Genomic DNA, 222,461 nt, shown 5'->3' on the forward strand with positions numbered 1-222,461 from the left:
ACCTGCTGCAGCGCATGTGCGTGCAGCTGGCGGGCATCTACCACTTCGACTATCGCCTGGCCTATGCGGTGCCGCCGGCGCTGATGCTGGCGATCTCCTGGGGCCTGTTCCGCCGCCGCTCCGGGTAGCCGGCGCGCTCAGCGCGGCAGGCGCAGGACCCGGGTGCGGCCGGCGCGGTCGTGCCAGGTTCGGCGCTCGCGGTCGATCCATGCCCACCAGAAGCCCAGCCCGGCGGCCAGCAGCGACAGCGTGGCCACCGCGTAGCGCGCCCATGCGCGGCCCCAGCCGGGCGCGGCGCCGTCGCGCCCGCGCAGCGCGAGCCGCCACGCGCGCATGCCGATGGTCTGGCCGCCGCGCCGCCAGCTCAGGGTGGCGTAGGCGCCGGTGACCAGCCACAGCGCCACCAGTTCCAGCAGGCCCAGCCAGCCGCCGCGGACCGCATCGCCATGCGCGAGGGTGAAGCCGGCGGCGACCACAAACCACAGCCCGAGCGCGATCAGCGCGTCGTAGGCCAGCGCCAGCAGGCGCCAGCCGAGCAGCGGCGGGGGCGGGACCGTGGCCGGAGCCGGGGTGGGGGAGATCATCGCGACAGGATAGCGGCGCTACCCTTGCCGGCATGGCCACCCCCGCCGACCGCCGCCGCGCCGCCCGCCAGCTGCCCCCGCTCGCGGAGGCGGATGCCGCCGCGATCGAGGCCTTCCTGGACGCGGTCTGGGCCGAGCATGGCCTGGCCGCGGCCTCGCTCGCCGCCTACCGCCGCGACCTCGCCGGGCTGGCGCGCTTCCGCCCGGGCCTGCGTGGGCTGCAGCGCGAGGACCTGTACGCCTTCCTGGCCCAGCGTACGCGCGCCGGCTACGCCGCGCGCAGCAACGCGCGCCTGCTCTCCAGCCTGCGCGCGTTCTACGCCGACCTGCGCCGGCGCGGGCTGCGCGCGGACGACCCGACCGCGCTGCTGCAGCCGCCGCGCCTGCCGCGCAGCCTGCCGCGCGCGCTGACCGAGGCGCAGGTCGAGGCCCTGCTGCAGGCGGCCGACGCGGGCAGCATCGACGGCCTGCGCACGCGCGCCATGCTCGAGCTGATGTACGCCTGCGGGCTGCGGGTGAGCGAGCTGGTCGGGCTGCCGGCGACCGCGCTCAACCTGCGCCAGGGCGTGCTGCGGGTGCAGGGCAAGGGCGGGCGCGAGCGGCTGGTGCCGCTCGGCGAGGAGGCGCGCCACTGGCTGGAGCGCTACCTGGCGCATGCGCGCCCGGCGCTGCTGGCTGGCCTGCGCGATCCGGCGCGGGCGCAGGCGCTGTTCGTGGATGCGCGCGGGCAGCCGCTCACCCGCCAGGCGTTGTGGGCGCTCATCAAGCGCCAGGCCGCCGCGGCCGGGATCGACCCGGCCCGGATCAGCCCGCACGGGTTGCGCCACAGCTTCGCCACCCACCTGCTCAACCGCGGCGCCGACCTGCGCGCGCTGCAGCTGCTGCTCGGGCACAGCTCGCTGTCCACCACCCAGATCTACACCCTGATCGCGCGCGAGCAGCTCAAGGCGCTGCACGCCCGCCACCACCCGCGCGGCTGACCGCCGCCGGCGGGCATGCCACAATGCCGCTTCCGCACACGCCGGGCCGCCCCCGGCCCGCCCCCTTGGAGCCTGCATGCGCCGTCTCGCGTTCGTCCTCCTGTCCAGCCTCAGCCTGGCCGCCTGTGCGCAGCCGGCCGCCCCGCAGGCCCAAGGCGGCGCCAAGATCGCGGTCAGCGCCCCGGCCGCGGCGCCCGCCCCGGCCGGCGAGGGCGAGGTGGAGGCGCGCGTGCGTGCCGTGCTGCGCCAGCTCAGTGACCGCATCCAGGTGGACAGCGTGCGGCCGGCGCCGTTCCCCGGCTTCCGCGAGGTGATCGCCGGCGGCCAGGTCGTGTACGTCAGCGACGACGGCAAGTACCTGATCCAGGGCAACGTGCTCGACATCCCGCGCCGGCGCGACCTCACCGAGGACGCCATGGGCAGCGTGCGCGCCAAGGTGCTGGCCGGCATCCCGATGGCCGACCGCATCGTGTTCTCCCCGGCCGGCACCCCGAAGCACCGGGTGGTGGTGCTGACCGACATCGAGTGCGGCTATTGCCGCAAGTTCCACAGCGAGATCGCGCAGCACCTGGCCAACGGCATCCAGGTTGAGTACCTGGCGTTCCCGCGCGCCGGCCTCGGCAGCGAGGACTACCGCAAGATGGTCGCGGTCTGGTGCGCCGACGACCGCCGCAAGGCCCTGACCGACGCCAAGAACGACCGCCCGGTGCCGATGCGCACCTGCAAGACCCCGGTGGACATGGAGTACCGCGCCGGGCTGCAGATGGGCCTGACCGGCACCCCGATGGTGCTGACCGAGGACGGCCAGCTGCTCGGCGGCTACATGCCGCCGGCGGTGCTGCTGCAGCGCCTGCAGCAGCTCAAGCAGGGCGCCGGCCGCGGCTGAGCCTGCGTCGGCGCGGCCGGGCTGGCCGCGGCGGGCACGGGGCTGCCGCCGCTCTCGGCTACACTAGCGGGCCCGCCTCCTTGCGTCCGCGGACATGATCGTCCTCGAGGGCGAAGCCGCCCTGTCGCCGTTCCGGCGCGACCGCCTGCAGCAGCAGCTGGCCGCCATCACCCCCGCGGTCGCGCTGCGCGCCGCCCGCCACGTCTACTGGGTCCTGCCCGAGCCGGGCGCCACGCCCGACCGCGCGACCCTCGCGCGCCTGCTGGAGGCGGACGCCGAGCCCGGCCCGCCCGCGCCGGGCGAGGTCGTGCGCTTCGTCGCCCCGCGCCTTGGCACCCGCTCGCCGTGGGGCAGCAAGGCCGGCGAGCTGCTGCGTGGGGCCGGCCTGCCGGTGGCGCGGGTGGAGCGCGGCCTGCGCCTGGACCTGGCCGGCTGGCCCGCGGATCCGGCGCTGCAGGCGGCGCTGCTGCGCGCGCTGCACGATCCGATGACGCAGTCGGTGTTGATGCAGGCGGCCGACGGCGCCGCGCTGTTCGCCGCGCCGTCCGCGGGTGCGCTGGAGGTGGTGCCGCTGGCGGGGCTGGAGGAGGCCAATGCGCGCCTGGGCCTGGCCCTGGCCGAGGACGAGATCGCCTACCTGCGCGCGCGCTACGCCGCGCTCGGGCGCGATCCGCACGATGTCGAGCTGATGATGTTCGCGCAGGCCAATTCCGAGCACTGCCGGCACAAGATCTTCAATGCCCGCTGGACCCTCGACGGGCGCGCGCAGCCGGCCAGCCTGTTCGCGATGATCCGCAACACCCACGCGCGCACCCCGGCCCACGTGCTGTCGGCCTACAGCGACAACGCCGCGGTGGTGGAGGGCTATCCCGCCGCGCGCTTCCGCCCCGACCCGGCGAGCGGCCGCTACCGCCGCGAGCCGGTGGCCGACTCGGCGTTCTGCATCAAGGTCGAGACCCACAACCACCCGACCGCGATCGCGCCGTTCCCCGGCGCCTCCACCGGCGCCGGCGGCGAGATCCGCGACGAGGGCGCGACCGGCCGCGGCGGCCGCCCGAAGGCGGGCCTGTGCGGCTTCTCGGTCTCGCACCTGCGCATCCCCGGCCTGCCGCAGCCGTGGGAAACCGCGCGCCCGCTGAATCCGCGCATGGCCTCGGCGTTCGAGATCATGCGCGACGGCCCGCTGGGCGCGGCGGCGTTCAACAACGAATTCGGGCGGCCCAACCTGGCCGGCTATTTCCGCAGCTTCGAGCTGCACGAGGCCGCGGGCCTCACCCGCGGCTACGACAAGCCGATCATGCTCGCCGGCGGCCTCGGCGCGATCGACCGCGGCCAGGTGCAGAAGCGGCGGCTCGCGCCGGGCGATGCGGTGGTGGTGCTGGGCGGGCCGGCGATGCTGATCGGCCTCGGCGGCGGCGCCGCCAGCTCGGTTGCCTCCGGGCAGTCCAGCGAAGACCTCGACTTCGCCTCGGTCCAGCGCGACAACCCGGAGATGCAGCGGCGCGCGCAGGAGGTGATCGACCGCTGCGTGGCGCTGGGCGAGGACAACCCGATCCTGGCGATCCACGACGTCGGCGCCGGCGGGCTGTCCAACGCCATCCCCGAACTGCTGCACGATGCCGGGCTTGGCGGGCAGATCGACCTCGGCGCGATCCCGAGCGACGACCCCGCGCTGTCGCCGCTGCAGCTGTGGTGCAACGAGGCGCAGGAGCGCTACGTGCTGGGCCTGCCGCAGGCGCGGGTCGCGGAGTTCGCCGCGCTGTGCGCGCGCGAGCGCTGCCCGTTCGCGGTGGTGGGCACCGCCACCGCCGAGCCGCAGCTGCGGGTGGGCCATGCCGGCCAGCCGCCGGCGATCGACCTGCCGATGGACCTGCTGTTCGGCAAGCCGCCGCAGCTGCAGCGCGACGCCCTGCACCCGCCGCCGCCGCGCTGGCCGGCGGTGGAGACCGCCGGCCTCGACCTGCGCGAGGCCGGCCTGCGCGTGCTGGCGCATCCGAGCGTGGCGGCCAAGGCCTTCCTGGTCACGATCGGCGACCGCAGCGTCGGCGGCCTGACCGCGCGCGACCAGATGGTCGGCCCGTGGCAGCTGCCGGTGGCCGACTGCGCGATCACCCTGGCCGGCTTCGACGGCCATGCCGGCGAGGCGATGGCGATCGGCGAACGCGCCCCGCTGGCGCTGCTGGACGCCGCCGCGGCGGCGCGGATGGCGGTCGGCGAGGCGCTCACCAACCTGATGGCGGCGCCGGTGGAGGCGCTCGACCGGATCAAGCTGTCCGCCAACTGGATGGCGGCCGCCGGCCATCCCGGCGAGGACGCGCGCCTGTACGACGCGGTGCGCGCGGTCGGGATGGCGCTGTGCCCGGCGCTGGAGCTGGCGATCCCGGTCGGCAAGGACTCGCTGTCGATGCAGGCGCAGTGGACCCAGGCCGACGCCACCCACAAGACGGTGGCGCCGGTGTCGCTGGTGGTGTCGGCGTTCGCGCCGGTCGCGGACGTGCGCGGCCAGCTCACCCCGCTGCTGCGGCGCGAGGGCGAGTCCGACCTGTGGCTGATCGGCCTCGGCGCCGGCCGCCAGCGGCTGGGCGGCTCGATCCTGGCGCAGTGCCACCCCGGCGCCGGCGCGCTGCCGGCGTTCGCCGGGGAGGTGCCCGACCTCGACGACCCGCAGCGGCTGCGCGCATTGTTCGAGCTGGTGCGCGCGGCGCGCGCCGAGGGCCTGCTGCTGGCCTACCACGACCGTTCCGACGGCGGCGCGTTCGCGGCCCTGTGCGAGATGGCGTTCGCCTCCCGGGTCGGGCTCGACATCCAGCTCGACGGCTGGGGCGACGGCCGCCACGAGGACGTGCTGCGCACCCTGTTCAGCGAGGAACTGGGCGTGATCGTGCAGGTCGCCGCGGAGGAGCGCGCGACCTTCGCCGACCTCATCGCGCGCCACGGCCTGGTCGAATGCGCGCAGCGGATCGCGACCCCGACCACTGCGCCCTTGGTGCGGGTGCTGGACGGCGACGTGGAGCTGGCGCAGTGGCGCTGGGAGGAGCTGTTCGACGCCTGGTGGTCGGTGACCCACGCCATGCAGCGCCTGCGCGACAACCCCGCCTGCGCCGATGCCGAGCGCGAAGCCGCACGCCGGTTCGACGCCCCGGGCCTGCAGCCGCGGCTGACCTTCGACCCGGCCGAGGACGTCGCCGCGCCGTACATCGCCACCGGCGCGCGGCCGAAGGTGGCGATCCTGCGCGAGCAGGGCGTCAACAGCCAGGTCGAGATGGCCTGGGCGTTCGACCGCGCCGGGTTCGACGCCCACGACGTGCACATGAGCGACCTGATCGCCGGCCGCCGCGACCTCGCCGAGTTCCACGGCCTCGCCGCCTGCGGCGGCTTCAGCTACGGCGACGTGCTCGGCGCCGGGCGCGGCTGGGCGACCTCGATCCTGGAGCGGCCGGCGCTGCGCGCGATGTTCGCCGCGTTCTTCGCGCGCGAGGACCGCTTCGCGCTCGGCATCTGCAACGGCTGCCAGATGCTGGCGCAGCTGCGCGGGCTGATCCCCGGCGCCGAGCACTGGCCCACCTTCCGGCGCAACCTGAGCGAGCAGTACGAAGCGCGCCTGGCGCTGCTGGAGGTGGCGTCCTCGCCCTCGGTGCTGCTGCGCGGGATGCAGGGCGCGCGGATCCCGGTCGCGGTCGCGCACGGCGAGGGCCGCGCGGTGTTCGCGGACGCGATCGACCAGGCCGCGGTCGACGTGGCCGCGCGCTACGTGGAGGGCGGCCGGGTCGCGGAGGCCTATCCGGCCAATCCGAACGGCTCGCCCGACGGCATCGCCGGGGTCACCAGCCGCGACGGCCGCGTGACCCTGCTGATGCCGCACCCGGAGCGCACCCTGCGCCGGGTCAATTTCAGTTGGGCCCCGCCCGACTGGCCGGAGGACTCGCCCTGGCTGCGCCTGTTCCGCAATGCGCGGGCATGGGTGGGGTGAGTCGCCTGGAATCGTCCGGGTAGAACCAGGATGCCCCGTGCGCGGGTCTGTGCGCGCGCGCCCGATGCGTCCACAATAGGGCTTCCGCAGGCACCGGAAGACCCGCATGGCCGAGTTGATCGAAGCACGCGTCCCCGACATCGGCGGCCACCACGACGTGCCGGTGATCGAACTGCTGGTGCAGCCCGGCGCGCGCGTGGCGCGCGATGCCGGCCTGGTCACGCTGGAATCGGACAAGGCCACCATGGAGGTGCCGGCCCCGGTGGCCGGGGTGGTGCGCGAGCTGAAGGTGCAACTGGGCGACACCGTCAGCGCTGGCAGCCTGGTCGCGCTGATCGAGGCCGAGGCGGCCGCGCCGGCCGCGGCCCCGACGCCCGCACCGGCGCCCGCACCGACGCCGGCGCCCCCGCCCGCCGCCGCTCCCGCCCCTGCGCCTGCCCCTGCCGCGCCGGCGGTATCGGCCCCGATGGGCGCCGGCCTGCCGCCGGTGCGGTTCGAGGCCGAGGCGGTGCTGCCCGAGAAAGTGCCCTACGCCAGCCCGGCGGTGCGCCTGTTCGCGCGCGAGCTGGGGGTGGATCTGGCCCGGGTGCGCGGCAGCGGCCCGCGCGGGCGCATCCTGCGCGAGGACGTGCAGGCCTTCGTGAAGGCGGCGCTGGCCGGCGGCGGTGCGCCCGCGGCCGAGGCGGCAGGCGGCGGACTCAACCTGCTCCCGTGGCCGAAGGTGGATTTCGCCAAGTTCGGCCCGATCCAGACCCGGCCGCTGTCGCGCATCCAGAAGATTTCCGGCGCCAACCTCGCGCGCAACTGGGCGATGATCCCGCACGTCACCCAGCACGACGCCGCCGACATCACCGAGCTGGAGGCGCTGCGGGTCGCGCTCAACGAGGAGAACGCCAAGGCCATCGCGGCGGGCAAGGCCGGCAAGCTCACCCTGCTGGCCTTCCTGATCAAGGCCTGCGTCGCGGCGCTGAAGAAGTTCCCGACCTTCAACGCCTCGCTGGAGGGCGACACCCTCGTCCTCAAGCAGTACTTCCATATCGGCTTCGCCGCCGACACCCCGAACGGGCTGGTGGTCCCGGTGCTGCGCGATGCCGACCAGAAGGGCGTGCTGCAGATCGCGCAGGAAATGGGAGAACTGGCCGCGTTGGCGCGCGAGGGCAAACTCAAGCCCGAGCAGATGCAGGGCGGCTGCTTCACCATCAGTTCGCTGGGCGGGATCGGCGGCACCGCGTTCACCCCGATCATCAACGCGCCGGAGGTGGCCATCCTCGGGGTCTCCAAGTCGGAGATCCGCCCAGTGTGGGACGGCCAGCAGTTCCAGCCGCGGCTGATGCTGCCGCTGTCGCTGAGCTACGACCACCGCGTGATCGACGGCGCCGCCGCGGCGCGCTTCACCAGCTACCTGGCACACCTGCTGGCCGACCTGCGTCGGGCCATGCTCTGACCGACGGAGAAGGCGCATGGCGCAGATCGAAAGCAAGGTGCCCGACATCGGCGGCCACCGCGACGTGCCGGTGATCGAGCTGCTGGTGGCGGTGGGCGACAGCGTGAAGAAGGACCAGGGCCTGGTCACGCTGGAATCCGACAAGGCGACCATGGAAGTGCCGGCGGCCGCCGACGGCGTCATCAAGGCGCTGAAGGTGAAGCTGGGCGATACCGTGTCGGAAGGCAGCGTGATCGCGATCATCGAGGCTGCGGCAGGTGGCGGTGACGTGCAGGCGGCAACCCCCGCCGCGGCGAAGACCGAGGCGCCGGCGGCCGCCGCATCGGCGGCGAAGGCGGAGCCGATGGCGTCCGCCCCGCAGGCCGCCCCGGCCTCGGGCCGCCAGGCCGATATCGCGTGCGCGCTGGTGGTGATCGGCGCCGGCCCCGGTGGCTATACTGCGGCCTTCCGCGCCGCCGATCTCGGGCTCGACACCGTACTGGTCGAGCGCCACGCCACCCTCGGCGGCGTCTGCCTCAACGTCGGCTGCATTCCCTCCAAGGCGCTGCTGCATGCCGCCGACGTGATCGCGCAGGCCGCGCATGCCGGCGACTACGGCGTGGAGTTCGGCAAGCCGAGGATCCACCTCGACAAGCTGCGTGCCTACAAGGACAAGGTGGTCGGCCAGCTCACCCGCGGCCTGGCCGGCATGGCCAAGCAGCGCAAGGTGCGGGTGGTGCAGGGCGTGGCGACGTTCGTCTCCGCGAACGAGCTGGAGATCGCCGCGGCGGACGGCAGCGTCCAGCTGCTGCGCTTCGGCCAGTGCATCATCGCCGCCGGCAGCCAGCCGGTGAAGCTGCCGGGGTTCCCGTGGGGCGATCCGCGCATCATGGATTCCACCGATGCGCTGCAGCTGGCCGAGGTGCCGAAGCGGCTGCTGGTGGTCGGCGGCGGCATCATCGGGCTGGAGATGGCCACCGTCTATCGCGCGCTGGGCGCCGAGGTGACCGTGGTCGAGTTCATGCCGCAGCTGATCCCCGGCGCGGACGCCGATCTGGTCAAGCCGCTGGCCGACCGCCTGAAGCAGCAGGGCGTGGCGATCCACCTCAAGACCCGGGTGGTCGAGGCGAAGGCGCAGAAGAACGGGATCGCCTGCACGTTCGAGGGCGAATCCATCCCGGAGGCTAAGCTGTTCGATCGCGTGCTGGTGGCGGTGGGGCGCAGTGCCAACGGTGGCAAGCTCGGGGCCGAGAAGGCCGGCGTGCGCGTCGGCGAGCGCGGGCTGATCCCGGTGGATGCGCAGATGCGCACGAACGTGCCGCACATCTTCGCCATCGGCGACCTGGTCGGGCAGCCGATGCTGGCGCACAAGGCCACCCACGAGGGCAAGCTGGCAGCCGAAGTCGCCGCCGGCGAAAAGAAGGAGTGGGTGGCGCGGGTGATCCCGAGCGTGGCCTATACCGATCCGGAGATCGCTTGGGTCGGTGTCACCGAGACCGAAGCCAGGGCCAAGGGGCTGAAGGTCGGCGTGGGCAAGTTCCCGTGGGCGGCCTCGGGCCGCGCGATCGGACTGGGGCGCACCGAAGGCTTCACCAAGCTGGTGTTCGACGAAGCCACCCATCGCGTGATCGGCGGCGGGATCGTGGGCGTGCACGCGGGCGAGCTGATCGCCGAGATCGCGCTGGCGATCGAGATGGGCTGCGAGGTCGCGGACATCGGCCACACCATCCATCCGCACCCGACCCTCAGCGAGTCGGTGGGGATGGCGGCGGAAGTGTTCGACGGCACCATCACCGACCTGTACCTGCCGAAGAAGAAGGCGTGAGCCGCCGGCGCGCTCAGGTCGCCAGCAGGCCGCGGCGCTGACGGCGCGCCTCGATCCGCTTCCACACCTTCTCGTGGAAGTGGAACACCACGGTATTGCAAGCGGGTTCGACCAGCGCGATCACGCCGCCGACCAGCCAGTTGCCGGTCAGCAGCCAGCCGACCGTGAAGGCCACGCTGAAATGCAGGACGGCGAAACTCAGGGTCTTGCTCATGGCGGCAGGCTCCCCTGCGGCAGGCAATGCGAGTCGTTTGCATCCTGCGCGGACAGGGATCGACATGTCCAATCCAATCTCGGGATTCGATCGATAGATGGTTTCTATTGATAGCGTCGCGCCCGGCGGCCGGGCGTGCGGCGCAGCGTGCCTGGGCAGCGCGCCGGACCGCGCGGCGGAAGGCCGTCGACGCACCGACGGCAGCCCATTGGCGGATGGCCGCGCCGGCGGCGGGCCCGCCAAGTGGATGCCGCCGGCGGTTGTCGCTCGGAATTCACGGCTGCTATACTTCCCCGGCTGGGCGGTTCACCGCCCAGCGCCGTCATTGCCGATGACATCGGGGTTTCCCACGTGTTGAACACCGCTGCAGCGGGCCGGCGGCAGGCGCTGCGGGTGATGGCCGTGCAGGCCGTCGCCGTGCTGGCGACCGCGGCCGGGTGTCTCCTGCTGGGGGTGCGCGACGCGCTCGCGGTGCTCGCCGGCGGTGGAGCGATGCTCGCCGGCGGCCTGCTGGCGGCGGGGGTCGCCTTCGGGGGCGGCGTGCAGGGCGCCGGTGCGGCGCTGCTGCGGCTGCTGGCGAGCGTGGCGCTCAAGTGGGCGGTGGTCGCTATCGGGCTGTGGCTGGCGATGGCGGTGTGGCGGTTGCCGGCGGTGCCGGCGCTGGCCGGGGCGGCGGTGGCCGCGGCGGCCATGCTCGGTTCCATGAAGTTCGTGATGCAAGGCAGCAGGACGAGGACGATCGCGTGATCCTGGAAGCAATGGGGCGGGCGCCCGAAGGTGGCGAAGGCGGCGGTGGCCTGACCGGCTATATCGTCCACCACCTGACCCACCACACCTGGCAACTGCCGTTCGGCGGCACCCTGCACCTGGACTCGTGGCTGATCGCGCTGGTCCTGGGCCTGCTGGCCTGCTTCCTGTTGTGGACGCAGGCGCGCAAGGCCACCTCCGGCGTGCCGGGCAAGGCCCAGGCCTTCGTCGAACTGGTGGTCGAGTTCGTCGACGCCCAGGTCAAGGACACCTTCCACGGCGACCGCCGCTTCATCGCCCCGCTGGCGCTGACGATCTTCGTCTGGGTCGCCTTCATGAACGCGATGGACCTGCTCCCGCTCGACCTGCCGAGCGCGGTCATCACCGCGGTCGCCGGGCCCGAGGCGGCGCACCACACCTACCTGCGCGTGGTGCCGACCGCCGACGTCAACACCACCTTCGCGCTGTCGGTGACCGTGTTCCTGCTGGTCATCTTCTACTCGATCAAGGCCAAGGGCGGCTGGGGCTTCACCAAGGAGCTGTTCACCGCGCCGTTCCACGCCGAGGGCGCGTTCGGCAAGGTCGTGCTGGCGATCCCGAACCTGTTCCTCAACCTGGTCGAGTACCTGTCCAAGCCGGTCAGCCTCGGCATGCGGTTGTTCGGCAACATGTACGCCGGCGAGCTGGTGTTCATGCTGATCGCCGGGCTGTTCATGTCGTGGGCGACGTTCGTGCCGGGCGTGCTGTTCCAGTCGGCGTGGGCGATCTTCCACATCCTGATCATCCTGCTGCAGGCCTTCATCTTCATGGTGCTCACCATCGTCTACCTGGCGATGGCGCACGAGCACCACTGAGCCTGCGCGACCCGTTCCCCCGTTCCATCCTTCACCACCGTTTCGTACCAACACCGGAGATCCACCATGGAATTCATCGCCAACGTCCAGGCTTTCACCGCCGTCGCCATCGGCATCATCGTCGGCCTGGGTGCGCTGGGCGCCGCCCTCGGCATCGGCGTGATGGGCAGCAAGTTCCTCGAGGCCGCCGCGCGCCAGCCGGAGCTGGTGCCGATGCTGCAGGGCCGCATGTTCCTGCTCGCCGGCCTGATCGACGCGGCGTTCCTGATCGGCGTCGGCGTGGCGATGATGTTCGCGTTCGCCAACCCGCTGCTGGCCGCGGTGCAGGCCGCCACCGGCGCCTGAGCGCGCCGTCCGGCGCGCGCGGCGGGTCCGCGCGCGCCCTGCCCGCCGCGCGGGCGCACCGGCACGTCCGACATGCCAGACGCAGGTAAGACATGAACCCGTCACTGATGACATTCCTCGGCCAGATGATCTCGTTCGCGATCCTCATCTGGTTCACCGTCAAGTTCATCTGGCCGCCGCTGATGCAGGCGATCGAGGAGCGCCAGCGCAAGATCGCCGAGGGCCTGGCCGCGGCCGACCACGCGCAGCGGGACCTGGCGCAGGCGCAGGACAAGGCCGCCGAGGAGCTGAAGGCCGCGCGCGCGCGCGCCAACGAGATCATCGAGCAGGCCCACCAGCGCGCCAACCAGCTGATCGATGCCGCCAAGGGCGAGGCGCTGGCCGAGGCCGCGCGCCTGAAGGCGCAGGCGCAGGCCGAGATCGAAGCCGCCGCCAACCGCGCCAAGGAGGAACTGCGCCAGCAGGTCGCCGCGCTGGCGGTCACCGGCGCGGAACGGGTGATCAAGCGCGAGATCAACGCCGCCGACCAGAAGGCGCTGATCGACGAGCTGGCGGCCCAGCTCTGAGGGCCGCCGCATGAGCCAGGCCGCGACCCTCGCCCGCCCCTACGCCCGCGCCGCGTTCGCGATCGCGCGCGACGCCAGCGCGCTGCCCGCGTGGTCGCAGGCGCTCGCCTTCGCCGCGCGCGTCGCCGCCGACCCGCAGGTCGCCGGGCTGCTCGGGCATCCCCGGTTGACCGCCGACGCGGCGGTGGCGCTGCTGGCCCCGGACGATGCCGCGCCGGCGTTCCGCGATTTCCTCGCCCTGCTGTTCGACAACCGCCGGCTGGCGCTGCTGCCGGAGATCGCCGGCATGTACGACGCCCTGCGCCACGAGTCCGAGCGCACCGTGGTGGCCAAGGTCACCTCCGCCGTCGCCCTGCCGGCGGCCGAGCTGGAGACCCTGCGCGCCGCGCTGCGGCGCCGCCTCGGCCGCGAGGTCGAGATCGAGGCCGCGGTCGATCCGGAGCTGATCGGCGGCGCGCTGATCGACGCCGGCGACGTGGTGATCGACGGCACGGTCAAGGGCAAGCTGGCGCGGCTGCAGGCGGCGCTGACCCACTGATCCTCTCGCACGCATCCAGAACTCGCGCCGGCCCGCGGCCGGCACCAAGGAACCCAAGATGGCCACTTCCACGCTCAACCCGTCCGAAATCAGCGAACTGATCAAGGCCCGCATCGAGAAGGTCAAGCTCGGCGCCGAGGCGCGCAACGAAGGCACCGTGACCTCGGTCTCGGACGGCATCGTGCGCATCCACGGGCTGGCCGAGGTGATGCAGGGCGAGATGGTCGAGCTGCCGGGCAACACCTACGCCCTGGCGCTCAACCTGGAGCGCGATTCGGTCGGCGCGGTGGTGCTGGGCGACTACGAGCACCTGCGCGAGGGCGACATCGCCAAGACCACCGGCCAGATCCTGTCGGTGCCGACCGGCCCCGAGCTGCTCGGCCGGGTGGTGAACGCCCTCGGCGAGCCGATCGACGGCAAGGGCCCGATCGACGCCAAGACCCGCTCCCCGGTGGAGACCATCGCCCCCGGCGTGATCTGGCGCAAGTCGGTCAGCCAGCCGGTGCAGACCGGCTACAAGGCGGTCGACAGCATGATCCCGATCGGCCGCGGCCAGCGCGAGCTGATCATCGGCGACCGCCAGACCGGCAAGACCGCGCTCGCGGTGGACACCATCATCAACCAGAAGCACTCCGGCATTAAGTGCATCTACGTGGCGATCGGGCAGAAGAACTCGACCATCGCCAACATCGTGCGCAAGCTGGAGCAGTACGGCGCGATGGAGTACACCACCGTGGTCGCCGCCTCCGCCTCGGAGTCGGCCGCGATGCAGTACATCAGCGCCTACGCCGGCTGTGCCATGGGCGAGTACTTCCGCGACCGCGGCGAGGACGCGCTGATCATCTACGACGACCTGTCCAAGCAGGCCGTGGCCTACCGCCAGATCTCGCTGCTGCTGCGCCGCCCGCCGGGCCGCGAGGCCTACCCGGGCGACGTGTTCTACCTGCACAGCCGCCTGCTGGAGCGCGCCGCGCGGGTGTCCGAGGACTACGTCGAGAAGTTCACGAATGGCGCGGTGAAGGGCAAGACCGGCTCGCTGACCGCGCTGCCGATCATCGAGACCCAGGCCGGCGACGTGTCCGCGTTCGTGCCGACCAACGTGATCTCGATCACCGACGGCCAGATCTTCCTGGAGACCGACCTGTTCAACGCCGGCATCCGCCCGGCGGTGAACGCCGGCATCTCGGTGTCGCGCGTGGGCGGCGCGGCGCAGACCAAGATCATGAAGAAGCTGTCCGGCGGCATCCGCATCGCGCTGGCGCAGTACCGCGAGCTGGCGGCGTTCGCGCAGTTCGCCTCCGACCTCGACGACGCCACCCGCAAGCAGCTCGAGCGCGGCCAGCGCGTGACCGAGCTGATGAAGCAGAAGCAGTACGCGCCGATGTCGGTGGCGCAGCAGGCGCTGTCGATCTACGCGGTGGACAAGGGCTACCTGGACGACGTGCCGGTAGGCAAGGTGCTGGCGTTCGAGGCCGGGCTGCAGGCGCACTTCGCCAATACCGCCGCCGAGCTGATGCAGAAGATCGACGCCAGCGGCGACTGGAACGACGAGATCGAGGCCGCGTTCAAGCGCGGGATCGAGGACTTCAAGGCCACCGGCAGCTGGTAAGCGCAGCCGCGGCGCGGGGCCCCCGCGCCGCCGGACCACCACGACGAGACGAGCATGGCAGGCGGACGCGAAATCAAGACGAAGATCAAGAGCGTGCAGAACACCCGCAAGGTGACCCGCGCGCTGGAGATGGTCTCGGCCTCCAAGATCCGCAAGGCGCAGGACCGGATGAAGGCCTCGCGTCCGTACGCGCGGGCGATGAAGCAGCTGATCGGGCACCTGGCGCAGGCGCACTCGGAGTACCGCCATCCGTTCCTGGTCGAGCGCGCGCAGGTGCGCCGGGTCGGCTACGTGATCGTGTCCTCCGACCGCGGCCTCGCCGGCGGCCTCAACAACAACATGTTCCGCAAGCTGCTGGCCGAGTTCCGCGCCCTGCAGCAGCAGGGCATCGAGGTGGACGTGGTCACCATCGGCCAGAAGGCCTCGGTGTTCTTCCGCCGGATCAAGGTCGGGATGCTGGCCTCGGTCACCCATCTCGGCGACGCCCCGCGGCTGGAGCAGCTGGTCGGCGTGATCAAGACGATGGTGGACGCCTACACCACCGGCGCGGTCGACAAGGTGTTCCTCGCCTACAACGACTTCGTCAACACCATGACCCAGCGCGCCACCTTCGAGCAGCTGCTGCCGCTGCCGGCGGCGGACAGCCCGCTGGCGCGCCACGACTGGGACTACATCTACGAGCCGGACGCCGAGACCGTGCTCGACCACGTGCTCAACCGCTACGTGGAGTCGCTGGTCTACCAGGCGGTGCTGGAGAACGTCGCCTCCGAGCACGCCGCGCGCATGGTCGCGATGAAGGCCGCCAGCGACAACGCCACCAAGCTGATCGGCACCCTCAACCTCGTCTACAACAAGGCGCGGCAGGCGGCGATCACCCAGGAAATCTCCGAAATCGTGGGCGGCGCGGCCGCGGTCTGACCCGCACGCGACGCTCGATCATAGACACAGCGTTACCAAGAGGCTAGGGCAATGAACCAGGGCAAGGTCGTTCAGATCATCGGCGCGGTCGTCGACGTCGAATTCCCGCGCGAGAACGTGCCGAAGGTGTACGACGCGCTGAAGGTGCACGGCACCGACATCACGCTGGAGGTGCAGCAGCAGCTGGGCGACGGCGTGGTGCGCACGATCGCGCTGGGCTCCACCGACGGCCTCAAGCGCGGCCTGGTGGCCGAGAACACCGGCCGCGCGATCGCGGTGCCGGTGGGCAAGGGCACCCTCGGCCGGATCATGGACGTGCTCGGCAACCCGATCGACGAGGCTGGCCCGGTCAAGGCCGACACCACCTGGGAGATCCACCGCCCGGCCCCGAGCTACGAGGACCAGGCCGCGACCACCGAACTGCTGGAGACCGGCATCAAGGTGATCGACCTGATGTGCCCGTTCGCCAAGGGCGGCAAGGTCGGCCTGTTCGGCGGCGCCGGCGTCGGCAAGACCGTCAACATGATGGAGCTGATCAACAACATCGCCACCGAGCACAGCGGCCTGTCGGTGTTCGCCGGCGTCGGCGAGCGCACCCGCGAGGGCAACGACTTCTACCACGAGATGCAGGAGTCGGGCGTGGTCAACGTGCAGGAGCACGAGAAGTCGAAGGTGGCGATGGTGTACGGCCAGATGAACGAGCCGCCGGGCAACCGCCTGCGCGTCGCCCTGACCGGCCTGACCATGGCCGAGTACTTCCGCGACGAAGGCCGCGACGTGCTGCTGTTCATCGACAACATCTACCGCTACACCCTGGCCGGCACCGAGGTGTCCGCGCTGCTGGGGCGCATGCCGTCGGCGGTGGGCTACCAGCCGACCCTGGCCGAGGAGATGGGCGTGCTGCAGGAGCGCATCACCTCGACCAAGACCGGTTCGATCACCTCGATCCAGGCGGTGTACGTGCCGGCGGACGACCTCACCGACCCGTCGCCGGCGACCACCTTCGCCCACCTCGACGCGACCGTGGTGCTCTCGCGCCAGATCGCCTCGCTCGGCATCTACCCGGCGGTGGATCCGCTGGACTCCACCAGCCGCCAGCTCGACCCGAACGTGATCGGCAACGAGCACTACGAGACCGCGCGCCGGGTCCAGGCCACCCTGCAGAAGTACAAGGACCTCAAGGACATCATCGCCATCCTCGGCATGGACGAGCTGTCCGAGGAGGACAAGCTGGTGGTGGCGCGCGCGCGCAAGATCGAGCGCTTCTTCAGCCAGCCGTTCCACGTGGCCGAGGTGTTCACCGGCAGCCCGGGCAAGTACGTGCCGCTGAAGGAGACCATCCGCGGCTTCAAGGGCATCGTCGACGGCGACTACGACCACCTGCCGGAGCAGGCCTTCTACATGGTCGGCACCATCGACGAGGCGGTCGAGAAGGGCAACAAGCTGCTGGCGGCGGCCTAACCTGCGCCGCGCGCCGGCAGGCGCGCGGACACGAGGAACAGCGACATGAGCAGCACCATCCGTTGCGACATCGTCAGCGCCGAGGCCGAGATCTTCCACGGCGAGGCTGAGCTGGTGGTCGCCACCGGCGAGCTCGGCGAGCTCGGCATCGCCCCGCGCCACGCGCCGCTGATCACCCGGCTCAAGCCGGGCAAGGTCGTGGTCACCCTTCCCGGCGGCGACAAGCTCGACTTCGCCATCTCCGGCGGCATCCTCGAGGTGCAGCCCTCGGTGGTGACCGTGCTGGCCGACACCGCCGTGCGCGCCGACGAGATCGACGAGGCGGCGGTGCGCGCGGCCAAGGAGGAAGCCGAGCGCATCCTCGCCCGCCGCGGCGAGGCCATGGAGATCGCCGAGGCGCAGAAGCGCCTGGCCGAGGTCACCGCGCAGCTGCAGGCGCTCGAGCGCCTGCGCAAGAACCTCAAGCACTGACCGCGCCGGCGCCGCCCGCGCGTTCCCGCAACGCCGGCCCCGGGCCGGCGTTTGCATGTGCGCCCGCGACGCCCGCGGGGCTGGCTCAGTGCCGGTGGTAGACCCAGTGGCGCGAGACCAGGAACCCCATGCCGCCGGTCAACGCGTCCGCGCCGGGCTTGAACAGCTGCGCCGCGCGCAGGCCGAGGTGGGTGTCGATCAGGCCCACGATCAGGGTGTTGAGCGCGGTCAGTGCGATCCACATGGTGATGAAGCGCAGCAGCTGGCGGCGCCCGACCGTGGTGTGCTCGGCGGCGAAGGTCCAGGTGCCATTGAGCCAGAACCCGATCAGGGCGGCCACCAGGCGGCCGATCACGTTCGCCGGCTCCACCGGCATGACCCATTCGCTGAGCACCAGCATCAGGCCGTATTCGATCAGCCACTGCAGCACGCCGATCGCGGCGTAGCCGCCGAGCTGTCGTTTCAGGCTCATGGGTGCGCATTCTCGGGCATCCGCGCCGGCGCGGCTAGAATGCCGCAAGCTCCCGAGGGAACCGCCGATGAGCGCGCCGCTGCACGTGATCGTCCTCGCCGCCGGCGAGGGCAAGCGCATGAAATCCGACCTGCCCAAGGTGCTGCACCGTATCGGCGGGCAGCCGATGCTGGCGCACGTGCTGGCCACCGCGCGCGCGCTGGCACCGGCCGGCGTGCACGTGGTGTACGGGCATGGCGGCGCGCAGGTGCGCGCGGCGTTCGCCGGCCAGCCAGACCTGCACTGGGCCGAGCAGGCGTGCCAGCTCGGCACCGGGCATGCGGTGCAGCAGGCGCTGCCGGCCATCCCCGCCGGGGCGCGGGTGCTGGTGCTGTACGGCGACGTGCCGCTGATCACGCCCGAGACCCTGCACCGGCTGCTGGCCAGCGCGCGGCCGCTGGCGGTGCTCGCCGCCGAGCTGTACGATCCCAGCGGCTATGGCCGGATCGTGCGCGATGCCGAGGGCCATGTCGCCGCGATCGTGGAGCACAAGGACGCCGATCCCGAGCAGCGCCGCATCCGCCTGGTGAACACCGGGGTGATCGCCGCCGACGGCGACGCCCTGCGCCGCTGGCTGCAGGGGCTGCGCAACGACAACGCGCAGGGCGAGTACTACCTGACCGACGTGTTCGCCGCGGCCGCGCGCGAGTTCGCCGCGGCCGAGGTGGTGGTGGTCGAGGACCCGCTGGAGACCGAAGGGGCGAACGATCCCTGGCAGCTGGCGCAGCTGGAGCGCGCCTACCAGCGCCGGCAGGTGCGCGCGCTGTGCGCGCAGGGCGCGCGCGTGGCCGATCCGGCGCGGATCGACATCCGCGGCGCGGTGCGCGTCGGGCGCGACGTCGAGCTCGACGTGGACGTGGTCCTGGAGGGCGAGGTCGAACTCGGCGACGGCGTGCGCATCGGACCGTTCTGCCGTCTGCGCGACGTGCGCATCGGCGCCGGCAGCGAGGTCCGCGCGCATTGCGACCTCGACGGCGCGCGCCTCGGCGCCGACGCGGTGGTCGGCCCGTTCGCGCGCCTGCGCCCCGGCAGCGTGCTGGCCGACGGCGCCCACGTCGGCAATTTCGTGGAGACCAAGAACGCGCGCATCGGCGCGGGCAGCAAGGCCAACCACCTGACCTACCTCGGCGATGCCGAGATCGGTGCGGGCGCCAACATCGGCGCCGGCACCATCACCTGCAACTACGACGGCGCCAACAAATGGACCACCGTGATCGGCGACGGCGCCTTCATCGGCTCCAACAGCGCGCTGGTGGCGCCGGTCACGATCGGTGCCGGGGCCACCATCGGCGCCGGCTCGGTGATCGGCAAGGACGCGCCGGCCGGCAAGCTCACGGTGGCGCGCGCGCGGCAGGTGACGGTCGAGGGCTGGCAGCGGCCGGTGAAGCGCGACGCCAAGGCATAGTCCGGCGGCGGATGGGGTGGCTGGGTAAAATCGCGGCAACGCAAGGAGCCAGCAAGCATGTGTGGAATCGTCGGTGCGGCCGCGAGCCGCGACGTGGTGCCGTTCCTGGTCGATGGCCTCAAGCGCCTGGAGTACCGCGGCTATGACTCCGCCGGGATCGCGGTGGTGGCCGGCGAAGATGTGCGCCGCGTGCGCCGCACCGGGCGCGTGTCCGAGCTGGAGGCGGCGGCCGCGGCGGAGGGCCTGCACGCCCCGCTCGGCATCGGCCACACCCGCTGGGCGACCCACGGCGGCGTCACCGAATCCAACGCGCATCCGCACATCAGCGTCGGCGAGCTGGCGTTGGTCCACAACGGCATCATCGAGAACCACGAGCAGCAGCGGCAGCGCCTGCAGGCGCTCGGCTATGCCTTCGAGTCGCAGACCGATACCGAGGTGGTGGCGCACCTGATCCACCACTACCGCGCGCAGGGCGCCAGCCTGCTCGGCGCGCTGCAGCGCGCGGTCAAGGAGCTGCACGGCGCCTATGCGCTGGCGGTGATCGACCGCCGTGACCCCGGCGTGCTGGTGGCCGCGCGCATGGGCTGTCCGCTGCTGGTGGGGCTGGGCGAGGGCGAGAACTTCGTCGCCTCGGACGTGTCCGCGATCGTGTCCGCGACGCGCCGGGTGATCTACCTGGAGGAGGGCGACACCGCGCAGGTCACCCGCGACGCGGTGCAGGTGTACGACGCCGGCGACGCGCCGGTGGTGCGCGAGGTACATGTCTCCGACGTGTCGCTGGCCTCACTCGAACTGGGCCCGTACCGGCACTTCATGCAGAAGGAGATCCACGAGCAGCCGCGCGCGCTCGGCGACACCCTGGAGGGCATCGTGGACGCCGGTGGGTTCGACCCCGCGCTGTTCGGCAAGGACGCGGCCGAGGTGCTGGCCGACGTGGAGTCGGTGCAGATCCTCGCCTGCGGCACCAGCTACTACGCCGGGCTGGTCGCGCGCTACTGGATCGAGGCGATCGCCGGGCTGCCGTGCGCGGTGGACATCGCCAGCGAGTACCGCTACCGCCCGGTCGCAGCGACGGCGCGCCAGCTGGTGGTCACCATCTCGCAGTCGGGGGAGACGCTGGACACCCTGGAGGCGCTCAAGTACGCCGGCAGCCTGGGCCTCGTGCGCACGCTGGCGATCTGCAACGTGCCCGAGAGCGCGATCCCGCGCGCCAGCCGGCTGGTGTTCTACACCCGTGCCGGGGCCGAGATCGGGGTGGCCAGCACCAAGGCGTTCACCACCCAGCTGGTCGCGCTGTTCGCGCTGACCTGCGTGCTGGCGCGCCTGCGCGGGCGGATCGACGCGGCGCAGGAGGCGGCCTACCTCGACGAACTGCGCCACCTGCCGGGCAGCGTGCAGCACGCGCTCAACCTGGAGCCGCAGATCGCGCTGTGGGCGGAACAGTTCGCGCCGCGCCAGCACGCGCTGTTCCTCGGCCGCGGCATGCACTACCCGATCGCGCTGGAGGGGGCGCTCAAGCTCAAGGAGATCTCCTACATCCACGCCGAGGGCTACCCGGCCGGGGAGCTCAAGCACGGCCCGCTGGCGCTGGTGGACGAGCAGATGCCGGTGGTGGTGATCGCGCCCAACGACGCCTTGCTGGAGAAGGTCAAGTCCAACATCCAGGAAGTGCGCGCGCGCGGCGGCCAGATGTATGTGTTCGCCGACGCCGACAGCCACTTCGGCCCGTCCGAGCAGGTGCAGGTGATCCGCACCCCGCGCCACGTCGGCACCCTGTCGCCGATCGTGCACGCGATCCCGGTGCAACTGCTTGCCTACCACGTGGCGCTGGCGCGCGGCACCGACGTGGACAAGCCGCGCAACCTCGCCAAGTCCGTCACCGTGGAGTGAGCATGACCCTCGACTGGCTCGGGCCGCTGGCGATCGTCCCGACCGCGTTCGCCGCACTGATGCCGGTGGTCAACCCGTTTGGCACCGCCCTGATCATCCTCGGCATGGTCGGCAGCCAGCCGGAGGCGGTCTACCGGCAGCTCGCGGCCAAGGTCACCGTGCTGATGCTGGTGTACGTGGCGGTGGTGATCCTGATCGGGCAGTGGCTGCTGCACTTCTTCGGCATCTCGCTGCCGGTGATGCAGGTCGGCGGCGGCCTGACCCTGGCGGCGATGGGCTGGCGCACGCTCGCCGGCGGGCAGTCGGCGGCCGGCGGCAACGGCAATGGCGCCGCCGCGGACGCGCGCAGCATCCTCGACAATGCCTTCTACCCCTACACGTTCCCGCTCACCGTCGGCCCCGGGACGATGGTGGTGCTACTGACCCTGTCGGCGCACGCGACCCGCGGGCACGCGCTGACCACCCTGCTCTCGCACGCGGGCATCTTCGTCGGGGCGATGCTGCAGGCGGGCCTGGTGTACGTCTGCTACCGCTATGCGCCGAAGCTGGCGCAGCGCCTGTCGCCCAGCGCGGTCAATGCGATCCAGCAGCTGATGGCCTTCATCCTGCTGTGCATCGGCGGCCAGATCGCCTGGGGCGGGGTGGCCGGCCTGGCACACGAACTGCAGGGCGCGCCGGCGGCCACGGCCGCGGTGCTCTGGGAGGACCTGCCCGCGGCGGTGCGGCACGGCTGAGGGCGCTTCCGCGGGCGCGCGTCAGCTGCGCTTCGCGTTGCGCCGGGCCGGGGTCAGTGCGGCAGCTTCTTCTGCAGCAGGCCGTAGGCGAGCGTGCCCGCGAGCGCGGACAGCAACGTGACGGCCACGATCCCGTAGCCGGCGCCGATCTGCGCGTACAGCGGGCCCGGGCAGGCGCCGGTGGCGCCCCAGCCGAGGCCGAACAGCAGCCCGCCGTAGATTTGGCCGCGGTTGAACTGCTTCTCGCCGATCCGGATCGGGCTGCCGTCGCTGCAGCAGGCGCGGCAGCGGCGCAGCGCCCAGATGCCCGCCATCGCCACCAGGATCGCGCTGCCGATGATCCCGTACAGGTGGAAGGACTGCAGCCGGAACATCTCCTGGATGCGGTACCAGTCGGCGACCTGGCCCTTGAGCAGCAGGATCCCGAACACGGTGCCGAGGCCGAGGTAGGCCAGGCTGCGCAGCAGGTTGCCGGCGGCGGTGGGGGTGGGCGTCGCGTTCATGCCAGTCGCATCACCAGCGGCAGGATCAGCCAGGTCATCAGGAAGCCGCCCGCCAGGAACATCAGGGTGGCGATCAGCGAGGCGCGCTGCAGGCTGGCGATGCCCATGATCGCGTGGCCGCCGGTGCAGCCGCCGGCCCAGCGCGCGCCGAAGCCGAGCAGGAAGCCGCCGACCACGGTCACCAGCAGGGTGGGCAGGGTCAGCAGGCGGTGCCAGTCGAACAGGTCCGGCGGCAACAGGCGGCCGGGATCGACCGCGATCCCGAGGCGGCCGAGGTCGGCCACCAGCGCCGGTGCCAGCGCATGCCCGTTGGTGGGGTCGAGCCAGCGCATCGCGAGGTAGCCGCCGAGCGCGATCCCGGCCACGAACAGCAGGTTCCAGCGCTCGGCCTTCCAGTCGTAGTGGAAGTAGGCGGGTCCGTTCGGCAGCGCCGCTGCGCACAGGTGCCGGAACGAGGAGGAGATGCCGAAGGCACGGTTGCCGACCAGCAGCAGGGCCGGGACCATCAGGCCGATCAGCGGCCCGGTGACGTACCAGGGCCAGGGCTGGCGCAGGAATTCGAGCAGGGTCATCGCCGCGGGGATCGAACGGGGGCGGTGGACGCGGGCCCGCGCATGGCGGGCCCGCGGGTGCCAGGCATCACTTCCAGGCGTACTGGATGCCGATAGCGTTCTGGTACATCGAGATCTCCTCCTGCCCGGCGGGCATGCCGCCCATGAACACCGGCAGGATCGAGGCCCCCTTCACCGACTGCTTGAAGGCGTGCATGTATGCGACCGTGACCTCGCCGCCGCCGTCGGTGACGTAGGTCATGCCCAGGGTGGCATGGTCGGTGATCACGCCCGGGGCGAGGATGTTGAAGGTGACGTTGGCCGGGGTGATCGGGTTCTTGCTGTGGTTGTAGCCGCCGCGCACGGTCAGGCGGTCGTTGACCGCGTAGTCCACGCCGAGCTTGACCACGTCCACGTCGCGCCAGCCGAAGCCCGGGCCGGACGGGTTGCCGAGCGGGAACGGCACCAGGCTCGGGTTGCCGATCGAGCGCACCTTGCCGTAGTTGATCCGGTTGTAGTCGAGTGAGACGGTGGTCGCCGGCATCGGCTTGAACGCCACGCCGACCCCGTAGTTCTCCGGGATGTCGAAATCGCCGCTGCCGGCGAACAGGCCCTGGTACTTCTTGAAGCGGCTCATCTTGACCTTCGACGAGTAGGTCACGCCGAGCGAGAAGCCGTCGCCGAAGCGGCCGAGGTAGCCGACCCGCACGCCGACGCCGGAGCTGGTGTCGTAGCCGCGGTTGGTCAGGTTGCCGGGCGACTGCGAGATCATCGAGAACGCCTGCAGGCCCTCGGCCTTGAAGCGCTGCCACACGATCTGCGGGGCGATGCCGAGCGAATGCTCCGGGGTGAGCGCGTAGGACAGGGTCGGGGCGATCACCAGCTGCGACAGGTCCACGCCGAGGGTGCCCATGCCGCAGAGCATGTTGGCCGCGCCCATGCCGCAGTTGAAGCCGCCGCTGCTGTAGGTGGTGTTCATGCCGCCGTTGCCGTATACGGTCACGCCGAGCGCGAGGTCGTCGGAGGCCATGTGGTTGTAGCCGAACTCCGGCACCGGGAACAGCGTCTTGCTGCTCTTGCTGCTGCCGTCGAGGCCGGGGCCAAGCCCGCTGCGGCTGGCCTTGCGCTCGGGCATGAACAGGTCGACACCGGCCTCGATGCGGTTGCCGGCGCGCACCATCGAGGCGGGGTTGTTGGCGCCGCCGAAGGCGTCGTCGGCCAGCGCCAGCGAGGCGCCGCCGCGGCCCTTGGCCTTCATGCCGTAGCCGTGCGAGAAGTAGCCGTCGGTGGCGGCGGCGGGCAGGGCGATGCAGGCGAGCGCGGCACCGGCCAAGGCCAGGGCGAGGCGGTGGCGGCGCGGTTGCATGGCACGTTGCGATTGCTGCGGTTGATGCATGGACCCCTCCGGAAAGCTGCGTTGCGTGATGTGTGGTGTGTGCGTGCGCCCCTCTGGCCGTGGCCGCGCCGGTGGCCGGTTTGCAGTCCGGACGGTCCGCGGCGACACTTCCACGCGGCGACACGATCACATACCCTCAGGGGTGTCCACAACTACTTCCGTGCGTGCGGCGCAACATAAGGACTACCTAATGAACGAAGAACAGGAGCGCCGCCGGCGCCTGCTGGTCCGGCTGGCCCGCATCGAAGGACAGGTGCGCGGCATCCGCACGATGATCGAATCCGACGCCGGCTGCGAGGAGGTCGCGGTGCAGTTGACCGCCGCGCGGCGCGCGCTCGACCGCGCGTTCTACGACATGCTCGCCTGCACCCTGATCAACCATGTCGAGGCCTCGCACGACATGGACGAGGTGCGCGCCTCCACCAACGAACTGGCGCGGCTGCTGGCGAAGTTCGGTTGAGCGCGGGCGCCCGCGTGCGGTGCGGCCGTCACTTGCCGAGCAGCTCCTGCTCCATCTGCAGGTAGACGTTGTAGGCGTTGTTGCGGTTGGCCACGTCGAACGTCGGCTCGGCCGCGAACTTGCTCCAGTCGACCTTGGCGTAGGCCTCGTCGAACGGCACGAAGTCGCGCGCGGCCTGTCCCATCTGCGTGCGCAGGAAGGTGATGTAGTCGCGGGTGAGGGTGGCGTCGCGCACCGGGTCGCGCGACACCGGGCCGTGCCCCGGCACCATCACCTTCGGTTGCAGCGCCAGCACCTTGTCGATCGCCTTGAGCCAGGAGCGGGTATCGGCATCGCCGATGAACGGCACCCGCCCGGCGTAGACCACGTCGCCGGAGTAGAGCACGCCGTCCTCCACCACCAGCAGCGCGGTGTCTTCCGGGGTGTGCGCCGGGCCGACGTGGCGCAGGCGGAAGTGCAGCTGCCCCATCTGGAAGTCGACGTCGCTGTCCAGCCATACGTCGACCGTGGGCAGGGTGAAGGCTTTGCCCAGCCACGGCCCGATCAGCGCTTTGCGCTCGGCCAGGCGCTCGCGCGCGGCGTCCGAGTGCAGGTACTCGCGGATGCCGCTGTTGGCCCAGACCTGGGCCCCGACTGCCTTGAACGCGGGGATGCCGTAGAAGTGGTCGGCGTGGAAGTGGCTGAGGATGACCAGCTTGATCGGCTCGCGGGTGCGCTTGCGGATCTGTGCGATCAGCTGCTCGCCGAGCGCCGGCGAGCCCAGGGTGTCGAACACCACCACGCCATCGCCGGTGACGACGAACCCGGCGTTGGCGATGAAGCCTTGGTTCTGGCGGGTCGCCTCGTCCAGTACGCCCTGCACGTAGTAGGTGTGCGGGCCGACCTGCTGCACCTGCATCGGCACGCTGCTACGCGCCCAGTCGCCCGCATAGGCGGTGTAGACGGCGACCCAGAACAGCAGCCCGGCCAGCAGCAGCAACGCCAGCAGTTTGAGGTGCTTGCGCAGATGCTCCATGCGGCGGTCGGCTCAGGCCCCGATGCCGGGGTTGCCCTGCATCCCGACCAGGGTCGGGATGCTCGGGGTGATCGGCTTGACCGCACCGTGCCCGCGCAGGTGGCGCGCGACCACGTCCCAGATCGCTTCGCCCTCGATGCCGTCGCCCACCGGCGCCCAGCCGGCGACCTTGTAGGTCTTGTTGGGGTCGATCGGCTTGCCGCCCAGGCGCATGTCGCTGATGCGCTGGCCGGACTCGGCGTTCGGGCTGCAGGTGTAGGTCATGCCGCCGACGCGCACCATGTCCCCGCCCTGCTGGTAGTAGGGGTCGGGGTTGAAGATGTTGTCGCACACGTCCTCCAGGATCGCCTTGATCTGGGTCCCGGTGAACTGGTTGACGGTGACCTGTGGGTAGGTGATCGCGGTCTGGTCGAGCACGCGTTCCATCGTGATCGGATCGCCCGGCAGCAGGGTGGTGCCCCAGCGGAAGCCCGGCGAGAACGCGATCTGCGCGTCCTTCTCCTTCAGCAGCGCCTGCAGGATCAGCTGGTCGAAGCTGCCGTTGAAGTTGCCGCGCCGGAACAGCAGGCCGTCGGTAGTGGCCAGCACTTCGTCCAGTTTGTCCGCATGCGGCTTGCGGTGGCGCTCGATCAGCGCGGCCATCGCCGGGTCCGGCGCCAGCAGGTTGGAGAACACCGGCAAGAGCTTGTAGCGCCAGTCGCGCACCTTGCCGTCCTTGACCTCGAAGTCGAGCACGCCGAGGTACTTGCCATTGCTGCCGGCGTTGGTCACCAGGGTCTGGCCGCCGCTGTTCTTCACGATCACCGGCTGCGGCACGCCGTCGTGGGTATGGCCGCCGAGGATGGCGTCCAGCCCGTGCACGCGCGAGGCCAGCTTGAGGTCCACGTCCATGCCGTTGTGCGAGATCAGCACCACGACCTGGGCGCCCTTCTTGCGCACCTCGTCGATGACCTGCTGCAGGTGGTCGTCCTGGATGCCGAAGCTCCAGTCGGCCACGAACCGGCGCGGATGCGCGATCGGGGTGTAGGGGAAGGCCTGGCCGATCACCGCCACCGGCACGCCGTTGACCTCGCGCAGGCTGTAGTTGGGGAACACCTGGTCGCCGAAGTCGGTGGTCACCACGTTCTGGGCGACGAAGTCGACCTTGCCCTGCTTGAGCGGGCCGTCCACCAGTTCCTTCACCCGCTCCATGCCGTAGGTGAACTCCCAGTGGCCGGTCATCACGTCCACCCCGAGCGCGACCTGGGCGTCGACCATGTCCTGCCCGCGCGTCCACAGCGACAGGCCCGAGCCCTGCCAGGTGTCGCCGCCGTCCAGGAGCAGCGCGCCCGGCCGCTCCGCGCGCAGCTGCTTGACCAGGGTGGCCAGGTGCGCGTAGCCGCCGACCTTGCCGTAGCGGCGCGCGGCCTCGGTGAAGTCCAGGTAGGTGAAGGCGTGCGCGTCGCGGGTGTTCGGCGCCATCCGGTAGTACTTCAGGAACGCCTCGCCGACCAGGTGCGGCGGCTGCCCGGCCATGCTTGCGACGCCGATGTTGTACTGCGGCTCGCGGTAGTAGATCGGGGTCAGCTGCGCATGGCTGTCGGTCATGTGCAGCAGGCTGACGTTGCCGAACCGCGGCAGGTGGTAGAACTCGCTGCCATCGCCGTGCGCGAACGCGCGGCGCGATGCCAGCGGCAGCCCGGCGGCGGCCGCGATGGCCAGCATCTGCAGGAATTCTCGGCGGTTGACGCTCATGCGGCGGCCTCGGTGCGGTTGCGCGGCGGGATCACTGGTTGACGGGCGAGTCGGGGTCGAACAGCAGGGCCATCACGTCGCGGATCTGCTGCTCGGTGAGGATGCCCATGTGCCCGAAGCGCGGCATGTTGGAGCAGACCATCATGCCCTTGGTGTCGTAGATCTTGCCCCAGGTGTACTTGAGGATGGCTTCGGACTGGCCGCGCAGCTTGCCGTAGTTGTACAGCGACGGGCCGAGGGTGCCGTAGGCGACCTCGTCCTTGGCCAGCTGGTGGCAGGCGTAGCAGTTGCCGCCGGAGGGCACGTTGGGATCGTCGGAGTACTGCTTGCCGAAGCCGTCCTGCGCGATCTTCTCGCCCTGCTTCCAGTCGCCCAGGTACTTGCCGTCGGCCGGGTACCGGATCGCGGCCTGGTTGCGCTCCATCAGCTTGCGCACGATCGCCGGCGGCGGGTCGTCGGGGGCGTACAGCGAGCACTCGGCCTGGGTGTAGTCCTGCTTGAGCCGGTCCATCCCGGCCTGGCCGTGCGGCTTGAACGAGCGCAGCATGGCCTGGTAGGCCAGCGCGTTGCGGTCGGGCTTGCCCGCCTTGGCCGGCGCGGCGGGCTTGGCGGCCGGCTTGGCGGCGGCGGTGTCCTTGCCGGCGGCCAGCAGCATCGGAGTGGCAGCGGCGAGCAGCAGCGGAACGACGGCGATCATCAGGCGCTTCATGGCGGCGGCTCCTCAACGCTTCAGGCCGGGGGCGGCCATCACGCCGCCTTCGGCGTTCTTGGCCAGGAACAGGGTGAGGGCGATCGGCACCTCGGAGGCGTAGATCATTTCCGGCAGGCGCTGCTGGCGGAAGCAGTCGCCGAGGCGCCATTCGAGGGTGCGCACCTCGCCCTGCGAGACGCGATAGGCCGGCCAAGTGGTCATCGCCTCCTTGGCGCCGTCGGCGGCGGCCAGGTCCGGCAGCTGCTGCAGGCGGATGCGCTTGCCCTCCTGGCTGTGGCAGGTGCTGCAGCCGAAGTCGTGGGTGCCGGCGCGGTAGTAGAACAGCGCCTTGCCCAGCGCGTAGGCCTGCTTCTCCTTGGGATGGGTGAGCGCGACCTTGATCGGCATCCCGCGCGACTGGTCGGCGATGTAGGCCGCCAGCGCCTCGATGTCGGACTTGTTGTCGCCGTCGCCGAAGCGGTGCGCGAGCAGGGTGTCGCGGTCCAGGCCCTGGTCGCGCACCATGCAGGTCAGCAGGCGCGAGTCCAAGTCCTCGACCTTGTCGCTGTCCTTGAAGTAGCGCGGCAGCTGCGCGTAGGCGCCCTTGACCACGCCCTTGCCGAGGCCGAGGTCGCAGACCGCGGCCAGCGCCACGTTCTTCGGCCCGCGCGGCTGCTCCCACAGGTCCTTGCCGCGGCTCTGCCACAGTTCGGCGGGGTTGTCGTCGCCGAACATGGCGCGGTATTCGGCCACCGGGTCGTCCTTGGCCGACTGCGCGTAGGCCAGGGTGGCGGCGGCGCCCAGCCCGAGGGCCAGCCCGACGGCGGTGCGGATCGCGGTCTTGGTCAGTTTCATGCGTGCGTCCTCTTGCGGGTGGCCGGCGCGGCGGCCCGGGGCGGCCCTGCGCCGGGGCGGGTCAGGGCTTGATGTAAGCGTACCCTTCGCGGAACTGTAGGCGGGCGATCTCGGCCACGCCGGACGGCACCACCTGCAGCCCGTCGATCAGCTGCTTCGGCTCGAGCGCCAGGGCCTTGAGGGTGTTGGCACAGACCTCGAAGCGCACCCCGCGCCCCTGCAGGTCTTCGACCATCAGCTCGAGCGGATAGCCGCCGGGGGTCTGGGTGCCCTGTTTGAACGCGGTCACCGCCTTGCCATTGGCCACCACCACGATCTGCGCCTGCGGATCGGCGTCGAGGTGGTTGCGGATGTTGTTGATCCCGTGCACGACCTGGTCGAGGTCGCGGTCGAAGTGGTAGACCACCCGCACCGGGGCGGGTGTCGGCGCGGCAGCGGCGGCCGGCTCGGCGGCCTGCGCGGGCAGGGTGGGCAGCATCGCGAGCAGGCTGGCGGCGAGCAGGAAGGCGGGCGTGCGCATGCGGGTCGGGATCAGGGGACGTGCCGGCCCGCACGGCGCGGGCCGGCAGGGCCGGGTCAGCTGATGGTCGCCTCGTCGGTGCGGGTGTCGCCCGCGGTGTCGGTCCAGGTCACGCTGATCTTGTCGCCCGCCTTCGGGCCCTTGAAGCGGAACGCCAGGAACGGGTTCTTCGATACCGCCGGGCCCCAGTCCGCGCTCAGCACGGTCTTGCCGTTCCAGGTCGCGGTCACCTTCTCGATGAACATCGCCGGCACCAGCTTGCCGCTGGCGTCCTTGCGCTGGCCGGTCTCCATCGGGTGCGACATCAGGATCTTCACTTCGGCCACGTCACCGTTCATGGTGGCGCGGATTCGCATCGGGTCTGCCATGGTCTCTCTCCGGGAAGTCGTAAGTCGCAATCAGCCGCCGCAGCCGCCGAGGGTCACCTTCACCACCTGGTCGGTGTAGAAGTAGCCCTGGTCGGTCTGCACCAGCGCGTACAGCTTGGAGGTCTCGGCGACCTTGACGCGGGTGGAGATGTACGGTTCGGTCCCGTCCGGGATCTGGAACTCGGCCGACAGCGCGTGCGGGTTCTTCTCCGAGAGGATCGCGATCATCTTGGTGCCCGGCAGCTTGCTGGTGATCTCCACCGGCACGGTGGCGCCGTTCTCGGCGATCTCCGGGGCCTTGAGCACGATTTGGTCGGACTTCTGCGCGGCGTTGCCGCCCAGGGCCTTGACCACCTCGTCGAGGGTCTTGCCCTTGAACGCGGCGCGGTTCTCGACGAACTCGGCCGCCAGCGCGGAGACCGGCACCAGGCCGGCCGCGGCCATGGCCAGCAGGGCGGCGCCACCGGCGCTGGTCTTGAGGAAATGTCTGCGGGTGTACTGCATGGAACGCTCCTGGGCGATGGGTGCTGGGGTCGGAGGGGAAGGGGCTTACTTGTCCGGGGCGCCGGCCAGCAGCCACTTGACGATGGTGTCGAGATCGCCGGCGGACAGGTTGGGCTGCGGTGGCATCGGCACCTGGCCCCAGACGCCGCTGCCGCCCTCGTGGATCTTCTGGTGCAGGTGCTTGCTCGCGGCCTCGGGGTCGGCCTTGTACTTCTCGTAGACCATGCGGAAGCCGGGGCCGACCACGGCCTCCTTCAGGCCGTGGCAGGCGGTGCAGCCGTTGTCCTGCACCAGCTGCCAGCCCTTGGCATCCCCGCCGCCCTCGGCGCTGGCGGTTGCCGCCGCGCTCGCCGGCGGGGCCTGGGTGTTCATGGTGTAGAGCGGATTGAAGTTGTCGCGGATGTCGCCGTACATGCTCTCGACGAAGCCGTCGGGCAGGCGCGCGGTCACCTTCACGTCCTTGGCGCAATCCTTCATGCAGGCCGTGTTGTGGGTGTCCGGCTTGCCGTCGATCTTCATCAGGCCTTCGAACAGGACGTACTTGGTCGCCGCCGGCATCTCGACCTTGGGCAGGGTGTCCTTGTTGGCGACGAAGTCGGCCGGCACCCGGTCGTTGAGGTTCAGCACGTAGGCCGCGATCGCATAGACCTCGTTCGGGCTGAGCGACTTCGAGTGCGGGTAGGGCATCGCCCGGTTGATGTAGTCGTACAGGGTCGGCGCGGCGTTGAGATGCTTGCCGACGGTGCGGTCGCCGCCGCCGGCGATCGGGATGTAGTTGCTGCTCTCGCCGAAGGTGCCGTGGCACATGGCGCAGTGCTTCTCGTACAGGCCCTCGCCCTCGGAGACCGAGCCCTGGCCGGCCGGCAGACCGGTGCCGTCGGCGAGCACCTCGATGTCCCAGCCGGCGATCTCCTGCGGGGTCGCGGTGCGGCCGAGGCGGTAGTTGTTGGCGGCGGCGACCCCGGTGCCGAGGGCCAGGGCGATCGCGGCGACGATGGCGATGCGGTCAAACTTCGACATTGTGGACCTTCCCCTGTTCGTCGACCAACCAGGTCTGGATGGCGTTGAAGTGGTACACCGAGTTGGTGCCGCGCACCGCCCGCAGCTGCTGCACGGTGGGCTGCACGAAGCCGGTCTCGTCGATGCAGCGGCTCTGCAGCAGCGCCGGGCTGCCGTCCCACCACCAGTCGAGGCGGAAGCGGGTCAGCGCCTTGCTCAGCACCGGCTCCTGCAATTGCGCGGTCTTCCAGTTCTTGCCGCCGTCGGTGGACACGTCCACCCGCTTGATCTTGCCGCGCCCGGACCAGGCCAGGCCGGTGATCTGGTAGTAGCCGCCCTTGTCCAGGAGTTGCTGGCCGCCGGACGGCGAGGTGATGACCGACTTGGCCTCCTGGATCCAGGTGTACTGGCGGGTGGTGCCGTCCGGCATCATGTCGGAGTACTGCAGGGTCTCCTCGCGGGTGTTGAACGGCACTTCGCTCAGCTTGATCCGGCGCAGCCACTTGACGTTGGAGACGCCCTGCACGCCCGGCACCAGCAGGCGCAGCGGATAGCCCTGCTCGGGGCGCAGCATCTCGCCGTTCTGGCCGTACACCACCAGCACGTCGCGCAGGGCGAAGTCCATCGGGATGGTGCGGGTCATGGCGGCGCCGTCGGCGCCCTCGGCCAGCAGGTACTTGGCGCGCTTCACATCCGCGCCGACGTCCTCCAGCAGCACCGCCAGCGGCACCCCGGTCCATTCCGCGCAGGAGAGCATGCCGTGGGTGTACTGCACGGTCGGCACCGCGGGGTTGGCCCATTCCATCGCCGAATTGGCGCCGCACTCGATGAAGTGGATCCGCGAGACCGACGGGAAGCGCATGATGTCTTCCATCGTGTAGATCTTCGGGTTCTTCACCAGGCCCGGGAAGCCGTGGATGATCAGCCGGTGGTCGTAGGGATTGATGTCCGGGCGGCCGTTGTGGTCGCGCTCGAAGAACAGGCCGTTGGCGGTGATGATGCCGAACGAGTTCTGCAGCGGGGTGAACACCACCGAGGAGGTGTCGGTCGGGGTCAGGCCCGGGCTCTGGCGGCGGATGTTGTAGGCCTCGTAACGCGAGGGCTCGCCGTAGCCGACCTTCACCGGCTTGCCGAGCGCCTTCGACCATTCCGGCACGTTCGGCGGCAGGTTCTTCGGGTTGGAGGCCGGCGGTATGCCCTTGTCCTGCGCCAGCACGCCGCCGCCCATGCCCGCGGCGGCCACGCCGGCGGCGCCGGCGAGGAGCTTCTTGATGGCGTCGCGGCGTGCCACCTTGGGCACGGTGAGGAAGTTTTCCGGCGCCGGGATCAGGCGACCCGGGGTCTGCGAAGGTTGGTCCACGGTACTCGCTCCTGCCTGCGGGTAGGGGGATAGGGTCTGGCGTCAGCGTGCCGGCAGCCCGGCCACCGGCCGGTCCTCGGCGGTCCACTCGTGCATCGAGCCGTCGTACAGCTTGCTCGGGGTGCCCAGCACCTCGTTCATCACGAACCAGGCCCCGGATGCCAGGTGGCCGGTGTTGCAGTAGGTGATGCTCGGCTTGTGCGGGTCGATGCCGAGGGTCTTGAGGATGTCCGCGTACTGCGCGCGGTCCAGGAATTCCTCGGCGCCGCCGGCCTGGCGGCTGCGCGCCTCCGGCGGGAAGTCGTGCGCGCCGGGGATGCGGCCGGCCTTGCTGGCGACCGGCTTCTTGGTCAGCCCCAGCCAGAACGCGACCGGGCGCGCGTCGATCAACTGCTCGCCGTGCTTGGCGGCCTCCGCGACCTGGCGGCTGTCGGCCAGGATCGCCTTGTCCTCGCCGGTGGCCACCCAGTCGCCCTTGGTCTTGGGCGCCGGATCCGAGCTGACCGGGTTGCCGGCCAGCAGCCAGGCGGTGGTGCCGCCGTTGAGGATGGCCAACTGGCGCGCGCCGTAGTACTTGAGCGACCAGTACAGGCGCGCAGCCATGTCGAGATCGTTGCCGCTGGCACCGGCGGACACGATCACGATCGGCTTGCCGGCCTGCACCCCGGCATCCTGCATCAGGCGCTGGAAGGTGGCGCGGTCGACCAGCATGGCCTTGATCGTGCGGCCGTCGATCTTGCGGTCGGCGCGCAGGGCGTTGAAATCCACCATCAGCGAACCGGGGACGTGGCCGCCGACCTCGTCGAGCACCTGCTTGCCGTTGTCGGTGACGTACTTGGGGGCCGAGGTGAAGTCCTTCGGGTCTTCGACCACGGTCAGCACGTTCACCTCAGCGCGGTGCGCCGCCAGCCACTGCGGGGTGACCAGCGGACCAGGCAGTTCGACCGCTGCGGCGATGCCGCTGAACGCCAGCAGGGCAGTGGTCAAAAGCAGCATCAGGCGTTTCATGGCAGGAACCTCGCAGGTGAGGGGCTAACGAACGCAACGTAGGGCGGAGGACGCTCAGGTCGTGGCTGCCAGCGCGGCGATCTGCGCCGGCAGGTCGATCCGGCACTGGCTGAGCACGCGGATGCGGCGGTCCTCCAGCAGCCGCTGCCGGCTGCGGCCGCGGCGCAGTATGCGCAGGCGCTGGTCGCGCCGCCGCAGCAGCGCGGCCAGCTGCGGGCGGAACAGCGCCAGCTGCGGCAGCAGCCAGCGCGTCAGCGGGTCCGGGTAGGCGCGCGCCGCGATACGGTCGGCGTCCGCCAGTACGGCCGCGGCCGGGACGAGCGTCTCGTCGGTGACCCAGCGGTTGGTGGTGAACAGCCGCCGCGGCCAGCCGACCGCATCCACCGCGACGCCGGCCAGATGGACGTGGTGGCCGTCCGCGCGGCGGGCGAACACATGGAAATGCCCGTGCTCGCCCGCCGGCGTCTCGCGCGCGTCGTGGCAGTGGTAGTAGTACAGGTAGTCCGGGCCCTGCACCGGCGCGGCTGCGGGGTACTGCGCGAGCACCGCCGGCACGCTGTCGCCGATCAGCGCGCTGACCGGCGAAAGCCCGCGCCGGGCCAGCGCCTCCAGCCCGTCGAGCACCGACCGCGCCGCGCGCCGTGCCTGCCGGCGCGCACGGGCGGGCAGGCGGGCGGCATCCGCGTCCCAACGCACCCAGCTGGAGGGCGGCGGGGCGGGCATCGCGCGGGCGGCGACAGCGGACATCAGCGACAAGGGGAGATCAGTCGCACTTGGCCTTCGGCGCGCACGGGTTGGCGGCCTTCTTCTCGTCGCACTTCTTGGCCGCCGGGGCGCAGGGGTTGGCCGCCTTCTTGGCGGCGGGCGCGCACGGGTTGCTGGCCTTCTTGGTCGCCGGGGCGCAGGGGTTGGCCGCCTTCTTGGCGGCGGGCGCGCACGGGTTGCTGGCCTTCTTGGTCGCCGGGGCGCAGGGGTTGGCCGCCTTCTTGGCGGCGGGCGCGCACGGGTTGGCGGCCTTCTTGCGCGCCGGCGCGCAGGGGTTCTGCGCCTGCGGGGCGGCGGCAGTGGCGGCCGCGACCGGGGCGACCGCGCCGATCAGCAGTGCGGTGGCGGACAGGGCGGCGGCCAGCGAGGTCTTGCGGGAGGTCGGCTTACGCATCGTCGTATCCCTCGGGGATGGGGGCGGTGAGGATAGCAGGATACCCGGGCGGGTATCCCGCGGGGGCAGTGGTTTCAATCGTGATCGGTGACGCCTGGCGCGGATTCGCCGCGGGTGAAGCGATTGACCAGCCAAGCGACGACGGCCAGCGCGAGGATGATCAGCCACGCCGGCAGGTGCAGCAGCTGCTGCAGGGTCTGGCCTTCCGGGCCTTCCGCCGCGGTCATCAGCGGCTGCAGCGGGTCGTAGAACCCGGCGAACACGATCGCGCCGAGCACCAGGCCGATGAAGAACACCACGCCGTCGATCCGGCCGGCGGCCGCGCCGACCACCGAGGTCCCCGGACAATAGCCGCCGAGCGCCATGCCGGCGCCGACCATCGCGCCGCCGAGCAGGGTGGCCCACAGGTAGGTGGTGGGCACGTAGACCTCCTCCGGCGACAGCAGGCCGACCGTCTCCAGCAGCCACAGCCCGGCCGCCGCGACCAGGATCGCGGTGAACATCACGTTGAACACCGTCCAGTCCTTGAAGCGCAACTGGCCGGTCAGGCGGCAGCCATTGCCGAGGCCGCCGCGCTGCAGCACGTAGCCGAACAGGCCGCCCAGCACCAGGCCCGAGAGCGGGCCGCTCCAACCGATCGGGAAGCTGCTCATTTCCACCACCCCTTGGTCAACAGGCCGAACACCGCCCCGACCGCGAAGAAGCCGATCAGGAACACGAAGCCCGCGGTCGCCAGCACCGCCGCGCCGGACAGGCCGAGGCCGCTGGTGCAGCCGAGCGAGATGCGCGCGCCCACGCCGGAGATGATCCCCGCCAGCAGCGCCATGCCCAGGCGCGCGGGCGAACCGAGCCGGTCCGGCCCGTCGATGCGCAGGCGGAAGTGGCCGGAGGCGAACGCGGCGATCAGCGCGCCGAGCAGCACCCCGAGCACTTCCCAGCTGATCCAGTTGGTGAGCGGATTGGCGCCGTCGGCGACCATCCCGCCGAGATACTCGTTGCTGGCGGTCGCGGCCGGCGCGACCGCCTTGGCCGTGACTGCTGCCACCGCGGTCGGCGCGCCGGAGGCGCCGAGGCCGTGGCCGGTCATGAGGAAGGTGAGCAGCAGCACCAGGCCGAGGATGACCCCGGTGAAGTGCGCATTCCAGATTGGACGTACGCGCATGGTCGGTTTCCTGTCGCACGGTCGCCGCGCCGGATGCGCGGCATACCCCGGAGGGCATGAAAACGCATACCACCCCGGGTGTCATGTTGCGTTGCGCAAGAGCCGCCGGGCTTTCGCCCCAGATCACAGAATGGCAGGCCAAACCGGAGCGGCGCGTGAAAAACCCCCCGGCGGCGTCGCCGGGGGGTGTGTTGGTGCGATCGCAGCGTTTGCGCGGCGGTGCCGCGCGCTGCCCTCAGCGCGGCTGCCAGTGCAGGCGCAGGGCGAACTCGCGGCCGGGCTGGTTGTAGTAGGCCGCGGTCTGGTAGCGGCGGTCGAACAGGTTGATCACGCTGGCCTGCAGCCGCCAGGCCGGAGCGAACTGCCAGTCCGCGCGCGCATCGACGGTGGCATAGCCGCCAACCCGCAGGGTGTTGGCCACGTCGTCCCAGCGTGCGGCCTCGGCGATCGCGGTCAGGCCCAGGTTCCAGTCGCCGAGGCGGCGGTCGAGATCGAGCCGCGCGCTGCGCGGGGGGCGGCGCGGTAGGCGGTTGTCGAAGTACGGCCCGCGGCTGCGGTTGCGCGCGTCCAGCCAGCCGAGTTGGCCGTGCACGGTCCAGTCCGCCAACTGCACCCGGCCGGTCAGCTCCAGCCCGCGGATGCGCGCTTTGTCGAGGTTGTTGGTGGCGAACAGGCGGCTGTCATAGGCGATCAGGTCGTCGATCACGGTCTGGTAGGCATTGAGTTGCACTTCCCAGTCCGCCGCGATCCGGCGCAGCGACAACTCGCTGCTGCGCGAGGATTCCGGGCGCAGGGCGGGGTTGCCGTAGTAGGGGTAGTACAGCTCGTTGAAGGTCGGCGTCTTGAACGCGGTGCCGTGGCTGGCCGCCAGCCGCCAGCCGGGCGCGAAGGTCCAGCCCCAGGCCAGGCTGCCGGTGGTCTTGCCGCCGAACTGGTCGTTGTCGTCATGGCGCAGGCTGGCCTGCAGCTCCTGCGCGTCGAACTGGCCGAGGTACTGCACGAAGGCGCCGCGGTTGCCGCGGCGGGCGGCGAACGGCGAGTACGCGGCCTGCACCCGGGCGCGATCGCGCAGCCAGTCGATCCCGCCGGTCAGGGACTGTCCGGGGGCCAACCGGGTCTCGCCCAGCAGGCTGGCGCTGTCGCGGGTGGAGTCGATCCGGCTGCTGAAGGCATGGCCGAGGAAGTTGGTGGTGTCGTCCTGGTTGCGGCCGAGGCTCAGTTGCACGCTGGTGCCCTCGCGCGGGGCCCAGCGCAGGCGCCCGCCGACCACCTGCTGGCGGTAGTCGTCGTTGTCGGAGTAGTCGCCGTCGTAGTCGTTGTGGCCGCTGGCGCGCAGGCCGTGCAGCTGCAGCAGCCAGGCCTCGTCCGGGCTGAAGTCGGCGCGCAGGCCGACGCTGTTGTTGCGGTAGCCGTCGCGGTCGGTGTGGGTGCCGGGGATGATGAAGCAGCCGGCGCCCTGCCAGGTCTGCGGGTTGAAATAGCCGCTGCACGCATTGATGCCGTCGGTGCGCTGGTGGGCCACCTCCAGTCCGATGCCGCCGCGCGCGCCGCGCAGGTCGAGCCCGGCGCTGGCCTCGCGCAGGCCGTGGCTGCCGGCGCCGACGCTGGCGCGGCCCTGCACCCCGGCCTGCCCGGGCAGGCGGCGGGTGAAGATCTGGATCACCCCGCCGATCGCGTCCGCGCCGTACAGCGAGGAGCGCGGCCCGCGCACGATCTCGATGCGCTCGATCTGCGCCAGCGGGATGTCCTGCAGCGCGGCCAGGCCGGCGGTGGTGGAGCCGATCCGCACCCCGTCCACCAGGACCAGCGTGTGGTCGGATTCGGTGCCGCGCATGAAGAGGCTGCTCAGCTTGCCCAGCCCGCCCTGGTTGACCAAGGTGATGCCGGGGCGGCCGCGCAGCAGTTCCGGCAGCGAGCGCGCCGGGCTGCGCGCGATCGCGTCGCGGTCGATCACCTCGACTGCGGCCAGCGAATCGGCGACGGTGAGCGGGGTGCGGGTGGCGGTGACCTGCACGGTGTCGAGCTGGCGCGCGATGCCGTCGTCGCCGGCCTGCGCGGCGAGCGGGGCGAGGGCAGTCAGGAGTGCGGCGGCGAGCCGGCGCGGCGGGAGGGAGTGGATCGGCAGCATGGTGGTGTCTCCGGCGCGCACGCCCGCGCGCCCAGGGATGGCAGGGCGGCGGCGGGACGGAAGGCAGGCCACGGACACGGCGTGCGGGCGCACGCGCGGAACCGCGCGACGCCCTCCGCATCGCCACCGGACATGCTCGGGGCCGGTCTCCGGGCTTGCGCGCGGAACATCGGGGATGTTCCCGGCCAGCGCCTTCCCATGCGGCATCGCGGGCGATGCGGGCACAGTGGCGGATGCTGGCGTCGACGCGCCTACCGTTGCGGGGGCAGCGCCGGACTGGCGGTGGGGGCACCGCGGCACCGGCTTCCCGTTTCAACCCGCCGGACGCGCCGGCGGGTCACCTCGAGCCACACCAGTGTACCCCGGCGCGGGCTCAGTCGCTGCCGGCCGCGCCGCGCTCGTCGTCGAACAGGCCGAGCGCCGGCGCGGCCTCGGCGTCCGGATGGCGGGTGGTGACCGGCGCCGCGGCCGGGCGTCCGCGCGGCGGGGGCAGTTCGGCCGCCGCGGCTTCGGCGGCCTGCACCAGTTCCGCGCGCCGCGCGTCCGGGACCTGCTGCCAGTGGCAGTCGCACAGCGCGCCCTCGAGCGCATACAGCAGGTTCAGGCTGGGCTTGAAGCCGGCGCGCTTGACCCGGATCCAGGCCCCGACCGCGCCGACCGCGGCCAGGTCCTCGCGGGTGCGCAGGCCGACCTGGCGCAGCCACGCCGCGGACTTCGGGCCGATGTTGCGCAGCCGCGGGGCGCCGCTCATGCCAGCGCCTCCAGGTAGGCGGCGGCGATCGCCTCCAGCCCCTGCTGGTCGTCGGCGCTGAAGCGCGCCGGGCGCGGGCTGTCGAGGTCGAACACGCCGACCAGCGCGCCGTCCGCCGCGACCAGCGGGATCACCAGCTCGGAGCGGCTGGCGGCGTCGCAGGCGATGTGCCCGGGGAAGGCGTGCACGTCGTCCACCCGCTGGGTCTGGCGGGTGCGCGCGGCGGCGCCGCACACGCCCTTGTCGAGCGGGATGCGCACGCACGCCGGCAGTCCCTGGAACGGGCCGACCACCAGCTCGGTGCCGTCGTAGAAGTAGAAGCCGACCCAGTTGAGGTCGGGCAGCGCACGGTAGACCAGCGCCGACAGGTTGGCGGCGTTGGCGATCCGGTCGCGCTCGCCGTGCAGCAGCGCGCGCGCCTGCGCCAGCAGCTGCGCGTAGCGTTCCGGCGGGCTGCCGGTCAGGGGTTCGAGGGCGAAGCTCATGCCGGCAGTCTAGCAAGCGCCGCGCGCCTGCTTACCATGGGCGCCCGCGACTGCGAGGACGCCCCATGTTCGCCGTATACGTGACCGGCACCGACACCGGCATCGGCAAGACCCTGGCCAGCGCGAGCCTGCTGCATGCGCTGCGCGCGCGCGGGCTGCGCGCGGCGGGGATGAAGCCGGTGGCCAGCGGCTGCGCGCGCGTCGAGGGTGAATGGCGCAATGCCGACGCGCTGGCGCTGCATCGCGCGGGCGAACCGGGGATCGCCTATGCCGACGTCAACCCGTTCGCGCTGGAGCATCCGCTGGCGCCGGAGCTGGCCGCGCGCGATGCCGGCGTGGAGGTCGCGCTGGGGCCGATCCTGGACGCGCACGCGCGGCTGGCGGCGCGGGTGGACGCGCTGGTGGTGGAGGGCGTGGGCGGCTGGGCCGCGCCGCTGTCGGCCAGCCTGATGCAGGCCGACCTGGTGCGCGCGCTGCGCCTGCCGGTGCTGCTGGTGGTGGGCCTGCGCCTGGGCTGCCTCAACCACGCCCTGCTGAGCGCGCGCGCGATCGCCGCCGATGGCCTGCACCTGGCCGGCTGGATCGGCTCGCACGTGGACCCGGCGATGGCGCGGGTCGAGGACAACCTCGCCATGCTGCGCGCGCGCCTGCCGGCGCCGTGCTGGGGCGTGCTGCCGCATGCGCCGGACGGCCAGCCGCAGGCGCTGGCCGCGCACCTGCGCGTGCCGACGTTGGCCGCCTAGCGGCCGCGCGCGCAAATGCAGACGCCCGGGCAGGCCCGGGCGTTTGCGTGAGTGGCCATGCGCGCCGGCTCAGCCCCGTGGCGGCGACGCGGTGGTCAGCGGCGCGGCGTCCAGGGCCTCCACCTCGGCCTGCTCGGCGGCCAGGCGCTCGCGGTCGTGCGCGTGGTCGCGCGCCAGGTACAGGTAGAACGCCGGCAGCACGAACAGGGTGAACAGGGTGCCGATGGTCATCCCGGAGGCGATCGTCATCCCCATCGAGAAGCGCGCGGCGGCGCCCGGGCCCTTGGCCAGCAGCAGCGGGATCATCGCGAACACCAGCGCGGCGGTGGTCATCAGCACCGGGCGCAGGCGGATGCCGGCGGCCTGCTCGATCGCCTCGCGCTTGGACAGCCCCTGCGCCTGCAGCTTGTTGGCGAACTCCACGATCAGGATGCCGTGCTTGGAGATCACCCCGATCAGGGTGACCAGGCCGACCTGGGTGTAGATGTTGATGCTCATGCCCGGGAAGGCCTCGATCCCGGCGAACTGCAGCACGTTGGCGACCAGCGCCAGCACGTTGAGGGTGAGCAGCGCGCCGCTGATCGCCATCGGCACGGTCAGCAGCATGATCAGCGCGTCGCGGAAGCTCTCGAACTGGGCCGACAGCACCAGGTAGATCACGATCAGCGCCAGCACCAGGGTCAGCACCATGGCCGAGCCCTCCTGCATGAACTGGCGCGACTCGCCGGCGTAGTCCACCCCGTAGCCCTGCGGCAGCACGTCCTTGGCGGCCTGGTCGAGGATCGCCAGCGCCTCGCCCTTGCTCACGCCCGGGCGCGGGGCGAACGTGATCGAGACCGCGTTGAGCTGCTGGAAGCGCTTGAGCGACTGCGGCTGCACGCTGTCCTTTAGGTGCACGATGGTGGACAGCGGGATCAGCTGGCCGTCGCGGGTGCGGGTGTAGTAGTTCTCCAGGTCGTGCGCGTTCAGCCGGCGCTCGCGCTCGACCTGCGGAATCACCCGGTAGGAGCGGTTCTGCATCGCGAACAGGTTGGAGTAGCCGCCGGCCAGCATCGCCGACATGTCCGCGGCCAGCGTGCGCATGTCGATGCCGAGGGTGGCGGCCTTGTCGCGGTCGATCACCACCTCGACCTGCGGCTTGTCGATCTTCAGGTCCTTGTCGAGGAAGATGAAGCGGCCGCTGGCGCGGGCCTTGGCCAGCACCGCATCCGCCAGCTCCGACAGCTGGCCGAGCTCGCCCACCCCGTTGATGATGAACTCGCCGCCGCCGGCGCCGCCGCCGGCGCTGGGCAGCGAGGGCGGCACCAGCGAGAAGATGTTCAAGCCGGTGACCTGCGCCAGCTTGGGCTGCAGTTCCTGCTGCAGCACCTGGTTGGTGGAGCGGCTGCGCTGGCTCCACGGCTTGAGCACGAAGCCGCCCATCGCCATCGGGCTGGCGCCGCCGCCGCTGCCGCCGAAGCCGCCGTTGAACAGGAAGTAGTCCTCGATCTCCGGGATGCCCTTGGCGATCCGGTTGATCTCCTCGGTGTAGCGCTCGACGTACTCGAGGGTGGCGGTGGGGTCGGCGCTGGCGACCGAGAAGATGAAGCCCTCGTCCTCCAGCGGCGCCGGCTCCTTGGGCGCGGTGGTGTACAGGAACACGCAGCTGACCAGCACGATCAGGCCGAACGCGGCGATCACCGGCTTGGTGTCCAGCGCGCCATGCAGGCGCCGCTGGTAGGCGTGGCGCAGGCGCTCGAAGCGGGCGTCCAGCCATGCCTCCAGCCCGCCCTTCGGGTGCGCCGGGTCGTGCGCCTTGAGCATGCGTGCGCTCATCATCGGGCTCAAGGTCAGCGCGATCACGCCGGACAGCAGCACCGACCCGGCCAGGGTGAACGCGAACTCGGTGAACAGCACCCCGGTGAGGCCGCCCTGGAAGCCGATCGGCAGGTACACCGCGACCAGGGTGGTGGTCATCGCCACCACTGGCCAGGCCAGCTCGCGCGCGCCGCGGATGGCGGCGTCGAACGGGGTCATACCCTCCTCGATGTGGCGGTGGATGTTCTCCAGCACGATGATCGCGTCGTCCACCACGATGCCGATCGCCAGCACCATCGCCAGCAGGGTCAGCAGGTTGATGGTGAAGCCGAGCACCAGCATCAGGAACAGGGTGCCGACCAGCGACAGCGGGATGGTCACCGCCGGGATCAGCACGCTGCGCAGCGAGCCGAGGAACAGATAGATCACCACGATCACGATCACCAGCGCCTCGACGATGGTGCGGATGACCTCGTTGATGGCGTCGTTGATCGCCTCGGTGCTGTCGTACGGGATGGTCGCGGTGATCCCCTGCGGCAGCTGCGGCACGATCTGGCTGTCCCACAGCTTGCGCACCGCGCGGATCACGTCCAGCGAGTTGGCGTCCGGAGCGACGTAGATGCCCATGAAGGTCGCCGCCTGGCCGTTGATGCGCACCGAGGTGCCATAGCTCTCCGAGCCGAGCACCACGTCGGCCACGTCGCGCAGGCGGATGATCGCGCCGTCCTGCTCGCGCACCACCAGGTTGCGGAACTGCTCGGGGGTGCGCAGGTCGGTCCCGGCGGTCATGTCGATCGCCACCATCTGGCCCTTGGTCGAGCCGACCGCCGCCAGCACGTTGTTGGCCTGCAGCGCATTGGCCACGTCGCTGGCGGTGACCTTGAGCGCGGTCATCTTCTCGGGCTTGAGCCAGATGCGCATGGCGAAGGTGCCGGCACCGAGGATCTCCGCGCGCTGCACGCCGGGCACGGTCACCAGCTTGGGCTGGATCACCCGGGTCAGGTAGTCGCTGATCTGGTTGTTGTCGAGGGTGTCGCTGGCGAACGAGACGTACATCGCCGCGATCTGCTCGCCCTGCTGCAGGTCGATCACCGGGTCCTCGGACTGCGGCGGCAGCTGGCCGCGCAGCTTGTTGACCTTGGCGCTGATCTGGGTCAGCGCCTGGTTCGGGTCCTTGTCGAGGCGGATGTAGGCCTGGATGCTGCTCACCCCCGCCGAGCTGGTCGAGGCGATGTAGTCGATGCCCTCGGCGCTGGCGATCTCGCGCTCCAGCGGGGTGGTGATGAAGCCCTGGATCAGGTTGGCGTCGGCGCCGTAGTAGGTGGTGGTGACGTTGACCACCGCGTTGCGCAGCTCCGGGTACTTGCGCACGTTCAGCTCGCTGAAGGCGCGCAGGCCGAACAGCAGGATGAACAGGCTGACGACCATCGCCAGCACCGGCTTCCTGATGAAGATGTCGGTGAATTTCATGCGGATCCTGCGCGTGCGGCGGGGCGGGGGCGGGCGGTCAGCGGTTCGGGACCTGCGGGTGCAGCTCGGCGGCCGGGCGGACGCTGTTGTTGATCGTCACCTCGGCGTCGTTGCGCAGCTTCAAGAGCCCGGAGGACACCACCTGCTCGCCCGGCTTGAGCCCGGATTCGACCGCGATCAGGTCGCCACGGGTGGCGCCGGTCTTGATGAAGCGTTGGGTCACCACGAGCTTCTGCCCGGTCAGCGGCTTGCCCTGCATGTCGGTCTCGCCCGGCTTGCGCGCGACGCGGGTGACCACGAACACCGCGTTGCCGTAGGGGTTGAAGCTGACCGCGGTCTGTGGGATCACCACCACCTCGCGCGGTGCGCCGAGGTCGAAGCGCACCCGGGCGAATCCGCCCGGGAGGGCGGTGCCGTCCGGGTTGCGCAGGCGCGCGCGCGCGGTGAGGTTGCGGGTCTGCGGGTCCACCTGCGGCTCGACCGCGGTGATCGTGCCGGCCAGCGGCTGGCCGGGCAGGGTGTCCAGGCTCGCCTCGATCGCGGTGCCGGGCACCAGCTTGCCGGCCAGTTGCTCGGGCAGGGTGAAGTCGAGGTCGATCGGATCGAGCTGCTGCAGGCTCACGATCGCGCTGCCGGGCGCGACGTACTGGCCGAGGTTGACCTTGCGGATGCCGAGCACGCCGGCGAACGGCGCGCGGATGGTCTTCTGCGCGATCAGCGCGCGCTGCGCCTCGACCTGCGCGCGCGCGGTCGCGGCGGCGGTCTGCTTCTGCTGCACGTCGTCCTTGGAGACCAGCTGGTCCTGGCCGAGCTTGGCCCAGCGCTCGGCCTGCACCTGGGCCAGCCGCGCCGAGGCCTCCAGCGCCTTGAGCGTGGCTTCCTCGCTGGCGGTGTTGAGTTCCACCAGCAGCGCGCCGGCCGCGACCTTCTGCCCGGAGTCGAACGCGATCCGGCGCACCACTCCGCCGGCTTCGGTGGTGACCTCGGTGCCGTTGACCGCGACCAGCGTGCCGACCGCCTCGCCGCTGTCGGCCCAGCGCTCGGTGCGCGCGGTATAGGTGCTGACCGCGATCGCCGGTTGCGGCATGTGGTCGAAGAATTCGTTGGTCTTGCGCGCGAATACCGCCTTGACCAGGAACACGCCGCCGAACACGACGGCCACGACCGCCAGCATCAGGATCCAGCGCAGGGCGACCTTCGGGGGGCGTTGGGGGGCAGTGGCAGGCGGCATGGGATCCTCGGGCAGCGGCGCGAATTTATTGAACCACTTGGTGCACTATCGTCCCCCGCCGCGCGCAACGCGCGCAAGCATGACCGATGGCAGGGGCTGCACCGGCATGATGCCTGCCCATTGGGGCTGGCCTCCATCACGCCGCATGCACGCGGCACGCACGAGGGGTTTACGCAGCAGGCGCGCGCGCGGAGGCAGAGCGGGCGCGGCCATGGGCGGACGCCGACCGGCATGAAAAAACCCGGCGGCCGTGGGCCGCCGGGTGCAAAGCGCCGCGCCGCCGCAAGGCGGGGCGCGGGCGGAGGGGGAACGGGGCAGCGGCTTACTTGGCGGCCTTGGCGCCGACCTTGGCCGCCTTCTCGAGCTGCTCGCCGGCCTGCGCCGCGGCCTGCTCGAACTGGCCCTTGGCCAGCGCACCGAGCGCCTCGCCGGTCTTCATCATCTGCGCCAGCACCTGCTGGGTGACGCCGATGCCGCGCTCGAGGTTGCCGCGCGCGACCTGCAGCCCCTTCGGCAGCACGGCCTTGAGGGCGTCCATGTCGCGCACGTCGGCCAACTCGCCCCAGTAGGCGAAGGTGGCCTGGGTGGTCTCCTCGAGGGCGGACAGCTGCAGGCCGGCGGTCTTCTCCGCATGCGCCAGCATCAGGCGCTGGGCCTGCGCGGCGGCATCGGCGAACTGGCGGGCGGCCTGGTTGAACTGCTCGTTGAACGCGTACATGGCGGTCTCCTGCGTGGACGCCGGCAGGGGGTGCCGGGTTGTGCGGCGCAACATAGCGGGGTTCTTGTTGCAATGCAACATGCATCCGACGGGTGGTCGCCCGGCGTTCATCCCGGCCCGACTGGCGTGCCGCGCTGGCGGGGACGGCAGCCCTCAGCCGCCGCCGCGGCGGCCGAACCGACGCCACGGCCCGCGCGGGCGCGGCAGCAGGCCCTCGGCCGGGGGCGGGATCGCGCCCGCGCCGGCGACGCTGCGCGCCAGCGGGGCCAAGTGGTGCAGCGCGCGCGCATAGACCCCGCGCTTGAAGCTGACGACGTGCTGCGCCGGGTACCAGAAATCGACCCAGCGCCACTGGTCGAATTCGGGTCGGTCGGTCGCATCCAGCCGCAGGTCGGCCTCCTCGCCGCGGAAGCGCAGCAGGAACCACACCTGCTTCTGGCCGATGCACGGGGGCGCCTCGTGCCGGCGCACGGCGCGCGGCGGCAGCCGGTAGCGCAGCCAGCCGGGGGTGTTGCCGAGCACCTCCACGTGCGCGGGCAGCAGCCCGGTCTCCTCGCGCAGTTCGCGCAGCATCGCCTCGCGCGGGGTCTCGTCGCTGTGCATCCCGCCCTGCGGGAACTGCCAGCCGTCGCGCTGCACCCGGCGCGCCCAGAACACGCGGCCGTCGTCGCGCATCAGCACGATGCCCACGTTGGGGCGATAGCCGTCCGGATCGATCACGATGCGGACTCCCGAAGGTCACTGGCCCCGACTCTGCCAGCCTAGCGCCGCCTGCCGCAACACGGGGCGATGCGGATTGACGCCCCGGCCCCCGGCATGAATAATTCGCGATTCCCGCGTGGCTATGTAGCTCAGCCGGTTAGAGCACAGCACTCATAATGCTGGGGTCGGTGGTTCGAGTCCACCCATAGCCACCAGTCGCGACGACCCGCCGCCCGGCGGGTTTTTCGTGGCCGCCCGCCCGCGCCGGAGCCGCGCATGGACATCTTCAAGGTCTTCACCATCGAGGCCGCGCACCGCCTGCCGAACGTCTCGCCCGGGCACAAGTGCGCGCGCCTGCACGGGCACTCGTTCCGGATCGAGATCCACGTCAGCGGCGAAGTCGGGGCCGATAGCGGCTGGGTCATGGACTTCGCCGACATCAAGGCAGCGTTCCGCCCGCTCTACGAGCAGCTCGACCACCATTACCTGAACGAGATCCCGGGGCTGGAGAACCCGACCAGCGAGCGCCTGGCGGTCTGGATCTGGGATCGCCTGAAGCCGGTGCTGCCGGCGCTGTCGCAGGTGGTGGTGCACGAGACCTGCACCTCCGGCTGCCGCTACCGCGGCTGAATGCGGCCGCAGATCGATTGACAATCATTCGCGTTTGCGGTCTGATCGCATCCACGATCAGGAAGCCGCCATGTACGTCTGCATCTGCAACGGGGTCACCGAGCGCCAGGTCCGCGAAGCCGCGGAGGCCGGCTGCACCAGCGTGGCCGAACTGACCATGCGCACGGGCCTCGGGGCCACCTGCGGCAGTTGCCTGGGGCTGGCCGCGGAACTGCTGCAGGAGGCCCGCCAGCCGCGCAGCGTGCCCCTGCCGGTCCTGCCCTGCGCCGCCTGATCGCGGCCGTCCGCGCCACGGGCGTGCCCGGCAGGCTAGAGTGGAGGCCCCGCGCGAACGAAGGAGCCGGCCATGCAGGGCGACCCCAAGGTCATCGACTACCTCAACAAGGCGCTCTACAACGAGCTGACCGCGATCAACCAGTACTTCCTGCACGCCAAGATGCTCAAGAACTGGGGCCTGAAGGAGCTGGCGGCGCACGAGTACCACGAGTCGATCGACGAGATGAAGCATGCCGATGCGCTGGCCGAGCGCATCCTGTTCCTGGAGGGGCTGCCGAACTTCCAGGCGCTGGGCCGGCTGCGGATCGGCGAGACCCCGCGCGAGCTGCTCGAGTGCGACCTCGCGCTGGAGCGGGACGCGGTGCCGCTGCTGCGCGAGGGGATCGCCCATTGCGAATCCGTGCGCGATTTCGTCAGCCGTGACCTGCTGGCCAGGATCCTCGCGTCCGAGGAGGAGCACATCGACTGGCTGGAGACCCAGCTGTCGCTCATCGCGCGCCTGGGCGAGGCGCAGTACCTGGCGCAGCACCTGCACCACGGGGAATGAGCCGGCCGCGCCGCAGCGGGTCGCCCGCGCGGCTCAATGCGGGGCGAGCGGCACCTTGGCCTGCAGCGCGCGCTTGACCTCGGCGAACTCGGTCACGATCCGCCCGACCAGCACCTCGGGGTTGGCCAGGGTGCCGTCGCGCGCGCCGTGTTCCAGCTCGCGCGCGGCGTCGGACAGGGTGCGCGCGCCGACGTTGGCGCTGGAGGACTTCAGGGTGTGCGCGGCGACCCGCAGCGCGATCGGATCGTTGGCGACCGCCGCGCGCTCCAGCTGTGCGATCAGGCGCGGGGCGTCCTCGAGGTAGACCTGGACGATGCGATCGACCTCGTCGCCGAGCACCTCGCGCAACTCGTCGAGCACGCTGGCATCCAGCACCGGCGGGCTGCGCAGGGCCGATTCCTCGGCCGCCGGCAGCGGTTCCGGCACCGGCAGGCGGGCGCCGCGCCAGCGCTGCAGGCAGCGCTCCAGTTCGCCGCGGGTGACCGGCTTGGCGAGGTAGTCGTCCATGCCGGCATCCAGGCACTTCTGGCGGTCGCCGGCCATCGCATTGGCGGTCATCGCCACGATCGGCAGCCGCCGCGCGGCATGCCGGGCCTGCTCGAGGGCGCGCCAGCGGCGGGTCGCGGTGTAGCCGTCCAGCACCGGCATCTGGCAGTCCATCAGGACCAGGTCGAACTGCCCGGCGTCCAGCTTCTCCAGCGCGATCTCGCCGTTACTGGCGGTCTCGCACACGCTGCCGAGCACTTGCAGCAGGCGCTGCGCGACCATCAGGTTGACCGGGTTGTCCTCCACCAGCAGCACCCGCATCGGGCGCTCGGGATCCTCCGCCGGGGGCGGTGGCGGCGGCGGGATCGCGTCCGGGTCGTGGCTGGCCCAGGCCACGCCCGAGGAGGACAGCACCGCGCGCAGGTCGGCATCGGGCGCGTTGCGCGCGATCACGGTCATCCCCGCCGGCAGGTCGAGGGTGGCGGCGTCGTCGCCGCGCAGGAACACCAGGCGCACCTCGCCGTACAGATTGCGCCGTTCGAGGTTGCGCGCCAGCGCGACCGCCGTGCTGCGCATGCTGGCCAGATCCGCCAGCACCACCGAGAACGTCCATGGCTCGCCCTGGTCATGGGCCCGGCGCAGGCGGTCCAGGGCTTCCTGGGTGTTCTCCACGCTGGTGATGCGCAGCCCCCAGTTCGGCAGCAGCAGGGTCAGGCGCATGCGCAGCCGGGCATCGGTGGTGATCAGCAGGACGCGGCCGCCGTGCAGTTCGGTCGGCGCGGTGCTGATGTCGCCTTGCACCTTCAGCAGCGGGACCTCGAACCAGAAGGTGGAGCCTTGGCCGGGCGTGGACTCGACCCCGATCTGGCCGCCCATCAAGCCGACGATGCGCTTGCAGATGGCCAGGCCCAGGCCGGTGCCGCCGTACAGCCGGGTGGTCGAGGCATCCGCCTGCGTGAACGCCTGGAACAGGCGCTGCTGCACCTCGGGGGCGATGCCGATCCCGGTGTCGCGGACCTCGAAGCGCAGCACGTGCTGGGCGGGCGTCTCGCGCAGGCGGCGGATGGTGAGGGTCACGCCGCCGCGCTCGGTGAACTTGACCGCATTGCTGACCAGGTTGGTCAGCACCTGGCGCAGGCGCACCGGGTCGCCGCGCACCGGCAGGCGCACGCCCGGCTCGATCACCAGCTGCAGGCGCAGGCCCTTGGCCTCGGCCGGCTTCTCCATGAGCGCGATGACGCCTTCGGCCATGTCGCGCAGGTTGAAGGTGGTGGTCTCCAGGGTCAGCTTGTCGGCCTCGAGCTTGGAGTAGTCGAGGATGTCGTCGACGATCCGCAGCATCTGCTGGGCCGAGGTCGCGGCGGTGCGCACCAGTTCCAGCTGGTCGGGCTGCAGCCGCGAGTTCATCAGCAGATCCAGCATCGGCACGATGCCGTTGAGCGGGGTGCGGATCTCGTGGCTCATCGTGGCCAGGAACTCGCCCTTGGCCATCACCGCGGACTCGGCGGCCTGCTTGGCGAGGGTCAGCTCCCGCTCGAGCTCGGTGTGGCGGGTGATCTCCCGCTGCAGCGCGCTGACCTCCTCCTCGCCGCGGCGGCTGCGCTCGCGCTGCTCGCGCAGCAGGGCTTCGCGCCGCTGCACGGTGAAGGCCAGGGTGGTGGTGGCGAACACCGTGAGCAGGGCGAGGATCAGCGCCAGCAGCTGCCACGGGCCCTTGACCCCGATGCGGTCGACCAGCAGCGCGAGGGTGGCGCCGGCGGCCGCGCCCAGCGCCAGCCAGCGGGCGGCGAGCCAGTCGAAGCCGGGGCGTTCGTCGGTGCTCACAGGGTGGCGTGCTGGAAGTCGAATTCGAGCGCCTGCTCGGCGCGCTGGACCAGGTTGCCCTGGATGAAGTCGATGCCGCCCATCCACAGGGCGGCGGCCGCCTGCGGGTCCTCGACCCGCTGGCCGATCACCTGCAGACCGAGGCGGTGCGCGCGGTCGATCACGCTGCGCATCTCGTCGCGCAGCTCCGGCGGCAGCGGTTGGCGCGCGAAGTCCGGCGAGAGCCGGACGAAGCCCAACGGCAGCTGCGACAGCAACTGGCCGGCCTCTTCGCCGTCGCGGTACTGGCTGAGGCAGATCTGTACCCCGGCCGGGACCAGCCGCTCGCACACCTGGCGCAGCAGGATGGCGTGCACCAGCGCGTCCTCCAGGCGCAGGTCTATGACCAGCGCGGTGCCGTCCATCGCCGCGGCCTCGAGCATGCGCACGAGCTCGTCGGCATAGCCGTCCTGCGCCAGCGTGCGCGGGGACTGCGAGACGAACAGGCGCACCGGGCGGCCCTCCGCACGCCGCCGTTGCAGGATCTGCAGCGATTTCGCCAGCACCTGGCGGTCGAGCGCCGGCAGCAGGCCGGCGGACTCGGCCAGCGGCAGGAATTCGCCGGCCACGTACTCCCGACCGTCGCCGTCGCGCAGCCGCACCAGGACCTGGAACTGGGCCTGGTCACCGCCGGCGACCGCCACGATCGGCTGGAACGCCAGCACCAGCCCGTCGCCGTCGAGTGCGGTGCGCAGGGCATCCAGCAGGCGGTGCCCGGCGGCCGCCTCGGGCGGGGCATAGCAGGCGATCCCGGCCGGATCCGTGCGCGCGGCGCGCAACGCGTCCTCGGCCGCGGCCAGCACCGCGCCACTGTCGGCAAAGCCGTGGGCCAGGCGGGTGCCGCCGATCACAGCGCGCAGCCGCAGCGGCTCGCCGTCGCAATGGAAGTCGTGGTAGCCGATCCCGTCGCGCAGCTGGCGCGCAAGCGCGCGCAGGGCGTCCTCATCCTCCTCCGCGGCGAGCACCAGGAAGGCGTTGTCGCTCAGGCGTGCGGCCGCGTGCGCGCCGGTCAGTTCGCGCAGGCGGCGGCCGGCATCGTTCATCAGCGCCTCGAAGCCGGCATAGCCGTAGCGGTTGCGCAGCGCGCCGGCATTGCCGAGTTCCAGCAGCAGTACGCCCCCGCGGCCACCGGCCGCGGCCTCGCCCACCCGGCGCATCAGCGCCGGGCGGGTCAGCAGGCCGGTGACCGGATGCTGCTCGTTCTCGGCGTCCGTCGCCGGCCGCCGCAGCAGCGCACGCGCGCGCCGGACCCGGCTCTGCACGGCGGCGATCAGGTGGCGCGGGCGCACCGGCTTGACAATGTAGTCGTCGGCGCCGAACTCCAGCACCTCCAGTTGCCGCTCGGGGTCCTGGTCGCCGGTTAGGAACACCACCGGCACGTGCGCGAAGCGCGGGTGTTCGCGGATCTGCACGGTCAGCGCGGTGCCGCTGATGCCCGGCAGGTGCAGGTCCATCAGCACCAGGTCGGGGTCGAAGCGCTCCATCGCCGCCATCACCTGCTCCGGCACCGCGACCACCTCCGCCTGCATGCCGGCCCCGCGCAGGATGGCCTCGGCGAACAGCGCCTGGCTGCGGTCGTCCTCGACCACCAGGATCCGGTACGGGGGTTCGGCGGCGTGGGTGTCCATGGTGTGGCGCGGTCCGGTGGGGGCCAGGGCCGCTGCGCGTGCAGCGAGCCGGAAGGCTTCCAGTTTGACGCAAAACCCTAGTGCACGGGGCCAGCCGGCTCAACCCGTGCGCAGCCGGGCCAGCCCGCGTGCCAGCCGCCGCCACAGCCAGCGCACCAGCAGCGCCAGGGCCAGAGTGACTGCGACCGCCAGCACCAGCGCCAGCCAGGGATGGCTGAACACCAGCGCCAGCGCGCCGACCACCAGCGCGTCCTCGGTCGCGGACGCCGTCCAGTTGCTCAGGGGTTCCGGCGAGGTGTTGATGGCCGCGCGGGTGCCGGCCTTGAGCAGATGGCTGGTGAGGGCGACCCCGGCGCCGGTGGCGAGCATGCCGACCCCGAGCTGGCCGTCCGGGGACATCGCGGCGGCCGCCAGGAAGGCGCCGGCCGGGATCCGCAGCAGGGTGTGCAGCAGGTCCCACAGCGAATCCACCCCGGGGATCTTGTCGGCGAAGAATTCCGCCGCCGCCAGCACCCCGGACACTCCGAGCACCCACGGCGACTGGGTCGCCTGCAGCGCCTCCGGCAGTTGCAGCCACCCCAGCGCCCCGGCGAGGCCGACGCCGAACACCGTGAGGTACACGCGGATGCCCGCGAGCCAGGCCAGCAGCACTCCGATCGCGAACAGGTGCGCCTGCTCCATCGCCGCCCTCCGCGCCGCCCCGGCGCGCCTGCAGTGTAGCCGCCGCGGGGCGTGCGGGTTGACGCGGGCCGGGCGGACGGCGATAAGGGCGAGCATGTCGATCGAGCATCCGCCGGCCTCGGTGCGCGATGCCGGCCATCCGCGGCTGGCGCTCCTGCTGCTGGTGCTGGCGGCGCTGCTGCTGGGGGGCTGGGGGGCGTGGCGGAGCTTCGCGCCGCAGCCGGGCAACGCGCGCGAGACCATCGCCGCGCAGCGCGCCCGGATCGACGCGCTCGAGCAGCAGGTGGCGACCCTGCGCCGCTCCGACCAGATCAGCCGCCAGGCCAACGCCGAATTGCAGGGCACCCTGGCCGAGCGCGACGAGGAGATCGCCAGCCTGCGCGCCGACATCGCCTTCTACGAGCGCTTCGTGGGCGCCACCGGCCAGCGCCATGGGCTCGCGGTGCACGAACTGCGGCTGGTGCCGCAGCGCGACCCGCAGCTGTGGCACTTCACCGCGACCCTGACCCAGAACCTGAGCCGCGACGCGGTCAACCGCGGGCGCCTGCAATTGCAGGTCGAGGCCAGCGACGGCCGTCGCCTGCGCAAGCTGGACTGGGCCACCCTGCGCCAGCAGCAGGATGCGCCCGGAGTGCCGTATTCGTTCAAGTATTTCCAGCAGGTCGAGGGCGACATCCTGCTGCCGCCGGGGCTCAAGCCGGTGCGGGTGGTGGTGCGCCTGCAGCCGGACTCCGGCGCGGCGGTCGAGTCCGGCTTCACCTGGAGCGAGGCCACTGCGGGCGCGGCGCCGGCCGGCGGCGGCGCGCATCCCGCGCGCAAACGGCGCTGAATCGGCGGTTGAAGCGCGCTGCCGCAGGCCCCATGCTGCGCGCATGGACACCACCCCCACTCTCGCCGAGGCGGCCGCGCCGTCCGCCCCGCTGCTGCACTTCACCCCCGCCGCGGCCGCCAAGGTACGCGAGCTGATCGCCGAGGAGGGCAACCCGGCGCTCAAGCTGCGGGTCTACATCCAGGGCGGCGGCTGCTCCGGCTTCCAGTACGGCTTCGAGTTCGATCCCGGCCAGGAGCCCGACGACGCGGCGATCGTCACCGACGGCGTCACCCTGCTGGTCGACCCGCTGAGCCTGCAGTATCTGATCGGCGCCACGGTGGACTACAGCGAGAGCCTGAGCGGGGCGCAGTTCGTGATCCGCAACCCGAACGCCAAGACCACCTGCGGCTGCGGCAGCAGCTTCACGGTATGAACGCGGGGCGCATGCCGGCAGCGGCTTGCGCCTATGCCTTCGTCGACGGCGCGCTCGAGCGCGCCGAGCACCTGCGCGAGGACCCCGCGGCGCGGCTTGCGTTGTGGCCGCAGGCGCGGGTGCTGGTGCTGGACGACGCCGGCCGCGCACCGGCGGACGCGCAGGGCCGTCCGCTGGCGGTGCACGGCGCGCAGCTGGCGGCCGACCCCGCGCAGGCGACCTGGCTCGGGCTGGACGCACAGGGCCAGGGCTGGTTCCTGGCCGAGGACGTGGCGCCGTCGGCGCTGGCGGCCGCGCAGTGGCTCGACCTGCGCCGCGCCGCCGCCGCATGGCCTGCGGCCGAGGCCACTGCGTTCGCGCAGGCGCGCGCACTGCAGCACTGGCATCGCCGCCATCGCCACTGCAGCGTCTGCGGCGCCGGCCTGCGCTACCTGCGCGCCGGCTGGCTGGCGCAATGCATCGCCTGCGCGGCCGAGCACTACCCGCGCACCGACCAGGCGGTGATCGTCGCGGTCGGCGCCGGCGACCACCTGCTGCTGGCGCGCCAGGCGGCCTGGCCGCGTCGGCGCTGGTCGGTGATCGCCGGCTTCGTCGAGCCGGGCGAAACCCTGGAGCAGGCGCTCGCGCGCGAGGTACACGAGGAGACCGGGGTGCGCGTGCGCCCCGGCAGCGCGCGCTACTTGGGCTCGCAGCCGTGGCCGTTCCCCGGCGCGCTGATGCTCGGGTTCCTGGCCGAGGCGGACGCCGGGCCGGGCGCAGTCGCGGTCGGGCACGAACTGGAGGACGCGCGCTGGTTCCCGCGCGAGGACGTGCGCGCCGCGCTCGAGCGCGATGCCGACAGCGCCGACGTGCCCGGCGAGGGCATCGTGCTGCCGGCGCCGCTGTCGATCGCGCGCCACGTCATCGCGCGCTGGCTGCAGGACCGCGCCGGGGGCGCCGGCTAGCCCATGGCCGCCGCGCTGCTGGCGATCCTGCTCGCGTTGGCCATCGGCTGGGGCGCGCCGCGCATGGTCGCCGGCCTGCGCCGCCCGCGCGCCGTGCGGGCGTGGTACGCCGCGCTGGGGCGGCGTGGCCCGCCGGCGGCGGGCCGGGCGACGCGGATCGCCCGGCTGGCGCTGGCGGTGCTGCCGCCGGTGCTGGCGCTGGCATGGCTGCAGTGGACGCTGCCCGGCGCGGCTGCCGCGGCCCTGCTGGGCGCTCTGGTGCTGGCGTGGAGTTGGGATCCGCGCGGACTCGATCGCGACGTGGCGGCGGTCACCGCGGCCACGGATGCGGCCGGGCGGCATGCCGCGGCGGCCCGCCTGTGGCCGCCGGGCGCCGCGGCGCGGCAGGAGCCGTCGGCGCTGGTCGAGGCCCTGTTCGCCAGCGCCCGCCGGCGCTGGTTCGGACCGCTGCTGTGGTTCCTGCTGCTGGGCCCGGCCGGGGCGCTGCTGTACCGCCTGCTGGCACTCGCGGCGGCGGAGGAGTCGCCGATGCAGGCGGACGCGCGCCGCGGGCTGGCCCTGCTGGACTGGCCGGTCAGCCAGGCGATGGCCGTCGCGCTGGCAGTGGCCGGGGACACCGCAGCCGCGCTCGGCGCCTGGCGCGAACCCGGCGCCTTCGGCCTGCGCACGCGGGTGCTGGAACATGCCGCGCGCGCCGGCGTGCGCGGCCAGATCGCGGCGGAAGTCGCCGACTACGCCGAGTCCGGGCTGACCCCCGCCACCGCGCTGGCCGAGGTGTTCGGGCCGTGCCCGTCCCTCAGCGAGGGCCGCCGCCTGCTGTGGCGGATGCTGCTGCTGTGGCTGGCGGTGCCGGCGCTGGTGGTGCTGGCGCGCGGGGTGGGCTGAGCCCGCCGCGCGCGGTCACCACACCCGCGGCGGTTGTCCGCCGACGATCACCACGTCGGCCGGACGGCGTGCGAACAGGCCGACGCAGACCACCCCGGGGATCTGGTTGAGCTCGCGCTCCAGCGCCACCGGGTCGGTGATGGCCAGGTGGTGCACGTCCAGGATCACGTTGCCGTTGTCGGTCACCACCCCGTCGCGCCAGACCGGCTGGCCGCCGCTGAGGCGCTGGATCTCGCGCGCGACCAGGCTGCGCGCCATCGGGATCACCTCCACCGGCAGCGGGAACCGGCCCAGCACCTCGACCTGCTTGCTGGGGTCGATGATGCACACGAAGCGTTCGCTGGCCTCGGCGATGATCTTCTCGCGGGTGAGCGCGGCGCCGCCGCCCTTGATCAGGCGCTTGTGGCCGTCGCATTCGTCGGCGCCGTCCACGTACAGCGCCAGCGGGCCGGCGGCGTTGAGGTCGATCACCTCGATCCCGTGCGCCTTGAGGCGCGCGGTGCTCTGCTCGGAGCTGGACACCGCGCCGGCGATGCGGTCCTTCCAGGCCGCCAGCGCGTCGATGAAGAAGGCGACGGTGGAGCCGGTGCCGACCCCGACGATCATCCCGTCCTCGAGGTAGTCGAGCGCTTTCTCGGCGGCCAGCTTCTTCAGTTCGGACATGGCATCACTCCCATGGCATCACTCGAGGGCGAGCAGCAGGCGGGCCTGGGCCGCGGTGACCGGCAGCACCGACAGCCGCGAGCCGCGCCGGATCAGGGCGAAGTCCTCGCCGAGCGCGTCGGCGTGGCGGCGGATCTCCTCCAGCGCGATCGGCCGCCGCAGATGGCGGACGTAGTGCACGTCGACCAGGTCCCAGCGCGGCTCGGCGCGGCTGGCCTTGGGGTCGTAGTAGTCCGAGGACGGATCGAATTGGGTCGGGTCCGGGTACGCGGGGCTGGCGACCTCGGCCAGGCCGTAGATGCCGGGCAAGGCGCAATTGGAGTGGTAGAACAGCACGGTGTCGCCGACCTGCATCTGGCGCATGTAATTGCGCGCCTGGTAGTTGCGCACGCCGGTCCACGGTTCGCGCCCGACCCGGGCGAGGTCGTCGATCGAGAACTCGCCAGGTTCGGACTTCATCAGCCAGGTCTTGGGGCGCGGGCTCATGCGGGCGGTCGCTGCAGGGTGCGGGTCGGGGTGCAGAGGGCGTCCGGGCGCACGTCCCACGGTGCGTCCGGCGGCAGCTCCGCCTCCTGCTCGTCGAAGCCGACCCCGACCAGCAGCGGCGGCGCGGCTTGCGTGCGGCGGAACCCGAAGCTGCGATCGTACCAGCCGCCGCCCATGCCCAGCCGGCGGCCGTCGGCGGCGAAGCCGACCAGCGGCAGCACGGCCATGGCCAGTTCGCGCGCCTCCAGCAGCGCGCCGGGGCCGACGTCCGGCTCCGGGATGCCGTGGCGGTTGCTGACCAGGGGATCGCCCGGGCGCCAGGGGGCGAAGCGCAGGCGGCCGTCCGCATGCAGCACCGGCAGGCAGTAGACCAGGCCCGGCGGCAGCCGCAACTGCCAGGCGTGCAGGCCGATCTCGCCGTCCACCGCCCAGTAGCCGGCGACGTAGCCGCGCCGGGGGTGCGCGGGCAGCGCCAGCAGGCGTTCGCCGAGGGCCTCGGCGGCGGCGACCCGCTGCGCCGCGGACAGGCCGCGCCGGCGCTGGCGGAGCTGGCGGCGCAGCGCCGCGCGGTCGGCATCGGGGGTCACGCGGGTAGGGCCCGGACGCTGGGGAAGAATGTCTCCGCCGTGGCGATGCGTGCGGAACGACCTTGAACCCGGGGTTCAAGTGGGAACGCGTGGCGGCCATCGGGCTTCCCGCTCGTGGCGGACTTGCACTCCCGGCTGCCGGTGCGTCCCCGCGGTCGTCGTTAAGGGACAAGGCGAATGTTGCGCACGCTGTCGCTCACGGCAGAGGACGTGGCCAGTATAGGCCGGGGGCGGACGATGGCAACGCCATCCGTCGGTGCTGCCGTCGGGGCGGTTCAGCTGCAGCTGGCCAGCAGCGCGTCGAGCTTGCGGTTGGCCTCGGCCAGGAGCGGTTGCAGGCCGGCTTCCGCGGTCGCCGGGGCCTGCGCGCGCAGCTGCAGCAGTTCGTGCGCGAGGTTGAGCGCGGCCAGCACCGCCAGGCGGTCGACCGCCACCATGCGGTTGCCGCCGCGCAGTTCGCGCATGCGCGCATCCAGCAGGCGCGCGGCCGCGAGCAGCCCGTCGCGCTCGTCGCTGCCCACGCCGACCGTGTATTCGCGGTCGAGGATGCGGACGTTGACCGGCTCGCTCTTGCCGGCGGCGGGCGTGCTCACGTGTGCTGCTCCAGCGACTTGAGCCGGCTGATCATGGCCTCGACCCGGCTGCGCGCCTGCTCCTGCTTGCCCAGCAGTTGCGCGCGCTCGGCCAAGAGCTGCGCCTGCTGCTGGCGCAGGTGGCGGTTCTCGTCCTGCAGGCGCTGCAGGTGCAGCGCGAGCGCATCCAGCCGCGCCAGCAGGGCGCGCAGTTCGGCATCGGCGGCACGCGGCTCCATGCGCGCATCATGGGCGCGCGCGGCGGCCGGGGTCAAGGCGCGGCCAGCGCCTGCCGGCGCGCGTCGCCGTCCCAGGCGCGGAGGAACTGCAGGCACGCGTCCGCGGGCATCGGCCGCGCCAGCCAGAAGCCCTGCACCACGTCGCAGCGGTGCTGGCGCAGGAAGCCGAGCTGGGCGTCGGTCTCCACGCCCTCGGCCACCACGCCCAGGCCGAGCGAGTGCGCCATCGCGATCACGGTGGTGGTGATCGCCGCGTCCTCGCCGTCGCCGGGCTGACCGAGGTCGTCGATGAAGGCCTTGTCGATCTTCAGCGTGGTGATCGGCAGCCGCCGCAGGTAGGCCAGCGAGGAATAGCCGGTGCCGAAGTCGTCCACTGCGATCGCCACGCCCAGTTCGCGCAGCGCCTGCAGGCGCTGCGCGGCGAGGTCGGCGTTGGCCATCAGCATGCTCTCGGTCAGCTCCAGCTCGAGCGCGTCGGCCGATGCGCCGCAGGACTCCAGCGCCTGGCGCACGCTGCCGGCGAGGTCGCCGTGCAGCAGCTGCGCGGCGGAGATGTTGACTGCCATCGAGACCCCGTGGACGCCGGCCCGCTGCCAGTCGGCGAGGGTGCGGCAGGCCGCGGCGAGCACCCATTCGCCGATCGCGGGGATCAGCCCGCTCTCCTCGGCCAGCGGCACGAACTGCGCCGGCGGGATCTCGCCGAACTCGGCGCTGTGCCAGCGCAGTAGCGCCTCGACCCCGACGATCCGCCCGTTGCGCAGCGACACCTGCGGCTGATAGTGCAGTTCCAGTTCGCCGCGCTCGCAGGCGCGGCGCAGGGCGGCGACCAGGTTGGCGCGGCGCCGGCTGTGGCCCTCCATGCTCGCGTCGTAGCGGCGAAAGGTGCGGCGGCCGGCGGCCTTGGCCTGGTACATCGCGGTGTCGGCGTGCTTGAGCAGGTCGGTCGGCACCTGCGCGTGGTCGGGGTAGACGCAGATCCCGATCGAGGGCGTGATCACCATCTCCTGGTGGTCGTCCAGCCGCAGCGGCTCGTCGAAGCGCGCAATCAGCCGCTGCGCGCAGGTATCGGCCTGCTCGGGCGCCTCCAGGTCCTCCAGCAGCACGGTGAACTCGTCGCCGCCGATCCGCGCCACCGTCTGCCCGGGGCCGGCGGTCTCGCGCAGGCGCTGCGCCACCTGGCGCAGGATGCGGTCGCCCGCCGCATGGCCGAGCGAGTCGTTGATGTCCTTGAAGCGGTCGAGATCGATGAACAGCAGCGCCACCTTCGATTGCCGCCGGCGTGCGCGCACGATCGCCTGCGCCATGCGCTCGGCCAGCAGGGTGCGGTTGGGCAGGTCGGTGAGCGGATCGAAGTTGGCCAGGTAGCGCAGCTCCTGCTCGATCTGGCGGCGTTCGGTGATGTCGCTGGCGACCAGCACGTACAGGCGCTGGCCGCTGCCCGGCTCGCTGATCGCGGTGCTCTGCACTGCGCACAGGAACTCGCTGCCGTCGCCGCGCCGCTGCCACATCTCGCCCTGCCAGCGGCCGCTCTCGGCCATCTGCCGGCGCGCCTCCTGGTAGAAGCCGGCGTCGTGGCGCGGGCTGTTGAGCAGCGCGCCGTCCTGGCCCAGCACTGCCTCCGCGGAGTAGCCGCTCATGCGGGTGAAGGCGTCGTTGACCGCGACGAAGCGGAATTGGGCGTCCAGTACCACCACCGCCTCGGCCATGTTGCGCATCACCTCGGCCGCGATCCGGTGCTCGCGCAGTTGGCGCTGCTCGTGGCTGACGTTGCGCGCGGTCCCGGCGATCCGGGTCACCCGCCCCTGCGCGTCGCGGGCTACCGCGCGTCCGCGCGCGCGGTACCAGTCCCAGCCGCCCGCGGCGTTGCGCACCCGGTGCTCGGACACGAACATCGGAGTTTGCCCGCGCAGGTGCGCGCGCAGGTCGGCGCGCACCTGCGGCAGGTCGTCGGGGTGGATCGGATGCGCGGGGTCGCGCTGCACCTGCGCCGCCAGCATGCCCCCGCGGCCGGGCACGATGCGGGTGCTCTCGAGCGCATCGGTGGCCACGTCGTACTGCCAGAACACCTCGTCCGAGGCCCATAGCGCCAGCCGTAGGCGTTCCTGCTGCTCGGCGAGGTCCTGCTGCTGGCGCTGCAGCGCGCGCATGCGCCGGCGCAGCACCAGCAGCAGCCCGACGATGGTCGCGGCCAGGCCCGTCAGCAGCGCGAACCAGGCCGCGTCCGCCGGGGCGCCGAACAGCAGCGGCGCCAGCGCGCCGGTGGCCGGCCGGTCGCGACCGGCCATGCGATGCGGCAGGGAGCCGTGCGCGGGCTGCATCCATGCAGTGTAGGCAGCCCCGCCGGCCGCGCCAAGCGCGCGGCGATGGATGGGTTGCTACACTGGCCGCGACCGATGCGAAGCGGGACCTGACACCGTGGGCGAACACGCATTGCCGGCCTGGACCCAGGTGGCCGAGGACGCCGGCCGCCTGCGCTTGGCCGCCACCCCGTCCGAACTGCACGGCGCGCTGGCCGGCTGGCTGGCGGGCGGTGGCGACCCGGTCCCCGCGTGGCTGGCGCCGGTGCTGGCCGATCCCGGCCTGCCGCCGCCGCCGGAGGGCGGCGCGCTCGACCGCCTGCGCACGGCGACCGTGGCCCAGCTGGACGACCCGGCGTTCGGCTTCGGCCTGCTGCTGCCGGCGGAGGCGGAGGCCTCCACCGCGCAGCGCGCAGACGCGCTGTTCGCCTGGTGCCGCGGGTTCCTCGGCGGGTTCGGGCTGGCCCATGGCGACCGCCCGCTGGGCGAGGACGACCGCGAGGCGCTGGCCGACATCGCGCGCCTGGCCGCGGCGCGGATCGATGCCGGCGATCCGGAGGAGGACGCGGCTTCGCTGGCGGAGATCGAGGAATACCTGCGCATGGCGGTGCTGCTGCTGCATGCCGACTGCGCGCGGCGCATGCCGCCGCGCCGGCAGCTGCACTGAATGGAGCGCGGACGGTGGCGGCGGGCGAGCGCAAACCCTGGGCGCGCCGGCGGCGCCGGCTGATGGAGCTGGCCGGCGACGGCGCGATCGTGATCGTGCCGGCCGCACCGGAGCGCCTGCGCAGCCGCGACGTGCACTATCCCTACCGGCAGGATTCGGACTTCTGGTACCTGACCGGCTTCGGCGAGCCCGAGGCCGTGCTGGTGCTGGTGCCGGGACGCGCGCACGGCGAGGCGATCCTGTTCTGCCGCGAGCGCGATCCGGCGCGCGAGCAGTGGGACGGGCCGCGGTTGGGGCCGGAGCGCGCGGTGGAGGCGCTCGGGCTGGACGATGCCTACCCGATCGCGGACATCGACGACATCCTGCCGGGCCTGCTGGAAGGCCGCCGGCGCGTGCACTACCCGCTCGGGCGCGATGCCGACTTCGACCTCAAGCTGATCGGCTGGCTGAACCGGGTGCGCGCGCAGGTGCGCACCGGCGCGCAGCCGCCGCACGAGTTCCTCGCCCTCGGCCACCTGCTGGACGAGCTGCGCCTGTTCAAGTCGGCCGAGGAAATCGCGCTGATGCAGAAGGCGGCGGACATCAGCGTGGAGGCGCACCGCGCGGCGATGCGCGCGGCGCGGCCGGGAATCCGCGAATACGCGCTGCAGGCCGAGCTGGAATGCGTGTTCCGCCGGCACGGGGCCGAGCCGGCCTACCCGAGCATCGTCGGCGGCGGCGCCAACGCCTGCATCCTGCATTACCGCGACAACCGCGCCGCGGTGCGCGCGGGCGAGCTGGTGCTGATCGATGCCGGCGCCGAGCACGCCGGCTACGCCGCCGACATCACCCGCACCTTCCCGGTGTCCGGCCGCTTCAGCCGCGCCCAGCGCGCCCTGCACAACCTGGTCTGCCGCGCGCAGGCGGCGGCGCTGGCGCAGGCCCGCCCGGGCCGCCCCTACGAGGCGGTGCACGAGGCCGCGGTGGAGGTGCTGGTGGACGGCCTGCTGGCGCTCGGGCTGCTGTCCGGCAGCCCGCGCGCGGTGCGCGAGTCCGGTGCGTGGCGGCGGTTCTACCCGCACAAGACCGGGCACTGGCTGGGACTGGACGTGCACGACGTCGGCGAGTACCGGATCGACGGTGCCTCGCGCCTGCTCGAACCGGGCATGGTGTTCACCATCGAGCCCGGGCTGTACATCCCGGCGGACGCCGCCGACGTGGCGCCGCACTGGCGCGGGATCGGCATCCGGATCGAGGACGACGTGCTCATCACCCGCGACGGCCACCGGGTGCTGACCGCCGCGCTGGAGCGCAGCGCGGACGAGATCGAGGCGCTGATGGCGGCCTGATCCGCCGCCGGCTCAGGCCGCGGCGAAGGCCTCGCGGGTCAGGTTGCGCGGCGCGTCCGCGGTGCAGGCCACGTCGTCCTCGATGCGGATGCCGCCGTACGGCCGCAGCGCCTCCACCCGCGCCCAGTCCACCGCGTTGCCGGCGCCGTGCGCGCGCAGCTCGTCCAGCAGCAGGTCGATGAAGTACAGGCCCGGCTCAATCGTCACCACCATCCCGGGGGCCAGCGGGCGGGTCAGGCGCAGCCAGGGGTGCCCGTCCGGGCGCGGCAGGGTGCCGCCGGCGTCGGAGGCGGCCAGCCCGGCCACGTCGTGCACCTGCAGGCCGATGCCGTGGCCCAGCCCGTGCGGGAAGAAGGCGGCGGTCACGCCCTCGGCGACCGCGGCCTCGGGCGAGATCCGCACCACCCCGGCCTCGCGCAGCACGCCGGCCAGCAGCAGGTGCGCCTGCAGGTGCAGCGCGCGGTAGTCGGTGCCCGCGCGCACCTGCGCGCACAGCTGCTGCTGCACGGCGTCCACCGCGCGGATCAGGGCGGCGAAGTCGCCGTCCTCGGCCGCGTAGGTGCGGGTCACGTCGGCGGCGTAGCCGGCGTGGCTGGCGCCGGCGTCGATCAGCAGGCTGCGCGATGGCCGCGGCGGCAGGCGCTCGCGCGCGGTGTAGTGCAGCACCGCGGCGTGCCGGTTCAGGGCGACGATGTTGCCGTAGGGCAGGTCGTTGGCGTCCTGGCCGGCGGCCTGGCAATAGGCCAGGTGGATGCCGAACTCGCTGGCGCCGGCGCGGAACGCGCGTTCCGCGGCACGGTGCGCGCGCACCGCGATGCGGTTGGCCTGCCACAGCTGCTCCAGCTCGTAGGCGGTCTTGTAGGCGCGGTGGTAGTCCAGGTACTGCAGCACCGGGGCCGGGTTGTTCGGCGCGTAGTCGCCGAGCGCGGCCTGCGGCTCGCCGAGGATGGCGCAGCGCGCCGGATCCGGCGGCAGGTGGCGGGCGGCCTCCTCCGGCGTGCGCAGCACGCTGATGGCCCAGTGCTCGACCCAGCCCCCCGCCGGCAGTTCCGGCACGGCGTGCCAGTAGTCCTGTGGCTGCAGGAACAGCAGGCGGGGGCGCTGGCCCGGGGTGATCAGCAGCCAGCAGCCGGGCGCATCGGTGAGCGGCAGCCAGGCCTTGAACTGCGGATTGACCACGAACGGATAGGGCAGATCGTCGAACGCCTGCAGGTGCAGGCCGCCGCTGGGGATCAGCAGGTGGTCGTAGCCCGCGCGCTGCAGCGCCGTTTCGGCGCGCTGCAGCAGGGTGTCCAGATGGTCGCGGTAGAGGTCGGTGGGCATGCGTGGAAGGAACCGGGGGAAGTCAGGATGGCTGGCCCGCGCCGGTGGCCGGCGCGCAGGCCCAGGCGCGGATGCGCGCCACGTCGTCGCCGGCGACGCAGATGAAGCGCAGCCCGGTCCAGTATTGTCCGGGGGCCGCGGCCGGGTCGACCCACAGGATCTGGCAGCCGACCTCGATCGGCGCCATGCCCGGCTCCAGTGCGAAGCGCAGCTGGAACAGGCCGTCCTCCGGCAGCGGCCGGTTGGCGATCAGCAGCATGCCGCTGGCCGACAGGTTGCCGAGGGTGCCGAGCGGGGCCTCGGTCATGGCGTCGGCGACCACCACGGTGTCGGTGGCGGTGCGCCGCTGCGCGCGCCGCAGTTCCCAGCTCATGCGCCTGCCTCCGCGGTCGCGGGCTGCCCGGCGAAGCGCTGCAGCGCCTGCACGGTCGCCTGCCAGGCGCGGTCGAGCAGGCGCGCCTGGCGCTGGGTCACCACCCGCGCCTGGCCGGCGGCCAGCAGCCGGGCCACGCTGTCTAGGGTCTGTTCCGCCACCCGCTGCCCGCGTTGGTTCACGAACAGCGCGTTGTCGGTCAGGGTGCTGTACCACGACAGCCGCCGCCGCACGCGGTCGCCCTGCTGGTTGACCGTGAACTCGAGCCAGGTGCCGAACGGCAGGGTGCGCAGCAGGTCGTAGGCGTCCTGCTCGGCGGCGGTGCGCGGCGGCAGCGGCTCGCGCTCGGCGCGCGGGGCGCCGGCCTGGCCCTCGCCGAGGCGGGCACGCTGGCGCAGCGTATGCGCTAGCGCGGTGCGCGCGGCGTCGTCGGCCTCCGTGTCCATGGCTCCGGGATGGCAGAGGTGGCCGGCGATGCGCTCGGCCTCCTCCGCGTGGTAGCCGATCTGCAGCAGGTCGCGGCGGATCGCGGTGGCCAGCGCCGGGTCGGGGGTGTCGGCCTCGCCGGTGAGCCTGGCCAGGATCTGCGCGGTGCGCGCACGCATCGTCTCCCAGGCCGCGGACTGCTCGCCCTGGCGCAGCAGGGTGAGGGTGAGCACGTCGCTCCAGGCCTGCTCCAGCAGGGTCGCGGCGAACCGCGGAAGCGCGCGGCCCGCACGCAGTTCCTCCAGCACCTCGCCGGCACGCTGCTTGGAGCGGGCCAGGCGCTCGCGCCCGCGCGCGGCCTCCACGTGGCGGCGCTCGCTGACTTCGGCGCGGTGCGCCATCAGCTCCTGCTGTTCCTGCAGGCCGCGGTTGGCTTCGGCGAACACCGCCACGTCGCCGTCGAAGCGGGCCACCACCAGCTCGACCGCCTGCCGCACCTGCTGCAGCCAGTGCGGATCGAGCTCGTCCTCGCCCAGCCAGCCCGCGCCGGCTTCGGCCACGGTGTTGAGCAGCTGCCGGGTCGGATGGTCGGAGGCGAGGAAGAAGCCGGGATCGTCCAGCGCGACCCGCAACACCGGCACCTGCAGCCGCGCCAGCAGGCTGCGTGCCGGGGTCCCGGCGCGCAGCTGCTGGCTGACCTGTGCGTACAGCAGCGACAGCAGTTCGAAGGTGTCCGCATCGCGGCCGGCGAGCGCCGCGCCGCGGCCGCTGGCCTGGCGGGCCTGCGCCAGCACCGTCTGCTTGAGGTCCTGCACCGCGCGCCCGAGGTCGCCGCTGCTCGGCGGCGGGGCCTCCTGCAGCCGCTGCAGGGCGCTGCGCAACGCCTGTGGCGGCAACTCGGCCGCGGCGGTGCTTGGCGTGGTCGCGGCCGGCCGGAACTTGTCGAGCATCGCGCGGCGACGCGCCAGCAGCGCATGCAGGGCGTCGAACGAGGGCGCGTCGGATTCGCCTCCGGCGGCGCGGTCGCTGCCGGGGGGCGGCGAGGGGGCGCCGGTGCCGGTCGCGGCGGGCGCAGCGAGGGGGGAGGCCCCGGGCCGCATCCCGGGCCACTGCGCGAACACGGCATCGCCGCGACCTACGGCGGTTGCCGGCGTGTCCGACTCCGGTGCGGTGGCGGGCGCGGGTGCCGCCGGCACGCTCGGGGATGGGGCGGCAGGGTCCGCATCCGCGGCGGCATCGTAGATCTTGCCGGCCTCGCTCGGCGCGCCGCGCGGCCCGCGCGCGCCCGGTTGCGCGCGCACGGGCACGTAGGTCAGCCCGGGCAGGATGCCCAGCTGCGAAAGGGTCTGGTTGAGCACCTCCGCCAGCGCCGGGTAGTGCGCCAGCACTTGGGTGTCGAAGGCGTGCAGCAGCACTTCGCGTGCCGGCCGCTCCAGCCCGAGCCGGGTCGCGGCGGCGTCCATGCACTCGCACAGCATGTGCGGGCCGAGCGGCACCCGTTCCGGATCGAACGCGCGGCTGCCGGCGAGCACGCCGAAGCGCTGGCCGAGCAGGTACAGCGCGAGGCTGGCGCGCGCCTGCTGGCGGCGGCCGAGGTCGCGGATCAGGGCCTGGGCGTCGTCCGCGGGGTCCTCGGCCAGCCGCAGTTCGAGGTGGCCACCGGGTGAGCCTGCGACCTCCGCTTCTGTCTGCTGCACCCGCAGCGCGGCCAGCCGCGCCTGCAGTGCCTGCGCGAAGGCCGGCAGCAGCTCGCTGCGGCGGCGCGCCAGCTGGGTCTGCGCCTGCATCTGGCGCGCCTGCGTGTGGGCGTCGCGGGCGCGCTCGGCCTGGCGGAACAGCTGGCCCAGGGTGTGGTCGATCAAGGCGTCCTGATGGCGCGCCACCTCCTCGGTCACCACCGCGCAGGCACGCTCCAGTGCCTGCCGCACGCGCCCCGGCAATCCCGCCGCCTGCAGCGGCGCATCCGGTGCTCCCGGCTCCGTGTAACTGTCGGGCATCGACATCATGTCCGCCCCCCGTCATCTCGAATTGTGATTGATAGCACGTTGCAGGCGCCGCTGCAGCCGAGGGAACCCGGCGGCCCGACCGGTGGCGGCGACGCCTGCCGGCGGTCCTGCCTAGTCGGGCAGGAACAGGCCGAGCACGTCGTTGAGGAAGCGCCAGCCGAGGTCGGTGGTGCGCAGCCACGCCGGGTCCGGTGCCAGCCAGCCGCGCGCGCGCGCCTGCGCCAGCGGCGCGGCGATCGCATCCGCGGGCAGCCCGGTGCGGGCGCCGAACAGCACCAGCGGCACCCCGTCGCGCAGGCGCAGGGCATTGAGCATGAAGTCGAATGCCAGCCGCGCCGGGTCGAGCACCTCGTCGCCGCCGATCGCCGCCGGCGACCCGGCCTGCGCCAGGTAGGCCGCCGGATGGCGCTGCTTCCAGCGCCGCAGCACGCGCCCATCGGCGAGGGTCAGCTTGGCATGCGCCCCGGCGCCAAGGCCCAGGTAATCGCCGAACTGCCAGTAGTTGAGGTTGTGCCGGCATTGGCGCCCGGGTCGCGCGTAGGCGCTGACTTCGTACTGCGCCAGCCCGGCCGCGGCCAGCCGCGCCTGGCAGGCCTCCTGCATGTCCCAGGCGAGGTCGGGGTCCGGCAGCCCCGGCGGCGGCCGCAGCGCGAACAGGGTGTTGGGCTCGAGGGTCAGCTGGTAGTGGCTGAGGTGGCTGGGGCCCAAAGCAAGCGCACGCTCGAGGTCGTCCACCGCCATCGCCAGGGTCTGCCCCGGCAGCGCGTACATCAGGTCGAGGTTGATCTCGCCAAAGCCCGCATCCTGCGCCGCCTTGACCGCGCGTTCGGCCTCGCCGGCGGTATGGATGCGCCCGAGCCGCTGCAGGCAGCCGTCGTCGAAGCTCTGCACGCCGAAGCTGAGCCGGTTCACCCCGGCCGCGCGGTAGCCGGCGAACGGGCCGTGCTCGACCGTGCCCGGATTGGCCTCGAGCGTGACTTCGGCATCCGCGGCCAGCGGCAGGCGCGCGGCCAGGCCCTGCAGCACGCGCGCGATCGCCTCCGGCGGGAACAGCGAGGGCGTGCCGCCGCCGAAGAACACCGCCTGCACCGGGCGCGCGCCGGCCAGCGCGAGGTCGTGGTCGAGGTCGGTCAGCAGCGCGTCCACGTATTCCCGGATCGGCAGCGCGCCGCGCTGCGGATGCGAGTTGAAATCGCAGTACGGGCATTTGCGCACGCACCACGGCAGGTGCACGTAGACCGCGAGCGGAACGTCGGCCGGAACCAGCGGCATCATCCGCGTCCGCTCACGCGACGGTGCCGGCCAGCTGCGCCCGCAGCCGCGCCAGGGCGATCCCGCGGTGGCTGTCGCGGTGCTTCACCGCCGCCGGCAGCTCGGCCGCGCTGCAGCCGTGCGCCGGCGAGAAGAACAGCGGGTCATAGCCGAATCCGCCGCCGCCGCGCGGCGCCTGCAGGATGCGGCCTTCCCAGATCCCCTGCGCGATCAGCGGCAGCGGGTCGTCGGCGTGCCGCAGCAGCGCCAGCACGCACACGAAGCGCGCGCCGCGCGCGGCGTCGGGCACCCCGGCCAGCGCGCGCAGCAGGGCCTCGCGGTTGGCCGCGTCGTCGCCATGGCGGCCGGCATAGCGCGCCGAGTGCAGCCCGGGGGCGCCGCCGAGCGCGTCCACGCACAGCCCGGAGTCGTCCGCCAGCGCCGGCAGGCCGCTGGCGCGCGCGGCATGGCGGGCCTTGATCAGCGCGTTCTCGACGAAGCTGAGGCCTGTTTCCTCGGCGTCGGCGATGCCGAACTCGGACTGCGCATGGACCTCGACCCCAGGCCCCAGCAGGGCGCGCAGCTCCGCCAGCTTGCCGGCGTTGCCGCTGGCCAGCACCAGCCTCATGCCTGCGCCAGCGCCGCGCGCTGCGCCGCGAACAGTTCGGCGCAGCCCTGTTCGGCCAGCGCCAGCAGGGCGTCCAGCTCGTCGCGGCGGAAGGCATGGCCCTCGGCGGTGCCCTGCAGCTCGATGAAGCCGCCGCCGTCGTTCATCACCACGTTCATGTCGGTGTCGCAGGCGCTGTCCTCGGCGTAGTCGAGGTCGAGCACCGGCACTCCGCGGTAGAGCCCGACCGACACCGCCGCGACCGCGCCGTGCACCGGGTCGCGGGCGATCTCGCGCCGCGCCAACAGCCAGCGGCAGGCGTCCACCAGCGCCACGTAGGCGCCGGTGATCGCCGCGGTGCGGGTGCCGCCGTCGGCCTGCAGCACGTCGCAGTCGAGGGTGATGGTGCGCTCGCCGAGCGCCGCGCGGTCCACGCAGGCGCGCAGGCTGCGCCCGATCAGGCGCTGGATCTCCAGCGTGCGCCCGCCCTGCTTGCCGCGCGCGGCCTCGCGCTCGCCGCGGGTGTGGGTGGCGCGCGGCAGCATGCCGTATTCGGCCGTCACCCAGCCCTCGCCCTTGCCGCGCAGGAACGCCGGCACCTTGTTGTCCACGCTGGCGGTGCACAGCACGCGGGTGTCGCCGAAGCTGACCAGCACCGAGCCTTCGGCGTGGCGGGTATAGCCGCGCGCGAGCACGACGGGACGCAGTTGGGCCGGGGCGCGGCCGCTCGGGCGCTGGGGGGACATCGGCGGGCCGGAAAAAAGCGGGGCGGTAGATTACCATTCGCGCTCCCTGCATCCCGGCCGTCCGCATGATCCGCAGCATGACCGCCTTCGCCGCCGGCGAGCGCAGCACCGACTGGGGCGTGCTGGGCTGCGAGCTGCGCGCGGTCAACCACCGCTTCCTCGAGCTGGGCCTGCGCCTGCCGGACGAGCTGCGCGCGCTGGAGCCCGCGCTGCGCGAACGGGTCGCGGCGCGGGTCGCGCGCGGCAAGCTGGACCTGGTGCTGCGCCTGCGCCCGCGCGCGGACGCCCAGGGCCTGCAGCTGGACGCCGGGCTGCTGGAGCGGCTGGCCGGCCTCGCCGGCGAGGTGCGCCAGCGCTTCCCGCAGGTGGCGGTCTCGTTCACCGAGCTGCTGCAATTCCCCGGCGTGCTGCAGGTGCCCGGGATCGATCCGGAGGCGCTGCAGCGCGCGGCGCTGGCGCTGCTGGACGCGGTGCTGGACGACTTCGTGGCCGCGCGCGAGCGCGAGGGCGCGCAGCTGGCGGCGGCGATCGGCGAGCGCGCGCGCGCGATCGCCGCGATCGTCGCCGACCTGCGCACCCTGCTGCCGCAGATCCGCGCCGGCCAGCGCCAGAAGCTGCAGGCGCGGCTCACCGAGCTGGCGGCCGCGGAGCCGGCGCGGCTCGAGCAGGAACTGGTGCTGTGGCTGCAGAAGCTCGACGTGGACGAGGAGCTGGACCGCCTCGACAGCCACCTCGCCGAGTTGCGGCGGGTGCTCGCCCGCCGCGAGCCGGTCGGGCGCCGGCTGGACTTCCTGCTGCAGGAGTTCAACCGCGAGGCCAACACCCTCGGCAGCAAGTCGGTGGATGCGCGCACCAGCAACGCCGCGGTCGAGCTGAAGGTGCTGATCGACCAGATCCGCGAGCAGGTGCAGAACCTCGAATGAGCCCGCGCGCCGTGCAGGAGACCGCCATGCCCCCGATGCCCACCGTCCGCCGCCGTCCGCCGCGGCCCGCCGCGCCGCGCTGAGGATCGGGCATGCGCGGAACCCTGTACATCGTCGCCGCGCCCTCGGGGGCCGGCAAGTCGAGCATCGTCAACGCGGTGCTGGCGCGCGACCCGCAGATCAGCCTGTCGATCTCCTACACCTCGCGCCCGCCGCGGCCCGGCGAGTCCGAGGGCCGGCACTACCACTTCGTCAGCGCGCAGCAGTTCGAGGCGATGGTCGCCGCCGGCGACTTCTTCGAGTACGCGCGCGTGCACGGCGACTGGAAGGGCACCGCGCGGCAGTCGGTGGAGCCGCTGCTGGCGGCCGGGCGCGACGTGCTGCTGGAGATCGACTGGCAGGGCGCGCGCCAGGTGCGGCGGCACGTGCCGGACGCGGTCGGGGTGTTCATCCTGCCGCCGTCGCGGGCGGCGCTGGAGGAGCGCATGCGCAAGCGCGGCCAGGACAGCGAGGAGGTCATCCAGCGCCGGCTGGCGGCCGCGCGCGAGGAGATGAGCCATTACGACGAATTCGACTACGTGATCGTCAACGAGGAGTTCGACACCGCGGTCGCGGAGATGGCCAGCATCTTCGCCGCCAGCCGCCTGCGGCGCGGCCTGCAGGCGCAGCGGCATGCCGCGCTGATCGCCTCCCTGCTGCGCGAGGACTGAACCGATCCCGCCGCAAGTCCTTGATTGGAAAGGATGCGGCTTGCGGTGGCCGGCGCCCGCCGCTATCCTACACGGCCCCTGAACCGAGACGCGGCCGCGCGGCCGCAGGATGCCCATGGCCCGGATTACCGTCGAAGACTGCCTGGAAGTGGTCGACAACCGCTTCGAGCTCGTGATGATGGCCGCCAAGCGTGCGCGTCAGCTGGCCAGTGGCGTGGAGCCGGTGCTGGACAACAGCGAGGCCAACGACAAGCCGACCGTGCTGGCCCTGCGCGAGATCGCCGCGCGCAAGATCGACCAGGCCTACATCGATGCGGTCGAGAAGGCCGAGCGCGAGCGCAAGGAGCGCGAGGCGATGGAATGGGCCGCGGCCGAGGTGGTCGCCGGCGACGACGACATGAAGGGCGACGACTGAGCGCCGCGCCCGCGCCGGTGTGCCCGACGACGGCCCCGCGAGGGGCCGTTTTCGTTGCGCCGGCCGCGTTGCGGGCCGCCGGGGGGCGGGGGTAGGCTCGCGCCATGAGCCCCGGCGATCCCGCGCTCGCCCTGCCCGCCGCCGCGCCCGACGAGGCCGCGGTCCCGGACTACGTGCGCGCGCTCGAGCGGCAGGCGGACTACCTGCCGCCGGAACAGCGCGCGCTGCTGCGGCGCGCGTGGGCGGTCGGCGCCGCCGCGCACGCCGGGCAGACCCGCAAGTCGGGCGAGCCCTACATCACCCACCCGGTGGCGGTGGCCGGGGTGCTGGCCGAGCAGGGCCTGGACGTGGAGACGCTGGTCGCGGCGATCCTGCACGACACCATCGAGGACACCCCGCTGCGGCGCGCGGACCTGGCGGCGCAGTTCGGCGAGACCGTCGCGGAGCTGGTGGACGGGGTCACCAAGCTGGACAAGCTGCAGTTCCGCGACCGCCAGGAGGCGGCGGCGGAGAGCTTCCGCAAGATGCTGCTGGCGATGGCGCGCGACCTGCGCGTGATCCTGATCAAGCTCGCCGACCGCCTGCACAACATGCGCACCCTGGGCGCGCAGTCGCCGGAGGCGCGCCGCCGGATCGCGCGCGAGACGCTCGACATCTACGCCCCGATCGCGCAGCGGCTGGGCATGAACCTGATCAAGTCGGAGCTGCAGGACCTCGGCTTCCGCGCCCTGTACCCGTGGCGGCACGCGGTGATCGCGCGCCGGATCGCCAGCCAGCCGGTGGTGCGCCGCGAGGCGCTGGCGCAGATCGAGGCCAAGCTGGCGCAGCGGCTGGCGCAGGAGGGCATCGGCCACCGCCTGGTCAGCCGGATCAAGACCCCGTGGAGCATCTACACCAAGATGCGCCAGGAGCAGAAGAGCTTCGCCCAGGTGATGGACGTGTTCGGGCTGCGGGTGGTGGTCGCCAGCGTGGCCGACTGCTACCACGCCCTCGGCGCGGTGCATTCGGTGTTCAAGCCGCTGGACGGGCGCTTTCGCGACTTCATCGCCATCCCCAAGGCGAACGGCTACCAGTCGCTGCACACGGTGCTGTTCGGCCCGTACGGCTCGCCGATCGAGGTGCAGATCCGCACCCGCGAGATGGACCTGATCGCCGAGCGCGGGGTCGCCGCGCACTGGGCCTACAAGACCGGCGAGGATCCCGGCGGCAGCGGCGCGCAGGCGCGCGCCGCGGCGTGGATCGCCAACCTGGTCGAGAGCCAGCGCGGCGCCGGGTCCTCGCTGGAGTTCCTGGAGAACGTCAAGGTCGACCTGTTCCCGGACGAGGTCTACCTGTTCACCCCCAAGGGCGACATCCTCGCGCTGCCGCGCAACGCGACGGCGCTCGACTTCGCCTACGCGGTGCACACCGACGTCGGCAATCACGCGGTCGCGGCGCGGGTCGACCGCAAGCTGGCGCCGCTGCGCACGCGCCTGGTCAGCGGACAGACCGTGGAGATCATCACCGCGCGCGCGGCCGCGCCGGCCGCGCAGTGGCTGGAATTCGTGGTCACCGGCAAGGCGCGCACCGCGATCCGCCAGCAGCTCAAGCAGCTCGAGCACGAGGACGCGGTGCGGCTCGGCCACCACATGCTCGACCGCGCCCTCGGCGCGCTCGGCACCTCGCTCGACCGGCTGCCGCTGGCGCGCCTGGAGGCCTTCCTCGGCGAGCACCGCTATCCGCGGCTGGAGGCGCTGCTGGCGGACATCGCGCTCGGCAACCGGATGCCGGCGCAGGTCGCGCAGGCGCTGGCGCAGGAGCCGAGCGGGCCGTTGCTGGGGCTGGCCGGCGAGGCGGCGCCCGGCGAGCGCATCCTGATCACCGGGGCCGAGCGCGGGGTGGTCAGCTTCGCCCAGTGCTGCCTGCCGATCCCGGGCGACGAGATCATGGGCTACCACACCGCCGGCAAGGGCATCGTGGTGCACCGCCTGGACTGCCCGCACGTGGCCGAGTACCGCAAGTCGCCCGAGCGCTGGGTCGCGATCGGCTGGGATCGCCAGGTCTCCGGCGACTTCGACGCCGCGCTGCGGGTGGAGGTGGACAACCGGCCCGGCGTGCTGGCGCAGGTGGCCGCGGCGATCGCGCAGGCCGAGTCCAACATCGACCGGGTCGAATACCTCGAACGCGACGACCGCATCGCGGCGATCCGCTTCGCGATCGAGGTCAGCGACCGCAAGCACCTGGCCGAGGTGATCCGGCGCATCCGCCGGCTGGCGGTGGTGCACGCGGTGCAGCGGTTGTAGCGTGGCGGCTACACTGGCGGCACGTCCCATCGCCCGACCGCCGCCATGCCCCGCAGCCCGATCCATACCGACGCCGCGCCCGCCGCCATCGGCCCGTATTCGCAGGCCACCCGCGCCGGGCAGATGGTCTTCCTCAGCGGCCAGATCCCGCTCGACCCCGCCACCGGCGCGCTGGTCGAGGGCGACATCGGCGCGCAGGCGCGGCGTGCGTTCGACAACCTCAAGGCGGTGTGCGCGGCGGCCGGCGGCAGCATGGACGACATCGTGCGGGTCGGCCTGTACCTCACCGATCTGTCGCAGTTCGCCGCGGTCAACGCGGTGATGGGCGAGTACTTCGCGCAGCCGTATCCGGCGCGTTCCACCATCGAAGTCTCCGCGCTGCCGAAGGGCGCGGCGTTCGAGGTGGACGCGATCATGGTGCTGTGAGGGCGGGCAGGCAGGCGCCATGGCGGGGCATGGCGTGAGCCGGCGGGTGGCGCGCCGCGCGCCGCGCGCGGCGTCCCTCGTTTCCCCCGCTGCGCACGCGTCGCCGGGATGAGTGCTGCACCGAGCCCTGCGCTGGCCGAGACGCCCCTGTCGGTGCTGGCCGGGGTGGGGCCCGCGCTGCGCGAGAAGCTGGCCGCGCGCGGGCTGCTGACCCTGCAGGACCTCTGGCTGCACCTGCCGCGCGGCTACGAGGACCGCACCGCGCTGACCCCGATCCGCGCCCTGCAGCCCGGGGTGGCGGCGCAGGTGGAAGGGCGGGTGGAGGCGGTCGAACGCGGCTTCCGCTACCGCCCGCAGCTGAAGGTGGCGCTCACCGACGAGTCGCGCGCCACGCTGGTGCTGCGGTTCTTCCATTTCCGCGCGGCGCAGGCGGCGCAGTTCGCGGTCGGGGCGCGCGTGCGCGCCTACGGCACCCCGCGTGCGGGCGCGCTGGGGCTGGAGATGGTGCATCCCGGCTACACCCTGCTCGGCGCCGGCGAGCACGCGCTGGGGGAGGCGCTGGACCCGGTGTATCCGGCGATCGAGGGCATCGGCCCGGCCAGCCTGCGCAAGCTGGTGCGGCAGGCGCTGCGCCATCTGCCGCCGGAGGCGGCGCTGGAACTCTTGCCCGAGGACTGGCTGCGCGCGCTCGGCCTGCCGTCGCTGCGCACCGCCATCCTCACCCTGCACACCCCGCCGAAGGACGCCGACCTCGCCGCGCTGCAGGCCGGCCGCCATCCGGCGCAGCGGCGGCTGGCGCTGGAGGAACTGCTGGCGCACCAGCTCGGCCTGCGCCGGCAGCGGCTGGCGCTGCAGGCCGAGGGTGCGCGCGCGCTGCGCGGCGACGAACGCCTGGTGCGGCGGCTGCGCGCGGCGCTGCCGTTCGCGCTGACCGCCGCCCAGGAGCGGGTGTACGCGCAGCTGCGCGCCGACCTGCGGCAGCCGCGGCCGATGCTGCGGCTGGTGCAGGGCGATGTCGGCAGCGGCAAGACCGTGGTGGCCGCGCTGGCCGCGCTGCTGGCGGTGGCCGACGGCCGCCAGGCGGCGCTGATGGCCCCGACCGAACTGCTGGCCGAGCAGCACTTGGCCAACCTGCGCGCCTGGCTGCAGCCGCTGGGCGTGCAGGTGTGCTGGCTGGCCGGCAAGGTCACCGGCAAGGCGCGCGCGCAGGCGCTGGCGGCGGTGGCCTCCGGCGCGGCGCAGGTCGTCGTCGGTACCCATGCGCTGATGCAGGAGGGCGTGGCCTTCCACGATCTGGCGCTCGCCATCGTGGACGAGCAGCACCGCTTCGGCGTGCACCAGCGGCTGGCGCTGCGCGACAAGGGCCGGCGCGGGGTGCCGCACCAGCTGGTGATGACCGCCACCCCGATCCCGCGCACCCTGGCGATGAGCGCCTATGCCGACCTCGACGTGTCGGCGATCGACGAGCTGCCACCCGGGCGCACCCCGGTGGCGACCGTCGCGCTGTCCGCCGAGCGCCGCCCGGAGCTGGTCGAGCGCATCCGCGCCGCCTGCGCCGAGGGTCGCCAGGCCTACTGGGTGTGCACCCTGATCGACGACTCCGACGAGGTGCAGGCGCAGGCCGCGCAGTCCACCTTCGAGGCCCTGCAGGCGGCGCTGCCGGGGGTGCGGGTCGGGCTGGTGCACGGGCGCATGAAGGCCGCGGAGAAGCAGGCGACCATGCGCGCGTTCAAGGACGGCGCGCTCGGCCTGCTGGTGGCGACCACCGTGATCGAGGTGGGCGTGGACGTGCCCAACGCCTCGCTGATGGTGATCGAGAACGCCGAGCGCCTGGGCCTGGCCCAGCTGCACCAGCTGCGCGGGCGGGTCGGCCGCGGGCGCGCGGCCTCCACCTGCGTGCTGCTCTACCAGCCGCCGCTGTCGGCGCTGGCGCGGCAGCGCCTGGACACCCTGCGCCAGACCAACGACGGCTTCGTGATCGCGGAAAAGGACCTCGAACTGCGCGGCCCCGGCGAGCTGCTGGGCACCCGCCAGACCGGGCTGGCCAGCTTCCGCATGGCCGACCTGGTGCGCGATGCCGACCTGCTGCCGCAGGTGCATGCGCTGGCCGACCGCCTGCTGCGCGAGGATCCGGCGCTGGCGGACCGGATCGTGGCGCGCTGGGTCGGCGGCAGCGCGCGCTATGCCTCGGCATAATGCGCGGATGAGCGATACCCGCATTCCGCTGCTGATCGACACCGACCCCGGGGTGGACGATGCCCTGGCCCTGCTGATGGCGTTCGCCGATCCGCGCCACGCCGTGGTCGGCCTGACCATCGCGGCCGGCAACGTCGGCCTGGCCCACACCGTCGCCAACGCGCTCAAGCTGTGCGAGGTGTGCGGGGTCGAGGTGCCGGTGTACCCCGGTGCCGCCACCCCGCTGGTGCACCCGGCGCGCGATGCGGCCTACGTGCACGGGCGCGACGGCTTCGGCGATACCGGCTACGCCCCGGCCGCGCGCCGCGCCGAGGCCGAGCATGCTGCGCTCGCGATCCTGCGGCTGTCGCACGTGCATGCCGGGCGCCTGCTGCTGGTGGCCCTCGGCCCGCTGACCAACCTCGCGCTGGCGCTGCGGCTGGACCCGAGCCTGCCGCAGCGGATCGCGCGCTGCGTGGTGATGGGCGGCGCGGTGACCGCGCACGGCAACATCACCCCGGCGGCGGAGTTCAACATCGCGTTCGACCCGGAGGCCGCGCACGTGGTGTTCGGCGCGTTCCCGCAGGTCGAGCTGGCCGACTGGGAGGCGGTGCTCGCGCACGGCCTGCTGCATGCCGACGTCGAGCGCTGGCTGGCCGCGGACTCGCCGCGCGCGCGCTTCTACGCCGGGATCTCCGCGCACACCCGCGCCTGGTCGCGCGCGGCCGGCCGCGGCGAGCGCTGGCATGCCGCCGATGCCCTGGCGATGGCGCTGGCCCTGCGCCCGGACGGGGTACGCGAGGCCGAAGCCCGGCCGCTGGCGGTGGAGGTCGCCGGCATCCACACCCGCGGCGCGACCGTGATCGACTGGAACCGCCAGACCGGGGACGCGGATAATGCCCGCCTGCTGCGGCGCTACGACCAGGCCCTGTTCGAGCGCCTGCTGGCCGAGGCGCTGGCCGCCCGCTGAGGGTGGCTTGCACCGGCGCTTGGGCTCTGGCTACAATACGCGGCTCCGCACCGCTGCGACCCAGGTTTCTGCGCCATGAAAGCCGGCATCCATCCCGAATACCGCGAAGTCGTCTTCCAGGACGTGACCTCGGACTTCAAGATCCTGACCCGCTCGACCCTCTCCAGCAAGGAGACGATCAAGTGGGAGGACGGCAACGAGTACCCGCTGATCAAGGTAGAGGTGTCCTCGTCGTCGCATCCGTTCTACACCGGCCAGCACAAGATCGTGGACACCAGCGGCCGGGTCGACAAGTTCCGCAAGCGCTACCAGAAGTAAGCGCGCGGCGCGCGCTGCACGCGGTATGCACCTGACGGCCACCCTTGCGGTGGCCGTCGGCGTTTGCGGGCGGTGCGGCCGGCGTCGCCCGCCGGCCCTCCCGCATCGGACCTTCGGGCAGGGGCCGCGGCGGAGGCCTGTGCGATAATGGGTGATCCCATGCGCCGGCGCATGGCCGGCAGGCCGCGCGGCGCGTCCCCACAGGAGTCGCCCCCGTGTCCGAACTCACCCATGTCACCCTGAACGCCGCCGGCAAGGCCGTCGACCTGCCGGTCCTGCATCCGACCCTCGGCCAGCCCTGCATCGAGATCGCGCGGCTGCCGAAGGAGACCGGCTGCTTCACCTACGATCCGGGCTTCGGCGCCACCGCCAGCTGCAAGTCGGCGATCACCTACATCGACGGCGACGCCGGGGTGCTGCTGTACCGCGGCTATCCGATCGAGCAGCTGGCCGAGCATTCCAGCTTCCTGGAGGTCGCCTACCTGCTGATGAACGGCGAGCTGCCGACCCGCGAGCAGTTCGCCCGCTTCGAGCACGAGGTCACCCACCACTCGATGATGCACGAGGCGTTCCGGACCTTCCTGTACGGGTTCCGCCACGACGCGCACCCGATGGCGATGCTGACCGGCATGCTCGGCTCGCTGGCCAGCTTCTACCACAACGACCTCAACATCGAGGACCCCGAGCAGCGCCGGCTGGCCGCGATCCGCCTGATCGCCAAGGTGCCGACCATCGCCGCCGCCTGCCACCGCTATTCGATCGGCTGGCCGATCCGCTACCCGCGCAACAACCTCGAGTACACCACCCGCTTCCTGCACATGATGAAGGAGGTGCCGAGCGAGCCGCTGGAGCTGAACCCGGTCGCGGCCAAGGCGATGGATCTGCTGTTCATCCTGCACGCCGACCACGAGCAGAACGCCTCGACCTCGACCGTGCGCCTGGTCGGCTCGACCGGCGCCAACCCCTACGTCAGCGTCGCCGCCGGCGTCGCCGCGCTGTGGGGCCCGGCGCACGGCGGTGCGAACGAGGCGGTGCTGAAGATGCTCGAGGAGATCGGCCGCCCGGAGAACGTGGGCAGCGCGGTCGCGCGCGCCAAGGACAAGGAGTCCGGTTTCCGCCTGATGGGCTTCGGCCACCGCGTGTACAAGAACTTCGACCCGCGCGCCAAGATCATCCGCGAGATGTGCCACAAGGTGCTGGCCGAACTCGGGGTGGACGACCCGCTGCTGGAGGTGGCGATGCGGCTGGAGGAGGCGGCGCTCAAGGACGAGTACTTCATCCAGCGCAAGCTGTACCCGAACGTCGATTTCTACAGCGGCATCATCTACAAGGCGCTCGGCATCCCGACCGAGATGTTCACGGTGATGTTCGCGATCGCGCGCACCGCCGGCTGGGTCAGCCACTGGCTGGAGCAGCAGGAGGACCCGGAGAACCGGATCGGCCGCCCGCGCCAGATCTATACCGGCGCCGGCCGCCGCGACTTCGTGCCGATGCCGCAGCGCTGAGCCGGCGCGCGCGCGGGGCAGCGCGGCCGTTGCCCCCGCGCTCTCAGGGTTGTGGTTGCCAGCGCACTTCCGGCTCAGCGCTCCCCGGCCTCGTAGCCGGCGATTTCGGCGTCCGCCAGCAGCGCGCGCACGCGGGCGATCCCGGCGCGCGCCATCGGCCGCTCGTCGATCGGCGACAGCGGCGCCTGCCGCAGCGCCGCCTCCGGCAGCACGGTCAGGTCGAACGCCAGCCCGTCGGCGCTGAACAGCCAGACCGGGGCCTCCAGCGTGCGTTCGCGGTCCAGCCGCAGCTGGCGCCGGCGCGGCTGCGCCGGGATCCGGTGCTCCTGCAGCCAGCGCGCCACTGCCTCCGGGTCGTCGCTGTGCAGGTGCAGGGCGACCGGGCTGAGCGCGTCCGCGGTGCCATCCAGCACCGGCCCGACCAGCCGCGGCGAGAACGCCGCGAAGAACTCCAGCGCCGGCAGCGCCGCCGCGCGCCGCCGGCGCAGCTCGGCCGGCTGGTCGTGGCGGTGGAACAGGCGCTGGCGGGTGCGCAGGGCGTCCTCGATCTCGCGGTTGCGCGGCAGCGAGGCGTCGTCGTGGATGCCCAGCCGCTGCGCGGCCTTGCGCTTGGCCTGGTGGAAGTCGCGGATGCCGCCCTCGGCGATCAGCCGCGCGGCCTCGTGGGCGACCCGCTGGCGGCGCTCGCGGGTGCGGGTCTGCGCGTGGGTGTGCGCATGCACGTTCGGGTGGGATCGGACGCCGGTCATGCCTGTCCCCCGCTGCCGCCTGCGCCGACTCTACCCGAGCCGGCGCGCGGATGCACGGGGCCGCCGCGGGGCGCGGTCAGAAGATGTCGAAGGCCTCCTCCGCCGGCGCCTGTTCGGTGGCCGGGGCGGTCTCCAGCTCCTCGCGCAAGCGCTCGGCATCCTCGGCCTTGACCCACTCGGTCACGCCGTTGGCCGTCACCTGGACCATCCCGTCCGGCGGGTCGAGGTTGCGCTCCGGCTGGTCCTTGAGCGCCACCTGCATGTAGCGGATCCAGATCGGCAGGGCGGCCTTGCCGCCGTACTCGCGGTAGCCGAGCGAGCGGAAATCGTCGCGCCCGACCCAGACGGTGGTGACGTAGGGGCCGCCGAAGCCGGAGAACCAGGCGTCGCGGTGGTCGTTAGTGGAGCCGGTCTTGCCGCCGACGTCCTCGCGCCCGAGCACGCGCGCGTCGGTGGCGGTGCCGCGCTTGACCACGTCGCGCATCATCGACTGCAGCTGCCAGGCCACCCGCGGGTCGATCGCGCGCGGCGCGACCTTCAGCCCTTCCGGGGGCGCCGCCGCGGGCGCGGCAGGGGCGGGCTTGGCGGCCGGCGCCGGGCGCGCGGCGCCGGTGGAGGCGGTCGCCGGGCCGAGGTCGAAGCCATCGACCCGGGTCGGGGCGGGGGCTGCGGGCATGGCGGGCGCGCCGGCGGGGCCGGCGCAGGCCGGGCAGGCCACCGCCGGCTGCTCGCGGAAGATCTCGCGGCCCTCGCCGTCCTGCACGCGCTCGATGAACCAGGGGGTGACCAGGAAGCCGCCGTTGGCGAACGCGGTGTAGCCGCGCGCCACCGACAGCGGGGTCAGCGAGGCGGTGCCCAGCGACATCGACAGGTTCGGCGGCAGGCTGGCCTCGTCGAACCCGAAGTGGCTGATGTAGCGGCGCGCGTAGTCGACCCCGATCGCGTCCAGCAGGCGCACCGAGACCAGGTTGCGCGACTGCACCAGCGCCTCGCGCAGGCGCATCGGCCCGGCGAAGTTGCCGGAGTCGTTCTGCGGGCGCCACTCGTGGCCGCGGCGGTCCTTGAACACCACCGGGGCGTCGAGCACGATCGAGGCGGGGTTGAACCCGCGTTCGAACGCGGCCGCGTACAGGAACGGCTTGAAGCTGGAGCCGGGCTGGCGGCGCGCCTGGGTGGCACGGTTGAACTTGGACGCGGCGTAGCTGAAGCCGCCGACCAGCGCGCGCAGGGCGCCGGTGTCGGCATCCAGTGAGACCAGGGTGGCCTGCGCCTGCGGCACCTGGTCGAGCACCCACTCGCCGCTGCCGTCCTCGCGCCGGACGCGCACCACGTCGCCGGGGCGGGCCAGCGCCGCCGCCGGCTTGCCGGTCCAGGCGATCGCCTTGCCACCGAGCGCCAGCGGGCTGCCGTTGGCGAGGACGACCTGCAGCTGGCCACCGCTGCTGCCCGTAACCACGGCCGGGTGCAGGCCGCCCTCGACCGGCACGTGCCGGATCAGCGCACCGATCGCGGCATCGTCCGCCCCCGGCGGGATCTCGACGTGGCGGGTCGGGGTGCGCCAGCCGTGGCGGTGGTCGTAGACCCGCAGGCCGTCGATCACCGCCTTCTGCGCGGCCGCCTGCAGCTCCGGGTCGATGGTGGTGGTCACCCGGTAGCCCTTCTCGAGCACGTCGCCGCCGTAGCGCGCGACCATCTCCTGGCGCACCATCTCGGCCACGTACGGGGCATGCACCTGGATCGCCGGCTCGTGCGGGCTGGCGTGCATCGGCACCGCCTTGGCGGCCTCGGCCTCGGCCGCGGTGACGAACCCGAGTTCGACCATCCGCGGCAGGATGTAGTTGTCGCGGCGCATGCGCGCGCGCTCGGGGTTGCTGATCGGGTTGCCGCTGGAGGGGAACTTGGGGATGCCGGCGAGGGTGGCGGCCTCGTCCAGGGTCAGCTCGTCGAGTTTCTTGCCGTAGTAGTACTCGGCGGCGGCGGCGATCCCGTAGGCGCGGTTGCCGAAGAAGCTCTTGTTGAGGTAGAGGCCGAGGATCTCGTCCTTGCTCAGCTCGCGCTCCATCTTCATCGCCAGCAGCATTTCGGCCAGCTTGCGGGTGTAGCTGTACTCGCTGCTGAGGAAGAACTGGCGGGCGACCTGCTGGGTGATGGTGGAACCGCCCGGGACCCGGCGGTCGTCGGTGGTCGCCAGCAGCCACAGCGCGCGCGCGATGCCTTTCAGGTCCACCCCGTGGTGTTCGTAGAAATTGGCATCCTCCGCGGCCAGGAACGCCTGCTTGACCCGCAGCGGCACCTGGCGCACGTCCACCGGATAGCGGCGCATCTCCCCGAACAGGCCCATCAGGCGGCCGTCGCGGGCGTAGACGAACAGCGGCTCCTGCAGTTCGACCGTGCGCAACTGCTGCACATCCGGCAGGCGCGCGGAAATGGCGTAGACCGCGACCCCGGCGGCGGCCACCGCGACCAGCCCAAGTGTGACGATGCCCAGCAAAAGCCAGCGCAGGAAGCGGGGGAGGCGGGGCATCGGCGGGATTTGCGATTGCGGGGATGGGGGGTGCGGAGTATAGAGTAGCCCTCGGTATCGACCCGCGCGCCGCCGGACACTGGGGCCGGTCGGCGGCGCAGGTTGCGTTGGGCAAGGGCGAGCGGTCCAGGGGAACGACCTTGCGGGGTGGCAAAAAGTGTCAGTGGTTGCCAATTCGTGAAAAGTCCGTTATTCATGTGGCTCAGCACCAAGTGCGCGTAAGCGCCCGTGGGAAGGGGAGATACCGTGGGTCTGGTGACGAAAACGCAGGCGCCGCTGATCGGCGTTGATATCAGTTCGACCGCGGTCAAGCTGCTGCAGCTGGCGCGCAACGGGGATCGCTACCGGGTCGAGCACTACGCGGTCGAGCCGCTGCCGCCGAACGCGGTGAGCGAGAAGAACATCGTCGAGGTCGAAGCGGTCGGCGAGGCCATCCGCCGCGCGGTCGCGCGCTCCGGCTCGCGCGCCAAGCTCGGCGCGGCGGCGGTCGCCGCCTCCGCCGCGATCACCAAGCTGATCGCGATGCCGGCCGGCATGGACGAGGACGAGATGGAGTCCCAGATCGAGCTGGAGGCGGTCAACTACATCCCGTACCCGGTGGAGGAGGTCAACCTCGACTTCGAGGTGCTCGGGCCGATGCCGGGCAACAGCGAGATGGTGCAGGTGCTGCTGGCCGCGTCGCGCTCGGAGAATGTCGAGGTGCGCGCTTCCGCGCTGGAGCTGGGCGGGCTGACCCCGAAGGTCATCGACGTGGAGTCGTTCGCGATCGAGAACGCCTACGCGCTGATGGCCGGCAGCCTGAACGTGCCGCCGGACGGGTTGGTGGCGCTGGTCGACGTCGGCGCCACCATGACCACCCTCAACGTCCTGCGCGGCGGGCGCAGCCTGTACTCCCGCGAGCAGGTGTTCGGCGGCCGCCAGCTCACCGAGGAGGTGATGCGCCGCTACGGGCTCAGCTACGAGGAGGCCGGCCTGGCCAAGCGCCAGGGCGGGCTGCCGGAGAGCTACGAGGTCGAGGTGCTCGACCCGTTCAAGGAAGCCATGGTCCAGCAGGTCAGCCGCCTGCTGCAGTTCTTCTACGCCGGCAGCGAGTACAACCGGGTCCACCACGTGGTGATGGCCGGCGGCTGCGCCGCGATCCCGGGCATCGCGGCGATGGTCGAGGAACAACTCGGGGTGCCGACCTCGGTCGCCAACCCGCTGGCCAACATGACCCTGGGGCCGCGGGTGCAGGCCAATGCCCTGGCGCAGGACGCCCCGGCCCTGATGATCGCCTGCGGGCTCGCACTGAGGAGCTTCGACTGATGGCCAGGATCAACCTCCTCCCGTGGCGCGCCGAACGGCGCAAGGCGCGCCAGCGCGAGTTCTACGGCATGCTCGGCCTGGCCGCCGCCGCCGGCGTGCTGCTGACCCTGCTGATCGTCTCGTTCTACAGTGCCCGAGTCAGCAACCAGGAGGCGCGCAACCAGTACCTGCGCGACCAGATCGCCCAGGTCGACGCCCAGATCAAGGAGATCCAGGAGCTCGACAAGAAGAAGTCGCGGCTGCTGGCGCGCAAGGAGGTGATCGAGCAGCTGCAGGCCAACCGCTCGCAGATGGTGCACCTGTTCGACTCGCTGGTGCGCACCATCCCCGACGGGGTGGCGCTGACCTCGATCAAGCAGGAGGGTGACATCCTCACCCTCAACGGGCGCTCGCAGTCGAACGCGCGGGTCAGCACCTACATGCGCAACCTCGAGAGCTCCGGCTGGATGACCCATCCCGACCTCAGCGTGATCGAGGCCAAGGAGGGCAACCCGAGCCTGCCCTACGAGTTCAACCTGAAGGTCAAGCTCGCCAACCCGAACGCCCCCGAGGACGGCAAGGCCGACGCCGGTAAGGCGGGCGGCGCCGCTGCGGCGGGCCAGGCGACCACCCCGGCGGCGGGAGGCCAAGGGCAATGAGCAAGAAGAAGATCAACCTAAAGGAGCTCGACCTCAACAACATCGGCAGCTGGCCGCGCGAGGCGCAGTGGGTGTTCGCCGGGCTGGTCGCGCTGCTGATCCTGGCCCTGGGCTGGTTCCTGTTCGTCAGCGACAAGCGCACCCAGCTGCAGGGGCTGGAGACCCAGGAGGCCGACCTGCGCAGCGAGTTCGAGCTCAAGCAGGGGCGCGCCGCCAACCTCGAGCCGCTCAAGCAGCAGCTGGCGCAGATGGAGCAGCAACTGCAGCAGATGCTGCGCCAGCTGCCCAGCCGCACCGAGATGCCGGATCTGATCGTCGACATCTCGCAGACTGCGCTGGCCACCGGGATCCAGAACGAGCTGTTCCAGCCGGGCCCGGAGACCAAGAAGGAGTTCTACGCGGAGAAGCCGATCGCGCTGCGCATGCTCGGCACCTACCACCAGTTCGGCGCGTTCGTGAGCGGGGTGGCCTCGCTGCCGCGGGTGGTCATCATGACCATGCACGACATCTCGCTGACGCCCAAGGACGCCAAGAGCAACCCGAACGCGCGGATCGGCGCCAATGCGCCGCTGGAGCTGGCCGGCACGGTCAAGACCTACCGCTACCTGGACGAGGACGAAGCGTCCGCCGAACCGTCCGGCACGGCCGCGGGCAAGCCGGGCGCGCCCGCGGCGCCCGCCGCCCCGGCGCCGGCTCCCGCGAATCCGCCGCCGCAGCCGACCAAGGGAGGAGCCTGACGTGCGCAAGCTCGATGCAATCCGCACAGGCCGGGCGGGCGCGCTGGCGCTGCTCGCCCTGGCGCTGGCCGCCTGCGGCGGCAGCAAGGGCGACCTGGAGAAGTGGGTGGCCGAGGTGAAGGCGCGGCCGGCGCCGCCGCTGGAGCCGCTGCCGGTGATGAAGCAGTTCGAGACCTTCGAATACGCCGCCCAGGACCTGCGCGACCCGTTCAGCCAGAACTTCAGCAATGCCGACGGCAGCGGCCCGCGCCCGGATCCCAACCGACGCCGGCAGGTGCTCGAGCAGTACCCGCTCGACAGCCTGAAGATGGTGGGCACCCTCGGCAAGGGCGCGGGCATGGTGGCCCTCGTGATGGCGCCCGACAAGGTGACCTACCGGGTGAGCCCCGGCAACTACATGGGCCAGAGCGACGGCCGGGTGACCTCGATCCACGAGGACCGGATCGACCTGGTGGAACTGGTGCCCGACGGCGCCGGCGGCTGGCTGGAACGCCCCGCCACCGTCGCGCTCGATCACAACTGATTCTGGAGTGGGGAGAGACCGATGACCGTCACCAACGCCATGCGCCCGCGGCCCGTCCGGCGCCCCGTGTCCCGCGCTGCGCTCGCCCTCGGCCTGGCCGCCGGCCTGTACGCCGCTGCGGCCGCCGGCGGCCCGCAGACGGCGACCGCCAACCCCGCCCCCGCGGCGTCCGCGATCGGCAGCCAGGGCGATCCGGCCAAGCGCTCGCCGAACGCCGTCACCGTCTCCGCGATCGACTTCAAGCGCGGCGAGGGCGGCTCCGGCAAGCTGATCGTGCGCTTCAGCGGCGAGGGCGCGGTGCCCGACCTGCGCAACCTCGGCTCCAGCGTGGTGGTCGAGATCGGCAACGCGCAGCTGCCGGGCACCTTGCAGCGGCCGCTCAACGTCTCCGACTTCGCCACCCCGGTGCAGCGGATCGATGCCCGTGGCAGCGCCGGTGGCGCCCAGCTGGTGCTGGCCACCTCCGGCCCGTTCGAGTCGATGGCCTACCAGACCGGCAGCGAGTACATCGTCGAGATCGTGCCGCGCCCGGCGACGGGCATGGCGGCCGCGGCCAAGGCCGGCAAGGCGGTCGGCGCCACCGGCGGCGACGCGGCGGCCGGCGCGCAGCCGCGCTACAGCGGCAAGCCGGTCACCTTCAACTTCCAGGACATCCCGGTCCGCACCGTGCTGCAGCTGATCGCGGAGGAGTCCAACCTCAACATCGTGGCGGCCGACAGCGTGCAGGGCAACGTCACCCTGCGCCTGACCAACGTGCCGTGGGACCAGGCGCTGGACATCGTGCTGCAGGCCAAGGGCCTGGATAAGCGCCGCAGCGGCAACGTGGTCTGGGTCGCGCCGCAGAAGGAGATCGCCGACTACGAGCTGGCCAAGGAGGAGGCGCGGATCAACATCGAGGACCGCGCCGAGAAGGTCACCGAGTACATCCCGGTCAACTACGGCAACGCCGAGGACATCGCGCGCCTGCTGACCGAGGAGAGCAAGGGCAACGCAACCGGCGGCATGTCGGGATCCAGCCAGAACATGCTCGACCGCGGCTTCCTGTCGCCGCGCGGCAGCATCAGCTACGACAAGCGCACCAACACCCTGCTGGTGATCGACATCCCGCCGCGGGTGGCCAACATCCGCCGGCTGGTGCAGCAGCTGGACAAGCCGGTCGACCAGGTGGTGATCGAGGCGCGCATCGTGATCGCCAACGAGAGCGTGGCGCGCGAGCTCGGCGCCCGCTTCGGCGTGAGCGGCAGCAAGGACAACGCCTACTTCAGCGGCAACCTCGAGACCAACACCGCCAACCGCAATTCGCAGGTGCAGGCGCAGCAGACCAACACCACCCTCATCAATAACTACAACGCTTGCCTCGCGGGCAGCAACCCGAGCGCGTGTGTCGCCCCGACCCTGGTCAGCAGCAGCATCACCCGTGGGTTGATGACCAACCTGCCGGCCACCCTGAACAACCCGGCCGGTTCGCTGGCGCTGTCGATCCTCAACGCCGGCTACCTGCTGGACGTGGAACTGTCGGCGATCCAGGAGCAGGGCCGCGGCGAAGTGCTGTCCAACCCGCGGGTGGTCACCAGCAACCAGAAGGAGGCGGTGATCAAGCAGGGCCGCGAGATCGGCTACGTCACCCTGACCGGCGCCGGTGGCAACCTGACCCCGACCGTGAACTTCAAGGAGGCGGTGCTGGAGCTGAAGGTCACCCCGACCATCACCAACGACGGCCGGGTGTTCCTCAACATGGGGGTCAAGAAGGACGAACTCGACGGCTTCGTCAGCGTCGGCACCTTCGGCCAGGTGCCGCAGATCGCCAAGCGCGAGGTCAACACCGCGGTGCTGGTGGACGACGGCCAGACCGTGGTGATTGGCGGCGTGTACGAGTTCAGCGACTCCACCGACATCTCCAAGGTGCCGTTCCTCGGCGATGTCCCGATCCTCGGCAACCTGTTCCGCAACAAGAACCACACCAAGAGCAAGGCCGAGCTGCTGGTGTTCGTGACTCCGAAGGTGATGCGGGTGGCGCAGCGCTGATCCGCCTGCTTCACCGCAATCGTGTGCACGGGGGCTGCGGCCCCCGTGCGCGTTTGCGGGCCTTGCCGGCGCCTTGACCGCGCCCGTGCGAACCTTCGGCCTCGGCCGCGGTCGAAGCGGTCGCACGCCTTGCTGGAGATGCCGATGCCCGAACCGACCGCGCTGCACGCCCGCTTCCATGCCCTGCGCGCGGACCTCGCGCGCCGGATCGTCGGCCAGGCGGCGCTGGTCGAACGCCTGCTGATCGCGCTCCTGGCCGATGGCCATCTCTTGGTCGAGGGCGCGCCCGGGCTGGCCAAGACCACGGCCGTGCGCGCCCTGGCCGCGCGCTTGGAGGCGGATTTCGCGCGCATCCAGTTCACCCCGGACCTGCTGCCGGCCGACCTCACCGGCACCGAGGTCTGGCGGCCGCAGGAGGGCCGCTTCGAATTCCAGCCGGGGCCGGTGTTCCATTCCCTGCTGCTGGCCGACGAGATCAACCGCGCCCCGGCCAAGGTACAGTCCGCGCTGCTGGAGGCGATGGGCGAACGGCAAGTCACGGTCGGGCGCCAGACCTACCGCCTGCCGGACCTATTCCTGGTCATGGCCACCCAGAACCCGATCGAGCAGGAGGGCACCTTCCCGTTGCCGGAGGCCCAGCTCGACCGCTTCCTGATGTACGTGCGGATCGGCTATCCGCAGGCGCAGGCCGAGGCCGCGATCCTGCAGCTGGCGCGCGCGCAAGCGCGCGGCGAGGCAGTGGCGGAGGCCGCGACGGGCGCGCCCATCGCGCAGGCGGACGTGTTCGCGGCGCGCCGCGCGGTGCTGGACGTGCACGTGGCGCCGGCGCTGGAGCGCTACCTGATCGAGCTGGTGCTGGCCTCGCGCGAGCCGGGGCGCTACGACGCTGGTCTGGCGCGGCGGATCGCCTGGGGCGCCAGCCCGCGCGGCAGCATCGCGCTGGACCGCTGCGCGCGCGCGCGCGCCTGGCTGGACGGGCGCGACTACGCCACCCCCGAGGACGTGCGCGCGGTCGCGCCGGACGTGCTGCGCCACCGCGTGCTGCCCAGCTACGAGGCCACCGCCGAAGGCTGGGACGGCGCGCGCCTGGTGGACGAGCTGCTGCGGCGGGTGCCGCTGCCCTGAGCCCGCCATGGCCGCTCCGGTGCCGCCCCCCGCGTCCGATTCGACCGGCATCGTCCCGCGCCTGGACGAGCTGCTGGCGCTGCGCGGCGTGGTGCTGGCGGGCCGGCGCGGGCGCGGCAGCGGCGCGCGCCAGGCACATGCGCTGTCGGTCCTGCGCGGGCGCGGGATGGAGTACGCCGAATCGCGCGAGTACGCGACCGGCGACGATGCCCGCCACATCGACTGGCGCCTGACCGCGCGCACCGGGCGCGCGCACACCAAGCTGTTCCAGGCCGAGCGCGACCGCCTGACCCTGCTGCTGGCGGACACCGCCCCGGCGCTCTACTTCGGCACCCGGGTGCGCTTCAAGTCGGTGCAGGCCGCGCGCGCGGGCGCGCTTGCGGCCTGGCAGGCGCTGGCCGACGGCGACCGCGTCGGTGCCCTGCGCGTCGCCGGCGAGGATGCGCTGGTGGCGCCGGCGGCGGGCCTGCGCGGGGTGCTGGGCGTGCTGCAGGCGCTGGTGCGCTGGTACGCGGCGGCCCCGGCCCACGACCCGGGGCTGCTGCCGCTGCTGGAGCACGCGCAGCGGCTGCTGCGCCCGGGGGCGCGCTGGGTGCTGCTGGCGGATCCGGCCAGCGTGCTGGCGGTCCCGCCTGCGCGCTGGTCGGGGCTGGCCGCGCACCACGAGGCGATCGCCCTGCTGCTGGTGGATCCGCTGGAGCAGGCGCCACCGGCGGCACCGCTCGCCTTCCGTCCTGCGCAGGGCGCGCGGGTCGAGCTGGCGCTGGAGGCGGCGGCGGTGCGCCAGCGCTGGCAGGCGCAGTTCGCGGACGTGGCGGAGGCCGCGCGCGCCCGCCTGCAGGTGGCGCGGGTGCGGGTGCAGCTGCTGGCGAGCGATGCCCCGAGCGAGGCCTGGCTCGGCCTGCTCGACCGCCGTGGAGGGCTGCGGTGAGCCCGCCGCCGCTGCCGCTGCGCGGGATGCATCCAGGCGCGCCGCCGCCGTGGTGGCCGCCCGCGCCCGGCTGGTGGCTGCTGGCCGCGGTGCTGCTGGCGCTCGCGCTGGGCGTGGCGGCATGGGCCTGGCACCGGCGACGCCGCCGACTGGCATGGATGCGCCTGTTCGATGCCAGCGTGGATGCGGCGGCGGATCCGGTGGCGCAGGTGGCGGCGATGTCGGACCTGCTGCGGCGCGCTGCGCGGCGGGTGCGCGCGGATGCCGACCGCCTGCAGGGCGAGGACTGGCTGGCGCTGCTGGATGCCGGCGCGCGCCTGCCCGGGTTCCGCGCCGGCCCCGGGCGGCTACTGCTGGACGGCCCGTTCCGGCCGACGCTGGAGCCCGCCGCCGTCGCTGCGCTGCGGCCGCTGGCGCGCGCGCGCTTCCTGCAGTGGATGCAGGCGCGATGAGTGCGTGGCTGCCCGCCTGGCTGCTGCCGGATCGGTTCGCTTGGCCGTGGGCGCTGCTCGCGCTGCTGCTGCCTTGGCTGGTGTGGTGGCTGTGGCCGCGCGCGCCTGCGGGCGAGCCGGCGCTGCGGGTGCCATGGGGCGAGCGCCTGCGGGCGGTGCAGGCCGGCGCGCCGGGCGCGATCCCGCTGCGGCGGCTGCCGTGGCTGCTGCTGCTGGCGTGGGCGCTGCTGTGCGTGGCGCTGGCGCGGCCGCAGCGCCTGGGCGAGCCGGTGGCGCCGCCGCGCAGCGGGCGCGAGATGGTGCTGGCGCTGGATCTGTCCGCGAGCATGGGCGAGCAGGACATGGAACTGGGCGGACGCGCCGTTGACCGGCTGACCGCGGCCAAGGCGGTGATCGACGACTTCCTGCGCCGCCGCAGCGGCGACCGCGTCGGCCTGATCGTGTTCGGCGACCGCGCGTTCGTGCTCACCCCGCCGACCGCGGACCTGCGCACGGTGCGCGAGCAGCTGGGCGACACCGCGATCAGCCTGGCCGGGCGCGCCACCGCGCTCGGCGATGCGATCGGGCTGGCGGTGCGCCGCCTGCAGGCGCAGCCGCCGGGCGAGCGCGTGCTGATCCTGCTCACCGACGGGGTCAACACCGCCGGCGTGCTGGACCCGCAGCAGGCGGCGCGGATCGCGCGCGATGCCGGCGTGCGCATCCATGCGATCGCGTTCGGCGGCGACGGCGGCGCGCTCAGCCTGTTCGGCCTGCGCCTGCCGCTGGGCGGCGACGAGGTGGACGAAGCCGGCCTGCGGCGGATCGCGCAGGCGACCGGCGGGCGCTTCTACCGCGCGCGCGACACCGACGAGTTGGCCGGCATCTACGCCGAGCTCGACCGCCTGGAACCGATCGCCCGGCGCGGGCCGGCGGTGCGGCCGCGGATCGAGCTGTACCCGGCGCCGCTGGCGGCCGGGCTCGCGCTCTTGGTGCTGGCGCTGCTGCGCAGGCGGGTGGCATGAGCGGCTGGGCGGCGCTCGACGGTTGGCACCTGCTGCGCCCATGGTGGCTGCTGGCGTGGCTGCTGCTGCCGCTCTTGGCCTGGCGCTGGCGGCGGGCGGCGGTGCGCGCCGCGCGCTGGCGCGAGGCGGTCGATCCGCATCTGCTGCCGCACCTGCTGGATACGGCCGGCCCGCAGCGCGGGCGGCCATGGGCGCGCTGGGCGGTGCTCGCCGGGCTGGCGCTGGCGATCCTCGCCCTGGCCGGGCCCAGCCTGCAGCGGCAGCGGCTGCCCGCCTGGCAGGGCCAGGCGCCGCTGGTGGTGGCGCTGGACCTGTCGGATGCGGTGCGTGCGCGCGACCTGCCGCCATCGCGGCTGGCATGGGCGCGGAGCAAGCTGGCGCAGCTGCTGCAGCAGCGCCGCGACGGCCAGACAGCGCTGGTGGTCTATGCCGGGGATGCCTACACGGTGGTGCCGCTGACCGAGGATCCGGACAACGTCGCGGTGTTCCTGGACGCGCTGTCCCCGGATGTGATGCCGGAACCGGGGCAGGACGCCGCGCGCGCGATCGCGTGGTCGGCGCGCCTGCTGGACGCGGCCGGCGGGCGCGGGCAGATCCTGCTGGTGACCGACCGCGCCGATCCGGCGGCGGTCGCCGCCGCCGCGCGCGCGCGCGCGCAGGGGCTGCGGGTGTCGGTGCTCGGGCTCGCGCGCGCCGGCGGCCCGGGCTTCGACCCGGGCGCGCTGCAGGCGCTGGCGGCGGCCGGCGGCGGACGCTATGCCGCGGTGCAGGCCGATCCCGGCGACCTGCGCGCGCTCGGGCTGGAGCAGGCGGCGGCGCAGGTGGAGGCCGGCCCGAGCCGGCGCGCCGCCGGCTGGCAGGACCAGGGCTACTGGCTGCTGCCGCCGGCGCTGCTGCTGCTGTTGCCGCTGCTGCGGCGCGGCGCCCTGCTGGCATTGCCGCTGCTGCTGGCACTGATGCTGCCGGCGCCGCCAGTGCGGGCGCAGCAGGCGGTGGCCGCGGGCGGCGGCTGGTGGCAGCGCGCCGACCAGCAGGCGTATGCGCGCCGGCAGCAGGCGATCGCCGATTACCGCCGCGGCGACTATGCCGGCGCGATCGCGCGCCTGCAGGGCGATTCGACGGCCGACGGCTGGTACAACCTCGGCAATGCGCTGGCGCAGGCGGGCGACTACGACGCCGCGATCGCCGCCTACGATCGGGCGCTGCGGCTGCAGCCGGACATGGCCGATGCGCGCTACAACCGCGCCGTGGTCGAGCGTGCGCGCCAGCAACGGCAGCAACAGCAACAGTCGCCGCAAGGCCGGCAGACCCCGCAAGGCCAGCAGAACCCACAGGGCCAGCAGACCCCACAGGGCCAGCAGAACCCACAGGGCCAGCAGAACCCACAGGGCCAGCAGAACCCACAGGGCCAGCAGAACCCACAGGGCCAGCAGAACCCGCAGGGCCAGCAGAACCCGCAGGGCCAGCAGACCCCGCAGGGCCAGCAGACCCCGCAGGGCCAGCAGAACCCACAGGGCCAGCAGAACCCGCAGGGCCAGCAGAACCCGCAGGCATCGCCCCGCCCCGCCGATGCGCGTGCGCAGGCCGCCGCCGATGCCGCGCAGCGGGAGCGCATGCAGCAGGCGCTGCAGCGCGCGCCCGCGCAGGTGCAGGGGCGTGCATCGCCGGCGCGGCGGGAGACCGCCGCCGAGCGCGAGCGGCGGCTGGCCGACCAGGCCCAGCTGCAGCGCATCCCGGACGATCCCGGCGCACTGCTGCGCACGCGCCTGCGGATCGAATCCCTGCGCCGGCGCGGGGAGCTGCCATGACCCGCTGGGCACTGCGCGCGCTGCTGGCGTGGCTGGCCCTGCTCGTGGCCGCGGCGGCACCGGCGCAGACCCGCGCCTGGCTGGACCGCGCGCGGATCGCCGACGGCGAGACGGTCGCGCTCAACATCCAGACCGATGAGCCGGTGGCGCAGATCGACTATGCGCCGCTGGCCGCGCGCTTCGCCCTCACCGGGCAGAGCGTGCGCCGCCAGGTGGCGCTGGTCGACGGCCGCCTGCGGCGCTCGGCGCTGTTCGCGGTCGGACTGCGTCCGCCTGGGCCGGGCACCTATGTGGTGCCGGCGCTGCAGGTGGGCGGTGCGCGCACCGCGCCGCTGACGCTGGAGGTCGTGCCGGCCGCGGTCGCGCCGGCGGCGGCCGCGTCGGACGTGTTCGTGGAATCCGCGGTGGATGCGCCTTCGCCGTACGTGCAGCAGGCGGTCGGCCTGACCGTGCGCCTGCACTCGGCGGTGCCGCTGCTGTCCGGCCAGCTCGACCAGGACGCGCCGGAAGGCGCCAGCCTGCAGCGGGTGGGCGAGGACCTCAGCTACGAGCGCATCCTCGGCGGCCGCCGCTACCACGTGGTCGAGCGCCACTACCTGCTGGTCCCCGAGCGCAGCGGGCCGCTGCAGGTGCCGGGCGCGCGCTTCAACGGGCTGGGCCTGGGCGACGGGCTGGACGCGCTGTTCGGCGACGGCCGCCGCGACCTGTCCGCCGCGGCGCCGCCGCTGCGCCTGCAGGTGCGGCCGATCCCGGCGGACGCCCCGCTGCCGTGGCTGCCGCTGCGCGGGGTGCAGCTGCGCTGGCTGCAGGCACCGACCCGGGCGCGGGTCGGCGAGGCGGTCACGGCCGAATTCGAACTGCAGGCGGACGGCGCCAGCACCGCGCAGCTGCCGGCGCTGGCGCCGGCGTCCACGCCCATGCTGCAGGTGTTCGCCGATCCGCCGCAGCGCGCCGACGGCGACCGCGACGGGGTGCCGCTGGCGAGCGTGCGCCAGCGCTTGGCGCTGGTGCCGCAGCAGGCCGGCACGCTGACGCTGCCGGGGCCGCAGCTGACCTGGTGGAACGCCGAGCGCGGCGTGCGCGAGACCACCCGGCTGCCGCCGCTGCGGCTGCAGGTCGCGCCCGGCGCGGCGCTGCCCGCCGCGCCGCCACCCAGCGCACCCGCGGCCGGCGTGCCCGCGCCGCCAGCGGCCGCAGCGCCGGCAGAGTCCGCGCCGGCTGGCGCAGGGGCGCTCGCGCTCGTCGGCGGGCTGGGGGTGTTGCTGGCCGTGGCGGCGGTCGCGTGGTGGCGGCGCCGTGGGCGCGTGGCCGCGCCCATGTCGGTCCCGGCCGCGCCTCCACCCGCGCCGGCGCTGGCGCAGGCGCTGCGCGGCGGCGATCTCGCCCAGATCGCGCATGCGCTGCAACAGGCGGCTGCGGGGGAGGATCTCGACGCGCTGCGCGCGCGCCTGGCCGATCCGGCCCAGGCCGCGGCGGTGCAGGCGCTGCAGCAGGCGCGCTGGGGCGGCGGCGATGCGGCGGCCGCGCTGGCGCAGCTGCGCGCCGCGTTCGCGCGCGGCCCGCGCTGGCGGCGCGCGGACGCGCCCGCGCGCGACCCGCTGCCGCCGCTGTATCCGCCGGCGTCCGGCGCGGGCTGAGCACGGCGCCTCCCGCCGTTGTCCGCGCGACCCGCGCAGCGACGGCCGGGGGCGCGACCTGCATCGTCCCTGATCCCGGCAAGGCCACGGGCCGGCTCCCGCGCTGCGGGATCGGCGCGTGGGGTACTGCGCACGTTTGCTAAGCTCGGTGCGGATTGCACGGGGACGCGCGGATGGGACACCACGATCGGCAGGGGCGCTGGCCGCTGCACTGGAAGATGGCGCTGGGCTTCGCGCTCGGCACCGTGGCCGGGCTGGTGGCCAACCTCGGCTTCGCCCAGTCCGAGGCCCTGCACCTGCTGGTGACCTACCTCGCCGAGCCGGTCGGCCAGCTGTTCCTGCGCCTGCTGTTCATGCTGGTGATCCCGCTGGTGTTCTCGGCCCTGGTGCTGGGCGTGGTCGAGATCGGCAATCCGCAGTCGCTCGGCCGGATCGGCGTGCGCACCCTGCTGTGGGTGCTCTTGGTCACCGCGCTGGCGGTCATGATCGGGCTGGTGGTGGTGAACCTGTTGCAGCCGGGCGTGGGCCTGCCGGAGGCGGCGCGCGCGGAGTTGCTGGCGCAGGCCGCCGAGCGCGGCGGCGCGATCGCGGAGAAGGGCCGCAGCGCCCCGTCCGGGATCGAGCTGCTGCTCAACATCGTGCCCAAGAACCCGGTCGCGGCCGCGGCCAATGGCGATCTGATCGCGATCATGTTCTTCGCGCTGATGTTCGGCATCGCGGCCACCGTGGTGCGCAGCGACGGCACCCGCCGCTTCGTCGAGGTCTGCCAGGGCGTGTATGACATCTGCCTGCGCCTGATCGAGTGGGTGATCCGGCTCGCCCCGTACGCGGTGGCCGCGCTGCTGTTCGCGATCACCGCCCGCCTCGGGCTGGACGTGCTGCTGCAGCTGGCGCGCTACGTCGGCACCGTGCTGCTGGCCTTGGGCATCCATTTCTTCGTGGTGTTCCCGCTGCTGCTGTGGCTGCTCGGGCGGATGTCGCCGCTGGCGTTCTGGCGCGCCAGCGAGCCGGCGATCCTGACCGCGTTCTCCACCGCGTCCTCCAGCGCGACCCTGCCGACCTCGCTGATGGTGGCCGAGGAGCGCCTGCGGGTGCCGCGCCGGGTCGGGCGCTTCGTGTGCACTCTCGGCGCCACCGCCAACATGAACGGCACCGCGCTGTTCGAGGGCGTGACCGTGCTGTTCCTGGCCCAGTTCTACGGGGTCGAGCTGGGGCTGTCGCAGCAGCTGATGGTGCTCTTGCTGTGCGTGCTCGGCGGGATCGGCGCGGCCGGCGTGCCGGGCGGCTCGCTGCCGGTGATCGCGCTGATCCTGGCCACCTTCGGCATCCCGCCGGAAGGCATCGGCCTGATCCTCGGGGTCGACCGCCTGCTCGACATGTGCCGGACCACGGTGAACGTGACCGGCGACCTGGTCGGCGCGGTGGTGATCGCTCGCGGCGAGCCGGATGCGGCGCCCCCGGCGGCGCCGGCGCCGGCCTGAGCCGGCCTCAGGCAGCGTCGCCGCGCAGCGCGCGCACCTGCTGCTCCAGCAGCGCCGCGGTCGCGGTGCGCCCGTCCAGCGGCGCGCCGGCGACCACCTGCACGTGCGCGCGCAGGCGCCGCGGCAGGCGCATGCGGTGCAGCCGGGAGTCGCGCCGGCTCCACATGCTGCCCCACATGTTGCGCAGCGCCAGCGGCACCACCGGCACGTCCTGGCCGCGCGCGGCGGCGCGCTGCAGGATCTTCTCGACCCCGGGCTTGAACGGCGCGATCTGCCCGTCGCGGGTCAGCGCGCCCTCGGGGAAGATGCACACCAGCTCGCCCGCGGCTAGCGCGGCGTCGATCGCCGCGTAGGCGGACTCGAGCACCTGCGGGTCCTCGTCGCGGCCGGCGATCGGGATCGCCTTGGCGGTGCGGAAGATCCAGCGCAGCACCGGGATCTCGAAGATCCGGTAGTACATGACGAAGCGCACCGGGCGCGGCACGCAGCCCATCAGGATCAGCGCGTCCATGTAGCTGACGTGGTTGCACACCAGCACCGCCGGCCCCTCGTCCGGCACGTGTTTCTCGATCCCGTGCAGCTCCAGCCGGTACAGGCTGCGCACCAGCAGCCACGACAGCAGCCGCATCAGGAACTCCGGCACGATGCTGAAGATCCACAGCGCCACCAGCGTGTTGGCGATCGCCAGCGCCAGGAACACCTGCGGGATGCTCCAGCCGAGCAGGCGCTGCGCGGCCATCGCCAGCAGCGCCGCCAGCACGATGAACAGCGCGTTCTGGATGTTCATCCCGGCGATCACCCGCGACAGCTCGGCCTTGGGCGTGCGGCTCTGGATCAGCGCGAAGAGCGGCACCACGAAGAAGCCGGTGAACAGCCCGATCCCGAACAGGTCGAACATGATCCGCGCGCTGCCCGGCGCGGTGACGAACGACCACAGGCCCAGGTGCGCCTGCGGCGCCGGGCCGGGGCGGGCCAGGTAGAGGTCGAACACGAACGCGCTGATGCCGAACGCGCCCAGCGGCACCAGCCCGATCTCGACCACCCGCCCGGACAGCTTCTCGCACGCCAGCGAGCCGAGCCCGACCCCGACCGAGAACAGCGCCAGGGCGAGGATGTACAGGCTCTGGCTGCCGCCCAGGTTGGCCTGGGCATACACCGGCAGCTGCGCGGTCAGGACCGTGCCGAGGAACCAGAACCAGCTCACCCCGAGCACCGCGTTGCGCACCGCCAGGCGCTGGCGGGTGAGCTGCCAGATGCGCCAGGACTCGCGCGCGATGTTCCAGTCCACCCGTAGCTCGGGGTCGCCGGCGTCCACCCGGGGGATGCGCCGCGCCACCGCGTTGCCGGCGATCGCCAGCAGCACCACCAGGCTCGCCGCCAGCACCGGCCCGTGCGCGCCGGCCAGCGCGAACACCATCCCACCGCAGATCATCCCCAGCAGGATCGCCACCGAGGTGCCCATCTCGACCAGGCCGTTGCCGCCGGTCAATTCCTCGGGCTTGAGCACCGAGGGCAGGATCGAATACTTCACCGGCCCGAACAGGGTGGACTGCACGCCGGTGCCGAACAGCGCCAGCAGCAGCACCGGCAGGCTCTGCAGCAGGAAGCCGAGCGCCGCCACCGACATCACCACGATCTCCATGGTGGTGGTGATCACGATCAGGCGCTGCTTCTCGGTGCGCTCGGCGATCTGCCCGGCGGTCGCCGAGAACAGGAAGTAGGGCAGGATGAACAGCGCAGGCGCGAGGTTGGCGTACAGCGTCATGCTCGCGCTGCCGACTGCCATCCACGCCAGCAGGCCGATGATCGCCTGGCGGTACACGTTGTCGTTGAACGCGCCCAGCGCCTGCACCACGAAGTAGGGCAGGAAACGGCGCTGGGTGAGCAGGTCGAACTGCGAATAGGCCATGGCGCCCCCGATCGCGGACCGGCCGAGGATAGCCGGTCGCCACGGACGGCGCGGCTGCTATGCTGCCGCGGGAGGCTCCCGCCGCGAGGACCACCGATGGCCGCCGCAGCCCCCGTCCGCGCGCGCCGCGCGCCCGGCGCCCCGCCATGAGCCGCTTCCTGCTGGTGCACGGCGCCTTCCACGGCGCTTGGTGCTGGTATCGGCTGCTGGCCTGGCTGCGCGCGCAGGGGCGGCGGGCCGAGGCGCTGGATCTGCCCGGCCACGGCCGCGACCGCACCCCGCTGGAGGCGGTCACCCTGGACGCCTACGTCGCGCGGGTGGTGCAGGCGCTCGACGCCAGCCCCGAACCGGTGGTGCTGGTCGGCCACAGCATGGGCGGCGGCGTCATCACCCAGGCCGCTGAGGCGCGCCCACAGCGGCTGCGCGCGCTGGTGTACGTGGCCGCGCTGCTGCCGCGCGCCGGCGATACCCTGCTCCAGTTGTTGCAGGAGGTGCCGGTGCCGGAGCCGGCCGCGCGCATGCGCCTGTCCGAGGATCGCCGCCGCCTGTGGATGAACGAGCCGGACCTGCACGCGCGGGTGTACCCCGACTGCCGCGCCGAGGACGCCGCGCTGGCTGGGCTGCTGCTGGTGGAGCAGGCGACCCAGCCGCTGCTGCAGCCGATCCGCACCACCGAGGCCGGCTTCGGCCGGGTGCCGCGGGTGTACGTCGAGTGCCGCGACGACCGCGCGGTGCCGCTCGCCCTGCAGCGCGCCATGCACGCGCGCCTGCCGTGCCGGGTGGAGACGCTCGCGACCGGCCACTTCCCGATGCTGTCCATGCCCGAGCGGCTGGGCGCGCTGCTGCTGGAGGCGGACGCGCGCGCCGGCTGAACGCCGCCGGCGCCGCGCCAGCGGCTATCCTGCCGCGCGGAGGGAACCGCGATGCCACTGAGCCTCAACGAAATCCGCGAGCGCGCCCGCGCGTTCGCCAGGGAATGGGCGGGGGAGTCCAGCGAGCGCGCCGAGGCGCAGAGCTTCTGGAACGAGTTCTTCAACGTGTTCGGCGTCAACCGCCGGCGCGTGGCCGTGTTCGAGCAGAAGGCCGAGCGCTTCAGCGGCGGCAAGCATGGCCGCATCGACGTGTTCTGGCCGGGGGTGATGCTGGCCGAGCACAAGAGCGAGGGCCGCGACCTCGACGCCGCGTTCGAGCAGGCCACCGACTACTTCGCCGGGCTGAAGGATGCCGAGCTGCCGCGCTACGTGCTGGTCAGCGACTTCCGGCGCTTCCGCCTGCACGACCTGGAAAGCGGCGAGCGCACCGACTTCGCGCTGGCCGAGCTGCACAAGCAGATCGGGCGCTTCGGCTTCATCAGCGGCTACCAGAGCCGCACCTACCAGGAAGAAGACCCCGTCAACCTGCAGGCCGCCGAGCGCATGGGCCGGCTGCACGATGCGCTGAAGGCCAGCGGCTACGCCGGGCACGCGCTGGAGGTGCTGCTGGTGCGGCTGCTGTTCTGCCTGTTCGCGGACGACACCGGCATCTTCCCGCGCCAGGCCTTCCACGACCTGATCGCCCAGCGCACCGGCGAGGACGGCGCCGACCTCGGCATGTGGCTGGCGCGCATCTTCCAGGTCCTCGACACCCCACCCGAAAAGCGCCAGACGACGCTGGACGAGCAGCTGGCGGAGCTGCCCTACGTCAACGGCCGGCTGTTCGAGGAGGTGCTGCCGCTGGCGGACTTCGACGCGCGCATGCGCCGCCTGCTGCTGGACGCCAGCACGCTGGACTGGAGCCGCATCAGCCCCGCCATCTTCGGCGCCATGTTCCAGTCGGTGATGGACGCCAGGGCCCGCCGCCACCTGGGCGCGCACTACACCAGCGAGAAGAACATCCTGAAGCTGATCGGCCCGCTGTTCCTGGACGGGCTGAAGGCCGAGCTGGACAAGGCCGGCCATGACGAAAAGAAGCTGGCGCAGCTGCACCGCACGCTGGCCACGCTCACCTTCCTCGACCCGGCCTGCGGCTGCGGCAACTTCCTGGTGATCGCCTACCGCGAGCTGCGCCTGCTGGAGCTGGAAGTGCTCAAGCGCCAGTTCGCCACCCAGCAGTCGGTGCTGGCGCACGTGCAGGACCACGTGCTGGTGGACGTGGACCAGTTCTACGGCATCGAGATCGAGGAGTTCCCGGCGCAGATCGCGCAGGTGGCGATGTGGCTGATGGACCACCAGATGAACCTGCGCGTGTCCGAGCAGTTCGGCGAGAACGTGGTGCGCCTGCCGCTGAAGAAGTCCGCCACCATCGTGCACGGCAACGCGCTGCGGATCGACTGGAACGACGTGGTGCCGGCGGAGCGGTTGAGCTACATCCTCGGGAATCCGCCGTTTATCGGCTCGAAGCTGATGACCACTTCGCAGCGCGAGGATCTATTGGCGGTCGCCGCTGGGCTGAAGGGCGCGGGCGTGCTGGATTTCGTCTGCGCATGGTATCTGAAGGCCGCGCATTACATCGACGGCCAACCCGTGCGCGTCGCCTTCGTCTCCACCAACTCCATCACCCAGGGCGAGCAGGTCGGCATCCTGTGGGGCGAACTGCTGCGGCGCGGCTGCCGCATCTTCTTCGCCCATCGCACCTTCCGCTGGAACAACGAGGCGCGCGGCGTGGCGGCCGTGCACTGCGTGATCGTGGGCTTTGCGCTGGGCGAGGTGACGCCCAAGCAGCTGTTCGACTACGAGGACATCGCGGGCGAGCCGCACCGCCTGCTGGCGGACAACATCAATCCGTATCTGGTGGATGCAGCGGATGTGTTGCTGCCGAATCGCAGCAAGCCGATTTGCGACGTGCCGGAGATCGGCATCGGCAACAAGCCGATCGACGGCGGCAACTACCTGTTCACCACCGAGGAGCGCGATGCGTTCATCGCCAAGGAACCGGGCGCGGCGAAATGGTTCCGGCGCTGGCTGGGGTCGGACGAGTTCATCAACGGCTGGCAGCGCTGGTGTTTGTGGCTGGGCGATTGCCCGCCCTCGGAACTGCGGACGATGCCGGAGGTGCTCAAGCGGGTCGAGGCCGTGCGTGACTATCGCAAGGCCAGCGCCAGCGCGCCCACGCGCAAGCTTGCCGACACGCCGACCCGGTTCCACGTCGAGAACATACCGGACGACCACTATTTGGTCATTCCGGAAGTCTCCTCCGAGCGCAGGGCCTTCATCCCGATCGGCTTCATGGCGCCGGACACCCTGTGCAGCAATCTGGTGAAGATCGTCCAGCACGCGACGCTGTACGACTTCGGCATCGTCACCTCCACCATGCACATGGCTTGGGTGCGTACCGTCTGCGGTCGCCTGAAGAGCGACTATCGCTACTCCGCCGGCATCGTCTACAACAACTTCCCCTGGCCCGAGCTGGGCGACGACGACAAACACCGCGCCGCCATCGCCGCCGCCGCGCAGGGCGTGCTGGATGCCCGCGCGCAGTTCCCCGAGGCGACGCTGGCCGACCTCTACGACCCACTGACCATGCCGCCCGCGCTGGTGAAAGCCCACGCCGCGCTGGACAAGGCCGTGGACGCCGCCTATCTCGCCGCCGAAAAAGCCGCCGGCCGCAAACCGCCCAAGCTCGGCACCGACGCCGAGCGCGTGGCCTTCCTGTTCCAGCGCTACCAGGCGCTGACCCGCCTGCAGCCGGCGGCGAAGCCGAAAAAAACCGCGCGCAAACGGCAGGTGTCGGCATGACTGGGCTTCGCTTCTTCCCGCTGCTGGCCGTGCTGCTGCTGGCCGCATGTTCGGAGCGCACCGCGCCTGCGACTGAGCAGCCTGCGCTACGGCCGCAGCAGGCAGGCCAACCGTTGGATCCGCTGACCACTGCTGCGCGCATGGCGGCCATTCGTGGCGCTGCGGTGATGGGCGATCAGGGCACGGTGCGCGAGCAGGTGGACGCGATGAGCCATGACCTGCAACGGGCCATGCGCCTGCCCGATCCGGCTCGGCGCATTCCCGCCGAGCCGGCGCGGCAGCGGGCAGCGACGGTAAGGGGCGTCAGTTCGGTGGCGTGGGTGGACTTCGGCAACCTGCTGGCAATGGTGGACGGCGCGCAGTATCGCGATTACGCCACCATCGACCGCATCTGCATGGCACTGGCGCCGCTGGGCGATACCCTGTGGGTGACAGTCCACCTGCAAGACCGGCAGGCGCGCAGCGGCGAAGATTTGGACATCCTCAGCCGCAACTGCCAATTGCCGTCCGGCGAAAACGCGTTTGGCCAACGGCAGCGGCGTATGAACATGGTGGAACCTGCGGTGCGCGCGGAGCATCAGGCCGCCCGCATGAAGATGCGCGATGCGCAGGCGCGCAAGGCCGAGGATGATCGCGCGAATGCCGAAGCCCTGCACAATATCCCGGAGATGTAGGGCGCATGGAGAATCGATCGATGACGAAGACTGGAGGCGCGCCATGAAACCCCGCACCCACGTGGCCCACGACGACGGCCAGCGCCGGCTGGCGGTGCTGATCGACGCCGACAACGCGCAGGCATCGGTGATCGAGGGCCTGCTGGCGGAGGTGGCCAAGTACGGGCTGGCCAGCGTGAAGCGCATCTACGGCGACTTCACCACCCAGCAGCAGGCGCAGTGGAAGAAGGTGCTGCTGAAGCATTCGATCAGCCCGGTGCAGCAGTTCGCCTACACCAGCGGCAAGAACGCCACCGACAGCGCGCTGATCATCGATGCGATGGACCTGATGTACACCGGCCGCTTCGACGGCATGTGCCTGGTCTCCAGCGACAGCGATTTCACCCGGCTGGCGCAGCGCCTGCGCGAGGAGGGCCTGACGGTGTACGGCTTCGGCGAGCACAAGACGCCGGACCCGTTCGTGCAGGCCTGCGACAAGTTCATCTACACCGAGGTGCTGCGCGCGGAAGCGCCGGAGCCCGCGCCCGCCGCCAAGCCGGCTGCGGAGAAGCCCGCCGCGAAGCCGAAGCCGGCGCCGGAGCCGGCACCCGCGCCATCGCCTGCGCCGGCGCCCGCGAAAGACGGGCCGCTGCCGTTGCCGCTGGACCTGCTGCGGCAGGCCATCGAGGAGGCGTCCGACGAGGAGGGGTGGGCGCACCTGGGCGCGATGGGCACCTACCTGAACAAGATTCGCCCGAACTTCGACCCGCGCCTGTACGGGCAGAAGAAGCTCAGCGACCTGCTGCGCAAGCACCCCAAGCACTTCAGCGTGATCGAGCGCGAAACCACGGCTACCGGTGGCAAGGTGCTCTACGTCAAGGCGCTGGGTTGACCCGCCAAGGCGCAGGCAGGGGAGCGTCAGTGGCCTCGGCCGTCATCGCAGCCGGGTGGCAAGGTCCGGTTTCGCCACGAACACATGGGCTTTGCCCTGAAGGTGACGGTCCAGCAGCTTTGCCTTCACCAGTCCAAGCAGGTCCGAGCGCGCGGTATCGTAGGCGATGTCGTGGATGCGGCGATGCACCGCTATCGTGAATGTCTTGTTGGGGTGTTTGAGTGCGTTGAGCAGCAGCGCCCGCTGGCGGTGGTTCAGGCGGTTGGCCAGCCGGCTGCCCGGCCGCAGCAGGTTCTGTGCTTCGGCGTAGGCGGCCTGCTTGCGTGCGATGTAGCCATGGACGCCTTCGATGGCGCGTAGCAGCACGTCGAGCTGGTGGGAGACGAAATAGGTCAGGTCGCCTTCGTCCGATTCCGTGTAGAGATAGGAGCGGGTGTATTGCGCAGGTGCCCGCTTGAGGATGCTGGAGATCGAGAAATACTCTGCCATCCAGAAGCCTGCGCGCAGCATCGACCAGTAGAAGAGCGCGCGCGCCGTGCGCCCGTTGCCATCCACGAACGGATGGTCATAGCCGATCATGAAGTGGATCGTGATCGCCCGCACCACCGGGTGGATGAAGTCGGCCTCATCGTCGCCACGGTTTGCGAATGCACAAAGTGCGCGCATTCGCTCGGGCAGTTCCGATGCCGGTGGCGGGACATGCAGGACGCGTCCGGTTTCATCCTCGATGACGATGTTTTCCGCACCGGTGCGATAACGCCCCGCGGCACCCGGATCCTGCAGGGTGCCATCGGTCAGCATGCGGTGGATCTCGAACACGGTCTCCGGCGTCAGCGGACGGTCCAGCCAGCGCTTCAGCTCGTGCATCGCCCGGAAGTTGTTGTAGATCATGCGCTCGCCGTAGTCCCGCGGCGCACGCCCGGAGCGGAGCATGTCCTTGGCCACTTCGGTGGTGGTGGCAGCCCCTTCCAGCTGCGAGGAGGTCATCGCCTCCTCCATCAGGGAGCGGATCAGATAGCGCTCGCGCATGCCGTCGGACGGCAGGATGCTGGCGCCCTGCAAGGCGCCTGCGGCATCGCGGGCCACGAGGAACAGCCGACGCTGGATGCTGTCGCTGGGCGAGATGCTGAAGGCCTTGCCGGCCTTGTCGAGCAAGGGGAGCTCCTTGCGCAGTGCATGGCGGGCCAGCTTGATCCCCAGCCACCACTGCTCGGTGGACAAGCCTTCGGGGGGGGTCAGGTGGCGGAGGTGGTCCCAATGCTCGTACTGACCGTTCACCTCCGCGCCCAGGCGCATGTCCACAAGGCTGCCCAGCCGTCCGGCGTGCTGCTGCAAAAGCGGGATCCAAGGCGGGGGCGTGACCGGTGGCTTCATGGGGTCTTGCCGATTTCCTACCGAAACATATAGGAATCGGTAGGAAATTGGTAGAAGTCCCCAATGTACATGAATTCAAAAGGTTTTCCGGATTCCTTCGGCGATGCGATTGGACGGGCGTGCAGCGCGACCGCATCCTCCACGCGCTGCGCAAGCGCTATCCGGTCGCCGCGGACTGAGCGCCGCGCTTCAGTAGCCGCCGAAGCTGCCGGCCGGGCCGGGGAACACCACCGGGCTCTCGCTGCCGTCGCGCGCCACCGCGGCCACGCCGAAGAAGAAGTCGTCGATCACCACCCCGCGCAGGGTGGCGTGGTCCACGTCGCCGACCCAGCGGTTGTGGGTCCACTGCGGGTCGGTGGTGTCGCGCCAGTACACCCGGTAGCCGGCCAACTCCGGGGCCTGCGCGGCCGGCGGGCGGGTCCAGCGCAGGGTGGTGTCGGGGCTGACCGCGCCTTCGATGCGCACCTGCGCCGGCGGCGGCGGGGCGCCGGCCAGCCCGGCGAGGGTGACCGCGTCCAGCGCAGTCAGCTTGGCCGCGTAGGCCGGATCGACGCCGTCCACGGTGTCGCCGTAGCGGCGCACGCGGCCGTCCGCGCCGGCTTCGCTGCGCACGTCCTGGTGCTGGCGGTCGTAGTGCTCGTGCGCCTCCATCACCCGCACCGCGGGCATCCCGGCCTCGTTGAACGGGCGGTGGTGGCCGCCGCGCCCGAAGCGGTCCTGGCGGTACACCATGCGCACCTGCAGCTGCGGCACGTAGGCGGCCATGCGCGCGATGTAGCGGGCGAGGTTGCGGCTGGGCGCGTCGAGTTCGCCGCCGGTGGCGCGGCGCTGGCGCGCCTCGGCCTCGGTCTCGGTGGCGCGGGTGCCCTCGGAGAACACCCGCGCGGTGCCGTTGTCCAGCACGCCGTCGATGCCGGCGACATTGCCGATCATGTCGTTGTTGAGCACCGCCTCCACCCGCCAGCCCTGCGCCTGCGCGTAGCGGGCGAGGATGCGCCCGCCGTTGAGGTTCTGCTCCTCGCCGGAGAGCACGGCATACACGATGGTCGCGGGGAAGCGGTACTGGCTGAGCACGCGCGCGGCCTCCAGGGTGCCGGCCACGCCGCTGGCGTTGTCGTTGGCGCCGGGGGCGTCGGAGGTGGCGTCCATCACGTCGCTCACGCGCGAGTCGAGGTCGCCGCTCATCATCACCACCCGCTGCGGGTCGGCGCTGCCGCGCTGGATCGCGATCACGTTCACCACCTCGGTCGGGCGCGGGATGCGCGGCGGGTCGGTCACCACCTCGGCCACCGTGCGCACCTCCAGGCAGCCGCCGCAGGCGGCGGCGATGCGCTCGAACTCGGCCTGCACCCAGCGCCGCGCGGCGCCGATCCCGCGGGTCGGCGAGGCGGTCTCGGACAGGGTGTGGCGGGTGCCGAACCCGGCCAGGGTGCGCACGTCGCGCGCGATCCGCGCAGGCTGCGGGGCCTGGCCGATCGTCAGCAGGCGCGCCACCTCGGTCGGGGCCGGGGGCGCCGGAGGCGGCTCCTGCGCCGAGGCGGACGCGGCGACGGGGAAGGTGGCGAGCAGGCACAGCACGGGCGACAGCAGGCGGCGCATGGCGGTGGCAGGGAAGCGGGCGTTGCCGGCAGCCTGCCAGCGCCGGCGGCGGCCGGCCCCTGCCATTGGTTCAGGCCGCCGCCTGCAGCACCCGGCGCACGCTGGCCGCGGCCGCGCCGCGCAGGCTGAGCCAGCCGGCCAGCATCGCCGCCAGCATCCCGGCCAGCGCGCCGACGGCGAGGGTGCGCAGGCTCCAGGTCGGCGGCAGGTCGAGCACGCGCTGGGCGAAGGCGTCGCCGGTCGCGGCCGCGGCCAGCGCGGCGATCGCGCCGGCGACCAGCCCGATCGCGCCGAACTCGATCCACTGCGCGGCGCGCAGCTGCGCGCTGCTGGCGCCGAGGGTGCGCAGCACGCCCAGCTCCAGCAGGCGCTCGCGGCGGCTGGCGGCGACCGCGGCCACGAACACCAGCACGCCGGCGGCGAACGCGAACCAGAACACCACCTGCACCACCTGCGCGGCCTGGTCGCCGATGCGGCGGATCTCGGCGGTGACCGCGTCGATGTCGATCACGTTCGCGTTCGGGATCTCCCGCTGCAGCGCGCGCGCCAGCGCGGTGTCGCCGGCGGGCACGCGCACCGCGGTGATGTAGGTCGCCGGCAGCCCGGCAGCGAGGTCGGGCGAGGCGAGCACGAAGAAATTCGGGGTGAAGCTCTCCCAGCGCACCTGGCGCAGGCTGGTGATGCGGCCCTCCAGGCGGCGCCCGGCGACCTCGAAGGCGAGGCGGTCGCCGAGCTTCCAGCCCAGCGCCTCGGCGAAGCCGCGTTCGACCGAGAACTCGCCGCGCCCCTGCGACCCCGCCCAGAAGCGCCCGGCCACCACCTGATTGCCGGCCGGCAGCGTGGCCGCGCTGGACAGGTTGAACTCGCGGTCGAGCAGGCGCGCGCCGCGCCCCTGCGGCGGCGGGCGGCCGCGCTCGGCGGCGCTGGGGCCGACGTAGCGGGCCACGATCACCGGGGCGAACCCAGCCGGACGCAGGCCCAGACGCGCCAGCACCGCGTCGAACGTCGTGCGCTGGTCGGGCTGCACGTTGATCACGAAGCGGTTGGGCGCGTCCGCGCGCACCAGCGCCTGCCACTGGTTCCACACGTCGGTGCGCACCAGCAGCAACAGCAGCAGCGCCATCAGGCTGAGCCCGAGCGCCACCACCTGCGCCAGCGTCAGCCGGCGCCGGCGCGCGAGGTTGCGCAGGGCGTAGCGGCCGATCCCGCGCAAGCCGAGGCCGGCGCGCGCCAGCAGCGCGGTCAGCACACCGCCGGCCGCGGCCAGCACCGCGGCGGTGGCCAGCAGCCCGCCGAGCAGGACCGCCGCCGCCTGCGCGCTGCCGGCGGCCTGCCAGAACAGCGCCAACAGCCCGCCCAGGGCGAGCGCGAACAGCAGCAGCGCCGGCGGCGAGGGGGTGCGCAGGTCCTGGCGCAGCACCGCCAGCGCGCTGACGTGGCGCAGCGCCAACAGCGGCGGCAGGGCGAAGGTGGCCAGGATCCACAGCCCGACCAGCCCGCCCTGCAGCAGCGGCCACGCGCGCACCGGCGGCAGCGCGGTGCCGAGCGCGCGCGCCACCCAGGCCCCGGCCGCCTGCTGCAGGGCCCAGGCCGCCAGCACCGCCAGCGCGATCGCCAGCAGCCCGAGCAGCAGCAGCTGGCCGGCGTACAGCGCGGCGATCAGGCGCTGGCGCGCGCCCAGCGCGCGCAGGATGGCGGCCACGTCGCGCTGGCGCTCGGCGTGCTGGCGCGCGGCCATGCCGATCGCGACCGCGGCCAGCGCCGCGGTCAGCACCAGCGACACCGCCAGGAACCGCTGCGCGCGCTCCAGCGCACCGCGCAGCTGCGGGCTGAGGTCGTCGCCGGTCTGCACGCTCTCGCCCGGGCGGCGCTGCGCCTCGCGCGCGCGCACCCAGGCGGCGACCGCGGCCGGCGCGCCGGCCACCGCGACCCGCCACTGTGCGCGCGCGCCCGCCGCCAGCAGCCCGGCGGCCTCGACCTCGGCCAGCGGCAGGATCGCGCGCGGGCCCAGCTCCACGCCCTCGATCGGGCGGTCGGGCTCTTCCTCCACCAGTCCGGCCAGGCGCAGCGGGCGGCCGCCGACCAGCACCGGCTGCCCGAGCGCCACGCCTAGGCGCTCCGCCCCGGCCGCGGTGAGCCACAGGGTGCCCGGCGCCGGCCGCGCCAGCCGCTGCGCGCCGGCCGCGGTGCGCACCCGGTACGGCCCGAGCAGCGGCGCGTCCGCGCCGAGCGCCTTCAGGCTGCCGAGCTGCGGGGTCCCGCCCGGGCTGCCGAGCATGCTCACCAGCTCCACGCTGCGGTAGCGGCGCAGGCCGAGGCGCGCGGCGTCCGCCAGCGCCGGGCCGAGCCGGCCGGCATCGCTGCGGAACGCGGCATCGCCGCCGACCAGGCGCCGGCTCTGCTGGGCGAGCGCGTCGGCGGTGCGCTGGGTCAGGCTGCCGACCCCGGACAGCGCCAGCACCGCCACGAACACCGCCGCCAGCAGGATGCCGAACTCGCCGCTGCGCCAGCCGCTGGCGGCCTGGTGCGCGACCATCCGCAGCAGGCGCTGCGGGCTCATGCGACCAGCCGCCCCGCGTCCAGCCGCAGCACGCGGTCGCAGCGCGCGGCCAGGCGCTCGTCGTGGGTGACCAGCACCAGGGTGGTGCGGCGCTCGGCGTCCAGCGCGAACAGCAGGTCCTCCACCGCCTGCCCGGTGCGGCGGTCGAGGTTGCCGGTCGGCTCGTCCGCGAACAGGATCCGCGGCCGGGTCACGAACGCGCGCGCGATCGCCACCCGCTGCTGCTCGCCGCCGGACAGCTGCCGCGGCAGGTGGCGCAGGCGCGCGCCGAGGCCCACCTGCGCCAGCAGCGCGCGCGCCGCCTCGGCGCCGTCCTCGCCGCGCAGCTCCAGCGGCAGGGCGACGTTGTCCAGCGCGCTGAGCATCGGCATCAGCTGGAAGTTCTGGAACACGAAGCCGACCGCGCGCGCGCGCAGGGCGGCGCGGGTGTCCTCGTCGGTGGCGTGGATCGCCACCCCGTCCAGCCAGACCTCGCCGCGGCTGGGCAGGTCCAGCCCGGCCAGCAGCGACAGCAGGGTGGTCTTGCCGGAGCCGGATTCGCCGACGATCGCCACCCGCTCGCCGGGCGCGATCGCGAGGGTGATGTCCTCAAGGATGGCGAGTGGGCCGTCCGCCAGCGGCACCTGCTTGGCCACCGCCTGCATGCGCAGGCTGCCGGGGGCGTCCGTGCTAGCGTGTGCGCCCCGGTCGGAGGCAGGCGAGGCGGTGATGGCGGTGCGGCGCGCGGGCGCGTGGTGGGTGTCCATGCTGGCGATGCTACTGGCAATCCCGCTGGCGGCGCCGGTGCAGGCGCGCGAGCAGGTGGTGCTGGTGCTGGGCGATTCGCTGTCGGCGGCGCACGGCCTGCGCCCGGAGCAGGGCTGGGTGGCGCTGGCGGACGCGCGTTCGCCGCGCTACCGCTTCGTCAATGCCAGCGTGTCCGGCGAGACCTCCGCCGGCGGCCGCCAGCGGATCGACGCCGAGCTGGCGCGCGCGCGCCCGGACATCGTGGTGATCGAGCTGGGCGCCAACGACGGCCTGCGCGGGCTGCCGCTGGCGCAGCTGGGCGCCAACCTCGGCTGGATGATCGGCCGCGCGCAGGCGGCGGGCGCGCGGGTGCTGCTGCTCGGGCTGCAGCTGCCGCCCAACTTCGGCGCCTACGCGCGCGAGTTCCAGCGCAGCTACGTGCTGATCGGGCAGCGACTGGGCACCGGGGTGGTGCCGCATTTCCTGGCGCCGCTCGGCACCGAGCGGCGCTGGTTCCAGGACGACAACCTGCATCCGACCGCCGCGGCGCAGCCGCTGCTGGCGGAGGAGGTGCTGCGCGCGCTCGACGCGCTGCCGCCGCCACGCCGGCGCTGAGGCGCTCACCGGCGCGGCCCGGCGGGCGCCGGGTTCACTTGATCAGGCCCTCGGCGCGCATCGCCGCCTGCACCGCCGGGCGCTGCGCCACCCGCTGCTGGAACGCCTGCAGCGCCGGCAGCGCGGACAACAGCTCCAGCCGGAGCGCGCGCGCCCAGTGGGTGACCACGAACAGGTAGGCATCGGAGACCTGGAACTGCGCGCCGTGCAGGTAGGGCTGCGCGGCCAGGCGCTCCTCCAGCGGCGCATAGCGGCGCTGCAGGTAGGCGATCCGCTCCGCGCGCAGTTCCGGCGGGCTGGCGGGGTTGAACAGCGGGCTGTAGGTCTTGTGCAGTTCGGAAGTGATGTAGGAGAGCATTTCCTGCACGTGGTAGCGCGCGCGGGTGCCGGCCGCCGGGATCAGCCCGGCCGCGGGCGCCTGGTCGGCCAGGTACTGCACGATCACCGGGCCCTCGGTCAGCAGGTCGCCGTCGTCCAGCCGCAGCGCCGGCACGTAGCCCTTGGGGTTGAGCGCGCGGTAGTCCTCGCCGGAGGCGGTGCGCATGCTCGCGTGGTCGAGCCGGTCCAGCTCGAGGTCGAGGCCGGCTTCGCGGGCGACGATGTGCGGCGACAGCGAGCAGGCGCCGGGCATGTAGTAGAGCTTCATGGGCGTGGACTCCGGGCGGAGAGGGTGCGGCGATCCTCGGCGCGCGCGCGTTCGCCCGCCGTGAGCGTGCGCGGCCGCGGCTGCAACGCTGCATTGCGCGCCCGCGATCGCGGCCCGCGTGCACGCCGGCTATACCTGCCGCGCGCTGCAATCCACGCTCGCTTGCCGCCCGGAGCCGCCATGCCCCGCCTGTTCGAACCGCTGCCGCTCGGCCCGCTCACCCTGCGCAACCGGATCGTGGTCGCGCCGATGTGCCAATACATGAGCCGCGACGGCGAGGCCGGCGACTGGCACGCGGTGCACTGGGGCACGCTGGCGCTGTCCGGCGCGGGGCTGGTGATCGTGGAGGCGACCGCGGTGTCGCCGCAGGGGCGGATCTCGTGGGCCGACCTCGGGCTATGGGACGAGCGCACCCAGGCGGCGATCGCGCACGCGCTGGCGGTGGCGCGCCGGCATGCGGACGTGCCGTTCGGGATCCAGCTGGCGCACGCGGGCCGCAAGGGCGCCTGCCGCCAGCCGTGGGACGCCGGCGGCGCGCCGCTGCCGGCCGAGGATGCGCGCGCGTGGCCGGTGGTGTCGGCCTCCGCGCTGCCGTACGCCGAGGGGCATCCGCTGCCGCAGGCGCTGGATGAGGCCGGGATCGCGCGGGTGGTGGCGGACTTCGCCGCCGCCGCGCGGCGCGCGGTCGCGCTCGGCTTCGACCTGATCGAGCTGCACATGGCGCACGGCTACCTGCTGCACCAGTTCCTGTCGCCGCTGAGCAACCAGCGCACGGACGCCTGGGGCGGACCGCTCGAGCACCGCCTGCGCCTGCCGCTGGCGGTGTTCGAGGCGGTGCGTGCGGCGATCCCGGCGCAGGTCGCGCTCGGGGTGCGGATCTCCGCCAGCGACTGGGTCGAGGGCGGCTGGGATCTGGCGCAGAGCGCGGTGCTGGCGCGTGCGCTCGACGACCGCGGCTGCGACTACCTGCACGTGTCCGGCGGCGGGCTGGACCCGCGCCAGCGCATCCCGCTGGGGCCGGGGTACCAGGTGCCGTTCGCGGCCGCGCTGCGGCGCGAGGTGGCGATGCCGGTGGTCGCGGTCGGGCTGATCACCGAGCCCGTGCAAGCCGAGACCATCGTGTCCAGCGGCCAGGCCGATGCGGTGGCGCTCGCGCGCGGCCTGCTGTGGAATCCGCGCTGGCCCTGGCATGCCGCCGCCGCACTGGGCGCGCAGGCGGACTGCCCGCCGTCCTACCTGCGCGCCGCGCCGCACGCGCCCGGCGTGCTGCGCCCGCCGCCGGCCGCGGACGCGGCGACACCCGCCTGAGCCTGGAGGTTGCGCCATGGCCCCGCTGCCCGCCGCCCGCGTGATGCCCGCCGCCTTCCTCGGCCACGGCAGCCCCATGAATGCGCTGAAGGAAAACCGCTACAGCGCGGCGTGGCGTGCCTTCGGCGCGGCGGTGCCGCGCCCGCGCGCGATCCTGGCGGTGTCCGCGCACTGGCACGTGGATGCGCTGGCGGTGACCGCGATGCCGCGCCCGCGCACCATCCACGACTTCTACGGCTTCCCGCCGGCGCTGTACGAGGTGCAGTACCCGGCGCCGGGGCTGCCGCAGCTGGCGGAGGAAGTGGCCGACGTGGTGGCGCCGGACTTCGTGGTCGGCGCCGACCGCGACGGCTGGGGCCTCGACCACGGCACCTGGTCGGTGCTGGTGCACGCCTTTCCCGATGCCGACATCCCGGTGGTGCAGCTGTCGCTGGACGCGCGCAAGCCGCTGGACTGGCACCTCGCCCTGGGCGCGAAGCTGGCCCCGCTGCGCCAGCGCGGGGTGCTGGTGCTGGGCAGCGGCAATCTGGTGCACAACCTGCGCGCGCTGGACTGGGCGCAGCCGGAGGGCGGTTTCGACTGGGCCCGCCGCTTCGATGCCGATGCGCGCGCAGTGCTGGCCGAGCGCCCGCACGACCTGCCCGCGCTGGCCGCGCATCCGGACTACCGCAAGGCGGTGCCGACCGACGAGCATTTCCTGCCGCTGCTGTACCTGGCCGGTCTGTCCGCCGCCGCGGGGCGGGCGAGCGAGGGGCTGGTGGACGGGTTCGCCTATGGGGCGCTGTCGATGGCCGCGTTCACCCTGGACGCCGACTGTGCGCCGGTCGCCGCCGGCAGCGCGCCCGGGGCGGCGGCCTTGCCGCGCGGGGTGGCGCCGGAGGACACGAATGCCTGAGCAGGCGTTGTGGCCGTGTAGCGGCAGGGCCGGTGCGGATCGCGCGCGCCGGTGCGGTGGTCTGCGCGAGGCCATCCGCCGATGGAATCGGACGCGCCCGGGCCACGGCCCATCCGCGCGGCGCCGATCTTGGCCAGCCGGGCCGCGGCTGCCGGCAGGGAGAGCGCCATGGCGGAGCCTGCCCCGGATCGGCGCCGTACGCTGCGGCGCAGCAGGCTGCGGTCGGAATGCGCCCTGGGGGCGCCCTTGCCGGGGTGCCGGCGTGCGCGCAGTCACGCTCGGTCGCAGCGCCCCTTGCGCCGCTGCCACGGGCGGGAAATGATCAGCCACTTGACCACGCTCCCGGACACCACGCGCGCGCCCATCGCCCCGGTCTGGCGGGAATCCCTCGCCATGGCCGTGCTCGTCGGCCTGCTCAACGGCGCCGCGCTGGCCTTCACCCGCGGTCCCGGGGAACTGTCGGCCCTCTGGCTGGGCAACGGCGTGCTCGCCGGCTGGCTGCTGGCGCGCCCGTACCTGGGCTGGCTGCGTGCGCTGCTGGCGCCGATGCTGGTCGACCTGGCCGCGCGCCTGGCGCTGATGGGGCTGCCGCTGCTGGCCGCGGCGCTGACCCTGGCCGACCTGCTGGAGATCGTGCTGGTGGTGCAACTGGTGCGCCGCTATGCGCCCGACGTCGGCAATCCCGAACGCTGGACGCAGCTGGGCGCCGTGGCGACCGTCGCCACCCTGGTCGCCTGCCTGCTGTCGGCGCTGCTGGCGGCCGCCGCCAATGCCGCCAGCGGCGGCACCGAGTTCGTGGTCGGCTACGTGACCTGGTTCGCCGCGCATGTGCTCGGCATGGTGGTGTTCGCCACCGCGACCCTGGTGGTGCTGTACGACCGCCGCGCGATGGCGATGCCGAAGCTGCGCACCGGTCCGTTCCTGGGCATGACCCTCATCGTCGCGGCGGTCACCCTGGTGGTGTTCAGCATCGAATACCCGGTGCTGTACCTGGCCTATCCGCCGCTGCTGTGGCTGGCGCTGCGCTTCGGTTTCGCCGGGGTCGCGGCCGGGGTGCTGGTGCTCGGCCTGGTCGGCGGGCTGGCGACCACGCTCGGGCAGGGCCCGCTGACCCTCGACGACGGCCTTGGCCGCGCCGGCCGGATCGCGCTGCTGCAGCTGTACATCGCCGGCGCCTGCGTGCTGACCATCCCCGCGGTGCTGGTGATGGCCGAGCGCCGGCGGCTGGTGCAGCGCCTGCGCGAGAGCGAGCAGCGCTACCGCCTGCTGGCCGACTACTCGCACGACCTGATCGTGCGGATGCGCCCGGACGGCACCCGGGTGTACGTCTCGCCGGCCGCGCGCGACGTGCTCGGCTGGGAGCCGGAGCAGATGCTCGGCCCCTGCCAGGACCAGCTGCATCCGGACGACCGCGAGGCGCAGCTGCAGACCCTGGAGCGGGCGCTCGCCAGCGGCCAGGCGCAGATCGGGCGCTACCGCCTGCGCCACCGCAACGGCCAGTACGTGTGGATCGAGGGGGTGGTGCGGCCGATCCCGGCGTTCGACGGGCACGAGGCGGAGCTGATCTGCACCGGCCGCGACATCTCGCAGCGGGTCGCCACCGAGCAGGCGCTGGCGGCGAGCCTGCGCGAGCTGGAGCAGCAGGCACGCGAGGATCCGCTGACCGGGCTGGCCAACCGCCGCCAGTTCGAGGAGCGGCTGGGGCTGGCGCTGTCGCGCCTGCGCCGCTATGGCCGCCCGCTGGCGCTGTTCTTCCTCGACCTGGACGACTTCAAGCCGGTCAACGACACCCACGGCCATGCCGCCGGCGACCACGTGCTGGTCGAGTTCGCCGCGCGCCTGCAGGCGCAGGTGCGCGAGACCGACCTGGTGGCGCGGCTGGGCGGGGACGAGTTCGCGATCCTGGTGGAAGATGCGGAGATCCCGGCCGGGGTGCTGTCGCTGGCCGGCAAGCTGCTCGCCCTGGCGCGCACGCCGGTGGCGCTGGGCGGCAGCGCGGTGCGGGTCGGGGCCAGCATCGGCATCGCCTGCGCCGAGATGCCGGTCAGCGCGGCCGACCTGCAGGCGGCCGCGGACGCGGCGCTGTACGAGGCCAAGGACACCGGCGGCGGCACCTGGCGGATGCGCCGGCTGACCGATCCGCGCGCGGCGCGCATGGCTCCGCCCGCGGCGGCGGGTGCGGGCGATGCCGCGGCGGCGGGCGCGCCGGTTCGCGCGGACCTCCCGCCCGGCGCGGGCTGAGGCCGGTCGCGCCGCGGATCAGCGGCGCGCCAGCGCGCGCCAGCCGATGTCGCGGCGGTGGAATTCGCTGGGCCAGGTCACCGCGGCGACGCCCGCATAGGCGGCGTCGCGGGCCGCGGCGAGGTCGTGGCCGAGCGCGGTGACGCACAGCACGCGTCCGCCCGCCGTCACCACGTGCCCCGCGGCATCCAGCGCGGTGCCGGCGTGGAACACCTTCACGCCTGCGGGCACCGCGTCGAGCCCGGCAATCGCCTCGCCGGTGACGGGGGCGTCCGGGTACGGGCGGGAGGCCATCACCACGCCCAGCGCCGGGCGCGGGTCCCACTGCGCCTCGGCCGTGTCGAGCGCGCCGTCGATCGCGGCTTCGACCAGATCCACCAGGGGCGAGCGCAGGCGCAGCAGCACCGGCTGCGTTTCCGGATCGCCGAAGCGCACGTTGAATTCGATCACCTTCGGCGCGCCGCTGGGGTCGATCATCAGCCCGGCGTACAGGAAGCCGGTGAACGGCATGCCCTCGGCGGCCATCCCGCGCACGGTGGGTTCGACCACCTCGCGCAGGACGCGGGCGTGCACCGCGGGCGTGACCACCGGCGCGGGCGAGTACGCGCCCATGCCGCCGGTGTTGGGGCCGGTGTCGCCATCGCCCACCCGCTTGTGGTCCTGGCTGGTCGCCATCGGCAGCGCGTGGCGGCCGTCCACCATGCAGATGAAGCTGGCCTCCTCGCCGGCGAGGAACTCCTCGATCACCACCCGCGCGCCGGCATCGCCGAAGGCATTGCCGCCGAGCATGTCGCGCACCGCGGCTTCGGCCTCGGCCAGCGTCATCGCCACGATCACGCCCTTGCCGGCGGCCAGGCCGTCGGCCTTGACCACGATCGGCGCCCCTTTCGCCCGCACGTAGGCGAGCGCGGCCTCGACGTCGTGGTGCACGGCGTAGAACGCGGTGGGAATGCCGTGGCGGACCAGGAAGTCCTTGGCGAAGGCCTTGCTGCCTTCCAGCCGGGCGGCCGCGGCGGTGGGCCCGAAGATGCGCAGGCCGGCGGCGCGGAAGCGGTCCACCACGCCCGCCACCAGCGGCTGCTCGGGGCCGACCACGGTCAGCGCCACGCCCTCGCGCTGCGCCAGCTGCAGCAGGCCGTCCAGATCGGTGGCCTTGATGGCCGCGTTGCGGCACTTGGGCTCGGTCGCGGTGCCGGCGTTGCCCGGCGCGACGATCACCTCGCTCACGCGCGGCGACTGCGCCAGCGCCCACGCCAGCGCGTGCTCGCGGCCACCGGATCCGATCACCAGCAGTTTCATGGGTTCAAGGCTCCCGAGGGGCAGGGGCGGCGCGCTGCGCGCGCCAGGCATCCAGCGCCAGCACCAGCAGGGTGACGGCGGTCAGCGGGATCACGCCGTACAGCATCACCAGCCGGTAATCGGCCAGCGCTGCGTGCTGCCCCGCCTGCAACAGCAGGTAGGCGACGTAGGCCACGTAGTAGGCGAGGAACAGCGCGCCTTCCCAGCGCGCGATGCGGTGCCCGGTGAAGAAGATCGGCAGGCAGGCGATCGCCACCGCGACCATCGCCGGCAGGTCGAAGCGCTGCGCCGCCGGGCTGACCGCGATCCCGCGCGGGCTGGCCAGCGCGGTCGCCCCCAGCACCAAGAGCAGGTTGAAGATGTTGCTGCCGACGATGTTGCCGACCGCCAGGTCGCGCCTGCCGCGCAGGCCGGCGACCACCGAGGTGGCGATCTCCGGCAGCGAGGTGCCGACCGCGACCACGGTCAGCCCGATCACCAGCTCGCTCAGCCCCAGCGCGCTGGCCAGCTCCACCGCCGCGCGCACCAGCAGGCGCGCGCCGATCACCAGCAGCGCCAGCCCGAGCGCGATCAGCGCGACCTGGCGCAGCCGCCGCGGTGGGGCGCCGGACACCGCGAGGTCGAGCTCCCCGGCCTCCGGTGCCGCCTCCGGCCGGCGGCGTGCCAGCCACAGCAGGAACCCGATGTAGGCCGCGGCGCCGGCCAGCAGCAGCGCGCCCTCGGCGCGCGCGATGCGCCCGTCCCAGGCCAGCAGCAGGGTCAGCAGCGAGGCGCCGATCATGATCGGCACGTCCAGCCGCACCAGCTGGCGCTGCACCACCAGCGGGGTGACCAGCGCGACGAAGCCGAGCACCAGCAGGACGTTGGCGATGTTGCTGCCGAGCACGTTGCCGAGCGCGATGTCCGGGGTGCCGGCGAGCGCGCCGCCGACGCTGATCGCCAGTTCCGGGGCGCTGGTGCCGATCGCGACCACGGTCAGGCCCACCACTAGCGGCGTCAGTCCGAGCGCCAGCGCCAGCCGCGACGCACCCCGCACCAGCGCCTCCGCGCCCAGCAGCAGCAGGGCGAGGCCGGCGAGGAAGAGCAGCGCCAGCATGCCGGCTCAGCGCGCGCCGGTGCGCCAGCCGTGCGCGGCGAAGATGGCCTGGCCGCGCGGCGACTGCAGGAAGGCGAGGAACCCCGCGGCATGCGGGTTGGCCTTGCCGCGCGTGGTCACCACCACCCCGCAGTCGCGCCAGATGCGGAACTCCGGTTCCACCGCCACCGCCACCGCCTCGGCCAGGCCCGGGTTGGCGACCTGCCAGATGTTCCAGATGATCCACGCATCCAGGCTCGGGTCGTCCTGCCAGCGCTGCTTGGCCTCGGCGCTGTTGGCGGCCTCGGGGAAGGCGATGTTGGCGCGCAGCGCGCGCACGAGGCGGATGTCGCCGGTGCGCCCGGCCATGTCCTCCCACAGCCCGGTCTGGCCGGCACCGGCCACGGTCAGCACGCGCACGCCGGGCTTGAGCAGGTCGCGCAGGCCGCGGATGCGCTTGGGGTTGCCGGGACGCACCAGGATGGCGGAGGGCCGCAGGTACAGCGGGATCGCCTCCTTGAGGTCGAACAGGCCGGGCAGCGCGGCGGCGAAGCCGGTCATCATGTTCTCCGCGCCGCTGTAGATCAGGTCGGCGTCCTGCATCGCCTGGACCGACCACTGCGGCGTGGGGCCGGCGGTGACCTCCACGCGAATGCCGTGCGCGGCGCCGTATTCGGCGGCGGCCTGCTTCATCGCCGGGGCCGGCCCGCCCGGGCCGTACACGTGCAGGACCTCGCCGGCCCAGGCCGGCAGCGCGCTCAGCAGCAGGCACAGCAGCAGGCTCAGGCGGCGCATGGCAAAGCTCCCGTGGTCAGTGGCGGAAGTGGCGGATCCCGGTGAACACCATCGCGATCCCGTGCTCGTCCGCCGCGGCGATCACCTCGGCGTCGCGCAGCGAGCCGCCCGGCTGGATCACCGCGGTGATGCCCGCTTCGGCGGCGGCGTCGATGCCGTCGCGGAACGGGAAGAACGCATCGCTGGCCATCACCGCGCCGGCCACCGCGAGCCCGGCGTCGGCGGCCTTGATCGCGGCGATCCGCGCCGAATACACCCGGCTCATCTGCCCGGCGCCGACCCCAATCGTGCGCTGGTCCTTGGCATACACGATGGCGTTGGACTTGACGAACTTGGCGACCTTCCACGCGAACAGCAGGTCGGCGAACTGCGCCTCGGTCGGCGCGCGCCGGGTGACCACGCGCAGAGCGTCGCGGCCGACCCTGCCGGCATCGGCGGTCTGCAATAGCAGCCCGCCGCCGACGCGCTTGCCGTCGAGCGCCGTCGCGGCCGGCGCATCGGCCGGCAGCGCGATCCGCAGCATGCGCACGTTGGCTTTCTTCTTCGCGTAGGCCAGCGCCTCGGCGTCGTAGTCGGGCGCGATCAGCACCTCGACGAACTGGCGCTCCAGGATCGCCTTGCAGGCGGCGCCGTCCAGCGGCGTGTTGAAGGCGAGGATGCCGCCGAACGCGCTGGTGGGGTCGGTGGCATAGGCCTGCTCGTAGGCGTCCAGGCAGCCGCTGCCCACGGCCACGCCGCAGGGATTGGCGTGCTTGACGATCACGCAGGCCGGCAGGTCGAACTGGCGCACGCACTCCCACGCGGCGTCGCTGTCGGCGAGGTTGTTGTAGCTCAGCGCCTTGCCCTGCACCTGCTCGAAGGTCGCCAGCGAGCCCGGCGCCGGATGCAGGTCGCGGTAGAACGCGGCCTGCTGGTGCGGGTTCTCGCCGTAGCGCAGGTCCATGACCTTCACGAACGTCCCGTTGGCCTGCGCGGGGAACGCCGCGCGCACCGGCACCTCGGCGGAGGCGTCGGTGATCGCCGAGAGGTAGTGGCTGATCGCGGCGTCGTACTGGGCGACGCGGTTGAACGCGGCCACCGCCAGCGCGAAGCGGGTCTGCGCCGACAGACTGCCGCCGCTGGCGTCGAGTTCGGCGATCAGACCCGCGTATTGCGCCGGGTCGGTGGCCACCGCGACGCGGGCGAAGTTCTTCGCTGCGCTGCGCAACATCGCCGGGCCGCCGATGTCGATGTTCTCCACTGCCTCCGCCAGGGTGCAGTCCGCGCGCGCGGTGGTGGCCTCGAACGGATACAGGTTGAGCACCAGCAGGTCGATCGCGCCGATGCCGTGTTCGGCCATCACTGCCTCGTCCACGCCGGCGCGGCCGAGCAGGCCGCCGTGCACCACCGGGTGCAGGGTCTTGACCCGGCCGTCCATCATCTCGGGGAAGCCGGTGAGGTCGGCCACGTCGCGCACCGCCAGGCCGGCGTCGCGCAGGGCGCGCGCGGTGCCGCCGGTGGAGACCAGTTCGACCCCATGCGCGGCCAGCGCGCGCGCCAGGTCGACCAGGCCGGTCTTGTCGGAGACCGACAGCAGGGCGCGGCGGAGCGTGACCGGCGCGCCGGGGAAGGAGTCGGCAGGCATGCGCGGAGGCAGCGGTGGGGTGCGCGGATTATACGGGCCGGCGCCGAAGGCGGCGGCGCGGAGGTCAGGCCAGGCCGTAGTCGCGCAGCTTCTTGCGCAGGGTGGCGCGGTGGATGCCCAGCATCGCCGCGGCGCGGCTCAGGTTGCCCTCGCAGTGGTGCAGCACCTCCGCGAACAGCGGGATCTCCAGCTCGCGCAGGGCTATCACGTACAGGTCCTCGGCCGGGGTGCCGTCGAGGTCGCGCAGGTAGCGCCGCACGGACTGGGCGACGTGCTCGCGCAGCGGCGTGCGCGCGGCATCCGGACGGTCGGCGGTGGCGTTCAAGGCGGCCCCTCGTGGCTCGGCCGCGGCGCGGGGTGGGCGGCGCTGCGGGGCGGGCAGTCTAGCGCGGCGGGCGGGCGGATGTCAGGCCGCGCGCATTCATGCGGCGCGTGGCGGCGCCTCGTTCACTCACTCGAAACGGAAGTCGAAGCCGACCACGCCGGGGCCGGGTTCGCGCACGTCGAACGCCAGCTCCGCGCTCTGCCCGGGCGCGAGCAGGCCGGGCGCACGCGAACTGCCGAGATACTCCGCCGGCGCGAAGCGGCGTGCGCCGAGCACGCGGCCGTCGGCATCGGTCAGCGCCAGCCGCAGCGTCGGCCACGGCTGCGCCCAGCGCGCGTCGTTGCGCACGCTGGCCTGCACCCGCAGCACGCCGGGACGGTCCGGCAGCGCGATCACGTCGCGGCTGAGCAGGCGGATCGCCGCCGGTTCCCGCCACGCCGGCAGCCGGCACGGCAGCGCCGCGCAGGCGCGTTCGAGCAGCGGCCGCCAGCGCGGATCGGCCGCCAGCGCGTCCCAGCGCGCCAGCAGCAGCTGCGCGGCGAGCAGCAGGGCCAGCGCGCCCAGCGTCAGCCATTCCCAGCGCGCCGGGCGCGGGCGGGCGGACGGGCGCAGGAACTCGGGGGCGGGCGCGCTGCTCATGCGCGGCGGCGGCCGTCGATGCGCAGCCAGTCGTCCGCGCGCTCGATCCGCAGATCGGTGAACCACGGTGCGTAGCGCGCCAGCAACGCGTCCTCCTGCCCGGCGAGGATGCCGGACATCGCCAGCCGGCCGCCCGGCGCGGTGCGCGCGGCGAGGGTCTCGGCGAGCGCGTCCAGCGCACTGGCGAGGATGTTGGCGACCACCACCGGATAGGCCGCGCGCGGGGCCTGCTCCGGCAGGAACGTCGCGATCGCAAGGCCGTTGCGCGCGGCGTTGTCCGCGGTGGCGGTCAGCGCCTGCGGATCGTTGTCGATCGCATCGGCGCCGGCGGCCCCGAGCTTGCACGCGGCCACGGCGAGGATGCCGCTGCCGCAGCCGAAATCGAGCAGGGTCCTGCCCTGCAGTTCGCCGGCTTGCGCCAGCGCATCCAGCCAGCGCAGGCACAGCGCGGTGGTCGGGTGGGTGCCGGAGCCGAAGGCCAGGCCGGGATCGAGGCGCACGATCGCCGCCTCGGGCCCGGCTGCGTCCGGCACGGCCTGGTCGCTGGGGACGACCCACAGCCGGGTGCCGAAGCGCATCGGGCGGAAGCTGTCCAGCCATGCGCGCTCCCACGGCTGGTCGGCGATCCGTGCGAAGCCTGCCTGCGACCAGTCCAGCGCGGGGTCGAACGCCTCCAGCGCGGCCAGCAGGGCGAGCGCGTCGGTCTCCTCCGGGAACAGCGCGGAGAGGGTGATCGCCTCCCACAGCGGCGCTTCGCCGACCCCCGGCTCGAAGATCGCCTGCTCGTCGGGGGCGTCCAGGTGCGCGTCCTGCAGGGTCACGGCCAGTGCACCCAGATCCTCCAGCGCGCGTTCATAGCGCGGTTGGCTGGCGCGGGTGCAGGGCAGGGTGAGCTGCAGATGGGGCATGGGCGTACCGGCGCGGAAGCGCGCCATTCTCGCAGGTTCCGCCCGCGCCGTCCGTGGTTCGACGGGCGCACCGCGAACGGGCGGCCGCATCGACGCCTACATGCGGGAGAACCCCGCCGGTGGTTCGACGGGCGCAGCGCGAACCGTGCACACACGGCGCGCGCAAGACAAGACGGACTCGCGAGGGTGCCCGCGGGCGCCGCGCACGTGCGCGCGGCTGTCCGCTCAGCCGCCGAGGATGCCCTTGAGCAGGCCCTTCATCGACGGCTTCTTCTGCTGCGGGGAGGGGGCCTCGCCGTCGTCCTCGGGCATGCCCATGCCGCCGAAATCCATCCCGACCATGGCCATGGTGCTGGAGCGGGTGCGCAGGCGCACGCTCCATTCCGGGTTCCACGGCTGGCGCGGGTCGGCCGGTTTGGGCGGGTAGGTGATCCAGCGCTCCGGGCCGTAGGCGGTCATGGTCAGCATGCCGGGCATGCCGGCTTCGCGTCCCTGCACCTGCGAGCCGCCGGCGAAGATCCCGCGCGGGATCGCGCAGCTGGTCGTGGCGGCCGGCAGCAGAACCTTCTGCTTGAGCCATTTGTCGAGCTGGCCGGGGCCGAGGTAGGTGTGCAGCTCGCTGCCGGCGCCCGGCACCTCGGCGCTGCTCCACACGGTGAGGGTGTAGCGGTTCTCGCCCTGCATCTGCATGTGCATGCCGGAGATGAAATAGGCCTGGGCCTGGGCCAGGCCCGGCCAGCTCAGCGCGATCGACTCGCTCGGCTCGCCCTGGCTGCGCAGCGCCAGCTTGGGCATGAAGTCCGAGGCCGCCTCGACCTGGAACTGCATCGAGGCCGGGATGCCCTCGCCGGTGATGCGGTGCTCGCCGGCCAGGCTGGCGCCGGCCGGCACCGGCTTGCCGGTCTTGGGGTTGGGCCAGTAGACATAGCCCGGTTGGACGTCGATGTCGCGGTCCGGCACGTACAGGCCCTTGGACACGCTGCCGGTGGCCTGCACGTCGATGCCCATGCCCTGGGGGCCGCGGCGCGGGTCGAAGGTGCCGCCCTTGACCTTGATCGTGCTCACCTTCGGCTGCCCCGGGCGCACGTTGGGGCCGCAACCCCAGTACTCGCGGATGGTCAGCTCCATGTCCGGCACCTGGGCCTGCCCGGGCACCGGTCGCTCCGGCGTCGGCGTGGCGCTGCCGGGCGTGATCGGCAGCAGCACCAGCGCCTTGCCCAGGCGCAGGCCGGGCGGGATCTGGTCCTGCGCCTCGACCCCGGGGCGCAGGCGGTTGTGCAGGGCCACGTCGAGGTACTGCCCGCCCAGCCCGCCGCTGCCGCGGGTGGTCGGATACACCGGGGTGGTCGCCTCCGCGCCGCCCATGCGCCGCGCGAGGAAGCCGCCCAGCCCGCCGAGCATGCCGCCCATGTCCGGCATCCCGGCCATGCTCTGGGTGGCCGCGTCGATGTAGAGATTGACCGGCGGCGGCTTGGCCGCCTGCTGGCTGGCGGCGGGCAGGGCGAGGGCGGCGCAGGCGAGCGCGGGCAGGGCGAAGCGGGGGCGCATGGCATCCGGTTCCGGTGGTGGCGACACCCCGGTAAGCGGAAAACGCCGCGGCGACCGGCCACGCCCGCGGCGCGCGCCTCAGCACAGGCCGATCGCGGCCTCGCGGCGCTCGGCCAGCTTCTTCTCCAGGTAATGGATGTTGCGCCCGCCCTCGGCGAACCCGGCGTCGGCCAGGATCCGCTGCTGCAGCGGGACGTTGGTCTTGATCCCGTCCACCACCAGTTCCGACAGCGCCACCCGCATGCGCGCGATCGCCTGCTCGCGGTCGGCGCCGTGCACGATCAGCTTGCCGATCATGGAGTCGTAGTTCGGCGGCACCCGGTAGCCCTCGTACACGTGCGAATCCACCCGCACGCCGGGCCCGCCGGGGGCGTGGAAATGGGTCACCAGCCCCGGGCAGGGCAGGAAGCTGTCCGGGTCCTCGGCGTTGATCCGGCACTCGATCGCGTGCCCGCGCAGGACCACGTCCTCCTGCCGGATCGACAGCGGCAGCCCGGCGGCGATCCGCAGTTGCTCGCGCACCAGGTCGATGCCGGTGACCATCTCGGTGACCGGATGCTCGACCTGGATGCGGGTGTTCATCTCGATGAAGTAGAAGCGCCCGTCCTGGTACAGGAACTCGAAGGTGCCGGCGCCGCGGTAGCCGATGCGCAGGCAGGCCTCCACGCACACCTGGCCGATCTGCGCGCGCAGCTCCGGGGTGATCCCCGGCGCGGGGGCCTCCTCGACCACCTTCTGGTGGCGGCGCTGCATCGAGCAGTCGCGCTCGCCGAGGTGGATGGCATGGCCCTGGCCGTCGGCGAGCACCTGGATCTCCACGTGACGCGGGTTCTCCAGGTATTTCTCCATGTACACCTGGTCGTTGCCGAACGCGGCCTTGGCCTCCGCCTTGGTGGTGGCGATCGCGTTGGCCAGCGCGGCCTCCGCGTGCACCACGCGCATCCCGCGCCCGCCGCCGCCGCCGGCGGCCTTGATGATCACCGGGTAGCCGATCTCGTGCGCGATGCGCGCGTTGACCGCGGGGTCGTCGCCGAGCGGGCCGCCGCTGCCGGGCACGCACGGCACCCCGGCGGCCTTCATCGCGCGGATCGCCTCGACCTTGTCGCCCATCAGGCGGATGGTCTCCGCGCGCGGGCCGATGAACACGAAGCCGGACTGCTCCACCCGCTCGGCGAAGTCGGCGTTCTCCGACAGGAAGCCGTAGCCGGGGTGGATGGCCTGGGCGTCGGTGACCTCGGCCGCGGCGATGATCGCCGGCATGTTGAGGTAGCTGTCCTTGGACGCGGCCGGGCCGATGCAGACCGACTCGTCGGCCATGGCCACGTGCTTGAGGTTGCGGTCCACGGTGGAATGCACGGCCACGGTGCGGATGCCGAGCGCATGGCAGGCGCGCAGGATGCGCAGGGCGATCTCGCCGCGGTTGGCGATGACGACTTTCTCGAGCATGGGCGTTGCCTTGGGGTCCTGTGCAGCGGGCCCGCCGGGCGGCGGGCGGGCGCCGGCGCGCGCGGCGCCGGCCTCAGGCGATCACGAACAGCGGCTGGTCGAACTCGACCGGCTGCCCGCTCTCGCACAGCACCGCGCGCACGGTGCCGGACACGTCGGCCTCGATCGGGTTGAACATCTTCATCGCCTCGATGATGCCGAGGGTGTCGCCGGCCTTGACCTGCTGGCCGACGCTGACGAACGCGGGCTTGTCCGGCGCCGGGCTGGCATAGAAGGTGCCGACCATCGGCGCGCGCACCACGTGCCCGTCCGGCAGGTCGTGGCCGTGCGGCTTGTGGCTGCCGCCGGTGGCCGATTCGGTCGGCGACTGCATCGGCATCGGCGCCGGGGCTGCTGCCGGTACGGGGACGGGGGCCGGCGCTGCTACCGCCGGCGCCGCGGCGACCACGGTCGCGCCGGCCGGGACCCGCGCCAGGCGCACCGATTCCTCGCCCTCGCGGATCTCGATCTCGGCCAGGTTGGATTCTTCCAGCAGGTCGATCAGCTTCTTGATCTTGCGCAGGTCCATTCGGGGCTCCTCGGGGTCAGCCCGGCAGCCGCTGCAGCGCGGCGTCCAGGGCGTAGCGGTAGGAATCGGCGCCGAACCCGCACACCACCCCCAGCGCGCGGTCGCTGAAGTAGCTGTGGTGGCGGAACGGTTCGCGCGCGTGCGGGTTGGACAGGTGGATCTCGATGAACGGGATTGCCACCGCGGCCAGCGCGTCGCGCAGCGCCACCGAGGTGTGGGTGAAGGCGGCCGGGTTGATCAGGATGAACGCGGTGCCGTCGTGGCGCGCGGCCTGCACGCGCTCGACCAGCACGTGCTCGGCATTGGCCTGCAGGCTCTCCAGCACGTGCCCGGCGGCGGCCGCGCGGGCGGCCAGATCGGCGTCGATCTCGGCCAGGGTGGTGCGGCCGTACACCTCCGGCTCGCGGGTGCCGAGCAGATTCAGGTTGGGGCCGTGCAGGACCAGCAATCGCGCCATGGCGCCCTCCGGGAAGGCCGCGCAGTGTCGCCCAGATGCCGGATGCTGTCCAGATCGCCGAACTTTTCCCGGATTACGAAAACTTTAAACGCGCGTTGGAGCGGCGGCTCTAAATCCGGCGGTCACCGTTGCGTCCCCGGCGGTGCCGCCGCGGTCACCCAGGCGCGGATGTCTTCGCCGTCGCGGAACGGTCCGAGGCGCGTGCGCAGCAGGCGGCCGTCCGGGCCGATCAGCACCGAATACGGCAACATGCCGGCCGGATTGCCGAGGATCACCCCGGCATCCGCCGGTCCCGGGGTATCCACCCACTGCGGGTACTCGATCGCATGCGCCTGCACGAAGGCGCGCACCGCGGCCGGCTCGTCCAGCGCGATCCCCGCCACCAGCACGCCGTCATGCCCCTGCGCGCGCGCATAGGCCTGCAGTTCCGGCAGCTCCTTCAGGCACGGCGGGCACCAGGTGGCCCACAGGTTGACCAGCACCGTGCGCCCGGCCCAGGCCGCCGGCAGCGCGGTCGCGCGGCCGTCCAGGGTGGCCAGCCGGAACGCGGGCACCGGGGCACCGACCTGCGCGCGCGGAGTGCCGGCCGGCGCCGGCGGGGCCTGCACCCGGTACAGCGCCTGCAGCACCCGCTGCCCGGTCTCGGTGCCGGCCAGGCGCAGCGCGATCCGCGGTTCGAAGTACAGGCTGGCGGCGGCCCCGGCCAGCGCCGCGAGCAGCGCGACCAGCACCACCTTCGCCCCGGAGCCCATCGCTCAGCGCCCGCCGCGCGCGGCCGCGGCCAGCGCCGCGCGCACCCGCTCCGGGGTCAGGATCACCGGCAGCACCCGGCCCTCGCCGCCGCCGCGCGGGTACACCACGTACAGCGGCACCCCGACCGCGCCGTGGCGCTCGAGGTAGGCGGTGATCGCCGGATCCACGTCGGTGTAGTCGCCGACCATGTACACGGCATCGGCGGCCTCCAGCCAGCGGCCGAAGTCTTCACGTGCGAACACCGCCTTCTCGTTGGCCTTGCAGCTCACGCACCAGTCCGCGGTCATGTTCACGAACACCACCCGGCCCTGGCGGCGCAGGTCGGCCAAGGCCTGCTCCGACCAGGCCACCCGCGGCGGTCCGTCGGGCTGCACGGCCGCGCTGCGCGCCGCCGGCTTCGGCAGCCGGTGCACGCTCGCCAGCGGCCAGGCCAGCGCCAGGGCGGCGACGATCGCCAGCAGCCGCCAGCCGCGCGCGGCGCCGGCCGCGGTGCGGTTCCATGCCCACAGCGCCAGCGCCAGCGCGATCGCGGCCAGCGCGAAGTGCCACACCGCTTCCGCACCGCGCAGCGCGGCCAGCACATACAGCAGCCAAGCCGCGGTCGCATACAGCGGGAACGCCAGCAACTGCCTGAAGTGCTCCATCCACGGCCCCGGCCGCGGCAGGCGCGCGGCCAGCGCCGGCACGAACCCGACCAGCAGGAACGGCAGCGCCAGCCCCAGCCCGAGCGCGAGGAACACCAGCAACCCGCCCAGCCACGGGCCGGTGAAGGCGTAGGCGAGCGCACTGCCCATGAACGGCGCGGTGCAGGGCGTGGCCAGCACCACCGCCAGCACCCCGGTGAAGAAGTCGCCGGCCGGTCCGTCGCGCCGCGTCAGCGCGCCGGCGCGGCCACCGACCGCCAGCCCGAACTGCCACACGCCCGACAGGTTCAGCCCGAACGCGAAGATCACCAGCCCCAGCACCGCCACCACCAGCGGCTGCTGTAGCTGGAAGCCCCAGCCCAGGGCCATGCCGGCGCGGCGCAGGGCCAGCGCCAGCACGCCGAGCGCCGCGAAGCTCAGCAGCACCCCGGCGGTGTAGGCCAGGGCATGCCGGCGCGCGCGCGCGCGGCTTTCGCCGCTCTGCGCCAGCCCCAGGGCCTTCAGGGTCAGCACCGGCAGCACGCACGGCATCAGGTTGAGGATCACCCCGCCGAGCAGGGCCAGCAGCAGCGCCAGCCACAGGCCACCGCGGCCCGCGGCGGGGGCTACCGCGGCAGGCGGCGGCGTGCGCACCTCGCCTGCGGTGGCCGGCGCGGCCGCCGCGGGCATGGCGTCGGAGGGCGGCACCGCGGCGATCGCCGCCGGGGGCGCGTCAGCGGCGGGCGCAACCCGCGCAGGCACGGCCTCGGCGGCGGCGGGCACAGCCGGCGCGGCGGGCAGGTCGACCGCCAGCCGGCGGGTCATCGGCGGGTAGCAGATGCCGCCGTCCTGGCAGCCCTGCAGGCCGAGCACCAGGGTCGCCTGGGCCGCTTCCGGGCTGCGGCGTGCCAGTGGCAGCGGGATCTCGACCTGGTCGAAATACACGGCCACCTCGCCGAAATGCTCGTCGCGGTGGGCGCGCGCGAGCGGCAGCCGGCCCGCGGACGGCAGCGCGACGGTGGACCCGGGCGCACCCTCGAGCCGCACCGACAGCTTGTCGCGGTACAGGTAATAGCCCGGGGCCGGGGTCAGGCGCAGCAGCAGGCTGTGGCCGTCGCGCGCGATCACCTCGCTGGCGAAGGCCTGCTCCGGCGGCAGCGGCAGCGCTTCCGCGGCCGCGCCACCCGCCACCGCGAACAGCCCGCCGGCGCGGCGCGGCGCGAGCCCGAAGCCGTCCTCGCCGGCCGCCGCCGACGGGGCCGGTCCGGCGGCCGGCAGCGCCACCTGCAGGGTGCGCGTCTGCGGCGGATAGCACACGCCGGCATCCGCGCAGCCTTGGTACTTCACGGTCAGCGTCGCGCTGCGCGTGCCCGGCGCCGGGTGGCCCTCCAGCACCGCCACCAGGCGGCGGCGGTAGGTCTGCACGTCGCCGAAGAATTCATCGTGGTGCCGGGCGCCCTCCGGCAGGAGCAGCCGGGTCTGGCCGAAGCCGGGGTCGGCCGTGACCGCGGTGCGGTGGCGGTACAGGTAGTAGCCATCGGCGATCGTCCATTGCACCTCGATCCGGTCCGGGGCGGTGGCGCGTGCGGACAGCACGAACACCTGGTCGACCGGCGGCAGCGCGACGTCGGCGGCGCGCGCGGGCGCGGTGGCCAGCGGCAGGCCGACGGACAGGCCAAGCGTGAGCGCCAGCGCGGCCAGGGCGCGGCGCAGGCGAAGCGGGAATCGGATCATGCGGCAGGGTCCTGCGGCCCGGTCTCGGCGGCCAGCCAGCGCAGGTACGCCGGCAGGCCGGTGCTGGATTCGAACGCCAGCAGTTCCGGGAGTTCATAGGGATGCAGCGCGCGCAGCCGGGTCTCGAGGGCCGGGTAGCGCGCCGGCGTGGTCTTGATCAGCAGCAGCACCTCGGACGCGCGTTCCAGCGCGCCCTGCCAGCGGTACACCGACTGCAGCCCCGGCAGCAGGCTGACGCAGGCGGCCAGACGTTCCTCGAGCAGCGCCTGCGCGATGCGCTCGCCACAGGCGGCGTCCGGGCAGGTGCACAGGCAGAGCAGGGCCGGCGGAATGGCCGGCGTGGGCGGGGTGGGCTGTGGCATGCCCGCCAGCATACCCGGGCGGGTAGCCTGCCGGCCGCCGCGGCCGTCCCGGACGGCGGCGCTGCCTGCCCCTTGAAAGCCCATCGGCCCACCCCATCTTGTGGCAGTCCCCTTCCGGGGATTTGCTTTCCCGGGAATTTGGCAGTCGGGTTGCTCGACTGCTAAGATTTCCGGGTTTTTCCAACCCCATCAACCATTTGCAAGAGGTTGCCATGTCCAACATCAAGCCGCTGCACGACCGCGTGGTCATCAAGCGCATGGAGGAAGAGAAGGTGTCCGCGGGCGGCATCGTGATCCCGGACAGCGCCACCGAGAAGCCGATCAAGGGCGAAGTCGTCGCCGTCGGCCCCGGCAAGGTGCTGGACAACGGCCAGGTGCGCGCGCCGCAGGTCAAGGTCGGCGACAAGGTGCTGTTCGGCAAGTACAGCGGTACCGAGGTCAAGCTGGACGGCGTCGAGTACCTGGTGGTGAAGGAAGACGACCTGTTCGCCGTCCTCGGCTGAGCCGGCCTTCCGCCCCATTCCCCAACTGAACTGAATTCGAGGTAATCGCAATGGCTGCCAAGGACATCCGTTTCGGCGAAGACGCCCGCGTGCGCATGGTGCGCGGCGTCAACGTGCTCGCCAATGCCGTCAAGGCCACCCTCGGCCCGAAGGGCCGCAACGTCGTGCTCGAGAAGAGCTTCGGCGCGCCGACCATCACCAAGGACGGCGTCTCCGTCGCCAAGGAGATCGAGCTGGCCGACAAGTTCGAGAACATGGGCGCGCAGATGGTGAAGGAGGTCGCCTCCAAGACCTCCGACAACGCCGGTGACGGCACCACCACCGCCACCGTGCTGGCGCAGGCGTTCATCCGCGAGGGCATGAAGGCGGTCGCCGCCGGCATGAACCCGATGGACCTCAAGCGCGGCATCGACAAGGCCGTGAGCGCGGCGGTCGAGGAGCTCAAGAAGATCAGCAAGCCGTCCAGCACCTCCAAGGAGATCGCGCAGGTCGGCACCATCTCCGCCAACAGCGACGCCAACATCGGCGAGCTGATCGCGCAGGCGATGGACAAGGTCGGCAAGGAAGGCGTGATCACCGTCGAGGACGGCTCGGGCCTGGAGAACGAACTGGACGTGGTCGAGGGCATGCAGTTCGACCGCGGCTACCTGTCGCCGTACTTCATCAACAACCAGCAGTCGATGCAGTGTGAGCTGGAGGATCCCTACATCCTGCTGCACGACAAGAAGATCTCCAACGTGCGCGAGCTGCTGCCCGTGCTCGAGGGCGTGGCCAAGGCCGGCAAGCCGCTGCTGATCGTGGCCGAGGAGGTCGAAGGCGAGGCGCTGGCAACCCTGGTGGTCAACACCATCCGCGGCATCGTCAAGGTTTGCGCGGTCAAGGCCCCGGGCTTCGGCGACCGCCGCAAGGCGATGCTGGAGGACATGGCCATCCTGACCGGCGGCACCGTGATCTCCGAGGAGGTCGGCCTGCAGCTGGAGAAGGCCACCATCAAGGACCTCGGCCGTGCCAAGAAGGTGCAGGTCAGCAAGGAGAACACCACCATCATCGACGGCGCCGGCGACACCAAGGCGATCGAGGCGCGCATCAAGCAGATCAAGGCGCAGATCGAGGAGACCACCTCCGACTACGACCGCGAGAAGCTGCAGGAGCGCGTGGCCAAGCTGGCCGGCGGCGTGGCCGTCATCAAGGTCGGTGCCGCCACCGAGGTCGAGATGAAGGAGAAGAAGGCGCGCGTCGAGGACGCCCTGCACGCCACCCGCGCCGCGGTCGAGGAAGGCATCGTGCCGGGCGGCGGCGTCGCCCTGATCCGCGCCAAGGCCGCGATCAAGGGCCTGAAGGGCGCCAACGAGGACCAGAACCACGGCATCCAGATCGCCCTGCGCGCGATGGAGGCCCCGCTGCGCGAGATCGTCGCCAACGCCGGCGAGGAGCCGAGCGTGGTGCTGGCGCGCGTCGCCGAGGGCAGCGGTGCGTTCGGCTACAACGCCGCCACCGGCGAGTTCGGCGACATGCTGGAGATGGGCATCCTCGACCCGACCAAGGTGACCCGCACCGCGCTGCAGAACGCGGCCTCGATCGCCGGCCTGATGATCACCACCGAGGCGATGGTGGCCGAGCTGCCGAAGAAGGACGAGAAGACCCCCGCACACGGTGGCGGGATGGGCGACATGGACTTCTGATCCGCGCCCACATTGCGACACCGCAGTACCGGAAGGCCCGCCTCGGCGGGCCTTCCGTTTTTCTGGCGAGCCGTGATAGCGCGGCCCGTCCGGCCTGCGAGTCGCCATGGGGGCGAGCGACTGCGGCACGGCGCGGAAAACGACCGAGTGTTGCCTGCGTATGATGCGCAGATGACGGAATCGCTCGGGAAACATCGCGTGGTCCTGGAGGTTTGCGTGCTGGCCTCGGCGACCCCCGCGGACGCGCCGGTGCTGGCGGCGCTGGAACAGGCGCAGGCCGGTCGCCGCGAGGATGCATTGGCCGGGTACCGGCAGGCGGCGACCGCGCCCCTGACGGGCCCGGCGCAGGCCTGCAATCTGGCCGCACTGGCGCTCGGTCTGGACCTGCCGCAGGAGGCCGAAGCGCACGCCCGCCGTGCCCTGGCGCTGGCCCCGGGGCTGGCGCAGGCCTGGGTCAACCTCGGCGTGGCGCAGTGGCGCAGCGGCCGTCGCCGCGACGCCGCGCAGGCCATGGCGCGCGCCTGCGCGCTGGCGCCGGCGCTGGAGGCGGCCGCGCTCGATCTGGCACGGATGTGGCGCAGCGTGGGGCAGCCGAAGTCCGCATGCACGGTGCTGCAACGTGCCTCGGCGGCGCTGCCGCGCGCGCCGCGCATCCAGCAGATGCTGGCCGAATGCGCGCGCCTGGCCGGCGACGTGGGGTTGGCGCGCACCGCGGCACTGGCAGCGCTCGCGCTGTTGCGCCCGATGCTGCAGCCGACGCCCACCGTGCAGGACATGCCGGCGCCCGCCACGCAGGCGGACGAGGCGGCCGGCATCGAACGCATGCGCGCGGCGATGGCCGCCGCCTGCGACGCGCTGCAATCGGCCGGGATCGGCCACCATCTGGTCGGTGGGGTGGTGCTGGGGATCGTGCGCCAGGGCCGCCCGTTCGCCGGCGACAAGGACGTCGATATCGGGGTGGAGTTCGACGCCGACCGCGCTGCGGTGGCCGCGGCGATGGCGGCCGGTGGCTTCCGCGCGATCGAGGTGCCGGCGGCGGCCGCGGATCCGCGCTGGTGCATGGGCTACGTACACCCGCCGACCGGCATCGGCATCGACCTGTTCTTCAAGCAGCCGGTGGACGGCAAGCTGCGCATTTGCCTGGGCTGGCCGGACGGCCTCTGCTACGAGTTGCCGCTCCATGGCGTTGAGCATGTGGACTGGTGCGGGCGGACATGGCCGGTGCCGGCACCGTTGAAAGACTATCTGGCGGCCGAGTACGGCAGCGATTGGCAACAGCCATGCCGCGAGGTCGCGGGCCATAGCTTCGACAAGCGCTGGTATGACAACACGCTCTCGAGCCCGTCGCTGCATCCCGACTCGGTGCCGTCCGCGGTCAACCTCGGCCTGCTGCGGCTGCTGGCGGCACTGCAGGAGCGGCGCTGGTCGAAGGCGTTGGCCCTGTGCGACCAGTTGCAGGCGCGGCATCCGCTGCCGCAAGTGGCGGCGCTGCGCGCCCAGCTGCTGGCCGCCGGGGTGGAGTGAGGCCGCGGCGGCGCTTCCCTTGCCGCGGCCTACCGCGGATCATCGGGCGTCTTCCCGGTTGCGATCCGATCCATGAGCTCGCGCGCACATGACGACGTCCTGATTCTCGGCGGCGGCCACAACGGCCTGGTGTGCGCGGCGTATCTGGCCGGCGCGGGCCTGAAGGTGCGGGTGCTGGAGCGCCGCCATCTGGTCGGCGGCGCGGCGGTGACCGAGGAGTTTTATCCCGGCTTCCGCAACTCGGTGGCCAGCTACACGGTCAGCCTGCTCAACCCCGCGGTGATCCGCGACCTGCGCCTGGCCGAGCACGGCCTGCGCGTGGTCGAGCGGCCCTTCGCGAATTTCCTGCCGCTGCCGGACGGGCGCAGCTTCCGCCTCGGCGGCGAGTACACGCACGCGGACGTGGCGAAGTGGTCGGCGCGCGATGCGCAGCGGCTGCCCGCGTACTCCGCGATGCTCGACCGCATCGTCGTCGTGCTGCGCGAGCTGATGCGGCGCACGCCGCCGAACGTGAGCGACCGGTTCGTGCTGGCGGACTGGTTGAATTCCGCCGCGGTGGCGAAGCAGCTGAAGTCGCTGGACATGCGCGGCCGGCGCGACCTGCTGGACCTGTTCACCAAGTCCGCCGGCGAGCTGCTGGACGACTGGTTCGAGGGCGCGCCGCTGAAGGCCGCGCTGGGCTGGGATTCGGTGGTCGGCAATTTCGCCAGTCCGTACACGCCGGGCAGCGCCTACGTGCTGCTGCACCACGTGTTCGGCGAGGTCAACGGCAAGGCCGGCGCCTGGGGCCACGCCATCGGCGGCATGGGCGCGATCACCCAGGCCATGCGCAAGGCATGCGAGGCGCGCGGCGTGGCCATCGAGACCGAGGCCGAAGTCGCACGGCTGCTCATCGAGGACGGCAGGGTGGTCGGCGTGGCGCTGGCCGACGGGCGCGAACGGCGCGCCGCGACGATTGCCAGCAACCTCAACCCGAAGCTGCTCTATACGCAGCTGGTGGAACCCGGCCAACTCGATGAGGACACCGCGCGGCGCATCCGCCGCTACCGCTGCGGTTCCGGCACCTTCCGCATGAACGTGGCGCTGTCCGAGCTGCCGGACTTCACCGCGCTGCCTGGCACCCGGCTGCAGCCGCACCACCAGAGCGGCATCCTGATCGGGCCGTCGCTCGCGTATTTCGAACAGGCGTATTTCGACGCCAAGTCGCGCGCGCACAACCCCGGCTGGGCGCGCCAGCCGATCGTCGAGCTGGTGATCTCCTCGGCCTTGGACGACACCCTCGCGCCGCCGGGCCAGCACGTGGCCAGCCTGTTCTGCCAGCACGTCAACCCGACCATCGCCGAGGCGGACGGCGGCTGGGACGCGCACCGCGACGTGGTGGCGAGGTTGATGATCGCCACGGTCGACGCCTACGCCCCGAACTTCGCGCGCAGCGTGCTGGGCTACGAGGCGCTGACCCCGCTGGACCTGGAGCGTCGCTTCGGCCTGGTCGGTGGCGACATCTTCCATGGCGCGCTGGGGCTGGACCAGATGTTCAGCGCGCGCCCGCTGCTGGGGCAGGGTGCCTACCGCGGCGCGTTCCGCGGGCTGTACCTGTGCGGCTCCGGCAGCCATCCCGGCGGCGGCGTGACCGGCCTGCCCGGCCGCAACGCCGCGCGCGAGATCCTGCGCGACCTGCGCCGCGGCCCGCGCCCGGACTGACGTGGGCCGTCACCGGCGGCGGGGGCCTGAGGTGCGGCCGTCCGGTTTGCGCTGCGGTGCGTCGCCGGCCGCGCTCGGGCAGGGCCGATGGCGAGCCGTGTCGTGTGCGAGAGGCCGACCGCGCTCGCGTTCGCGCTGACTGGGACCGTCCGCGGGGCGCGGGGCATCCGGGCCGATTCGCGGGGGGAGGGGGGGCGGGCGATCCCAGGCCCGTTCGCGGCGCGCCCGCCGAACCGGGCACGGGCCGGGCCGGCCCGCGCCGGCGTGGCAGATCTGCGGGCCGCTTAGCAGGATTTCCGGGACATTGCTATACCCACAAGTCCTATTTTGCGATGCAGCGTGCAAGCCGCTAACGAACCCTTCACGATCAGCCCGCGTCCCGACGTGGGGGAGGGAGCAGGCCCGCTGAGACTCCGGTCGAAGCGGGCTTTTTTTCGCCCGGATTCCGAGCCGGAGGCGATGCCACAATCCGGGCATGACCGCCCCGGCTCCGCCCGCTCTGGCCCTGCCCGACCCGGCCCTGGTCGCGCGTGCGCTCGAGCGCCTGCCGCGGGATGCCGCCTGGCGCGACGACGCCGGCTTCATGGACGGCCTGCAGCGGCTGGCGCTGGCCAGCGATTTCGCGCTGGCGACCTTGGCCGCGCAGCCGGCGCTGCTGGATCGCCTGCACACGGGCGGCGATGCGCTGGCGTTGCCGCGGCCGGTGCTGGCGCCGGACCAGCCGGAGGCTTGGCCGCGCCTGCTGCGCCGCTACCGGCAGGCGGCGGCGACCGTGCTGGTCTGGCGCGATGTGGTGCTGGGCGAGCCGGTGGAGGCGATCCTGGCCGGCAGCACCGCGCTGGCGGAGGACTGCCTGCAGCTGGCGCTGGCGGCGTTGGAGGACGATTTGCGCGCGCGTTACGGCGAGGTCCGCGCGGCCGACGGCCGTGTGCAGCGGCTGGTGGTGTTCGCCATGGGCAAGCTCGGCGGCGGCGAGCTCAACTTTAGCTCCGACATCGACCTGGTGTATGCCTACGAGCAGGAGGGCGAGAGCGACGGCGCGCGCGCGCTGCAGGCGCAGGAGTACTTCGCCCGCCTCGGCCAGCAGCTGGCGCGGCTGCTGGGCGAGACCACCGCGGACGGCTTCTGCCATCGGGTGGACCTGCGCTTGCGGCCGTTCGGCAGCGCCGGGCGGATCGCACAGTCGTTCGCCGCGATCGAGCTGTACGTGCAGCAGGAGGGCCGCGACTGGGAGCGCTATGCCTGGCAGAAGGCGCGCCCGGTGGCCGGCGACCGCGCGGCGGGTGCGCGCCTGCTGGAGGCGCTGCGGCCGTTCGTCTATCGCCGCTACCTCGACTACGGCGCGCTCGACGGGCTGCGCGCGATGAAGGCGCGGATCGCCGCCGAAGTCGCGCGCCACGACCTCGCCGACGACATCAAGCGTGGCCCCGGCGGCATCCGCGAGATCGAGTTCCTCGCCCAGGCCCTGCAGCTGATCCGCGGCGGGCGCGAGCCGGCCCTGCGCGTGCGCGGGCTGCTGCCGGCGCTGCAGGCGCTGGTCGCCGCCGGGCACGTGCAGCCGGCGACCGGCACCGCGCTGGCGCAGGCCTACCGCTTCCTGCGCCGGCTGGAGAACCGCCTGCAGATGCTGGGCGATGCCCAGACCCACGTCCTGCCGGGCGATCCGATGGTGCGCGCGCGCCTGGCCGCCGGGCTGGGCTATCCCGACTGGGCCGCGCTGGCGGACGCACTGGCGGCGCAGCGCGCGCTGGTCTCGGCCGAGTTCGCGGCGCTGCTCGCGCCGCGCCGGGCCGCGCCCGCGGAAGGCCAGCTCGCGGCCTACTGGCGGGCGCTGCCGGAGGCCGCCGATCCGCAGGCGCTGGCCGCGGCCGGCTTCACCCGGGTGGAGGCGCTGCACCGCAGCCTGGTCGACGTCGCCCGCGCGCCGGCGGTGCAGGCGCTGTCGGCCAGTGCGCGCGCGCGCCTGGACCGGCTGTTGCCGCAGCTGCTGCAGGCCGCGGCCGCCAGCGCGCAGCCGGATGCCGTACTGCAGCGCCTGCTGCCGCTGCTGCAGACCCTGCTGCGCCGCGCCAGCTACCTCGCGCTGCTCGACGAGCAGCCGGCCGCGCTGCGGCGCCTGGTCGATGCGCTGGCCGCCAGCGCCCTGCTCGGTGAGCGCCTGGCCGCGCATCCGCTGCTGCTGGATGAACTGCTGGACGTGCGCGTCGCGGGCGAGCTGCCGGACCCGGCGCGGATGCAGGCCGAGTGCCGGGCGGCGGCGCAGGCCGAGGATCCGGAAGCCCGCCTGCACGCGCTCAACGAGGTCCGCCAGGCGCTCAGCTTCCGGATCGCGTTGGCCTTCCTCGACGGCCGTTGCGGCGCCGACTGCGCCGCGCAGCGGCTGGCCGCGCTGGCCGATGCGGTGGTGGTGCAGGTGCTGGCCCTGGCCCGCGCCGAGCTGGAGCAAGCGCACGGCGCATTGCCGGGGGCGCGCTTCGCAGTGCTGGGGTACGGCAGCCTCGGCGGCTGCGAGCTCGGCTTCGGCTCCGACCTCGACCTGGTGTTCCTGTACGACGCGCCGGACGGCGCGGTGTCCACCGGCGCGCGCGCGCTCGACGCCCCGCGCTGGTGCGCGCGGCTGGGGCAGAAGGTGGTGGCGCTGCTGGGCGCGCAGACCGGCGCCGGCCGCCTGTACGAAGTGGACGTGCGGCTGCGTCCGGACGGGGCCAAGGGCCTGCTGGTGTCGAGCCTGGCCAGCTTCGGCGAGTACCAGCGCACGCGCGCCTGGACCTGGGAGCACCAGGCGCTGGTGCGCGCGCGCGCGGTCGCCGGCGATCCCGCGCTCGCCGCCGAGTTCGAGGCGCTGCGCGCGCAGGTGCTGGCGCGCCCGCGCGATCCCGCGGCGCTGGCCGCGGAGGTGGCGGCGATGCGCCGGCGCATGCGCGCCGAGCTGGACCGCAGCGATGCGGCGCGGTTCGACCTCAAGCAGGGCGAGGGCGGGCTGGTCGACCTCGAGTTCCTGCTGCAGTACCTGGTGCTGCGCGATGCCGCGCGCGACCCGCGCCTGCGCGCGCCGCGCGCGACCCCGGCCCTGCTCGCGGCCTGCGTCGCCGGCGGCCAGCTCGACCCGGCGCAGGGACAGGCGCTGCAAGCGGCGCATGCGGCGCTGCTCGAGGCCGGCCTGCGCTGCACCCTGGACCGCCGCCCGCGGCGGGTGCCGGAGGATGCGCCGATCGCGTCCGCGCGCGCGGCCATCCGCGGCGCGCTGGCCGCGGCCGGGCTGGCATCCGCGGCCGAACCCACGGGCGAGGCCTAGGGCAGGCCGAGGCGCGCGCGCACGGCGGCGGCGATCCGTGCGGTCTCGCGCAGCGGGGTGACCGGATATGCCGCGAGCGCGGCGTCCAGCGGGCGCGCGCGGCCACTGGCGAGCAGGTCAGCGAGGAAGGCGTGCAGGCGCCCCTGCGTGCGGTCGGGCTGCCAGACGAACAGCGGGGCGGCGGTCGCCGCCGCCTCGCTGAGCATATTCACCGAGTCCGCAGTGCACACCAGGCGGTCGGCATGCGCGAGCAGCCCGGCGTAGGGATTGGCGCCGTCGCCGCTGTCGCGCCAGCGCAGCCCGGGGACATCCGCCGGCAGCATCGCCAGGGCTGCGCGCCAGGCCGGCGGCGTGCGCCGCGAGGCGACCACGCTGAAGCTGCCGCCTTCGGCGCGCGCGTGCGCGGCCAGTTGCCGCAGCAGGGCCTGGAACCCGGCGTCGTCCAGTGCCGCATGGCGGGTCGGGCCGCCCACCAGCAGCACGGTATGCGGCGCCGGCAGCGCCGCCAGCGCGGGGAAGGCGCGGCGGGCGGCGGCGAGCCAGCCGGCGTCCACCGGATGCAGGCTGCCACGCAGGGTCAGCACGTTCTCGCCGCGCACGCGGTCGTGCGCGGGCACCACCAGCAGATCCCAGTGGCGCGGCGACAGGCGCGGGTCGAGGATCTGCACCGTGCGCGCGCCGCCGGCCCCCAGCAGGCGGGTCGCCAGCGCGGCCAGCCGCCCGCAGCCGATCGCCAGCGCCGGCGGCTGCCGGCACAGCGCGGCGAACTGCGCCCCGAACGGTGCGCGCAGCCCGGGCCAGCGGCGCGGGGCCAGCCGGCGCGCCAGCCAGCCCGGCTGCAGGGCCCACTCGGCGGCCTGCGGATCCAGTGCGCGCGCCAGCGCCAATGCCTGGCGCGCATTGCCGGCGCGGCCGTCGTGCACGGCGAGCAGGGAAGGCGCGGCGGGGGGCATCGTCTCGCGGGCGTGCTCGGTCCGTTGCGGAGGTGGCGGGGCCGGTGGCTGGCCGCGACTCTAGACTATCTGGCATTCCCCACCGCCTGCGAAGGAGGAGCCCCGATGGGCCAGCCGCTGCCCGATGCCGCGCTCGACCAGCTGTTCCGCACCGCCCGCACCTACAACGCCTTCACCGGCGAGGTGTCCGACGCGACCCTGCACCAGCTCTACGACCTGCTGAAGTTCGGCCCGACCGAGGCCAACACCACCCCGGCGCGGATCGTGTTCGTGAAGTCGGCGGAGGCCAAGGCCAAGCTCGGCCCGGCGCTGTCCGAGGGCAACTACAAGAAGACCATGGCGGCGCCGGTGGTGGCGATCGTCGGCTACGACATGCGCTTCTACGACAAGCTGCCGGTGCTGTTCCCGCACGTGGACGCCAAGGCCTGGTTCGAGCACCGCAGCGAGGACAACCTGGCCTGGGTGGCGATGCGCAGCAGCGCGCTGCAGACCGCCTACCTGATCCTGGCCGCGCGCGCGCTGGGGCTGGACTGCGGGCCGATGACCGGGTTCGACAACGCCAAGGTCGACGCGGCGTTCTTCGCCGGCACCCCGATTCGTTCCAACATCCTGGTCAATCTCGGCCACGGCGATCCGGCCAGCGTCTTCCCGCGCTCGCCGCGGCTGCCGTTCGACGAGGCCTGCCAGATCCTGTGAGGCGGCGGTGATCCACCTGCGGCCCGCGCACGCGCGCGGCGAATCCCGGCGCGGCGGACACCTGCGCCGGCACGCCTTCGCCAGCCCGGCGCCGGCACCGGCGTGGAGCGGCTTCGGCGTGCTGCGCCTGCTCGACGAGGAGACCCTCGCGCCCGGATACGCCGCTGCGCCCGCGCGCTACGCCAACGTCGAGGCGCTGCTGCTGGTGCTCGAGGGCCAGTTGGAATGGGCCGCCGCGGGAGCGGCGCCGGCGCGGCTGGACCCCGGCGACGGGCTATGGCTGGGTGCCGGGCACGGGCTGGACGTGGCGCTGTCCAACCCGGACCCGCGCCAGCCGCTGCGGCTGCTGCAGCTGTGGCTGCAGCCGGAGCGGCTGAATGCGCGCCCGGCGTGGGCGCAGGCGCGCTTCGACCGGCACGCGCGCCACGGCCGCTGGCAGCGGCTGGCGGCGCCGGACGGGCATGACGGCGCGCTGCCGCTGCGCCAGCAGGCGGAGGCGCTGGCCGCCGCGCTGCACAGCGGCGAGGCCCTCGCGCGGGCGCTGGATCCGGCGCAGCGCTACTGGCTGCAGGTGCTCTCCGGCCAGGTCCGCTGCGGGGCGCACGCGCTCGCCGCGGGCGACGCGCTGGCGCTGGAGGGCGCGGCCGGCCTGCTGGCGCTGCACGGGGTCGCCGCCACGAGCGAGGTGCTGCTGCTCGCGCTGCCGGCCTGAGCCGGTGCCGCTGCTACACTGCACAGCGCATTCCCACCGCCGTCCGCGTCCCCCATGGCCGACCCCGCCCGCACCGCCAGCGCCCCCGCCAACGCCCAGCAGCGCTACGAAGTCCACCGCGCCGACCTGCCGCTGAGCTGCCCGCTGCCGTCGATGGCGCTGTGGAACTCGCACCCCCGGGTGTACCTGCCGATCGAGGCCGAGGGCGGCACCAGCCACTGCCCGTACTGCGGCGCCACCTACGTGCTGGTGGACTGAGCGCGGCGCCGGCGTGCGCCGCCTGCACGTCATCCAACTGGTGCCGGCGCTGGACGCCGGCGGGGTCGAGCGCTCCACCCTCGAGATCGCCGCGGCGCTGGTCGCCGCCGGCCACCGCGCCAGCGTGGTCTCCGCCGGCGGGCGGCTGCTGCCCGAGCTGGAGGCGCTCGGCGCCGAGCACATCGCGCTGGACATCGGCCGCAAGTCGCCGCGGGTGCTGCGCCACCTGCCGGCGCTGCGGCGGCTGTTCGCCGGCGCCGACCTGGTGCACGCGCGCTCGCGCCTGCCGGCGTGGCTGGCGTGGTGGGCGCTGCGTGGGCTGCCGGCCGCGGCGCGCCCGCGCTTCGTCACCACCGCGCACGGGCTGAACTCGCCCTCGCGCTACAGCGCGATCATGGCCCGCGGCGAGCGGGTGATCTGCGTGTCGCAGGCGGTGCGCGCGCACCTGCTGCGGCACTACCCGGACACCGATCCGGCGCGGTTGGTGGTGATCCCGCGCGGGATCGACCCGGCCCGCTTCCCGCGCCGGCCGCGGCCGGACCCGGCCGCGCGCGCGGCCGTCGCGGCGCGGCAGCCGGCGCTGGGCGGCAACGGCCCGCTGCTGCTGCTGCCGGGGCGCGGCACCCGCCTGAAGGGGCATGCCGACGCGATCGCGCTGCTGGCGCGGCTGCGCGCCGACGGCCTCGACGCGCGCCTGTGGCTGGCCGGCGCGCTGCAGTCGGGGCGGGAGCGCTACGTGCACGCGCTGCAGGCGCAGGCCCGGCGCGCCGGAGTCGCGCAGGCGCTGGCGCTGACCGCGCCGGAGGCGGACATGCCGGCGGCGTATGCCGCCTGCGACCTCGTGCTGCAGCTGTCGCGCCAGCCCGAGGCGTTCGGGCGCACGGTGCTGGAGGCGCTCGCGGTCGGCCGCCCGGTGCTGGGCTGGGCGCACGGCGGCGTGGACGAACTGCTGGCGCAGTGGCAGCCGCAGGGGCGGGTGGCCTGCTTCGATGCCGCGGCCCTGCACGCCGGCGCGCGCGCGCTGCTGGCGCAGCCGCCGGCGCCGCCGGCTACCATGCCCGACTCGCTGGCCGCGATGCAGGCGGCCACCCTGGCGCTGTACGAGGAGCTGCTCGCCGATGCAGGCTGCTGACGCCCCCCTTCCCCCGCGCGGCTGGCGCTGGGCCCCGGCCTGGGTGCTGGCCTACGTCGCGCTGTGGCCGGCGCCGGGCGTGGCCGAACTGGTACTGGTGCTGGGCGCGCTGGCCGGGGTGGTGCGCCTGCTGCGCGACCGCTTCCGCGGCGGCGCCGCGCTGCTCAGCGGGCCGGCCTGGGCGCTGACCACCATCCTGTTCCTGGCCTACTGGCTGCCGGAGGCGGTGTCGGCGCTGGATGCCACCGACCTCGGCCGGGCCTGGCGCGAGGTCGCGGTCGACCTGCGCTACCTGCCGTTCCTGTGGGTGGTGGCCGCGGCAGTGGCCGATCCGGTCGGCCGCCGGCGCACCTTCGGCGGGCTGGCGGTGATCGCCGGGCTGTGGACGCTGGATGCGCTGGTGCAGGCCGCCACCGGCACCAGCCCGCTGTTCCTGCTGTTCGACGGGCTCAAGCAGGCGGTCAGCGGGCATCCGACCTGCCGCGCGGAGCAGATCGCCGCGCTCGACCGCCTGAGCGGCGTGCTCGGGCCGTGCAACCTCAAGCTCGGGATCGTGCTGGCCAGCCTGTCGCCGTTCCTGCTGGAAGGCGCGGGCCGCCGCTACGGCGCCGCGGGCTGGCTGCTGGCCGCGGCCGCGGCGGGGCTGGCGATCCTGCTGGCCGGCGCGCGCGCGGCCTGGATCACCTATGCGCTGGTGCTGCTGTGGAGCGGCGGGCGGCGCTTGGGCGCGCGCCGGCTGCTGGTGGTGCTGCTCGGCGGCGTGCTGCTGCTGGCCTCGGCCGCGATGGTCTCGCCGGAGGTCGCGCAGCGCCTGCACCGCAGCGCGCTGGCGCTGTCCGGCGAGGAGCAGGGGGTGGACGCGGCGCTGTCCGGGCGCACCCGCATCTGGAGCGCCGCCGCCTGCATGATCCGCGAGCACCCGATCAACGGCGTCGGCGCGCGCGGGTTCCGCGAGGCCTTCCCCGCCTGCGATGCCGGCCACGGCGCGCTGGCGGCGTGGGGGCGCGGGCCGGCGCTGCATGCGCACCAGATCGTGCTGGAGATCCTGAGCGAAACCGGCATCATCGGGCTCCTGCTCTGGCTGGCCGGCGCCGCCATGGCCTGGCGCGCGTGGCGCTATGCCGACGCGCAGGCGCGCGAACAGGCGCGCCCGGCCCTGATCGCGCTGGCGGTCTCGGTGTTCCCGCTCAACACCCACCTGGCCGCGTATTCGACCTTCTGGGGCGGGGTGCTGCTGCTCTTGGCCGCGCTGTACGCCGGCAGCCTGCTCGGGCGCGAGGCGCGCTGATGGCGCCGCTGCGCGTCTCGGCGGTGGTCACCACCCGCGACAACGCGCGCACGTTGGACGCCTGCCTCGCCAGCCTCGCCTGGTGCGACGAACGGGTGGTGCTCGATTCCGGCTCGCGCGATGCCACCCTCGCGATCGCGCGCCGGCACGGGGCGCGGATCGCGTTCCAGCCGTTCGCCGGCTACGGGCCGCAGAAGCAGGCCGCGATCGCGCTGGCCGAGGGCGAGTGGGTGCTGCTGCTGGACGCCGACGAGGAGCTGACCGCGCAGGGACGGGCGGCGATCCTGCGCGAACTGCAGGCGCCGCGTGCCGACGGCTACCGCCTGCCGCGCCAGGAGTGGCTGTTCTGGCGCTGGCCGCCTCCAGGGGTGCGCCCGAACTGGCAGCTGCGGCTGTTCCGGCGCGGCTGCGGGCGCATGAACGCGGTGCCGGTGCACGCCGCGCCGGAGGTGGACGGGCGCGTGCGCGACCTGCGCGCACCATTGCTGCACCACGGCGAGCCGCAGCTGGCCGACCGGGTGGACAAGGTCAACCGCTATTCCAGCGGACTGGCCGCGCACAAGCGCCGGCGCCGGGTGCGCCTGCTCGGTCTGCGCGTGCTGCTCTATCCCAGCCTGGCCTTCCTCAAGTTCTATTTCGGCAAGCGCTATTTCCTGGCCGGCTGGGCCGGCTACCTGGCGGCGCGCACCCAGGCCTTCTATGCCTTCCTCAAGTACGCCAAGGTGCTGGAGGCCGGGCGCCGCGCGCGCGGGCCTCAATAGCGCGGCGGGCTGCCCGGCGGCTGCCGCTTGAAGCGCCGGTGCAGCCACAGGTACTGGCTGGGCGCCTGCCGCACCATCGCCTCGATCGCCGCGTTCACCGCGGTGCTGTCGGCCACCGCGTCGGCGGTCGGGAACGGTGCCAGCGGCTCGCCGATCCGCAGCAGGTACAGGTCGCGGCCGTCCGCGCCGGTTTCGCGGCGATGGAAGAACGGCACCACCGCGCAGCCGGTCAGGCGCGCGAACTGGTGGGTGGCGGTGATGGTGGCCGCAGGCACGCCGAAGAACGGCGCGAACACGGTGTCCTTGCCGCGCATGTCCTGGTCCGGGGCGTACCACAGGATGCCGCCCTGCTTCAGATGGCGCAGCGCGCCGCGGGTGTCGCGGTTGGAGAACATCGCGCTGGCATAGCGCAGCCGCCCGCGCAGCACCGCCCATTCCAGCACCGGGCTGCGGTGCGGGCGGTACATCCCGGCGACCGGCACGTGGTCGCACAGCAGCCGTCCGCACAGCTCGAGGGTGGTGAAGTGGCCGGACACCAGCAGCACGCCGCGGCCCTGCGCCTGCAGCCGCTGCAGCACCTCCAGCCCCTCGATCCGGGTGCGCGCGCGCAGCGGCGCGATCTCGCCCCACCAGGCACGGGCGAACTCGCACAGGCCGATCCCGGTGTCGCGGAAATTCGCGCGCAGCAGGGCCTCGCGCGCGTCGGCGTCGAGCTCCGGCAGGCACAGCGCCAGGTTCGCGCGCGCGGCCGCGCGGCGGGCGCGCGCCAGGCGCAGCGCCAGCGCGCCGAACGCGGCCCCGAGCCGGCGCTGCAGCGGCCACGGCAGGCGCGCCAGCAGCACCGCCAGGCCCACGCCCAGCCACGCCGGCCAGTGGCGCGGGCCGCGCGGCGGCAGCGGCAGGGGCAGGTCGGTGCGCGAAGTCATGCGCGGATTCTACGCAGCCCTCCTGCGCGCCCGACGTGCCGCCGGTATCCTTGTATCGATGCGGGCCGATCTCACCGAACGCGTGCTGCGCGGGCTGTACTCGGCTGCGCTGTACCTGCTGCTGCCGGCGACCCTGTACCACCTGGTGTGGCGGGGCTTCCGCCAGCGCGCCTACTTCCAGCGCTGGGACGAACGCTACGCGCGCTACCCCGCGCGTGCGCGCACGCCGACCCTGTGGCTGCACGCGGTCTCGGTCGGCGAGGTGAACGCCGCGGCGCCGCTGGTCGACCGCCTGCGCGCCGCGCATCCGGGGCTGCACCTGGTGGTCACCACCATCACCCCGACCGGTTCGGAGCGGGTGCAGGCGCTGTGGGGCGACGCGATCGAGCACGTGTACCTGCCTTACGACCTGCCGGGCGCGGTGGCGCGCTTCCTCGACCGCTTCCGCCCGGTCGCCGCGCTGATCGTGGAAACCGAGCTGTGGCCGAACCTGCTGTTCGGCTGCCGCGCGCGCGCGGTGCCGGTGGCGATCCTCAATGCGCGGCTGTCGGCGCGCTCGCTGCGCGGCTACCGCCTGCTGGCACCGCTGCTGCGGCGTGCGCTGGCCGAGGTGCGGCTGGTCGCGGCGCAGTCCGAGCAGGACGCCGCGCGCTTCCTGCGGCTGGGGGCGCCGCCGGCGCGAGTGATGGTCACCGGCAACCTCAAGTTCGACATGCCGCCGCGCGACGACGCCGCGTTCGTGGCCGAGTTCGCGCGCCGGCGCGCCCACCCGGGGCCGGCATGGATCGCCGCCAGCACCCACGAGGACGAGGAGGCCGCGGTGCTGGCCGCGCACCGCGCGGTGCTGCAGCGGCATCCGGACGCGCTGCTGCTGTGGGCGCCGCGGCATCCCGAGCGCTTCCGCGCGGTGGCGCAGCGCCTGCGCGAGGCCGGATGGCGGGTGGCGACCCGCAGCGGCGAGGGCGGCCCGGGCGCCGCGCAGGCGTTCGTGATCGACACCCTGGGCGAACTCGGTGCGTTCTATGCCTGCGCCGAGGTGGCGTTCGTGGGCGGCAGCCTGCAGCCGGTCGGCGGCCACAACCTGCTGGAGCCGGCGGCGACCGGCACCGCCATCCTCAGCGGGCCGCACCTGCACAACTTCGCGGACATCGCGCGCCGCCTGCGCGAGGCGCAGGCGATGGAGATCGTCGCCGATGCCGCCGCGCTCGGCCCGGCGGTGCTGCGCCTGCTGGAGGATCCTGCGCGGCGCGCGCGCATGGCCGGCAACGCGCGCCGGCTGCTGGAGGAGGGCCGCGGCGCGCTGGCGCGCACGCTGGCCCTGGTCGAGCCGTTGCTGCCGCCGGGCTGAGCCGGCGGCGCCCCGCTCACTGCGCCTTGCCCAGCACCCGCGCCAGCGATTCGTCGCTGCTCAGCAGGCGGTTGATGTCCTCCAGCGAGGCCGGCTGCAGGGTGCCGGCGGCCTGCTCCAGCTGCAGCCGGCTGAGCAGGTAGTTGTACTTGGCCTGGGCATAGGCCTGACGCGCGGAGAACAGGATGCGCTGGTTGTTGAGCACGTCCAGCACGGTGCGGGTGCCGACCTCCAGCCCGACCTGCGAGGCATCGTAGGCGCTCTGCGCCGAGCGCACTGCCTGGCGCTGGGCCTCGACCTGGCTGATGCCGGCCATTACCGTCTGGTAGGCGTTGCGGGTATTGCGCGCCAGTGCGCGGCGCTGCTGCTCCAGCTGGTCCTGCACCGCGTCGCGCTGGGCCAGCGCCTGGCGCACCCGCGACTGGATCGCGCCGCCGGCGAACAGCGGCACGTTCAGGGTGACGCCGACCGACGGCCCGCGGCTGTCGTTGCCGATCGGGAAGGTGGCCGAGAACGGCGGGTTGCGGCTGGTGAAGGTGGAGTCGCCCCAGGTCGCGCTCTTGTTCCAGCCGCCGCTGAAGTTGAGGGTCGGCAGGTGCGCGGCGCGGGCGGTGGCGACATCGGCCTCGGCCGACTTCAGCTGCAGTTCCAGCGCCTTCAGCGCCGGGTTGTTGGCGGTCGCCTGCGCCACCCAGGCCTCGGCATCGCGCTCGCCCGGTGCGCCGGGCTGGAAGTCCTCCGGCAGCCCCTTGAGGCTGGAGACCGGGGTGCCGGTGATCTCCAGCAGGGCCTGGTAGGCGTCCAGCACTGCGTTGCGTGCCTGGATGGTGGTCGCGCGCGCGCCGTCGTACTGGGCGCGTGCCTCGTACACGTCGGTGATCGGGGCCAGACCGACCTCCAGCCGCTTGCTGGCGAAGTCGGCCTGCTTCTTGAACGCGGCCTCCGAGGCCTCGGCCGCGTTGAGCGTCTCCAGCGCGACCAGCACGTTGAAGTAGGCCTGCGCGGTGCGGGTGATCAGCGACTGCCCGGCAGCCTCGTACTGGTAGTCGGCGGCCTGGCTGAGCGCGTTCTGGCTGCGCAACTGGCTGAACTTGCCGAAGTCGAGCAGGACCTGGTTGACCCCGACCCCGTAGCGGCGGGTATTGGTGGTGGTGGTGCTGTCGCCGCTGAAGCGGATCGGCTGCCCGGTCACCGGATCGAACTGGGTCTGGATCGACGGGCCGGTGCTGCGGTTGCGCTGGTAGCTGGCGCTGCCGCTGACCTGCGGCAGCAGCGCGGCGCGCGCCTGCACCGCGCCCTCGCGGCCGATCAGGCGATTGGCCTCGGCGGCGGCGTACTGCGGGTCGCTGGAACGGGCTTGCTGGTACACCTGCACCAGATCCTCGGCCGCGGCGGCGGCGGGCAGCAGGACCAGGGCGAGGGCGAGGGCGAGCGGGCGGCGCAGCATGGGCAGTCCTTGGGCGGGCAGCGGTGTGTGGGATCAGAAGGTGAAGCGCGGGCGCGGTTCGGCGCCCGCCAGGTACGGCAATTCGGTCTCGAACAACGGTGTCTCGCGCAGGCCGTTGACCTCGCGCTGCAGCAGGCTGGCCTGCATCGCCGGCGCCTGCCCGTGCACCACGAACAGGCGGCCGCCCGGCCGCAGCCAGTGCAGGAAGCCTGCCGGCACCTGCGCGACCGCGCCAGTGACACAGATCAGGTCGAAGGCGCCGTCCGCCTGCCAGGCGAAGGCATCCGCGGCCACCACCCGGGCGTTGGTCACCGCCTGCTCGGCCAGGCGCGCCGCCGCGGCCTCGGCGAGGTCGGGATGGCGCTCGAGGCTGACCACCTCGCGCGCCAGGCGCGCCAGGCACGCGGTCAGGTAGCCGCTGCCGGTCCCGATCTCCAGCACCGATTCGCCTGCCTGCGGCAGCAGCGCCTGCAGCGCGCGGCCCTCCTGCACCGGCTTCATCATCACCTCGCCGTGCGCCAGGGGCAGCATCAGGTCGGCGTAGGCCAGGGTGCGCAGGTGGGCCGGGACGAAGGCTTCGCGCGGCAGTTCGGCCAGCACCGCCAGCACGCGCGGGTCGAGCACGTCCCATGGACGCACCTGCTGTTCCACCATGTGTTCGCGGGCCTGGGCGAAATCGAAGTCCATCGTATGCGGTTCCTCGGCGGGCAACCTGTGATTGTACGGCGCGGGGGCGGGACTGGATGGCAGTGTCACTGTGCTGGTACACCCGGACGCAGTGCCGGAAGTCAGCAGGCGCTCCGGCACGGGGGCTCATCGGGGGGGCGCCGGCCCGCCGCCGTAAGCGCGCAGGAACAGCGCGACCACCGCCGCGACGTGGCGCTGGCGCGCCTCCTCGCAGGCGCCCGGGTCGGGGCAGCCGAGCACCGCGCGCAGGTGCGGTTCCCCGCGCAGCAGGGCGAAGAAGTGGCCGGCGGCGACGGCGGCATCGTCCAGCCCCGGCAACTCGCCGCGCGCGCGGCGGCGCGCGAGCAGGGCGGCGAACGCGGCCTGCACGCGCGCCGGGCCCGCCTCCCAGAACACCGCCGCCAGCGGGCCGCCGGCGACCGGCGGCGAGCACAGGATGCGATGGCCGGCGATCGCCTCCGGCTCCATCACCATCGCCGCAAACGCCTCACCGATCCGCTGCAGGCGCTCGCGCAGCGGTTCACCATCGGCGTCCTCGAACAGGCAGGCCGGCATGTTCTGCTCGCAGTGCGCGCGCACGGCCTCGGCGAACAGCCGGTCCTTGTCGCCGAAGTGGCTGTAGACGGTGAGCTTGGACACCCCGGCCTCGGCCGCGATCTGGTCCATGCTGACGCGATCTAAGCCGTGGCGGGCGAACATCCGCTTGGCGGCCTCCAGCACCGCGGCGCGCTTGGCCAGATCCTTGGGCCGGCCGGGGCCGGCGGTGCGCGCGGCCGGAGCCGGAGCGGCCGGGGCAGTGGCGGGACGACGGGCGCGCGGGCTGGGCATGGCCGAATAGTAGACCATGCAGTGCAACAATTGCATGACCCGGATCAAACCGGCGCCACCGCCCTCAGTCGCGCATCGCCACCGCCGGGCGGGGGGTCTCCAGCGCGGCGATCACCGCGTCGGTCGCGGCCCGGGTCGGGATGGCGGCGCGCCCGGCCGGGGCGAGGTCGGCGGTGAAGCGCCCGGCCTCCAGCGCCTGCGCGACGGCCTGCTCCACCGCCTGCGCCTCCGCCTCCAGCCGCAGCGAATGGCGCAGCAGCAGGGCGGCGCTGAGGATCGCCGCGTACGGGTTGGCGATGCCGCGCCCGGCGATGTCCGGCGCCGAGCCGTGGATCGGTTCGTACAGCCCCGGCCCGGGTTCGCCCAGCGAGGCGCTCGGCAGCAGGCCCAGCGAGCCGGCCAGCAGCGAGGCTTCGTCGGTGAGGATGTCGCCGAACATGTTCTCGGTCACGATCACGTCGAAGCTGCGCGGGCGCGCGATCAGGTGCATGGCCATCGAATCCACCAGCTGGTGCTCGAGCTGCACGTCCGGGAATTCGGCGGCGACCACCCGGGTCGCGACCTCCCGCCACAGGCGCGAGGTCTCCAGCACGTTGGCCTTGTCCACCGAGGTGAGGCGGCCGCGGCGGGTGCGCGCCAGGCGCGCGGCGAAGCGCACCACCCGTTCGATCTCGGCCACGCTGTAGCGGCACAGGTCGGAGGCGGACTGCGCGTCGCGCTGCTTGTCGCCGAAGTAGATGCCGCCGGTCAGCTCGCGCACCACCACCAGGTCCACGCCCTGCAGCAGGTGCGGCTTGACCGGCGCGGCGCCGAGGGTGGCCGGGTGCGGCTGCACCGGGCGCAGGTTGGCGTACAGGCCGAGCGCCTGGCGCAGCGCGAGCAGGCCCTGTTCCGGACGCACGCGCGCCCCCGGGTCGGACCACTTCGGCCCGCCGACCGCGCCGAGCAGGATCGCGTCCGCGGCGCGCGCGGCATCCAGGGTGGAGGCCGGCAGCGGCTCGCCGCAGGCGTCGATCGCGGCGCCGCCGATCGGCCGGGTGTGGAATTCGAAGCGGTGGCCATGGCGGGCGGCCACCGCGCGCAGCACGTCGGCGGCGGCGGCGGTGACCTCCGGGCCGATCCCGTCGCCGGGCAGGAGCAGGATGTCAGCGTGCATGGGCAGTCTCCGGGGCAGGGGCGGATTCGTAGGCGGCGATCGCGTCGGCCTGGCGCAGCAGGTAGCCGAGCGGATCGATCCCCTCGAGCAGGCAGGTGCGCGCGAACGGCTCCAGCGCGAACGGCGCGCGGCGGCCGTCGGGCAGCGCGACTTCGCCGCGCTCGACGTCGATCTCGAGCACGATCCCGGGCTGCGCCAGCAACTCGTCGACCAGCGCCGGCGGCAGCTCGACCGGCAGCAGGCCGTTCTTGAGGGCGTTGGCGTGGAAGATGTCGGCGATCCGGCTGCTGATCACCGCGCGCAGCCCGAGGTCGCGCAGCGCCCACGGCGCGTGCTCGCGCGAGGAGCCGCAGCCGAAGTTGCGCCCGGCCACCAGGATCTGCGCGCCGGCGTTCTCGGCGCGGTTGAACGGGAAGTCCGGGTCCGGGCTGCCGTCGGCGCGGGTGCGCCAGTGGTGGAAGGCGTACTGGCCGAGCCCCGCGCGCGCGGTGGTGGTCAAAAACTGCGCGGGGATGATCTGGTCGGTGTCGATGTTGGCCTGCGGCAGCACCACGGTGCGCGACTGCAGGCGGCGCAGGGCGTCCATCACGCGGCCTCCGGGTGCGGCTGGCCGGCCGCGGGCAGCGCGGCGGCGCCCACGATCCGCCCGGCCACTGCGCAGGCGGCGGCGGTGGCCGGCGAGGCCAGCACCGTGCGCGCGCCCTGGCCCTGGCGGCCCTCGAAGTTGCGGTTGCTGGTGGACACCGCCAGCTCGCCGGGGCCGACCAGGTCGCCGTTCATGGCGATGCACATCGAGCAGCCGGGTTCGCGCCACTGTGCGCCGGCCGCGCGCACGATGCGGTCGATGCCCTCGGCCTCGGCCTGCTGCTTGACCTGCTCGGAGCCGGGCACCACCAGCATGCGCACCCGCGGATGCACCTGCCGCCCGCGCAGCACCGCCGCGACCTCGCGCAGGTCGGACAGGCGCCCGTTGGTGCAGCTGCCGACGAACACCACGTCCACCGCGCGCCCGGCGACCGCCTGCCCCGGGGTCCAGCCCATGTAGGCGAGGGCCTTGGCGGTGTCGGCGTCGGGCGCGTCGGGCACCTGCGCGTCGAGCGCCGCGACCTGGCCGGGGTGGGTGCCCCAAGTGACGGTCGGGCGGATCGCGGATGCGTCGATCCGCACCTCGCGGTCGTAGCGGGCGCCGGGATCGCTGCGCAGCTGCCGCCAGGCCGCGGCGGCGCGTTCGAACGCCGCGCCCTGCGGGGCGTAGGGGCGCCCGCGCAGCCAGGCGATGGTGGTCTCGTCCGGCGCGATCATGCCGGCGCGCGCGCCGGCCTCGATCGACATGTTGCACAGGGTCATGCGCGCCTCCATCGGCAGCGCATCGATCGCACTGCCGCGGTACTCGATGACGTGGCCGGTGCCGCCGTCCACCCCGATCGCGCCGATCACGTGCAGGATCACGTCCTTGGCCGAGACCCCGGGCGCCAGCTCGCCGTCGAGGGTGACGGCCATGCTGCGCGGCTTGCGCTGCAGCAGGCACTGGGTGGCCAGCACGTGCCCGACCTCGCTGGTGCCGATCCCGAACGCGAGCGCCCCGAACGCGCCGTGGGTGGCGGTGTGGCTGTCGCCGCACACGATGGTCATGCCCGGCTGGGTCAGGCCCAGCTCCGGGCCGATCACGTGCACGATCCCGCGCCGGCCGCTACCGAAGTCGAACAGCTCGATCCCGTGGCGCGCGCAGTTGGCGCGCAGCGTCTCCACCTGCCGGCGCGCGGCCTCGCTGCCCCAGGGCAGGGTGCCGGTCGCGTCCGCGGGCAGGGTCGGGGTGGCGTGGTCGAGGGTGGCCTTGGTGCGCTCCGGGCGGCGCACGCGCAGCCCGCGCGCCGCAAGCTCGGCGAATGCCTGCGGCGAGGTCACCTCGTGCACCAGGTGCAGGTCCACGTACAGCACGGCCGGTGCGTCGGCGCGCTCCGGCACCACCACGTGGGCGTCCCACAGCTTGTCGAACAGGGTGCGCGGGCTCATGCCAGGGCCGCCTCCGCGCGCGGGGCGCGCTCGCGCAGGACGCGGTTGGCCACGTCCAGCCAGGCGATCGCCGAGGCTTCCAGCACGTCGCGGCTGGTGCCCTGGCCGGTCATCAGCGTGCCGTCGATGCGCGCGCTCAGGTTGGCCTCGCCGCGGGCGTCCGGGCCGATCCCCATGCTGTGCACCTCGTAGGTTTCCAGTACGAAGTCCACCCCGGTGGCACGGCTGAGCGCGGCGAACAGCGCCTCCACCGGGCCCTGGCCGTCGGCGGCCTGCACCACCCGCCGCCCGTCCGGGTCCGACAGCTGCACCTGCGCGTGCGCGCCATGGCCGGAGTCGGACAGCTGCATGCCGGCGATCCGCCAGCCGGGCCCGATCGCCTCGCCCTCGATCAGGCGCTGCAGGTCGCGGTCGCTGACCACGTGCTGGGTCTGGGTCAGGGCCTTGGCGTCCGCGATCAGGCGGTCCAGCTGCGCCTCGTCCAGCACATAGCCCAGCCGGCGCACGCGGTCGGCCACCGCCGCGCGCCCGCTGTGGCGGCCGAGCACCAGCTGCGAGTCCTCCCAGCCGACGTCCTGCGGGCGCATGATCTCGTAGGTGTTGCGGTTCTTGAGCATCCCGTGCTGGTGGATGCCGGACTCGTGCGCGAATGCGTTCTGGCCGACGATCGCCTTGTTGCGCTGCACGTGCATCCCGGTGATCTGCGACAGCAGGCGCGAGGTCGCCAGCAGGCGGCGGGTGCGGATGCCGGTGTCGGCGCGGTAGAACGCGCCGCGCACCTTGAGCGCCATCACCACCTCTTCCATCGCCGCGTTGCCGGCGCGCTCGCCGATGCCGTTGATGGTGCACTCGACCTGGCGCGCGCCACCCTCGATCGCGGCCAGCGAGTTGGCCACGCCCAGCCCGAGGTCGTCGTGGCAGTGCGCGCTGAACACCACCCGCTCGGCGCCGCGCACGTGCGCGCGCAGGTACTCGAACAGCGCGCGCAGGTCGGCCGGGGTGGCGTAGCCGACGGTGTCGGGCACGTTCAGGGTGGTGGCACCGGCCTCGACCGCGGCCGAGAACACCTCGGCCAGGAACTCCGGCTCGGTGCGGGTGGCGTCCTCGGCGGAGAACTCGACGTCGTCCACGTGGCTGCGCGCCAGGCGCACGCCCATCACCGCGCGCTCCAGCACCTGCGCGCGGTCGAGGCCGAGCTTGTGCTCGCGGTGCAGCGGGCTGGTCGAGATGAACACGTGGATGCGCGGGTGCGCGGCCGGCGCCAGCGCCGAGGCGGCGGCGGCGATGTCCTCCGGGTGGCAGCGCGCCAGCGCGGCGATCCGGCAGCCGCGCACCTCGCGTGCGATCGCCTGCACCGCGGCGTGGTCGGCCGGCGAGCTGCGCGGGAAGCCGGCCTCGATCACGTCCACCCCGAGCTCCTCTAGCGCGCGCGCCAGCAGCACCTTCTGCGCTGCGCTCATGGTGAAGCCGGGGGCCTGCTCGCCGTCGCGCAGGCTGGTGTCGAAGATCAGGACGCGGGCGGGTACGTCGGGTTCGGGAGCGGGCATGGTAGGAGCGTTCACGTCGGGCAGTCCTCGGGCAGGGCGGTGGGCAGGGCGAGGCGTGCGGCCGCCGCCGGGGTAAGTCGCGGGGCGGCGCCGAGCGCGGCCGTGCCCAGCACCGGCACCGGCTCGCGGGTGCGCCGGCGCGGCTTGCGCGGCGGGCGCGGGCGCACGTCGCGCAGCAGCGCGGCCAGGACCGCGGCATCCAGGTTGCCGCCGGACACCACCGCGCACTTGCGGCGGCCGGGCACGCGCCGGCCGGCGGCCAGCGCCAGCGCGCCGGCCCCCTCGGCGATCACGTGCTCCTCCAGCGCCAGCCGCACCAGGGTCTCGCGCAGCTCGGCCTCGCGCACGATCACGATGTCGTCCAGCAGCGCCTGCAGCACGCGCCGCGTCAGCCGGCCCGGCTCGCGCACGCGCACGCCGTCGGCCAGGGTCGCGGCCGGCTCGCGCGCGGACTCGTCGCCGCGCAGCGCGCGCGCCATCGCATCCACGCCCTCGACCTGGGCGCCGACGATCTTCACGCCCTGCGCCTTCAGCGCCAGCGCCACTCCGGCGGCGAGGCCGCCGCCGCCGATCGGCACCAGCACCACGTCCGGCTGCAGCGCGGCCAGTTCCAGCCCGACCGTGCCCTGGCCGGCGATCACGTCCGGGTCGTCGAATGCCGGCAGCAGCCGGTAGCCGTGCTGCTGCGCCAGCTGCGCGGCGAACGCCTTGGCCTCGTCGTAGCTGTCGCCGTGCAGGCGCACGGTGGCGCCCCAGTGCGCGACGCCGGCGACCTTGGTGTCCGGCGCGCCGCGCGGCATCACCGTGATCGCCGGCACGCCGAGCCGGTAGGCGGCCCAGGCCAGGCCCTGGGCGTGGTTGCCGGCGGAGGCGGCGATCACCGCGCGGGTGTCGCCGCGCTCGCGCGCGGCCAGCAGCGCGTTGAGCGCGCCGCGCACCTTGTAGGAGCCGGTGCGCTGCAGGTTCTCCAGCTTCAGCCAGCAGCCGAAGCGCTCGCCGTAGTGCAGCGGGGTGGGCGGCAGGTAGCGCCGCAGCCGCGCCTGCGCGGCCAGCACGTCGCTGGCGGTGACCGGCAGGGGGCGGGCGGCGGGCGCGTCCATCACACTACCGTCAGCCAGTGGCGATGCGCCGGGTCCTCGCCGCGGACCACCCGGCGGTAGGCGGCGGCGACCTCGCGGGTGACCGGGTTGTCGCCGTAGCGGCGGTCTTCGACCTGCGCGATCGGCGCGACTTCCGCCGCGGTCCCGCAGGCGAACACCTCGTCGGCGTCCAGCAGCTCCTCCAGCGTGACCGCGCGTTCCTGCGCGCCGGTCAGCACCAGCAGGGTGTCGCGGGTGATCCCGGGCAGGGCGTCGGGATGCGCGACCGCGGTGATACGGCCGTGCTTGACCAGGAACACGTTGGCGCCGGTGCATTCCACCACCCGCCCGTCGCGGTCGGTGAACAGCGCCTCGTCGAACCCGCGCGCCTTGGCCTCGCGCTTGGCCAGGATCGAGTTGACGTAGGCGCCGCACAGTTTCAGCGGCGGCAGCGCGTCGGCCGGATTGCGCCGCCAGCGCGCCACGCCCAGCCGCGCGCGGTGGCCGTTGAGGTGGACCTGGGTGGCGCTGGTGGCGACCATCAGGTGCGCGGGGTGGCCCTCCACGTCCAGCCCGAAGCTGCCGGCGCCGAACCATGCCAGCGGGCGTACGTAGGCGTCGCGGTGGCCGTTCGCGCGCAGGGTGGCGAGCACCGCGGCCTGCGCCTGCGCGGGGTCGAACGCCAGCCCGAGCAGCGCGGCGCCGCGCTGCATCCGCGCCAGGTGCTCGGGCAAGCGGAACACCGCGGCGCCGCCGTCGGCGGTGGCGTAGGCGCGGATGCCCTCGAACACGCCGCTGCCGTAGTGCAGGGCATGGGTGTCGAGCCCGGCCGGGCGCGCATCCGCGGCGATCAGCGCGCCGTCGAACCAGACCCGCGGGGCGGCGTCGACCGCCGCCGCCGGCACCGCCAGTGCGCTCACCGACATGGCTGCACCCGCACGTCCAGGCAGTCGTACAGCTTGGCCAACTGCTGCTGCAGGTTGTCGGCCTCGCGCTGGCCCTCGACGGTCATCCGCAGGTGCCAGCGGTCGCCGTCGGCCTGGGCTTCGCCGTCGATCCGCACGGGGGAGAAGCCGCGCCGCTCGGCGGTGCCGAGCACGCGGGCGAGTGCGCCTTCGGCGCGGCGCAGGGTGAGGTCAAGCTGGTAGCGCATGGGTCGCAGGGGCAGTGGCGGGAACGGGGGTCTCCGGCGCGCCGGCATCGGCCTCGGCGGCGTCGGGATCGAGCATCTCGGCATTGCAGCGGTTGGGCGGCACCAGCGGCCACACGTTGGCGGCGGTGTCGATCGCCACGTGCAGCAGCATCGGGCCGTCGGCGTCCAGCAGCGCGCGCAGGGCGGCGTCCACCGCATCGGCGCGCTCGACCCGCAGCGCGGGGATGCCGAACGCGGAGGCGACCGCGGCGAAGTCGGGGTTGTCGGACAGGTCGATCTCCGAGTAGCGCTTCTCGAAGAACAGCTCCTGCCACTGCCGGACCATGCCCAGCGCCTGGTTGTCCAGCAGCACGATCTTGACCGGCAGCCGGTAGCGCTTGAGGGTCGCCAGCTCCTGCAGGTTCATCATGAACGAGCCGTCGCCGCTGACGCACACCACCGGCGCCTGCGGGCAAGCCAGCTGCGCGCCCAGCGCGGCCGGCAGGCCGAAGCCCATCGCACCCAGCCCGCCGCTGGTCAGGTGCGCGCGCGGATGCGCCAGCCGCCAGTGCTGCGCCACCCACATCTGGTGCTGGCCGACGTCGCAGGCGACGATCGCCTGCGGCGCCAGCTCCGACAGCCGCTTCAGCAGCGCCGGCGCGTACACCGCCTCGCCCGGGGCGTCGTAGCGCGGCGCCCACTGGCGCGCGCGCTGCTGGCACTGCGCGCGCCAGGCCTTGCGCGCGGCGCCGTGGCGGCCGTGCAGGTGCGCGGCGCAGGGCAGGGTCAGGCGGGTCAGGGTGGTGCGCAGGTCGCCGCGCACGCCGACGTCGGCAGCGCGCAGCTTGCCGATCTCGGCCGCGTCCAGGTCCATGTGCACCACCCGGGCGTGCGGCGCGAACTCGGCCAGCTTGCCGGTGGCGCGGTCGTCGAAACGGGCGCCGACCACGATCAGCAGGTCGGCCTCCTGCACCGCGAGGTTGGCGACCCGACTGCCGTGCATGCCGAGCATGCCGAGGTTCAGCGGGTGCCCGCTGGGCAGCGCGCCCAGCCCCTTCAGGGTCAGCACGGCCGGGATCTGGGTGGCGTCGACGAAGGTGCGGAAGGCCTCGACCGCACCGCCCAGCACGATCCCGCCGCCGCCGTACAGCACCGGCCGCTGCGCCATCGCGATCAGCGCCAGCGCCTCGTGCAGGGCGGCATCGCCCGGCGCCGGGACCGGGTCGGTACCGCGGCTGACGTGCGCCGGCAGGTGGCGCGCGTCGGCCATCTGCACGTCCTTGGGCAGGTCGATCAGCACCGGGCCGGGGCGCCCGGAGCGCGCCAGCCGGAACGCCTCGGCCACCATCTCCGGCAGGTCCTCGACCCGCCGCGCCAGGAAGCTGTGCTTGACCATCGGCAGGGTCATGCCGAACACGTCCAGCTCCTGGAACGCGTCGGTGCCCATCAGCGCGGTCGGCACCTGCCCGGTCAGCACCACCATCGGCACCGAGTCGAGCATGGCGTCGGCGATCCCGGTCACCAGGTTGGAGGCGCCCGGGCCGGAGGTCGCCACGCACACCCCGACCCGGCCGCTGGCACGCGCGTAGCCGTTGGCGGCGAACGCCGCGCCCTGCTCGTGCCGGACCAGCACGTGGCGCAGCTGCGGGGTGCCGTGCAGGGCGTCGTAGAACGGCATGATGGTGCCGCCCGGATACCCGAACAGGGTGTCCACGCCCTCCGCGACCAGCGCCTGCGCCAGCCAGCGCGCGCCGTTCATGTCAGGCCGCCTCGGTCTGCGGCGCCGCGGCGGGCGCGGCGCTGGGCGCGGCCGGCGCCGCCGGTGCGCCGCTGCCCAGCCACGCCATGTGCGCGCGCAGCTGCTTGCCGGTGGCCTCGATCGGATGCGCGAGGTCCGCCTGCTTGAGCGCGCGGTAGCGCGCATTGCCGCTGGCGTACTCGGCGATCCATTCGCGCGCGAAGGTGCCGTCCTGGATCTCGGCCAGGATCCGCTGCATCTGCGCGCGCGCATGGTCGTCGATCACGTAGTCGCCGCGGGTCAGCGCGCCGTACTGGGCGGTCTCGCTGATGAACTCGTGCATGCGGGTGATGCCGCCCTCGTAGAACAGGTCGACGATCAGCTTCAGTTCGTGCAGGCACTCGTAGTAGGCGACCTCCGGCTGGTAGCCGGCGGCGACCAGGGTCTCCCAGCCGGCCTGCACCAGGCGCGCAGCGCCGCCGCACAGCACCGCCTGCTCGCCGAACAGGTCGGTCTCGGTCTCCTCGCGGAAGCTGGTGCGGATCGCGTTCTGGCGCGCGCCGCCGATCCCGGCGCAATAGGTCAGGGCGAGCTGCTCGGCGCGCCCGCTGCGGTCCTGGTGGACCGCGTACACCGCCGGCACCCCGCGCCCGATCTCGTACTCGCGGCGCACCAGCGCGCCCGGCCCCTTGGGCGCGACCAGCACCACGTCGAGGTCCTCGCGCGGCACGATCTGCCCGTAGTGCACGTTGAAGCCGTGCGCGAACAGCAGGCAGGCGCCGTGGCGGATGTTCGGCTCGATCACCTCGCCGTACAGCTGCGGCTGCACCATGTCCGGGGTCAGCACCGCGACGATGTCGGCCTCGCGCACCGCCTCGGCCGGGGTCGCCACGGCGAAGCCGTCGGCGCGCGCCTTGTGCTCGGTCGGGCCGCCCGGGCGCAGCCCGATGCGCACGTCGAAGCCGGAGTCGCGCAGGTTGAGCGCATGCGCGCGGCCTTGGCTGCCGTAGCCGATGATGGCGATGCGGGGGGTGCTGCTGGCGTTCATGGGCGGCGTTTCCTGGAGGGTGGTGGAGGCGTTGGCAGGCCCGAAACGGAAAGGCCCCGCACCTTGCGGTGCGGGGCCTTCGGTTCCTGGGTCGTGGATTTCGTGCTTACACGCCGGACCGTCCCGCACCTGTGGGCGAGGTAATGAGGACGAGTACGAGCGCCGCCGCGGTGGCGGTGAGGGCGGTCGGCGCGGGCGTGTGGCGATGCAGCATAGGGCAAGCTGAGCACGCGCCTGTGCACGTTGTCAAGCGGTTTTTTCGCGCGCCGCGACGGTTTCCGCTGCAACCGCCAAAACGCAGCAGAATCAAGGCCTGCAGCCTGCCTCGCCGCCCCGCCGCGCATCGGAGCCGCCATGCCCGACTACCGCTCGAAAACCTCCACCCACGGCCGCAACATGGCCGGCGCGCGCGCGTTGTGGCGCGCCACCGGCATGAAAAACGAGGACTTCGGCAAGCCCATCATCGCGGTGGCCAATTCCTTCACCCAGTTCGTGCCGGGGCATGTGCACCTGAAGGATCTCGGCCAGCTGGTGGCGCGCGAGATCGAGGCCGCCGGCGGAGTGGCCAAGGAGTTCGACACCATCGCGATCGACGACGGCATCGCGATGGGCCACGACGGCATGCTGTATTCGCTGCCCAGCCGCGAGCTGATCGCCGACAGCGTGGAGTACATGGTCAACGCCCACTGCGCCGACGCGCTGGTGTGCATCTCCAACTGCGACAAGATCACCCCGGGCATGCTGATGGCCGCGCTGCGGCTGAACATCCCGACCGTGTTCGTCTCCGGCGGGCCGATGGAAGCGGGCAAGACCCGGCTGGCCGAGCGCAAGCTCGACCTGATCGACGCGATGGTGATCGCCGCCGACCCCAAGGCCAGCGACGCCGAGGTGGAGGAATACGAGCGCAGCGCCTGCCCGACCTGCGGCTCGTGCAGCGGCATGTTCACCGCCAACTCGATGAACTGCCTGACCGAGGCGCTCGGCCTGGCGCTGCCGGGCAATGGTTCGATGCTGGCCACCCATGCCGACCGCAAGCAGTTGTTCCTGCAGGCCGGGCGGCTGATCGTGGACTTGTGCCGGCGCTACTACCAGCAGGACGACCACTCGGTGCTGCCGCGGTCGATCGCCAACTTCGCCGCGTTCGAGAACGCGATGAGCCTGGACATCGCGATGGGCGGCTCGACCAACACCATCCTGCACCTGCTGGCCGCGGCGCAGGAGGCCGAGCTGGACTTCAGCGTGCGCGACATCGACCGCCTGTCGCGCCGGGTGCCCAATCTGTGCAAGGTCGCCCCGTCCAGCCACTACCACCTGGAGGACGTGCACCGCGCCGGCGGGGTGATGGCCATCCTCGGCGAGCTGGCGCGTGCCGGGCTGCTCGACACCCGGGTGGCGACCGTGCATTCGCCGACCCTGGCCGACGCGCTGGCCAAATGGGACGTCGCGGTCACACAAGACGAGTCGGTACGCACCTTCTACCGCGCCGGCCCCGCCGGCATTCCGACCACCGAGGCGTTCAGCCAGAGCACCCGCTACGACACCCTGGACCTCGATCGCGAGAAGGGCTGCATCCGCGACCTGCCGCATGCCTACAACCGCGACGGCGGGCTGGCGATCCTGCACGGCAACATCGCCCCCGATGGCTGCGTGGTCAAGACCGCCGGGGTGGATGAGTCGCTGTTCGTGTTCGAGGGCACGGCGCGCGTCTACGAAAGCCAAGACGCCGCGGTCAAGGGCATCCTGGGCGACGAGGTCAAGCCGGGCGATGTGGTGGTGATCCGCTACGAAGGCCCCAAGGGCGGGCCGGGGATGCAGGAAATGCTCTACCCGACCTCCTACCTCAAGTCCAAGGGACTGGGCAAGGCGTGTGCGCTGATCACCGACGGGCGCTTTTCCGGCGGCACCGCCGGGCTGTCGGTCGGCCACATCTCGCCCGAAGCTGCCGCCGGTGGGGCGATCGGCCTGATCCGCGACGACGACCGCATCCGCATCGACATCCCCAACCGCGCGATCGAGCTGCTGATCGAGCCGGAGGAGTTGGAGGCGCGCCGCGCCCGCCAGGACGCGCAGGGCTGGACGCCGGCGCTGCCGCGCAAGCGCAAGGTCAGCCCCGCGCTCAAGGCCTACGCCCTGCTGGCCACCAGCGCCGACAAAGGCGCGGTGCGCAACCGCGCCCTGCTGGAGCAGGCCTGACGCCGGCCACGGGCACGCGTCCCACGCCAGGGGCGCGCTTGTGGTCTAATCGGTGCCGGAAGCGGGGGTACCGCCCGGCACGCCGGGCGGTTGAGACAGACCCTTCGAACCTGATCCGGCTGATACCGGCGTAGGGAAGCTTCGCAACCGCCCGCGCGGCTTGCGCCTCCGCTTCGTCCCGCGGCTCCGCCGCCTCCCGACCAGGACGATGCCATGAACGCCGTGCCCTCCGAACTCATCCGCCAGACCGAGCGCCTGTCCGAGGCGGTGACCCGCCCGATCCCGGGGTCGCGCAAGGTCTACGTGACGGGCACGCGCCCCGACCTGCGGGTGCCGATGCGCGAGATCGCGCAGGCGCGCACGCCGACCCTGTTCGGCGGGGAGGACAACCCGGCGCTGGCGGTCTACGACACCTCCGGCCCGTATACCGATCCGCAGGCCGCGATCGACCTGGCGCGCGGGCTGCCGCCGCTGCGCGCCGGCTGGATCGCCGAGCGCGGCGACAGCGCGCCGCTGCCGCAGCTGAGCTCCGAGTTCGGGCGTGCGCGCGAGGCCGATCCGCGGCTGGACGCGGTGCGCTTCCCGCACCGGCGACTGCCGCGCCGTGCCCGGCCCGGCGCCAACGTCACCCAGATGCACTACGCCCGCCGCGGCATCGTCACCCCGGAGATGGAGTTCATCGCCATCCGCGAGAACCAGCGGCTCGAGGCCCTGCAGGACGCGGGGCTGCTGCGCCAGCACCCGGGGCACAGCTTCGGCGCGGCCATCCCGGCGCGGATCACCCCCGAGTTCGTGCGCGACGAGGTCGCCCGCGGGCGCGCCATCATCCCGTGCAACATCAACCATCCGGAAAGCGAGCCGATGATCATCGGCCGCAACTTCCTGACCAAGATCAACGCCAACATCGGCAACTCCGCGGTGTCCTCCGGGATCGCCGAGGAGGTGGAGAAGCTGGTGTGGGCGATCCGCTGGGGCGCGGATACGGTGATGGACCTGTCCACCGGGCGGCACATCCACGAGACCCGCGAGTGGATCGTCCGCAACGCGCCGGTGCCGATCGGCACGGTGCCGATCTACCAGGCGCTGGAGAAGGTGGACGGCAGGGCCGAGGAGCTGAGTTGGGAGATCTTCCGTGACACCCTCATCGAGCAGGCCGAGCAGGGCGTGGACTACTTCACCATCCACGCCGGCGTGCTGCTGCGCTACGTGCCGCTGACCGCCGGGCGGGTGACCGGCATCGTCAGCCGCGGCGGCTCGATCATGGCCAAGTGGTGCCTGGCGCACCACAAGGAGAACTTCCTCTACACCCACTTCGAGGAGATCTGCGAGATCATGAAGGCCTACGACGTGGCCTTCTCGCTCGGCGACGGCCTGCGCCCGGGCAGCATCGCCGATGCCAACGACGCCGCCCAGTTCGGCGAGCTCGAAACGCTTGGCGAGCTGACCCGGCTCGCGTGGAAGCACGACGTGCAGGTGATGGTCGAAGGCCCCGGCCACGTGCCGATGCAGCTGATCAAGCAGAACATGGACAAGCAGCTCGCCGAGTGCGGCGAGGCGCCGTTCTACACCCTCGGCCCGCTGACCACCGACATCGCCCCGGGCTACGACCACATCACCAGCGCCATCGGCGCGGCGATGATCGGCTGGTACGGCACCGCGATGCTGTGCTACGTGACCCCCAAGGAGCACCTCGGCCTGCCCAACCGCGAGGACGTGCGCGACGGGATCATGGCCTACAAGATCGCCGCGCACGCCGCCGACCTGGCCAAGGGCCATCCCGGCGCGCAGGTGCGCGACAACGCCCTGTCCAAGGCGCGCTTCGAGTTCCGCTGGGAGGACCAGTTCCACCTCGGGCTGGATCCGGAGAAGGCGCGCGAGTTCCACGACGAGACCCTGCCCAAGGACGCGCACAAGCTGGCGCACTTCTGCTCGATGTGCGGGCCGCACTTCTGCTCGATGAAGATCACCCAGGACGTGCGCGACTACGCCGCGGGCCAGGGCCTGGACGCGCAGGCCGCGCTGGAGGCGGGGATGGCCGAGAAGTCGCGCGAGTTCCGCGGCCAGGGCGGCGAGGTCTACCGGCCGGCATGAGCGCGCCGGCGCCGGCGCGGCCGTGGTGGCGGCGCGAGCCGTCGGCGCTGCTGCTGCTGGTGCAGCTGCTCGGGCTGCTGGTCTACCCGTGGCTGGAGCACACCGCCGGCGGGCGCGCGCTGTTCGCGGCGCTCGGCATCGTGATCCTGGGCCTGGCGCTGCGCGTGATCGCGCATGGCCCGACCCGCACCTGGATCGGCTGGGCGCTGGCGCTGCCGGCGGTCGGGCTGACCCTGCTGGTGACCCTGCTCGGCGGGCTGTGGCCGGAGCGCACCGCGCTGCTGGTGCTGGCGCAGGCCTGCGAGGCGGCCCTGTATGCCTACGCCGCGTACGGCCTGATCCACTACATGCTCTCCGACCACCGGGTCAGCCGCGACGAGCTGTACGCGGTCGCCGCCACTTTCACCCTGCTGGCATGGGCCTTCGCCTACGCCTATTCGGTCTGCCAGCAGCTATGGCCGGGCAGCTTCACCGCGGCGGTCGACCCGCAGGCGCCGCGCACCTGGACCGAGCTGTTGTTCCTGAGCTTCACCACCCTGTCCAGCACCGGCCTCGGCGACGTGGTGCCGGTGCGCGCCCCGGCGCGCGCACTGGCGATGCTGGAGATGTTCGCCGGGGTGATGTACATGGCGCTGGTGGTCTCGCGCCTGGTCGGGCTGGTGACCGACGCCGAGCGCCGCCGGCACTGAGCCGCCGGCGGGCGCGCGCGGGCCTCAGAAGTTCGGCTTTTCCGCGTCCGGGGTGGCGTGGTAGCGCGCGATCGCATCGCGCAGGATGGCACGGGCCTCGTCGGCGCCGCCGAAGCCTTCGAGCTTGACCCACTTGCCCTTCTCGAGGTCCTTGTAGTGCTCGAAGAAGTGGCCGATGCGCTCCAGCCAGTGCGGGGTCACCTGCGCGATGTCGGTGATGTGGGCATAGCCGGCGAAGGTCTTGGCCACCGGCACCGCGACCAGCTTCTCGTCGCTGCCAGCCTCATCGGTCATCTTCAGCACGCCGACCGGGCGGCAGCGGATCACCGCGCCCGGCACCAGCGGCAGCGGCAGGATCACCAGCACGTCCACCGGGTCGCCGTCGCCGCACAGGGTGTGCGGGACGTAGCCGTAGTTGCACGGGTAGCGCATCGGGGTGGACAGGATGCGGTCGACGAAGATCGCGCCGCTGGCCTTGTCGACCTCGTACTTGACCGGCTCGGCGTCCTTGGGGATTTCGATGATGACGTTGATGTCGTCCGGCGGGTTGCTGCCGGTGGGGACCAGGTCCAGGCCCATGCGTGCGTGCTCCAGTGGGTGCCCGGCCGACGGGCGGCGGGCGGGGGGAGGGGAGGGAATGGGCGCATTGTACCCAACCCCGCCGCCGGCCCCGGCGCGCACGCGGCGGACGGCGGCGGGGCCGCCGTCCGCGCGCTCAGGGTCAGTCGGGCAGGGCGCCGTCCGCGCGCCGCGTTTCGGTGACCGCCAGCTCCTGCGGCGCGGCCGGCTGCGCGTGCGGAACGGCCTGCGCGGTCGGGGCCGCGGCATCGGTCGCGGTGGCGCCGACCGGCAGCAGCGGCACGATCAGCAAGGCGACGATGTTGATGATCTTGATCAGCGGATTGACCGCGGGGCCGGCGGTGTCCTTGTAGGGATCGCCCACGGTGTCGCCGGTGACCGCCGCCTTGTGCGCCTCGCTGCCCTTGCCGCCGAAGTGGCCGTCCTCGATGTACTTCTTGGCGTTGTCCCAGGCGCCGCCGCCGGTGGTCATCGAGATCGCCACGAACAGGCCGGTGACGATGGTGCCGATCAGCAGGCCGCCGAGCGCCTGCGCGCCGAGCAGCAGGCCGACCACGATCGGGACCGCGACCGGCAGCAGCGAGGGCACGATCATCTCCTTGATCGCGGACTTGGTCAGCATGTCCACCGCGCGGTCGTACTGCGGCTTGCCGGTACCGTCCATGATCCCGGCGATCTCGCGGAACTGGCGGCGCACCTCCTCGACCACGCTGCCCGCGGCGCGGCCGACCGCCTCCATCGCCATCGCCCCGAACAGGTACGGGATCAGGCCGCCGATCAGCAGGCCGATGATCACCCGGTGGTCGGACAGGTCGAAGCTGTAGCGCACGCCCGGGTGCGCGGCCTGCAGGTTGTGGGTGTAGTCGGCGAACAGCACCAGCGCCGCCAGCGCGGCCGAGCCGATCGCGTAGCCCTTGGTCACCGCCTTGGTGGTGTTGCCGACCGCGTCCAGCGGATCGGTGACGCTGCGCACCTCGGCCGGCAGCTCGCTCATCTCGGCGATGCCGCCGGCGTTGTCGGTGATCGGGCCGTAGGCGTCGAGGGCGACGATCATCCCCGCCATCGACAGCATGGCGGTGGCGGCGATCGCGATGCCGTACAGGCCGCCGAGCGCATAGGCCATCCAGATCGCCAGGCACACCGCGACCACCGGCAGCGCGGTGGACTTCATCGACACCCCGAGCCCGGCGATGATGTTGGTGCCGTGCCCGGTGGTCGAGGCCTGCGCCACGTGCCGCACCGGCGCGTACTGGGTGCCGGTGTAGTACTCGGTGATCCATACGATCACGCCGGTCAGCACCAGCCCGATCAGGGCGCAGGCATACAGGTTCAGCGCGCCGTGCGCGGCGTCGGCCATCAGCTGGGTGGTGATCGGGTAGAACGCGATCGCGGCCAGCACGCCGGAGACGATCACCCCGCGGTAGAGCGCGCCCATGATGCTGGCGCCGCCGGAGGATACCCTGACGAAGAACGCGCCGATGATCGAGGCCAGGATCGAGGCCCCGCCCAGCACCAGCGGGTAGAGCACGCCGTTGCCGCCGACGCTGGCGGCCATCAGGTGCCCGAGGAGCATGGTGGCGATCACCGTGACCGCGTAGGTCTCGAACAGGTCGGCGGCCATGCCGGCGCAGTCGCCGACGTTGTCGCCGACGTTGTCGGCGATCACCGCCGGGTTACGCGGGTCGTCCTCGGGGATGCCGGCCTCGACCTTGCCCACCAGGTCGGCGCCGACGTCCGCGCCCTTGGTGAAGATGCCGCCGCCCAGGCGCGCGAAGATCGAGATCAGCGAGCTGCCGAACGCCAGCCCGACCAGCGCGTGCAGGGCCTCGTCCTGGCTGGCGCCGAGCGCATGCACCAGCAGCGCGTAGTAGCCGGCCACCCCGAGCAGGCCCAGGCCCACCACCAGCATGCCGGTGATCGCGCCGCCCTTGAAGGCCACGTTCATCGCCGCCGCCATGCCGCTGCGCGCCGCCTCGGCGGTGCGCACGTTGGCGCGCACCGAGACGTTCATGCCGATGTAGCCGGCGGCGCCGGAGAGCACCGCGCCGATCGCGAAGCCGATCGCGGTGTGCCAGCTCAGGAACACCCCGATCAGCAGCAGCAGGACGATCCCGGCGACCGCGATGGTGGTGTATTGACGGTTGAGGTAGGCGCGCGCGCCCTCCTGGATCGCGCCGGCGATCTCCTGCATGCGCGCGTTGCCCGCCGGCTGCCTGCTGATCCAGGCGGCCGACCACAGGCCGTAGAGGATGGCGATGGCGGCGCAGGCGAGCGCCAGGACCAGACCGTAGTGCTCCAGCATGAAACTCCCTCCCCGGAGTATCCGAATGTGAAGACGCAGCTGTCCCCGTCGCGGGTGACCGCCCGACTATCGCACACGCCGGTGGCGACGCGCCGGGCATGCGCGCGCCGGGGCGCGGTGAACGCCGGATTCAGCCGCGGCATGGCAGGCTCGGCTCCGGTTCCGATACCGCCGGGGGTGTTTTGATGCTGCGACTGCACACGATCCTGCCGCAGGCCGGCTGGCTGGCGTTGCTGCTGCCGGCGCTGGCCCCGGCCGGCGAGCCGGTGCCGGAGATCCAGCGTCCGCCCGCGCTGCCGCAGGCGGTCGGGGTGCTGCACACCCTGCGCACCATCCCCGAGGCATGCACCCGCCTGCAGGGCCACTTCACCGGCGATCCGGCGGCGCCCTACCGGCTCGAGGCGGTGCCGAGCGCGGCACGCTGCCCGCGCCGCGCGGCTTGGAGCGACCCGTCGCAGGCGGCGCCGAGCGAGGCCACGGGCTGGCGCCTGAACGACGTGATCCGGGTGCCCAACGCCGCCTGCCCGGCGCAGGTCGCGGTGGTGCAGGTATGGCGCCGCGACGGCGCCGGCAGCGCACCGCCGGCGCGCGATGCCCAGGGCCGGGCGCGGGTCTACCTGCAGGAGCGGATGCAGGCGGCCGCGGCCGGACGCCTGCCGGCGCTGCCGCAGTTCACGGCGCGGCTGCAGGTCGTCGGCCGCTGCGGCTGAGGCGCGTCGGATCAATCGGGGATCGCGACCCGCTTGAGGCGGCCGCCGGCGCCGCTGCGGATCTGCACCTCCGCCTTGCGGCAACCGAACGCTGCGGCGATGAGCGCCACCAGTTCGGCATTGGCGGCGCCGTCCACCGGCGGGGATTTCAGCTGCGCCAGCCAGGTGCCGTCCGCCTGCGCGGTGAGGGCGCTGACGCGGCTGTTCGGCTTGGCCTTGACCACGAGGACCGGCATGCGCGGCAGGATCGCACGCCGCGCCGCGCGTGCAAACGCGAACGCCCGGCGCGGGGCCGGGCGTTCGCGGTCGGCGTGCGCCGCGTCAGCGGCCGACCTTCAGCTTGCCGCCCTTGCCGAGCCCGCCCTGGACTTCCTGCGGACGGTAGTCGCGCATCGCCCGCACCAGGTTGTTGTAGGCATCGGCGAACGCGGCCGCCAGCGCCTTGCCTTCCGGGGTGTTGGTATAGCCGCCGAGCGCGCCGAAGCCGCTGCCGCCCCAGCCGGCCGCGCCGAGGTTGAAGTCGGTCTTGGTGGCATTGCCCTGCGCGACCCCGATCTGCACGCCGGAGCGGTTGTCGATCATGGTCAGCAGGGTCTCGGCCTTCTTGAACTTCAGCCCGCCGGCGAGCGCGCCGACCGCGCCGAGGCGGCCGCCGAACGCGCCCAGCACCGCGCCGACCCCGCCGGCATCGCTCTGCGAGAAGTTGATGCTCGGGTTCAGGGTGTAGTCGGCGGCGACCATCTGGCCCTTGCCGAAGTCGCTGCCCTGGCGCAGCTCGCCGCTGTCCATCAGCGCGCGCTCCTGCATCATGTTGCGCATCGCGCGGCCGCGTTCGACCACCACGAAGCAGTTGGACTGCTGGATCAGCATGCGGATCACCGGCACCGTCGAGGGCAGGCGCAGGTCCGAGGTGAGGTAGCGGTACCAGTCGCCGTCCTGCTCCTCGACCACCGCGATCGTTCCCATCGGCTCGCTGCAGTGCTCGAGGTTGGCGGCGGCGCCCTGCGCATTGGCGCCGGCGGCGGCGCCCTGCGGGTCGTTCTGCTTCTTGCTCCACTGCGCCTGCGCCGGCAGGCTGGCCAGCAGGGCGGCGGCCAGCGCCAGGGTGAGCGGTGCGGTCTTGGTCATGGTGGAAAGTCCCCGTCCTTAAAGAAAACGATGAGTGGCGCGGAAGCGCGGCAGTGCGCCCGCCGCGTCGCGGCGGGCCATGGCCGTCCCCGTGCCGAGGATGGGCGGGAAGGGTTACGCCTGCCAGCGCGGCAGCCGGCGGCGCACGCCGGGCACCTTGGGTTGTACGTAATCCGGCAGCCCGTCCCGGCCATAGGGCGGGTAGGCCTCGCCGGCGACCAGCGGCGCCAGGTAGCGGCGGGCGGCGGCGGTGATGCCGTAGCCGTCCGCGCGGATGAAGCCCTTGGGCATGGTCTTCTCGTGGTTGGCGATCCGCGCGAGCGGGGCGATGTCCACGTGCCAGCGGTAGGGCGCGTCGCCGTCGCGCACGATCACCGGCATCACCGCGTTCTGCCCGGCCAGCGCGGCTTCGACCGCGGCGCGCCCGACCGCGGTGGCGTGCGCCAGGTCGGTGGCGCTGGCCAGATGCCGCGCAGAGCGCTGCAGGTAATCGGGCAGCGCCCAGTGCACCTTGTGTCCGAGCGCATCCTTGACCCGCGCCGCCAGGTGCGCGGCGACCCCGCCCAGCTGGGCATGGCCGAAGCTGTCCTGGCCGCCGGCCTCGGCCACGAAGCGGCCGTCGGCGGTGCGGATGCCCTCGCTGGCCACCACCACGCAGTGGCCGACGCGCTTGACCACCGCGTCCACCCGCGCCAGGAAGTCGGCCTCGTCGAACACCCGCTCCGGGAACAGGATCAGGTGCGGGGCGGCATCGCGGCCGTCCCCGGCCAGCCCGGCGGCGGCGGCCAGCCAGCCGGCATGCCGGCCCATGGCCTCGTAGATGAACACCCGGGTGGAGGTCTCGGCCATCGCCGCCACGTCCAGCGCGCACTCGCGCACCGACACCGCGGTGTACTTGGCGGCCGAGCCGAACCCGGGCGAGCAGTCGGTGACCGCCAGGTCGTTGTCGATGGTCTTGGGCACGCCCACGCAGGTCAGCGGATAGCCGTACTCGGCGGCCAGCTGCGACACCTTGAGGGCGGTGTCGGCCGAATCGTTGCCGCCGTTGTAGAGGAACCAGCGCACGTCGTGGGCGCGGAACACCGCGAGCAGGCGTTCGTACTTGGCGCGGTCCTCGGCCAGTGACTTCAGCTTGAGCCGGCAGCTGCCGAACGCGCCGCCCGGGGTGTGCGCCAGGCGCCGGACCTCGGTGGCGGTCAGTGCGGAGGCGTCCAGCAGGTCCTCCGCGAGCGCGCCGAGGATGCCGTTGCGCGCCGCCAGCACGCGCACACGGCGCGCGCGCGCGGCCTGCAGCACCGCGGCGGCGGTGGCGTTAATGACGGCGGTGACGCCGCCGCTCTGGGCATACAGCAGGGTTCCGGTGGGCATGGCGGGCTCCTGGCGGGCGGGCCGGGGATTCCGGCGGACCGGGCCAACGATACGGTAAGCTGCCCGGCGACGAATGCGGGCCGGGGTATTCCGGCGCCGATCCCGGCTTCGATTCTGGAGTGATCTGATGCGATTGGTCTTGTTGGGCGCGCCGGGTTCCGGCAAGGGCACCCAGGCGGCACGGCTGAAGGAGTACCTGCAGGTGCCGCACATCTCCACCGGCGACCTGCTGCGCGCCGAGGTCGCCGCCGGCACCCCGCTCGGGCGCCAGGCCGGCGAGGTCATGGCCCGCGGCGACCTGGTCAGCGACGAGATCCTGCTCGGCATGCTCAAGGACCGCCTCGCGCGCGCGGACGCCCGCCACGGCTTCATCCTCGACGGCTATCCGCGCAACCTGGCCCAGGCCGCCGCGCTGGACGCCCTGCTGGCCGAGCTAGGCCAGCCGTTCGACGCCGCGGTGCAGCTGGCGGTGGACAACGAGCAGATCATCGCCCGCCTGGCCGGGCGCGCCCAGGCCGAGGGCCGCGCCGACGACACTCCCGAATCGGTGCGCCATCGGCTGAAGGTGTACGACGAGAAGACCGCGCCGGTGATCGAGTTCTACCGCCAGCACGGCCAGCTGACCGTGGTGGACGGCGTGGGCTCGCTGGACGAGGTGTTCACCCGCATCCTCGAGGCGATCCAGCGCACCCCCGAGGTCGGCTGAGTCCCACCCAGGGCGGCGGCGGGGCGGCGCCGCGCCGGCCCGCCCGCGTCCCTTCCGGAGCCTGCACGTGAAACTGCACATCCTCGGCATCGCCGGCACCTTCATGGGCGGCGTGGCCGCGCTGGCGCGCGAGCTTGGCCATGTGGTCGAAGGCAGCGACGCCAACATCTACCCGCCGATGTCCACCCAGCTCGAGCAGCTGGGCATCGCGCTCACCCAGGGCTACCGGCCCGAGCACATCGCCGCCGACTGCGACGAGGTGGTGATCGGCAACGCCCTCTCGCGCGGCAACCCGGCGGTCGAGCACGTGCTCGACGCCGGGATGCGCTACACCTCCGGCGCGCAGTGGCTGGCCGAGCGCGTGCTGCCCGGGCGCACCACGCTGGCGGTGGCCGGCACCCACGGCAAGACCACCACCACCAGCCTGCTGGCCTTCCTGCTCGACCGCGCCGGGCGCGCCCCGGGTTTCCTGATCGGCGGCGTGGCCGCGGATTTCGGGGTGTCGGCGCGGCTGGGCGGCGGGCGCGACTTCGTGGTCGAGGCCGACGAATACGACACTGCTTTCTTCGACAAGCGCAGCAAGTTCGTCCACTACCGGCCGCGGATCGCCATCCTCAACAACCTCGAGTACGACCACGCCGACATCTTCCCCGACGTGGCCGCGATCCAGCGCCAGTTCCACCACCTGGTGCGCACCGTGCCGGGCCATGGCCGGCTGCTCGTCAACGGCCACGACGCGCGCCTGGCCGAGGTACTGGCGATGGGCTGCTGGACGCCGGTGGAGCGGTTCGGCTTCGAGGCGGGGTTCGACTGGAGCGCACGCAAGCTGCGCGACGACGGCAGCCGCTTCATGGTGCTGCGCGGGGGCGAGGAGGTCGGCACGGTCGACTGGCCGCTGCTGGGCGACCACAACGTGCTCAACGGGCTGGCGGCGCTGGCTGCCTGCGCCGCGGCCGGGGTCGAGCTGGCCCCGCTGCTGCCGGCGCTGGCGCAGTTTCGCGGGATCAAGCGGCGGCTGGAAGTGGTCGGCCGGCACGCCGGCATCACCGTGTATGACGACTTCGCCCACCACCCGACCGCGATCGCCACCACCCTGGCCGGGCTGCGCGCGAAGGTGGGGTCGGCGCGGATCCTGGTGGCGATGGAGCCGCGCAGCAATTCGATGCGCCTCGGCGCGCATGCGCACGCGCTGGCGCCGTCGCTGGCGCTGGCCGACGGCGTGGTGTTCCTCGCGCGCCCGGAATTGCCTTGGGACGCCGGCAAGGTGATCGCGGCGCTGCGCGGCGAGGGCGTGGCGGTGGCGGATGCCGAGGCGCTGATCGCCGCGCTGGCGGCGCGTGCGCGCGCCGGCGACCACGTGGTGTTCATGTCCAACGGTGGCTTCGACGGCGCGCCGCGGAGGTTTCTGGCACGCTTGGCCGATGCCTGACCCGGCCCTGCTGCCGCTGTTCCCGCTGCGCACCGTGCTGGTGCCGGGGGGCGTGCTGGACCTGCGCATCTTCGAACGCCGCTACCTCGATATGGTGGCGGCCTGCGGGCGCGGCGGGCACGGTTTCGGGGTGTGCCTGATCCTCGCCGGGGAGGAGGTCGGGGCGCCGGCGACCCCCGCGGAGTGGGGCACCGAGGCCGTGATCGAGGATTTCGGGCAGACCCCGGAGGGCCTGCTCGCACTGCGCGTGCGCGGCCACCGGCGGTTCCGCGCCGGGCCGCCGCAGGTCCGGCCGGATGGGCTGCTGCAGGCGGAGGTCGCCTGGCGGCCGGAGCCGCAGCCGTCCCCGCGCCTGCGCCCGGAGCATGCGCTGCTGGCCGAGCTGCTGCGCCGGATCCTGGCCCAGGCCGGCCCCGCCGCGGCGGAGCCGGAGCCGGCCCTGTTCGAGGATGCCGCCTGGGTCGGCTGGCGGCTGGCCGAATGGTTGCCGCTGAGCGCAGCCCAGCGTCTGCACCTGCTGCGGCTGGACGACCCGCACGCGCGCCTGCAGGCGCTTCTGGACGGCCTCAGCGAGGAGCCGGCGCCGGGCTGACGGCGGCCGGCGCGGATGCGGTCCGCACCACCAGCCCGGGGCCGGGATCGGCGGCCCAGGCCGCCAGTGCCGGCGGCAGCGGCGGATGCGGGGCGAGCGGCTGCCACAGGGTCAACAGGCCGAGGTGGCGGCGCGCCTGCATCGCCTCGTAGCGCGCCACCCACAGCGGGGTGCCGCTGGCCAGACGCGCCGGTGCCGGCCAGATCCGCAGCACCTCCAGCCGGTCCGGCGCCGGTCCGGGGCGGCGCAGCAGCAGCGCCTCCGGATGCGCGTCCAGCGCGCGCGGCAGCACCGGCTGGCGCGCCAGGGGAATGGCGTCGTCGAGCAGTCCGATCGTGGCCAGCCAGTCCGCCGCCGGCTGCACCTGCCAGCCCTGCGCCTGCAGCCGCCGGCGCAGCACGTCCAGCGGGCCGGCGATCTCGAGGTCGAACGCGTGGCGGTCGTGCAGGCCGTCGCGCCGCCACTGCGCCTCCGCCAGCACCCGCGCCGGCGGCGGCGGGGCGAAGCGGGCGAGGGTGGCCTCGCTGGTGCGCGGGGCGTACCACAGCGCAGCCGCGAGGAAGCTGAGGTAGAACGTCCACGCCAGCGGGCGCATCAGGAAGCCGCGCGCACTGTGGCGGCGGTAGGCGATGCCGAGCACCAGCAACCAGGCCACCCCGAGCAGCACCCCGCCGAGGATGTCCGACAGCCAGTGCGCGCCGAGGTAGAGCCGCGCGAAGCCGACCAGCGCGGTGGCGATCCCGGCCAGCAGGTACGGCCACACCCGCTGCCGGCCGGGGTACTCGCGCGCGATCAGCACCGCGAAGAAGCCGAACACCACCGCGGTCATGGTCACCGCGACCGAGGGGAAGCCGAACCCGGCGACCGCGGTCGGCGGGCGCGGCATGTCCACCAGCGCATCCAGGCCGAGGGTGAGCAGCAGCCCGACCACGATTGCCGCGACCCAGTGCGCGGCCGCCTGCCAGCGCCGCCGCCACAGCAGCCACGCGGTGGCGGCCAGCGCCGGCAGCCCGAGCACCGGCACGCTGCCGATCGCCGCCAGCGCCGCCATCAGGCGGTCCGCCAGCGGGTTGCGCAGGGCGAACATGAAGGCGTGCACGTCATGGTCGAGCAGGGTCGGTCCGCCGCGCAGCAGCAGGCTGGCGCTGAACCAGGCCCACAGCCAGGCGACCGCGAACAGGCACACGATCAACAGCAGCAGCGCCGGCGATTCCGGCCGGCGCGGATCGACCAGCGCCTCCGCATAGCGGCCCAGGCGCGGGTGCGCGCGGCTCCAGCGCAGCAGGCGCGCCAAGAGGTCGTCGGCATGCGCGGCGAACCAGCGCCAGGTGTAGAGCACCAGTGCCCACGCCAGCGCCAGCGCCGCGACCAGCGCGGCCAAGACCAGCGCCAGCTTGTCGGCGACCGCCGCCACCGCTTCGTAGGCCGCCCCGAACAGCCACCCCGGGGCGAGGAAGCTGGCGGCCCACAGCACGCCGGCGAGCAGGCTCATCGGCAGGTAGCGGCGCACCGGCATGTGCAGCATGCCGGCGATCGCCGGCACGAACGGGCGGATCGGGCCGACGAAGCGCGCGATCAGGATCGCCAGCGTGCCCTGGCGGCGGAACACGCGCTCGCCCTGCGCCAGCAGCGCCGGATAGCGGCTGAACGGCCAGCGCTGGCGCAGGCCGGGGCCGTAGCGGCGGCCGATCCAGAAGCTCAGGCCGTCGCCGCAGACCGCGCCGAGCGCGGCCGCGGCCAGCGCGTAGGGGCCGTTGAGATGGCCCAGCCCGATCAGGGTGCCGACCGCGAACAGCAGGGGCAGCGCCGGGATCGCGATCCCGACCACGATCAGCGCATCCCCGAACGCGATCAGGAACACCACCAGCCCGGCCGCCCACGGGTGTGTGCCGATCCAGGCCACCGTGCTGTCGAACCAGGCTCCCTGCATCCGGCCAGTATACGGAGCGCCGGTTACACTCCTGCCGCATCCCTCCCGGCGGCATGCGATGTCCACCCTCTCCGGCAAGACCCTGTTCATCACCGGCGCCTCGCGCGGGATTGGCCTGGCGATCGCACTGCGCGCCGCGCGCGACGGCGCCAACGTGGCGATCGCCGCCAAGTCGGCGGTGCCCAATCCGAAGCTGCCGGGCACCATCCACACCGCCGCCGCCGCGGTGGAGGCGGCCGGCGGCAACGCGCTGGCCCTGCAGTGCGACATCCGCGACGAGGATGCGGTGCGCGCGGCGGTGGCGGCCACCGTGGATGCGTTCGGCGGGATCGACATCCTCGTCAACAACGCCAGCGCGATCTGGCTGCGCGGGACGCTGGACACGCCGATGAAGCGCTTCGACCTGATGCAGCAGGTCAACAGCCGCGGCAGCTTCCTGTGCGCGCAGGCCTGCCTGCCGCACCTGCTGCAGGCGCCGAACCCGCACATCCTCACCCTGGCACCGCCGCCCTCGCTCGATCCGAAATGGTGGGGTCCGCACACCGCCTACACCCTGGCCAAGATGGGGATGAGCCTGGTCACCCTGGGCCTGGCCGCCGAGTTCGGCCCGCGCGGGGTGGCGGTGAACGCGCTGTGGCCGCGCACCCTGATCGCCACCGATGCGCTGAACATGATCCCCGGCGTGCAGGCCGGCAACGGCCGCACCCCGGCGATCGTGGCCGACGCCGCGCACGCGGTGCTGGTGCGCCCGGCCGCCGGCTTCAGCGGGCGCTTCCTGATCGACGAGGAGGTGCTGCGCGAGGCCGGGGTGACCGACTTCTCCGCCTATGCGGTCGACCCGTCGCAGCCGCTGCTGCCGGACCTCTACCTCGAGCCATGACCTGCGGCGCTTGCCCGCGGCCGCAGCCGTGGGATCATGCGCCTCCCCCTCCCACGGAGCCTGCGCATGCGCTACCTGCACGCCATGGTCCGGGTCCGCGACCTGGACGCCTCGCTCGCCTTCTACCGCGATGCCCTCGGCCTGGTGGAGACCCGCCGCCGCGACTATCCGCAGGGCCGCTTCACCCTGGTGTACCTGGCCGCGCCGGAGACCCCGCAGGCCGAGATCGAGCTGACCTACAACTGGCCGGATGCCGACGGCCGGGTCGAGGACTACGGCAGTGCGCGCAACTTCGGCCACCTCGCGTTCGCGGTGGACGACATCTACGCCACCTGCGAGCGCCTGCAGGCGCACGGAGTGCAGGTGCTGCGCCCGCCGCGCGACGGCCACATGGCGTTCGTGCGCTCGCCCGATGCGATCTCGATCGAGCTGCTGCAGCAGGGCGCGCCGCTGCCGCCGCGCGAGCCGTGGGCGTCGATGCCCAACGTGGGCAGCTGGTGAGCGCGGTGCAGGCAGAGGCCGGGGAACTGCTGGCGCTGGCGCAGCAGGTGCTGCTGCCGGTGTACCAGCCGCGGCAAATGGTCCTCGCGCGCGGCCTTGGGTCGCGCCTGTGGGACAGCGCCGGCCGCGACTACGTGGACTTCGCCGCCGGCATCGCGGTGTGCAGCCTCGGCCATTGCGACCCGGAGCTGACCGCCGCGCTGACCGCGCAGGCCGGCCTGCTCTGGCATACCAGCAACGTGTTCCTCAGCGAGCCGCCGCTGCGCCTGGCGCAGGAGCTGGTGGCCGCCTCGCGCTTCGCCGAGCGCGCGTTCCTGTGCAATTCCGGCGCGGAGGCCAACGAGGCCGCGATCAAGCTGGTGCGCAAATGGGCCGCCGATGCCGGCCGCCCGCCGCAGCAGCGGGTGATCGTCACCTGCCGCGGCAGCTTCCACGGGCGCACCCTGGCCACCGTCACCGCCACCGCGCAGCCGAAGTACCAGCAGGGCTTCGAGCCGCTGCCGGAGGGCTTCCGCCACGTCGAGTTCAACGACCTCGCGCAGCTGGAGGAGGCCCTTGCCGGCGGCGACGTGGCCGCGGTGATGCTGGAGCCGGTGCAGGGGGAGGGCGGCGTGCTGCCGGCCGCGCCCGGCTACCTGCAGGCGGTGCGCGCGCTGTGCGACCGCTTCGATGCGCTGCTGGTGCTGGACGAGATCCAGTGCGGCATGGGCCGCACCGGCACGCTGTTCGCGCACTGGCAGGACGGCGTGGTGCCGGACATCGTGACCCTGGCCAAGGCGCTCGGCGGCGGCTTCCCGGTCGGCGCCCTGCTGGCCGGCCCGAAGGTGGCGCAGGCCATGCAGGTGGGTGCGCACGGCACCACCTTCGGCGGCAATCCGCTGGCCGCCGCGGTGGCGCGGGTGGCGCTGCGGCGGCTGGCGTCGGAGGAGATCGCGGCGAACGTCGCGCGCCAGGCGCAGGCGCTGCGCGAGGGTCTCGTGGCGCTGGATCGCACGTTCGGCCTGTTCGCCGAGGTGCGCGGCCGCGGCCTGATGCTGGGCGCGGTGCTCAGGGCCGAGCACGCCGGCCGGGCCGCGGCCATCCTCGATCATGCCGCCGCCCACGGCCTGCTGCTGCTGCAGGCCGGCCCCGACGTGCTGCGCTTCGTCCCCGCGCTGACCATCGGCGACGACGACGTGGCGGAGGGGCTGGCGCGCCTGCAGCGTGCGCTCGCGGCCTATGCCGCCGCCTGAGCCGCGCCCGCGGCCTGTCAACCGCGCGCGCCGCCGTGCGTTCGCCCCTGAAACCTGAATCCGGCCATCCCGCATGAATTCGATCCGCCGCCGCCCGCCGTTCCCGATCGCTCGCGTCGTCCTCGCCCTGGTGGTCCTGGCGGCCGCCTTCGCCGGCTGGAAGTACTGGCAGGCGCGCAAGGCCGCGGCCGAAGGCGGCTGGCGCACCGAGACCGTGCAGCGTGGCGACATCCGGGTGACGATCTCCGCCACCGGCACCCTCAGCGCGATCACCACCGTCACCGTCGGCAGCCAGATCTCCGGCCAGGTGACCCAGGTCCTGGTCGACTACAACGCGCCGGTGAAGAAGGGCCAGGTGCTGGCCATCATCGACCCGTCCACCTACGAGGCGCAGATCCGCCAGGGCGAGGCGCAGATCGCCAGCGCGCGCGCGCAGCTGGCGCAGGCGCAGGCGACCCTGCGCAACGCGACGCTGGACTACCAGCGCAAGGCCGACCTCGGCCGCCAGCAGCTGGTCGCGCGCAGCGACGTGGATCTCGCCCGCGCCGCGCTGGAGCAGGCGCAGGCGCAGGTCAACGCGGCGCAGGCCGCGATCCGCCAGCAGACCGCCGCCACCCAGACCACCCGGGTCAACCTCGAGCGCACGGTGATCCGCTCGCCGGTGGACGGCGTGGTGCTCACCCGCAAGATTGAGCCGGGCCAGACCGTGGCCGCCAGCCTGCAGGCGCCGGAGCTGTTCACCATCGCCGAAGACCTGTCGAAGATGAAGATCGAGCTGGCGGTGGACGAGTCCGACATCGGCCAGGTCAAGCCCGGGCAGGCGGTGAGCTTCAGCGTGGATGCCTTCCCCGACCGCCGCTTCCGCGGCACGGTCGAGCAGGTGCGGCTGGCCGCGGCGACCAACAACAACGTGGTGACCTATCCGGTGGTGGTCACGGTCGACAACAGCGACGGCACCCTGCTGCCGGGGCTGACCGTGAATGCCGAGATCGAGGTCAGCAAGCGCGCCGACGTGCTCAAGCTGGCGAATGCGGCGCTGCGCTTCAAGCCGAGCGACAACTCCCCGCTGGCCGCGCTGCAGCCGGCGGAGCAGGGCGCGGGGCGCGGCGGCGCCGGGATGGCCGCATCGCTGCGCCAGGCCGCGTCCGGGCTCGGCCTGAACGCGCAGCAGCAGGCCGCGTTCGACGCCGCGCTGGCGCAGCTGCAGCAGCGCCAGGCCGAGCGCGCGGCGCAGTTCCGCCAGGCCCAGGGCGGGCAGGGCGGGGCCCAGGGCGGCAGCCGTTTGTTCGGCGGGGGCGGCGGGATGCGGTTCGGACCGCCCGGCGGCGGCGGGGGCGGTGCGGATGCGGCGCTGCAGGCGCAGATGCGCGCCCGCCTGCGCGACCGCCTCAACCAGCAGTTCGCCGCGTTCACCGCGTCGCTGGACGCCCGCCAGCGCGCGCAGTGGGACGCCGCGCTAGAGGATCAGCTCAGTGCGCGCCGGGTCACCGTGTACAAGCTGGTCGGCGGCAAGCCGCAGGCCGCGGTGATCCGGGTCGGCGCCAGCGACGGCAGCGCCAGCGAGGTGATGGGCGACATCCGCGCGGGAGATCAGGTCATCAGCGGCGAACGCAGCGCGGGGGCGCCGTGACCGCAGCTGCGCTGCCGCCGGTGATCGAGACGCGCGGGCTGAGCAAGGTCTACCTGGCCGGCACCGAGGCGGAGGTGGTCGCCCTGCACGGCGCCGACCTGACCGTGCGCCGCGGCGAGTTCGTGGCGATCATGGGCCCGTCCGGCTCCGGCAAGACCACCCTGATGAACCTGCTCGGCTGCCTCGACACCCCGACCTCGGGCACCTACCACTGCGACGGCGAGGACGTCTCCACCCTGCACGCGGAGGAGCTGGCGCAGGTGCGCCTGCACAAGATCGGCTTCGTGTTCCAGCAGTTCAACCTGCTGCCGCGCATGACCGCGCTGGAGAACGTGATGATGCCGCTGGGCTACGTCCACATGCACCGCCATGAGCGCCGCGAGAAGGCCATGGCCCTGCTGCAGGCGCTGGGCCTGGGCAGCCGCGCCGAGCACCGCCCGACCGAGCTGTCCGGCGGCCAGCAGCAGCGGGTGGCGATCGCGCGCGCGCTCATCAACGACCCGCCGCTGCTGCTGGCGGACGAGCCGACCGGCGCGCTCGACAGCAGGACCGGCGAGGAGATCCTGGCGCTGTTCAAGCGCCTGCGCGACGACGGCCGCACCATCGTGCTGATCACCCACGACGCGCACGTGGCCGAGCACGCCGACGCCATCTACGAGATCCACGACGGCGTGCTCGGGCGCCGCCGCGCGGGGGCGCACGCATGAGGCCGCTGGAGATCGTGCGCACCGCGTTCTACGCCCTGCGCGGCAACTGGCTGCGCAGCGCGCTGACCTCGCTCGGGGTGATCATCGGCATCGCCGCCGTGATCGTGATGGTCTCGATCGGCCAAGGCACCCAGGCCGAGATCGACAAGCTGGTGTCGGGCCTCGGCTCGCAGCGGCTGGACATCCTCGGCGCCGGCGGCATGGGCCCGGGGGGCGCGCGCCTGGCGCAGGGCAGCCGCTGGAGCCTGAAGGACGGCGACGTCGAGGCGATCCGCGCCGAGGTGCCGCAGGTGCAGTACGCCGCCGGCTCGCTGCGCGGCGGCACCCAGGTGGTGTACGCGGAGAACAATGCCGCCACCCAGTGGCAGGGCGTGCAGCCGGACTGGTTCGCGATCAACGGCTGGGAACTGGCCCACGGCGACGGTTTCCAGGCGGCCGACTACGGCGGCTCCGGCAAGCCGGTGATCCTCGGCGAGACGGTGCGCCGCACCCTGTTCGGCGACCAGGACGGGATCGGCCAGACCATCCGCCTCGGGCGGGTGCCGTTCACCGTGGTCGGCGTGCTCAAGCCCAAGGGCCAGGGCGGCTTCGGCCAGGACCAGGACGACCTGGTGGTGGTGCCGCTGGAAACCGCGCGCCGGCGCCTGGCGACCTCGCAGAACATGCCGCCGGGGGCGGTCCAGCAGATCTCGGTGGGGGTGGATGACCCCCGCAACCTGGACGCGGCGCAGGCCGAGATCGAGGCGCTGCTGCGCCAGCGCCACAAGATCCAGCCGGGCGCCGACGACGACTTCGCGGTGCGCAACATCAGCCAGATCGTGGCCACCCGCACCCAGACCACCAACCTGATGTCCAAGCTGCTCGGCGCGGTGGCCGGCATCTGCCTGGTGATCGGCGGCATCGGGATCATGAACATCATGCTGGTCTCGGTCACCGAGCGCATCCGCGAGATCGGCCTGCGGCTGGCGGTCGGCGCCGGCCCGCGCGACATCCGCCGCCAGTTCCTGGCCGAGGCGATGCTGATCTCGCTGATCGGCGGGGTGATCGGGATCGCGATCGGGATCGCGGGCGCGCTGCTGGTCGGCAAGTTCAGCGAGCTGCCGGTCGCGCTGAACCTCAAGGTGGTCGGGCTGGCGGCGGCGTTCGCGATCGCCACCGGGCTGTTCTTCGGCTACTACCCGGCGCGCAAGGCCTCGCGGCTGGATCCGATCGAGGCGCTGCGCTCGCAATAGCGGCGGCCGGGCCGGCGCGTGCCTATGGCACAATCCGCGCCGGCGGCCGTGCGGCCGAGCAACAGGCATGGCGAGCATGTCCCCTCCTTCCCGCCGCGCCACGCGCGCGGCCCGCCCGCGCCGGGGGCGGCATGGCTGATACCTACGGCCACCTGCCGCGCGGCCCGCGCGGGGTCTGGCGCGCCGCGCAGTGGTCGCTCAAGGGCCTGCGCGCGGCGTGGCTGCACGAATCCAGCTTCCGCCTGGAGGTCTACCTGCTGCTGGTGCTGGCCCCGCTCGGCTGGTGGCTGGGCCAGACCGCGGTCGAGCGCGTGCTGCTGATCGGCTCCTGCCTGCTGGTGCTGGCGATGGAACTGATGAACTCCGCGCTGGAGGCGGTGATCGAGCGCTACGGCCCGGAGCACCACGAACTGGCCGGGCGCGCCAAGGACATGGGGTCGGCCGCGGTGTTCGTGCTGATGATGAACGTGCTGCTGGTCTGGGGCGTGCTGCTGGCGCCGCGCCTGCTGTGAGCCGCCCGCCGGAGCTGCCTGCATGGATCTGAGCTTCCTCGCCTCCCCCGACGCCTGGCTGACCCTGGTCACCCTGAGCACGCTGGAGATCGTGCTCGGCATCGACAACCTGGTGTTCATCTCGATCGCGGTCAGTCGCCTGCCCGAGCAGCGCCGCCCGCTGGCGCGCCGGATCGGGATCGCGGTCGCCTGCGTGACCCGGATCGGCCTGCTGGTCACGCTCGCCTTCCTGGCGCGGATGTCGCAGGACCTGTTCGCCCTGTTCGGGCACGGGCTGTCGATCCGCGACCTGGTGCTGATCCTCGGCGGGCTGTTCCTGCTGGTGAAGGGCACCGCCGAGATCCGCGACCTGATCACCGGCGGCGAGGACGAGGACCCGCGCACGACCCGCGCCTCCGCCCGCTTCGGCTTCGTGATCGCGCAGATCGCGGTGATCGACATCGTGTTCTCGCTGGACTCGGTGATCACCGCGGTCGGCATGGCCAGCATCATCCCGATCATGGTGGTGGCGATCCTGGTCGCGGTCGCGGTGATGCTGCTGGCGGCCAATCCGCTCGGGCGCTTCATCGACGCCAACCCGACCATCAAGATGCTGGCGCTGGCGTTCATCCTGCTGGTCGGCGCGGTGCTGGTGCTGGACGGGATCGACGTGCACGTGCCCAAGCCCTACGTCTACTTCGCGATGGGCTTCGCGGTCATGGTCGAATGGCTGAACCTGCTGATGCGCCGGCGCGCCGCCGCCCACCACGTGCCCGGCGCCGGCGAGTGGTAAGCCGCCGCCGCGCCGGCGTACCATCGCGCGGTCGCGTCCGCCGACGCCCCGAGAGGATCCGAGCATGCGTTCCGTCCCCTTCCTGCGCGGCCTGCTGCTGGCCGGCCTCGTGCTGCTGCTGAGCGGCTGCGGCTACAACCAGATCCAGGCCAAGGACGAGGCGGTCAAGGCCGGCTGGTCGGAGGTGCTCAACCAGTACAAGCGCCGCGCCGACCTGATCCCGAACCTGGTGGCCACGGTCAAGGGCTATGCCGCGCACGAGCAGCAGGTGCTGACCGCGGTCACCGAGGCGCGCGCGCGGGTCGGCCAGATCAACGTCAATGCCGACGATGCCGCCTCGCTGGCGCAGTTCCAGGCCGCCCAGGGCCAGCTCGGGCAGGCGCTCGGGCGCCTGCTGATGGTCAGCGAGAACTATCCGGCGCTGAAGGCCGACCAGCAGTTCCTCGCCCTGCAGACCCAGCTGGAGGGCACCGAGAACCGGATCGCGGTCGCGCGCGGGCGCTACATCCAGCTGGTGCAGGACTACAACACCTACATCCGCCAGTTCCCGGTCAACCTGACCGCGAAGCTGTTCGGCTACGCGCCCAAGCCCAACTTCACGGTCGAGGACGAGGCGCAGGTGCAGCGCACGCCGAGCGTGGACTTCGCCGCGCCGGCGCCGGCCCCGGCGCCGACCCCGGCGCAGGTGCTGCCGCAGGTCGCCAATCCGCCCGGCGGGCGGGTGGTGAACCCGCCGGAGCCGGCGGCCGCGCCGGTGCCGGGCGGCAACGCGCCGCCGACCCTGCAGACCGAGTGAGCGCCGGGACGGCGGGATGAGCCGGGTGCGCATGCAAGCGGCCGGCTGGCGGCTGGCGCTGCTGGGGCTGCTGCTGGTGGCCGCCGCGGCGGTCGCGCTGCCGGCATGGGCGCAAGCGCTGGCCGCGATTCCGCCGCTGCGCGGGCCGGTGGTGGACACCACCGGCACCCTGGATGCCGCCAGCGTGCAGGCACTGGAGGCGCAGGCGCGCGCGCTGCAGCAGCGCAAGGGCGCCCAGCTGCAGGTGCTGATCGTGCCCACGACCCGGCCGGAGACCATCGAGCAGTACGCGGTGCGCGCGTTCGAGGCGTTCCGGCTCGGGCGCAAGGGCGTGGACGACGGCGTGCTGCTGGTGGTGGCCAAGGACGACCGCCGTGCGCGGATCGAGGTCGGCTACGGGCTGGAAGGGGCGATCCCGGACATCGCCGCCGGCCGCGTGATCCAGGAATACCTGGTGCCGCGCTTCCGCCAGGGCGACTACGCCGGCGGCCTGCGCGAGGCCACCGCGCAACTGGTGCGCCTGGTCGACGGCGAACCGCTGCCGCCGCCGGTGGCCGCGCACGCCACCGGCGACGAGCCCAGCGGGCTGCGTCTGGCGCTGGGCGTGCTGGCGGCCTTGGTGGCCGCGCGGGTGGCGACGTCCCTGCTCGGGTTCCTGCCGGCCCTGCTGTGCGGGATGGCCGGGGCCGTGGTCGGCGGCGCGGTGGGCTGGTGGGTGTCGTCTTCGCAGGTGGGCGCCGCGCTGGGCGCGATGGGCGGCATGTTGCTGGGCCTGAATGCCGGCGACCGCGGCGGCGGGCGCTTTGCCAGCGGCCGCGACTGGGGCGGCTTCGGCGGCTGGGGCGGCGGAGGTGGGTTCGGCGGTGGTGGCGGCGGCGGTGGCTGGTCGGGCGGCGGCGGGCTGTCCGGCGGCGGCGGCGCCTCGGGAGGCTGGTGATGCGCGCGTCCCTGCGCCGCGGGTGGCGGCACCTGACCGTCGGCGGCACCCATGCCTGGTTCCCGCCCGCCGCGATGGAGCGCATCGCGCAGGCGATCGCGATGAGCGAGCAGGCGCACACCGGTGAGATCTGCTTCGCGGTCGAAGCCGGGCTGCCGTGGCGCGCGCTGTGGCGCGGGCAGTCGCCGCGCGCACGCGCGCAGGAGGCGTTCGCGCGCCTGCGGGTATGGGACACCGCCGCCAACAACGGCGTGCTGCTGTACCTGCAGTTGGCCGACCGCGCGATCGAGATCGTTGCCGACCGCGGCCTCGACGGGCGGGTGGCGCCCGCGCAGTGGCAGGCGATCTGCGCGCGCCTGCGCGCGGACCTGCAGGCCGGCTCGCCCGCGGATGCGGTGGTGGCGGCGGTCGAGGCGATCGGCGATGTGCTCGCCGAGCACTTTCCGCGCGCGCCCGGGCAGGCGGACAGCAACGAGCTGCCGGACCGCCCGGTGCGGCTGTGAGCCGCGCGCCGTTCCCGCGGCGGCGCGGGCGTGGGGCACAATAGGCCGATGCCCTACCTGCACCAGATCGACCCGATCGCGCTCGACCTCGGCCAGTGGACGCTGCCGCTGCTGGGCAGCGTGCATCCGCGCATCCACTGGTACGGGATCATGTACCTGCTGGGCTTTCTGGTCGCCTGGTGGCTGGGGCGGCGGCGGGTGCGCGCCGGGCGCCTGCCGGGGGTGGACGAGGCCGGATTCGGCGACCTGCTGTTCTACGCCATGCTCGGCGTGGTGCTCGGCGGCCGCATCGGCTACATGTTGTTCTACGACCTGCCGGCGTTCCTGCACGACCCGCTGCTGATCCTGCGCGTGTGGGAGGGCGGCATGAGCTTCCACGGCGGCCTGATCGGCGTGCTGGTCGCGGTCGCATGGTGGGCGCGCCGGCAGCGCCTGCACTTCTTCGACGTGGCCGACTTCGTGGCGCCGCTGGTGCCGGCCGGGCTCGGGTTCGGGCGGCTGGGCAACTTCATCGGCGGCGAACTCTGGGGCAAGCCGACCCAGGGCACCTGGTTCGACGGCTGGGGCGTGGTGTTCCCGCGCTCGCTGCCGGAGCCGTTCGCCTCGATGGACGCGGCGACCCTGCGCGCGCAGTTCGATGCCGGCCTGCTGGACGCGTTCGCGCGCCATCCCTCGCAGCTGTACCAGGCCACCCTGGAGGGGCTGGTCATGTTCACGGTGCTGGTGTGGTACTCGCGCAAGCCGCGCCCGCGCTATGCCGTCTCCGGCCTGTTCGCGCTGCTGTACGGCTGCTTCCGGTTCCTGGTCGAGTTCGTGCGCGAGCCGGACGCCCAACTGGGCTACCTCGCCTTCGGCTGGCTGACCATGGGCCAGCTGCTGAGCCTGCCGCTGATCCTGCTCGGCCTGTTCTGGCTGTGGAAGTCGCGCACGGCGCCGACCCTGATGCCGGCCGCGGAGACGGCGCAGTGAGGCAATACCTGGACCTCTTGGGCCACGTGCTGGCGCACGGCACCGACAAGGCCGACCGCACCGGCACCGGCACCCGCAGCGTGTTCGGCTGGCAGATGCGCTTCGACCTGCGCGAGGGCTTCCCGCTGGTCACCACCAAGAAGCTGCACCTGCGCTCGATCGTGCACGAGCTCTTGTGGTTCCTGCAGGGTGGCACCAATATCGCCTACCTGAAGGCCAACAAAGTCTCGATCTGGGACGAGTGGGCGGACGCCGACGGCGAGCTGGGGCCGGTGTACGGCAAGCAGTGGCGCAGCTGGCAGGGCGCCGACGGGCAGGCGATCGACCAGATCCGCTGGGTGGTGGAGGAGATCCGCCGCAACCCGGATTCGCGCCGGCTGGTGGTGTCCGCCTGGAACGTGGCCGACCTGGCGAAGATGGCGCTGCAGCCCTGCCACGTGCTGTTCCAGTTCTACGTGGCGGACGGCCGCCTGAGCTGCCAGCTCTACCAGCGCAGCGGCGACATCTTCCTCGGCGTGCCGTTCAACATCGCCAGCTACGCCCTGCTGACCCACATGGTCGCGCAGGTGTGTGGGCTGGGCGTCGGCGATTTCGTGCACACCCTCGGCGATGCCCACCTGTATTCCAACCACTTCGCGCAGGCGCGCGAACAGCTGGCGCGCACGCCGCGCCCGCTGCCGACGCTGCGGCTGAACCCGGACGTGCGCGACATCTTCGGCTTCCGCTATGAGGACATCGCGATCGACGGCTACGACCCGTGGCCGGCGATCAAGGCGCCGGTGGCGGTGTGAGCCGGCCGTGGCCGAGCCTGGCATGCGCGTCTCGCTGATCGCCGCGCTCGACCGCCGTTCGGCCATCGGCCGCGGCAACGCGTTGCCCTGGCACCTGCCGGACGATCTCAAGCGCTTCAAGGCGCTCACCTTCGGCAAGCCGGTGCTGATGGGGCGGCGCACCGCCGAATCGCTGGGGCGCGCGCTGCCGGGGCGGCGCAACCTGGTGCTGACCCGCGGTGGCCAGGTGCCGTTCCCGGGGATGCAGGCGGTCGCTTCGCTGGAGGAGGCGCTCGCGCTGGCCGCCGCGGCGGAGGGCGACGAGCTGTGCGTGATCGGCGGGGGGCAGGTGTACGCGCTGGCGCTGCCGCGCGCGACCGACCTGCACCTGACCCACGTGGACACCCGGGTGGACGGTGCCGATGCCTTCTTCCCGGCGTTCGATCCGCGCGCGTGGGACGTCGTGGCGCAGGCCGCGCATCCCGCGGACGCCGCCCACGCGTTTGCGTTCGCGTTCGTGGATTACCGCCGGCGTTGACGCCGCGCGGCGGATTCAGCCGCTGGTGGGGGGCGGCGGCGGGCGCGCGGGCTTGCGCGGCTTCGGCGGCGGCGCCGGGGTGTCGCGCCCGGGCACCTGCACCACCCGCAACTCCTCGGTGTCCAGTTGCAACGCGGTGAGCCGCCCGCCCCAGACCGCACCGGTGTCGATCGCGTGCACCCCGTGGCCGATGAACAGCCCGAGCGTGCTCCAGTGCCCGCACACGATCTTCAGCTCGCGCGCGGCGTGGCCGGGCACCTCGTACCACGGATACAGGCCGGCCGGCTGGGTGCCGGGCGCGCCCTTGTGCTCGAATGCGATCCGCCCGCGCGGGCTGCAGTAGCGCATGCGGGTGAACACGTTGATGATCGCGCGGTCGCGCTCGACCCCGCGCAGGCCGGGCGACCAGTCGGGGCCATCGCCATACATGTGCTTGAGCAGCTTGCGGTACTGCTCGCCGCGCAGGCGCGCCTCGACCTCGCGCGCGTGGCGCTCGGCCAGGGCGATGGTCCATTTCGGTGCCAGCCCGGCGTGCACCATCATCCAGCCGAGCGCGCGGTCCACGTGCACCAACGGCTGCCGGCGCAGCCAGTCCAGCAGTTCCGGGCCGTCCTCGGCCTGTACCACCGCGAGCAGGTCGGGGTTGACCCGGCGCTGCTCGTCCGGGCTGCGCGCGCCGACCGCCAGCAGCGACAGGTCGTGGTTGCCCAGCACCACGTGGCTGACCTCGCGCAGCGAGTGCACCAGGCGCAGGGTCTGCAGCGACTGCCCGCCGCGGTTGACCAGGTCGCCGCAGAACCACAGGCGGTCCACCGCGGGGTCGAACCGCAGCGTGTCCAGCAGGCGGGCGGTGACGTCGTAGCAGCCCTGCAGGTCGCCGATGGCCCAGGTCGCCATCGTCAGTGCAGGGTGCGCGGAACGGACAGGGTGAACGCGGGAATCGGCGCCTCGAACCGGGTGCCGTCGTCCGCCAGCATGTCGTAGCTGCCCTGCATGGTGCCGATGTCGGTCTCCAGCACCGCGCCGGAGGTGTACTCGAAGCCGTCGCCAGGGCGCAGCCAGGGCTGTTCGCCGACCACGCCCTCGCCGACCACCTTCTGCACCTTGCCGTTGCCGTCGACGATCGTCCAGCGGCGGCCGAGCAGGCGCGCCGCGACCCGGCCGCGGTTGTGGATCTGCACGGTGTAGGCGAACACGTAGCGGCCCTGCTCGGGCGCGGACTGGTCGTCGAGGAAGCGGGTGGCCACCGCGATGTCGAAGCGGTAATCGGACGAGCTCATGCGCCCATTCTAGCGGGCCCGGCTCACGCGCGCGGCAGTGCGTTCGCCAGCGCCACGAAGCCGGCCACCGGCACCTGCTCGGCACGCGCGTCGGCGCGCAGGCCGGCGGCCGCGATCGCGGCGCCGTCGGCCACGCCCTGCAGCGCGTTGCGCAGGGTCTTGCGGCGCTGCCCGAACGCGGCGCGCACGACGGCGGCGAACACCTCGCGGTCGCGCACCGCGATCGCGTCGGCCGGCTTCGGCACCAGCCGCACCACGGCCGAGTCCACCTTCGGCGCCGGCCGGAACGCGCCGGGCGGCACCGTGAACAGCGGCGTCACCGCGCAATAGGCCTGCAGCATCACCGACAGGCGCCCATAGACCTTGCTGCCCGGCCCGGCGGCCATGCGCTCCACCACTTCCTTCTGCAGCATGAAGTGCATGTCGCGGATCGCGCCGGCGTGGTCCAGCGCATGGAACAGGATCGGCGAGGACAGGTTGTAGGGCAGGTTGCCGAGCAGCCGGATCTGCCCGCGGGCGTCGCCGCCGCGCACGGCCAGCGCGCTGAAGTCCACCCCGAGCACGTCGCCTGCGATCAGGTGCAGGCGCCCGTGCGCAGCGGCCGCGGCCTGCAGCGGGGCGTGCAGGTCGCGGTCGAATTCGATCGCGGTCAGTTCGCCGTGGCGGTCCAGCAGCGGAAAGGTGAGCGCGCCCTGGCCGGGGCCGATCTCCACCAGCACGTCGCCCGGCCGCGGGTCGATCGCCTGCACGATCTTCGCGATCACGCCCCGCTCGTGCAGGAAGTTCTGCCCGAGGTGCTTCTTGGCCGCGGCGGTGAACCCGTGGCTCATGCGGTGTGCCGGCGCCGCGCCAGCTGCGCGCAGGTGGCGATCGCCGCAAACAGGCTGGAGGGGTCGGCCTGGCCGGTGCCGGCGAGGTCGAGCGCGGTGCCGTGGTCCACCGCCACCCGCGGATAGGGCAGGCCGAGGGTGATGTTCACCGCATGCGCGAAGTCGGCGTGCTTGAGCACCGGCAGGCCCTGGTCGTGGTACATCGCCAGCACCGCGTCCACGCCGCGCAGTTTCTCCGGCAGGAAGGCGGTGTCGGCCGGCAGCGGGCCGCGCAGGTGCAGGCCCGCGCGGCGCAGGGCTTCCAGCGTCGGCGCGATCACCTCCAGCTCCTCGCGGCCGAGGTGGCCGTCCTCGCCGGCATGCGGGTTCAGGCCGAGCACCGCGATCACCGGCTGGGGAATGCCGAACTGCGTGCGCAGCGCGGCGTCGAGGATGCGCAGGGTGCGCGCCAGCGCGTCCGCGGTGATCGCCTCCGGCACCGCGCGCAGCGGCAGGTGCACGGTCTGCAGGGCGACCCGCATGGCCGGATTGGCCAGCATCATCACGACGTCGCAGCCGGCCTGTTCGGCCAGCAGGCCGGTGGTGCCGGTGAACGCGATCCCGGCCTGGTTGATCACTGCCTTGTGCACCGGGCCGGTGACCAGCCCGTCGCAGGCCTCGTCCAGGCAGGCGCGCCCGGCCTGGGTGAGCGCGGCGACCACGCTGGCGGCATTGGCCGGATCCGGCCGACCCGCGACCGCCGCCGCCGGGCAGGGCAGTTCGACCCAATGCAACTGCGTGGGCAGCGGCAGGCCCAGGCGTGCGGCGGCGGCGTGCAGCACGCGCGGATCGCCGTACAGGACGAAGTCGGCGCCCCAGTCGCGCTGCAGGGCGCGCACCACCAGTTCCGGGCCGATGCCCGAAGGTTCCCCCGGGACCAGCGCCAGCCGCGGCCGCACGGCCGCCTCTCAGCCGCCGCTGGCGGGCGCCGCCGGCTCGCTGGTGCGCACGTCGACGTAGGCCTCGCCGCGCAGCTCGCGCAGGAAGCGGTCCCACTGGTCCTCGAGCTTGCGCCGGCCGATGGTCTCGCGGACCTGGGCGCGGCGGTTCTCGTCGCCGGCCACCACCTGGCGGCTGCCGGTGCGCTGCACGATCACCCAGCCCTCGTCGGTGCGGAACGGGGCCGAGGTCTGGCCGTCGGCGAGCGCTGCGACCTGCAGGCCGAAGGTGGTGCCATAGGCGTCGGCGGTGAACCAGCCGAGGTCGCCGCCGCGGCGGCGGGTGGCCGGGTCGTCGGAATTCTCGCTGGCCAGCTTGGCGAAGTCGGCGCCGCCGGCCAGGCGCGCGGCCAGGGCGTCGGCCTTGGCGTGCGCCGCGGCGTCGCTGGTCTTGTCGTCGACCTTGATCAGGATCTGGCGCGCGGCGAACTGGGTGACCTTGTCGCCGGCCGCCGGGGCCTGGTTGCGGGTTTCGATCAACTGCACCAGCTGGTAGCCGCTCGGGCCGCGGATCGGGCCGATCACCTGGCCGGGCTGCATCTGCTGGATCGCCGCGGCGAACGCCGGCGGGATCTCGTTGAGGCTGCGCCAGCCGAGGTCGCCGCCCTCCAGCGCGTTGGGGCTGTCGGAATAGCGCACCGCGGCCGCGGCGAAGCTCATCTCGCCGCGGTCGATCAGGCCCTTGACGCCGTTGATCTTCTTCTCGGCGATCGCCAGCTGCTCGGGGGTGGCGCCGTCGGGCACTGCGACCAGGATGTGCGCGAGGTGGAACTGCTGGCTGGCGGTCGTGGCGGCGGTCGCCAGCGCAGCGTCGACCTCCGCCTCGCTGACGTTGATCCGGCCCTGGGCGAAGCCCTGGCGCAGCTTCTGGGTGACGATCTCGTCGCGCAGGTTGTTGCGGAAGCTGGGGAAGTCGATGCCTTCCTGCGCCAGCCGCGCGCGCAGCTGGTCTACGCTCATGCCGTTCTGCTGGGCGACCGCCTGCACCGCGCGTTCGAGCTCCTCGTCGCTGACGGTGATGCCGGCGTCGGTCGCGCGCTGGATCTGCAGGCGGGTCAGGATCAGGCGCTCGAGCACCTGGCGCTCGAGCACGTTCTCCGGCGGCAGCAGGTTCTCCTTGCCGGCGTACTGCGCGCGGATGTTGGCGATCGCGCGGTCCAGCTCGCTGCGCAGGATCACGTCGTCGTTGACCACCGCGGCGATGCGGTCCACCGGCTGCGCCTGCGCCGCCGCCTGCTGCGCCAGCACGGGCGCCGCGGGCAGCAGCGGGGCGGCCAGCAGGGCGAGCAGCAGCGGGCGGGAAAGGCGGCGGAAGGCGGGGGTCATGGCGTGGTGTCGTCGAGGTCCGTCGAGGAAGGCGGCTGGCCGGTGGCGGTCTGCGGCGGCACCAGGTACAGATCGTCCCGATTGTAGCCGAGGATCGCGCGGCGCAGGATGCGCTGGGTGTCCTGCCCGGCCGAGCCCATGCCCTTCAGTTCGAACTCGAACATCAGGGAATTGGCAAGCTGGCCGGCGCGATTGTGCACGTAGCGGCGCGCGACAACCCGAACGGCGATGCAACAGCTGTCCCACTGCACGCCGGCGACGCTCTCCAGGGTCTTGCGGTCGCGCAGCGAGTAGTAGTGGCGGCCGACCAGGCTCCAGTTGGCGTTCACCGGGTACAGGAAGGCCAGGTCGGTCTGCTCGAGCACGCCGCGCCGGTAGCGGTAGCCGAGGTTGACCACGCCCTGCTCCGGCAGCAGGTAGCGCGCGCGCAGGCTGGCCAGATCGGTGCGCTTGAACTTGGGATCCCACTGGTAGGAGGCGCCGATGGTCCAGCGGTCGGTCGGCGCGTAGTTGGCGTCCACCACCCAGGCCGAGCGGCCCTTCTCGGTGATCGGCTCGTTCGGCAGGGTGACCCGCGACGCCGACAGGTAGTGGATCTGGCCGAGGCTGGCGGAGAACCGCTCGCGGCCGTCGGACTGGCGGATGCTGCGGGTGCTGACCGCCAGCGTGACCTGGTTGGCGTCGGCCTGGCGGTCGGCGCCGGAATAGCGGTTGTCGCGGAACAGCTGGCTCCAGCCGAAGGTCAGCGGCTGGGTGTCGAACACCGGCATGTCGGTCTGGTCGGCGTACGGCACCCGCAGGTAGAACAGCCGCGGCTCGATCGTCTGCAGGTAGTCCTTGCCCTTGATCCGGGTCTCGCGGTCGAAGAACAGGCCAGCATCCACGCTCAGGATCGGTTGCCCGCGCGAGGGGCTGCGGCTGCCGAGCTGGCGCGCGAGGGCGTCGTCCAGTTCGTAGGTGGTGTAGCGGTAGGCCAGGGTCGGGGTCAGGAACCAGGCGTCGCCCTCCAGCGGCAGGCTGAGGCCGGGCTTGAGGTCCAGGCGCGCGCCGCCCGGCCGCGCCGGGTGCCAGAAGCGCACCGCCTCGGCGTCCAGCCGCCAGTGCAGCAGGCCGGCCAGCGGGCGGTCGACGTGCACCCAGGCGCGCGGCGCGCGGTCGTAGGGCATCACTGCCTCGGTCAGGGTGAAGTCGGCCAGCTGCCAGCGGTCGGCGGACAGCGCCGCGTCCCAGCCGCGGCCATGGCCGTAGAGGCCGATCTCGCTGTAGGCCGAGTACTGCGAGAGCCCGTCCAGGCTGCTGCTGAAGTCCTCGAGGTAGCGGGTGTCGCTGATCCAGTTCAGGTTGGCGCGCGCCTGCCATTGCGGGCTGACGTCCTGGAACGCCCAGTAGCGGAACATCCCGCGGCTGCGGTCGCGCAGGCGGTCGTGCGGCATGTAGGCGGCCTCGACCGTGCCCTGCCCGCCCTCGACGAGGTAGCGGAACTGCGCGCCCAGCTGCAGCCCGCGCGAGGTCATCAGGCGCGGGGTCAAGGTGGCGTCGTAGTTGGGCGCCAGGTTCAGGTACACCGGCTGCCGCCAGTCCAGGCCGTTGCGGCTGGAGTTGGAGAGCATCGGCATCAGCAGGCCGGTGCGGCGCTGGTCGTCGGTCGGAAAGCGGAACCACGGCAGGTACAGCACCGGGATGCGGCCGATCCGCAGGGTGGCGTCGTGCGCGACCGCGAAGCCGGCCTCGGTGTCGATGTCGATCCGCTTGGCGCGCACCTCCCAGCGCCGGTCCTCGGGCTGGCAGGTCGAGTAGGTGCCGTCGTACAGCACGCCGTCGTTGCCGGTCAGGGTGACCCGGCGTGCGCTGCCGTTGCCGCGCCGCGCCAGCAGCTGGTAGCGCACGTCGTCCACGCGGTGGCTGTCGGTGGCCTGGTTGCCCTCCGCGCGCGCGGCGATGAGGCGCAGGCCGCCGCCCTGGTAGCGGATGCTGCCGACCGCGGTGTAGACGTCCTGGTTGCGGTCGTAGGTGAGTTGGTCGGCGCCCATGAACTGGGTGCCGCGGCGCAGGGTCACGTTGCCCTTGAACACCGGGTTGTCCTCGGTGCCGGACAGGTCGTCGCCGCCGATGTTGATCGGCTGCTCGGCGTTGTCGACCTTCAGTCCTTCCGGGGCCTGCTGCGCATCCGGGAAGGCCGGCACCGGGTCGCGCGCCGGGCACAGCTTCCAGTTGGGCTGCATGTCGCCGGCACGGGCGGGCAGGGCCAGGGCGATGCACAGGGACAGGGGCAGCAGGCGCAGGACCGGGCGCACGGGGGTTCCGTCTGGGGCAAACGAACGGCTAGCTTGCCGGAACCCCGCAGGGCGGGCAAACCGCGCGGGGTCAGGCAGCCAGCGCGCGCACGTGGGCGAGCGTGCATTCGCCGAGCGCTTGCAGGTCGTAGCCGCCCTCGAGGCTGGAGACGATCCGGCCGCCGGCGTGGCGACGCGCGCAGGCGACCAGCTCGCAGGTCAACCAGGCGAAGTCCTCGGCCTCCAGCTGCAGCTGCGCCAGCGGGTCGCGGCGGTGGCCGTCGAACCCGGCGGAGACCAGGAGCAATTGCGGGCGGAAATCGTGCAGGCGCGGCAGCAGCTGCCCGCGCCAGGCGGCGCGGAACGCGGCGCCGTCGGCGCCGGGCGGCAGCGGCGCGTTGCCGAGGTTGCCGACCCCGCGCTCGCAGGCCTCCCCGCTGCCGGGATAGAGCGGCATCTGGTGCGAGCTGAGGAACAGCACGCGCGGATCCGCGGCGAAGATCGCCTGGGTGCCGTTGCCGTGGTGGACGTCGAAATCCACGATCGCCACCCGCGCCAGCCCATGCGCCTCCAGCGCGTGCGCGGCGCCGACCGCGACGTTGTTGAACAGACAAAAGCCCATCGCGGTGTCGGCGGTGGCGTGGTGGCCGGGCGGGCGCACCGCGCAGAAGGCACGCCCGCCGTCGCCGCCGAGCACGGCGTCCACCGCGGCCACCACCGCGCCGGCCGCGCGCAGCGCCGCCTCGCCGGAGCCGGGGCCGAGCACGGTGTCCGGGTCCAGCCGCTGCGGGACGGCCGGCCGCGCATCCAGCACCTGCGCCAGCAGGGCCGGCGCGTGCACCCGCAGCAGCTGGCCGCGGCTGGCCACCGGGGCCTGCCGCCAGTCCAGCCCGGGCAGGCCCGCGCGCAGCGCCTCGAGCAGCGCCGTCAGCCGCGGCGGGCACTCCGGATGGCCGGGACCGGGATCGTGCGCGAGGCAGGCCCGGTGGGTGTAGACCCACACCGGCGTCGCCTGCGGGCCGGCCTCAGCGGCGGGCATGGTCCCAGAGCACCTCGCCGTGGCCGTCCGCGCGCGCCAGCACGCGCGCCAGCACGAACAGCAGGTCCGACAACCGGTTGAGGTAGCCGATCGCCTGCGGCCGCACCGGTTCCAGGCGCGAGAGCGCGACCGTCTCGCGTTCGGCCCGGCGCACCACCGTGCGCGCCAGGTGGCAGCGCGCCGCGGCCTCGCCGCCGCCGGGCAGGATGAAGTCCTTCAGCGGCGGCAGCGGCGCGTTGTAGTGGTCCAGCTGCGCCTCCAGCGCCGCGATGTCGGCGTCGGAGATCGCGGCATGCCCGGGGATGCACAGCTCGCCGCCGAGGTCGAACAACTGGTGCTGGATGCGCACCAGCAGCGCGCGTACGTCGTCCGGCAGCGCACAGGCCAAGAGCAGGCCGAGGCAGGAATTGGCCTCGTCCACGGTGCCATAGGCGGAGACCCGCGGCGCGTCCTTGCCGGTGCGGCTGCCGTCGCCCAGGCCGGTGCTGCCGTCGTCGCCGGTGCGGGTGTAGATCTTGCTGAGGCGGTTGCCCATGGCCGCGGCCGCGCGGGCGCAGGCTCAGGCGGTGCGCGCGCGCAGCGCCGGCACGCGCCGGCGCAGCCACGCGAAGCCGCCGAACAGCAGCCCGGCGTAGACCAGGGTGCCGAGCACGCTCCACTGGAAGAACGGGATGCCGGCCAGATAGGCCGCCAGCAGGCCGCCGGCGGTGCGCGGGTAGAGCGGGCTGGCCAGCCAGGCGCCGAAGTTGGTCACCAGGAAGAACAGCAGCGAGCCGGCCAGGGCATAGCCGAGCACGCGCGCGCCGCTGGCGCGCCCGCGCAGGCCGAAGCCGAGCAGGGTGGACAGCACGATTGCCGCATACACCAGCAGGTAGCCGGCGCTGGCGAAGTAGTCCCAGTAGATCCCGCCGTTGAGCAGGCCGAGCGCGAGGTCGGAGACGAACATCGCCAGCAGCGGCACGGCTAGCGCCCAGCGGCGGTCGGCATAGTAGGCGCCGCCGAACAGCGCGATCGCCTCGATCGGGGAGAAGTTCGGCGGGTGCGGCAGCACCCGGCTGAGCGCGGCCAGCAGGATCAGGCCGGCGAGTACCAGCGGGCCGGGGGCGAGGGGGGCGGAGGAGCGGTTCATCACGGGATGCCTGCGGAACATGCCTGCAAGCCGCTAGCATAGCGCAATGCCTTCCGACTCCCCCGCAGGCCCGCCCCGGCACGATGTGTTGATCGTCGGCGGCGGCCTGGTCGGTGCCAGCCTGGCGCTCGCCCTGCACGGCAGCGGCCTCGACGTGGCCCTGGCCGAGGCCGCCCCGCCCGGCGCGCCGCCGCCGGTGTACGACCAGCGCAACCTCAGCCTGGCCGAGGCCAGCGTGCACGCGCTGCAGGCGCTCGGCGTGTGGGCGCGGCTGGCGGCGCCGGGCGGCCCGATCCGGCGCATCCACGTCAGCCGCGCCGGCGAGTTCGGCCGGCTCTGGCTGGATGCCGCCGACTTCGGGCGCACGGCCTTCGGCCAGGTGGTGGTCGCGGCCGACCTCGGGCGCGCGCTGGAGGCCGGTTTGCAGGCGCTGCCTGGGCTGGTGCGCTACCGCCCGGCGCGCTGCGTCGCGGTCGGCGCGGACGCGGACGGCACGCGCACGGTCGAACTGGACACCGCCGACGGCCCGCGGCGGGTGCAGGCGCGCCTGCTGGTCGCGGCCGACGGCGCCGACAGCGCGGTGCGCGCGGCGCTGGGGATCGGGGTGCGCCGCCATGATTACGGCCAAACCTTGTTCGTGGCCCGCCTGCGCGGCGCGCGCGCGCCCGACGGCACTGCCTGGGAACGCCTGACCGCCGACGGCCCGACCGCGCTGCTGCCGCGCGGCGATGGCCACTACGGCCTGGTGCACGGGGTCGCCACGGCGCAGGCCGCGGCGGTGGCGGCGTTGGCCGACGCCGCGTTCCTCGCGCGGGTGCAGGCGGCGTTCGGCTGGCGCGCCGGGCGCTTCCTCGCGGTCGGCCCGCGCAGCGCCTACCCGCTGGTCGGGGCCGTGGCCGAGACCGTCACCGCGCCGCGCGCGGTGTTGGTCGGCAACGCGGCGCAGAGCCTGCATCCGCTCGGCGCGCAGGGCTTCAACCTCGGCCTGCGCGACGCCCTCGTCCTGGCCGAGGAGCTGCACGCGGCCGCCGCGCAGGGCGGCGATCCGGGCGCGCCCGCGCTGCTCGCCCGCCATGCGCAGCGCCGCGGCGAGGACCGCACGCGCACGCTGGCGTTCTCCGACGGGCTGGCGCGACTGGCCAGCAACCCTGCGCCGTGGCTGGCGCCGCTGCGCAGCGCCGGCCTGCTGGCGATCGCCGCCAGTCCCGCCCTGCAGGGCTGGCTGGTCGGCGGCGCGATGGGCTACCGCGGCGATGTGCCGCGGCTGGCGCGGGGGGCGGCATGAGCCGCGGCGAGCGCCACGATGCGGTGATCGCCGGCGGCGGCGTGGTCGGTGCCGCGGCGGCGCTGGCGTTGGCCCGGCTTGGCCTGCGGGTGGCGCTGGTGGAGGCGCAGCCGCCGGTCCCGGCGGCGGGCGATACGCCCGACCTGCGGGTATATGCCCTGGCGCCGGACAACGCCGCCCTGCTGGCGCGGCTGGGGGCGTGGGAGGGCGTGCGCGCGCAGCGGGTGCAGCCCTACCGGCGGATGCAGGTCTGGGATGCCGGCGGCGGCGCGCCGCTGGTGTTCGATGCCGATGCGCTCGGCCAGCCGCAGCTGGGCTGGATCGTGGAGAACGCCGTGCTGGTGCGCGCGCTGTGGCAGTGCCTGCCCGAAGCCGGGGTCGACGTGCTGGCGCCGGCGCGGATCGCGGCGCTCGCGCAGGAGGACGACGGCGTGCGCCTGCGCCTGGATGACGACCGCCGCCTGCGCGCGCGGCTGGCATTGGCGGCGGACGGCGGCGAGTCGGCCCTGCGGCGGCTGGCCGGGATCGCCGCGCCGGCACACGATTACCGCCAGTCCGGGGTGGTCGCCTTCGTCGCCAGCGAACGCCCGCATGCCCAGACCTGCTGGCAGCGCTTCCAAGTCGGCGGGCCGGTCGCGCTGCTGCCGTTCGCCGACCTGCCGGCGCTGGCGCCGCCCGGGCATCTGGGCTCGATCGTGTGGAGCCTGCCGGGCGCGGAGGCCGCGCGCCTGCTGGCGGAGCCGGAGGTAGCCTTCGCCGCCGCGCTGGCGCGCGCCTTCGGCGGCGAACTCGGCGGGTTCCGGCTGTGCTCCCCGCGCGCGGCGTTTCCGCTGCGTCGGCAGCTCGCCGAGCGCTATGCCGACGGGCGCGTGCTGCTGCTCGGGGATGCGGCGCACCGGGTGCATCCGCTGGCCGGGCAGGGGGTCAACCTCGGCCTGCGCGACGTGGCGGCGCTGGCCGAGGTGCTGCGCGCGGCGCGCGCGCAGGGCCGCGATCTGGCCAGCCCGGCGCGGCTGGCGCGCTGGGCGCGGGCGCGGCGCAGCGCGACCGCGGTGGATGCGTATGCGTTCGAGGCGATCAATGCCGGGTTCTCCGGCGATGCGCTGCTGCCGACCCTGGTGCGCGGTCCGCTGCTCGGACTGGCCGGTCGGCTGCCGCCGCTGGTGCACGCGCTCTGGCGGCACGCCGCGGGGGGCTGAGCGCGGCCTCAGCCGCACGCCCACGGCTGCACATCGATGGGCCGGGAACGGCGAGCGGCCTCCAGGCCCTGGCCCGATCATAGGGCGCCTGCGCGTCACAGCCCATGAAAACGCACCGGCACCCCAAGGTGCCGGTGCGCATGCCGCTGGCTGAGCGGGGGAACATCCCGACCGCCGCGGTGGGGGCGCGGCGGGCGGGTGTGCGGGTCAGTTCTTGCCGGCGATCGGGATGATCGAACGCACCACCACCTTCTGTCCGCTCGGGGTGGTGAATTCCTTGGTCGGCGCGGTCTGCACGAAGCCCTGCTGGGCGTTCGCCGCGACCTGCATATCGCCGGCGGCGCGCATCGCCTCGCGGTCGGCGGCGGCCATCCGCAGCGCGGCGTCGGCGGCGTTCACGTCGGCCGCCACCGCGTTCGCTTCGGCCTTGCGGCGGTCGGCCTTGCGGGTCTTCTTGTGCTTGGCGTGCTTGGCCATCCGCGCATCCTTCATCGCGCGGTTGGCCTCGCGGTCGGCCGCGGCCATGTCGCCAGCGGCGGCGGCGGTGTTGAGGGCGGCCTCGGTGGCATTGACCGCGGCCGCGGCCTCGGCTTGGCGGGTCACGGTCTGCTCGGCGGTGCCCTTCTTCTTGGCGTGCTGCTGCGGTGCCGGCTGCGCGGCGAAGGCGGTGGCCCCGGCCAGCATCAGGGCGGCGAACAGGACGGTGCGCAGCGGGGTGGGGCGGATGTTCATGGTGGACCTCATGGGCGTTCAGGAATGGGCGCGATGGTGACTTGCGGGAACCCGAACCGCGGCGGTGGGGGTTGCCGGATTCGCATGAAGAAATTCCGCCCGCGGCCGTTAAGCGGCCATCGAAAGCGGATGAAACATCGGTCATGTTGCCGCCATCCGCCGGCGGCGGCCCGGTTCAGGCGGATGGCCAGCCAGATGGCGGGGCCGCGCGGCGCGCGTCAGGGGTGGCCCGCGAAGACCGTGATCTCCTCGCGGTCGTGGTACAGCTGGCGGGCGCGCAGCGTCAGTGGCCTGCCTGCCTGCCGCGCGAACAGGTCCAGGCACAGCCGGGTCTCCTGCCAGCGCTTCTTCATCGGCAGCTTGAGGTTGAAGATCGCCTGCCGGCACCAGCCCTCGCGCAGCCAGGTCGCCATCCGCTCGGCCACCCGGCGCGGCTGTTCCACCATGTCGCAGACCATCCAGTCCAGCGGCTGCGGCGGCTGCCAGGAAAAGCCGTCCGCGCGCAGGTGCTGCACCTTGCCGGTCTCCAGCACGTGCGGGCGCAGCGGGCCGTTGTCGATCGCGGTGACGCGCAGGCCGTGGCGGGTCAGCACCCAGGTCCAGCCGCCGGGGGCGGCGCCGAGGTCGGCGGCGCGCATGCCGTCCTGCAGCAGGCGCGCGCGCTCCGCCTCGGTCAGCAGCACCCGCAGGGCCTCCTCCAGCTTCAGCGCCGAGCGCGAGGGCGCGTCCGGGTGCATGCGCAGGCGCGGGATGCCCAGCGGCCACGGCGCGCTGTCGGCGGGCAGGCTGCGGGCGAGCAAGGCGTGGTCGCCGGCGACGCAGCAGACGTGCAGGCGCGGCAGGCGCGGGTCGTCCTGCGCGCCGAGCAGGCCGGCCTTGCGCAGCGCCGGGCGCAGGGCGTTGCCGAGGCTGCGCGCCAGCCCGGCCAGCGGCTTGCCGGCTTCGCTGTCGGGATGCTCCATCACCAGCGCGCCGAACCGGGGCTGCCCGTGCAGCGCCTGCAGCATCGGCGTGATGCGGTCGCCCGGGTCCAGTCCGCGCAGCGCGGCGAGCAGGCGCAGCTTCTGGCGCGCGAACACCAGCGTGGAAAACGGCAGCGCGCGCTCGAGCGCATCGGCGTCGGCCGGGGCAGGGGTGAGGAACAGCACGTAGCCGCTGCCGCGCGTGGTGCGCGCATAGCCGGCCAGTGCGGCTGCGCCGGCGCGTTCACTGAGTTCCGCGGCCAGGTCCGGCTCGAAGCCGGCGCGGCAGTAGGCCAGCAGGCCCTCAGTAATTGGGCCCGCCGAGCTCGCCATAGGCCTTGAGCACCGCGCGCGCGGCGTCGCGCTCGATGTCGCGCACGACCTCAATGCCGCGCTTGCCGAGTTCGCCCACCCAATCCGCCGGGAGCGGGCCCTCGTCGAACGCGGTGAGCGCCTCCACGTCCTCGCTGCGCGCGCCGATCAGCAGGCGGTCGATCCCGGCCCACACGGTGGCGCCGTAGCACTGGCAGCACGGCTGCGCTGAGGTCGCCAGCGTCACCGGGCCGCCCAGCGCGTTCAGCCGGAACTGCTGCAGGCGCTGCTGCGCCAGCATGTAGGCCATCATCTCGGCATGCGCCACCGAGCAGCTCTGGCGCACGACGCGATTGACCCCGATCGCGATCAGCCGGTCCTGCGGGCCGAACACCGCGGCGCCGAACGGGCCGCCGCTGGCGTGTTCGACGTTCAGCCGCGACAGCTCGATCGCGAAGCCCACCTTGGCCGCATCGGTGGAGAAATCACGCCCGGCGAGATCCAGCTCCAGGGCCCACACCGGCAGGGTCAGGTGCAGTTGCACCGGCAGCGGCATTGGCATGGCTCAGCCCTGCGTCGCCCAGGTGTCGCGCAGGGTCACGCTGCGGTTGAACACCGGCGCCTCGGGGCGGTGGTCGTGGCGGTCGGTCACGAAGTAGCCCAGGCGCTCGAACTGGAAGCTGGTCTCCGGCGCGGCCTGCGCGGCGGCCGGCTCCACGTAGCCGGTGACCACGCGACGCGAGTCCGGGTTGAGGTGGGCCAAAAAGTCCCGGCCGTCGGCGCCGCCGTCCGGATCCGGGACCCGGAACAGGCGGTCGTACAGGCGCACCTGCGCGGCCACCGCGTGGCGCGCGCTGACCCAGTGGATGGTGCCCTTCACCTTGCGGTTGGCGCCGGGCATGCCGGGGCGGGAGTCGGGGTCGAGGGTGGCGTGCAGCTCCACCACGCGGCCGTCGGCGTCCTTCACCACCGCGTCGCAGCGCACGATGCCGGCGCCGCGCAGGCGCACCTCGCCGCCCACGGTCAGGCGCTTGAAGCCCGGCGGCGGCACTTCGGCGAAGTCCTCGCGCTCGATCCACAGCTCGCGCGCGAATGGCACCGCGCGCTCGCCCAGGCCCGCGTCCTTGGGGTGGTTGGGGAAGGTGAGCATTTCCTCGTGGCCGGCAGCGAGGTTGGTGAGCACCAGCTTGAGCGGGTCGAGCACCGCCAGCCGCCGCGGCGCGTGCGCGTCGAGGTCGTCGCGCAGCGCGCCTTCGAGGATGGCGATGTCCAGCAGCGAGTTCTGCTTGCTCACGCCCACCCGCTCGACCATCAGCTTCAGCGCCGAAGGCGTGTAGCCGCGCCGGCGGATGCCCTGCAGGGTGGGCATGCGCGGATCGTCCCAGCCGTCCACGTGGCCGGCCTCGACCAGCTGCAGCAGCTTGCGCTTGCTCAGCACCAGCCAGTTGAAGTTCAGGCGCGAGAACTCGATCTGGCGCGGCTTGCCGGCTTCCAGCGGCAGGCCCTTGGCCAGCAGCGGCTGCAGCAACTCGGGATGCCCGGCGAGGTCCACCCGGTCCACGCACCAGTCGTACAGCGGGCGGTGGTCCTCGAATTCCAGCGTGCACAGCGAGTGGGTGATGCCCTCGATCGCGTCGCTCAGCGAGTGCGCGAAGTCGTACATCGGGTAGATGCACCAGGCATCCCCGGTGTTCTGGTGCGGCACGTGCTTGATCCGGTACAGCGCCGGGTCGCGCAGGTTGATGTTGCCGCTGGCCATGTCGATCTTGGCGCGCAGGGTGCGCGCGCCGTCCGCGAACTCGCCCGCGCGCATGCGCCGGAACAGGTCGAGGTTCTCCTCGACGCTGCGCTCGCGGTAAGGCGAATTGCGGCCCGGCTCGGTCAGGCTGCCGCGGTAGGCGCGCACCTCCTCGGGGCTGAGGTCGCACACGAAGGCGTCGCCCTGGCGGATCAGCTTCTCGGCGGCGAGGTAGAAGACCTCGAAGTAGTCCGAGGCGTGGCGCAGGCTGGCCCACTGGAAGCCGAGCCAGCGCACGTCGTCCTGGATGGCGCGCACGTACTCGGGGTCTTCCCTGGCCGGGTTGGTGTCGTCCAGGCGCAGGTTGCAGCGGCCACCGAATTCCGCGGCGATGCCGAAATCCAGGCAGATCGCCTTGGCATGGCCGATGTGCAGGTAGCCGTTGGGCTCCGGCGGAAACCGGGTGCGGATGGCGCTATGCTTGCCGGATGCCAGGTCCTCGCGCACGATCTGGCGGATGAAATCAGTCCGGGCAGAAAGGTCCGGCGTGGGGTGCGACAGGGGATGGGACACGGGCGGGAGACTGGAGGGAAACCCGTTCAGTGTAGCGGATGCGCCGCTCGTCCCGGTTTTGGCGGATTTGGCACGGATCGTGCTTGAAAGCTGTCACAGGGAGGTGGGGCATGCGCACGGTCTATGAAGCCGCCAATCTGATGGATGCCCATCTGGTCCGGCAAACGCTGGAGATCGAGGGCATCCCCGCGTTCGTGCGCGGCGAGGCGCTGACCGGCGGGATCGGCGAGTTGGGTGTGTTCGGGCTGGTGGCGGTGATGGTGCCGGAGCCGGCCTGGCCGCGCGCGTGCGCCTGCCTGCAGGCGCTGGGCCTGGTCGCGGCCGATGCCGGCACGCAGGCCGGCGCCGCCGATCCCGGTCCCGAGCAGGCCGGAGGCGCGGCATGTCCCGGCTGAGGCATTGGCTGCACGGGCTGGGCCTGGCGGCGCTGCTGCTGCCGATGGCCGGCCTGGCCTGGTACGCGGAGACCGGCGGGGCGGGCGAGCCGACGGACGCAGTGCCGGTCCAGGTCCAGTCCGAGCATGCGGTCGGCGACCGCCTGCGCTACCGCGCGGCGCAGGCACGCCCGATCGAGGCCGAACTGCACTTCCGGTTGCCCGAGCAGGGCAACGAGCGCTGGGTGCTATGGCTCTCGCGCGACGTGCTGGACTCCGTCATCGCCAGTGCCCCGGGCTGGTCGCCGCCGCCGCAGGGCCTGCACCATCCGGAGCCGGGCGAGTTCCTGCCCAGCGGCTATGCCTTCCCCCTGCCTGCAGCCTGGCGCGGCGAGCGCCGCGTGCACCTGACGATCGCCGCCGGCGTGCGCGCCGCCCCGCATCCGCGGGTGATCAGCGAGCGCGCCATGCTGCGCCTGCTGGCGCGCGACCGCACCATCGTGGCGGCGGTGTACGCCGCGCTGCTGACCCTGGCGGTGGCCGCGTTGGCCCTGTATGCCGCCGTGCGCGACCGCATCTTCCTGTGGTTCGCGGCCTATGCCGGCGGTGCCTGGCTGCTGGCGCTAGCGGTCAACGGCCACCTGCACCTGCTGGTGCCGTCATCGTGGCTGGCGCTGCTGGCCGGCGGCGGATCCTGGTTCATGCTGATCGGGTTCGGCGCGGTCGGACTGGTGATGGTGCTGCGCTATGCGCGCCCGGCGCGCGCGCTGTTGGCCCCGTTGGCGCGGGTCAGCCAGGTCTATGCCGCGCTGGCGGTGCTGTCGCTGGTAGTGCCGGTTGCCCTCGCCGAGGTCGTGGGCTGGGTCGCGACCCTGTCCTGGATGGTGGCATTGGTGCTGGCGATCGCGCTGGTGTACGGCGCCGCCCGCCGCCGGCAGCCAATGGCGGTGCCGCTGCTGTTGGCGCTCGGGATCCTGGCTGCGACCGGCGTCGCGCACGAGCTGATGCAGGCGGCGCTGCTGCCGGACAACGCATGGACGCGCTACGGCTACCAGGTGGCGCTGGTGCTGGTGTCGCTGCTGCTGTTCGTGGGCCTGAGCAGCCGCATCGGCGAGGTGCGCGCGCGGCTGGAAGTGGAGGCCGGCGCGCGCCGCCTGAGCGAGCAGCGCCTGCGCCGCGAGCAGGTCCGCGCCGACCTCGCTCCGGCGTTGCAGGCGGGCCTGGCCGGGATCGCCGAGGCGGCGATCGCGCCCACTGCGTTCCGGCTGCTGACCGACGCCGCGCAGCGCCTGCTCGGCTGCGGCGAGGCGGTGGTGGTCGCGCACGGCTGCTTCGGCGATCCGGGGCTGCGCGCCTACGGCGCCGACCCGGCTTCGGCGGCGGCGCGCATGGCGATGGGTGAGCGCACCGCGCTGCACGCGCTGGCGCAGGCCGGGGTGCCGCGGCTGGTGCACCTGTCGCGCTCGCAGCGCTACGAGCCGGCGCTGCACGCGGTGGTGCCGCTGGCGCTGCCGGCGCCGGCCTGGGGCGCGCTGGTGGTGCGGCTGCCGCCCGGCTGCGAGCCGGATGCGGCGGAACTGGACGCGCTGGACGGGATGGCGCGGCTGGCCGTGCTGCACGCGCAGGAGGCGTTCGCCACCGCGCAGCTGCGCCGCAGCGCCGACCGCGACGCGCTGACCGGCGTGCCCAACCGCAGCTCGCTCGACCGCATGGCGCAGGACGCGTTCGCCGCCTGCCAGCGTCGCGGCCTGCCGCTGTCGGTCCTATTCATCGACCTGGACTGGTTCAAGCCGATCAACGACCAGTACGGGCATGCAGCCGGCGATCTGTGCCTGCGCGAGGTCGCGCAGGCGCTGTCGGCGCAGCTGCGGCCCGGCGACGTGCTCGGCCGCTACGGCGGCGAGGAGTTCCTGGTGGTGCTGCCGGGCAGCGACGCCGCGGCGGCGCGGGTGCTGGCCGAGCGCCTGCGCCAGACCATCGAGCGGCGGGTGATCGAATGGGAGGGGCGGCGCATCCCGGTCACCGCCAGCATCGGCCTGGCCGGCCTGCGCGACGGCGACCCCGACCTGCGCACCCTGCTGGCGCGCGCCGACAAGGCGCTCTACCAGGCCAAGCGCGAGGGCCGCAACTGCGTGCGCGCCAGTTCCGCTTACGGCGATTGAGGTTCCCCCGCCGCGCAGCGGCATCGCCGTTGCGCAGGCCGCGGATGGCGATGACGCATGTGCCGGGATGCGCCGGTGTGCCGGATCGCGGCAGGTGGCGATACAGGTCAGCGCAACGGGCCGGATCCCGTGTTTGTGCGGGCCGGCCGTGATTGCGCGCGTCTGCTCAGCGCGCCTGCAGCGCGCAGGTGAAGACCAGCTCGCAGGCGCCGGCGCCGCTGTCCTCGCGCGTCAGCGAGCTGCGCCAGCGCCAGCCGTCCGGCGCGTCCAGCTGCACCAGCCAGCCGCGCAGCTGCACCTGCTGGCCGGGGCGGACCGTCGCGAGGGCGGCGGCCACCTCCGCGGTCGCCGGGATCAGGTGCATGTTGGCGCTGTTGCGCACGATCTCCGCTGGCGGCAGCGGCGGCGCACCCTGCCAGCGGTAGTGGTACCAGCGCCCGGACTGGGTGATGGCCAGCCGGGTGAGTACCGCGTCTTCGGTCATCCGCCCCCAGCCGAGGGCGAGGTCGGTCGGGGCGTAGCGGGCTTCGCGCCCGTGCCGGTAGTCGGCGCGGCCGAGCACGCGCGCCTGCAGCGCCACGCTGGCCAGCGGGGTGGCGTGGGCATCGGCGATGGCCGGCAGCCGCAGCCAGCGCGTCGGCGCGGATTGCCAGACGCCGGTGCCGGCCGCGGAGTCCGGCCATGCCGGGCATTCCGCGGCGATCCTGGGCGTGGGCGGCGGCGGCGTCGGGCGCGGCCGCAGCGCCAGCCACCAGGCCGCGGCGCAGGCCAGGGCCAGCAGCGCGATCGCGGTGCGCGCGCTCAGGCGCACCCGCCGACGGGGGCTTGCAACTGCTGCTGCGCGACCTCCGCGATCTGCGCCGCCAGCTGCTGCAGGAACCCGTCCAGCGCCGACGACTTGCGCCACACCAGCGCGATCCGCCGGGTCGGCGGATGCGAGGCGAACGGCAGCAGGCAGATCGAGGCCGGCTGCGCGATCGCGGCGTGCACGGCGAGCGCCGGCAGCAGGGTCACCCCGACCCCGGCGGCGACCATCTGGCGCAGCGTCTCCAGGCTGGTGGCGCGGAAGCCGGATTTCTCGCGCGCGCCGGACAGCCGGCACACGTCCAGCGCCTGGTCGCGCAGGCAGTGCCCGTCCTCCAGCAGCAGCAGGGTCTCCTCGGCCAGCGCCTCGATCGCCAGCGGGTCGCGCCGCCCGGCCAGCCGGTGCTGCTGCGGGACCGCCAGCAGGAACGGCTCCTCGAACAGGAACTGCGCGTGCAGCTGGTCGTCGTGCACCGGCAGCGCCAGCAGGGCGGCGTCCAGCTTGCCCTCGCGCAGGCGCTGCAGCAGCTCGTCGCTCTTTTCCTCCACCAGCAGCAGCTCCAGCCGCGGGAAGCGCGTGCGCAGGCGCGGCACCACGTGCGGCAAGAGGTAGGGGCCGAGGGTCGGGAACACGCCCAGGCGCAGGGTGCCGGAGCCGGGGTCGCGGCTGCGCCGCGCGGCCTCGCGCATCTCCTCGACCTCGGCGATGATCCGGCGCGCGCGCTGCACCACCTCCTGCCCGGCCGCGGTCAGCATGACCTTGCGCGGGGCGCGCTCGATCAGCACCACCCCCAACTCGTCCTCCAGCTTGCGCAGCTGGGTGGACAGCGTGGGCTGGCTGACGAAACAGGCATCGGCGGCCTTGCCGAAGTGGCGCAGGTCGGCCAAGGCCACCAGGTACTTGAGATCGCGCAGGTTCATGCCGGGTCCGGAGGGCGTGCGCCGGCCATCATGCCGCATCGCCGCCTGGCGCGGGCGCCCGCCTCATGCCGCCCGCGCGGCACCCGCCGGGGTGCGGATCAGGTGGTCGAAGGCGGACAGGGCGGCGGTGGAACCGGCGCCCATCGCGACCACGATCTGCTTGTAGGGCGCGGTGGTGGCGTCGCCGGCGGCGAACACCGCGGGCAGCGAGGTCTGGCCGCGGTCGTCGATCACGATCTCGCCGCGCGGCGACAGCTTCAGCGCGCCCTTCAGCCACTCGGTGTTGGGCAGCAGGCCGATCTGCACGAACACGCCGTCCACCGCCAGCTCGTGGTGGCGGGCAGTGCCGCGCTCCAGCCAGCGCAGGCCGGTCAGGCGCCGGCCGTCGCCCAGCATCTCGGTGGTCTGGGCGTTCACCCGCACGCGCACGTTGGGCAGGCTGTGCAGCCTGCGCTGCAGCACCGCGTCCGCGCGCAGCGTGCCCTCGTATTCCAGCAGGGTGACCTGGGAAGCGACGCCTGCGAGGTCGATCGCCGCCTCCACGCCCGAGTTGCCGCCGCCGATCACCGCCACCGGCTTGTCCTTGAACAGCGGGCCGTCGCAGTGCGGGCAGTAGGTGACGCCGCGGGTGCGGTACTCGGCCTCGCCGGGCACGCCGGTCTGGCGCCAGCGCGCGCCGGGCGCCAGCACCACGCTGCGTGCGCGCAGGGTGGCGCCGCTGTCCAGCGCGATCCGCAGCAGCCCGTCCTCGCCGGCCGGGTGCAGTGCGTCCGCGCGCTGGCCCAGCATCAGATCCACCCCGTACTGGCGCACGTGCGCCTCCAGCGCGGTGGCCAGCTTCGGGCCTTCGGTGTATTCGACCGAGGGGAAGTTCTCGATCGCCAGCGTGTCCAGTACCTGGCCGCCGAAGCGCTCGGCCACCAGCCCGGTGCGGATGCCCTTGCGCGCGGCATAGACCGCCGCCGCCGCGCCGGCCGGGCCGCCGCCGACGATCAGCATGTCGAAGGGCTCACGCTCGGCCAGCGCCGCGGCGGTGCGCGCGGCCGCGCCGGTGTCGAGCCGGGCGAGGATCTGCTCCACGCCCATGCGCCCGGTCTCGAACGGCTGGCCGTTGAGGTAGACGGTCGGCACCGACAGGATCTGGCGCGCCTCCACCTCGTCGCGGAACAGCGCGCCGTCGATCGCCACGTGGCGGATGCGCGGATTGAGCACGCTCATCGCGTTCAGCGCCTGGACCGTGTCCGGGCAGCTCTGGCAGTGCAGCGACATGTAGGTTTCGAAGCGGTAGTCGCCGTCCAGCGCGCGCACCTGCGCGGCCAGCGCCTCGTCGATCTTCACCGGATGCCCGCCGACCTGCAGCAGGGCCAGCACCAGCGAGGTGAACTCGTGGCCCAGCGGGACCGCCGCGAAGCCGACCTGCACGTCGCTGCCGGCGCGGCGGATCAGGAACGAAGGCTTGCGCGCATCATCGCCGGCGACGCGGCGGATCTTCGGCGAGAGCGCGGCGATCTCGTCCAGCAGCGCGTCCAGTTCGCGCGCGGCCGACGAGTCGTCCAGGCTGGCGACCAGTTCGATCGGCTGCTGGATGCGCTCCAGGTAGCCGGCCAGTTGGGTCTTGAGTTCGGCGTCGAGCATGCGGGACTCCGGCGGTGGCGACGCGGCGCGCCGCAGCAGCGGGATGTAAGGGAGGAAACGGGGCTGCGGCCAGCCGCGCGCGGCGGGGCTGGCCGCAGCCCCTTCCCGCAGGGGGAAGGGGGACGGGCCGCGGACGGCACGGGGCCGCCCGCGGCGCGGCGGTCAGATCTTGCCGACCAGGTCCAGCGACGGCTTGAGGGTCTTGGCGCCCTCGTTCCACTTGGCCGGGCACACTTCGTTCGGATGCGCGGCCACGTACTGCGCGGCCTTCAGCTTGCGCAGGGTCTCGCTGACGTCGCGCGCGATCGCGTTGTCATGCACTTCCATGGTCTTGATCAGGCCATCGGGGCTGACGACGAAGGTGCCGCGCAGGGCCAGGCCCTCCTCGTCGATGTGCACGCCGAAGGCGCGGGTCAGCTGGTGGGTGGGGTCGCCGACCAGCGGGAACTTGGCCTTGCCCACCGCCGGGCTGGTCTCGTGCCAGACCTTGTGCGAGAAGTGGGTGTCGGTGGTGATCACGTACACCTCGGCGCCCAGCTTCTGGAACTCGGCGTAGTGGTCGGCCGCGTCCTCGATCTCGGTCGGGCAATTGAAGGTAAAGGCGGCCGGCATGAAGATCAGCACCGACCACTTACCGGCCAGGTCCTTGTCGGTCACTTCGATGAACTTGCCTTCGCGGTAGGCATGGGCCTTGAAGGCCGGGATGCGGGTGTTGATCAGCGGGCGGCGCTGACCTTCGAGGGTGTTTTCCAGCAGCGACATGGGGCCTCCTCTACTGCAGGCAGGGATGGATGGACGGGGATCGGGCAGCGGATGCTGCACTGCGCAAACGTTAGCGGCGGTGATTGATCGATTCAATGCAGAAAAATCTATTGAATTGATTGATAAAATCTTTCATTAACCGAATTCCGCATCAATTCCGGCAATAAATATGGATGAATGCGGGTTATCTCTGAACATCGACGAGGATGCCATGCCTGCCACGGTGGCCGAGCTGCTTCGCATTCAGGCTGATGCGATCGATCCTGTCGATCGCAGGAGGCTGCTGGCCCATGCCCTGGGGCAGTCCGCCAGCTGGCTGTATGCGCATGCCGATGCGATCGTCGCGGCGCCGGTCGCCGCGGCCTACCGGACCTTGCTGGCGCGCCGGCAGGCGGGCGAGCCGGTGGCCTACCTGACCGGGCGGCAAGGCTTCTGGAGCCTGGACCTCGAGGTCGGCCCGGCGACCCTGATCCCGCGCCCGGAGACCGAGCGCCTGGTGGAACTGGCACTGCAGCGCCTGCCCGCCGATGCGCCGCTCGCGCTGGCCGACCTCGGCACCGGCAGCGGCGCGATCGCACTTGCCCTAGCGTGCGAGCGGCCGCGGGCGCGCATCGTCGCCACCGATGCCAGTGGTGAGGCGCTGGCGGTGGCGCGGCGCAATGCGCAGCGCCTGGGTCTGGGCCGGGTCGAGTTCCGCCAGGGCGACTGGCTGGCGCCCTTGGCGGGCGAGCGCTTCGACCTGATCGCCAGCAATCCGCCCTACATCGAACGGGGCGATCCGCATCTGGCGCAGGGCGACCTGCGCTTCGAGCCCCCGGCCGCGCTGGCTTCCGGCGCCGACGGGCTGGACGCGCTCCGCGCGATCGTGCGCGAGGCTGGCCGCCACCTGCAGCCGCGCGGCTGGTTGCTGCTCGAGCACGGCTGGCGGCAGGGCGCGGCGGTGCGGGCGTTGCTGCAGGCCGCGGGCTTCGCCGAGGTCGCCACCGAGCGCGATCTGGAGCAGCGCGAGCGGGTGACCCTCGGGCGCTGGCCGGGCGCATAGCGCGTCAGGCTGCGCGGGGCGGCGATGGGGCCGCGTGCGCGGGCCGGCTAGAATCGCGCCGATTCCGCCACTCCCGGAGCTCCACCATGCGCCGCCTGTATCCCGAGATCGCGCCCTACCGCAGCGGCATGCTCGCGGTGGACGCGCGCCACACCCTGTACTGGGAGGAGTGCGGCAATCCCGACGGCAAGCCGGTGGTGATGCTGCACGGCGGGCCGGGCGCCGGCTGCAGCGCCAACATGCGCCGCTTCCACGACCCGACGAAGTACCGGATCGTGCTGTTCGACCAGCGCGGCGCCGGGCGTAGCACGCCGCATGCCGATCTCAGCGACAACACCACCTGGCACCTGGTGGCGGACATCGAGGCGCTGCGCGCGCACCTCGGGATCGACCGCTGGCAGGTGTTCGGCGGCAGCTGGGGCTCGACCCTGGCGCTGGCCTACGCGCAAACCCACCCGCAGCGCGTCACCGAGCTGGTGCTGCGCGGCATCTTCCTGCTGCGGCGCTGGGAGCTGGAATGGTTCTACCAGGAGGGCGCCAGCCGCCTGTTCCCGGATGCGTGGAAGCATTTCCTCGCGCCGATCCCGCCAGTCGAGCGCTGCGACCTGATCGGCGCTTACTACCGCCGCCTGACCTCTGACGACGAGGGCGTACGGCTGGCCGCAGCGCGCGCCTGGAGCATCTGGGAGGGCGGCACCAGCTACCTGCGGATCCCGGCCGACTATGCCCAGACCCACGGCGACCCCGCGTTCGCGCTGGCCTTCGCGCGGATCGAGAACCACTATTTCGTCAACGGCGGGTTCTTCGAAGAGGAGGGCCAGCTGCTGCGCGACGCGCACCGGCTGGCCGGCATCCCCGGGGTGATCGTGCATGGCCGCTACGACGTGGTCTGCCCGCTGCAGAACGCGTTCGACCTGCACGCGGTGTGGCCGCAGGCGCAGCTGCACGTCAGCCCGACCGCCGGGCACTCCGCGTTCGAGGAGGAGAACGTGGACGCGCTGGTGCAGGCGACCGACCGCTTCGCCGCCTGAGGCGTGCTCACGGGCAGGCGCGCGGGCGCCCGTCCGGCTCGTGTTCCAGCAGCCACAGCCCGGCCCAGAGCTTGAGGTCGAGCTCGTAGCCCTCCGCGCGCTTGCGCATCAGCCAGGCCGGCGCGTCCCGGCGTGGCACCGCGTGCACGGTGATGCGCTCGTTGTCGATGCCGCCGCCGTCGCCCACCCGCTCCAGTTCGCTGGCGCGCACGAAGGCGATGCGTTCGCTGGTCAGGCCGGCGCTGGTCGGCCCGACCAGCAGCACGTCCAGCCGTCCGGGCGCCCAGCCGGTCTCCTCGATCAGCTCGCGGCGCGCGGCGTCCAGCAGGCTGTCCTCGGCCTGCTCGTCGCCGACCAGGCCGGCCGGCATCTCGATCGTGCGCGCGCCCAGCGGGATGCGGTACTGCTCGACGAACAGCACCTCGTCGGCCGGGGTGGCGGCGAGGATGATCACCGCCATGCCCTCGCCGTGCACGCGCTCGCACGATTCCCAATGGCCGATGCGCACCAGCCGCAGCCAGTCGCCCTGGTACAGGATCTGCCGGTCCTCGCTCATGCCGCGATCCTAGCGCAAGCGGATGACCGCCTGCGGTCGGTGCGGCGCGGCGTAGGCGAGGGTGTGGCGGGCGCGGCTAGCCGACCAACCCGGCGGCTTCGGCCAGCCGGCGGCGGGTGAGCGGGCCGAAGCCGACCCAGTCGGCCAGCGCGTCCAGTTCGCCGGGGTCGCCGCCGTGGCGGCGGAAGTCGTGCCGGCAGCGGGGCGTCCCGCGCGACCGTGGTCAGCTGCCGCCACAGCCGGGCCTGGGCGTGCTGTTCGCGCAGTCGCGCGGCCAGCTGCGCGGCCCCGCGCAGGCGCAGGAACGGGACTTCGTCGAGGCGTTCCAGCAGCGCCTCCAGCGACCCGAAATGGGCCAGCAGCACCGCCGCCGACTTCGGCCCGATGCCGGTGACGCCGGGGATGTTGTCCACCGCGTCGCCGGTCAGCGCCAGGTAGTCGGCGATCTGGTGCGCGTGCACGCCGTGCCGCGCCTTCACCCCGTCCGCGCCCCAGCGCTGGCCGCGGGCGAAGTCGTACTGCTCGTCGCCCGGCTGCAACAGCTGCGAGAGGTCCTTGTCGGCGGACACGATCACGCTGCGGAAGCCGCGCGCGCGCGCGCGGTGGGCGGCACTGCCGATCAGGTCGTCGGCTTCGTAGTCGGCATGCGCCAGGGTTTCCAGCCCCAGTGCCCGGCACAGCCCCTTGCACCAGGCGAACTGGCGGCGCAGCGCGGGCGGGGCCGGCTCGCGGTTGGCCTTGTAGGGCGGGTACAGGGCGTGGCGGAAGCAGGAGTCCAGCGCCTCGTCGAAGGCGATGGCGATGTGGGTCGGGCGCTCGCGTTCCAGCAGTTCCAGCAGGAAGCGGGCGAAGCCGTGGACCGCGTTGGTCGGCCAGCCGTCGGCGTCGTGGAACGCGTCCGGCAGCGAATGCCAGGCGCGGAACACGTACAGCGAGGCATCCACCAGGTGCAGGGTGGGCGCGGCCATGCGCGGGTCGGCGGCGGCGGGCACGGCGCGGCTCAGGCGCGCCAGTCCGCCAGCAGGCTGGCCGGGTCCGGGCGCTCGCGCTCGGGCGCGGCGACCTGCGGGGTGCCGATCGCGATCGTGCCGGCCAGCGCCTCGTCCGCGGCCAGCCCCAGCGTGCCTTCCAGGAACGGGCGGTCGTAGGCCAGCCAGCCGGTCAGCCACTGCGCGCCGAAACCCTCGGCCTGCGCCGCCTGCAGCAGCAGCAGGCAGACGCAGGCGGCAGTGGCGCGGCGCTCCACCTCCGGGATCTTGGCGTCCGGTCCCAGCCGCGTGACCACGGCCAGCGTCAGCGGCGGCAGGGTGAAGCGGGTCCGCAGCTTGTCCTCCGCGGCGGCGCCGGCGTCCGGCTCGCGCTGGCGCAGGCGCGCGACCGCGGCCTCGGCCAGCGCCGCGCGGGCATCGCCGGCGATGCGCAGGAACCGGAACGGCACCCGCTTGCCGTGGTCGGGCACGCGCACGGCGGTGCGCAGCAGGCGCAGCAGCTGCGCGTCGTCGGGACCGGGCGCGGCCAGTTGCCGGGTCGGCACGGAGCGGCGGGTATCGAGGTCGGCGAGGGACAGCATGGGCGATCCTGTGCTGGGGACGGCATGGTAGCCGCCGCATTCGGTAGGATGCGGCAAACACGGCAAGCGGGGACGACGATGGCGGTAATCGTGGGCGTGGCGCGGGAGACGGCGGCGGGCGAGCGCAGGACGGCGCTCACCCCGGAGACCTGCCGCAAGCTGGTGGCGGCCGGGTGCGCGGTGCAGGTGCAGCCGGGAGCGGGCGCCGGGGCGTTCTTCGCGGACGCGCTGTATGCCGAGGCCGGGGCCGAACTGCGCGAGGATGCGCTGGCCGCGGCCGACCTGGTGCTGTGCGTGCAGCCGCCGCCGGCCGCGGCGATCGCCGCGCTCAAGCCCGGCGCCGCGCTGGTCGGGCTGCTGCAGCCGCAGGCGGATGCGGCGCGCGGCCAGGCGATCCGGGAGCGCGGCATCGTGGCCTTCCCGCTGGAACGGTTGCCGCGCACCACCCGCGCGCAGGCGATGGACGTGCTCAGCTCGCAGGCCGGCATGGCCGGCTACAAGGCGGTGCTGATCGCGGCGGAACTGGCGCCGCGGTTCTTCCCGATGCTCACCACCGCGGCCGGCACCATCCGCCCGTCCAAGGTGCTGGTGATCGGCGCCGGCGTCGCCGGGCTGCAGGCGATCGCCACCGCCAAGCGCCTCGGCGCGCAGGTGGAGGGCTTCGACGTGCGCCCGGAGACGCGCGAGCAGATCGAATCCCTGGGCGGGCGTTTCCTCGACCTCGGCGTGTCCGCCGCCGGCGAGGGCGGCTACGCGCGGGCGCTGACCGACGAGGAGCGCGCGCTGCAGCAGCAGCGGCTGGCCGCGCACCTGCAGGGCATCGACGTGGTGGTGTGCACCGCCGCGGTGCCGGGGCGGCCGGCGCCGAAGATCCTCAGCGCGGCGATGGTGGCCGGCATGGCGCCCGGCAGCGTGATCGTGGACCTGGCGGCGGAGACCGGCGGCAACTGCGAACTGACCCGCCCCGGCGAGCGGGTGGAGGCCGGCGGCGTCACCATCGCCGGGCCGCTCAACCTGCCCTCGCTGGGCGCGCGCCATGCCAGCGAGATGTACGCGCGCAACCTGTACAACTTCGCCATGCTGCTGCTCAAGGATGGCGCGCTGGCGCTCGACTGGGACGACGAGCTCTTGGCCAAGACGGTCTGGCCGGAGCGCGCGCCCGCGGCCTGAGCCCGCCGCCGCGGCGCGGCCGGTTACTCAGTCCTGCGCGGCGGGGCGCGGCGGCGCCGGATGCGCCTGCAGCCACTGCTGGCGCTGCGCCGGGCCCATCTGCCGCCACTGCTCGAGGAAGGCGCGGCGCTGCTCGCGCGGCAGGTCGCGCAGGTAGTGGAACAGCGCGCGCGCCTCCTCGCGCTGGTGCGCCTGCATGTGCTCCCAGCGCTCGATCCCGGCGCGCGCCCGCGCCCGCTCCTGCGGCGGCATCGCCTGCCAGCGGCGGGCGCGTTCGAGCATGCGCGCGCGGTCGTCCGGGCTGGCGTTCCAGCGGTCGCGCAGGGGGGCGATCAGCAGCTCGCGCTGGGCCGGGGTGAGGCGATCCCAGTCCGGCAGCGGCGCGCCGGCGGCCGGCGCGGGCGGTGCGCTCTGCGCCAGCGCGGCCAGCGGCGCCAGCAGCAGGCTCAGCAACAGGAGGCGGGAGGGGCGGCGGACGGTCGGCATGGCATCACTCCATCGCCAGGCGGCGGGCATCGGCGGAGCCGAGCCAGGCGAAGAATTCGGGATCCTGGTCGAGCAGGGTGTCGGCGCGCGGGCGCGCCAGGGGCGTGGCGGGCGCGGACGTGGCGGGCGCCGTGGTGGTGGCCGCCGCGTCCGCAGTGGCCAGGGCCGCGACCGGGGCTGCCGCGCCGGGCGCGGGCGCGCGGTGCAACTGCAGTCCGAGCGCGAGTGCGCCGGCCGCGGCGAACGCCGCGACCGCCGGCCGCCAGCGCAGGGCCGGCGCGGGGCGGGCCGCCTGCCCGCGCAGGGCGGCGGCGCGGCGCTGCGCCAGCTGCGCGCGCACGCGCGGCGACAGCGCGCCCAGCGCCTCGGCATGGCGCGCACGCAGGGCGGCGTCGAACAGCAGGTCGCGGGCGGCGGCGTCGGACGATGGGGAGCGGGTCATCGGAAATCCTCCAGGCGTTGCTGCAGCGCTTCGCGCGCGCGCGACAGATGGGTCTTCACCGACCCCTCGCTGCAGCCCATGATGCGGGCGGTAGCGGCCACGTCCAGCTCCTCCAGCACGCGCAGGGTGAAGGCCTCGCGCTGGCGCGGCGGCAGCTCGCGCAGGGCGGCGCGGATGCGCGCCCAGGCCTCGCGGCCGGCATGCTGGCGCGCCGGATCCGGGCCGGCTTCGTCGGCCCAGTCCGGCTCGCTGCCGTCGGCGTCCGGTGCCGGCCGCAGCCAGCGCAGGCGCAGCAGGCCGCGGCGCTGCAGGTCCACGATCCGGTGGCGCAGGATGCTCCAGAACAGCGGCGTCCATTCCGTCGGCGGGCGGTCGCGGTAGCCGAGCATCTTCAGCATCGCGTCCTGGACCGCATCGAGCGCGTCCTCGCGCTGGCGCAGGGCCAGCTCGGCGAAGCGGAAGGCGCGCGCCTCGATCCCGGCCAGGAACTGCTCGAGCGTCTGCGGGCCGGCGGCAGCGGGGTCGGGCGGGGCATCCATCCGGGGCAGGGTAGCGGGGGCGAGCGGGCTGAGCAGCATGCGGGCGGCCGTGGTTGCTTGCGGATGAAACGCAAGGCGGCCGCCGCGGTTGACAGCCCCCGGCGCGACCCGCTCCATGGTTATGATGCGGTCAGTCCGATGGGGAGGCCGAACGTGGGCGACGGATTCGTGGCGCTGTACATCTTCATGCTCGCGGCGATCGCCGGGCACGTCATCATCAGCCGGGTGCCGGTGATCCTGCATACCCCGCTGATGTCCGGTTCCAACTTCATCCACGGGATCGTGCTGATCGGCGCGATGGTGGTGCTCGGGCACGCCGACACCCCGGCCGAGCAGGTGCTGGGCTTCGTCGCGGTGCTGCTGGGCGCCGGCAACGCCGCCGGCGGCTACGTGGTGACCGAGCGCATGTTGGAGATGTTCAAGTCCAGCAAGCAGGAGGGCGGCAAGTGAGCGTCCTCACCCTGGTCAAGCTGAGCTACTTCGTCGCCGCCACCCTGTTCCTGCTCGGCCTGCAGCGCATGGCCAGCCCGAAGACCGCGCGCAGCGGCATCCAGTGGGCGGGCGTGGGCATGCTGCTGGCGACCTTCGCCACCTTCTTCCTGCCGGGGATGCACAACCTGGCGCTGATGGCGGTGGCCATCGTGCTCGGGGTCGCGCTGAACTGGGTCTGGGGCCGCAAGGTGGCGATCACCGACATGCCGCAGATGGTGGCGCTGTTCAACGGCATGGGCGGCGGCAGCGCGGCCGCGATCGGCGCGATGGAACTGGTGCGCTGGAGCGCGGCGGGCCGGGCCGACAGCCGGGTGGCGGCGGTGCTGGCGGTGGTCGGCGCGCTGATCGGCGCGGTCTCGCTGACCGGCTCGGTCATCGCCTGGGCCAAGCTCGACGGGCGCATGGACAAGCGCTACACCTTCCCCGGCCAGCAGTGGTTCAACGCGCTCGTGGCCGTCGCCGCGGTGGTGTGCGGGGCGATGGCGCTGCACACCCTGGCGCTGCCGTGGATCGTCGCCTTCTTCGTGCTGGCGCTCGCGCTCGGCGCGCTGATGACGCTGCCGATCGGCGGCGCCGACATGCCGGTGGTGATCTCGCTGTACAACGCCTTCACCGGGCTGGCGGTGGCGTTCGAGGGCTACGTGCTCGGGATCGACGCGCTGATCATCGCCGGCACCATGGTCGGCGCGGCCGGCCTGCTGCTGACGCGGCTGATGGCCAAGGCGATGAACCGTTCGGTCAAGAGCGTGCTGTTCTCCAACTTCGGCGGCACGGCCGGCGGCGGGCAGGCGATCGCCGGCAGCATGAAGCCGATCGAGGCGGCCGATGCGGCGGCGATGATGGCCTATGCCGAGCGGGTGGTGATCGTGCCCGGCTACGGCATGGCGGTGGCGCAGGCCCAGCACAAGATCTGGGAGCTGGCGCAGCGCCTGATCGCGCGCGGGGTCAAGGTGAAGTTCGCGATCCACCCGGTGGCCGGGCGCATGCCCGGGCACATGAACGTGCTGCTGGCCGAGGCCGGCGTGCCCTACGACCTGATCGCGGACATGGACGACATCAACCCGGAGTTCCCCAACACCGACGTGGCGCTGGTGATCGGCGCCAACGACGTGGTCAACCCGGTGGCCAAGACCGATCCGTCCAGCCCGATCTACGGCATGCCGATCCTCGACGTGGTCAGCGCGAAGAACGTCATCGTGATCAAGCGCGGCAAGGGCACCGGCTTTGCCGGGATCGAGAACGCGCTGTTCTACGCCGACAACACGCGCATGCTGTACGGCGACGGCGCGGAGATGGCCAATGCGCTGGTCAGCGAGCTGAAGGCGCTGGACGGCGGCCACTGAGGCCGAGCCCCAGCGCCAGCCCCAGCGCCAGCAGGTACAGGCCCGCCTGCAGCGGGCCGTTGGCCAGCCGCGCCAGCTGCCAGGCAAACCAGGGCCCCATGTGCAGGGCCGATTCCCACGGGCGCTGGTCGAACGCCTGGCCGATCTGGCCGGCGGCGATGCCGTAGTTGGCCAGCACCACCACCAGCGCGGTGGCGGCGGTGGCCAGCAGCGCGCGCGCGGGGCCGGCGCGCCAGCCGGCCACCGCCAGCAGCCAGACCATGTCCAGCGCCGCCAGCGGCGCCAGCCATGCGCCGACCACGTCGAACGCGAGCGCGGTCAGCACCCAGAACGCGGTGAAGCCGAGCAGGCCGAGCACCAGCAGCGGCAGGGCATACCAACGCGGGGCGGGCGGGGTCGGCAAGGCGGGCGGGGCGGCGGCGGGGCGCGGCAGGATAGCCGATCGCCCGCCGCCGCGGGCGGGGCCGCCGGCCCCGCCCGGCGTCGCTTCAGAAGCGCACGCGCAGCAGCACGCCGTAGCTGCGGTCGCGGCCGGCGATCACGGTCGGGATGCCGAACAGCAGCCCGGTGTTGCCGGCGTCGATCAGGTACTTCTTGTTGGCCAGGTTCTCGCCCCACACCGACAGGTCCCAGTGCCGGCCGAAGCGCACGCCCGCGCGCAGCCCGACCAGCCCGTAGCCGGGCTGGTACAGGTTGGGCTGGTTGGCGTCCTCGAAGTACACCCCGGAGCGGTAGCTGTAGCCCGGGCGCAGGTACAGGCTGGTGCCGCCGTCGAGCGGGATCGTCCAGTCCATGCCCAGCGCGAGGGTGTTCCTCGGCATCAGCCGGAAGCGGTTGCCGGCCAGCTGCTGCGGGCGGCCGCTGCCGTCGAAGGCGTTGAAGCCGCCGTCGATGTAGGCGTAGGTCAGCCACGCCTGCAGGTCCGGATCGATCCGCCAGTACAGCGAGGATTCCAGCCCCGCGGCGTGCGCCTTGCCGGCGTTGGTGGTGACGAAGAACGGCGGCGGCGTCGGGTTCTGCACCGAGGCCTGGAAGTTGGTGTAGTCGTAGTAGAACACCGACAGGTCGTACACGAAGCGGCCGCCGAGGGCGTCGCCCTTCAGCCCCAGCTCGTAGTTCCACACGATCTCGGCCGGGATCTCGCTGGTGCCGAGGTCGCTGACGTTGATCATGTTCGGGCGGCGCCCGCGTGAGACGTTGGCGTAGGCGTTCAGGTGCTCGTCGATGCGCCAGCCCAGCACCGCGCGCCCGACCCAGGAATTCCAGCGGCCGCGCCCGTACAGCCAGCCGCTGGTGGCCGGGAACAGCAGGTTCGTGCACGGATTGGGCAGGGCGCAGATCGGCACCGTGCGCCCGGAAAGGAAGTAGCCCAGCGCCGAGCCGTTGCCGGCATCGGCGTGGTAGCCGTAGGTGGCGTTCTCGTGGGTGGCGCGCACGCCGACGGTCAGCGACCAGGCGTCGTTGAACTTCCAGGTGCCGTCGGCGAACAGGTCGAAGCTGCGGATCTTGGCACTGTTGCCGAAGCGCTCGCGGTGGTCGGGGTTGAGCGGCAGCGGCAGCAGCCCACCGCCGGGCAGCGGCAGGGCCAGCGCGCCGACCGCGGTGTTCGGGCTCAGGTCCGGCTTGAGCAGCGGCACCACCGGGAACAGCCCGCCGGACGCGGCGTTCAAGAGCGGCGAGAACAGCGCGTACAGCTGGCGCTCGTCGCCCTGGTAGGCGAGGTCGCGCTTGGCGGTCTCCTCGAACCAGGAGCCGCCGAGGAAGCCGCTGAAGCGGCCGCCGTCGTCGTAGTTCAGGCGCAGCTCCTGGCTGAACTGGCGGCCGCTGGCGTCTTCGTCGAATTCGATCAGGTCCGCCTGCGAGCCGTCGGCATCGAACTTGTCGGTGCTGTCGAAGCGGCGCCAGCCGGTGATGGTGGACAGGCTCCAGCTGTCATTGAGGAACACGTTGCCGAGCAGGGTTGCGCCGTACACGTCGCGGTCGGTGCCGAGCGCGCGCCCGCGCTGGTTGTTGGCCACGTACGGGTCGAGACTGCCGCGGGTGTTGGGGATCACCTGGCTGCGGAACGCGGTGCCCGGCGGGGTGTCGTGCTGGTAGTTCAGGATCAGGTCGAAGTCGGCGCGGTCGCCGGCGGCGAAGTGCAGCGAGGCGCGCAGGGCGCGGGTGTCCTTGCCCTGCAGGGTGCCGCCGTCGAGGTTGCGCACGTAGCCGTCGCGCTTCTCGTAGAACGCCGCGATGCGGCCCTGCACGCCCTCGCCGAGGTCGGTGTTGTAGACTCCGGTGAACTTGCGCCAGGCGTCGCTGCCCAGGCCCAGCTCGAAGCCGCCGCCGGTGCCCGGCACCGCCTTGTTCTGGATCAGGTGGATCGCGCCGATCTCCGCGGCGCGTCCGAACAGGGTGCCCTGCGGGCCACGCAGGACCTCCACCCGCTGCATGTCGAACATCTCCACCGAGGAGCCGCGCGCGCGGCTGATCGACACCCCGTCCTGGAACAGCGAGATGCGCGGCTCCTGGGTCGGATCGTCGAGGTCGGCGGTGATGCCGCGGATCGAGATGCTCGGGTTGGTCACGCTCTGGGTGCGCACCTCCAGGCCCGGGATCAGCGAGCCCAGGTCGCCGTAGTCCTGGATCCCCTGGCGCTGCAGGAAGTCGCCGGTGTAGGCGCTGATCGAGATCGGCACCTCCTGGATCTGCTGCTCGCGCTTCTGTGCGGTGACCACGATGCGGTCCAGTTCCTTGGCCTCCTTGCCGGCGGCGGGCTTCGCCTGCGCTGCGGGCGCCTGCTGGGCGTGCGCGCCGGCGGCGGCGAGGCCGGCCAGCAGGGCGAGGGCGAGGACGTGCGGGCGCGCGCGGCGCGCGGCGAGCGGTCGGGACATCGGCAATCTCCGCGGGAGTCGGTCGGGCGCGGCGGCGGGCCTCCCTCCCGCGCGACGCGATCAATGCGCGGGTTATAGCGCATCGTCGTGGCGGGCGTGCGCATGCCGCCCAAGCCCGTCTCCGCCGCGGTAGTAGAATGGCGACCCGTCCACGAATGTCTGGCATGTATTCCCGCAGCAGCGAACCCGTCCGCTTCGAGCGCGATTGCCCCGCAGTGCGGGTGCCGTCCGGCGAGGCAGTGACGCTGCCGGCCGGCACCGTCGGCTATATCACCCAGTCGCTCGGCGGCAGTTGGACGGTGTTCGTGGAGGGCAACCTGGTGCGGATCGCCGGACAGGACGGCGATGCCATCGGCAAGACCCCGCCGCCGCCGATCACGCTGCCGGCCGGGGCCAGCGACGAGGACGTGGAGCGCCTGGTCTGGCAGCAGCTGCGCACCTGCTTCGATCCGGAGATCCCGGTCAACATCGTCGAGCTCGGCCTGGTGTACGCCGCCGAGGTGCGCACCCGCGAGGACGGCCAGCGCGAGGTCGCGGTGCGCATGACCCTGACCGCACCCGGCTGCGGCATGGGCGAGATCCTGGTGGACGACGTGCGCAGCAAGCTGCGGCTGATCCCGACCGTGGCCGAGGCCGACGTCGAGCTGGTGTTCGACCCGCCCTGGCACCACGGGATGATGTCCGAGGTCGCCAAGCTCGAGACCGGGATGCTGTAACCGCGTACGACGCTGCGGGCGGCGATGGATTCACGCGAAACTATGATGCGCCGCACAAAACGGCGCCGCTGCTACCTGCGCCGCGGCCGGCCCACGCCCGCCCGGAGCCGCATTCCAGCGCGGTTTGCGCGTCTCCGCGCGGGGGCGGCGTGCGGGCGCCGGGTTCGCGGTGCGACCGCCGCTTGACGACCGGATTTCACATCCCTGACAGTCAAACCCGCTTCGGGAACCGTTCAGGTTCCGGAGCGTCCGCGACCGGCGGGGAACGGCTTCGGCCGGCCGGCGCGGGCCCACGGCCGGCGATGGGGGCATCGCCGGTTTGTTTTTCACCACAGTCGAACTCCAGGGAACCCAATTCCGTGAATCAGCGTCCGATGAACCTCCTGGCCGTGGCGATCGCGCTCGGCCTGTGCAGCACTGCGGCCTACGCGGCCGACCGTACCGACCTGCACCAGAAGGACCTGGGCCAGCTCCGCCAGCAGTACGCGGCCGCCGTCGCGGCCAACCAGGGGGTCGCCGCGCCGATGGCGCACACCCGCCACGCCCAGCTCATCGGCGCGGATGCCGACAGCCGCCTGCTGATGCAGGTCAAGCGTCCGGAGGCGGCGCGCGGCATGACCCACTACCGCTACACCCAGACCTGGCGGGGCATCCCGGTGTTCGGCGAGGGCATCGTGGTCAGCGAGGACGCCGCCGGCAACCCGCGCGCGCTGTTCGGCAACCTGATCAGCGGCATCGGCCGCGACATCGCTTCCACCACCCCGCGCCTGGCCGCCGCCAATGCGCTCGGGATCGCCAAGCAGCAGCGCCTCGGCGCGCGCCTGTCGGCCTACCAGACCCGCGACGAGAAGTCGGACCTGGTGATCTTCGTGGACGATGCCGGCCGCGCCCACCTGGCTTACGCGGTGAGCTTCTTCGCCGACGGCGAGCAGCTGGCGCCGACGCGCCCGATGGTGCTGGTGGACGCCAACAGCGGCGCCATCCTCAAGCAGTGGGACAACCTCCAGCACGCGCAGATCGGCACCGGCCCGGGCGGCAACCAGAAGACCGGCCAGTACGAGTACGGCACCAACTATGGCTACCTGGACGTGGCGCAGAGCGGCAGCACCTGCACCATGAACAACGCCAACGTCAAGACCGTCAACCTCAACAACGCCTCCACCAACACCAGCACCACCGCGTTCTCCTACACCTGCCCGCGCAACACGGTGAAGCAGATCAACGGCGCCTATTCGCCGCTGAACGACGCCCACTACTTCGGCGGGGTGATCTTCAACATGTACCAGGCCTACCTGGGCCGCGCGCCGCTGACCTTCCAGCTGGTGATGAAGGTGCATTACAAGACCAACTACGAGAACGCCTACTGGGACGGCAGCGCCATGACCTTCGGCGACGGCGCCAGCACGTTCTACCCGCTGGTGAGCCTGGACGTGGCCAGCCACGAGGTCTCGCACGGCTTCACCGAGCAGAACTCCAACCTGACCTATTCCGGCCAGTCCGGCGGCATCAACGAGGCGTTCTCCGACATGGCCGGCGAGGCCGCGGAGTTCTACGCGCGCGGCAGCAACGACTGGCTGGTCGGCGCGGAGATCTTCAAGGGCAGCGGCGCCCTGCGCTACATGTGCAACCCGACCCAGGACGGGGTGTCGATCGACAACGCCGCCAACTGGACCAGCACGATGGACGTGCACTACAGCTCGGGCGTGTACAACAAGGCGTTCTGCACCCTGGCCAAGAAGACCGGCTGGGACACCGCCAAGGCGTTCCGGGTGTTCGCGCGCGCCAACGACCT

At 73.1% G+C, this 222,461-nt stretch carries 211 protein-coding genes, 1 tRNA gene, 1 other RNA gene and 2 riboswitches (2 of these 215 cut by a window edge); of the genes, 103 read left to right on the forward strand and 110 right to left on the reverse strand.

Annotated elements, in window-relative coordinates; translation table 11 throughout:
• On the forward strand, positions 1-128 hold the final stretch of the coding sequence (gene lptG / locus ML340_RS01050; RefSeq protein WP_240095763.1) for an LPS export ABC transporter permease LptG. The gene continues 970 nt to the left of window position 1, outside the view; 128 of the gene's 1,098 nt are visible here — the last part of the coding sequence; its start codon lies off the left edge, out of view; its stop codon occupies positions 126-128.
• A 9-nt stretch (positions 129-137) separates the two neighbouring features.
• Here the strand turns inward: lptG and ML340_RS01055 are convergent, their stop codons facing one another.
• Positions 138-584 (reverse strand): RDD family protein, encoded by a 447-nt coding sequence (locus ML340_RS01055; protein WP_240095765.1) that lies wholly within the window; start codon positions 582-584, stop codon positions 138-140.
• A gap of 32 nt (positions 585-616) precedes the next feature.
• On the opposite strand from ML340_RS01055, the gene xerD reads away from it, so the two are divergent.
• From xerD to lpdA, 5 genes are all read left to right on the forward strand, one after another.
• Positions 617-1,564 (forward strand): site-specific tyrosine recombinase XerD, encoded by a 948-nt coding sequence (gene xerD, locus ML340_RS01060; protein WP_240095767.1) that lies wholly within the window; start codon positions 617-619, stop codon positions 1,562-1,564.
• Positions 1,565-1,640: 76 nt separating this feature from the next.
• Positions 1,641-2,450 (forward strand): DsbC family protein, encoded by an 810-nt coding sequence (locus tag ML340_RS01065; RefSeq protein WP_240095769.1) that lies wholly within the window; start codon positions 1,641-1,643, stop codon positions 2,448-2,450.
• Between the two features lie 94 nt (positions 2,451-2,544).
• A complete protein-coding gene (gene purL / locus ML340_RS01070; protein WP_240095771.1) occupies positions 2,545-6,420 on the forward strand; it encodes a phosphoribosylformylglycinamidine synthase in 3,876 nt (1,291 codons plus the stop codon).
• 106 nt (positions 6,421-6,526) lie between these two features.
• A complete protein-coding gene (gene aceF / locus ML340_RS01075) occupies positions 6,527-7,864 on the forward strand; it encodes a dihydrolipoyllysine-residue acetyltransferase (protein ID WP_240095773.1) in 1,338 nt (445 codons plus the stop codon).
• Between the two features lie 16 nt (positions 7,865-7,880).
• Positions 7,881-9,668 carry a dihydrolipoyl dehydrogenase gene (gene lpdA, locus ML340_RS01080; protein ID WP_240095774.1) on the forward strand — a complete coding sequence of 596 codons (1,788 nt, stop codon included), beginning with the start codon at positions 7,881-7,883 and terminating at the stop codon, positions 9,666-9,668.
• A gap of 13 nt (positions 9,669-9,681) precedes the next feature.
• Here lpdA and ML340_RS01085 read toward each other — a convergent pair whose 3' ends face one another.
• The gene (locus ML340_RS01085; RefSeq protein ID WP_240095776.1) at positions 9,682-9,882 is read right to left on the reverse strand and encodes a DUF2061 domain-containing protein; all 201 of its coding nucleotides are present in this window, start codon (positions 9,880-9,882) and stop codon (positions 9,682-9,684) included.
• 354 nt (positions 9,883-10,236) lie between these two features.
• Here ML340_RS01085 and ML340_RS01090 point away from each other — a divergent pair, with 354 nt between their 5' ends.
• The 9 genes from ML340_RS01090 to ML340_RS01130 all read left to right on the forward strand — a co-directional run bounded on the left by ML340_RS01090 (position 10,237) and on the right by ML340_RS01130 (position 17,391).
• A complete protein-coding gene (locus ML340_RS01090; RefSeq protein ID WP_240095778.1) occupies positions 10,237-10,629 on the forward strand; it encodes a hypothetical protein in 393 nt (130 codons plus the stop codon).
• Between the two features lie 11 nt (positions 10,630-10,640).
• The gene (gene atpB / locus ML340_RS01095; RefSeq protein WP_240096221.1) at positions 10,641-11,483 is read left to right on the forward strand and encodes a F0F1 ATP synthase subunit A; all 843 of its coding nucleotides are present in this window, start codon (positions 10,641-10,643) and stop codon (positions 11,481-11,483) included.
• Between the two features lie 66 nt (positions 11,484-11,549).
• On the forward strand, positions 11,550-11,828 hold the full coding sequence (gene atpE / locus ML340_RS01100; RefSeq protein WP_240095780.1) for a F0F1 ATP synthase subunit C: 279 nt from the start codon (positions 11,550-11,552) through the stop codon (positions 11,826-11,828).
• Positions 11,829-11,920: 92 nt separating this feature from the next.
• Positions 11,921-12,394, forward strand: coding sequence for a F0F1 ATP synthase subunit B (locus ML340_RS01105; protein WP_240095782.1), 474 nt, complete (start codon positions 11,921-11,923; stop codon positions 12,392-12,394).
• Between the two features lie 10 nt (positions 12,395-12,404).
• Positions 12,405-12,932 (forward strand): F0F1 ATP synthase subunit delta, encoded by a 528-nt coding sequence (locus ML340_RS01110; RefSeq protein WP_240095784.1) that lies wholly within the window; start codon positions 12,405-12,407, stop codon positions 12,930-12,932.
• Between the two features lie 58 nt (positions 12,933-12,990).
• The gene (gene atpA, locus ML340_RS01115; RefSeq protein ID WP_240095786.1) at positions 12,991-14,541 is read left to right on the forward strand and encodes a F0F1 ATP synthase subunit alpha; all 1,551 of its coding nucleotides are present in this window, start codon (positions 12,991-12,993) and stop codon (positions 14,539-14,541) included.
• A 54-nt stretch (positions 14,542-14,595) separates the two neighbouring features.
• On the forward strand, positions 14,596-15,459 hold the full coding sequence (gene atpG, locus ML340_RS01120; RefSeq protein ID WP_240095788.1) for a F0F1 ATP synthase subunit gamma: 864 nt from the start codon (positions 14,596-14,598) through the stop codon (positions 15,457-15,459).
• 51 nt (positions 15,460-15,510) lie between these two features.
• Positions 15,511-16,920, forward strand: a complete 1,410-nt coding sequence (gene atpD / locus ML340_RS01125) for a F0F1 ATP synthase subunit beta (RefSeq protein WP_240095790.1) — start codon at positions 15,511-15,513, stop codon at positions 16,918-16,920.
• A gap of 45 nt (positions 16,921-16,965) precedes the next feature.
• On the forward strand, positions 16,966-17,391 hold the full coding sequence (locus tag ML340_RS01130) for a F0F1 ATP synthase subunit epsilon (protein ID WP_240095792.1): 426 nt from the start codon (positions 16,966-16,968) through the stop codon (positions 17,389-17,391).
• An 85-nt stretch (positions 17,392-17,476) separates the two neighbouring features.
• On the opposite strand, the gene ML340_RS01135 is transcribed toward ML340_RS01130, so the two are convergent.
• A complete protein-coding gene (locus ML340_RS01135; protein WP_240095794.1) occupies positions 17,477-17,863 on the reverse strand; it encodes a GtrA family protein in 387 nt (128 codons plus the stop codon).
• A gap of 67 nt (positions 17,864-17,930) precedes the next feature.
• Between ML340_RS01135 and glmU the strand changes: the two genes are divergently transcribed.
• Genes glmU through ML340_RS01150 form a run of 3 tightly spaced genes read left to right on the forward strand, consistent with a single transcriptional unit; the run spans position 17,931 to position 21,931 of the window.
• Positions 17,931-19,307: a bifunctional UDP-N-acetylglucosamine diphosphorylase/glucosamine-1-phosphate N-acetyltransferase GlmU gene (glmU, locus tag ML340_RS01140; protein WP_240095796.1), complete on the forward strand. Its 1,377-nt coding sequence runs from the start codon at positions 17,931-17,933 to the stop codon at positions 19,305-19,307.
• A 57-nt stretch (positions 19,308-19,364) separates the two neighbouring features.
• A complete protein-coding gene (gene glmS, locus ML340_RS01145; RefSeq protein WP_240095798.1) occupies positions 19,365-21,197 on the forward strand; it encodes a glutamine--fructose-6-phosphate transaminase (isomerizing) in 1,833 nt (610 codons plus the stop codon).
• A gap of 2 nt (positions 21,198-21,199) precedes the next feature.
• Positions 21,200-21,931, forward strand: a complete 732-nt coding sequence (locus ML340_RS01150; RefSeq protein ID WP_240095800.1) for a MarC family protein — start codon at positions 21,200-21,202, stop codon at positions 21,929-21,931.
• Between the two features lie 53 nt (positions 21,932-21,984).
• On the opposite strand, the gene ML340_RS01155 is transcribed toward ML340_RS01150, so the two are convergent.
• From ML340_RS01155 to ML340_RS01165, 3 genes are all read right to left on the reverse strand, one after another.
• The gene (locus tag ML340_RS01155; RefSeq protein ID WP_240095801.1) at positions 21,985-22,434 is read right to left on the reverse strand and encodes a DUF6691 family protein; all 450 of its coding nucleotides are present in this window, start codon (positions 22,432-22,434) and stop codon (positions 21,985-21,987) included.
• Positions 22,431-23,006 carry a YeeE/YedE family protein gene (locus ML340_RS01160; protein ID WP_240095803.1) on the reverse strand — a complete coding sequence of 192 codons (576 nt, stop codon included), beginning with the start codon at positions 23,004-23,006 and terminating at the stop codon, positions 22,431-22,433. The genes ML340_RS01155 and ML340_RS01160 overlap by 4 nt, the downstream gene beginning before the upstream one ends.
• A gap of 67 nt (positions 23,007-23,073) precedes the next feature.
• The gene (locus tag ML340_RS01165; RefSeq protein WP_240095805.1) at positions 23,074-24,351 is read right to left on the reverse strand and encodes an OmpP1/FadL family transporter; all 1,278 of its coding nucleotides are present in this window, start codon (positions 24,349-24,351) and stop codon (positions 23,074-23,076) included.
• A 220-nt stretch (positions 24,352-24,571) separates the two neighbouring features.
• Here ML340_RS01165 and ML340_RS01170 point away from each other — a divergent pair, with 220 nt between their 5' ends.
• The gene (locus ML340_RS01170; protein ID WP_240095807.1) at positions 24,572-24,841 is read left to right on the forward strand and encodes a metal-sensitive transcriptional regulator; all 270 of its coding nucleotides are present in this window, start codon (positions 24,572-24,574) and stop codon (positions 24,839-24,841) included.
• 28 nt (positions 24,842-24,869) lie between these two features.
• On the opposite strand, the gene ML340_RS01175 is transcribed toward ML340_RS01170, so the two are convergent.
• The 17 genes from ML340_RS01175 to ML340_RS01255 all read right to left on the reverse strand — a co-directional run bounded on the left by ML340_RS01175 (position 24,870) and on the right by ML340_RS01255 (position 39,580).
• On the reverse strand, positions 24,870-25,856 hold the full coding sequence (locus ML340_RS01175) for an MBL fold metallo-hydrolase (RefSeq protein WP_240095809.1): 987 nt from the start codon (positions 25,854-25,856) through the stop codon (positions 24,870-24,872).
• A gap of 12 nt (positions 25,857-25,868) precedes the next feature.
• Positions 25,869-27,590, reverse strand: a complete 1,722-nt coding sequence (soxB, locus tag ML340_RS01180; protein ID WP_240095811.1) for a thiosulfohydrolase SoxB — start codon at positions 27,588-27,590, stop codon at positions 25,869-25,871.
• A gap of 31 nt (positions 27,591-27,621) precedes the next feature.
• Positions 27,622-28,299: a sulfur oxidation c-type cytochrome SoxX gene (gene soxX, locus ML340_RS01185; protein ID WP_240095813.1), complete on the reverse strand. Its 678-nt coding sequence runs from the start codon at positions 28,297-28,299 to the stop codon at positions 27,622-27,624.
• A 12-nt stretch (positions 28,300-28,311) separates the two neighbouring features.
• Positions 28,312-29,136 carry a sulfur oxidation c-type cytochrome SoxA gene (gene soxA / locus ML340_RS01190; RefSeq protein ID WP_240095815.1) on the reverse strand — a complete coding sequence of 275 codons (825 nt, stop codon included), beginning with the start codon at positions 29,134-29,136 and terminating at the stop codon, positions 28,312-28,314.
• Positions 29,137-29,197: 61 nt separating this feature from the next.
• Entirely contained in the window at positions 29,198-29,656 is a 459-nt protein-coding gene (locus ML340_RS01195) for a DsrE family protein (protein WP_240095817.1), read from the reverse strand.
• Positions 29,657-29,712: 56 nt separating this feature from the next.
• The gene (soxZ, locus tag ML340_RS01200; RefSeq protein WP_240095819.1) at positions 29,713-30,024 is read right to left on the reverse strand and encodes a thiosulfate oxidation carrier complex protein SoxZ; all 312 of its coding nucleotides are present in this window, start codon (positions 30,022-30,024) and stop codon (positions 29,713-29,715) included.
• Between the two features lie 30 nt (positions 30,025-30,054).
• On the reverse strand, positions 30,055-30,528 hold the full coding sequence (soxY, locus tag ML340_RS01205) for a thiosulfate oxidation carrier protein SoxY (protein WP_240095821.1): 474 nt from the start codon (positions 30,526-30,528) through the stop codon (positions 30,055-30,057).
• A gap of 45 nt (positions 30,529-30,573) precedes the next feature.
• On the reverse strand, positions 30,574-31,548 hold the full coding sequence (locus ML340_RS01210) for a c-type cytochrome (protein WP_240095823.1): 975 nt from the start codon (positions 31,546-31,548) through the stop codon (positions 30,574-30,576).
• Complete coding sequence (soxC, locus tag ML340_RS01215) at positions 31,535-32,887, reverse strand: sulfite dehydrogenase (protein ID WP_240095825.1); 1,353 nt, start codon at positions 32,885-32,887, stop codon at positions 31,535-31,537. The genes ML340_RS01210 and soxC overlap by 14 nt, the downstream gene beginning before the upstream one ends.
• 42 nt (positions 32,888-32,929) lie before the next feature.
• Positions 32,930-33,895, reverse strand: a complete 966-nt coding sequence (locus tag ML340_RS01220; protein WP_240095827.1) for a sulfurtransferase — start codon at positions 33,893-33,895, stop codon at positions 32,930-32,932.
• A 54-nt stretch (positions 33,896-33,949) separates the two neighbouring features.
• Positions 33,950-34,642 carry a DUF6969 family protein gene (locus tag ML340_RS01225; protein WP_240095829.1) on the reverse strand — a complete coding sequence of 231 codons (693 nt, stop codon included), beginning with the start codon at positions 34,640-34,642 and terminating at the stop codon, positions 33,950-33,952.
• Between the two features lie 16 nt (positions 34,643-34,658).
• Positions 34,659-35,054, reverse strand: a complete 396-nt coding sequence (locus ML340_RS01230; RefSeq protein ID WP_240095831.1) for a hypothetical protein — start codon at positions 35,052-35,054, stop codon at positions 34,659-34,661.
• 74 nt (positions 35,055-35,128) lie between these two features.
• A complete protein-coding gene (locus tag ML340_RS01235) occupies positions 35,129-35,707 on the reverse strand; it encodes a YeeE/YedE thiosulfate transporter family protein (protein WP_240095833.1) in 579 nt (192 codons plus the stop codon).
• Positions 35,704-36,216 carry a YeeE/YedE thiosulfate transporter family protein gene (locus tag ML340_RS01240; protein ID WP_240095835.1) on the reverse strand — a complete coding sequence of 171 codons (513 nt, stop codon included), beginning with the start codon at positions 36,214-36,216 and terminating at the stop codon, positions 35,704-35,706. The genes ML340_RS01235 and ML340_RS01240 overlap by 4 nt, the downstream gene beginning before the upstream one ends.
• 235 nt (positions 36,217-36,451) lie before the next feature.
• Positions 36,452-38,344, reverse strand: coding sequence for a TonB-dependent vitamin B12 receptor (gene btuB / locus ML340_RS01245; RefSeq protein ID WP_240095837.1), 1,893 nt, complete (start codon positions 38,342-38,344; stop codon positions 36,452-36,454).
• A gap of 123 nt (positions 38,345-38,467) precedes the next feature.
• Positions 38,468-38,704, reverse strand: a riboswitch (cobalamin riboswitch).
• Between the two features lie 13 nt (positions 38,705-38,717).
• Entirely contained in the window at positions 38,718-39,095 is a 378-nt protein-coding gene (locus tag ML340_RS01250) for a TfoX/Sxy family protein (RefSeq protein WP_240095840.1), read from the reverse strand.
• Entirely contained in the window at positions 39,092-39,580 is a 489-nt protein-coding gene (locus tag ML340_RS01255; RefSeq protein WP_240095842.1) for a GAF domain-containing protein, read from the reverse strand. Before ML340_RS01255 ends, ML340_RS01250 begins: the two co-directional genes overlap by 4 nt.
• Positions 39,581-39,645: 65 nt before the next feature.
• Between ML340_RS01255 and bioD the strand changes: the two genes are divergently transcribed.
• Complete coding sequence (gene bioD, locus ML340_RS01260; protein ID WP_240095844.1) at positions 39,646-40,323, forward strand: dethiobiotin synthase; 678 nt, start codon at positions 39,646-39,648, stop codon at positions 40,321-40,323.
• Between the two features lie 69 nt (positions 40,324-40,392).
• Here bioD and ML340_RS01265 read toward each other — a convergent pair whose 3' ends face one another.
• The 4 genes from ML340_RS01265 to ML340_RS01280 all read right to left on the reverse strand — a co-directional run bounded on the left by ML340_RS01265 (position 40,393) and on the right by ML340_RS01280 (position 46,259).
• Positions 40,393-43,590 carry an efflux RND transporter permease subunit gene (locus ML340_RS01265; protein WP_240095846.1) on the reverse strand — a complete coding sequence of 1,066 codons (3,198 nt, stop codon included), beginning with the start codon at positions 43,588-43,590 and terminating at the stop codon, positions 40,393-40,395.
• A 37-nt stretch (positions 43,591-43,627) separates the two neighbouring features.
• Entirely contained in the window at positions 43,628-44,821 is a 1,194-nt protein-coding gene (locus tag ML340_RS01270) for an efflux RND transporter periplasmic adaptor subunit (RefSeq protein ID WP_240095848.1), read from the reverse strand.
• Positions 44,822-45,143: 322 nt separating this feature from the next.
• Entirely contained in the window at positions 45,144-45,539 is a 396-nt protein-coding gene (locus tag ML340_RS01275) for a phasin family protein (protein ID WP_240095850.1), read from the reverse strand.
• Positions 45,540-45,692: 153 nt separating this feature from the next.
• Positions 45,693-46,259, reverse strand: coding sequence for an RNA pyrophosphohydrolase (locus ML340_RS01280; protein ID WP_240095852.1), 567 nt, complete (start codon positions 46,257-46,259; stop codon positions 45,693-45,695).
• A gap of 120 nt (positions 46,260-46,379) precedes the next feature.
• Here ML340_RS01280 and ML340_RS01285 point away from each other — a divergent pair.
• The 4 genes from ML340_RS01285 to bfr all read left to right on the forward strand — a co-directional run bounded on the left by ML340_RS01285 (position 46,380) and on the right by bfr (position 47,694).
• Positions 46,380-46,456 (forward strand) — tRNA-Met (locus ML340_RS01285).
• Between the two features lie 61 nt (positions 46,457-46,517).
• Positions 46,518-46,871, forward strand: a complete 354-nt coding sequence (gene queD, locus ML340_RS01290; RefSeq protein WP_240095854.1) for a 6-carboxytetrahydropterin synthase QueD — start codon at positions 46,518-46,520, stop codon at positions 46,869-46,871.
• Positions 46,872-46,941: 70 nt separating this feature from the next.
• Positions 46,942-47,145, forward strand: coding sequence for a (2Fe-2S)-binding protein (locus tag ML340_RS01295; protein ID WP_240095856.1), 204 nt, complete (start codon positions 46,942-46,944; stop codon positions 47,143-47,145).
• Between the two features lie 72 nt (positions 47,146-47,217).
• On the forward strand, positions 47,218-47,694 hold the full coding sequence (gene bfr, locus ML340_RS01300) for a bacterioferritin (RefSeq protein ID WP_240095858.1): 477 nt from the start codon (positions 47,218-47,220) through the stop codon (positions 47,692-47,694).
• A 33-nt stretch (positions 47,695-47,727) separates the two neighbouring features.
• On the opposite strand, the gene ML340_RS01305 is transcribed toward bfr, so the two are convergent.
• The 3 genes from ML340_RS01305 to ML340_RS01315 form a co-directional block, all read right to left on the reverse strand.
• On the reverse strand, positions 47,728-49,956 hold the full coding sequence (locus ML340_RS01305; protein WP_425608252.1) for an ATP-binding protein: 2,229 nt from the start codon (positions 49,954-49,956) through the stop codon (positions 47,728-47,730).
• Between the two features lie 44 nt (positions 49,957-50,000).
• Positions 50,001-51,671 carry an EAL domain-containing protein gene (locus ML340_RS01310; RefSeq protein WP_240095860.1) on the reverse strand — a complete coding sequence of 557 codons (1,671 nt, stop codon included), beginning with the start codon at positions 51,669-51,671 and terminating at the stop codon, positions 50,001-50,003.
• Between the two features lie 99 nt (positions 51,672-51,770).
• Positions 51,771-52,352 (reverse strand): DUF4126 domain-containing protein, encoded by a 582-nt coding sequence (locus ML340_RS01315; RefSeq protein ID WP_240095862.1) that lies wholly within the window; start codon positions 52,350-52,352, stop codon positions 51,771-51,773.
• Between the two features lie 94 nt (positions 52,353-52,446).
• On the opposite strand from ML340_RS01315, the gene ML340_RS01320 reads away from it, so the two are divergent.
• Genes ML340_RS01320 through ML340_RS01335 form a run of 4 tightly spaced genes read left to right on the forward strand, consistent with a single transcriptional unit; the run spans position 52,447 to position 55,425 of the window.
• A complete protein-coding gene (locus tag ML340_RS01320) occupies positions 52,447-53,181 on the forward strand; it encodes a DUF6776 family protein (RefSeq protein ID WP_240095864.1) in 735 nt (244 codons plus the stop codon).
• Between the two features lie 43 nt (positions 53,182-53,224).
• Positions 53,225-53,596, forward strand: coding sequence for an iron-sulfur cluster insertion protein ErpA (gene erpA / locus ML340_RS01325; protein ID WP_240095866.1), 372 nt, complete (start codon positions 53,225-53,227; stop codon positions 53,594-53,596).
• Positions 53,597-53,607: 11 nt separating this feature from the next.
• Positions 53,608-54,540, forward strand: a complete 933-nt coding sequence (gene nudC / locus ML340_RS01330) for an NAD(+) diphosphatase (RefSeq protein WP_240095868.1) — start codon at positions 53,608-53,610, stop codon at positions 54,538-54,540.
• A 3-nt stretch (positions 54,541-54,543) separates the two neighbouring features.
• Positions 54,544-55,425, forward strand: coding sequence for a hypothetical protein (locus ML340_RS01335; protein ID WP_240095870.1), 882 nt, complete (start codon positions 54,544-54,546; stop codon positions 55,423-55,425).
• A gap of 15 nt (positions 55,426-55,440) precedes the next feature.
• Here the strand turns inward: ML340_RS01335 and rpiA are convergent, their stop codons facing one another.
• From rpiA to ML340_RS01370, 7 genes are all read right to left on the reverse strand, one after another.
• Positions 55,441-56,088, reverse strand: a complete 648-nt coding sequence (gene rpiA, locus ML340_RS01340; protein ID WP_240095873.1) for a ribose-5-phosphate isomerase RpiA — start codon at positions 56,086-56,088, stop codon at positions 55,441-55,443.
• An 18-nt stretch (positions 56,089-56,106) separates the two neighbouring features.
• Positions 56,107-56,574 carry an EVE domain-containing protein gene (locus tag ML340_RS01345; RefSeq protein ID WP_240095875.1) on the reverse strand — a complete coding sequence of 156 codons (468 nt, stop codon included), beginning with the start codon at positions 56,572-56,574 and terminating at the stop codon, positions 56,107-56,109.
• Positions 56,571-57,161: a 5-formyltetrahydrofolate cyclo-ligase gene (locus ML340_RS01350; RefSeq protein WP_240095877.1), complete on the reverse strand. Its 591-nt coding sequence runs from the start codon at positions 57,159-57,161 to the stop codon at positions 56,571-56,573. The genes ML340_RS01345 and ML340_RS01350 overlap by 4 nt, the downstream gene beginning before the upstream one ends.
• A gap of 27 nt (positions 57,162-57,188) precedes the next feature.
• Positions 57,189-57,372: non-coding RNA, 6S RNA (ssrS, locus tag ML340_RS01355), on the reverse strand.
• 64 nt (positions 57,373-57,436) lie between these two features.
• Complete coding sequence (gene zapA, locus ML340_RS01360) at positions 57,437-57,754, reverse strand: cell division protein ZapA (protein WP_240095879.1); 318 nt, start codon at positions 57,752-57,754, stop codon at positions 57,437-57,439.
• On the reverse strand, positions 57,751-57,972 hold the full coding sequence (locus ML340_RS01365; RefSeq protein WP_240095881.1) for a TIGR02449 family protein: 222 nt from the start codon (positions 57,970-57,972) through the stop codon (positions 57,751-57,753). Before ML340_RS01365 ends, zapA begins: the two co-directional genes overlap by 4 nt.
• Before the next feature lie 32 nt (positions 57,973-58,004).
• Positions 58,005-60,257 carry a putative bifunctional diguanylate cyclase/phosphodiesterase gene (locus ML340_RS01370; protein WP_240095883.1) on the reverse strand — a complete coding sequence of 751 codons (2,253 nt, stop codon included), beginning with the start codon at positions 60,255-60,257 and terminating at the stop codon, positions 58,005-58,007.
• A 130-nt stretch (positions 60,258-60,387) separates the two neighbouring features.
• Between ML340_RS01370 and ML340_RS01375 the strand changes: the two genes are divergently transcribed.
• On the forward strand, positions 60,388-60,936 hold the full coding sequence (locus ML340_RS01375; RefSeq protein WP_240095885.1) for a UPF0149 family protein: 549 nt from the start codon (positions 60,388-60,390) through the stop codon (positions 60,934-60,936).
• A gap of 14 nt (positions 60,937-60,950) precedes the next feature.
• A complete protein-coding gene (locus tag ML340_RS01380) occupies positions 60,951-62,264 on the forward strand; it encodes an aminopeptidase P N-terminal domain-containing protein (RefSeq protein WP_338064398.1) in 1,314 nt (437 codons plus the stop codon).
• Between the two features lie 12 nt (positions 62,265-62,276).
• On the opposite strand, the gene pepQ is transcribed toward ML340_RS01380, so the two are convergent.
• The 6 genes from pepQ to rph form a co-directional block, all read right to left on the reverse strand.
• Positions 62,277-63,587 carry a Xaa-Pro dipeptidase gene (pepQ, locus tag ML340_RS01385; protein WP_240095889.1) on the reverse strand — a complete coding sequence of 437 codons (1,311 nt, stop codon included), beginning with the start codon at positions 63,585-63,587 and terminating at the stop codon, positions 62,277-62,279.
• Between the two features lie 22 nt (positions 63,588-63,609).
• Positions 63,610-63,960: a PilZ domain-containing protein gene (locus ML340_RS01390; protein WP_240095891.1), complete on the reverse strand. Its 351-nt coding sequence runs from the start codon at positions 63,958-63,960 to the stop codon at positions 63,610-63,612.
• A complete protein-coding gene (locus tag ML340_RS01395) occupies positions 63,957-66,383 on the reverse strand; it encodes a DUF1631 family protein (RefSeq protein ID WP_240095893.1) in 2,427 nt (808 codons plus the stop codon). The genes ML340_RS01390 and ML340_RS01395 overlap by 4 nt, the downstream gene beginning before the upstream one ends.
• Before the next feature lie 120 nt (positions 66,384-66,503).
• The gene (hemW, locus tag ML340_RS01400) at positions 66,504-67,667 is read right to left on the reverse strand and encodes a radical SAM family heme chaperone HemW (protein WP_240095895.1); all 1,164 of its coding nucleotides are present in this window, start codon (positions 67,665-67,667) and stop codon (positions 66,504-66,506) included.
• A gap of 10 nt (positions 67,668-67,677) precedes the next feature.
• The gene (gene rdgB / locus ML340_RS01405; protein ID WP_240095897.1) at positions 67,678-68,271 is read right to left on the reverse strand and encodes an RdgB/HAM1 family non-canonical purine NTP pyrophosphatase; all 594 of its coding nucleotides are present in this window, start codon (positions 68,269-68,271) and stop codon (positions 67,678-67,680) included.
• Entirely contained in the window at positions 68,268-68,996 is a 729-nt protein-coding gene (gene rph / locus ML340_RS01410) for a ribonuclease PH (protein ID WP_240095899.1), read from the reverse strand. Before rph ends, rdgB begins: the two co-directional genes overlap by 4 nt.
• 65 nt (positions 68,997-69,061) lie before the next feature.
• Between rph and ML340_RS01415 the strand changes: the two genes are divergently transcribed.
• From ML340_RS01415 to ML340_RS01455, 9 genes are all read left to right on the forward strand, one after another.
• Entirely contained in the window at positions 69,062-69,919 is an 858-nt protein-coding gene (locus tag ML340_RS01415) for a YicC/YloC family endoribonuclease (protein WP_240095901.1), read from the forward strand.
• Between the two features lie 92 nt (positions 69,920-70,011).
• A complete protein-coding gene (gmk, locus tag ML340_RS01420; RefSeq protein WP_240095903.1) occupies positions 70,012-70,629 on the forward strand; it encodes a guanylate kinase in 618 nt (205 codons plus the stop codon).
• A gap of 115 nt (positions 70,630-70,744) precedes the next feature.
• On the forward strand, positions 70,745-71,044 hold the full coding sequence (gene rpoZ, locus ML340_RS01425) for a DNA-directed RNA polymerase subunit omega (protein WP_240095905.1): 300 nt from the start codon (positions 70,745-70,747) through the stop codon (positions 71,042-71,044).
• A gap of 104 nt (positions 71,045-71,148) precedes the next feature.
• A complete protein-coding gene (locus ML340_RS01430) occupies positions 71,149-73,326 on the forward strand; it encodes a RelA/SpoT family protein (RefSeq protein WP_240095907.1) in 2,178 nt (725 codons plus the stop codon).
• A gap of 45 nt (positions 73,327-73,371) precedes the next feature.
• Positions 73,372-73,752: a RidA family protein gene (locus tag ML340_RS01435; protein ID WP_240095909.1), complete on the forward strand. Its 381-nt coding sequence runs from the start codon at positions 73,372-73,374 to the stop codon at positions 73,750-73,752.
• Between the two features lie 108 nt (positions 73,753-73,860).
• Entirely contained in the window at positions 73,861-75,948 is a 2,088-nt protein-coding gene (gene recG, locus ML340_RS01440; protein WP_240095911.1) for an ATP-dependent DNA helicase RecG, read from the forward strand.
• Positions 75,949-75,955: 7 nt separating this feature from the next.
• Entirely contained in the window at positions 75,956-76,897 is a 942-nt protein-coding gene (locus tag ML340_RS01445; protein WP_240095914.1) for a nucleoside hydrolase, read from the forward strand.
• 75 nt (positions 76,898-76,972) lie between these two features.
• Positions 76,973-77,215 carry a type B 50S ribosomal protein L31 gene (locus ML340_RS01450; protein WP_240095916.1) on the forward strand — a complete coding sequence of 81 codons (243 nt, stop codon included), beginning with the start codon at positions 76,973-76,975 and terminating at the stop codon, positions 77,213-77,215.
• A 215-nt stretch (positions 77,216-77,430) separates the two neighbouring features.
• On the forward strand, positions 77,431-78,720 hold the full coding sequence (locus ML340_RS01455; RefSeq protein WP_240095918.1) for a citrate synthase: 1,290 nt from the start codon (positions 77,431-77,433) through the stop codon (positions 78,718-78,720).
• A 74-nt stretch (positions 78,721-78,794) separates the two neighbouring features.
• On the opposite strand, the gene ML340_RS01460 is transcribed toward ML340_RS01455, so the two are convergent.
• Both ML340_RS01460 and ML340_RS01465 read right to left on the reverse strand, forming a co-directional pair.
• Positions 78,795-79,469: a hypothetical protein gene (locus tag ML340_RS01460; RefSeq protein WP_240095920.1), complete on the reverse strand. Its 675-nt coding sequence runs from the start codon at positions 79,467-79,469 to the stop codon at positions 78,795-78,797.
• A 76-nt stretch (positions 79,470-79,545) separates the two neighbouring features.
• Entirely contained in the window at positions 79,546-81,993 is a 2,448-nt protein-coding gene (locus tag ML340_RS01465) for a penicillin-binding protein 1A (protein WP_240095922.1), read from the reverse strand.
• Between the two features lie 246 nt (positions 81,994-82,239).
• On the opposite strand from ML340_RS01465, the gene ML340_RS01470 reads away from it, so the two are divergent.
• From ML340_RS01470 to ML340_RS01530, 12 genes are all read left to right on the forward strand, one after another.
• Entirely contained in the window at positions 82,240-83,298 is a 1,059-nt protein-coding gene (locus ML340_RS01470) for a type IV pilus assembly protein PilM (RefSeq protein WP_240095924.1), read from the forward strand.
• On the forward strand, positions 83,298-83,936 hold the full coding sequence (locus tag ML340_RS01475) for a PilN domain-containing protein (RefSeq protein WP_240095926.1): 639 nt from the start codon (positions 83,298-83,300) through the stop codon (positions 83,934-83,936). Before ML340_RS01470 ends, ML340_RS01475 begins: the two co-directional genes overlap by 1 nt.
• Positions 83,933-84,673 (forward strand): type IV pilus inner membrane component PilO, encoded by a 741-nt coding sequence (locus tag ML340_RS01480; protein ID WP_240095928.1) that lies wholly within the window; start codon positions 83,933-83,935, stop codon positions 84,671-84,673. Before ML340_RS01475 ends, ML340_RS01480 begins: the two co-directional genes overlap by 4 nt.
• Positions 84,674-84,692: 19 nt before the next feature.
• Positions 84,693-85,196: a pilus assembly protein PilP gene (locus ML340_RS01485; protein WP_425608253.1), complete on the forward strand. Its 504-nt coding sequence runs from the start codon at positions 84,693-84,695 to the stop codon at positions 85,194-85,196.
• A 21-nt stretch (positions 85,197-85,217) separates the two neighbouring features.
• Positions 85,218-87,221, forward strand: a complete 2,004-nt coding sequence (locus tag ML340_RS01490; RefSeq protein WP_240095930.1) for a type IV pilus secretin PilQ — start codon at positions 85,218-85,220, stop codon at positions 87,219-87,221.
• A 138-nt stretch (positions 87,222-87,359) separates the two neighbouring features.
• Positions 87,360-88,346: an AAA family ATPase gene (locus tag ML340_RS01495; RefSeq protein WP_240095932.1), complete on the forward strand. Its 987-nt coding sequence runs from the start codon at positions 87,360-87,362 to the stop codon at positions 88,344-88,346.
• Between the two features lie 7 nt (positions 88,347-88,353).
• Positions 88,354-89,277: a DUF58 domain-containing protein gene (locus ML340_RS01500; protein WP_240095934.1), complete on the forward strand. Its 924-nt coding sequence runs from the start codon at positions 88,354-88,356 to the stop codon at positions 89,275-89,277.
• On the forward strand, positions 89,274-89,729 hold the full coding sequence (locus ML340_RS01505) for a DUF4381 family protein (protein ID WP_240095936.1): 456 nt from the start codon (positions 89,274-89,276) through the stop codon (positions 89,727-89,729). Before ML340_RS01500 ends, ML340_RS01505 begins: the two co-directional genes overlap by 4 nt.
• Positions 89,726-90,730: a vWA domain-containing protein gene (locus ML340_RS01510; RefSeq protein WP_240095938.1), complete on the forward strand. Its 1,005-nt coding sequence runs from the start codon at positions 89,726-89,728 to the stop codon at positions 90,728-90,730. The genes ML340_RS01505 and ML340_RS01510 overlap by 4 nt, the downstream gene beginning before the upstream one ends.
• Complete coding sequence (locus tag ML340_RS01515) at positions 90,727-92,538, forward strand: VWA domain-containing protein (RefSeq protein ID WP_275672548.1); 1,812 nt, start codon at positions 90,727-90,729, stop codon at positions 92,536-92,538. The genes ML340_RS01510 and ML340_RS01515 overlap by 4 nt, the downstream gene beginning before the upstream one ends.
• Positions 92,535-94,175 carry a protein BatD gene (locus ML340_RS01525; protein WP_240096243.1) on the forward strand — a complete coding sequence of 547 codons (1,641 nt, stop codon included), beginning with the start codon at positions 92,535-92,537 and terminating at the stop codon, positions 94,173-94,175. The genes ML340_RS01515 and ML340_RS01525 overlap by 4 nt, the downstream gene beginning before the upstream one ends.
• 173 nt (positions 94,176-94,348) lie before the next feature.
• On the forward strand, positions 94,349-95,656 hold the full coding sequence (locus ML340_RS01530) for a dicarboxylate/amino acid:cation symporter (protein ID WP_240095940.1): 1,308 nt from the start codon (positions 94,349-94,351) through the stop codon (positions 95,654-95,656).
• Positions 95,657-95,663: 7 nt separating this feature from the next.
• On the opposite strand, the gene ML340_RS01535 is transcribed toward ML340_RS01530, so the two are convergent.
• Entirely contained in the window at positions 95,664-97,565 is a 1,902-nt protein-coding gene (locus ML340_RS01535; RefSeq protein WP_240095942.1) for an MFS transporter, read from the reverse strand.
• Positions 97,566-97,711: 146 nt separating this feature from the next.
• On the opposite strand from ML340_RS01535, the gene ML340_RS01540 reads away from it, so the two are divergent.
• Genes ML340_RS01540 through ML340_RS01555 form a run of 4 tightly spaced genes read left to right on the forward strand, consistent with a single transcriptional unit; the run spans position 97,712 to position 102,823 of the window.
• Complete coding sequence (locus ML340_RS01540; protein WP_240095943.1) at positions 97,712-98,437, forward strand: alpha/beta fold hydrolase; 726 nt, start codon at positions 97,712-97,714, stop codon at positions 98,435-98,437.
• Positions 98,438-98,488: 51 nt separating this feature from the next.
• Positions 98,489-101,278, forward strand: a complete 2,790-nt coding sequence (locus ML340_RS01545) for a DNA methyltransferase (protein ID WP_240095945.1) — start codon at positions 98,489-98,491, stop codon at positions 101,276-101,278.
• Complete coding sequence (locus tag ML340_RS01550; protein ID WP_240095947.1) at positions 101,275-101,952, forward strand: hypothetical protein; 678 nt, start codon at positions 101,275-101,277, stop codon at positions 101,950-101,952. Before ML340_RS01545 ends, ML340_RS01550 begins: the two co-directional genes overlap by 4 nt.
• Before the next feature lie 43 nt (positions 101,953-101,995).
• Positions 101,996-102,823 carry an NYN domain-containing protein gene (locus tag ML340_RS01555; RefSeq protein WP_240095949.1) on the forward strand — a complete coding sequence of 276 codons (828 nt, stop codon included), beginning with the start codon at positions 101,996-101,998 and terminating at the stop codon, positions 102,821-102,823.
• A gap of 42 nt (positions 102,824-102,865) precedes the next feature.
• Here the strand turns inward: ML340_RS01555 and ML340_RS01560 are convergent, their stop codons facing one another.
• The 4 genes from ML340_RS01560 to ML340_RS01575 all read right to left on the reverse strand — a co-directional run bounded on the left by ML340_RS01560 (position 102,866) and on the right by ML340_RS01575 (position 109,102).
• On the reverse strand, positions 102,866-104,197 hold the full coding sequence (locus ML340_RS01560; protein ID WP_240095951.1) for a Fic family protein: 1,332 nt from the start codon (positions 104,195-104,197) through the stop codon (positions 102,866-102,868).
• A 189-nt stretch (positions 104,198-104,386) separates the two neighbouring features.
• On the reverse strand, positions 104,387-105,796 hold the full coding sequence (locus tag ML340_RS01565) for a M28 family metallopeptidase (protein WP_240095953.1): 1,410 nt from the start codon (positions 105,794-105,796) through the stop codon (positions 104,387-104,389).
• Between the two features lie 70 nt (positions 105,797-105,866).
• A complete protein-coding gene (locus ML340_RS01570; protein ID WP_240095955.1) occupies positions 105,867-108,356 on the reverse strand; it encodes an ABC transporter permease in 2,490 nt (829 codons plus the stop codon).
• Entirely contained in the window at positions 108,353-109,102 is a 750-nt protein-coding gene (locus ML340_RS01575; protein ID WP_425608249.1) for an ABC transporter ATP-binding protein, read from the reverse strand. The genes ML340_RS01570 and ML340_RS01575 overlap by 4 nt, the downstream gene beginning before the upstream one ends.
• Between ML340_RS01575 and ML340_RS01580 the strand changes: the two genes are divergently transcribed.
• Complete coding sequence (locus ML340_RS01580) at positions 109,101-109,697, forward strand: arylesterase (RefSeq protein WP_240095957.1); 597 nt, start codon at positions 109,101-109,103, stop codon at positions 109,695-109,697. The two genes, ML340_RS01575 and ML340_RS01580, sit on opposite strands and share 2 nt — an antisense overlap.
• Before the next feature lie 34 nt (positions 109,698-109,731).
• Here the strand turns inward: ML340_RS01580 and gstA are convergent, their stop codons facing one another.
• Entirely contained in the window at positions 109,732-110,343 is a 612-nt protein-coding gene (gene gstA, locus ML340_RS01585; RefSeq protein ID WP_240095959.1) for a glutathione transferase GstA, read from the reverse strand.
• A 180-nt stretch (positions 110,344-110,523) separates the two neighbouring features.
• Between gstA and ML340_RS01590 the strand changes: the two genes are divergently transcribed.
• From ML340_RS01590 to ML340_RS01600, 3 genes are all read left to right on the forward strand, one after another.
• Positions 110,524-111,651, forward strand: a complete 1,128-nt coding sequence (locus ML340_RS01590; RefSeq protein WP_240095961.1) for an NADH:flavin oxidoreductase/NADH oxidase — start codon at positions 110,524-110,526, stop codon at positions 111,649-111,651.
• Positions 111,652-111,667: 16 nt separating this feature from the next.
• Positions 111,668-112,546, forward strand: a complete 879-nt coding sequence (gene ygiD / locus ML340_RS01595; RefSeq protein WP_240095963.1) for a 4,5-DOPA-extradiol-dioxygenase — start codon at positions 111,668-111,670, stop codon at positions 112,544-112,546.
• Between the two features lie 330 nt (positions 112,547-112,876).
• The gene (locus ML340_RS01600; RefSeq protein WP_240095965.1) at positions 112,877-114,787 is read left to right on the forward strand and encodes a sensor domain-containing diguanylate cyclase; all 1,911 of its coding nucleotides are present in this window, start codon (positions 112,877-112,879) and stop codon (positions 114,785-114,787) included.
• An 18-nt stretch (positions 114,788-114,805) separates the two neighbouring features.
• Here ML340_RS01600 and purD read toward each other — a convergent pair whose 3' ends face one another.
• The 14 genes from purD to cutA all read right to left on the reverse strand — a co-directional run bounded on the left by purD (position 114,806) and on the right by cutA (position 128,943).
• Positions 114,806-116,086 carry a phosphoribosylamine--glycine ligase gene (purD, locus tag ML340_RS01605; RefSeq protein WP_240095967.1) on the reverse strand — a complete coding sequence of 427 codons (1,281 nt, stop codon included), beginning with the start codon at positions 116,084-116,086 and terminating at the stop codon, positions 114,806-114,808.
• 4 nt (positions 116,087-116,090) lie between these two features.
• A complete protein-coding gene (locus ML340_RS01610) occupies positions 116,091-117,182 on the reverse strand; it encodes a calcium/sodium antiporter (protein ID WP_240095970.1) in 1,092 nt (363 codons plus the stop codon).
• Between the two features lie 6 nt (positions 117,183-117,188).
• Positions 117,189-117,956, reverse strand: a complete 768-nt coding sequence (locus ML340_RS01615) for a substrate-binding domain-containing protein (protein ID WP_240095972.1) — start codon at positions 117,954-117,956, stop codon at positions 117,189-117,191.
• A 16-nt stretch (positions 117,957-117,972) separates the two neighbouring features.
• A complete protein-coding gene (gene purH / locus ML340_RS01620) occupies positions 117,973-119,580 on the reverse strand; it encodes a bifunctional phosphoribosylaminoimidazolecarboxamide formyltransferase/IMP cyclohydrolase (protein ID WP_240095974.1) in 1,608 nt (535 codons plus the stop codon).
• Between the two features lie 64 nt (positions 119,581-119,644).
• Positions 119,645-119,905 (reverse strand): DNA-binding transcriptional regulator Fis, encoded by a 261-nt coding sequence (gene fis / locus ML340_RS01625; protein ID WP_240095976.1) that lies wholly within the window; start codon positions 119,903-119,905, stop codon positions 119,645-119,647.
• A gap of 126 nt (positions 119,906-120,031) precedes the next feature.
• Entirely contained in the window at positions 120,032-120,544 is a 513-nt protein-coding gene (locus ML340_RS01630) for a DUF3426 domain-containing protein (RefSeq protein ID WP_240095978.1), read from the reverse strand.
• On the reverse strand, positions 120,541-121,452 hold the full coding sequence (prmA, locus tag ML340_RS01635) for a 50S ribosomal protein L11 methyltransferase (RefSeq protein WP_240095980.1): 912 nt from the start codon (positions 121,450-121,452) through the stop codon (positions 120,541-120,543). Before prmA ends, ML340_RS01630 begins: the two co-directional genes overlap by 4 nt.
• Positions 121,453-121,677: 225 nt before the next feature.
• On the reverse strand, positions 121,678-123,000 hold the full coding sequence (locus ML340_RS01640; RefSeq protein WP_240096000.1) for a hypothetical protein: 1,323 nt from the start codon (positions 122,998-123,000) through the stop codon (positions 121,678-121,680).
• Positions 123,001-123,078: 78 nt separating this feature from the next.
• Positions 123,079-124,446: an acetyl-CoA carboxylase biotin carboxylase subunit gene (gene accC / locus ML340_RS01645; RefSeq protein ID WP_240096002.1), complete on the reverse strand. Its 1,368-nt coding sequence runs from the start codon at positions 124,444-124,446 to the stop codon at positions 123,079-123,081.
• A gap of 73 nt (positions 124,447-124,519) precedes the next feature.
• On the reverse strand, positions 124,520-125,014 hold the full coding sequence (accB, locus tag ML340_RS01650) for an acetyl-CoA carboxylase biotin carboxyl carrier protein (protein WP_240096004.1): 495 nt from the start codon (positions 125,012-125,014) through the stop codon (positions 124,520-124,522).
• A 16-nt stretch (positions 125,015-125,030) separates the two neighbouring features.
• Positions 125,031-125,471 (reverse strand): type II 3-dehydroquinate dehydratase, encoded by a 441-nt coding sequence (aroQ, locus tag ML340_RS01655; RefSeq protein ID WP_240096006.1) that lies wholly within the window; start codon positions 125,469-125,471, stop codon positions 125,031-125,033.
• Between the two features lie 122 nt (positions 125,472-125,593).
• A complete protein-coding gene (locus ML340_RS01660) occupies positions 125,594-126,223 on the reverse strand; it encodes a TlpA family protein disulfide reductase (protein ID WP_240096008.1) in 630 nt (209 codons plus the stop codon).
• A gap of 3 nt (positions 126,224-126,226) precedes the next feature.
• Complete coding sequence (locus tag ML340_RS01665) at positions 126,227-128,581, reverse strand: protein-disulfide reductase DsbD family protein (RefSeq protein WP_240096010.1); 2,355 nt, start codon at positions 128,579-128,581, stop codon at positions 126,227-126,229.
• Positions 128,578-128,943, reverse strand: coding sequence for a divalent-cation tolerance protein CutA (cutA, locus tag ML340_RS01670; protein WP_240096012.1), 366 nt, complete (start codon positions 128,941-128,943; stop codon positions 128,578-128,580). Before cutA ends, ML340_RS01665 begins: the two co-directional genes overlap by 4 nt.
• A 212-nt stretch (positions 128,944-129,155) precedes the next feature.
• Between cutA and groES the strand changes: the two genes are divergently transcribed.
• The 5 genes from groES to glnE all read left to right on the forward strand — a co-directional run bounded on the left by groES (position 129,156) and on the right by glnE (position 137,648).
• Positions 129,156-129,446 carry a co-chaperone GroES gene (gene groES / locus ML340_RS01675; RefSeq protein WP_240096014.1) on the forward strand — a complete coding sequence of 97 codons (291 nt, stop codon included), beginning with the start codon at positions 129,156-129,158 and terminating at the stop codon, positions 129,444-129,446.
• A 50-nt stretch (positions 129,447-129,496) separates the two neighbouring features.
• Entirely contained in the window at positions 129,497-131,128 is a 1,632-nt protein-coding gene (gene groL / locus ML340_RS01680) for a chaperonin GroEL (protein ID WP_240096016.1), read from the forward strand.
• Between the two features lie 171 nt (positions 131,129-131,299).
• Positions 131,300-132,652 carry a hypothetical protein gene (locus ML340_RS01685; protein WP_240096018.1) on the forward strand — a complete coding sequence of 451 codons (1,353 nt, stop codon included), beginning with the start codon at positions 131,300-131,302 and terminating at the stop codon, positions 132,650-132,652.
• A 72-nt stretch (positions 132,653-132,724) separates the two neighbouring features.
• Positions 132,725-134,353 carry a phytoene desaturase family protein gene (locus ML340_RS01690; RefSeq protein ID WP_240096020.1) on the forward strand — a complete coding sequence of 543 codons (1,629 nt, stop codon included), beginning with the start codon at positions 132,725-132,727 and terminating at the stop codon, positions 134,351-134,353.
• A 475-nt stretch (positions 134,354-134,828) separates the two neighbouring features.
• The gene (glnE, locus tag ML340_RS01695; protein ID WP_240096022.1) at positions 134,829-137,648 is read left to right on the forward strand and encodes a bifunctional [glutamate--ammonia ligase]-adenylyl-L-tyrosine phosphorylase/[glutamate--ammonia-ligase] adenylyltransferase; all 2,820 of its coding nucleotides are present in this window, start codon (positions 134,829-134,831) and stop codon (positions 137,646-137,648) included.
• On the opposite strand, the gene ML340_RS01700 is transcribed toward glnE, so the two are convergent.
• A complete protein-coding gene (locus ML340_RS01700) occupies positions 137,645-138,601 on the reverse strand; it encodes a mitochondrial fission ELM1 family protein (RefSeq protein ID WP_240096024.1) in 957 nt (318 codons plus the stop codon). The genes glnE and ML340_RS01700 overlap by 4 nt on opposite strands.
• Positions 138,602-138,706: 105 nt before the next feature.
• Here ML340_RS01700 and ML340_RS01705 point away from each other — a divergent pair, with 105 nt between their 5' ends.
• Genes ML340_RS01705 through ML340_RS01730 form a run of 6 tightly spaced genes read left to right on the forward strand, consistent with a single transcriptional unit; the run spans position 138,707 to position 143,448 of the window.
• Positions 138,707-139,297, forward strand: coding sequence for a malonic semialdehyde reductase (locus ML340_RS01705; RefSeq protein ID WP_240096026.1), 591 nt, complete (start codon positions 138,707-138,709; stop codon positions 139,295-139,297).
• Between the two features lie 7 nt (positions 139,298-139,304).
• Entirely contained in the window at positions 139,305-140,009 is a 705-nt protein-coding gene (locus ML340_RS01710) for a pirin family protein (RefSeq protein ID WP_240096028.1), read from the forward strand.
• Positions 140,010-140,063: 54 nt separating this feature from the next.
• Positions 140,064-140,267, forward strand: a complete 204-nt coding sequence (locus ML340_RS01715; RefSeq protein WP_240096030.1) for a zinc-finger domain-containing protein — start codon at positions 140,064-140,066, stop codon at positions 140,265-140,267.
• Between the two features lie 13 nt (positions 140,268-140,280).
• Entirely contained in the window at positions 140,281-141,399 is a 1,119-nt protein-coding gene (locus tag ML340_RS01720; RefSeq protein WP_240096031.1) for a glycosyltransferase, read from the forward strand.
• Entirely contained in the window at positions 141,386-142,687 is a 1,302-nt protein-coding gene (locus ML340_RS01725) for an O-antigen ligase family protein (RefSeq protein ID WP_240096033.1), read from the forward strand. The genes ML340_RS01720 and ML340_RS01725 overlap by 14 nt, the downstream gene beginning before the upstream one ends.
• Positions 142,687-143,448: a glycosyltransferase family 2 protein gene (locus tag ML340_RS01730; RefSeq protein ID WP_240096035.1), complete on the forward strand. Its 762-nt coding sequence runs from the start codon at positions 142,687-142,689 to the stop codon at positions 143,446-143,448. Before ML340_RS01725 ends, ML340_RS01730 begins: the two co-directional genes overlap by 1 nt.
• Here ML340_RS01730 and lpxL read toward each other — a convergent pair.
• Entirely contained in the window at positions 143,442-144,374 is a 933-nt protein-coding gene (gene lpxL, locus ML340_RS01735; RefSeq protein WP_240096037.1) for an LpxL/LpxP family Kdo(2)-lipid IV(A) lauroyl/palmitoleoyl acyltransferase, read from the reverse strand. The genes ML340_RS01730 and lpxL overlap by 7 nt on opposite strands.
• A 58-nt stretch (positions 144,375-144,432) precedes the next feature.
• On the opposite strand from lpxL, the gene waaA reads away from it, so the two are divergent.
• Entirely contained in the window at positions 144,433-145,722 is a 1,290-nt protein-coding gene (gene waaA / locus ML340_RS01740) for a lipid IV(A) 3-deoxy-D-manno-octulosonic acid transferase (protein WP_240096039.1), read from the forward strand.
• 16 nt (positions 145,723-145,738) lie between these two features.
• Here waaA and ML340_RS01745 read toward each other — a convergent pair whose 3' ends face one another.
• The 12 genes from ML340_RS01745 to ilvC all read right to left on the reverse strand — a co-directional run bounded on the left by ML340_RS01745 (position 145,739) and on the right by ilvC (position 158,397).
• A complete protein-coding gene (locus ML340_RS01745; protein WP_240096041.1) occupies positions 145,739-147,169 on the reverse strand; it encodes a TolC family outer membrane protein in 1,431 nt (476 codons plus the stop codon).
• A 33-nt stretch (positions 147,170-147,202) separates the two neighbouring features.
• Positions 147,203-147,856: a protein-L-isoaspartate O-methyltransferase family protein gene (locus tag ML340_RS01750; protein WP_240096043.1), complete on the reverse strand. Its 654-nt coding sequence runs from the start codon at positions 147,854-147,856 to the stop codon at positions 147,203-147,205.
• A 126-nt stretch (positions 147,857-147,982) separates the two neighbouring features.
• Positions 147,983-148,684, reverse strand: a complete 702-nt coding sequence (locus ML340_RS01755; protein ID WP_240096045.1) for a TetR/AcrR family transcriptional regulator — start codon at positions 148,682-148,684, stop codon at positions 147,983-147,985.
• A gap of 64 nt (positions 148,685-148,748) precedes the next feature.
• Positions 148,749-149,840: a 3-isopropylmalate dehydrogenase gene (gene leuB / locus ML340_RS01760; protein WP_240096048.1), complete on the reverse strand. Its 1,092-nt coding sequence runs from the start codon at positions 149,838-149,840 to the stop codon at positions 148,749-148,751.
• Positions 149,830-150,426: a 3-isopropylmalate dehydratase small subunit gene (gene leuD, locus ML340_RS01765; RefSeq protein WP_240096050.1), complete on the reverse strand. Its 597-nt coding sequence runs from the start codon at positions 150,424-150,426 to the stop codon at positions 149,830-149,832. Before leuD ends, leuB begins: the two co-directional genes overlap by 11 nt.
• Positions 150,426-151,853: a 3-isopropylmalate dehydratase large subunit gene (gene leuC, locus ML340_RS01770; protein WP_240096051.1), complete on the reverse strand. Its 1,428-nt coding sequence runs from the start codon at positions 151,851-151,853 to the stop codon at positions 150,426-150,428. Before leuC ends, leuD begins: the two co-directional genes overlap by 1 nt.
• Entirely contained in the window at positions 151,850-153,400 is a 1,551-nt protein-coding gene (locus tag ML340_RS01775; RefSeq protein WP_240096054.1) for a 2-isopropylmalate synthase, read from the reverse strand. The genes leuC and ML340_RS01775 overlap by 4 nt, the downstream gene beginning before the upstream one ends.
• An 11-nt stretch (positions 153,401-153,411) precedes the next feature.
• On the reverse strand, positions 153,412-154,500 hold the full coding sequence (locus ML340_RS01780) for a threonine dehydratase (RefSeq protein WP_275672549.1): 1,089 nt from the start codon (positions 154,498-154,500) through the stop codon (positions 153,412-153,414).
• The gene (locus tag ML340_RS01785; protein WP_240096056.1) at positions 154,500-155,405 is read right to left on the reverse strand and encodes an aminotransferase class IV; all 906 of its coding nucleotides are present in this window, start codon (positions 155,403-155,405) and stop codon (positions 154,500-154,502) included. Before ML340_RS01785 ends, ML340_RS01780 begins: the two co-directional genes overlap by 1 nt.
• Positions 155,396-155,632, reverse strand: coding sequence for an ACT domain-containing protein (locus ML340_RS01790; protein WP_240096058.1), 237 nt, complete (start codon positions 155,630-155,632; stop codon positions 155,396-155,398). The genes ML340_RS01785 and ML340_RS01790 overlap by 10 nt, the downstream gene beginning before the upstream one ends.
• A complete protein-coding gene (gene ilvG, locus ML340_RS01795) occupies positions 155,616-157,370 on the reverse strand; it encodes an acetolactate synthase 2 catalytic subunit (RefSeq protein WP_240096060.1) in 1,755 nt (584 codons plus the stop codon). The genes ML340_RS01790 and ilvG overlap by 17 nt, the downstream gene beginning before the upstream one ends.
• A 1-nt stretch (position 157,371) precedes the next feature.
• Entirely contained in the window at positions 157,372-158,397 is a 1,026-nt protein-coding gene (ilvC, locus tag ML340_RS01800; RefSeq protein WP_240096062.1) for a ketol-acid reductoisomerase, read from the reverse strand.
• Between the two features lie 354 nt (positions 158,398-158,751).
• On the opposite strand from ilvC, the gene ilvD reads away from it, so the two are divergent.
• The 3 genes from ilvD to ML340_RS01815 all read left to right on the forward strand — a co-directional run bounded on the left by ilvD (position 158,752) and on the right by ML340_RS01815 (position 163,370).
• Positions 158,752-160,590 (forward strand): dihydroxy-acid dehydratase, encoded by a 1,839-nt coding sequence (ilvD, locus tag ML340_RS01805; RefSeq protein ID WP_240096064.1) that lies wholly within the window; start codon positions 158,752-158,754, stop codon positions 160,588-160,590.
• Positions 160,591-160,643: 53 nt separating this feature from the next.
• Positions 160,644-160,745: riboswitch (TPP riboswitch) on the forward strand.
• Positions 160,746-160,803: 58 nt separating this feature from the next.
• Positions 160,804-162,681 (forward strand): phosphomethylpyrimidine synthase ThiC, encoded by a 1,878-nt coding sequence (gene thiC, locus ML340_RS01810; RefSeq protein ID WP_240096066.1) that lies wholly within the window; start codon positions 160,804-160,806, stop codon positions 162,679-162,681.
• Positions 162,678-163,370 carry a potassium channel family protein gene (locus tag ML340_RS01815; protein WP_240096068.1) on the forward strand — a complete coding sequence of 231 codons (693 nt, stop codon included), beginning with the start codon at positions 162,678-162,680 and terminating at the stop codon, positions 163,368-163,370. Before thiC ends, ML340_RS01815 begins: the two co-directional genes overlap by 4 nt.
• A 24-nt stretch (positions 163,371-163,394) precedes the next feature.
• On the opposite strand, the gene ppa is transcribed toward ML340_RS01815, so the two are convergent.
• Positions 163,395-163,949, reverse strand: coding sequence for an inorganic diphosphatase (gene ppa, locus ML340_RS01820; RefSeq protein WP_240096070.1), 555 nt, complete (start codon positions 163,947-163,949; stop codon positions 163,395-163,397).
• A 142-nt stretch (positions 163,950-164,091) separates the two neighbouring features.
• Positions 164,092-166,251: a sodium-translocating pyrophosphatase gene (locus ML340_RS01825; protein ID WP_240096072.1), complete on the reverse strand. Its 2,160-nt coding sequence runs from the start codon at positions 166,249-166,251 to the stop codon at positions 164,092-164,094.
• Positions 166,252-166,436: 185 nt separating this feature from the next.
• On the opposite strand from ML340_RS01825, the gene ML340_RS01830 reads away from it, so the two are divergent.
• Positions 166,437-166,961, forward strand: coding sequence for a hypothetical protein (locus tag ML340_RS01830; protein WP_240096074.1), 525 nt, complete (start codon positions 166,437-166,439; stop codon positions 166,959-166,961).
• 11 nt (positions 166,962-166,972) lie between these two features.
• Here the strand turns inward: ML340_RS01830 and ML340_RS01835 are convergent, their stop codons facing one another.
• The 3 genes from ML340_RS01835 to ML340_RS01845 all read right to left on the reverse strand — a co-directional run bounded on the left by ML340_RS01835 (position 166,973) and on the right by ML340_RS01845 (position 169,457).
• Positions 166,973-167,197, reverse strand: coding sequence for a DUF167 domain-containing protein (locus tag ML340_RS01835; RefSeq protein ID WP_240096076.1), 225 nt, complete (start codon positions 167,195-167,197; stop codon positions 166,973-166,975).
• Between the two features lie 85 nt (positions 167,198-167,282).
• On the reverse strand, positions 167,283-168,089 hold the full coding sequence (locus ML340_RS01840) for a CsgG/HfaB family protein (RefSeq protein ID WP_240096078.1): 807 nt from the start codon (positions 168,087-168,089) through the stop codon (positions 167,283-167,285).
• A 114-nt stretch (positions 168,090-168,203) separates the two neighbouring features.
• A complete protein-coding gene (locus ML340_RS01845; RefSeq protein WP_240096080.1) occupies positions 168,204-169,457 on the reverse strand; it encodes a 6-phosphofructokinase in 1,254 nt (417 codons plus the stop codon).
• A gap of 127 nt (positions 169,458-169,584) precedes the next feature.
• Here ML340_RS01845 and ML340_RS01850 point away from each other — a divergent pair, with 127 nt between their 5' ends.
• From ML340_RS01850 to ML340_RS01860, 3 genes are all read left to right on the forward strand, one after another.
• Positions 169,585-170,163 carry an adenylate kinase gene (locus ML340_RS01850; RefSeq protein ID WP_240096082.1) on the forward strand — a complete coding sequence of 193 codons (579 nt, stop codon included), beginning with the start codon at positions 169,585-169,587 and terminating at the stop codon, positions 170,161-170,163.
• A 67-nt stretch (positions 170,164-170,230) separates the two neighbouring features.
• A complete protein-coding gene (gene mpl / locus ML340_RS01855) occupies positions 170,231-171,592 on the forward strand; it encodes a UDP-N-acetylmuramate:L-alanyl-gamma-D-glutamyl-meso-diaminopimelate ligase (protein ID WP_338064399.1) in 1,362 nt (453 codons plus the stop codon).
• A complete protein-coding gene (locus ML340_RS01860) occupies positions 171,585-172,184 on the forward strand; it encodes an LON peptidase substrate-binding domain-containing protein (protein ID WP_240096084.1) in 600 nt (199 codons plus the stop codon). Before mpl ends, ML340_RS01860 begins: the two co-directional genes overlap by 8 nt.
• Here ML340_RS01860 and ML340_RS01865 read toward each other — a convergent pair.
• Entirely contained in the window at positions 172,159-174,114 is a 1,956-nt protein-coding gene (locus ML340_RS01865; protein ID WP_240096086.1) for a bifunctional DedA family/phosphatase PAP2 family protein, read from the reverse strand. The two genes, ML340_RS01860 and ML340_RS01865, sit on opposite strands and share 26 nt — an antisense overlap.
• Positions 174,115-174,172: 58 nt before the next feature.
• Here ML340_RS01865 and ML340_RS01870 point away from each other — a divergent pair, with 58 nt between their 5' ends.
• From ML340_RS01870 to ML340_RS01935, 14 genes are all read left to right on the forward strand, one after another.
• Positions 174,173-174,994, forward strand: a complete 822-nt coding sequence (locus ML340_RS01870) for an SDR family oxidoreductase (RefSeq protein ID WP_240096088.1) — start codon at positions 174,173-174,175, stop codon at positions 174,992-174,994.
• Between the two features lie 66 nt (positions 174,995-175,060).
• Positions 175,061-175,495 (forward strand): VOC family protein, encoded by a 435-nt coding sequence (locus ML340_RS01875; RefSeq protein WP_240096089.1) that lies wholly within the window; start codon positions 175,061-175,063, stop codon positions 175,493-175,495.
• A gap of 26 nt (positions 175,496-175,521) precedes the next feature.
• Positions 175,522-176,727, forward strand: coding sequence for an acetylornithine/succinylornithine family transaminase (locus ML340_RS01880; RefSeq protein ID WP_275672569.1), 1,206 nt, complete (start codon positions 175,522-175,524; stop codon positions 176,725-176,727).
• A 73-nt stretch (positions 176,728-176,800) separates the two neighbouring features.
• On the forward strand, positions 176,801-178,357 hold the full coding sequence (locus ML340_RS01885) for an efflux RND transporter periplasmic adaptor subunit (protein ID WP_240096091.1): 1,557 nt from the start codon (positions 176,801-176,803) through the stop codon (positions 178,355-178,357).
• Complete coding sequence (locus ML340_RS01890) at positions 178,354-179,064, forward strand: ABC transporter ATP-binding protein (RefSeq protein ID WP_240096093.1); 711 nt, start codon at positions 178,354-178,356, stop codon at positions 179,062-179,064. The genes ML340_RS01885 and ML340_RS01890 overlap by 4 nt, the downstream gene beginning before the upstream one ends.
• On the forward strand, positions 179,061-180,296 hold the full coding sequence (locus ML340_RS01895; RefSeq protein WP_240096095.1) for an ABC transporter permease: 1,236 nt from the start codon (positions 179,061-179,063) through the stop codon (positions 180,294-180,296). The genes ML340_RS01890 and ML340_RS01895 overlap by 4 nt, the downstream gene beginning before the upstream one ends.
• Positions 180,297-180,427: 131 nt before the next feature.
• On the forward strand, positions 180,428-180,808 hold the full coding sequence (locus ML340_RS01900; protein ID WP_240096097.1) for a diacylglycerol kinase: 381 nt from the start codon (positions 180,428-180,430) through the stop codon (positions 180,806-180,808).
• Positions 180,809-180,830: 22 nt separating this feature from the next.
• A complete protein-coding gene (locus ML340_RS01905) occupies positions 180,831-181,580 on the forward strand; it encodes a TerC family protein (RefSeq protein ID WP_240096099.1) in 750 nt (249 codons plus the stop codon).
• A gap of 64 nt (positions 181,581-181,644) precedes the next feature.
• Complete coding sequence (locus ML340_RS01910) at positions 181,645-182,376, forward strand: LemA family protein (protein ID WP_240096101.1); 732 nt, start codon at positions 181,645-181,647, stop codon at positions 182,374-182,376.
• 16 nt (positions 182,377-182,392) lie between these two features.
• Complete coding sequence (locus ML340_RS01915) at positions 182,393-183,313, forward strand: TPM domain-containing protein (protein ID WP_240096103.1); 921 nt, start codon at positions 182,393-182,395, stop codon at positions 183,311-183,313.
• Positions 183,313-183,816: a TPM domain-containing protein gene (locus tag ML340_RS01920; RefSeq protein ID WP_240096105.1), complete on the forward strand. Its 504-nt coding sequence runs from the start codon at positions 183,313-183,315 to the stop codon at positions 183,814-183,816. The genes ML340_RS01915 and ML340_RS01920 overlap by 1 nt, the downstream gene beginning before the upstream one ends.
• 48 nt (positions 183,817-183,864) lie before the next feature.
• Positions 183,865-184,785, forward strand: a complete 921-nt coding sequence (gene lgt / locus ML340_RS01925) for a prolipoprotein diacylglyceryl transferase (RefSeq protein WP_240096108.1) — start codon at positions 183,865-183,867, stop codon at positions 184,783-184,785.
• Complete coding sequence (locus ML340_RS01930; protein WP_240096110.1) at positions 184,782-185,576, forward strand: thymidylate synthase; 795 nt, start codon at positions 184,782-184,784, stop codon at positions 185,574-185,576. The genes lgt and ML340_RS01930 overlap by 4 nt, the downstream gene beginning before the upstream one ends.
• 22 nt (positions 185,577-185,598) lie before the next feature.
• Positions 185,599-186,093, forward strand: a complete 495-nt coding sequence (locus ML340_RS01935) for a dihydrofolate reductase (protein ID WP_240096235.1) — start codon at positions 185,599-185,601, stop codon at positions 186,091-186,093.
• A gap of 15 nt (positions 186,094-186,108) precedes the next feature.
• Here ML340_RS01935 and ML340_RS01940 read toward each other — a convergent pair whose 3' ends face one another.
• From ML340_RS01940 to ML340_RS01980, 9 genes are all read right to left on the reverse strand, one after another.
• On the reverse strand, positions 186,109-186,990 hold the full coding sequence (locus ML340_RS01940) for a symmetrical bis(5'-nucleosyl)-tetraphosphatase (protein WP_240096111.1): 882 nt from the start codon (positions 186,988-186,990) through the stop codon (positions 186,109-186,111).
• A 2-nt stretch (positions 186,991-186,992) separates the two neighbouring features.
• Entirely contained in the window at positions 186,993-187,373 is a 381-nt protein-coding gene (gene apaG, locus ML340_RS01945; RefSeq protein ID WP_240096113.1) for a Co2+/Mg2+ efflux protein ApaG, read from the reverse strand.
• A gap of 23 nt (positions 187,374-187,396) precedes the next feature.
• Positions 187,397-188,203, reverse strand: coding sequence for a 16S rRNA (adenine(1518)-N(6)/adenine(1519)-N(6))-dimethyltransferase RsmA (gene rsmA / locus ML340_RS01950; protein ID WP_240096115.1), 807 nt, complete (start codon positions 188,201-188,203; stop codon positions 187,397-187,399).
• The gene (gene pdxA / locus ML340_RS01955; RefSeq protein WP_240096117.1) at positions 188,200-189,141 is read right to left on the reverse strand and encodes a 4-hydroxythreonine-4-phosphate dehydrogenase PdxA; all 942 of its coding nucleotides are present in this window, start codon (positions 189,139-189,141) and stop codon (positions 188,200-188,202) included. Before pdxA ends, rsmA begins: the two co-directional genes overlap by 4 nt.
• 9 nt (positions 189,142-189,150) lie before the next feature.
• The gene (locus ML340_RS01960) at positions 189,151-190,506 is read right to left on the reverse strand and encodes a peptidylprolyl isomerase (RefSeq protein ID WP_240096119.1); all 1,356 of its coding nucleotides are present in this window, start codon (positions 190,504-190,506) and stop codon (positions 189,151-189,153) included.
• Complete coding sequence (gene lptD, locus ML340_RS01965) at positions 190,503-192,800, reverse strand: LPS-assembly protein LptD (protein WP_240096121.1); 2,298 nt, start codon at positions 192,798-192,800, stop codon at positions 190,503-190,505. Before lptD ends, ML340_RS01960 begins: the two co-directional genes overlap by 4 nt.
• Before the next feature lie 70 nt (positions 192,801-192,870).
• Complete coding sequence (locus ML340_RS01970; RefSeq protein WP_240096237.1) at positions 192,871-193,782, reverse strand: histone deacetylase family protein; 912 nt, start codon at positions 193,780-193,782, stop codon at positions 192,871-192,873.
• Between the two features lie 22 nt (positions 193,783-193,804).
• On the reverse strand, positions 193,805-194,353 hold the full coding sequence (locus tag ML340_RS01975) for a cob(I)yrinic acid a,c-diamide adenosyltransferase (RefSeq protein WP_240096123.1): 549 nt from the start codon (positions 194,351-194,353) through the stop codon (positions 193,805-193,807).
• 24 nt (positions 194,354-194,377) lie between these two features.
• A complete protein-coding gene (locus ML340_RS01980; protein ID WP_240096125.1) occupies positions 194,378-194,947 on the reverse strand; it encodes a DUF6580 family putative transport protein in 570 nt (189 codons plus the stop codon).
• A 46-nt stretch (positions 194,948-194,993) separates the two neighbouring features.
• Between ML340_RS01980 and ubiH the strand changes: the two genes are divergently transcribed.
• Both ubiH and ML340_RS01990 read left to right on the forward strand, forming a co-directional pair.
• Complete coding sequence (gene ubiH / locus ML340_RS01985) at positions 194,994-196,232, forward strand: 2-octaprenyl-6-methoxyphenyl hydroxylase (protein WP_240096127.1); 1,239 nt, start codon at positions 194,994-194,996, stop codon at positions 196,230-196,232.
• Entirely contained in the window at positions 196,229-197,431 is a 1,203-nt protein-coding gene (locus ML340_RS01990; RefSeq protein WP_240096129.1) for an FAD-dependent monooxygenase, read from the forward strand. The genes ubiH and ML340_RS01990 overlap by 4 nt, the downstream gene beginning before the upstream one ends.
• 207 nt (positions 197,432-197,638) lie before the next feature.
• Here ML340_RS01990 and ML340_RS01995 read toward each other — a convergent pair whose 3' ends face one another.
• The 4 genes from ML340_RS01995 to ML340_RS02010 form a co-directional block, all read right to left on the reverse strand.
• Positions 197,639-198,163, reverse strand: coding sequence for a hypothetical protein (locus ML340_RS01995; RefSeq protein WP_240096131.1), 525 nt, complete (start codon positions 198,161-198,163; stop codon positions 197,639-197,641).
• Positions 198,164-198,381: 218 nt separating this feature from the next.
• Entirely contained in the window at positions 198,382-199,458 is a 1,077-nt protein-coding gene (gene rlmM, locus ML340_RS02000) for a 23S rRNA (cytidine(2498)-2'-O)-methyltransferase RlmM (protein WP_240096133.1), read from the reverse strand.
• The gene (locus ML340_RS02005) at positions 199,430-199,993 is read right to left on the reverse strand and encodes a nucleoside deaminase (RefSeq protein ID WP_338064401.1); all 564 of its coding nucleotides are present in this window, start codon (positions 199,991-199,993) and stop codon (positions 199,430-199,432) included. Before ML340_RS02005 ends, rlmM begins: the two co-directional genes overlap by 29 nt.
• Positions 199,994-200,002: 9 nt before the next feature.
• Positions 200,003-201,748, reverse strand: a complete 1,746-nt coding sequence (locus tag ML340_RS02010) for a glutamine--tRNA ligase/YqeY domain fusion protein (RefSeq protein WP_240096137.1) — start codon at positions 201,746-201,748, stop codon at positions 200,003-200,005.
• Between the two features lie 110 nt (positions 201,749-201,858).
• Between ML340_RS02010 and ML340_RS02015 the strand changes: the two genes are divergently transcribed.
• Complete coding sequence (locus ML340_RS02015) at positions 201,859-202,143, forward strand: putative signal transducing protein (protein ID WP_240096139.1); 285 nt, start codon at positions 201,859-201,861, stop codon at positions 202,141-202,143.
• Entirely contained in the window at positions 202,131-204,284 is a 2,154-nt protein-coding gene (locus ML340_RS02020) for a diguanylate cyclase (RefSeq protein WP_240096141.1), read from the forward strand. The genes ML340_RS02015 and ML340_RS02020 overlap by 13 nt, the downstream gene beginning before the upstream one ends.
• Before the next feature lie 166 nt (positions 204,285-204,450).
• On the opposite strand, the gene ML340_RS02025 is transcribed toward ML340_RS02020, so the two are convergent.
• From ML340_RS02025 to ahpC, 4 genes are all read right to left on the reverse strand, one after another.
• Positions 204,451-205,095 (reverse strand): hypothetical protein, encoded by a 645-nt coding sequence (locus ML340_RS02025; protein ID WP_240096143.1) that lies wholly within the window; start codon positions 205,093-205,095, stop codon positions 204,451-204,453.
• Positions 205,086-206,009, reverse strand: a complete 924-nt coding sequence (gene oxyR, locus ML340_RS02030; RefSeq protein WP_240096145.1) for a DNA-binding transcriptional regulator OxyR — start codon at positions 206,007-206,009, stop codon at positions 205,086-205,088. Before oxyR ends, ML340_RS02025 begins: the two co-directional genes overlap by 10 nt.
• Positions 206,010-206,072: 63 nt before the next feature.
• Positions 206,073-207,644: an alkyl hydroperoxide reductase subunit F gene (gene ahpF / locus ML340_RS02035; RefSeq protein WP_240096147.1), complete on the reverse strand. Its 1,572-nt coding sequence runs from the start codon at positions 207,642-207,644 to the stop codon at positions 206,073-206,075.
• Between the two features lie 162 nt (positions 207,645-207,806).
• The gene (ahpC, locus tag ML340_RS02040; protein WP_240096149.1) at positions 207,807-208,406 is read right to left on the reverse strand and encodes an alkyl hydroperoxide reductase subunit C; all 600 of its coding nucleotides are present in this window, start codon (positions 208,404-208,406) and stop codon (positions 207,807-207,809) included.
• A gap of 196 nt (positions 208,407-208,602) precedes the next feature.
• Here ahpC and prmC point away from each other — a divergent pair, with 196 nt between their 5' ends.
• Together prmC and pip are read left to right on the forward strand one after the other, a co-directional pair.
• On the forward strand, positions 208,603-209,448 hold the full coding sequence (gene prmC, locus ML340_RS02045) for a peptide chain release factor N(5)-glutamine methyltransferase (RefSeq protein ID WP_425608254.1): 846 nt from the start codon (positions 208,603-208,605) through the stop codon (positions 209,446-209,448).
• An 86-nt stretch (positions 209,449-209,534) separates the two neighbouring features.
• Entirely contained in the window at positions 209,535-210,479 is a 945-nt protein-coding gene (pip, locus tag ML340_RS02050; protein ID WP_240096151.1) for a prolyl aminopeptidase, read from the forward strand.
• A 7-nt stretch (positions 210,480-210,486) separates the two neighbouring features.
• Here pip and ML340_RS02055 read toward each other — a convergent pair whose 3' ends face one another.
• Genes ML340_RS02055 through ML340_RS02065 form a run of 3 tightly spaced genes read right to left on the reverse strand, consistent with a single transcriptional unit; the run spans position 210,487 to position 212,605 of the window.
• The gene (locus ML340_RS02055) at positions 210,487-211,035 is read right to left on the reverse strand and encodes an NUDIX hydrolase (protein ID WP_240096153.1); all 549 of its coding nucleotides are present in this window, start codon (positions 211,033-211,035) and stop codon (positions 210,487-210,489) included.
• A complete protein-coding gene (locus ML340_RS02060; RefSeq protein WP_425608255.1) occupies positions 211,032-212,003 on the reverse strand; it encodes a 5'-3' exonuclease in 972 nt (323 codons plus the stop codon). The genes ML340_RS02055 and ML340_RS02060 overlap by 4 nt, the downstream gene beginning before the upstream one ends.
• Positions 212,004-212,035: 32 nt before the next feature.
• Entirely contained in the window at positions 212,036-212,605 is a 570-nt protein-coding gene (locus tag ML340_RS02065; RefSeq protein ID WP_240096155.1) for a nitroreductase family protein, read from the reverse strand.
• A gap of 78 nt (positions 212,606-212,683) precedes the next feature.
• On the opposite strand from ML340_RS02065, the gene ML340_RS02070 reads away from it, so the two are divergent.
• Complete coding sequence (locus ML340_RS02070) at positions 212,684-213,775, forward strand: NAD(P) transhydrogenase subunit alpha (RefSeq protein WP_240096157.1); 1,092 nt, start codon at positions 212,684-212,686, stop codon at positions 213,773-213,775.
• Between the two features lie 27 nt (positions 213,776-213,802).
• Here ML340_RS02070 and ML340_RS02075 read toward each other — a convergent pair whose 3' ends face one another.
• The 3 genes from ML340_RS02075 to ML340_RS02085 are packed head-to-tail and all read right to left on the reverse strand — an operon-like array spanning position 213,803 to position 215,281.
• The gene (locus tag ML340_RS02075; protein WP_240096159.1) at positions 213,803-214,261 is read right to left on the reverse strand and encodes a DUF3106 domain-containing protein; all 459 of its coding nucleotides are present in this window, start codon (positions 214,259-214,261) and stop codon (positions 213,803-213,805) included.
• 4 nt (positions 214,262-214,265) lie between these two features.
• Positions 214,266-214,703 (reverse strand): hypothetical protein, encoded by a 438-nt coding sequence (locus tag ML340_RS02080; RefSeq protein ID WP_240096161.1) that lies wholly within the window; start codon positions 214,701-214,703, stop codon positions 214,266-214,268.
• On the reverse strand, positions 214,700-215,281 hold the full coding sequence (locus tag ML340_RS02085) for an RNA polymerase sigma factor (RefSeq protein WP_425608250.1): 582 nt from the start codon (positions 215,279-215,281) through the stop codon (positions 214,700-214,702). Before ML340_RS02085 ends, ML340_RS02080 begins: the two co-directional genes overlap by 4 nt.
• A gap of 114 nt (positions 215,282-215,395) precedes the next feature.
• Between ML340_RS02085 and ML340_RS02090 the strand changes: the two genes are divergently transcribed.
• Both ML340_RS02090 and ML340_RS02095 read left to right on the forward strand, forming a co-directional pair.
• Complete coding sequence (locus ML340_RS02090; protein ID WP_240096165.1) at positions 215,396-215,692, forward strand: NAD(P) transhydrogenase subunit alpha part 2; 297 nt, start codon at positions 215,396-215,398, stop codon at positions 215,690-215,692.
• Positions 215,689-217,077, forward strand: coding sequence for an NAD(P)(+) transhydrogenase (Re/Si-specific) subunit beta (locus ML340_RS02095; protein WP_240096167.1), 1,389 nt, complete (start codon positions 215,689-215,691; stop codon positions 217,075-217,077). The genes ML340_RS02090 and ML340_RS02095 overlap by 4 nt, the downstream gene beginning before the upstream one ends.
• Here the strand turns inward: ML340_RS02095 and ML340_RS02100 are convergent.
• Complete coding sequence (locus ML340_RS02100; RefSeq protein WP_240096169.1) at positions 217,043-217,480, reverse strand: hypothetical protein; 438 nt, start codon at positions 217,478-217,480, stop codon at positions 217,043-217,045. The two genes, ML340_RS02095 and ML340_RS02100, sit on opposite strands and share 35 nt — an antisense overlap.
• Before the next feature lie 85 nt (positions 217,481-217,565).
• Complete coding sequence (locus ML340_RS02105; RefSeq protein WP_240096171.1) at positions 217,566-219,953, reverse strand: TonB-dependent receptor; 2,388 nt, start codon at positions 219,951-219,953, stop codon at positions 217,566-217,568.
• 164 nt (positions 219,954-220,117) lie between these two features.
• Between ML340_RS02105 and sufT the strand changes: the two genes are divergently transcribed.
• Positions 220,118-220,669 (forward strand): putative Fe-S cluster assembly protein SufT, encoded by a 552-nt coding sequence (sufT, locus tag ML340_RS02110; RefSeq protein ID WP_240096173.1) that lies wholly within the window; start codon positions 220,118-220,120, stop codon positions 220,667-220,669.
• Positions 220,670-221,043: 374 nt separating this feature from the next.
• Positions 221,044-222,461, forward strand: partial view of a M4 family metallopeptidase gene (locus ML340_RS02115; RefSeq protein ID WP_240096175.1) — the 5' portion only. Its footprint extends 448 nt past the window's final position; the window shows 1,418 of its 1,866 coding nt (coding positions 1-1,418); the start codon lies at positions 221,044-221,046; its stop codon lies off the right edge, out of view.

This window comes from Thermomonas flagellata (assembly GCF_022419185.1).
Lineage (GTDB): Bacteria > Pseudomonadota > Gammaproteobacteria > Xanthomonadales > Xanthomonadaceae > Thermomonas > Thermomonas flagellata.

Bases quoted from the DNA above. Each gene is read 5' to 3' on its own strand.
- ML340_RS01055 (WP_240095765.1), bottom strand. From the start codon at position 584: ATGATCTCCCCCACCCCGGCTCCGGCCACGGTCCCGCCCCCGCCGCTG.
- xerD (WP_240095767.1), top strand. From the start codon at position 617: ATGGCCACCCCCGCCGACCGCCGCCGCGCCGCCCGCCAGCTGCCCCCG.
- ML340_RS01065 (WP_240095769.1), top strand. From the start codon at position 1,641: ATGCGCCGTCTCGCGTTCGTCCTCCTGTCCAGCCTCAGCCTGGCCGCC.
- purL (WP_240095771.1), top strand. From the start codon at position 2,545: ATGATCGTCCTCGAGGGCGAAGCCGCCCTGTCGCCGTTCCGGCGCGAC.
- aceF (WP_240095773.1), top strand. From the start codon at position 6,527: ATGGCCGAGTTGATCGAAGCACGCGTCCCCGACATCGGCGGCCACCAC.
- lpdA (WP_240095774.1), top strand. From the start codon at position 7,881: ATGGCGCAGATCGAAAGCAAGGTGCCCGACATCGGCGGCCACCGCGAC.
- ML340_RS01085 (WP_240095776.1), bottom strand. From the start codon at position 9,882: ATGAGCAAGACCCTGAGTTTCGCCGTCCTGCATTTCAGCGTGGCCTTC.
- atpB (WP_240096221.1), top strand. From the start codon at position 10,641: ATGGGGCGGGCGCCCGAAGGTGGCGAAGGCGGCGGTGGCCTGACCGGC.
- atpE (WP_240095780.1), top strand. From the start codon at position 11,550: ATGGAATTCATCGCCAACGTCCAGGCTTTCACCGCCGTCGCCATCGGC.
- ML340_RS01105 (WP_240095782.1), top strand. From the start codon at position 11,921: ATGAACCCGTCACTGATGACATTCCTCGGCCAGATGATCTCGTTCGCG.
- ML340_RS01110 (WP_240095784.1), top strand. From the start codon at position 12,405: ATGAGCCAGGCCGCGACCCTCGCCCGCCCCTACGCCCGCGCCGCGTTC.
- atpA (WP_240095786.1), top strand. From the start codon at position 12,991: ATGGCCACTTCCACGCTCAACCCGTCCGAAATCAGCGAACTGATCAAG.
- atpG (WP_240095788.1), top strand. From the start codon at position 14,596: ATGGCAGGCGGACGCGAAATCAAGACGAAGATCAAGAGCGTGCAGAAC.
- atpD (WP_240095790.1), top strand. From the start codon at position 15,511: ATGAACCAGGGCAAGGTCGTTCAGATCATCGGCGCGGTCGTCGACGTC.
- ML340_RS01130 (WP_240095792.1), top strand. From the start codon at position 16,966: ATGAGCAGCACCATCCGTTGCGACATCGTCAGCGCCGAGGCCGAGATC.
- ML340_RS01135 (WP_240095794.1), bottom strand. From the start codon at position 17,863: ATGAGCCTGAAACGACAGCTCGGCGGCTACGCCGCGATCGGCGTGCTG.
- glmU (WP_240095796.1), top strand. From the start codon at position 17,931: ATGAGCGCGCCGCTGCACGTGATCGTCCTCGCCGCCGGCGAGGGCAAG.
- glmS (WP_240095798.1), top strand. From the start codon at position 19,365: ATGTGTGGAATCGTCGGTGCGGCCGCGAGCCGCGACGTGGTGCCGTTC.
- ML340_RS01150 (WP_240095800.1), top strand. From the start codon at position 21,200: ATGACCCTCGACTGGCTCGGGCCGCTGGCGATCGTCCCGACCGCGTTC.
- ML340_RS01155 (WP_240095801.1), bottom strand. From the start codon at position 22,434: ATGAACGCGACGCCCACCCCCACCGCCGCCGGCAACCTGCTGCGCAGC.
- ML340_RS01160 (WP_240095803.1), bottom strand. From the start codon at position 23,006: ATGACCCTGCTCGAATTCCTGCGCCAGCCCTGGCCCTGGTACGTCACC.
- ML340_RS01165 (WP_240095805.1), bottom strand. From the start codon at position 24,351: ATGCAACCGCGCCGCCACCGCCTCGCCCTGGCCTTGGCCGGTGCCGCG.
- ML340_RS01170 (WP_240095807.1), top strand. From the start codon at position 24,572: ATGAACGAAGAACAGGAGCGCCGCCGGCGCCTGCTGGTCCGGCTGGCC.
- ML340_RS01175 (WP_240095809.1), bottom strand. From the start codon at position 25,856: ATGGAGCATCTGCGCAAGCACCTCAAACTGCTGGCGTTGCTGCTGCTG.
- soxB (WP_240095811.1), bottom strand. From the start codon at position 27,590: ATGAGCGTCAACCGCCGAGAATTCCTGCAGATGCTGGCCATCGCGGCC.
- soxX (WP_240095813.1), bottom strand. From the start codon at position 28,299: ATGAAGCGCCTGATGATCGCCGTCGTTCCGCTGCTGCTCGCCGCTGCC.
- soxA (WP_240095815.1), bottom strand. From the start codon at position 29,136: ATGAAACTGACCAAGACCGCGATCCGCACCGCCGTCGGGCTGGCCCTC.
- ML340_RS01195 (WP_240095817.1), bottom strand. From the start codon at position 29,656: ATGCGCACGCCCGCCTTCCTGCTCGCCGCCAGCCTGCTCGCGATGCTG.
- soxZ (WP_240095819.1), bottom strand. From the start codon at position 30,024: ATGGCAGACCCGATGCGAATCCGCGCCACCATGAACGGTGACGTGGCC.
- soxY (WP_240095821.1), bottom strand. From the start codon at position 30,528: ATGCAGTACACCCGCAGACATTTCCTCAAGACCAGCGCCGGTGGCGCC.
- ML340_RS01210 (WP_240095823.1), bottom strand. From the start codon at position 31,548: ATGTCGAAGTTTGACCGCATCGCCATCGTCGCCGCGATCGCCCTGGCC.
- ML340_RS01220 (WP_240095827.1), bottom strand. From the start codon at position 33,895: ATGAAACGCCTGATGCTGCTTTTGACCACTGCCCTGCTGGCGTTCAGC.
- ML340_RS01225 (WP_240095829.1), bottom strand. From the start codon at position 34,642: ATGTCCGCTGTCGCCGCCCGCGCGATGCCCGCCCCGCCGCCCTCCAGC.
- ML340_RS01230 (WP_240095831.1), bottom strand. From the start codon at position 35,054: ATGCGTAAGCCGACCTCCCGCAAGACCTCGCTGGCCGCCGCCCTGTCC.
- ML340_RS01235 (WP_240095833.1), bottom strand. From the start codon at position 35,707: ATGAGCAGCTTCCCGATCGGTTGGAGCGGCCCGCTCTCGGGCCTGGTG.
- ML340_RS01240 (WP_240095835.1), bottom strand. From the start codon at position 36,216: ATGCGCGTACGTCCAATCTGGAATGCGCACTTCACCGGGGTCATCCTC.
- btuB (WP_240095837.1), bottom strand. From the start codon at position 38,344: ATGCTGCCGATCCACTCCCTCCCGCCGCGCCGGCTCGCCGCCGCACTC.
- ML340_RS01250 (WP_240095840.1), bottom strand. From the start codon at position 39,095: ATGAGCGGCGCCCCGCGGCTGCGCAACATCGGCCCGAAGTCCGCGGCG.
- ML340_RS01255 (WP_240095842.1), bottom strand. From the start codon at position 39,580: ATGAGCTTCGCCCTCGAACCCCTGACCGGCAGCCCGCCGGAACGCTAC.
- bioD (WP_240095844.1), top strand. From the start codon at position 39,646: ATGTTCGCCGTATACGTGACCGGCACCGACACCGGCATCGGCAAGACC.
- ML340_RS01265 (WP_240095846.1), bottom strand. From the start codon at position 43,590: ATGAAATTCACCGACATCTTCATCAGGAAGCCGGTGCTGGCGATGGTC.
- ML340_RS01270 (WP_240095848.1), bottom strand. From the start codon at position 44,821: ATGCCGCCTGCCACTGCCCCCCAACGCCCCCCGAAGGTCGCCCTGCGC.
- ML340_RS01275 (WP_240095850.1), bottom strand. From the start codon at position 45,539: ATGTACGCGTTCAACGAGCAGTTCAACCAGGCCGCCCGCCAGTTCGCC.
- queD (WP_240095854.1), top strand. From the start codon at position 46,518: ATGGACATCTTCAAGGTCTTCACCATCGAGGCCGCGCACCGCCTGCCG.
- ML340_RS01295 (WP_240095856.1), top strand. From the start codon at position 46,942: ATGTACGTCTGCATCTGCAACGGGGTCACCGAGCGCCAGGTCCGCGAA.
- bfr (WP_240095858.1), top strand. From the start codon at position 47,218: ATGCAGGGCGACCCCAAGGTCATCGACTACCTCAACAAGGCGCTCTAC.
- ML340_RS01310 (WP_240095860.1), bottom strand. From the start codon at position 51,671: ATGGACACCCACGCCGCCGAACCCCCGTACCGGATCCTGGTGGTCGAG.
- ML340_RS01315 (WP_240095862.1), bottom strand. From the start codon at position 52,352: ATGGAGCAGGCGCACCTGTTCGCGATCGGAGTGCTGCTGGCCTGGCTC.
- ML340_RS01320 (WP_240095864.1), top strand. From the start codon at position 52,447: ATGTCGATCGAGCATCCGCCGGCCTCGGTGCGCGATGCCGGCCATCCG.
- erpA (WP_240095866.1), top strand. From the start codon at position 53,225: ATGGACACCACCCCCACTCTCGCCGAGGCGGCCGCGCCGTCCGCCCCG.
- nudC (WP_240095868.1), top strand. From the start codon at position 53,608: ATGCCGGCAGCGGCTTGCGCCTATGCCTTCGTCGACGGCGCGCTCGAG.
- ML340_RS01335 (WP_240095870.1), top strand. From the start codon at position 54,544: ATGGCCGCCGCGCTGCTGGCGATCCTGCTCGCGTTGGCCATCGGCTGG.
- rpiA (WP_240095873.1), bottom strand. From the start codon at position 56,088: ATGTCCGAACTGAAGAAGCTGGCCGCCGAGAAAGCGCTCGACTACCTC.
- ML340_RS01345 (WP_240095875.1), bottom strand. From the start codon at position 56,574: ATGAGCCCGCGCCCCAAGACCTGGCTGATGAAGTCCGAACCTGGCGAG.
- ML340_RS01365 (WP_240095881.1), bottom strand. From the start codon at position 57,972: ATGGAGCCGCGTGCCGCCGATGCCGAACTGCGCGCCCTGCTGGCGCGG.
- ML340_RS01370 (WP_240095883.1), bottom strand. From the start codon at position 60,257: ATGGCCGGTCGCGACCGGCCGGCCACCGGCGCGCTGGCGCCGCTGCTG.
- pepQ (WP_240095889.1), bottom strand. From the start codon at position 63,587: ATGCCCACCGACCTCTACCGCGACCATCTGGACACCCTGCTGCAGCGC.
- ML340_RS01390 (WP_240095891.1), bottom strand. From the start codon at position 63,960: ATGAGCTGGGAACTGCGGCGCGCGCAGCGGCGCACCGCCACCGACACC.
- ML340_RS01395 (WP_240095893.1), bottom strand. From the start codon at position 66,383: ATGCCCGACAGTTACACGGAGCCGGGAGCACCGGATGCGCCGCTGCAG.
- hemW (WP_240095895.1), bottom strand. From the start codon at position 67,667: ATGATGCCGCTGGTTCCGGCCGACGTTCCGCTCGCGGTCTACGTGCAC.
- rdgB (WP_240095897.1), bottom strand. From the start codon at position 68,271: ATGAGGCTGGTGCTGGCCAGCGGCAACGCCGGCAAGCTGGCGGAGCTG.
- rph (WP_240095899.1), bottom strand. From the start codon at position 68,996: ATGTCCCCCCAGCGCCCGAGCGGCCGCGCCCCGGCCCAACTGCGTCCC.
- ML340_RS01415 (WP_240095901.1), top strand. From the start codon at position 69,062: ATGATCCGCAGCATGACCGCCTTCGCCGCCGGCGAGCGCAGCACCGAC.
- gmk (WP_240095903.1), top strand. From the start codon at position 70,012: ATGCGCGGAACCCTGTACATCGTCGCCGCGCCCTCGGGGGCCGGCAAG.
- rpoZ (WP_240095905.1), top strand. From the start codon at position 70,745: ATGGCCCGGATTACCGTCGAAGACTGCCTGGAAGTGGTCGACAACCGC.
- ML340_RS01430 (WP_240095907.1), top strand. From the start codon at position 71,149: ATGAGCCCCGGCGATCCCGCGCTCGCCCTGCCCGCCGCCGCGCCCGAC.
- ML340_RS01435 (WP_240095909.1), top strand. From the start codon at position 73,372: ATGCCCCGCAGCCCGATCCATACCGACGCCGCGCCCGCCGCCATCGGC.
- recG (WP_240095911.1), top strand. From the start codon at position 73,861: ATGAGTGCTGCACCGAGCCCTGCGCTGGCCGAGACGCCCCTGTCGGTG.
- ML340_RS01445 (WP_240095914.1), top strand. From the start codon at position 75,956: ATGAGCGATACCCGCATTCCGCTGCTGATCGACACCGACCCCGGGGTG.
- ML340_RS01450 (WP_240095916.1), top strand. From the start codon at position 76,973: ATGAAAGCCGGCATCCATCCCGAATACCGCGAAGTCGTCTTCCAGGAC.
- ML340_RS01460 (WP_240095920.1), bottom strand. From the start codon at position 79,469: ATGACCGGCGTCCGATCCCACCCGAACGTGCATGCGCACACCCACGCG.
- ML340_RS01465 (WP_240095922.1), bottom strand. From the start codon at position 81,993: ATGCCCCGCCTCCCCCGCTTCCTGCGCTGGCTTTTGCTGGGCATCGTC.
- ML340_RS01475 (WP_240095926.1), top strand. From the start codon at position 83,298: ATGGCCAGGATCAACCTCCTCCCGTGGCGCGCCGAACGGCGCAAGGCG.
- ML340_RS01480 (WP_240095928.1), top strand. From the start codon at position 83,933: ATGAGCAAGAAGAAGATCAACCTAAAGGAGCTCGACCTCAACAACATC.
- ML340_RS01490 (WP_240095930.1), top strand. From the start codon at position 85,218: ATGACCGTCACCAACGCCATGCGCCCGCGGCCCGTCCGGCGCCCCGTG.
- ML340_RS01495 (WP_240095932.1), top strand. From the start codon at position 87,360: ATGCCGATGCCCGAACCGACCGCGCTGCACGCCCGCTTCCATGCCCTG.
- ML340_RS01500 (WP_240095934.1), top strand. From the start codon at position 88,354: ATGGCCGCTCCGGTGCCGCCCCCCGCGTCCGATTCGACCGGCATCGTC.
- ML340_RS01510 (WP_240095938.1), top strand. From the start codon at position 89,726: ATGAGTGCGTGGCTGCCCGCCTGGCTGCTGCCGGATCGGTTCGCTTGG.
- ML340_RS01515 (WP_275672548.1), top strand. From the start codon at position 90,727: ATGAGCGGCTGGGCGGCGCTCGACGGTTGGCACCTGCTGCGCCCATGG.
- ML340_RS01525 (WP_240096243.1), top strand. From the start codon at position 92,535: ATGACCCGCTGGGCACTGCGCGCGCTGCTGGCGTGGCTGGCCCTGCTC.
- ML340_RS01530 (WP_240095940.1), top strand. From the start codon at position 94,349: ATGGGACACCACGATCGGCAGGGGCGCTGGCCGCTGCACTGGAAGATG.
- ML340_RS01535 (WP_240095942.1), bottom strand. From the start codon at position 97,565: ATGGCCTATTCGCAGTTCGACCTGCTCACCCAGCGCCGTTTCCTGCCC.
- ML340_RS01540 (WP_240095943.1), top strand. From the start codon at position 97,712: ATGAGCCGCTTCCTGCTGGTGCACGGCGCCTTCCACGGCGCTTGGTGC.
- ML340_RS01545 (WP_240095945.1), top strand. From the start codon at position 98,489: ATGCCACTGAGCCTCAACGAAATCCGCGAGCGCGCCCGCGCGTTCGCC.
- ML340_RS01550 (WP_240095947.1), top strand. From the start codon at position 101,275: ATGACTGGGCTTCGCTTCTTCCCGCTGCTGGCCGTGCTGCTGCTGGCC.
- ML340_RS01555 (WP_240095949.1), top strand. From the start codon at position 101,996: ATGAAACCCCGCACCCACGTGGCCCACGACGACGGCCAGCGCCGGCTG.
- ML340_RS01560 (WP_240095951.1), bottom strand. From the start codon at position 104,197: ATGAAGCCACCGGTCACGCCCCCGCCTTGGATCCCGCTTTTGCAGCAG.
- ML340_RS01565 (WP_240095953.1), bottom strand. From the start codon at position 105,796: ATGCGCCGCCTGCTGTCGCCCGTGCTGTGCCTGCTCGCCACCTTCCCC.
- ML340_RS01570 (WP_240095955.1), bottom strand. From the start codon at position 108,356: ATGAGCCCGCAGCGCCTGCTGCGGATGGTCGCGCACCAGGCCGCCAGC.
- ML340_RS01580 (WP_240095957.1), top strand. From the start codon at position 109,101: ATGCTGGCGATGCTACTGGCAATCCCGCTGGCGGCGCCGGTGCAGGCG.
- ML340_RS01575 (WP_425608249.1), bottom strand. From the start codon at position 109,102: ATGGACACCCACCACGCGCCCGCGCGCCGCACCGCCATCACCGCCTCG.
- gstA (WP_240095959.1), bottom strand. From the start codon at position 110,343: ATGAAGCTCTACTACATGCCCGGCGCCTGCTCGCTGTCGCCGCACATC.
- ML340_RS01590 (WP_240095961.1), top strand. From the start codon at position 110,524: ATGCCCCGCCTGTTCGAACCGCTGCCGCTCGGCCCGCTCACCCTGCGC.
- ygiD (WP_240095963.1), top strand. From the start codon at position 111,668: ATGGCCCCGCTGCCCGCCGCCCGCGTGATGCCCGCCGCCTTCCTCGGC.
- purD (WP_240095967.1), bottom strand. From the start codon at position 116,086: ATGAAACTGCTGGTGATCGGATCCGGTGGCCGCGAGCACGCGCTGGCG.
- ML340_RS01610 (WP_240095970.1), bottom strand. From the start codon at position 117,182: ATGCTGGCGCTGCTCTTCCTCGCCGGCCTCGCCCTGCTGCTGCTGGGC.
- ML340_RS01615 (WP_240095972.1), bottom strand. From the start codon at position 117,956: ATGCGCCGCCTGAGCCTGCTGCTGTGCCTGCTGCTGAGCGCGCTGCCG.
- purH (WP_240095974.1), bottom strand. From the start codon at position 119,580: ATGCCTGCCGACTCCTTCCCCGGCGCGCCGGTCACGCTCCGCCGCGCC.
- ML340_RS01630 (WP_240095978.1), bottom strand. From the start codon at position 120,544: ATGAGCAGCGCGCCCGCCCCCGAGTTCCTGCGCCCGTCCGCCCGCCCG.
- prmA (WP_240095980.1), bottom strand. From the start codon at position 121,452: ATGCCCCATCTGCAGCTCACCCTGCCCTGCACCCGCGCCAGCCAACCG.
- ML340_RS01640 (WP_240096000.1), bottom strand. From the start codon at position 123,000: ATGCGCCCCCGCTTCGCCCTGCCCGCGCTCGCCTGCGCCGCCCTCGCC.
- accC (WP_240096002.1), bottom strand. From the start codon at position 124,446: ATGCTCGAGAAAGTCGTCATCGCCAACCGCGGCGAGATCGCCCTGCGC.
- accB (WP_240096004.1), bottom strand. From the start codon at position 125,014: ATGGACCTGCGCAAGATCAAGAAGCTGATCGACCTGCTGGAAGAATCC.
- aroQ (WP_240096006.1), bottom strand. From the start codon at position 125,471: ATGGCGCGATTGCTGGTCCTGCACGGCCCCAACCTGAATCTGCTCGGC.
- ML340_RS01660 (WP_240096008.1), bottom strand. From the start codon at position 126,223: ATGGGCTCCGGGGCGAAGGTGGTGCTGGTCGCGCTGCTCGCGGCGCTG.
- ML340_RS01665 (WP_240096010.1), bottom strand. From the start codon at position 128,581: ATGATCCGATTCCCGCTTCGCCTGCGCCGCGCCCTGGCCGCGCTGGCG.
- cutA (WP_240096012.1), bottom strand. From the start codon at position 128,943: ATGCCACAGCCCACCCCGCCCACGCCGGCCATTCCGCCGGCCCTGCTC.
- groES (WP_240096014.1), top strand. From the start codon at position 129,156: ATGTCCAACATCAAGCCGCTGCACGACCGCGTGGTCATCAAGCGCATG.
- groL (WP_240096016.1), top strand. From the start codon at position 129,497: ATGGCTGCCAAGGACATCCGTTTCGGCGAAGACGCCCGCGTGCGCATG.
- ML340_RS01685 (WP_240096018.1), top strand. From the start codon at position 131,300: ATGACGGAATCGCTCGGGAAACATCGCGTGGTCCTGGAGGTTTGCGTG.
- ML340_RS01690 (WP_240096020.1), top strand. From the start codon at position 132,725: ATGAGCTCGCGCGCACATGACGACGTCCTGATTCTCGGCGGCGGCCAC.
- glnE (WP_240096022.1), top strand. From the start codon at position 134,829: ATGACCGCCCCGGCTCCGCCCGCTCTGGCCCTGCCCGACCCGGCCCTG.
- ML340_RS01700 (WP_240096024.1), bottom strand. From the start codon at position 138,601: ATGCCCCCCGCCGCGCCTTCCCTGCTCGCCGTGCACGACGGCCGCGCC.
- ML340_RS01705 (WP_240096026.1), top strand. From the start codon at position 138,707: ATGGGCCAGCCGCTGCCCGATGCCGCGCTCGACCAGCTGTTCCGCACC.
- ML340_RS01715 (WP_240096030.1), top strand. From the start codon at position 140,064: ATGGCCGACCCCGCCCGCACCGCCAGCGCCCCCGCCAACGCCCAGCAG.
- ML340_RS01725 (WP_240096033.1), top strand. From the start codon at position 141,386: ATGCAGGCTGCTGACGCCCCCCTTCCCCCGCGCGGCTGGCGCTGGGCC.
- ML340_RS01730 (WP_240096035.1), top strand. From the start codon at position 142,687: ATGGCGCCGCTGCGCGTCTCGGCGGTGGTCACCACCCGCGACAACGCG.
- lpxL (WP_240096037.1), bottom strand. From the start codon at position 144,374: ATGACTTCGCGCACCGACCTGCCCCTGCCGCTGCCGCCGCGCGGCCCG.
- waaA (WP_240096039.1), top strand. From the start codon at position 144,433: ATGCGGGCCGATCTCACCGAACGCGTGCTGCGCGGGCTGTACTCGGCT.
- ML340_RS01745 (WP_240096041.1), bottom strand. From the start codon at position 147,169: ATGCTGCGCCGCCCGCTCGCCCTCGCCCTCGCCCTGGTCCTGCTGCCC.
- ML340_RS01750 (WP_240096043.1), bottom strand. From the start codon at position 147,856: ATGGACTTCGATTTCGCCCAGGCCCGCGAACACATGGTGGAACAGCAG.
- ML340_RS01755 (WP_240096045.1), bottom strand. From the start codon at position 148,684: ATGCCCAGCCCGCGCGCCCGTCGTCCCGCCACTGCCCCGGCCGCTCCG.
- leuB (WP_240096048.1), bottom strand. From the start codon at position 149,840: ATGCACGCTGACATCCTGCTCCTGCCCGGCGACGGGATCGGCCCGGAG.
- leuD (WP_240096050.1), bottom strand. From the start codon at position 150,426: ATGGACGCCCTGCGCCGCCTGCAGTCGCGCACCGTGGTGCTGCCGCAG.
- leuC (WP_240096051.1), bottom strand. From the start codon at position 151,853: ATGAGCCCGCGCACCCTGTTCGACAAGCTGTGGGACGCCCACGTGGTG.
- ML340_RS01775 (WP_240096054.1), bottom strand. From the start codon at position 153,400: ATGCCCGCTCCCGAACCCGACGTACCCGCCCGCGTCCTGATCTTCGAC.
- ML340_RS01780 (WP_275672549.1), bottom strand. From the start codon at position 154,500: ATGGACGCGCCCGCCGCCCGCCCCCTGCCGGTCACCGCCAGCGACGTG.
- ML340_RS01785 (WP_240096056.1), bottom strand. From the start codon at position 155,405: ATGTCGGTGAGCGCACTGGCGGTGCCGGCGGCGGCGGTCGACGCCGCC.
- ML340_RS01790 (WP_240096058.1), bottom strand. From the start codon at position 155,632: ATGCGCTACCAGCTTGACCTCACCCTGCGCCGCGCCGAAGGCGCACTC.
- ilvG (WP_240096060.1), bottom strand. From the start codon at position 157,370: ATGAACGGCGCGCGCTGGCTGGCGCAGGCGCTGGTCGCGGAGGGCGTG.
- ilvC (WP_240096062.1), bottom strand. From the start codon at position 158,397: ATGAACGCCAGCAGCACCCCCCGCATCGCCATCATCGGCTACGGCAGC.
- ilvD (WP_240096064.1), top strand. From the start codon at position 158,752: ATGCCCGACTACCGCTCGAAAACCTCCACCCACGGCCGCAACATGGCC.
- thiC (WP_240096066.1), top strand. From the start codon at position 160,804: ATGAACGCCGTGCCCTCCGAACTCATCCGCCAGACCGAGCGCCTGTCC.
- ML340_RS01815 (WP_240096068.1), top strand. From the start codon at position 162,678: ATGAGCGCGCCGGCGCCGGCGCGGCCGTGGTGGCGGCGCGAGCCGTCG.
- ppa (WP_240096070.1), bottom strand. From the start codon at position 163,949: ATGGGCCTGGACCTGGTCCCCACCGGCAGCAACCCGCCGGACGACATC.
- ML340_RS01825 (WP_240096072.1), bottom strand. From the start codon at position 166,251: ATGCTGGAGCACTACGGTCTGGTCCTGGCGCTCGCCTGCGCCGCCATC.
- ML340_RS01830 (WP_240096074.1), top strand. From the start codon at position 166,437: ATGCTGCGACTGCACACGATCCTGCCGCAGGCCGGCTGGCTGGCGTTG.
- ML340_RS01835 (WP_240096076.1), bottom strand. From the start codon at position 167,197: ATGCCGGTCCTCGTGGTCAAGGCCAAGCCGAACAGCCGCGTCAGCGCC.
- ML340_RS01840 (WP_240096078.1), bottom strand. From the start codon at position 168,089: ATGACCAAGACCGCACCGCTCACCCTGGCGCTGGCCGCCGCCCTGCTG.
- ML340_RS01845 (WP_240096080.1), bottom strand. From the start codon at position 169,457: ATGCCCACCGGAACCCTGCTGTATGCCCAGAGCGGCGGCGTCACCGCC.
- ML340_RS01850 (WP_240096082.1), top strand. From the start codon at position 169,585: ATGCGATTGGTCTTGTTGGGCGCGCCGGGTTCCGGCAAGGGCACCCAG.
- ML340_RS01860 (WP_240096084.1), top strand. From the start codon at position 171,585: ATGCCTGACCCGGCCCTGCTGCCGCTGTTCCCGCTGCGCACCGTGCTG.
- ML340_RS01865 (WP_240096086.1), bottom strand. From the start codon at position 174,114: ATGCAGGGAGCCTGGTTCGACAGCACGGTGGCCTGGATCGGCACACAC.
- ML340_RS01870 (WP_240096088.1), top strand. From the start codon at position 174,173: ATGTCCACCCTCTCCGGCAAGACCCTGTTCATCACCGGCGCCTCGCGC.
- ML340_RS01875 (WP_240096089.1), top strand. From the start codon at position 175,061: ATGCGCTACCTGCACGCCATGGTCCGGGTCCGCGACCTGGACGCCTCG.
- ML340_RS01885 (WP_240096091.1), top strand. From the start codon at position 176,801: ATGAATTCGATCCGCCGCCGCCCGCCGTTCCCGATCGCTCGCGTCGTC.
- ML340_RS01895 (WP_240096095.1), top strand. From the start codon at position 179,061: ATGAGGCCGCTGGAGATCGTGCGCACCGCGTTCTACGCCCTGCGCGGC.
- ML340_RS01900 (WP_240096097.1), top strand. From the start codon at position 180,428: ATGGCTGATACCTACGGCCACCTGCCGCGCGGCCCGCGCGGGGTCTGG.
- ML340_RS01905 (WP_240096099.1), top strand. From the start codon at position 180,831: ATGGATCTGAGCTTCCTCGCCTCCCCCGACGCCTGGCTGACCCTGGTC.
- ML340_RS01910 (WP_240096101.1), top strand. From the start codon at position 181,645: ATGCGTTCCGTCCCCTTCCTGCGCGGCCTGCTGCTGGCCGGCCTCGTG.
- ML340_RS01915 (WP_240096103.1), top strand. From the start codon at position 182,393: ATGAGCCGGGTGCGCATGCAAGCGGCCGGCTGGCGGCTGGCGCTGCTG.
- ML340_RS01920 (WP_240096105.1), top strand. From the start codon at position 183,313: ATGCGCGCGTCCCTGCGCCGCGGGTGGCGGCACCTGACCGTCGGCGGC.
- lgt (WP_240096108.1), top strand. From the start codon at position 183,865: ATGCCCTACCTGCACCAGATCGACCCGATCGCGCTCGACCTCGGCCAG.
- ML340_RS01935 (WP_240096235.1), top strand. From the start codon at position 185,599: ATGCGCGTCTCGCTGATCGCCGCGCTCGACCGCCGTTCGGCCATCGGC.
- ML340_RS01940 (WP_240096111.1), bottom strand. From the start codon at position 186,990: ATGGCGACCTGGGCCATCGGCGACCTGCAGGGCTGCTACGACGTCACC.
- apaG (WP_240096113.1), bottom strand. From the start codon at position 187,373: ATGAGCTCGTCCGATTACCGCTTCGACATCGCGGTGGCCACCCGCTTC.
- rsmA (WP_240096115.1), bottom strand. From the start codon at position 188,203: ATGAGCCACGGGTTCACCGCCGCGGCCAAGAAGCACCTCGGGCAGAAC.
- ML340_RS01960 (WP_240096119.1), bottom strand. From the start codon at position 190,506: ATGACCCCCGCCTTCCGCCGCCTTTCCCGCCCGCTGCTGCTCGCCCTG.
- ML340_RS01975 (WP_240096123.1), bottom strand. From the start codon at position 194,353: ATGGGCAACCGCCTCAGCAAGATCTACACCCGCACCGGCGACGACGGC.
- ML340_RS01980 (WP_240096125.1), bottom strand. From the start codon at position 194,947: ATGAACCGCTCCTCCGCCCCCCTCGCCCCCGGCCCGCTGGTACTCGCC.
- ubiH (WP_240096127.1), top strand. From the start codon at position 194,994: ATGCCTTCCGACTCCCCCGCAGGCCCGCCCCGGCACGATGTGTTGATC.
- ML340_RS01990 (WP_240096129.1), top strand. From the start codon at position 196,229: ATGAGCCGCGGCGAGCGCCACGATGCGGTGATCGCCGGCGGCGGCGTG.
- ML340_RS01995 (WP_240096131.1), bottom strand. From the start codon at position 198,163: ATGAACATCCGCCCCACCCCGCTGCGCACCGTCCTGTTCGCCGCCCTG.
- rlmM (WP_240096133.1), bottom strand. From the start codon at position 199,458: ATGGCGAGCTCGGCGGGCCCAATTACTGAGGGCCTGCTGGCCTACTGC.
- ML340_RS02005 (WP_338064401.1), bottom strand. From the start codon at position 199,993: ATGCCGCTGCCGGTGCAACTGCACCTGACCCTGCCGGTGTGGGCCCTG.
- ML340_RS02015 (WP_240096139.1), top strand. From the start codon at position 201,859: ATGCGCACGGTCTATGAAGCCGCCAATCTGATGGATGCCCATCTGGTC.
- ML340_RS02020 (WP_240096141.1), top strand. From the start codon at position 202,131: ATGTCCCGGCTGAGGCATTGGCTGCACGGGCTGGGCCTGGCGGCGCTG.
- oxyR (WP_240096145.1), bottom strand. From the start codon at position 206,009: ATGAACCTGCGCGATCTCAAGTACCTGGTGGCCTTGGCCGACCTGCGC.
- ahpF (WP_240096147.1), bottom strand. From the start codon at position 207,644: ATGCTCGACGCCGAACTCAAGACCCAACTGGCCGGCTACCTGGAGCGC.
- ahpC (WP_240096149.1), bottom strand. From the start codon at position 208,406: ATGTCGCTGCTGGAAAACACCCTCGAAGGTCAGCGCCGCCCGCTGATC.
- pip (WP_240096151.1), top strand. From the start codon at position 209,535: ATGCGCCGCCTGTATCCCGAGATCGCGCCCTACCGCAGCGGCATGCTC.
- ML340_RS02055 (WP_240096153.1), bottom strand. From the start codon at position 211,035: ATGAGCGAGGACCGGCAGATCCTGTACCAGGGCGACTGGCTGCGGCTG.
- ML340_RS02060 (WP_425608255.1), bottom strand. From the start codon at position 212,003: ATGGCCGCGCCCACCCTGCACCTGGTGGATGCCTCGCTGTACGTGTTC.
- ML340_RS02065 (WP_240096155.1), bottom strand. From the start codon at position 212,605: ATGCTGTCCCTCGCCGACCTCGATACCCGCCGCTCCGTGCCGACCCGG.
- ML340_RS02070 (WP_240096157.1), top strand. From the start codon at position 212,684: ATGGCGGTAATCGTGGGCGTGGCGCGGGAGACGGCGGCGGGCGAGCGC.
- ML340_RS02075 (WP_240096159.1), bottom strand. From the start codon at position 214,261: ATGCCGACCGTCCGCCGCCCCTCCCGCCTCCTGTTGCTGAGCCTGCTG.
- ML340_RS02080 (WP_240096161.1), bottom strand. From the start codon at position 214,703: ATGACCCGCTCCCCATCGTCCGACGCCGCCGCCCGCGACCTGCTGTTC.
- ML340_RS02085 (WP_425608250.1), bottom strand. From the start codon at position 215,281: ATGCTGCTCAGCCCGCTCGCCCCCGCTACCCTGCCCCGGATGGATGCC.
- ML340_RS02105 (WP_240096171.1), bottom strand. From the start codon at position 219,953: ATGTCCCGACCGCTCGCCGCGCGCCGCGCGCGCCCGCACGTCCTCGCC.
- sufT (WP_240096173.1), top strand. From the start codon at position 220,118: ATGTATTCCCGCAGCAGCGAACCCGTCCGCTTCGAGCGCGATTGCCCC.